Origin of the sequence: Paenibacillus sp. EKM212P (assembly GCF_011066115.1) — a bacterium.
Classification (GTDB): Bacteria; Bacillota; Bacilli; order Paenibacillales; family Paenibacillaceae; genus Paenibacillus; species Paenibacillus polymyxa_B.
In genome coordinates this window covers 1-230,686 of the sequence record NZ_JAAMNR010000006.1, presented here as the reverse complement: position 1 = coordinate 230,686, position 230,686 = coordinate 1, and the positions used below count along the sequence as shown (strand labels likewise).

The window sequence follows — 230,686 nt, the reverse complement described above, 5'->3', positions numbered from 1 at the left end:
CGTTATGCCCTGACTGCACCCAACATCCAGCACGGTATGGCCCTGTACATGGCGGCAAATCCAGTGAATTCTATTGCGGGTGGCTTCATGGGACTCTTCCGAATTGATTTGCCCGTAATAACGTTCATTTACCTGATCACGGTTAGCCAACAGCGGCGCCCCCTCCATCACCGGGATGCCCCAAGATCACGACATGTCCACTTGTACAATGTGCAGTCGCATTACGTGTATCGAAGACCAGCGGGGCATGGTCGACCAGCTGTTGGTAATCCACCACAGAATGGTCTGTCGTGATGACTACGATATCTGCACTTTCCCATAACTGGGTATTTGCCGTTCGAGAGGAGATTGCTTCACCGTTCAGCTTAAAGCTCGATACATACGGGTCGGTGAAACTCACCGAAGCTCCCAGTTTTATTAGATGTTCAAACAGAACAAGAGCTGGGGATTCCCGAACATCATCAATGTCCTTTTTGTAGGCCACACCTGCCAGAATAATTTTGGCTTTGTTTATGGCTTTACCTTTCTGAGCGAGCATGGCTTCAATTCGCTCCGCAATATACAGCGGCATACGCCGATTCATGCGATCTGCCAAGTCCACGAATTCCAGTGGAAAACCATGCTGCTCGGATTTCCATGACAAGTATAGCGGATCAACCGGGATACAGTGCCCCCCGATCCCAGGTCCCGGATAAAAAGGCATATAACCGAATGGCTTGGTTGCCGCCGCATCCAGTACCTCCCATATATTGATGCCAATTTTCTCACAGGCGGCTGTCAGCTCATTAACCATTCCAATGTTGACGCTGCGGAATGTATTCTCGAACAGCTTGGCGGCTTCCGCCACGGTTGTCGAGCTGACTGGTACAATTTGATCCAAAAAGGACCCATAGAAACCTACTCCCACTGCCAAACAATCTGGCGTGCAGCCGCCGATCACCTTGGGGGTGTTGCGAATGTTAAAATGAACACTGCCCGGATCGACACGTTCCGGTGAAAAACACACATAAAAATCTTTCCCCACCGTCCAGCCCCTGCGCTGCTCTATCACCGGACGAATCAATTCCTCAGTCGTCCCCGGGTAGGTGGTGCTTTCCAGAATCAACAGTGTCTGTCTACGCAAATGAGGTATGGCCTGATCAATAGCCGTTTCAATATAGGACGTATCCGGTTGGTGTCCGTCCGTCAGTGGCGTAGGCACGCAGATCACGACGATATCCGCATGCTCCAGTACCTTGATATCCGTAACCGGATGCAATTGCTGCCCGATCAGACCTTCCAATGCATCATCACCAATGTCTATGATGTACGACTTTCCTTGAAGCAGCTTGGCTACTTTGACGGGATCGGAATCCACACCATATACATCATAACCAGCCTTTGCCATTTCCACTGCCATGGGCAGCCCTACATAACCGAGGCCGATGACCGCAACCTTTACAGTTCCTTTAGTTATTTTTTCCATAAGCTGCAAAATACCCACCTCTTTCATCGTTACTCCATGCCTCGCAGTAGCTCAGCAATTCCAGCGCGATCCATTAACTCATCGTCCGAGCGATATTGATCAAAGCTCACTCGTTCCAATCCACCATATTGGCTCAGTAAGCGCTCGTCTGCTTGCTGGGGAAGAATAACAAAATAACGATCATCATAGCGATACGTGTGCGGCACCTCATAGGGTGAAATCAGCACCTCATGCAGTTTTTCCCCACCACGTATACCAATTTCCTTCACTTTCAACGCAGGCTGACCTGCCTGTTCTTTCATCACTTCTGCCAAATCTGCAATATTGCAGCCCTTCATTTTCATCACAAGTGTCTCTCCCCCAATCGCCGTGACAGAAGCCTTCAGCAGCAAGCCAATCGCCTCTCCGAGCGTGAGGAAAAAGCGTGTCATATCTGGGCTCGTCAGCGTTAAATCCTGCCCTTCCGCGATCTGGCGCTTGAACAGGGGTACCACACTTCCACTCGTCCCCAACACGTTGCCGCCACGAATACACACAAAGCGAGTACGCTCACTCAAAGTGTTGGCGCGGATCATCAGTCTTTCACCTATCGCCTTCGTCATGCCATATACATTCACCGGGTCTACCGCCTTGTCTGTAGAGACATCAATTACCTTGGCGACTCCCTGTTCAATACTGGCCCGAATCACATTTTCCGTACCGTGTACGTTCGTCTTGAAAGCCTCTTCCGGCTGTCTCTCACACACGGGGACATGCTTTAATGCCGCCAAATGGAATACATAGTCCACTCCGCGACATGCCTCCTGCAATGCCTGAAGATCTCGAATATCTCCAATCATGAAATTCAGGCGAGGATCAGATTGAAATTGCCGCTGCATGGCAATCTGTGCAAATTCACCGCGTGAGAAAATACGAATTTCCGCCGGTCCCTCCTTCAGCAATTCAGCCGTTAGGCGTTGCCCCCAAGATCCCGTTCCTCCGGTCACCAGCAGTTTTTTTCCTTTGAACAATATAATCTCCTCCTGCCGTTACGAATTAACAATGCCTGTTCCCAGAAATTCAGCCAGCACAGCATTCATTTCATTCTCTGACAGCCGATCCTTCGCCGGCACTTTTTTCACCGAAGTATTTGCGGCATGAATGACGTTCACATAGTTACGAAGTGGAATGACCTCATGCGGCAGCTCCGTTACATATCCATGCGTACCCTTCCCAGGAATGACGACACGGTAATCATTCAGAAAATCCTCCACTTGATAGCGAAACACATAAAAGGAAGGCGAACGGTGAAACACCGGTGCCATCTGCCCCTCAACCGCATCCCACAGGTAACCCATCTGGTTCACCAGCGCAACTGTCTCCGGTTGAAACTTGTAATCATGCAACTGTTGTACAAATGACTGGTGATACAAATCGTCGGAATCTATTCGAGCAATGAGCAGTTCGTCCGCGTCTTCGATATACGCATTGATACGACGTTTACTTTCAATGCTCGTACCAAAACGAATGCGGTCGGGAATGGGCTCATGCTTGGCCAGCTCCTCTTCCACGATGTCACTGCATCCGCCCGCCAGCTTGACGACAGATAGGAAATCCGCATTTGTCTGACTGAGCAGACTGCGCAGCGTAAAGGTTCTGAATATATCCAATCGCTCGCTTATCCACTCACGTGTCAGGCGGTTAGGATTCATCCCATAGTTATTAAAATTAATTTCAATTACAATCTTGCGATTCATTGATCTTCCTCCCTTTCAACCGTCTTCTCTCAAGTTATGAAGACGCTCCTGAAACGGCACGTACAGATGCAACGAATCTTGTAAAAATAGGTAGAATCCAAAAAGAATAGCCGTTCATACAAAAACCTTTTCGCTTCCGACATATGATAGAATACAAAGTTTTTTGATCCATATGAAAAGTTGAACAAGCAGGAATGACAGGGAGGAAACTTGATATGACGAATCCAAAGTATCTGGAGATTGACGAGGTACTGAAACGTTTGAAGCTGGCACTCGAACAACACCAGCCCTTTTCGCTCATACGTATTGGAGATGGTGAAAATTTAGTGTTGGCGCAGGACACCGTCTGGCCGATGGAAAAGGTATTACAGGAACGTTGGGCGGTCAAAGCCAATCTCGGTCAAAAGGGACTGTTTCTGCCGAACACGGAACTGCGAGATGCGGTGGCTGAGGCAGTGAGCAAAGCCAGTATTGCTGGCATTTTGCCATATGATGACGAATCTATTAAAGCACCATCCTATATGAAACGGGAGCTGACTGATCAGGTCTTTGCTCACTATGCTCTCTCCCCCGCGCTGACCTGTCACGCCTGCCTGAATCGGTATTTGGCTGAGACACCCGCTTTCTGGGAGATGCTGAAAAATCGACGCATCCTGCTGGTCACCCGGACGGCCGCTGAAGCAAAGCCTGTTCTTGAGGCTGATCCGTACAGGCTGCATATCGCCCACACGCTCGCATTTCATCAATATGAACAAATGCCTGAAACACTCCAATGGATCGGAGCACACAAAGATGACTTCGATATTGCGCTGTTCTCTTGTGGTGTCAATGCAGTCGTGTTAGCACAAAAAACAGCAGAGCTAACTGGCAAAATAGGTATAGACTTCGGCAAGGCGATTAATATCGTCATGTTTGGCAAAGCTAATTAATAGATAAAATAATATTTGTGAAAAAACTACTTAGTAAGTAATCTTTGCTCCGTATATCAAAAAGCACCCGCAAATTGAAATTTACGGGTGCTTTTTGATATCATATGTTGTCCTAAGTCCATGATCGAAAAGAATAATCCATATAAAGCCTTGGACCCTTGCTTGTTTAGAAATAGAATTTGAGATTCCCTGTCACTTCTTTTACAATATTACAGAAACTAGCATTCATTTAGAAATTATGAGGAGGATATCGAAAATGTCACATAACAAGAGATTGAAGACATACCCACTTGCTAAAGCAAAGCATGTAAAGGTTCATGGTCGAACTACGCAAACACGTAAACCTCTTACTCTGTTTTGGACAGGCAGTGGCATTGAATTGAATATCAAAGGCTCAGAGCTGTGGATTGAAATTGAGGCCGATTACCAGGTGTATGAACCCTGGATCAGTATTGTCATCAATGGTGTTCCGATGAGTCGCCTGATGGTGACCGCAGGACGACATTGGATCTGTCTTTTGAGAGGATTGAACCCTGATACGGTCAAAAATGTCCGTGTGGTCAAGGATGTCCAGCCTATGAGTTCGGACTCGCGCTGCTTGTTACAAATCCATGCCCTGAAGGTTGACGGGGAATTGCTGCCAGTCACTGATAAATCCCTCAAGGTGGAATTTATCGGTGACAGCATTACCTCGGGAGAAGGAACGATTGGAGCGAAGGAGGAGACAGACTGGGTTCCCATGCTGTTCACAGCACTACGCAATTATACAGCCATAACAGCCGAAGCACTGAATGCGGACTACCGAGTGTTATCACAAAGCGGATGGGGTGTCCTAACAAGCTGGGATAATAATCCGCATGCAAACATACCCGCATATTATGAGCAGGTATGTGGTGTGCTAACCGGTGAGAGAAATGAAGCATTAGGGGCATTTTCAGATCATGATTTTACCCCATGGCAGCCGGACGTGGTCGTAGTGAATTTGGGGACTAATGACGGGGGAGCCTTTTATTCTCCTGCATGGACGGACCCAGCAAGCGGGAAAGTGTACAAGCAACGCTTGAACGAGGACGGTACATTCAATGAAGAGGATTTACAAGCTTTTGAAAGCGCTATCGAGCGTTTTCTTGTCAAGCTTCGGACCTGCAATCCTGCTGCCCATATTGTGTGGGCCTATGGGATGCTGGGTACTCCGATGATGCCCTCAATCTACCGAGCGGTAGACGCATACAAAAAAAGAACGAGGGATCGGAATGTGTCCGTATTCCAACTGCCTAACACGACGGAAGAAACGATAGGATCTCGCAGCCATCCCGGGCTCTCCGCCCATGCCAAAGCAGCAGATGAGTTGACAGTGTATTTGCGAGAGATTCTAAAGAAATAGAATCCGAGAAGCACAATCAACTCTGTAGAACACGCTCATGAAGTAAATCACAACAACTAGGTCATTTGTGCTCTGGGTGTTGTTGCTAAGAATTATAGCCACGAGTCTGCGGCAGATGCCTGTCTATGCTCGTGGCTAGTTAAGCTTGGGCTCAGCGACCTATCCTAGGAGAACCACGAACAGGCAGCGAGCATTCACTAAAGAAATATTCACCTGATATATTTACAAAAACGGAGTCGAAGCGATGCCCGTGAACACCTCTGGACCATTACGAACAGTGGTCGATACACCAGAAATATAAGAAGAATATACGGTTTGTATTGCCCAGGGAGCGGACAGATCCTGTGCATTAAAAGCTTGCGTTTCATTAGATCCAGTCACGCCCAATACCCCCTCGGCGCGGTAGACTACTTCGCTCGGATTATAGTCGGCTCCACGCACAATTTCAACCGCATACGTATCACCAAGCTCACCGATCAGACCAATGGAACCACTAAAAGTTACAATCGGACCCGGCACAAGAAAGGTGCGCAGGGTGATCAAACCGAACCGCTCCGGTATAGGACCCAGCTGTATATCGGGACCCTCACCTGTTTTTGATGAATTGGTGGAGCTTCTCATATCCAGAAAAAAACCCATACCCTATCCCTCCAAATTGCAAGATACTCCATGCTATGCAAGAAATTCTTTAGCGTATTGGACAAATTAGTAATAAATCTATCAATTCAGCTCAAAATAACCGATAGTAATTACATATGGTATAAATATCAGAAATGAATATGTAGATAGAAAGCAGGGGTTTAATGAAACAACTGAAACGACTGAAAACATTAACACTACGCAAGAAATTGACAGCAGCATTTCTACTAGTCATGCTTGTTCCTAGTATTATTGTGGGCTCTTTCTCCTATCAGGCAGCGTACAACCAGACAGATCGCCAATTACTGGACAGTGCAACGTCTAGCGTTACCGCATCTGATCGTGCTGTTACTCAAACGATTCAGGCCAAAATTGCTGATCTCGAATATTACTCTACAACGATGACGGTTAGTGATAACAGTGCTGAAGCAGATGATGCCATTCTGAAAAAATTACAAGTATATTTAAAAATGCATGCAGAAGCTGTTGATATGTTTGTCGGAACTCCCGAAGGTAAACTCATTATTGGTAAAGCCGTAGGCTCCACAAACGATCCTCGTGAGCGTCCGTGGTACAAACAGGCCATGGAGAAACCCGGACAAACCGTAATCAGCCCTGTTGGACTCAATACGGCTAAGGTCCCCGTTGTGTATATTTCACGCACACTTCCCGACAACAGCGGCGTTCTTGGTCTTTCCCTGAACCTGAATAATTTAAAAGAAATCACAAAGTTAAAAATAGGACAAAATGGTTTTATTATGATATTGGATGGTACCAAACGTATCGTAACCCACCCGACAGAAGTCAGCGGAAGTACCAAAGTGGGGGAAACGATACCCAAACTGTTTGCCTCCGAGGAAGGTAGCTTTAGTTACGATTTTAATGGCGTAGACAAACACCTGATTTTCAAAACTAATGCGCTGACGGGCTGGAAAATTGCCGGAACGATGGACAAAGCAGAAACCAGTGCCTCCGCCCAGCCGATTCTTATCACGACGATCATTGTGTTGGTGATTGCAGCCATCATCATTGGTGTACTCGCAATGTGGCTAATCAGCAGTATACTTAAGCCCATCCAAAGATTACGTAATTCTATGGATGCCATCAGCAAAGGTAATCTTTCGATTAACGTAGCTACGACCAGCACAGATGAAATTGGTGAATTATCCAGATTTTTTCAAAAAATGGTAGATAACCTGCGTAACATGATTAAAGAAATTCAAGCGATGACGGGCAATTTGTCGGCATCCTCGCAAGAGCTTGCAGCAGGTGCAGAACAAACGACCCGGGCTATCGAGCATGTGACCATAGCCATTCAAGATGTGGCCGCAGGTAGCGAACGCCAAGTGGGCAGCGCTAAAGCTAATCAGACACGGGTTAGCGACATGGCAACAGACATCACCGCGATGACTGAAACTATGGCTGAAATGACCACTTACTCCACACAGGCCATTCAGGCGTCGGATGCAGGCAGTGAGCATATCGGCAACAGCGTCGTCTCCATTGACGGCATTCGTACTACCGTGGAAGAACTGGATACGATTATCGGTGCTTTGAGTGACCGATCTGGACGAATCGGAACGATCGTCACTGTCATTACGGAAATTGCCAGCCAGACTAATCTGCTCGCATTGAATGCTTCCATTGAGGCAGCACGCGCAGGAGAGCATGGCAAAGGTTTTGCTGTCGTGGCGACAGAGGTCCGCAAGCTGGCTGAAAACTCAGCTCATTCCGCACAACAAATTCGTGAACAAATTCAAGGGATACAGAACGGTGTGTCTGAAGCTCTGGTTGCTATGGAATCAGCGAAGGAACGCGTAAATGATGGTATCAATTCCATTGACCTATCCGGTCGCTCCTTCTCTCGCATCCGTAGAGCAGTAGCCAAATCAGCGAAGCAGCTTGATAACGTTGCAGCTTCTACCGCTGGCGTCGCAGATGGAACGAGTACAGTCGTCAGCAGCATGGAGGAAATTACACGCATCGCTGAAGAAGCGGCATCCCATACGGAGACCGTGTCCGCAGCCGCAGAGGAACAGCTCGCCTCCATGGAAGAGATCGGTTCGTCTGCCGCAGATTTGACCCATCTGGCAGAGCAGCTTCAAGATTTACTGACACAATTCCAATTGGATGAAACAAAATAACCATTCCAACCGATAAATACAGAGAAAGAGTCTTCACAATGAAGGAGGGTTGGAACATGGATATCGCAGCATTATCAACAGGTATGAGTCAGGCCAGCTTAGCTCAAGCCGTAAGTGTGAAAGTATTAAGTATGGCTAAGGATCAGGCCAGTGAACAAGGACAGGCTTTAGTGCAGATGATGGAAAAAAGCGTACAGCCTCATCTCGGGGGTCAACTGGACATTCGCGCATAAGTGCATCCATATGCTTGGTTAAGGGCGATTCTGCTCAGGTCTGAACAGACCCGGGTAGAATCGTTTTTTTATCTCCCTATTTTTCGTTCAGCACAAAACGTAGTAAACTAGACATATCGTCCACAACCTCGGTTCGGAGGATAGCGCAACATTCACACGATTTACATTGAAAAAGGAGGATACATAGTTTATGAGTTATTCCGAATATTTTGAAAAAGCCAGAGAGCAACAACTGGGCGAGTTACAGGAGTGGTTGTCCATTCCGAGTATCTCAGCATTATCGGAGCACAAAAAGGACATTAACCAAGCAGCTGAATGGCTGGCTGCCAAACTGACTGCTGCCGGTCTGGAAAACGTTGAAATCATTCCAACCAAAGGGCACCCGCTGGTATATGCCGATCATTTGCACGCACCTGGTAAACCAACGATCCTCGTGTATGGACACTATGATGTACAACCCGTAGACCCGCTTCACCTGTGGGAAACGCCGCCGTTTGAGCCATCCATCCGTGATGGAAAATTGTATGCGCGCGGAGCGACAGATGATAAAGGACAGGTTTTCTTGCACATTAAGGCAGTTGAGGCCATTTTGAAGCAGGAAGGCAAATTGCCGCTGAACATCAAATTCTGCATTGAAGGCGAGGAAGAAGTGTCCAGTCCGAACTTGCTTGAGTTTTTACAAACTGGAGCTGAACGTCTGGCTGCCGATGCTGTACTGGTGTCCGACACTTCCTTGATCGAAAAAGGGAAGCCTGCCATTTGCACAGGTTTGCGTGGACTATGTTCACTGGAAGTCGCCATTCACACGGCGAACACAGATCTACATTCCGGCTCTTTCGGTGGCGGCGTGCCGAATGCCCTGCATGCTCTGGTGTCCTTGCTGGCAACCCTGCATGACGACAAAGGCCGCGTTAGCGTCGAAGGATTCTACGACGATGTCGCTCCATTATCGGCAGAGATGAGAGAAGAATTCGTGAAGCAAGGCTTCAATGAGAGCAAGCTGCAACAAGATCTTGCACTTGATTCCCTCTATGGCGAAGAAGGATTCAGTTTCGTTGAGCGTGTTGGGGCGCGTCCGACACTAGAGCTGAACGGCGTATACGGCGGCTTCCAAGGGGAAGGCACGAAAACGGTCATTCCGAAAGAAGCTCATGCTAAAATCACGTGCCGCTTGGTGGCTAACCAGAACCCGCAAGACATTCTAGACAAAATCGAACGCCATTTGCGCGCTCATGTTCAGGCAGGAGCTACTCTGGATATTCAACAGGGTGAAAAAGCAAACGCCTTTAACATCGACCCGTCACACGCGTTTCTGCAAGCGGCAGCCGATGCTTTTGAGAAGGTATACGGTGTGCGTGCCCTCTTTACCAAAGATGGAGGCTCCATCCCAATCGTGGAAACCTTCTCCCGTGTGCTGACTGCCCCAGTCGTGCTGATGGGCTTCGGCTTGCCAGATGAGAACCTGCATGCGCCTAACGAGCATTTTAACTTGGATAATTTTGACAAGGGTCTCCTGACAATTGTAGAGTTTTTGAAATCGGTGTAAGCACATGACAACTTCTTATGGCTAAGTTACAATAGAGAGGGCGAAAGCCCTTTCTATTTTTTTTGGAGGAGCGCTACATAATATGATTATTCAGTTTATTCGTTTACGGTAATGTGAGGTACAGTTCATGAAAACCCAACCTATTTTTTCCAAAAAATAGGTTGGGTCTATTTGGCTGTGCCTTTTTTCATTCACCAAATACGAATGAACGGGGTGCTTTTCTGTGTCCAAATGGAATAAACACGAGATGAAGGCTGGCCTGATTGGTAAGCATGAACATCTCTTTAGGTGTCCTCTATGCTCTCAACCGATGCGTATGGTGGAAGGTAAAAGCCTCCTATGTACGAGTCAGCATTGCTATGATCTTTCAAAATACGGGTATTTACATTTAGCCGCCCGGTCCTATAAGACCAAATATGATAAACAACTATTTTCCTCCAGAAGAATGATGTGCAATAGCGGATTTTTCGATCCCTTAAATGAAGCGATAAGCAGCACTATAATGAAATTTATGAAGCCGCTGTTTGATCAAAAATCACACCTTTACTTGCTCGATGCAGGTTGCGGGGAAGGCACTCATTTGAGCCACATTCAGGATAAGCTGACTTGGAAGGGAATCACCGAGCTAACAAGCGTAGGTATGGATTTGTCTAAAGAAGGTATTATGGCCGCAGCCAAAGAATATCCTCATCCCCTCTGGTGTGTTGCTGATCTGGCTCATTGTCCATTTTCAAATCAACAATTTGACGGTGTACTCAATATTTTATCCCCTTCTAATTATGCTGAATTTACAAGAATTCTTTCGGAGGACGGCTGCGTCCTGAAAGTTATTCCCGAACAATATTATCTTCGGGAATTGAGATGCTTGTATGAACAGAAAAAGAATACGCCTGCTTATTCGAATGACAATATATTAAGCCGATTTAAAGATCATTTTAAACTTCTATCCGCCGAACGGGTAACCTATCGTTTTATGTTAAATGCCGACCTCTTGAAACCTTTGCTCCATATGACTCCCTTATCGTGGGGAGCTACGGAAGCAGACTGGCAGCGAGTGCAGGAAATAAATTTACCGTATGTCACAGTAGATTTGCTCATCTTATGCGGTAAAAAATAGATACTAAAAAGCATTCACAGCATGGGATCATCCATACTTCGTGAATGCTTTTTTACGTTAGTTCCGTCGCTTAAGAAAAACGGGTGTAGCGCAACAGGTGAGCCAGCCGATTGAGCCGTTCTATCTCCCGATCCAACTCATGCAGCGGCTGTCCAGCCAAAGCAGCGTTTGCTCTCATATCCCGGAGCGGGTTCATTTTTCGACCCATGAGTTTGAGAACCGTGGCCTTCCCCATGTTATTCACCACCACATATTGCGTTAGCGGGTCAAGCTCAATCCACAATACATGATGCTGAAAAAACGACAATAGTTGCTCTTTTAACGCCTCCAGCTCTTCAAGCTCACCTGTGATTTGCGGATGATGATGAAAAGCCACATAGCCCATCACCCGCAGGTCACTTATGATTTGTTCCATATGGAGCGTTTCGTGTATGTACACATTGTTCGTGCTCATGCGGTTTCTTGCACCATTCGTATGATCTTCCCGTATGACGTTCACCACCTGACTATCGTTATATCAAGATTGATCTTTCCCCTTTTTCACTATAGCGCAATCGGCTTTGAAAAGTCAGGACCTATACAAACCTTGCGAACAAAAAAACAACCGGCTTATACGCCAGTTGTTTCTCTTTCTACAAAATACTTATTGGTCATATAATGGGCCTTGCCTCTGGAAGTATCCACCATTCCCTTTTTATTATCGAGAAAAACAATCTCCCGGCATTTGGTGCAGTACCACTTGGTCCGCTTAAAGGGAGATTCTGTTACATACGATGTACCACATTTGCAATCTACTTTAATTAAGGTTTCAGTTGATTTGTAAGCCTGGGACAACTCTTTTAGGCCAGTATCCGGCTGTTGAATCGGGATAATAACCTCCTGATAGCTTGAATACTGATTATGCACCTTAAAATCAGCCACCAGTTCCGCATGCAGTCCAAAGTACTCTTTGCCAATCTCGGTTACAAATTTTTTGCCGATTCTGTAACACTCAAGCCATTCCTGTATCTGTTGATTAGACAAAGGCACTGTGCCCTTGATACCACTATTTAATGTGTAAGTCATGATGTATAAAGTATCATCTTGTCTATGTCCGTACATGAGAAGCCTCCTTATAATACACTTGATAATGTACTACAAAGCGTAAAAAACATCAATTTTATTATTTGGCAAAAGACCTAATATCATTTTGGTAGGCACACAAGAGGTGTGAGTGTATAGTTAGAAAGCAACTGACAATCAGTCAGTTGCTTTGTCTTTCCACATAGTATTTGTTGGTCATGTACCATGCCTTGCCTTTATCTGTATCCACCATGCCCTTTTTACGATCCAGGAACACAATGTTATTACACTCCTTGCATGACCACTTGGTTCTTTTGTGCGGTGACTCTTCTATATAGGAAGCACCACATTTACATTCTACCTGAATTAATGTTTTATACTGGCTGTACGCCTCTACCAGTGGGTCCAGATCTACAGCTTTGCGTTCCATTACAGGCTGTATTATGGATATGTGTTCTCTCTGCTCCGAGTATTCATTATGTACCTTGAAATCTGCTACCAACTCAGGGTTTAAACCAAAATATTGTTTCCCCACAACCGTTACAAACTTGCTGCCAATTCGATATGCTTTAATCCATTCCTGTACCTGCTTACTGGTTAGGTCGACAGTTCCCTTTATACCGCTGTTCAGCGTATAAGTCATCAAGTGTTGGTTGGGTGTCATATGTCTTAACGTTCACCTCCGATCAAGAATATACCACAGGTAGCTCTAGGCAAAAGCTACTTCCTACTACCTGAAGCAATGAGCTTTTTCTGCCTTGTGATTCTTCTTCAACACCTATATATAAAAGTATAGCTCAAAACCTGATCCATCTTCCATCCTGTCGTCATGCTGAATACTGCTTTTGTAGGGATTTATATTCTTAGACTATCACCAGATGCATTTCTATCTTAGTATAACTTTGTGGTACAGTCTTATGTTTTGATCACTCCTGTTAGTTGCACTATGATCTCTAATGGTAGTTTCTTCCTTCTATATATAGTACATCATTTACACGCAAATTCCCACATATTTCAGCGGTTATTCTGTAAAACAAAAGCCTTCATCCTTTTTAAAAGGGTTACGGGACTGATCACATGGTAGAGGTTACTGCTTCCTTGCCGTCCCCCCGATTATGTTATAATAAAATAAAGCAAAAAGAGCGAGGTGAAGTCGATGAAATGGGAAGAAATTGCCGAATCACATCCAAGGCGATTTGTGTTGGTTGAGGCTATAAAAGCCAGTTCCAATAACCGCGTGCGCAATCTTGAAGACATGGCGGTTATTCAGGATTACGATAACCCAAAAGATGCATGGAGCGGGTATAAACATTTTCACAAACTGTATCCGTCACGCGAACTGTATGTGTTCCATACCAGTCGATCCGATGTCGAGGTTGTAGAAGAGTTTTTCTCAGGAGTACGGCAGCGTACATGAAGATTAACCTTCATAATGGTTTGCCAATTGTTTCCTTAACATTGAGACATCACGACCAAACTGCTCTATTACCAAACGTATTGTTCGATACAGGGTGCGCTGCAACAGTGTTTGATACGGATTTACTTGCCCAAATCGGCATTCACATTGATTTCATTAACGGGAGAGCAAAGCGGATGTACGGGGTGGGCGGTACAAGTGAAATTTGCTACGAACAGGTAATTCCTCATCTAAAAATCGGTCATATTCAATTAGATACATTTCCAATTCAACTAAGCTCTATTCAAGAGCCGTATGGATTTGATGGCATATTAGGCATTGATTTTATGCTAAAAACAAAATTAATTGTTGACTTTGATTTAATGAACATCCACTCCCCACTTTCACCTTTAAAATAATTCCAAGCAGGTGGTCACATGTCTCTTCATTTAAATCTGATTACCATCATGCTCAGCCCGTAGAAGTATTACTTATACCCTTGGTTTCTCCTGCGGGCTGAGCCTTTGCCCAAGGGAGCGTGATGGTAATGAAACCTAATCAAAAAAATCGTAATCGAGCTTATTTTAGGCACCACAGAAAACGTGTTATTCAGCGTAAAAAACGGCTTTCAGCACACCGGGGATGGGTCATCAAATTCGATGGTGTATTCTCCAAAGGAAAAATCCATTGTTCCTGCTGGATGTGCAGTAATAAAACAAAACGACTGGGCTATCCCAAATCAGAGCTAGCAAGAATAGATAACTGCCGGGAACAGCTTCAGGATTATCGTTTCTAAACTAAAAAACGCTCAAAACAAGCGAATGTCCATTGCTATGACACTCGCTTGTTTTACGTTTACAATAGATTTTCCAGCTTCTTTCCTCAATTTGAAATATAGAATAAACTTGCTAGATTTGATCAGCTAACATACCACAAAACAAAAGCCTTCCCGACCACCCTTCACTGTCGAAGGATCATCGAGAAGACTTTGTACCCCGCAAGGAACGAGAGGTCAGATTTTTAATTCTCCAAGCCTGATTAATTCCACGACCGCCTGTGAACGACCTTTTACGTTCAATTTTTGCATCACATTGGAAATATGGTTTCGGACCGTTTTTTCGCTAATGAATAGCTGTCCGGCGATGTCACGTGTTGTTTTGTCCTGCACGAGCAGTTCAAATACTTCACGTTCACGGTGAGTTAACAAAAACTTGTTTTTGTGGTCGTTACCCTTCGTCAATTTCACCCCTCCTTGCTCGGGTTTTGTGTGGTGTAACAAGGTTAAGGGATACAGTCAACACATTTTATGTCATGTGCTCAGGTATGGTTCAATATGCGGATAAAAATGGGCATAGGCACCTTACTAACTCCCTTCGATGGAGGGTTGGACTCTGCGTCTAATTTATGTATTGACAGGCATATGGGCCAGCCTTATGATAAGAAAAACCGCGACTGATAATCATTATCAAAATAAAAATTCGATATAGATATCGCGCAACAGACTATGGTTCAAGGCCAGTTTGGCCAGAAAGGGTGTTCATTGATTATGAAACTACGTTATGCCGTACCGGCCGGAGTGCTGATCTCTTCTATTCTGTTCGCAGGTTGCGGACAAACCGGAACTGCTACTCAACAGCCTGCCGCAACGACCAAAGATGCAGGAGCAACAACACAGACAACGACTCCTGCCGCTTCTGCTCCTAATTTTGATCAAGCGGTAACAGCTTACCGCACCTATGCCATCGAGCAATGCGATACGTTTGTGAAGAAGACAGAAGAATTCACGAACGCAGTCAAAGCTGGCGAGCTGGATAAAGCCAAGGCGCTGTATGCTCCTGCACGTATGTACTATGAACGGATTGAACCGATTGCAGAAGCGCTGGGTGATCTTGACCCGAATATTGATGCACGTGACGGTGATGTGGATGCAGCGGATTGGCGCGGCTTTCACCGGATTGAAAAAACATTATGGGAAGAAAACACAACCAAAGGAATGGACGAGTTTTCCGACCGACTGCTGAGTGATGCCAAGCTGCTGCGCGCCAAAGTAGAAACAGTTAATATTGACGCCAGCCTGATGGTAACGGGTGCAGTGGAGTTGCTGAATGAAGTATCCACCTCGAAGGTGACCGGTGAAGAGGAACGATATTCTCATACAGATTTGTACGATTTTGCTGCCAATGTAGAAGGCGCACAAAAGATATATGACATTTTGAAAACAGATCTGAACCAAAAAGATGCGGCGTTGGAAAAACAAATCGGTGAGCGCTTTACGGCCTTGCAGCAGGAGTTGGCTCCTTTTAAGGACGGAGAAGGCTATGTATCGTATACAAAACTGAAACCGGGAGAAGTTAAAAAGCTGAGCCAAAACCTTGATGCTTTGGCAGAACCGTTGTCCCAAATGGGGAAATTGTTAGGAGTGTAATGATATGAAAGGCTTTAAGCGGCAAAAAGGGCTAGAAAAGCCGCAGTATGCGGAATCCCATAATGAACAGGGCGATCTGGTAAAAAAGGATGCGAAGCTAGTGGAAGATGAGCCGTCAGGAAAAAGCAAATCCGTATCACGCCGAGACCTATTGAAGCTGGCCGGGGTAGGTGGACTAGGCCTCCTGCTTGGCGGCGGGGGCGTGGGAGCCGTGCTGTCAGCCGGTCAACGTCTCGAAAGCATGATGACGGATGCGGATACCAAAGATGTAATCCCTTTTTACGGTAAGCATCAGGCAGGTATTGTGACTCCGGCGCAGGATTTCATCTGCTTCGCCGCTTTCGATCTAACAACCAGCGACAAGGAACAGGTACGCAGCCTTTTCAAAGCTTGGACGGAAGCAAGCGCTACAATGACTTCTGGCGTGCTGCTTGGCAACGATAATGAAAACCTCAACCTCCCTCCTTCCGATACGGGCGAGGCGGCAGGATTGTCGCCATCCCGCACGACGATCACCTTTGGTGTGGGCCCATCCTTTTTTGATGGAAGATACGGCCTGGCCGGGCTTAAACCTGTCGGGTTCCGTGAGTTGCCCCGTTTTCAAGGGGATGCCCTGGAGGAGCAATGGTGCGGCGGCGACATCGGAGTGCAGGTATGTGCCAATGACTTGCAGGTAGCCTTCCATGCCCTGCGTAATTTGGCACGTATCGCCAGAGGAACGGCGGTGCTTCGCTGGACGCAGGAAGGCTTCCAGCGGACAGCACAGGCCGATCCTGCGGGAAGCACACCGCGCAATTTGCTGGGCTTCAAGGACGGTACAGGGAACCCCGACACCTCCAAGGCAGGCGAGATGAATCGGCTGGTGTGGACACAGACCAGTGACGGACCAGCATGGATGGGCAACGGCAGCTATATGGCTGTTCGCCGTGTACGCATGCGGGTAGAGGTGTGGGATCGCTCAACATTGGGCGACCAGGAGGATACTTTTGGACGTCATCGCAGCAGCGGGGCCCCACTCGGTAAGGTCAAGGAGTTCGACAAGCTTGATCTGGCGGCCAAAAATCCGGAAGGCAAGCCGGTTACACCTCCCACCTCTCATGTGGCTTTGGCTCATGGGGACGGAAGCATTAATATTTTGCGGAGGTCTTATTCGTATTCAAGCGGATTGGACAAGCAAACAGGACAGCTGGATGCTGGGCTGCTGTTCATCAGCTATCAGCGTGATCTGTTCAAGCAGTTCGTTCATATTCAGGAGAAGCTTGCACGCAATGACAAGCTGAACGAATACATTGTACACAAAGGCAGTGCGGTGTTCGCCTGCTTCCCAGGTGTATCGCAAGGTGGCTACATCGGGGATACGTTATTTTAACAGCAGGCAAGGAAGGGGATTTATATGAATCGGCGCAATAAAAGCTTGGGGTGGGTGTTTGTGCTGGTGGCAGCTCTGCTGCTGACCGTAACTCCGTTCATTTCCGGCTCCGGGTCGGTCGCTTTTGCACAAACAGATGCCAAAGCTGTCACCAATGATCAGCTAATGCCTGTAGTGGGCGGAGCACTGGTAGAGGCGGGACAAGCCCAATGGACGGAAGCCTCCAAGGATCTGAAAGAATTCCGCACGCTGTGGGAGACCGCCAAAACAAATGGCGGAGATTCAGCTCACATCGAAGCTGTAGATCAAGCACTCACCGATGCGGAGCAGACACTCGCCAGTGGCGGCGGGGAACCAGCGAAAGCTGCCTTATCCGTGCTGGCGCGCTCGGTCAATGAGTACGTCACTGCTGCCGAAGGGGACAAACCAGCCCCGGCTGGAGCCAAAGCAGCGGAAAAACTGCTTCCCATGGCGAAGGGCAGTCTGGCCGCCATGCAAAAAGGCGATTGGGCTGCTGCCCGGGTGGATTACGATCGAATCGTCAAAGACTGGTATCAAGTAGAAACACCGATTCGTTTGGACAATTTTCCGGTATACAGTTCGCTCGAAACTAAAATCAGTCTCATCCGCATCTCCATGCAAGCTGAGCCTATTCGCCAAGAACAGGCTCTCAAGGAAATGCAGGAATTAACGACTCTGCTGTCTGATTATAGTCAGGGTAAATCTATGAACACAGGTCAAGGAACGAATGCAGGCAATACGGCTGCCGGAACGGCGAATGGTTCGGCAGCTTCCCTAGGCGATGCAGTCACCTTGCTCGAATCCGCACGCCAAAATGCTGTAGCTAATCAGCCAGAGCAAGCGGCTGACAAGGTAGTGCAGTTTATCGCTCTGTGGCCTTCTGTCGAAGGACATGTACAAATTGCCGATCCGACGTCTTACACTGCAATTGAAAATGAAATGACCGAGACTTCAGGATATCTGCTGTCTTCTCCACCGAATACGGACAAAGCCATTCAGACTCTTGATCAGATGCTGGACAGACTCCGTCCGTTGACGGAAGAACGTTCTTACACTGCGTGGGATGCTGCGCTGATTTTGCTGCGTGAGGGCCTGGAGGCCATCCTCGTGCTCGCAGCTCTGCTGGCGTATGCCAAAAAAAGCGGCGAAGCCGTGGCTGGACGGTGGATATGGGCAGGAGCCGGAACGGGGCTGGTGCTGAGCGGAATTCTGGCAGTACTGTTCACCACACTGGTGGCAGCTGCCGCATCAGGCAGCATGCGTGAGTTGCTGGAGGGTGTCACTGGGCTGGTGGCGGTCGTGCTGATGCTGACCGTTGGTAGCTGGCTGCATAGCAAATCCAATGCTGCCGCGTGGAACCGCTTTGTGGAAAACAGCGTGGGCAACGCGCTGGCACGGGGAAGCCTGTGGTCGCTATTTGCGGTTTCTGCGCTCGCAATTCTGCGTGAAGGAGCCGAGACAGCTATCTTTTATGTCGGTATGGCTCCAGCCATCGAAACCTCGCAATTGCTGCTCGGCATTAGCTCGGCGACGGTTGTTCTAGTCATTCTGGCGTTTGCGATCATTAAGTTCAGTGTACGGTTGCCGATTCGCGCATTTTTCCTGACTGCCACTGTACTGATTTACTATCTCGTATTCCGATTTCTGGGCGAAAGTATTCATTCGCTTCAGGTGGCTGGCAAGCTTCCGGGGCACACTGCCTCCTCGCTTCCGTCTATTAGCTGGCTGGGAATGTATCCAACTTGGGAAACCTTTGTCCCACAAATCGCTGTACTGATCTTTATGGTATGGCAGCTTGTGCGTCAGGAAATACGCAGTTCCAAGCAACATTAAGTCGATACTACCCTACTCATCATGTAAAAAACGCCAAATCACAGGTCCGATTTGTATCGGTTCCCATGAGTTTGGCGTTTTTTTACATACTTACAACACATCCTCAGGCAACGGAATCATGCGCTGATGACGCAGCAGGTCTGTGCGGTCACCGTGTTCACGAATGACATGCACCTCCCCACGAAAATCGAGCAGCTCCGCCGGGGTAGCATGTCCCAGAAATTGTAGTGGACTATAGCTTAATCCATAGGCACCTGCATTCGGAAAAACAATATAATCGCCCTCGTGAATCGGGGGAAGCTGCGCTTTTTTCACAATACAATCCTCGGGTGTACAAAGCGGACCAACAACGCTTACCGTCTCAAGCTCTATGGATGCCTCTTCCAGAGGCCCTCCTACTCGGTTTGCAACCTCTTCTAGTGATTGTTCGACAGCAACAGCCGTTTGAGCAGAAGCGTCTCTCTGTCCCATCCGTAGGGTTGGTTCCACTTCTCGTTCTTTGGGTTCTTTCGATTCTCCCGCTTGCCTGCGCATAATTCGCACCGGGTAGTTGTCCCTAATGCGGCGTCCTCGAAAAGTAGCTGCGGCGTAGTGATTCATGCCACCATCAGCCACGACAAACTTCTCTCCCTTGGATTCCTTTGTATACAATGCTCGGCAGACATACATGCCCGATTGAGCAACCAGATACCTGCCGCTTTCGATGATTAGCTTAACCCCGGGCATGCGGGTTCGGGTCTGCTCCGCGAGTGTGTTCAGTCCGTCAATGACGTGATCCATATCGAGCGGCTCCTCATGAGCAAAATAAGGTACACCAAATCCGCCGCCCAAATTGACCGTATGCATCGCCACACCATACTGAGCCTGTACCCGTTCTGCCAACTGCAGCGTATTCGCAAATGAAGCTAAAATCTGATCCGATTTCAACATTTGCGTACCTGTGTATACCTGAATACCTTGAAAATGGACGTGTGGGCAATCTTCCAGCACCTTAAAAAAGTGATCCAGCTGCCCTTCATCCACTCCAAAGGGGCGCGGAACACCACCCATTTTAATCGTTGCTCCAGACAGATCGTTATCGGGATTGATGCGGACCGCTACCCTGACAAGCTGGCCCGTTTGGGCAGCAATGTCCTCCAGCAGACGCAGCTCCCTCACCGATTCGACATGAATACAGCCGATTCCATAGGCTATCGCCTCGTTCAGCTCGGCTACTGTTTTTCCCGGTCCGGCGTACAGCACGTCTTCCGCAGCATACCCGGCCTCCATAGCGACGAACATTTCTCCAGCCGAAGCAATCTCAACACCACAACCTAACGAGCGCAGCAACCCAGCCAAGGCTACGTTACCATTAGCCTTGAGCGCATAATGTACACGCACGTCCGGGTGCAATCGGGATAGCAACGAGCTGACGTGGGCATGCAGCGCGTCCCCGTCATAATAGTAAAATGGCGTCGGATGCTCGCCGAAACGCTCCAGTAAGGCTTCGTCCTTTTTATCCATCACCTGAGTTCCCCTCCTCTCTTTGCCTTGATACTCCGTATTTTGCATCATTTGCTTCCCTCCGCTCGAAAACACAATCATACTCATACTGCATAAATCGTCTCGCCCGAGCGTGCTGCTTCATGAATGGCTGCCAGCAGTCTGACGCGTTCAGCAGCCTCGCGAAATGGAATGGGCTCCGCTTCTCCCCGGATGATGTTACAAAAGGTATTCAACTGATTGACATAATAGTTCATAGGCTCGAAAACCGTTTTGGTATGCGAAGATGTCTGTGATAACACAGGCAGTGCATCCACATCCGTTATATTCGGCATGATATCCTTCTTTATTTCTGTCTTGAGTGTCATTTTATAAAAACCTAAATTGGCCCGAAAGCAGTCCTTTAAAGTGACTACTGCCGAATCAAAGGTCAGTACATGAGCACAGCGATAAGGGCGCTCAAATGAAAAGAGGGCAGATGCCTCCAATCCGCTCGGATAACGGGCTTGCGCACGAAATGTCCAGTCACAGCCATGAGGACCATCGAAATCCGATTGACTATGGAATTCCGCCTGCTCTAATCCAACGACGGCTTGAAGCAGCTGTAGCCAGTACACGCCCAGATCCCAAAAGCATCCCCCACCCTGCTCCGGACGAGATCTGTAATTGTCCGCATGTCCTTCTTTTGCCGGAATGCATAGACTCGTCTCTATGGAGCGTAAGCGACCATAACGCCCCGATTCTACCATCCTCCGCAGTTCATGCTGCCAAGGATGGTGCTGCACCATCACTCCCTCCAGCAGGTAAGCGCTACTCTGTTCGACTGTCACTGCCAAGGGAGCCAGATCAGCCGTATTCAGGCATAACGGTTTTTCCACCAGCACATGCTTATGAGCCCGTAGTGCTTTGCCAATCCACTCGGCATGTAAGTCGTTGCTGAGCGCAATATATACAGCATCGATCTCCGGGTCCTTTAGCATATCCTCAGCATGCCGATAAACGACACTGACGCCAAAACGATCTGCCATTTCTCCTGCCTTGGCAACCGTGCGGTTCGCAAGCGCGGTCACGCGTGCCCCTGCAACATGTCGGATCGGTTCCAGCAACGCACGGGGAGCAATGGCAGAACAGCCAATGATCCCAAAGCGAATATCTCGCATCGCAGGCTCTTGCGCAGCCGCGGCAGCGTTCATAATCCCTGCTCCATTCCCGATGCTCTTGCCTGCATTTGTATGCTATTCACATACGACTCTATATAACGCGGCGTCCGACTGCGCAGCTCTACGATCCTCCGATGCATATCCTCCAGTATCTGAGCACTGCCGTCATAGGTTTGTATCCACGTATCGTATCGCATACCAAGTCCCAGCCGTTCCCATAGATCTGCATTATGCTTTTCATGCACACCAAATGGCTCCAGCATAATGAGTGGAGTGGCTGTAGCGAACGAGTCGGTTAGGCTGCCACCACCTGGCTTGCTGACAATGGCCTGGACACGACATGCTTGGTCCAGCATGCTATGGTAATCCGGTCCGACCTGATATACTGTCTTCTCGCCCCTTTTCACCTCTCCGAAAGGCGGAAATGTATGCTCCCCGGCTTCATTACGCTGCCATGTCCTCCACTGCGGGTCCATCTGAAAATAGCGTATACTGTCCCGCTGTTCATTCGGTTGATCCTGATCATACAACAGTAGATCCAGCTCCCAGCCCGCTTCTTCCAACCGTCCAACCTTGTCACGGTAGGTGCCCATCCCCCAACCGCCGCCATGTACGAATAAGCGGGATTGCCGTGCTTCAAACGGTACATACTCCACGGCCGGCACATCAATATAGTGGCTGACTCTATTCTTATCATTTTCAAAAAAGGTCATTTCTCCACAGCCCTCCGCAAAACGCGGGTTATGCTTGGCTAGATTTTTCCAAGAAGGAGAAGGTGTCGAATCCATGTACACGATGTCCACATGCACCGACTCCGGTTCTCTGCGCTTGCGATACTCCTCCAGTACATACATCCAATGACCGGATAAGCATATAAAATACCGCCGATCCTCCTTCATCCATTGGTTCAGCAGCACTTCCATTGCAGCGAGATCCAGTGAATTACGCATATCCTGCGGGACCTTTTGTGACATTAAGGCCACCGCAAAATTGTCATGGTAAGCTTTGCGGCTTTTGTCGACCTTGAGACGGGCCGATTCTGGCAGCACATTTTCAAATACATGAATCGCCGTATCCACGCCCAGCCTGCGAAGACCCGCTTGCAACAACAAGCCAGGGGTATAAAAGCCCAATCCGAAACCGGAACACAAAATCGTTACCTTCATAAGCTTATCCGTACTCTTACGCATGCTCATACGCCTCCCGTTTAATTCAGCACTGTAAAATGATGCTCTGCCAAAAAACGCTCCAGCTTTGTAGTCAATCGCATTTTATCCTCATCGCTCGCAGCAACCAGCTCTAAATAAAGACGCCCCTTACCTCGTGCCCGTTCGCTTCCAGCAGTTTCTTTTTTACCATTCAAGTCCGGCTTAGCCATGCCGTTCCCTTCTGATCCGCCATCGCTGGCCCCAATCCCGCTCACACGAACCTGCTTGGCAGGCGATCTGCCTCCGCGCCCGGTTGCATTTCTGCTTGGCGTGCTTGTATGGCCCACAATCTTGTTCTCGCCATCTCGTCCACCTGTGTTCACATATAATGTATTGGCACCCAGAGGCATGACACCTTCTTCACGTTCACCTGTGAACAACAATCCTTCACCTTTCAGCCCTTCCAGCAGTTCTTCATAGGATAAACTGCCATCATGGGACAGTGAATAATTCGTCAGCGTGCCACGCATATTTTTCCCGGCCAGAAAGGTATCGAGCTGATGCTTGATCAAACTCATCGACTTTCTGGCATTAATTTCGATAATAGGCTCCAGCTTCCCACCACGAAGTGTCATGGAATCAATGCATACATCGCCATAATAACCATCCTGATACAATTGCCGTCCCACATCCTGCATTAAGCTAAAATAGCCCTCGCGCTCCAGCCGCTCTAAAAAAGCCACGTCCGGCGACAAGGATTCCCGATAAGAGAATTGAGTATTAGCCAGCCATTGTACAGATAGGATATCGACACTTCCATCATCACCAATCGTAAATTGGCATGAAAAATCCTGCTCTTTCTCCTGAAAAGGCTCCAAAAGGAAAAGCACCTGTTTGCCTTTACGCTCCTGTCCACGCAAATACGATACGATCCGGTCCAGCATTTGTGTGGAGGTAATGTGCAGGTTTCCTTTGCCCGATACGCCAAAATCATCCTTGATTAAAAAGCTTCCATCCCGCAGCAGCTTACGCCCCGCCTCAGCGACATCTGCAAACGAAGTCACAATATAGCCCGGGTTGCGCAGACCGAGACTGCGTTTCAGATCAGAGGAATACGTTTTGGCATTTACCTTGCGAATCGTTTCCAGCGGCGGCTGATGCAGTGTTATACCCCAAGCACGTGCAGCCTCCTCCACATGCGGTAAACCCGCAAACGGGCTAAGCACACAGCCTTCCAGTTGAGGAAACCCCTCTCCAGCATCGGCCTTACGACTGCCCAGCAGTTCAAATACTGAAGCGGCTGATACGTTACCTGCACGCTCCATGCCGTCGGTCAAATCTCGTTCGTTGACAGCCGGATGAAAGCCCAACTGCGCGATATACTGACGATGTACGGGCGAAATGGCATAACGGGTCAATAACGCATCTCCTGGCTGGCAAAAGCTGAACAGCAGTTCATCCATGGCTGCTACAATCGCAGAAGAAGCCCGGTCAGGCAGGGCTGGCAGGGAAGCTAACTGGGCATCCCGCCAGTAAGCCTCCGCTTCGAACGTTCCCATATACAAATGACGCTGATTCGGTATCGCATTCATATGATTCGCTTCCTTTCCTGCTTCATTATTGGCCCACTACACGGTAGCGCTACTGGCTCGCGCTCGTATAATCACGTAGAGCAAACTGCCATATCAGGCGGATGATCGCCAGCAGCCAGAGAGGTGCGAGAAATGCCCATACCACCAACCCGGTATCCATTTTGCCGAGAATGAACATGGGCGGAAAATTACAAATGACAAACACCGGAAGCACGAACAAACCGATACGCTGAATCAGATTACTGTACACGGCCATCGGCACATAGTTTGTCTCGAAAATGCTGTTGGACAGCTCCGTAACGCCGTTCGTGCGGATAATCCAGAAGGCCAGCAGTTGGGGGAGCAAAAATACGGAGTATGCCGTAAGCACTCCGCATCCGAGCAGCACAGAGAACCCTCCCGCGGTTTCAAAATTAAACGACAATCCGAGTCGATACCATCCAATCCCTGTCATAATTCCGCCGCCAATTACATTCGGCACGGTATAGCCCAGCTCAAATTGACGCAGTGTCACCATAAATTGCAGCGATACGGGTTTGGTCATGAGCACATCCAGTGAGCCGGTACGAATTTTGTCAGGCAGGCTTGTAAAATTACTGTAGAATAATCCACTATAAAATCCGCTCATCATCGTAAACACGCCGATATATAACAATATGGCGTCAGGAGACCAGCCGTTAATGTCCGTCCCGGCGCGGTATGGAACCGATGCGTACAGCAGCTTGATAAGCAAATAAGCTGTTTCAACCAGAAATGCCGTTATAAAATTAATGCGGTATTCCATCTGCGACATGACGGAAAACTGGACAAACTTCCAGTACAGTCTGATGTAGCGCAAAACGTTTCGGAAAACATTTTTCATGTTAACCCCCCACCGAGACAAAGCGTTTGACCCCGGCTTGCCACACCCAGCGTGATACGGCCGCCAGCACTACAATCCAGAGCCATTGCACGCTAATGCCTTTAGCGGCTTCCAGCAAAGTCAGCTTGCCCGTTAACGCATTCACCGGAAAAAATACAGTGTAGCTGAACGGCAGCAGACTGAACAGACGGGCCAAAACATCTCCAAAAATCGTCAGCGGAAACACGGTACCGCTAGCTACGTAAATGACAAGCGACAGTGTATAAAATAGCCCCGCCGATTCTGTCACCCAAAAGGCTATGCCGCTCAGCGCATAATAGACCACAAAATTAAGCACAAGCGCTCCCGGCAACGCCAATATGTAAAGCAAGATGTACGATAGCCCGAAGCTGATTTGTCCTTCCAGGCTAAGACATAACAGCAAAATAGCAGCCGCCAGCAGCACGACCGCGGACTGTATGACTTTGCCTCCGATAAACCGGCAAAAACGGTAAGCAAAATAATGCACAGGCTGTACCATGAATTTTGCCAGTCCACCTTCCTTGATATCTGTAGCAATTTCGTATTCAAAGCCCGTAGCAATCAGTTTTCCAGTTACTCCCGCCATGACCACATACACCAGCATTTCTGGCAGAGAGTAGCCCAGCACTCTTGCTTGTCCCGAAGAACCGAATACAGCTAGCCAGAGAAAAATTTGCGTCATGATCGGCAGCATAAATCCCGCCATTTGGAGCCAATAATTAGCCCGATACTCCATTTCGTTTTGCATGCCAAGCTGGAGTACCTTCACATATTTGTTATTTCGCATCGGCCAGCCTGCCCCCATCGTACAAATTGGCTATCCCCTCTTCCAGCGGGACGTCCTCAATCGTAAAATCAACGACAGGCAGTGCGTCCAAAATCTTTTTGGACCAAGCCAAGGTATCTTCTGCATCCAGCTCAAATACCGCCTCCATCTCCGAGTTGGAGCGAAGTTTGCCGAGGCTCGCCAATGTTAGGTTGGATACAGGGGTCTCCAGTCGAACCTTAAGTAATTTACGGGCACCGATGACCTCATTCACCTTGTGTAAGTCTCCGTCATAGACCAATCTGCCCCCGCTGATAATGATGGATCTACTGCACAAATCCTCAATATCCTTCATGTAGTGGCTTGTCAGCAGGATGGTCGTCCGGTGCGTGCGGTTATAGGCTTTGAAAAACTCTCGAATCCGCCGCTGAGAAACAAGGTCCAGTCCGATGGTCGGCTCATCCAGCAAAATGACCCGTGGACGATGCAGCAGCGCGGCGATCAGTTCCATTTTCATACGCTCGCCGAGAGACAGCCGCCGAACCTGCACATGAAGCTGCTCCTCCACCCCAAGCAGGGTGACCAGTTCATCCAGCGTCTCTTTGTAACGGTTGTCATCGATTTCATAGATAAGCTTGTTCAGCTCGAATGACTCGCTTGCAGGCAAATCCCACCAGAGCTGGTTTTTCTGTCCCATTACAATGGAAAACTGACGTTTAAACTCTTTTTGTCGTTTCCACGGGGTAAAGCCGAGTACTGATGCCTCCCCGTCCGTGGGATGGAGAATGCCAGACAGCATTTTGAGCGTCGTTGTTTTGCCCGCTCCATTTGGACCGAGAAATCCGACAATTTCGCCTTCCTCAATGCTAAAGCTGACATTTTGTACAGCCTCTTTGGTCAGCTGCTGACGCCTGAACAAGTTTTGTAACGATTTGCGCACGCCCGGCTCCTTTTTGTAGTACGTAAATGTTTTCGACAATTGGTTTAATGTAATGGACGGCAATCAATTCCCCTCCTCTTTCCTCTGCGCGTAACCCCTGGATGAACGTGCCTGATAAGGCCGAGTGCTCTGAACTACTCGGCTGCTTGCTCTGCTAAAATCATCAGTTCCTCCAGCATATGCCGCTGTCTTTCAATTAAATGCAAAGCTCGTTCCGTAATCTCAGGCATCCGATGCTTGCGCAGTTGAAGCCCTGTTTTGTAAATATGCAGATTAAGCTTGTGCCAATCCGCGTACAGCCCCTGTGCCAATTCAATTACGTGCTGTGTTTGTGGCCCCAGCGTGGCTTGATGCAGCAAGCAATAATCAGCTGTATAATCCGTCAAGTGAAGGGCACTGCCCAATCGCAGATTGTAATAGATTTCATGACAGTACGTCCGAAAATCCTGATCCTCCATGTCTGCCAACAGACGGAAGTCACCGACAAATGCCCGGTACCCCTCATCTCCCCGCTTAACCTGTTTGCCTGTTACAGCTTTCCCCGTTTGATTTTCCGACTCATTAGACGTAGGTACGCCTCTCCAGATGGCTTCGTGTCCAGTCAAATACTGTCGAATATGATGAGCACACGCAGCATGCATCTCACTTGGCGAAAGCGGGGCAGGCTGCTCCACCAGCCATGCATACTCAATAATGCCCTGCATCAGATCGTCGAGCCGGGCTGAGCCCACATAAGTCATGGCATGTCCCGAGGAATCGAGCAGGAAGCTATCATTCACCTGTGCTGTCCGTTCTCGCAAGTCCAACCCGCACAACTCAATCACGTGGCCCCTTGGGTAATTTTTCACATATACATCGTGATAGGTTAAAGCGGTGCTCGACGTATGCAGCATGGTACCGTAGCCCGATGTGAGTACCCGCAACAGGTCGGTTTCATCACTGACACCAGCGACCCACGGTTCCACCCGAATAACAGGTCCGCCACTGGCTGCCATTTCTTGAAGCTGCTCTGGATATTTCTCAGGTCCGAAGCGCTTCAAATCTCCACCGTACTCTGCGCACATACTCCCACACAGCATGAATAGCTCGGATTCGGCCATGTTCACCCCGTACCTCCGCAATGAGGTACGCAGGGAAGAATATACACAATGTTTCCCTGGAAGAGCGTTTGCCACTTCTTCTACACCATAGTCCACAACGGAATCATGACGAGTCTCCATATCGGATCCCTGCATCAACCTTGCCTTTTCGGCGCCCTTATGCATATTTGCCCAGCAGACGCTCAATGCCTTGCAGTGTAGATAGATGCTCCAGCACTAGATCGTCGTCCTCCATCGTAATATCAAGCTCATTTTCCAACTCTACAATTAATTCCACAGCCGATAAGGAATTCAGCCCCAAGGTTCGCAGATCCTGATCCGGAGTCAACTGTTCCAGCTCTCCCGGAGCCAGCTTCAAAATCTTTTCCAGCAAGGGTACTACATGGTATACATCTGTTTTCATTTTTGATTCCCTCCAATTTATGAGCATCCTAATCCAGCAATGATACCTTCCAATTTGTGCGCATACGCATCAGCTTCCTGCCAGCTGTCTGCCAAAATAAGTGTGAAAATTCGGTTCACATAGCCCCGCTTCACAGGAATACCAGACAATGTACCCGCCGTATACACAAACACCCCTTCTGGACGTTCGGGCGTATAGAGCAAGCCCTCCTCTGCGAGCAACCCGCACAAGCGGCTGTAGGTGAGAGGTGTAGCAGTAACGTTGCGGTAATAACGGGATAATGTTTTATGCTGTTCTCCCAGGACGGATGACAGGAATGAAATATAGGTAGACAACGTAAACCTACCGTTAATCTCAATAACTGGAACCAGCAAACCTTCTTCGTCAACAAAACCGTCAATAGAGGCCATTCCCGTATACCCAATAGAATAGAGATACGTACCCAGCTGGTAGGCGCAGCGTCTCACTTCTTCCTCCAGCGCATCGCCAATCTCAGCCGGCACTTGAGATCCGATATATACGGTGCCATCCACGTTTTGTCTTTTTAGCGAAAACATCGTCACACCACCGCCCTCGTCAATGCAGAGCTGGTAGTTCAGATCCATCTGCTTATTGTGCCAGCGCTCCACCAGCCAGCCGCCGGAAGATGGCGACGAGCCGCCAAAGCGCCTCATCACACTCAGCAGCGTGTCCAGCTTGGACAGCTCGTCCAGCATATACATGCCTTGTCCCGAGGCACCGTGCGGCTGCTTGATAATCAGCTTCACAGGTCCATCCGATAAGTCAGCCAGTCTGGCACACTCCCTGCGGATCGCCGATTCGTCTGCACATACAGCGCCTTCGCTGACAGCAAAACCAAGCTTTTGCGCGGTCAGGCGGCTGAATATTTTATCATTCACCTGAGCACTGACCGCGGATGGAGCGCCGATCAGCTCCAGCCCGCAAAGCTCCGCGATCGCTTCCTCCTGCGGTGTGACCGCATAGGGGACGAGCCACGCTTTGGCTCCGCTGCTGCTGTGGCCTGCATCTGCAACCGTACGCAGTCGTGCCAAAAGCGCCTCATCCGCCAGCACCAGCTCTGAAATCGGCGTAAGGGGATCAGAAGGCTCCGGCACCTCAATACGCGGCAGGCTAAAGCCCAACCGTTGAAGCATGTCCAGAAACGCCTCATCCGGCTGTTCCCGAAGTACAATGACATCCTGACTTCGACATAGCAGGAGATTCATTTCCTCCATCCGGTTTACGACCTGCTGTTCATCCCGGTCTACCATGCCCCCCTTGCGGGGGGATGGATGCCACACTTGCTCTGCGCCGATATTAAACAGCCAAATCAGGACTCCATGGTCCCGTTCATGCGCAAGCGCTTCCACAAGGTTAATAGTTTTAGTCGTCACGTCTTGTCATCATCCCTCTCTCTTCCATCCAGTAACAAACAACATCCATAGAAAACTAAATGTACTTCAGAGAGCCTGCCCCATGCAGATACAATACGCTGCATTTGGAGCACACCGGAGTCAATCCTTCATGATTAATCTTTTGACGAGTTTTCTCATACGCATCCGAGTTCCATATCTCCTTCAGACTATGCTCACGCATGCTTCCAATCGTGAATTCACTGAAAAATTTGCAAGGCATGACCTTCCCGTCTGGTAAAATATCTGTTCTGGAGGTGAGCGCCAAACAATGATTGGAACAACGACTGACCATTTCCTCGCCATGGATAAATTTATCAATTTCCTCATAATCCAAACCGGGCTGATAGCGCACGCGAATGTTCCATACTCGCTCATTGATCCGCTGTAGTTCCTGCATCAGAGGATCGATGTTATCCGGGTTGATTTTATATTTGAAAGCATGCCAGCTACTAATATTTTTTTCTTCAAGTTGTCGGAGCCAGGAGAAATTACGTGTAAAATATTCATCCATTTTGAGGGAGGTTTCTTTGGAAATGTACCAGGGGAACGTCAGCAGCACCAGATCCAGCCTTTTGTCCTCCAGCATTTGCAGAAATTCGTACATCCGTCCGATCATGTTATCGTTAATGACCGCATGGACAGTTACCCGTCCCTTGTACAATCCCTGGTCGCGCAGTTCAATCAGCTTATCCATCTGCCGCATTGTTTTTTGAAAAGTGCCTTTACCGCGGATTAAATCGTGTTCTCTTTCAAAACCTTCAATCGCTATTAATAACTCCAGATTTTCGGACAAATCCAAAATCCGGTCCAAATATTTATCAATAAGTAACCCATTTGTACAAAAGGTCATTTCGCGCCGATCTTCCGCCAGCACGTCCAAAATTTCATCAAAACGTCGATGAAACATCGGTTCGCCGCCCCACATGTACAGTCTGGACTTGGCTTCCTTGGTTTCGCTCAAAATTTGCCGGAGCATGTCCGGAGCAAGATCCATGTTTTGTTCTTCTTTATCCATTTGGTGATGGTAGCCTTCCTCGTTCCATTCAAAGCAGTGCGTACATCTCAGGTTGCAGCGGTTAGTCAGCTTAATGCCGATCGTCTGGGGCATGTCCGTTTTGAAAGTAGGGTCCTGTGTGGCGTTACGGTAAGATACAGAAGCGTTTTTCAGGTTACGCTTGATGAGCTTGAACGCTTTCTCATCAATCAGCACATTGCTTTTGGGCTGCATGCTAACACCTCGTTTAATGGATTTTCAGGCACATGTACCTAGCTGTACGTCAGACCGTCTCCATTCCCTCCAGATGCGGCGCTTGTTCCGCATCGCTGATCCCCTGAATGTAGCTGCAAAACGCATCTACCGAGCTCAAATGCTCTAGCTCAAAGGAATCAAAATCAATCTCCACATCAAACGCATCCTCCACTTGCAGCATGAAATGAACCAACTGCAACGAATCCAGTCCCGCATCATGAATAATGTCCGAATGTCCATCCAGGTTAGCGACCAGTTCAGGATCTTCCTTAACCGCGCTGATCATTTCAATCACTTGGCTTTGCATAGCAAACTCCTCCTTGTGAATGAGATTCTGTTCGTTCCACCCAACGATGCCCTCTGCAAAGAAAGCTCCTAGAAAAATTCCTTCACTGGAACTTTATTCAATTATACTCCTCCAATGAAGAGACAAGTCAATAGGTTGTTTTGTAAGTAAAACTCGCAATATGTAAATTAATGTATGATAACTTCTACAATTTTCGCTGGCTATTTTTTCGCAAAATCTAATAAAAATTCTTCTCACATCTCTTGCATGAGCAGCAGAATTATTTTACAATACACGTGAAAATGTTTTTCTTTATATTCCCATTATATACGATACTTATTTTCACATAAACACTCTACAGCCAAAGGAGCACAGCTCATGTCCCCCATTCTTCATACATTAGCCCATAGACTGGAGCAGCTTCCCGTACAGGAGCGCAAGCTGGCGGAATCCATCCTGCAATCCCCGGAAGATGTGCTGCATCTGGGTATTCGGGAGCTGTCAGAGCGTTGTGGTGTAAGTGCGGCGACCGTTACGCGGTTTTGCAAATCACTACATTTTAAAGGCTATCCCGATTTCAAAATGAAACTGGCCGCCGAGTTGTCTCATTCCAACCGTAATGGTGAAGAATCCTATCAGGATATTGTCGCCGGAAATTCACTTTCCCGAATCGTGCAGGCTATTCAGGCGAACCATACCGCATCCATTGCAGACACGACCCGACTGCTGGATTTCGACAAGCTGGAGCAGGCCATTGCATGGCTGTCAGCCACGAGCCGCATTGATCTTTATGGCATGGCGACATCGTCGATTGTGGCCCAGGATTTTTACCAGAAGCTCATCCGTATTGGCAAGAACAGCACTGCCTTTGCAGATTCCCATATGCAGATCACCTCTGCCTCCTCGCTCGGAGCGGAAGATGTCGCCTTTGCCGTCTCTTATTCAGGGGAAACCCAGGAGACCATTGCGGCTCTACGCTGTGCAAAGGAACAGGGGGCCAAGACACTATCCCTAACCTCCTTCGGAAACAATACGCTGGCAGGCCTTGCGGATATTGCGCTATTTTCCTCTTCATTGGAGGAAGGAATGCGACGTGGGGATATGGCCTCTCGCATCGCCCAGCTTCATATTATAGATATTCTGTTTACAGGTATGGTGAGCGCGGATTTTGACAAATATATTCCAAGATTGGAAGGTTCATATCAACAAGTGAGCAAGCTCAAAAAACAACCAGGGGGTCACTAAGATGAACATACGCATTTTGAACAGCCGTGAAGACCTGAACGCTACTTCCGCCGCTGTGATCGCTAGCTTGCTGCTATCCAAACCACAGGCTATGCTTGGCCTGGCCACCGGTAGTACGCCGATTGGCATTTACCAACATCTTGCAGATATGTACCGCAAGGAACAGGTCAGTTTTGCACGCGCCTATTCCGTGAATCTTGATGAATATGTTGGTCTTCCCCTAGAACATCCGCAGAGCTATCGAAGCTTTATGAATGAGCACTTGTTCCAGCATATCGACATTCCCATATCCCATACACGTGTTCCTGACGGGAATGCACTAGATCTTGCAGCAGAATGTGCAGCGCACGAGCAGGCTATTCTGGATCATGGCCCCGTGGATCTGCAGTTGCTTGGCATTGGTCATAATGGGCATATCGGCTTTAACGAACCCGGTCACAGCTTGGCTGGAGCCACACATGTTGTAGATTTGAAAGAAAGTACGCGCTCGGCAAATGCTCGATTTTTTGGCGAAATAGATGCTGTACCCAGGCAAGCAGTTACGATGGGAGTAGGCACGATTCTTAAGGCGAAGCAAATTATACTGGTGGCTTTTGGTGCGGATAAGGCCAACATTATAAAACAGGCTTTAACTGGACCTGTCACGACTGAGTGTCCGGCTTCTTTGCTGCAATGTCACCCCAACGTACTTATTTTACTGGATCAGAAAGCGGGAGGATGGTTCAATTGAAGTCAGATGAAATGAGTGGTAACGTACCCCAGCTACTGTATGGGCAAGTTGTCGTTGGAAATGACATCATTGAAAAAGGGGTTGTCGTCATTGAGGGGCAGTCCATTGTTTATGCTGGTTCCGAGGGAAATTTGCCGGCCGATTGGACATCGGTAGTCTTGGCAAATCAGGAAGAAAGTGCAGCGAGAACGGTAAAAATTGTGCGTCTGGAAGGAGGCTATCTGCTACCAGGCTTTATTGATATTCATGTTCACGGCGGTAACGGTGAGGACTTTATGGACTCCAGTCCAAAGGTGCTGGATACGATCACCTCCTTTCACGGTTCACAAGGAACGACGGCCATGCTGGCTACCACCATGACCGCGCCCAAGGAACAGATTGACCGAGTATTGAGTGAAGTTCACGCTTATATGGCACTACCTATGCCCTATGCTCAGTTGGAGGGCGTACATCTAGAAGGGCCGTTCATCAGTCCGAACTGGCCAGGAGCGCAAAACCCGGAACATATCGTGCCACCGAATCTTTCATGGGTGGCAGAATGGGAGCAACGCTATCCAGGCCTTGTTCGCCAGCTCACGCTTGCGCCCGAACGGGAAGGAGCGCTGGAACTGATTGCATGGCTTTGCAGCCATGGCATTACCGCGGCTCTCGGTCATACGGATGCTACGTATGAAGAGGTTGAACAGGCAGCGACGGCGGGGCTGAACCATGCGGTGCATGCGTTTAATGCTATGACTCCGCTGCATCATCGCAAGCCGGGAGCCGCCGGAGCCGTACTTGCTGATCCGCGCATTGAAGCAGAAATCATCGCGGACGGCATTCATGTGCATCCCGCCGCCATTTCCTTGCTCGCTAGGTTAAAGCAGGATCATAATCTCATTCTCATCACAGATGCCATGTCTGCTACTGGTCTGGAAGACGGGAAATATACGCTCGGCGATTTGCCGGTAATCGTGCAGGGCGGTGTAGCGCGACTGGAGGATGGGGTCACTTTGGCAGGAAGCACACTAACGATGATTGAAGGCTTCCGCTATTTGGTTCAACATGTTGGTATGAGTATTCCCGCGGCATCACAAATGGCCAGCCTAAATCCGGCTCGATCCTTGCACATTGCTGATCGTACAGGTTCGCTAGAAGCAGGTAAACAAGCAGATATCCTGTTACTGGATGGAGAGTTAAAGCTGCAAGGCGTATGGATTAAAGGATTGCGCAAATAATTCAGTTATAGTTATCATTCCCCAAAACTAAAGAGCTATCCACCAGCGTATTCGCTGAGATGGATAGCTCTTTCTTTGGCATTGCACACACTTATAGGGTTTGAATTAGCGATGATTCATCGGCGCGGGCGTATGATTTTGTGGGCGTGTGGGTGCTGTATTTTCCATTGGACGGTTTGTACCAGCCGCCGGGGTCGGGAATACACGTTCAATCACATCCACCATTTCATTGCTCAAGCCTCTGATCGGATGACCATTTTGCACACTGTGTGTAAAGTCAGTGGCTTGTTTGACAAAGTCCGGGTTAGCCGATACATACACCTGTTCAATCGAAGGTGCAAATTGCTTAACTTTATTCGCGATTCGGCTCTTGACTGCATCACTTGGTTCATATGCAGTTCTTGCTCCCTCGATTGTGGTGTTTCTGTTATCTGTGCCATTGTTGTTCGCCAAGCCACGCAACATACCATACGAGCCTGTACCCATCGTACCGAATAAACCGTCATCACGACGCGCAGGTGTTCCATTCCCGGTAACTCCATTTCCGGCAACTCCATTGTCTGTCATTCCAGGCGTTGTAGTATCCGTAGTACGGTTTCCTCTAGTGCCATTAACGCCATTCACACTCGGTACATTACCGTTACGTCCAATACTATTAGCACTTGGAGTACCGTCAACACTTGGAGCACCGACACCTGTTCCGTTGGCTTGGTCTTTCAAGGAAACGGCTACATAGGCATGTCGTTCACCGACCAGCACTGTCGCAGACTTTACATCCGGCATCTCGGATATACGTTTGGACAAATTGCGATCGACTTGCAGATTACGGACTGGATGTCCGGTTCGGTTGCCATTTTCATTCAATGACATCCCGTCCATACCATTGGACTTAACCCCATAACGATTCACACCATCCATACCATTACGGTTCACACCATCCATATGATGTGTGCTTTGCGCGTTATAACGTGTACTGTTCGTACGAACGTTATGATCGGCATTTCCGCACCCGGTCAAAGCAGCCATACTGGCGAGTAAAGCAGCAGAAATCGTAAAACTGATGACCTTCTTAGTTCCTGGCATGAACTCATCCTCCATACATTATAAAATGTGTGACGAGATTATCATGCGCTATGAATCATAGGGATATCCTGACTAAAAAATGACTAAAAAAATAAAATTTTAATGTAAATATGAAATACAATTGATGATTTACCACAAGATGGCATGTATAATAAGCTTGAAAAATACTTTATTTTACAAAGGAGGATTTTCAATTTGAAAAAGATCACTGTTTTGATGCTCATTTTTTTGTTATCAGTTACTCTTGTACCCGTCGGCGCTTTTGCAGGCTCCACTACACCCCAACCCCCGAAAGATCCCGCCGGAAGCTGGGCAGAAGGCCCACCACCTAATCGCGTTGATCCTGCCAAACCTGCATTATTATTCGTACATGGTTTGAACAGTAGCGCTGAAGTCTGGACCAAAAATAATAACGACATGCTTCATCGCGCACGTGACGCCGGATACCAGACGGCCACCATTAATCTGTACGATACAAATGGTACATCCCAGGATATGTGGGACAATGGTAAGCTTTTAGCCGACAAAATCAAGGTCATCAGTAATCACTTTGGAAAAAAGCTCATTGTCATCGCCCACAGCAAAGGTGGAGTGGATACTCAAACCGCTCTCGTATATAACGGAGCCGCTCCTTATGTTCAACGTGTCATCACCCTCAGCAGTCCCCATCATGGCTCACAACTTGCAGATCTCGCCTACAGCAGCTGGGCCGGATGGCTGGCAGACATCGTCGGCTCACAAAATCCCGGTACCTCCACTTTACAAACATCTTATATGAAGTATTTCCGATCCAAGACCGATGCACTCAGCAACGCAACTACAATTCCATTCTTCACGTTTGCTGGTGATAACTGGTCTGACGGCACTGCGTCCTACATACTCGGCGGACTTTACCTCTCAACCTTTGGTAAAAATGATGGGGTGGTCACAGTCGACAACGCTAAGCTCCCCGGCGGACGTGTAGTTAAAATCGGATCTTGGGATCATGCCAAGGTTCGTACCGGTTCTTACGTCTTCTCCCTGATCCAACCCTACCTCCAAGCGAACACTCCAGCATTGAATCAGGAAACTGAAGCACTTTCAGCTTCTTCCCTGACTGCTTCTGCTGTACAATCCACCTATAACGAGATCGATAATTCTTACTTTATCCGAGGCGGCGATTATAATGGAAAAGCCTCAGAAACCCTCACTGTTGAAAATGGTGTCAAATCCATTGATCTGGACTGGATCAGCGATAAACGTGTGAGTAAGCTGGAACTAACCAAGCCTGACGGTACCAGTGAAATTATTAATCTGAAAGCAGGCTATGATGACGATATTTTTGCTGGTGCCTGGCATCATAACGCCGTCATTCAAAATCCAAAACCGGGCACCTATAAACTGAACGTCACAGTTCCTGATCAAGGAGCATATCTCCTGATTGCACGTTACCAGGCTGTTCAAGTTCCAGAGCTGAAATACAATCTGAATGCAGTGGGCCCGAAGCTAAACCTGAAACCACAGGATTCCCCAGACAGCGTTACACAAGTTACCTACCAAGTTCAATATTATGGTGATCCGCAGCAAGGAGTCACTTCTGCCTCCAAAGGTTTGACGGTACAGCAAAAAACCGTTAACCCTACCGGACAAATAGAGCTATCCAAAGCGGACAAGCCCGGCATCTATTCTGTAACCTATGAAATTAGCGGCACCACAGAGGCAGGTTATCCGTACCGTCGCACAGCTGTTCAATCCATCTATATTGATGCTGACGGCAATAAGTATGTTGACTAAATAAATCTACAACCTAAAAAGCCTGCGAACCCCTACATATATGGGGCGTTTGCAGGCTATTATTCATTACAAAACTTCTTGATAGTGGTAATACTTTGTAATTCCATTCTTGTGTTCAATCGGTTGTTTGATTCTGATTCCTCAGCTTATGAAGCCAATAGTAGCGGTGTAAATCCATAATAAAATGGAAAAGAACAAATGCCAGCATGGAGTATACACTGATCAATACTGTGGCAACTAATTGTTGTGTAGCAAATCCGAGGGAAACATTAGCTATCAGATAACCAGCCCCAGTAAATGTCGTGATCGTCACTACAGGCGCTCTCTTGTTTTTTTCCTTAACTTTTGGTTTCTTCTTATGTTTTGAAGGATCTTTGAATTTCGCCAAATTATATTTTATAAAGGAATACAAGGCGACTCCATAAAGGGCAAAAGAACCTATAAAATACCATGAAGTATCCAGACCCAACATGCCATAAGCAAACTTTTGTGTCATGATCATGAAGCCCATAGAACAAATCAAACCAAATACACCACGGAATAAAATGTAATTCAACTGCAATTTGCGTGGCATGATGACCAGTACTAGAGCCCAAATGTTTATCATAACAATCGGTGGCAACAGTACATAAACGTAAACTGCAATGTATGGATTTCCCACTAAGGGGATAACCAGAAACAGATCTAACAGTAATAAAACAAGAATGATGACATTGGAACGAATACTGTTGACTGGGTACATCTTCATACTTTTCTCAAAAGAAGCCCTGTTATCACTCATAAACTTATAAGCCCTCCGTTAAATAAGTAAACCTATGGATAAGGATAGCCAAGGCTATATCCATTGTCCACTTTTCTATGGAACTGTTTTTAACTCTTGTCGCAGTTCTTCTATAAAATCAGTCACAATGCTTTGGACAGCATCTTCACGGGACATACGAATATACCGACTGGTCTTTTGAATGTCTTCCTCGAACAATTGAAGTATCCTATACATGGCCTCCTGATCTCCACTTCGTACTAATTTTAGCAATTGGACGAACTCAGCATCCGAAATAACTCTTTGAGCATTTTCTTTTTCCATTTATTCACCGCCTGTTGGGATAGCTTTAACTCTTTTGCAATCTGTGCTTCGGTTTTGTCTAGTATGTAAAGGTCAAAGATGATCATTTTTCCGATCTCAGAAGATAGAGAGTTGATAAGCTGTAGTGTGTACATATTAGAGTTTGAAGATTCTGTAAAAGATGGGGCACTGACGGCTTCGTTTTTTTCCATTACAAATTCATGATTGGTTTGTACCCGAGCACGATACTGGATTCTCCAGGCAATGCGGTACAGCTTCTTTCGATATTGTTCCACCAATGTTAGCTGAGACTTATCCATTGTAAATCACCCTTTCTCTTTGGATTTGACTTTTTCTAAATCCTCATACTATAGGGTAATTTGCAAACCTATTTTACAACCAAAACAGAACATTTGTTCTTATTTATTATACTATTTTTACATGCAGTTGTATATGGTTCTTTTAATTTACCTTCCTTTATATATGGCTAAAAAGGAGGGAATACATTGCAAATGGATGATGCTCTTTCTATGGTTACCAACGTAGGCTTTCCGGCTGGACTTTGTTTTATTTTATTGCGGCACATCCTGCACACGATGGAGGAAAAGCTGGACAAGCTGGATCTCTCACTTCATGAGCTGATTCAGGTTATCCAAGAATTAAACGACACTAACAATTCTTCTTCCAAAAGCAGCAAACCTGACGAGTAACGAACACAAAGAAGCTCCAGACGACGATCATCCGCCGTTGGAGCCTCTTTGTGCGCTAATATAATTCTAATGATTATTTTCCAGTCTGAGCTTGGTTGTGTCCATTCTGTTCAGCACGGTTTACGTCAGATACTGACAGACCATAAGCCCATTTACTTTGTGGCGGTACAATCCATACGGTATCTGGATCATCGTTAAGCGTCCAACCCTGATAGACCAGCTGGGAATCATCCTTACCCAGTGATATGCTCAGCGTAAAGCGGTGAACAGGCTTGTTCAGCTCAGAGGCTTTGCGCAAGGCCTGACTGCTGGCCAGGTTTTTGATTTGCTGCGAGAGGGAAGTCGCCGTGTCACTGGCTACTGACTTTCCGTTCAGCGTCCAAGATGTGGAAGCACTGTCTCCGGTTCCGCTGTTACCGGAGGATTTGAGCATCCATGAAGCATTTTGGCCTTCCCACTCTATTCCGCTCAGCTTGGTATCGTCCCAATCGAACGGCGTTGTATCTATAAAATCATCAGCACCCAGCAACAACCCTGAAAGTGTATCTATAGGTACAGAAGCTATCTCTTTTTTGTCTGATAATACATAAACAGCATCTCCGGAAGGCAACGTTTCACCGAAGGCAAAGGTACGAACGTCACCCTGCTTGGTCTTAATCTCAATCTGATCATGGGTAGCGCTGATCCCATATTTGGCTACGTCTGTAGGAGAAGATTCCACCACTTCACCCAACTTTACATTTTGAATCGCCGCTAGCCAATTGTCTATTGTATATTGGTTTAATGGGTAAGTCCGTGGCTTGCTCATACTCCATTGACCATCATGTTGTTCAAGTTCCACCGACTTGCCGTCCTTTCCAGTGATCGCGAAAGACGTAATATTCTCTTGCGTAAGCTGAACCAGCTGGCGAGCCGCCGGCGCTTGTTCACGAAAGAAGTTTTGGCTCTTTGCATAGATTATACCCGCTCCCAATACAACTAACAGTAGCACTGTGGGTATCCATTTTCTCATGCTCTTCTTCGCCTCCACCATAATAAGATTCCGATGACCGCGAACAGCAACGGCAATCCGATGACAGATATGGTCAATATCGTTTTCGCTTGTGCAGGAGTCAAGTAAGCTACCTTATAATCCTGCTCCTGACGAGGACGAATGGTGAGCCCATCAGAGTGTTCCTGCACATAATTCAGACTGTTCAGCACAAAGTCTCGATTGCCTCCTGTGATGATCTCAGTGTCGCTTAAGAGGGCCGACGTTCCGAGAATAACGGCTTTGGGCTTGCCTTCTTTCCCTTCTACCGCATAACCGAGATTCAGCGGCCCCTGCGGGTCCTTGTCATCCTTTTGCGTTTCGTTGTTCAGCAGTCCTTGGATATTCGTTTCACCATAGCTGGCTGCAGAAGATTTCATCAAAAGCGTCGTCTTCCAATCCTTCTGCTCTCCTGCCTGCAAAGCAATAGACAGTGAAAGAACCGGGTACAGATTGGAAGCCGCCAACTTATCGGTGATCGCATGACTGCCGAAGGTAGGAACCGTCCATAGAGGTCCAAGTGTATTCGTCTGTTCCTGATCCACCACGATGGCATGAGTGTCCTTCACTACATAATCAGCTGCTAATGCATCAAGGTTTTTCCAATCGGACCCCATGTTCGGGTGAAAGCCTAGTGCCATAAAAAGCTTTCCGCCATCATTCAGATACGTACGAATACTCTTCAGTTCCGTTGCACTGATATCACGTTCTGGTCCGACAATAGCCAATACAGACGCATCTTTGGGCACGCTACCCGCCTGATTAAGCTGAACTTCCTCTGTTTTCACATTATCTTGTGACAGTGAGCTGCTTAATTCAGTCATTTGGGACAATGGGATTTCCTCATGTCCAGTTAGAAAGACCACTTTCCCTTGACGGGTAGATGATAATCCCAGCAGTCCACTAGTCAGCTTTTCTTCGCCGGTAAATTGGTATGCCCCTTCACCACTCCCCTGAGCTTGCGTAAATAGACTCCCAATATCTATAACCCGCTTCTTCTCCCCCTGCACCAACACAATAGATGCTGAAGTAACACCATATTGCTTGGCCAGTATCGGTTCCTGATTCAGATCGTATTGCTCGACCTTGAGCTTGTTGTTACGCTTGGCATATTCATTCAGCATGTCCGTAACATCCCGGTTCAGCTTCTGATTTTGTGAAGTAGATACGGTAAAAGCAATGAGCCGTACATCTTCCTTTACACCTTGGATGGTCGTCAACGTTTGGTCAGACAGCGTATACTGCTTGCCTGCCGTCAGATCCAGTTGAAAGCCACCCAAAGACCGCAGAAATAACGTCAATAAAATAAAAATCCCTACAGCAGCAACTGATAGTACCACACTATTGGTATGACCCAGCCATTTTTTCATATTCATTACCTCCACCGTTTCCGTTCAACCACTTGGATGCTGAATAGCAAAAAGAGCACCGCCACCGTCACGTAGTACATCACATCGGCTCCATTCAGCAATCCTTTGGTGAAACTGTCAAACCGTGCGGTTAGTGAAAAAGGTTCCAGCCATTGCTGTACCGCCGTAGATGCACCCGTCTGTCCACCAAACGAATCCAGCATCCAGAACACAAGTAAAATAATAAAACCGACGACCGCTGACATCATCTGATGCTGTGAAAGCGTCGAAGCGAATAAGCCGATCGCCATCATGGCTGCGCCAAGCATAAATAGACCGATCACAGATGTAAATACCAGTGTCCAATCCAGCGACCCATAAAAGGACATCACGACCGGATACGCTAGACTGCACAGCACTAATATGAGCAACATGCCCAGCGACGCCAAAAATTTACCCACGATCATTTCCGTCACACTCACAGGGGAGGTAAGCAGCAGTTCATCCGTACCTTGCCTGAATTCCTCCGCAACCAGCCTCATCGTGAGCAATGGGACGACGAACACCAGCATGGACAAGGTGTCACCGAGTACCAGCCGATAGTCCAGAATGCTAGGCTGATACATAACAAAATTTGTATAAAAAAGTAACCCCGTGAGCAGCATGTACACTGCAAGCGCAAAATAGGTCGTTGGTGTCCACAGATAGGCTTGCAGCTCTTTTTGACAGACCGCGAACAAACGCCTCATGACCGTTTACCTCCTGTATCCTTATCTTCTTCAGCCTTATCGTCGCTGGACGCAGCTTCTCCATGCTCCACCGTAATAGCCGTAGGTGCTGAAGTCTCCGAGGAATGTAGGTCTTGTACTGCTGGATCGCCGACCTGACCTTCTCCCGTCTCGCGGGTCGTTAACTGCTGGAAGATATTTTCCAAGCTAAGGCTTTCTTTTTTCATCTCCAAAATCGGAAGCTTCGCATCAGACAGCACATAAAATAGTTCTTCGCGAAAATCCTCACCGGAGGCTCCTGTGAGTAGCAATCCGGTCATATCTGGCTCTGCGGCGGTCAGCTTCGTGTTCGCTGGAGGCAGCGTGGTCGTCATAGATTCAACCTCTACTTTTCCCCAAGTACGAAGGACATCCAGCACCTGCTCACGCTTCCCTCTGACCTCTACCTTCACCTTGAATCCATCTTCCATCGAACCGCCGAGCGCGTCAGGGCGCCCATCCATGACCAGTTTCCCTTCATGGATGATGAGAACACGATTGCATAACGCATCCACCTCAGGCAATATATGCGTGCTAAGCAATACCGTATGATTTTCGCCAATCTCCTGAATGAGCTGACGAATCTCCAAAATCTGATTGGGGTCCAAACCCGAGGTCGGTTCATCCAACACCAGTAAATCCGGGTTATGAATAATCGCACCTGCCAGTCCCAAGCGCTGTTTATACCCTTTGGACAAACTGCGGACTAATTGTTTTTCCCGCCCATTCAGTCCTAGCCTGGAAATCATCTCCGAAATACGCAGCTTCTGCTCTCTCGCAGGCACGTCCCGAATACTAGCTACAAACTTCAAATAGGATCTTACGGACATATCCTCATACAAAGGGGGAGTCTCCGGCAGATAACCGATTTTGGAACGGGCCTGTCTACCCTTATCCTGAATCGGGATACCATCAATCGTAATCACTCCCTCGTTGGGTTGAAGATACCCTGTAATCATGCGCATCGTCGTCGTTTTACCCGCACCATTCGGCCCGAGGAAACCAACAATTTCACCGCGCTGCATTTCAAAATCCAGCTTATGTACACCCCGGTTGCCCTCATACCACTTGCTCACCTGCTGCACTTTGAGCACATGTTTCACCCTTTCTTTTATCGTATTGATAAATCATTTCGAACTACACACATATCAAAAGAATTCCATAGCGATAAGTTCGGAAGCCCAAAACCTTCACGAAGCGGCCTCCTCCTACTTCCCTCCCACCTAAAATGTTGCATCAGTAGCGGGTAGCAGCGGAGCGGAGGATTTGGAGCTGGAGAAGCGCCAGCGATCGGAAGACCAAAGCCTTCGCGAAGCGGTCTCCCCGCACCTCATGCTACACTTTTAAATTCTAATGATAATCCCCCACATATAACTCCAGCTTAACGTCACTTAAATAGAAGCTTAAAATAATGTGTCTGAAATGTGAACATGAAATTACACATCTACCCTCGGAAACTTGTACGGTTCGCTAAGGTATGGATTTGCATCTACTATCATTACAACGTGTGAAGGGAGTGTATAAAAGCGATGAGTGTATTGTTTACCAATCTAGTTTCTAACGGCGACTTCGAGATCGGATCAACCCTTTTTTGGAGCTCTGTCAATGTGACTGTCACTAACTTATCTGTAAAAAAGACAAACTTTTATAGTGCGATCCTGGCAGGAGGCGCAGTAGATGCATCTCTTTCCCAGGTCGTTTTTGCTGCACCAGGCGAAAGCTATACGTTAAGCCTTTCAGCTGCAAAAATAGGAAGCCTGTCCAGTCCTCAAGTTAACATTTTTCTGTATTACTATGACGCAACTTTTAGCTTCCTTGGCACGGGGCTAACTACCTATTTGAGCGCAGGCACATTGCCAGACGCTGTGAATGGGACATGGCAAAGCCTATACGAAGTAACAGCTCCTGTACCAGCCAACGCAGCCTTTGCCTTTTTGATTATTAGTAAAAATGCCTTGGCTAACACCGCTGATGTAGCTATTGATGCCGTTGCTCTTGTCAAAGCAAGTGCAGCTGGAGCTGTGGGTCCAGCCGGACCTGCCGGCCCAACTGGTGCTACAGGCGCTAGTGGCGTTACCGGACCTGTCGGGCCTACTGGCGCCACGGGTGACACTGGTGTTACCGGACCTGTCGGGCCTACTGGCGCCACGGGTGACACTGGTGTTACCGGACCTGTCGGACCTACGGGTGCTACGGGGGACACTGGCGTTACTGGACCTGTCGGACCTACAGGCGCCACGGGTGACACAGGTGCTACCGGACCTGTCGGACCTACGGGTGCCACGGGGGACACAGGCGCTACCGGACCTGTCGGGCCTACGGGCGCTACGGGCGACACAGGTGTTACTGGACCTGTCGGACCTACGGGTGCCACAGGTGACATAGGCGCTACCGGGCCTGTCGGGCCTACGGGTGCCACGGGCGACACAGGTGTTACTGGACCTGTCGGACCTACGGGTGCCACGGGCGACACAGGCGTTACCGGACCTGTCGGACCTACGGGTGCCACAGGTGACACAGGCGCTACCGGACCTATCGGGCCTACGGGTGATACCGGGCCTACAGGGCCGACTGGACCTACTGGACCATTCGGCCTTGGATTTACCGGACCTGTCGGGCCTACGGGTGCCACGGGGGACACAGGTGCTACCGGACCTGTCGGGCCTACGGGTGCCACGGGTGATACAGGACCTGCTGGACCTATCGGGCCTATCGGGCCTATCGGCGACACAGGCGCTACTGGACCTGTCGGACCTACGGGCGACACGGGACCTACAGGGCCGACTGGACCTACCGGACCGTTTGGATTTACTGGCCCGATTGGGCCAACAGGAGACACTGGTCCACAAGGACCGATTGGACCTACCGGACCTACGGGGCCGACTGGACCTACGGGGCCTACCGGACTCTAACCTCCTTTTCTACCACATCATGTTTAAGCGATGTACCATACCTTATCGACAAAGCCGCACAGCATGTTAAAAGCTTTGTTATCCTTGCCCTGCCGCGATTGTGGCAGGGCTTCTATAAATCAGACCTCTTTTAAATCCAACTTTATGTTTGACCTGAACCCTTAGATGGTTCCCAAAGGAGTGATGCTCAATTGATCAGTATCAGCCTGTGCATGATCGTCAAAAATGACCAAAATACGATTGGCCGTTGCCTGGAATCGGTCCATCCTATTGTGGATGAAATCAACATCGTGGACACAGGTTCACAGGATCGGACCATTGACATATGTCGCAACTTTACGGATCGAATTTTTCCATTTGAATGGGTAGATCATTTTGCCCTTGCACGTAACTACTCGTTTGAGCAAGCTACGCAGGAGTACATTCTCTGGCTTGATGCCGATGATATTTTGAAGGAGCAGGATGCCGTCAAGCTGCTTGAGCTGAAGCAAACCCTTGATTCCTTAGCCGTACCAACCGTCGATTCCGTGTCTATGAATTATCATTATGGCTTTGATGATCATGGCAATGTCACCCTACATTTTCGCCGAAACCGCTTGATCAGAAGGTCAGCCGGATTCCGTTGGCACGGAGCCGTGCATGAGTACCTCGCCGTAGACGGGAATATTCAACATGCCGATATCGCCATAACTCATACCAGAACACATACGGTCTCTCCAGGAAGAAATCTGCGAATTTATGAGAAGTTGCTCGCCCAAGGTCATGCCTTCTCTCCTCGTGACCTCTACTATTACGCTAACGAGTTAAGAGATAATGAAAGATATGAGCAGGCCGTGCAGGCTTACCAGAATTTTCTAGATACCGGACAGTGCTGGGTAGAGGATGCGATTAGTGCATGTAGCAAAATGGCCGACTGTCTGCAACAACTTGGCAAGCTGGAGCAAAGTATTACAGCGGCTCTCCATAGTTTGACCTTCGATACGCCCAGGGCAGATCTATGCTGTCGGATAGGTCATTATTTTTTGCATAAAAATGAGATCTCCAAAGCTATTTATTGGTACGACATGGCTACCACTCTGAATCCTCCCGACACGATGGGCCCGGTACAGGACGCGTACCAAACGTGGTTTCCTCATATCCAGCTATGCATTTGCCATTTTCGGATGAAGGATTACACACGTGCGAATTGGCACAACGAACAAGCTGCAATGTACGTTCCCAACGACCCGCATGTCCTGCATAATCGGCAATTTTTCAGCTCAATCCTGAATCCTCCCCAATAGAGATGTCTCCCATACTCACCCCTCAATCTTTAAGTAAGTCAAAGGAGGAGCAAGCGGAATGCAACAATCGAATCGGTACAAGATAGCTGTCTATGCCATTAGCAAAAATGAAGCCCGATTCGCCAAACGCTGGATGCACACCATGCGTGAAGCCGATGTTGTCATTGTAGCGGACACCGGCTCTACAGACGATACTGTTTCCCTGCTACGCGAAGCGGGTGCAGAGGTGCATCGTATCGAGGTAACTCCTTGGCGTTTTGACAAGGCTCGCAATGAGTCCCTACGGCTGGTCCCTGACGATATAGATATTTGTGTCTGTACGGATCTGGACGAAGTCTGGGAGGAAGGTTGGCGGTCGCGGCTGGAACGTAACTGGAAAGAAGGAACTACCCGGATGCTATATGCCTTTACGCATGGACAGCCTGGGCAAGATACCGTTTATACATGGTTCTGGAAAGAAAAAATACACACTCGTCACGGTTACCGCTGGGTACGCCCGGTTCACGAGGTGCTTGAATATATCGGGGAGGGTGAAGAACGTAGCATTCGATCCGATCAGCTCCGCTTGTATCATGATCCCGATCCGCACAAATCCCGCAGCCAATACCTTCCGCTGCTGGAGCAGTCTGTGCGCGAGTTTCCCGAGGATGACCGCAACATGCATTACTTGGGGCGAGAATATATGTATCATGGCCGCTGGGATGAGTGCATTACTACACTGCAACAACATCTTGCCATGCCGCAGGCACGCTGGGCAGATGAACGCAGCGCTTCGATGCGCTTTATTTCTAGAGCCTATAAAGCAAGTGAACAATGGCAGGAGGCAACACGTTGGTTATACCGGGCTATTGCGGAAGCGCCGTATTTACGTGAACCTTACACGGAAATGGCTCAGCTGGCCTATCATACACGGAACTGGTCCGCCGTCTATCATATGGTTGAAGAAGCGTTGCGTATTTCAACACGACCCGATACGTACATGCAAGAAGATTTTTGCTGGGACGCCACACTGTATGATCTTGGTGCCCTCGCTTGCTACGAGTTAGGACTTTTACACAAAGCTTGTGAATTTGCGAGAGAAGCAACAGAGCACGCCCCGGACGATTCTCGCCTTAGCCATAATTATGCGCTAATTCAATCCAGGCTTCCATAGGAACCCACACCCCGTCCTGTAGGTTGAATAACTTGGTATAGGAGCTTGTGATTGGCAAAGGAGGTTATTGAGATCAAAGTTCTATTTACTTTTTATATACCGAGCGGCGGCGTGGAAACCTTGAACCGCCAACGCTGTAAAGTGCTCATGCAGGACGGGATTGAATGTCATCTTCTCTATTATCAGCAGGGTACGGGGATGCAAAACCTGAACGGCGATATTCCTGTGTTCATGACTTCATCTGAAGAAGAAATTCGAATGCTGGTAATTACTAATCGCTATGATGCAATTATCGTCTCATCGGATTATCCTATGCTCGCCAGACTGCGAATGTTGGGCTATCAGGGGATATTAATCTATGAATCGCAGGGCTTTGGTTCTCACGAAGAGGCTGCTTGGGTTGTCGCGGATGCTGTTCCGTATCTTCAAAGATATGCCAACGCGGTGCTCTTGCCCAATACAACTCATCTGGTGCAGCTATTTACCAACACGTGTCCATGGCTTAATCGTTATGTATTTCCCAACGTACTGGATACCAGCGTATTTAATTATGTACCTAACACTCCTCCGACCAATCCGGTTATTGCATGGGTTGGGCGGCTGGAGCCCAATAAGAATTGGAGGCATTTTATCGACATTTCTTACTGGATGCTACAAAATCGTGCGGATCTTCGGATTTGGATGTTTTATGATGACACATTGTCACAGCCAGAGGATAAAATACAATTCGAAAAAATGCTTACTCAGCTCGGCATGTCCTCAGTAATCGAGCGTTTTCAAAGCGTGCCTCATGCCCAAATGCCTCTGTATTATTCCATGATTGGCGACTCAGGTGGCTACCTGCTGTCGACTTCGCTGGTGGAGGGATTTGGCTATGCGGTAGCTGAGGCGATGGCCTGTCGTTGCCCCGTATTAAGCTCTGATTCAGACGGAGTACGGGCATTCATTGACCACAACGAAACTGGTAAATTTTATCAGCAGGGAGACATCTTACAGGCGATATTGCAAGGACTAGACCTGATGAACAACGTACCTCAACGCGAATCTATCCGCAGGAAAGGGCTGGAGCGAATCGTTAGTCTGTTGGCACCGGATAAATATGTGCGCTCCTTCAGGCAGATGATGAACACGCTGGGTGTGAGGTAACTAAAAAACAGCTGACGACAACCCTTTTTATATACGGGTCATCGTCAGCTTTTACTTGCCTTTTTATTATGGAATATTGGAATCTATCTAATCTTTAGTAAGCGGTCTCCTGCATGAATATCCTTGGGATCTTCAACTAAAATATCCGTGTACACGGCTGTATTGGTTACAATGACGGATGTGGTAATATCATATCCTTCATCCTCTATAGCTTTGGGATCGAATTCAACCAGCTTGTCCCCTTTTTGAATCGTATCCCCTTCAGACACAAAGGAAGTGAAATGTTTTCCTTTCAAGCTGACCGTATTAATCCCAATGTGAATGAGCAGTTCAACTCCATCCTCAGAAATAAGCCCGATAGCATGCTTGGTTTTGAAAACGGTAACAACAGTTCCGTTAAATGGCGCATAGGCTACTCCTTCTTTCGGAATAATTGCGGCCCCCTGGCCCATCGCACCGCTGGAAAAAGCTTCATCTTTTACTGCAGTTAAAGGAATCAATTCACCGTGTAGAGGACTGAATACCGCTTTTTCTTCTTCTTTGTTTTCATCTGCAATTTTAATCTCAGACGCAGGTTTTGCATTTTTATAACCGAAAAGATAGGTCAAAATAAATGCGACTACAAAAGCTACAACCAAAGATATAATAAAGCCGATGAAACCTGCATCCATGCCTTTTGGATTAATGAATAGAGGTATACCAAAAATGCCGCCTGAAGCAAATCCATATGCCGTTGAGCCGAGTAAGCCTGCAGCAGCTCCTCCTATACCTCCAGCGATCGAGGCTAAAATAAATGGTTTTTTGGCGGGTAAAGTAACCCCGTAAATAGCTGGTTCAGTAACCCCCATCAAACCCGCAATTGTGGCAGAAGTGGCGATAGGTTTTAATTTAGGGTCCCGTGATTTCAAAGCGATGGCAAATGCCGCACCTGTTTGCGCAAAAGTCGTACAGAAAAGCATACCGTTAATCGGATCAAAACCGTTCGTAACTACATTATTCAGGAGAATTGGAATGAACGCCCAATGCAGACCGAAGATAATAATGCCCTGCCAGAATCCGGCCAGAACGAGGCCAGCTACAGCCGGACTTAACTGGTAAATCCACATAGAGCCTTTGGCTAACCCATCGCTGATTATAGTTGCTATCGGTCCGACAACCAGAAAAACAAGCGGTGATATGATGAGCAAGGTCAGAAAAGGCACCATGAACATTTTAATGGAGGCAGGTGCAAACTTACTTATCATTTTTTCGACCTTTGCTGCCAAGAACGCTCCAATAATGATAGGTATAACAGAAGAAGTATAATTAATCAGAACGACAGGTATGGTCAAAAAGGACAGCGCCGTTTTATCCGTAAAGGCGGAAGTAATAGTCGGGTACACCATCGCTGCTCCCAAAACGGCAGACAGATACGGGTTTCCTCCAAATTTTTTACCTGCCGAAAACCCTAGAATAACCGGAAAGAAATAAAACATTGCGTCTGCTGTCGCATATAAAATTTTATACGTGCCCATCTGATCAGTCATCCAGCCCAGGGATGTGCATAAGGCCAATAGTCCTTTTAGAATCCCCACAGCAGCGAGCACACCCACAACGGGCATAAACACACCTGAAATTACATCGACAAATCGGCTGAATAGGCTCGCTTTTTCATTCTTTTGATCATCTTCAACCATTTGATCTCCATGCTTTACTCCCATTGTATCCAGAAGAGCTTCGTATACTTTGGGAACCTCATTCCCAATGACCACCTGAAATTGGCCACCACTTTCCACGACGGTAATGACACCGTCAATCTGCTTGATCTTTTCTTTATCTGGTAATTGATTATCCTTCAATTTGAATCTCAATCGAGTGACACAGTGAATGACACTGTTCACATTTTCATTTCCGCCCACGGCACTCCATACTTCTTTGGCTGTTTTTTTATGATCCATCATGTTCACTCCTTCTTGGATGCGCTTTCTATTTTTCTATTCGTAGTAGCTGGATGTGCTATAACTGCGACAATTACGGCACTGATCCCGCCTGCAAGTTTACCCACGATCATGGCAATCACCATATTCTTGTCCATTCCTGCTACAAAGCCAAGATGTCCCCCCAGAACGAAAGATCCACTGACAGCAAAAGCAATACTAATCACTTTGCCTCTGGGCTCCATCTCTTTGACTAAAGTGAACGTAGGAATGTTATGAGCAAGACTAGCCACAAGACCAGCAGTAGCCGATGGATCTATGTTTAGCAAACGTCCTGCCCGTTGAAGCGGATTTTTAAATATTTTTGTAATCCAAGCAACCAACGGAAACGCACCCGCCAATACAATAGCAATCGTTCCAACCGTTTGCACACCGACAGACAACGGAGCCATATTGGGAATAATCACAAATCCAGTTAAGGTTTCGACCCCAATCGCTGCCAAACCGACAAGGGATAGAAGCCTAATGCCGTTACCAAACCACTTGAACAATCGGATCGTAAGCTCCGTAAATAGACGTAAACCCAGCATAATGATTATTGAAAGAAGCATGGGAATAATCAGATTTTTTAAAATCATTATCACGTCAAAACCAGCGGTTATTCCCCCTATGAAACAACCAACGGGAATTGTACTAATACCGATCAAGATACCTTTTGCAAAATATGGATGATCCTCTTTTTCCAAAATGCCGAGGGCAACCGGAATCGTAAATACGAGCGTTGGGCCAAACATGGTCCCTAGAAAAACCCAGGAAAACACGCCCGCTTGCTGGCTGTGCGCCATTTCCGCCGCAAGTGCGTATCCTCCCATATCTACCGCCAATATCGTATTAGCAAAGGATGCCGGATCGGCACCTATTGCCACATATAACGGTGAAACAATGGGAATCAACCATGAGGCGAGTACAGGAGCCAAGGAAACAATTCCTATCATGACCAGAGCAAGAGAGCCCATGGTCATGAGCCCATTGTTGAAGGCTTGTCCCAATCCCCAGCGATTTCCCAAGCACTGATCCAATGCACCTAGCACTAAAAAAAGAGCAATAACATACATGACAATATCGTTAATGGACATCCTGTTGCCTCTTAATACACATGAACTTTATGATTTTCTGCGCTGTCATAGGTGTCGAATACAAGCTGAAGGGTCTTGATATTGTCGTGACCACTCGTTTGAAATTCTTTTCCTGTGTTGAGACAATCTATAAAATGAGCCTGTAGCTTTTTATGGCTTTCCTCATAGTTTAATTCAGTCTTTTCAACCAATACTTTTTCGACTCCCTGATTATTAATGAGAGATAATTTACCTGTGTTATACAGTTTTAGGGTGGCCTCATCGCCTTCAATCACCAGCTGTTCTTTATGATCGGGAAGGACCTGCTCTGGAAGCTGCCCATTCAGTTCCCTACGAGTCGCCCAGCTCATGTCCATAAGACCAAAATAATGTTCATAACCTAACATGATAATGCCCGTGTCTTCTCCCTGTGTGTATGGGCTGACCCGCTTGGTTTCCGCATACAAACGCTGAGGTTCACCGAATAAGAAACGCCAAGTATCCAGCCAATGAACTCCCATTTCATAAAACAAGAGCTTGGGCATATCTCTGAAAAATGGCTGCGGCAGCTCTTTTTCCGGAGCAAACCTCGGCGAATAAAAATCGGTATGCGTATAACGTATAACATTCATATTCCCAACAATATTCTCTGCCAGCAATTTTTTTATAATTTGAAAAGGTTCAAGCCAACGCCAATTTTCGGTCACCATTAGTCTGACTCCTGCTGCTTCAGCAATACTTACCATCTGCTCGGCTTCCTCCACAGAACGTGCAAAAGGTTTTTGGCACATAATATGTTTTCCGGCTGCGGCCGCCAGTCTAACCAGTTCCAGATGTGTCTCAGGAGGTGTAATAATGTCCACGACATCAATATCCGCTTCGCTTAGCATCTCCTCCAGGCTGGTATAACAATATTCAGTAGGGATATGGAATTGAGCTGCTTTTTCAAAAAGTAAGCCTTTATTTCGATCACAAAATCCTGTGATTTCTGCATCCGAGATAAACTGCCATGCTTTTATATGTTTTTCCGACCAATATCCCGTTCCAATAACGCCGATTTTCCACATGTTGCTTCACTCCATCCACGTTCTTCTCTGTTTTTATTTTGTTCCGATGATGACAACATCACTTTCAAAGCTGTGCATGTCTAGCACCGATTGATCCTTTTGGACGGACACGTCGGTTTGGGCAAAACGCTTCCCGGCTAAATCAATCGTTGTAAACTTGTAATCCTGCACGTTGATACTTAGTCGTACCTTCGTGTTAAATGGGACATACAAGATCATGGAATTCTCGTTCCCCGCAGCTCTGATTTCCTCTGTCTTGTTTAAAACAATATCTAGCGGCTTTACGCCAATCAGGTTATACATTTCAAATAAATATTTAATAAAGGAATAATCCCACGCACCTTCAAATCGCAATGCTGTTCTCCAATCATAGGGACTATCGAATCCTTCCCCTTCTACAATGCCGAATTTCTTTCCTTTTTTGTGCCAGCTCCAAATCCCATGCGCCCCGTAGGTGATGCCCGCTCCCCCGCCCGCAAGGAGGCTTTGCCATGCCGCTTTTCTGGCATCCAGTGCAGTGTATCTGCCATACATATTGCGGCTATAACTAATTTGTTCATAACATGGCTCTCCATTAATGACAGGCCGTATATCTGGCTTATGGTAGAAATGTTGAGCAATCTCGTGACCCACATGCTGAAACTCGGAATTATGTCCTGATTGATACATATAAAATCCAAGACCCTTGTGTTTCTCAAAGGCTGGAGGAATTTCTCTCAATCTCCCTTGAATATGCAGCGTAGTTAAGCTTGCAGGGCTTAATTGTTGTACAATTTCCAGTGCTTTTAAATAATAGGAATTGGCACGTTCGGTCGGAAAATCACTATCCCCGCTAATCAGAAAAATAGGATCAAATGGAGAAAAACGGTTTACGACGTATGTTACATAGGGTTCAACGCATTTAAACGGCATTTTATTACCCTTTTGGAACATTTCAGCCCATGTATCCGGCACATAGTTACACCACAACAAAACCAGTGCTGGAACAAATCCACGCTCTATAGCCATTTTCAACATGATTTCTGCCCGGTCAAAATAAGCTTCGTTTAATGTATGGTAGTCAAAATCCCCATTTTCCAGTAATGCAAACGGCTGTAGGTTCAGATCCGATTCACTTGCGTCCCATTGTCGGAGCATGTTGATTTGCAACACATTGAAACCTTGCATCTTCCGATAGTCAAGATAATCGCTCCACTCTTCTATCGTAGCGTTGGTAAATACACTCCAAACCGTATCTGCCAAATAAAAAAACGGTTTTTCCTCTTTTGTAAAACTTCTTTGATTTTCAGCCATGTTTAAACTCAAATGAATCACCGTTCCTCTCTTGCTGTATTCCCAAAATCACCTAAACAAAACTAAATAAATAACTAAATTTATATGATTATTTCGCAAAATAAACTAAATTAAAGCGCTTTACACTTGAATATTAACACTATAAATCATAAATGGTCAACAAATTTTTATTTTTAGTTATTTAGTTTAGTTTAGTTTATAAACTAAACTTTCTTGCAGAGTAATGATATAATTTATGTAGTTTAGTTCAATAGGGGGTTCCACATTGAAAATTGATGATATTGCAAGGCTTGCAGGTGTTTCGAAATCTGCTGTCTCTCTTGCTTTTAATAACAAACCCGGAGTGAGTGAAGAAACCAAGGAGCAAATTCTAAAAATAGCCCAAGAGCATGGATATAAACCACGCACCATGAAGACAAGCAAGGAAGTTATTAAAAATCATCATGTGATACGCTTTGTGGCCTGTAAAAATACAGACATCGTAACAGAACATTATGATTCACTTCCATTTTTCAATGAGTTAATTCATCATATTACCAATCAGGTGAGAGAACATGGAAACACCTTGATTTTTTCGTCTTTTGATAGCCATAGCCTCGAAGAAGAATTATCTGCTTTGGAAAAAGATCAGCCTTCTTCAGGCATACTTCTGCTCGGTACCAATTTAACTTCTGAGATTATTCATTCCATACAATCCATTCATTCCAATATTGTGATTCTGGATACTTGCTTTGAACACGTCGATGCCAGTTTCGTATCTATTAACAACTATCTTGGTGGGTATCAGGCAGGCCAATATTTAATTCAGTCAGGACACAGAAAGATAGGATACGTACAATCCAGTACGAGGATTCTTAACTTTACAAAACGAAAGGAAGGGTTTATTGCGGCTTTAGAGGAGCACAATCTTTCCATAGAAAATGGGCTTACATTTGATATGCATCCCATGCTTGTGATGTCACAGGACGTATTTAAAACAGCTATTCATGAACTGAATGAGCTACCTTCGGCCCTATTTTGTGAAAATGATTATATGGCGATCAGTGCCATTAAAACGTTTCAAGAAATGAACATTCGAGTGCCTGAGCAAATTTCCGTCATGGGATTTGATAATATACATGAAGCCAAGGTGATTAGCCCGGAACTCACAACCATTCATGTGAAAAAGGATATTTTGGCCCGAACTGCTGTAAACTTGCTTATGGAGAGGCTTAACAATCATCAGGGGCATCATACTCAGGTTCTTGTGAATACGGAGGTTATTCAAAGAAGATCTTGTGTAGCCTTGAAATGACCTATGATCATTGGTTTATTATTGCTTGCTCTCTCTATGATTTTAGAATAAAGCCGCCATGTTGGCGGCCTTTTCTATTTTCGGACTCCATATTGGACATTTTCAATTTATCGTCATTCGTTGAAATCTTCCTCTGTCAAATCCATATTTACGCTCGCAGCAGTTCGACTGCCGTCGGCCGCGGCAAAAATCAACTGGGAAGGCATGAAGTACGATGAATCCCCGGCAGCATATACACCAGGTATGGAGGTTCTCCCCGCTTCATCCGTCTTGATCCCACCCGACTCCGTTCTTTCACAGCCCAAACGTTCTCCAAACGGTGCACTTTGTACAAACTGGGGAGACACAAAGCCGCCGACCCTCGGGACTTGAGTGCCATCCGTAAAGCGCACATGCTCCAACTTTCCATTGTGACCGATGAACGCCGCAACAGGTTGCACCATTACGATGATTCCTTTAGAATAGAGCCGTTCTTTTTGCTCGTCCGACAGGGATGCCTGACCATTCGTACAGACGATCAAATCCTTACTCCAGTTAAGGAGTAGTTTGGCTGTATGAAATATAGCTGCCGATTCAGAGACGAGAACAAGCGGTTTATCCCGCAACTCCCAGCCGTCGCAATAAGGGCAATTAAATAAACTTTTCCCGTATAACGGATAAAAACCTTCAATCTCGGGGAATATCTCCTTTACGCCCGTCGCCAATATCAATTTCCGCGCTTGAACGCGATGGCCTGACGAATCAAGTACCTCAAATCCAGATTCGTTTTTTGTAATCGAAACAACCTCGGTTTGCAGATGATGGACAGACGGATAACGCAACACTTCCTCATAAGCTACACGGCGGAACTCGGCCGGCGTTACGCCGTCTCTCGTAATAAAACCGTGCGACGCATGCGTAACCGCATTTCTGGGCCGATTATTATCAATCAAAGCCACACTTCTTCTGGCCCTGCCAAGCACGAGGGCTGCATTCAATCCGGCGGGCCCTCCGCCAATAATAGCGCAATCGTACAGCATAACACCCAACTCCTTTTAAAAGATATTAAAGATTCTTTATATCTATGATAAAACAAAAAAAACTCTATACATAACTGGCAACCACCCTCTTTCTATATAAAGTCGCTTACTTTGAAACTTGCGTTTGCTTTTGCGCCAAATCGGACAATTTCGTATTTTTAAGATGTCGTTCCATTTTCTCCTCTGCTTCCCTCATTACAACTTGAATCAGGCACTCGGAGCCGTGGACAAAATCACATTCAAACAAAGAATTGGTTCCTTCAATGGCATGGATAATATCCAAAAAGGTAATGTCCTCTTTATGACGAGATAGTCGATAGCCTCCATTGGCTCCAGAAACCGATTCGATCATCCCAGCCTTCACAAGCCTTGTCAAAATTTTCGAAAGATAAGTTGGTGAAACATTTTGGGATTCGGCTAGTTGCTGAACACCTACCGGCTTCACCGACGAATCCGTAACGAGCATGAGCATAGTGTGCAGAGCATAATTCGTTGCTTTTGTAAATTTCATAACTACACCTCAATCAAAGACTTATTGTATCCACTATATCCCCGAATCTGCTAGTGTGTCAAGGTCATCTAGCATTCAGGCTGCTGTTAATCCTTCTTTTGGTTACGCTCTAACCGTTGTATACTGTTCATCAGAACAGCTAAGAAAGGGGGCTCGTTGTGCGTATTTTTGATATTCTTCGTATATTGGTTGCAGAACAGATGGTCAAAGGAGAACACTTGGCAAATGCATTGAAGGTATCTTCTCGAACGATACGAACGGATTTAAAGGAATTGGGTGCTCTGTTGTCAAAGCATGGAGCAGCAGTTAAGCCCCTTAAAGGAACAGGATACAAGTTAGAGGTTCGGGACGAACAAGCATTTCATCATCTACTGAAGCAATTAAAGGATTATGATCATCATGTGCCCTATCCATTAGCGAGTTCTTCTGAAGCTAGAAACCGTTTTTTAATGAAAAAGCTATTGCTTACCAATGCATATGTCAAACTTGATGATTTAGCCGAGATCCTGTATGTTAGTCGATCTACTTTACAGAATGACCTCAAAGAACTGCGCAAGTTACTGGCAACTTACGGACTATCTCTGGAGAATAGACCCTATCATGGTATTCGAGTCAAAGGTAATGAGGCCAAGCTGCGTTATTGCATTTCCGACTATATATTTAACAGGTTAGATGAAATAGGCGAGCAGCAGGTGTCCCCCCCTCTTCTGATCTCTAACGAAGAGATGGAATTCATAAGAGAAGTGATTCTGGATCGTATTGAGATCCATGATATTCAGTTGTCGGACATTGCCCTGAACAATCTGGTCATTCATATCGCTATAGCATGTAAGCGTATTCGCGAAGAAAGGTATGTGTCGTATTATCCGCAAGAGATGAAAAAAATTGAAGCGCAGAAAGAGTTTAGGGTGGCGACTGAGATCGTATCCGCCTTGGAACAAATCATGAAGCACTCCTTTCCACTTGTTGAAGTTGCGTACATTGCTGTTCACCTGTTGGGTGTAAGGACCGTCGTTAGTGCCCGTATGGATGAGGTGGAGATTAAAAAGATCATTGATAAAGATATCTACGAACTGACTATCGAAATACTAGACCAAATTGATCAGCAGTTGAAGATGAACATTCATAACGATCAAGAATTGCTAATTGCATTTTGCCTTCACCTCAAACCGGTGATCAACCGTTATCAATACGGAATGAATTTGCGTAATCCTATGCTGGATGAAATCAAAGCCAATTACCCGCTTGCCTTTGAAGCAGGTATCATTGCTGCGGAAGTCATCAAGCAGCGGCTTCATATACACATCGAGGAAAATGAAATTGGGTATTTAGCCATTCATATCGGAGTCGCGATGGAAAGAAAGAAAATGGAGGACGCGCCCAAAAGATGTATGATCGTATGTGCTTCTGGACTCGGCAGCGCTAAGCTGCTGTATTATAAGCTTCAATCGGTCTTCGGTTCCAGGTTGGATATCGTAGGAACCACTGAATTTTATAAGCTGAAACAAATGTCGTTGGATACATTGGACTTTGTCATTAGCACGATCCCCATTTCAGAACCACTTTCTATCCCCATGATCCATGTGAATACATTTTTAGGCGGTTCCGATATTACTAAAATTGAGCAAGCCATTTCTGAGGCCAGACTTCCTGCTGTGCAGTATGTACGAAAAAAATTGGTCTTTCTTCAGCAGAAGTTTGAGAACAAGCTCCAAGTGCTTGAATTTATAGCCGAAAAAATACACGAAGCAGATCTTGTAAAAGGCCCCCTGCTGCAATCTGTAATAGAGCGTGAAGCCGTTTCCCCCACTTCATTTGGCAACTTGGTCGCGATCCCGCATCCGATGGAACCTTTCGCAGATTCTACGTTTTGGGCCATCTGCACATTACAAAAAGCTATCGACTGGGATGGCAAGCCGGTACAGTTTATTTGTATGCTCTGTATACAGCGCACCAAATCAGAAGATTTACAGACTATGTATCATATTTTGCTTGAAATTTTAAATAATGAACAGCTCGTCCAGCAGCTTATTCGCTGCAAATCATATACAGAATTCATAGAAGTGTTGCACAAAAATGGTTGAACACAAGGAGTATGTGAACAAAGGAGAAATCTAAAGCCTACAGGGCTGGGGTTTCTCTCTTTTTATATTTAATGATAAGACTTCAACTAGAAAGAACGATTTATTTCCGTTAAGAAGAGGAAATAATGTGCGTTATGTTGAAAGCGATTCCAAATTATAATAGCCATACGACGAGGATGATTGAAAGGAGAGAGGATCACGTGAATAATGATGAATCTACAGAGCACGACGTGAACATGGAGGACATGGATGATACAGAGATTGTATTCCAAATTATATTATACGCAGGGAATGCGCGCAGCTCGGCCATGGAGGCGATTGAGCTTGCAAAGGCGGGGAAATTTCGGGAAGCCAAAGATGAATTAGCCACAGCAAAAAAAGAACTGGTGTCCTCCCACAAAATTCAAACCAGAATTATCCGCAATGAAGCAGCGGGTGAAAAAACAGAGATGTCCGTCATGATGGTACATGCTCAAGATCATCTGATGAATGCCATCACCATTCGCGATATGGCCTCAGAGTTTGTAGACCTGTATGAACGCATTGATCAATTCGTACCGAAATCGTAGAGGGAGGGACGCTATCCCATGGCATTCAAAGACAAACTGGTCGATGGCCTCACATCAGTAGCAAATGCAATCAATAATTTTAAATATATTATAGCGATCAAATCAGCTTTTATCACATTGATGCCTGTTATTATTGTCGGTGCCTTTGCTGTATTGATTTCTAATATGGTCATGGACCCGGTCAATGGTCTTGCGCATTTTAAGCCGTTCTCATTCCTGGCTGAGTACAAACCGATTTTCTCGGGCATTAACTATGCCAGCTTGAATATCCTTACCATTCTGGCTATTTTCATGATTGGTCTGGAGCTAGGAAAAATTAACGGTGAGAAAAATCTCTTCCCCGGTTTGCTTGCTTTAATCTGTTTTATCTCTGTGACACCAACCACGATAGAGTTGATGGTTAACGGTGACATGCAAAAAGTAACAGACGTCTTAGCCCGTCAATTTACGGATACCAAGAGCTTGTTTTTAGGTATTTTCATAAGCATCCTATCCGTTGAGCTGTACAGTAAGCTGGGCAAGTCCGATAAGCTAAAAATCAAAATGCCTGAAAGTGTTCCCAGCAATGTGGCCGTTTCTTTTTCTGCATTGATACCAACCATCATAACGGTGACAGTCTTCTCAATGCTCGGATTTTTCTTTCATAAGTTTACAGGTCTCTACCTGTACGATGCCGTCTATAATGTGGTGCAAAAACCTCTGGAGACCGTAGTACAGGGACTGCCAGGTATACTGGTGCTGATGCTGGTTGCGCAAATCTTCTGGGTGATCGGTATTCACGGGAACCAAATGGTAAAGCCCATTCGTGAACCCCTGCTGCTTGGCGCGATTACCGTCAACATGACTGCTTATGAGCAAGGACTGCCCATTCCGAACATTATTACGATGCCTTTCTGGGACGTGTACATGAGTATCGGTGGTTCAGGGATTACGCTGGCCCTCTTGATTTGTATTATGATCGCTTCCAAGCGTGAAGATATGAAGGAAATAACAAAGCTTTCATTGGGTCCGGGTCTGTTTAATATTAATGAGCCTGTCATTTTTGGACTTCCGATTATGTTGAATCCATTGATGGCTATCCCTTTCATTATTACTCCGCTCATCACAGGAACGATTGGTTACTTCTCGACGTTGCTTGGATTTGCAGGTAAAGCCGTCGTCATGGTTCCATGGACTACTCCGCCTATTATTAATGCCTACCTGTCTACAGGTGGAAGCATTGGCGCCGTCGTAACTCAGATCATTTGTATTGTGGTAGCCATTATCATTTATTTCCCGTTCGTCAAAATTGCCAACAAGCGAACGGCTGAATAATGCGTTACTATAGAAATACATCAATAATTGAAAACGCATTCTTTATACAATGAAAAGGAGAAACATGTCATGGCTAAACATACGATACAAATTCCGTCGAATTTCATCATGGGTGCAGCGGCTTCCGCTTGGCAGACAGAGGGATGGAGCGGTAAAAAAGAAGGTCAGGACTCATACCTAGACCAATGGTACAAAAATGACCGCTATGTCTGGCACAATGGATATGGACCCGCGGTTGCAACCGACTTTTATAATCGTTATGCCGAGGATATTGCGCTGATGAAGCAGATTGGACTAACCCATTATCGTACTTCTATTAATTGGTCCCGCTTCTTAACGGATTATGAGAATGTAGTGGTGGATGAAGCGTATGCGGATTATATGGGCCGGGTCATTGATGAGCTGATTGCAAGCGGAGTCGAGCCGATGATTTGTCTGGAACACTATGAGGTACCCGCTTATTTGCTGGACAAATATGAGGGCTGGTCCTCCAAGCATGTAGTGGAACTGTTTGTAAAATATGCGGAAAAAGTGTTTGAACGGTATGGCGATCGGGTCAAGCACTGGTTTACGTTTAATGAGCCCATTGTTGTACAAACGCGTGTCTATCTAGATGCCCTCCGCTATCCCTATGAACAAAATACGCGGAAGTGGATGCAATGGAACTATAATAAAACGCTGGCTACCGCGAAGTGTGTACAGCTTTTCAAAGCAAAAAACTATAGTCAGCACGGGGCTAAAATAGGCGTTATTCTGAATCCCGAAGTCACGTATGCCCGATCAAGCGCCCCTCATGACCAATACGCGGCGCATGTGTATGATTTATTTTACAATCGAGTATTTCTGGACCCGCTTATTAAAGGCGAATACCCACAAGAATTATTCGATCTCATGGGCAAGCATGATATTACATTTGAAGCTACAACGGAAGAGCTGACCGTGATTAAGAAAAATACCGTTGACTACGTCGGAATCAATCTCTATTATCCCCACCGGGTCAAAGCGCAGAGTAAAGCGTGGAATGAAAACACCCCCTTTCACCCCTCTTACTACTATGAGCATTTTGATCTTCCGGGTAAAAGAATGAACAAGTCACGGGGCTGGGAGATTTATCCGAAAATCATTTACGATATGGGAATGCGTATCAAGAACGAATATCACAATATCGAGTGGTTTGTCGCGGAAAATGGTATGGGCATTGAGAATGAAGTTGCTTTCAAAAATGAGGAACACATTATTCAGGACGACTATCGTATTGACTTTATAACTGAGCATTTATACTACACATTACAAGCTGTAGAAGCGGGCTCCAACTGTACAGGTTATATGCTGTGGGCCTTTACAGACAACGTTTCTCCCATGAATGCTTTTAAAAATCGCTACGGACTGGTGGAAATTAACCTAGACAATGATCGAAGTCGGCATTTGAAGAAATCCGGCTACTGGTATCAAGCTGCTATCAAGGAACGCTCGTTTGTTGCTGATCTGGATGAAGAGTATAAGTAGTTAAAAATGAATTTCTGGAGGCGCTCAACGATGAAAAAAATTATTCTGGCATGTGCTGCGGGTATGTCCACATCTATTTTGGTTTCTAAAATGAAAAAAGAAGCAGCAGCAAGATCCATAGAGCTGAACATCGAAGCCATCCCCGAAAGCACCATTAAGGAAGAGCTGGAAGTCATTACAGATTCTGTGATTGCTATTTTGCTCGGACCTCAAGTACGCATGCGTAAAAAGGCAGTAACCGAAATTGCTGCTCCCTATAGCATTCCTGTAGATGTCATTGACACGTTGGCTTATGGTAGAGGAAACGGTGCAGCTGTCCTAGATCAAGCCTTGAAGCTGGCTGGCGAGAACATCTAATTGCTATTCAAATGAAAAAGAGGCTGAGTATTTCCTCAGTCTCTTTCTTGATATCCGCGCGCTTTTGATCACATACCTTCTTTGCCTGAGCCCATACTACTCACATACGTTTCCTGTAAACCAGCAGAAATGCCGTATAGCGGTTCCCAACGAAGCCAATGTCTGGCGACTGCGTTACTAAGACAGCTATGGTGAATATCTCCAGCTCGCGCCGGTGAATATACAGGGCGGACAGACGAACCGTGCAGCTTTAGTAAATCGTAGGCCAGTCGATTGATAGACGTCGTTCGTCCCGTACTTACATGTACTGTGCGTTGATCCGCTGCATGAATAGCCGCCATATTCGCTCGAACGACATCCTTGACGTACACAAAGTCGCGGGTTTGTGTCCCATCGCCGTGAATGAGCAAGGGGCTTCCTTTTTTCAGCCGCTCCATAAAGAGAGCGACTACACCACCCTCTCCCTTCGCAGCCTGACCGGGACCATACACATTTCCATAACGCAAAATCGTGTAGTTCATTCCGTACAGCCGATAAAAAAGTCGAATATACGATTCTGCGGTCAGCTTGGACAGTCCGTAGCCTGAAATCGGCTCCACGGGATCGTCTTCCTGTATACATTGCTTTTGTAGCTCTCCATATACACCGGACGTGGACGCAAATATAAATTTTGACACACCCGCTTCATGACAAGCCTGCAACATATGAATCGTCCCCAGTACATTCACATCCGCGTCCTCATCGGGTTGATGAATGGATTGCTGCACATCCGCCTGTGCGGCCAAGTGAAACACAATATCCGGGCTTTCCCGAATCAGCAGCGTCCTAGCTTCAGAGCTGCGAATATCCGCAATATGCATGACTGCGCGCGGGTCCACATTTGCGATATTCCCGGTCGTCAGATTATCCAGCACATGCACTCTGATGCCCGAATCAGCAAGCGCACGTACCAGCTGAGAACCAATAAATCCGGCTCCCCCGGTGACCAAAGCCTTCACTAGCTCACCCTCCTTTTGAACCGAAGCATATGACTTCCCTTCGCATCATGTTATGCGACTCCCTATAGCTTGGCGCAGGCACAAGCACAGTCCGAAGACAATCTATAATGTGTCTCTGGAATCTCACCACCTCAGACATGCAGCCTGACATTTTCCAGCATATAACGCCACATCTCATCCTGACCGTTCCATATATCCTCAGGCGGTAGCTCCACTGAAACCAGCCGCTCCAATCCCCAATCCAGCTCCGTCACACCATCAGTCCCTGTATAATCCACGTATAACAAGCGAAAATCGTGTGTAATCCTCTGCAATAACACATCATGTAGTTCCACCGCTTGCTCCCGACTGCCCCCGAGACGAACCAGTAGCAGACGGGACGCAAGCGTGAATTGATCTAGTAGACGTGCGATGCGGCGATCAAGCGTCGTTTTGAATGCGGGGTAGGAAGTCAGCTGCTCCGATGTATTCTGGCTAACCGGAAAATGGTGTGCCGCTGTAATCCCATAGTTTGCATCCTCGACCATGAAGTTATGCTCGCCGTAATCGTGCCCCGTGACACGCAGACTCTCAACATCCATAAAACCGGCAAAACGGGCGTCCAGCAAGCGACTGACCTGTGACAAGTTACCGGAAATCATCCAGTCCAGCGGACCCGCATAGGGACGCAGTCCGTTTTTATCCAGCTGAATGGAAGGCAAGCAATGTCCACCCAGACTGAATGCAGCATCATAATCCCCCTGCAACCGCTCAAGCACGACGCCCTCCCCTTTCCGAAGACAAGGTCATCCCTTTAAAAAGAGTACGCCAGTGCGGATCACTCTTGTAATTCCATACATCGGCAAAAGGCATTTCCACTGCGCATACATGTGGAAGCTGCCAATCCACCTCCGTCAACTCCGTTACACCGGAACAATTCACCACCAACAAACGAAATTCATTCGCTACCATGCCTGACAAAATACGTTCCAGTTCCTCTACTTCTTCATAGGTTCCCAGCATACGGACGAATAAGCTGCGCTTCGCCATCTGTGTTTTTGCAAAAAAACGTTCGATACGACGGTCTATCTTTTCCCTGAACTCGGGATAGGTCACCAGATCTGAGGACGTATTGCGTTCCTGTGGAAAATCATGCACCGAGATCACATTATAAGCGATATCTCTGACCATATAATTCAGTTGGCTCGTACCAACGACACTTAAATTGGGCAAATCCATAAATCCGGCAAACCGTTTTTCTAGCAAGCGGTTCACATCGGACAGCGTGTCAGACATCATCCAATCCAGTACCCCGGCAAACGGCCGCAAACGGTTCTTTTCCAATTGAATGGCAGGTGTACAGTTTTGTCCCAGACTGAAGACCGCTTCATATTCCCCTGCCAGCTGTGCGAGTCTCATAGCCGTGCCTCCTTTTTTAATACGCCCCTTCCCTCAGCGACCCTTCTTCTGTAGTCGAAAAGGGACTTCAGGCCGTAGTATGTTCCACTCTACATTACATGCACAGCACGGCGAAAAGGGTTGGACACCAATGCGCTTTTTGTCAAAGAGGCGTACAACTATCCAGTCCAATCCCGGTTATTTTTCATATCATATTAAGGCTGGTAACCTAACGGAATTCAAGGAGGCATCATCATATGTCCGTGTTTCTTTTAACCGTCGATCACCATCTCGCTTACCACAGCGCCCATATAGAAAGCTGCCATGTGACCTTTTTCAATCGTGAAAAGAGAGCCGTCGATGTGTTGCTGGAAATGGGAAATGACAGTGGCGTTTTCCGACGGCAGCTCCTTCGATTGAGCCCTTCTCCCGAAGCTGGCTCCGTGCTAGAACTCAAGGATATGGAGACCGCCCAAAATCCTTTTTACCTGCGAGTGGTGACGAGTATTTACAATCCGGAAACGCTGTTTATCCTGGCTGAATTTTTGGAAAACGGGAACATTGTCGCTAAACGTACAGCCAGTCATTTTACCGTGACGCCCTAATGAACGGGCAGAGGAGGAAGAAGGTATGTTGAAATATTCAGTTCAAAATAAAGCTGAGCCAGGCACATATGCACTGCCTTTTCAGGTCACCGAGCAGGAGAGCGTGCTCTCTACATTAATCATTCCTGCAAGTAAATCTGAAGGACGTATTGTCATTGAAGTCTCTTTGGCATGGGAAAATCCGCTGCTCAACTGGGATATCGGGGAGTTGGACATTCGATTGCGTCGCAATGATGAGCGGGGACCTATGCTGGATTGGTTGCAGGATTCCTGTTATCAGGAGGGATTTGCCGAGTTAAGCTATGAGGAAACGGGAAAACAGGCAGAGCCTTATGTATACTGCTTGACCGTACAATCAGCTGACCGTCGTGCTGTTGTTACGGGGCCGCTCATAATTCGAGGCTCCGTTTATGAAGATTGACAAAAACCTGGATGGACAATGAGCAAAAATAAACTAAAGGCAGGTGGGAGTTTTTAGCCCGACCTGCCTTTTTATAGGGTCTGTGCCTTCATGGTGCGGATTGTTTCAGACATTCCAAAATGTCAGCGTCTGGCAGCTTATAATCTTCCGGCAACGAAGTATTAATTCGGTTCCATATTGCGTAATCGACCTTCAGATCCGGGTGCGACTGCTGGATTTCAAAAATACGGTTGTACAAGTCTCCAACGACAGGAAAAGTCATGCTCTGCCTCCTAACTGTTGAATCAACGTACTCAACGTACTTGATTCAGCGCTTGCCCATAAATATTCACGAGTCGCTCAATCATAACATCCAGAGACCAATGCGCGGTCCCCCATGCTTTGGCATGTTTCCCCATAGCTATCCGCACTTCATCCTGAGCCAGCAAATGCTGCAAATGAGCTGCCAGTGCCTCCACATCGCCAACCGGGGAGACCAGTCCGGTGTGTTCATGCTTCACCATTTCCGGCAGTCCGCCCGCATCCGATACCACTGCCGGAAGCCCCATAATCTGCGCCTCCATGACCGAAAACGGCTGATTATCCTGTATGCTCGGATGGACAAAAAGGTCCGCCAGTTGTAAAAGAGCAGGTACATCTTCACGATGCCCCAGAAAAACCACGTCTTCTGCCAGCCCTAGCTCCTTCGCCTGTGTTTGAAGCTCTTCCCTTTTATCTCCCTCCCCGACAATCCAGCAAACCCAATCCGTACGACTTGCTTTCAGCAGACCAAGAGCGCTCATTAAATAATGCAGCCCTTTGATATATACCAGCCGTGAAGGACAAATCATAACTTTTTTCCCCTCAGGTCGTACTATGTCCGTTCCCCGGGCGTGGACTTCCCAGAAGTGCTCGGTATCCAATCCGTATTGGAAAGTAGCAATCTGCTGCTCAGGCACTTCGAACTCACGCACAAGCGTCTGTTTCATCCATTCTGTAGACGTAATGGTAATATCCGCGGATAGAGCGCCATAGTGCTCCAGCGCCCAATAATATTTCCACATCAACGTCTCTCGGTAACCCTCCTCATGATCCCTTTCCAGAGCCATCATGACTTCACGAGCCAGCGAGCCATGAATATTCGCTACCAACGCACTGTCCTTACGTTTGACCCGACTTAGAGCACGCGTCGCAATGACATCTTGCGTGTGAATAACATCATACTGCTCAACCCCGAAATACGCCGCTGCCAGCTCCATACAGTATCGATCCTTTTCCACCGTCTGCACCCATGAATCCAAATGTAATACAGGGACAGCCGATTCATTCAACTTCGTATGCAGCAGGGGCAGCAGTTGATCCTTCAGCAGCTCTCTATCTTCAAAAACAATATGGTATTTAGGTGTATCCGGTCCGTTCCCCATCAAGTCTACTGTGTGACCCAGTAGCTCCAGCCTCCGTTTAATTTGCAGCATAAAGGGCCATACGCCACCCAAATGAGGAATCGGCCAGTACGTAGCCAACAAAATTTTCAAAACAGCCTCACCTCCTCTGTCTCGTACGCTGAGCTACATTCCGTTACTTCCGTAAATTTGCTGGAAACCCGATAACGCATCTGTCCAGACCGCAAAAAATCCATTATTCGGCACGATCGTTACATCAATAAAATTACCGATCGTAACGACTGGAACCGGACTAATCCCGTTAGGATTAAAGGAGCTGTCTGTTATTCTGAGGTTCGTAAATGTATTTCCTCCGTTCGTTGATTCGGCCACAAATACGTCTAATAAAGAGGTCGTTATTTGATTGGTATAATATACGATCTTAATCACACCGGTCACAGGTGAAACATCAATAGCCGGGAAAAAATGCTGTGCCCCTGCACTAGCCCCTGTCACAGATTGCGGCGCAGTCCAGCTTAATCCGCCATCCACCGAACGGGCGAGCAGCACATCCGCATACCCTGCCCGATTATCCTGCCAGACCGCATAAAGTGTTCCCTGATTCGGGCTAGTAGAGCGATCCACCGCAATGTTGGCCATCGGCAGCACATTGAAGCCAAACCCGGCCACGGGCAACGGACTCGGAACCGGGACAACAGAAGATACAGGCAGCGAAGAACTGAATGCTGTCCCCCCATTGAAGGACACAATGACCTGATATTGGTTAACCGGATTAGTTACAATGTACCCGACATAAATCACCCCAGTAATGCTCACGGTGATTTCCCCCCGTGTGATCTGATTGGAGCCAGCGGTGAGCACCACGGGTGTATCCCACGTGATCCCTCCATCCTGCGAACGCTGGAAAAACATGACTGATCCGCCAAAAAAGTCAGGATTGTACTGATGCGTATAACATAAATAGATGTTTCCGGTATAGGAGCTGACCTGAGAAGTATCAAATTTCACGCCGACCTCAACATTATTGACAAATGTCCCATACCCCCGCTGGGCAATCACGGGCGGATCAAATGTATTACCGTTGTCTCTGGATACATAGGTAGCGATGGTACCGCTCAAGCCGTCTGCGGTAAATACGTGACAGGCTATGACAAACAAGTTGGGGAAACCGTAGCTGACGCTATGGGATTCCGCCCCTACATAGCCTGCTGGTAGCGGTAAAATCTGCTGTGTAAAGGAGACACCGCCGTTACCTGAACGGTATACCACCGTCAACGGCGGCCCTGTCGTAAAATCGATAGCCGCAGACACAATGGTACCGTCGAGCAGGTTGAAAGCTACACTCGGTTCCTGCGCCAGCCTTCCGTTAGGCGTAAGCTGTACGTTCGGCATCAGGACCCACCTCCCGGTACACCAGCAAAAATCGTCAGGCTGCCTGTACGCGTATCCGTCCAGACGGAAATGTAACTATTCGGCGGTACGATGGCGACATCAATATAGTCGCCGATCAGCTCTGATTCGCCTCCACCGACATTCGGATTAAAGGAGGTCGTCGTGAGACGGCTGTTCGTAAAGGTGTTGCCTCCATCTGACGATTGGGCGGCGAACACATCCAGATTAAAGCCGTCCAAGCGATTGGTATAGTACACGACAACGACCAGTCCCGTCTTAGGCGACACCGAAATCGCAGGAAAGAAATTTTGCGAGCCAGGCGGGCTGTCTGTCACAATGATCGGAGCACTCCAAGTACCGCCAAAATCGCTTGATTTGGACAACAAAATATTGCTGTATCCCTGACCAAAGTCCTGCCAAACGGCATATAACGTATTTGTTGTGGACGGCACAGCCGAGCAGTCAGCAGCCAAGCTGGGAATATTCAGTATCCTAAAGCTGTAACCGGGGACGGGCAAAGGATTGGGCACCAGCGTTATGTTGGATACGAGAATATCCCCGCTAAAGGTAGCGCCTCCATCGAAGGATCGCCGGATAAAATAAGCCGGTGTTTGCGGACCCGTACGAATCCAACTGACATAGACACTTCCATATTTGTCGACCGCAGGCTCAGGTCGTTCTGTGGAAGATTGGATATTCGAAAGCAATAACGGTCGATCCCAAGTTAGTCCTCCATCGGTGGAACGCTGGTAGAACGCCGCAGATTGAGCATTAAAATCTACATTATATTGGCGGTTATACGTGACATAGACGTGCCCGAGATAGGGACTTGCCCCCGCATTATCCGTCGTAATATTAGTCCAGTCATTATTAATGTAATCTCCAAAACCCGGATTAATGACCACCGGGGGGGAAAAGGTGGCCCCATCGTCCGTAGAGCGATAGATCACGACAGCCCCGTTCTCATTTCCCGGAAACACATGTGCGGATATGATAAAAATATTCGGGAACAGATAGGCTACCATTCCTGCCTCGGCTCCTGTATATCCCGGTGGAATTGGCAGTAAAGAATCAGTCCAGTTCGCCCCAGCGTCCAAGGAACGATACAGTCCAATGAGCGGGGGCCCGCTACTAAAGTCAACAGCGACAGCCACAACAATATTCGGATTCAACAAATTAACGGCGACACTGGGCTCAAATTTGGGCAACCCGCTGGGTGTAACCTGAAAATTAAAGGGCATCGCGAGCATTCCCTTCATTATATAAATGGACATGCCTGAAGTGTTTCTATTAAAATGTACTTTTTTCAGCACAGCCTACAGACAACCATACAAGCTTTCTTTTCGATAGATTCATAGTATAGAAGCATCCCTTCAGGGATTTTTCCAATATTCTGTTTTTTGAGAGGATGATTCGATTGGCTTTTACAACCGGATATATGACCAACACTAGAGATTTTGGTACTGCCTGCTCCAATGTCGTTGTAAATTTGGTCAACGAGGATACAGTGAACGCGGCAACCGTAACGGTACAAATTTTTTTCTCACTCGTACCGGATACCAAGATCCCCTTGTACGTGACATCGATTAACGTACCTGCAAACTCCATTGCCCGACGTACCTTCTTTATACAAGGGGTACTTGCCTATGAGGTTCAATACAACGTAGTCTCCGCTGTACCTTCCAATGTTGTGCTTTCGAATTTTGGTTTGGACCAGTTTGGTAATGTTGTACAGGAGCATCGTGTTCTTCAGTCGGAGCTGACCACAATTCCGGCGCTGTCTCCTGTCAGCTAAAAACAGCCCTGCTCCAGGGCCTGATGCAATCTGTGCGTGTAATACACGTAATTCCATTCCGGCGGTATGGACTGAACTCCTCGGCCGCTGCCGATGGTTGAATGGTCATCTGTATAGTAGGAAAAGGCATGTGTATCCTGTAATGGGCGCAACAAATCTGTCAGATACAGCAAATCCGTCACGGCAATATAAGGTTTGACACCGAAGCATACAACAAAGCGGGTCGTTGTTTCACCAATAGCCTGAACCAGTGCTTCCTGGACCGAATAATGCTGCCGTGGCGTTACGATTAACCGAGGATCGAGCATCATCGGCAGGAAAGCGCTGGCTCCCTGTTCTGGCGTTAAATCCAGCAACCGTACCACACAATTGCTGTAGTGCTGTTCCAGCAGATTATCCAGCAATGATTCAGCTTGAGCCATATCCGTGACAGGCATTAAAATCGTCATTTCAAGTGGGATGCCCCGACGTGCTCTCGCCTCATGCTTGGCGATTTGGAATGCGCGCCGCCAGCGTCGGTGCTCCTTCTGGCTGTGCAAGCCGGCCGATACACTAAAAGCAGAATTCACCCGGTAATCCATCAGGATCTCCGGGATGAATTTCATGCTGCACGTCTCGGTCAGCCGCAGCCAATAATCATAATCCTCCACAGGTTGTAGCCGATAACTCCCAATCTGACGGGCATATTGGCTTTTGTACATAAATGAAACCCCAACGATGCTGGCGTTCAGCAATTCGTGATCCGGCTGACTTTGGTACCGGATCAACGCTTGTTGATGCTGCTCGTCGTACAACGGGTTACCCGCAGCGTCAATCTGGCGGAAAGTGGAGAACACAAGCCCGAGCGAATCTGGCCCCTGCTCCAGCTCCCACCGTAATCGTTCGATAAAGGATGAATTATAAACATTGTCGCTGGATACCCAGGTCACATACATGATCGCTGGATCTTTAAACAACTCGTCGAATCCCCGGTTAAGGGCATGGGATACTCCTTTGTTCTGAGGGAGTGTAACCAACTGAACGCGCGGGTCCCCCATTGCTGCGTTGAGCGCCGGCCCTACCATTTCCGGCGCTCCGTCAATAACAATGATGAAGCGAAATGCCCTGTAGCTCTGGGCTAGTACGGATGAGATCGCAGCTTGCAGATAGCCGATATCCTGTTTGTACAGTGGCATAACAATCCCCGTATCTACCATATCAATCCCCCCTGACAAACTTTCGGCTTCATGAGGATAAACCGCTCAACACCTGACTGAAGCGATCTCGATAACGTGCTTGGGTTATGTTGTACTCCCGCTCCACAGCGGGCCAATGTTTTTTGGTTCCCATTTCATCATGCCAGCGGTAGTTAACCAAGGACTCGTTCAGAAAAGGAAATGGATATCCCGCCAGCATCACTCGGTACCACATATCCAGATCATGTGTGTACGGCAGCAGTTCATCAAACAAACCGATATGTGCAAACAGCTCCTTTTTAAACATAACCGTGCATCCATTGACCGGATTTCCTTGCTGAAAAAAACGGTAAAACTCCGTCATAGACGGAAACACGGCGGCTGCCTGATAGCTTGTGACTTGGCTGTATTGATTGATGAAATTGAAATTGGTATGGGAGATGTACGCACCGTTTTCCACCATAAAAGAAACCTGATTATTAATTTTGTCCCTATGATAGGTATCGTCGGAGCTGAGCCACGCAATATATTCCCCGCTGGCATGTCGGATACCATGATTCAGGGCGCTGGCTGTTCCACCGTTGGATTTGCCCAAATAATGTATATACGGAAGATAGGCCTGAAGCATATCAACATGTTCCGTGGACCCGTCATCAACGACAATAATCTCGAGAGGTCCATAAGTTTGCTCTAGTGCACTTTGCAAAGCCTGATCCACATATGCACAGTTATAAAAGGGAATGACGATCGTTACTTTCGGTCTCATATCGTTCCTTCCTTTCCAGCTCGGCGGTATTGAATCATATCCTCCAGCGATTGCCCCAGCTGTATGGTCGGCTTCCAGCCCATGTCCTCCAGCTCTTTCGCACGGTATGCCTCGGTGGATGCCGACTCTGCCACATCCCCCCATTGTATGGGAATAGATGTTTTGGCCAGCGCAACCATACGTTCTACGATATTGCCCAGTTCCACAATGCGGCCTGTGCAGACCGAGTAAACTTGGCCTGGCACACCTTGTTCCAATAGCACGCCGTATGCGCGAACGGCATCACGAACGTCGAGGAAATCACGTTGCGCATGTCGGGAAGATACCCGGAACGGGGCAGTTTCAGTTACGGACTGCCCCTCCAGACGTTCCGTCTGAACGATATACCCCGCGAGTAATGCACAAAATCCGGTAGATGGACCCGGACCGATCAAGTTGCAAGGCTCTGCCAGCATGACGGATTGTTCGAACAGCGCGCCCCACGAGAGCGCGACTGCCTCTTGAAGGCTTTTGCTAAGGCTGTATGGATGCGTTGGATGATACGGTGCTTGCAAAGTCGTCTTTAGCCGAGAACCCGCCACAACAATTCTGGCTTTGGGGAAAGGTCGCAGTACATCGAGCAGATACAGAGTGGACAGTACATTGGATTCCATGTATAGCAGGGGGCTTTGCCAAGATTCAGGGACGGAATTTTTACCACCTAGGTGAAGCACGTAATCCGGAGCAATCTGTCTAATGACTTCGCCTAGACGATTCTTGTCGAGCAAGTCACACACATAAGGCGTAATACAGCTACGGGTCTCCACCTCTGGGCTGTTATTTTCATCATTGTGAGCCAGTAAGATCAGTTCTGAGACGGAAGCGGCAGTGCGAGTCAGCGCCGCTACCTCCCAACCGAGCTTTGCAAAATGGCGGCAGGCATGCATCCCGGTATAGCCCGCCGCTCCGGTAATGACTATGACAGGCCGACGTTGTTCCGCTGTGCTTCCGTCCATTCCAGCAGCTCCTTCAGCATGATGCTGTAGTGAGGAACATCGTAGAGCAGATCGGCCCGGGTAGAACGAAGCGTCCGGTCCTGCACCGGCTCATCTTTCGGCACGATCCGAATATCCTCCCTTTTCCAGATGTCTTTGAACAGCAGCAGCAAATCATGCTTGCTGATCGGTTCAGGGTGAACCAGATGAATGAGTCCGTCCAGCGGCTCATTCATCTGCACCTGTATCGCCTTCGCTAATTCCAACGTCGTAACCCCGTTCCAAAAGACTCGGCGATACCCGTTAACGTCTCCGCTCTGCTGCAAGAACCAGTGCAGCAGACCAATGCCTCCCGGCCGAATTTCCGGCCCGATAATGGAGGTACGGATAGTCAGATGCCCTGCGGCCTTTACTTCTCCGAGTATTTTCGTCAAAGCATAGGCACTTGTCCCATCGGGTTGATCCGTCTCCTTATATAAACCAGGTACCCGATTTCCTTCGAATACGCAATCCGTGCTGATATGGATCAATCGGGCACCAATACTGTCCGCTATCCGCCGGAGAAGATGTGGCAGCAATCCATTGATTTGGTATGCTGCAATCTGATCCTCCCCGGCATGCTGATTCAGTACGCCTACCGCGTTAATCATAACGTCTGGCCGTACACTCCGTACCAGCTGCTCCACCATAAAGCTGTCCTTTACATCCAGCAGCAGGCCGCCTTTATTTTCGGGATCACGGGTGGTGTAGAACACGTTATACCCGCTCTGGTTTTGGAAATACTTAACCAGAACATGGCCTGCCATGCCGTTACCACCCAAAATAAGCAGCTTCATTTGATGAACCCCCCGCTTTGGAGAATGCTGCGAATCTCCTCTTTCGACATCAAATTAAACTCCGAACTAAAGCTGCTGAATGACACGGGAGGGCACTGATTATAGCGGTCCTTTAATTGAGGAATATTCAGCGTTGGGAGAATGACCAAATATTGCTCGTCATAGACTACCGTCGTCAGGCTTTCAAAGTCACTCATCAAAATCTCATGAATTTTCTCGCCGGGACGCACACCTTTTTCTACAATTTCTACGTTTTCCACACCTGAATCCTCAATGAGCACCTCAGCCAAGTCCAAAATACGGCAGGTTGGCATGGTCATGATAAAAATTTCCCCGCCGACACTTTCCACCGAGGCTTTGAACAGGAGACTGATCGCATCACGCAAGGTCAGGAAGAAGCGGGTCATGTTCATATCTGTGATCGAAACCTTGCCTTTTTGGCGAATCTGGCTTTGGAACAGATGCACCACGCTTCCGTTGGTGCCTAAAACATTACCGCCGCGCACCGTCACGAAACGTGTATCGCTATTCAGCAGATTGGCGTAAACAATCAGTTTTTCTCCAATCGCCTTCGTCATGCCGTAAAAATTGGACGGATTCGCGGCCTTGTCAGTCGATATATAAATGACTTTCTTTACCTGATTGGCAACAGCGGCCTCGATCACGTTTTGGGTGCCTACGACATTGGTTTTGAGTGCCTCGTAGGGCTGATCTTCACAGACGGGAACGTGTTTGAGCGCTGCCAAATGAAATACATAGTCCACTCCTTGACAAGCGGTGGTCAGCGCATCCTTATCCCGAATATCTCCAATACAGAAGCTGAGCCGTTCATCCTCAAACTGCCTGTTCATGGCAACCTGACTGGATTCTCCGCGTGAAAAGATAATGACCTCTTTGGGGTTACGCGGCAGTAACTGGGTAACCAGCTCATGCCCCCAGGAGCCGGTACCGCCGGTAACCAAGATACGTTGGTTTTCAAACATGCCGTTTCCCTCCAAGCAGAAATTTAACTACCTTATCCGACACATCTTCCGCCAGATAGCCCGCGGGACATTGCCACTTATGGGTCATCCCGGTCATTATGGCTACCGCGTTTGCTATAACCTCGCCATCAAGACCAGACACGATATTGCTGCCGCAATCTACCGTTTCCGGCCGTTCGGTCGTCCGGCGCATCGTAACCGTCGGCACCCCCATGACACAGCATTCTTCCTGTACGGTACCACTGTCCGTCAAAGCGCAGCGGGCATGCCGCTCCAGCAGAACGAAGTCAAAAAAACCGAACGGTTCGTGAAATTCCACTAGCGGATCAAGCTGGATCGGCGGGTGGCTTGCGATTCGGGCGGCAGTGCGGGGATGAATACTGCAAATGACCCGCTGCCCGAACTGCTGGGCTACCCGGTTAAGACCATCTAAAATAGCCAGCAAATGCGGTGGATGGTCCACATTTTCAGCTCTGTGGGCAGTGACCAGGAAATATTCTCCCGGCGACAGTCCCAACTTTTTCAAAATTCCACTGCTCGATATCTCTTTCTTATAGTGCTGCATCACTTCGTAGATCGGATTTCCAGTCAGTATAATTCGTTGGCTTGGGAAGCCTTCGCGTAGTAGGTGCTGCTTGCTTTGCTCCGTATAAGGCATATTAATGGTAGATATCGCATCAATGACACGCCGGTTCTTCTCCTCCGGCACATCCAGATCATAACAGCGGTTCCCCGCCTCCATATGCACGACCGGATAACCCATACGTTCCGCAAGTAAGGCACACAAAGCGCTGTTCGTATCACCGAGCAATAGCACATGATCGGGGCGTTCCTTGTTTAAAATATCCTCCATCTGCGAGTACATGGCGGACAACTGTTTGCCCAGTGTCCCCGCTTTCTCCTGAAGTACATAATCCGGGGCACGCAGTCCCAGCTCGCGAAAGAACTGCCCGCTCAGGCTTTCGGTGTAATTTTGGCCCGTATGCACAAGCACATGTTCATCTGCATGGCGGTCCAGCTTCGGAATGATCAGGCTGAGCCGTATAATCTCCGGTCTTGTGCCGAGCACGGTCAATATTTTCATGGTTTTGGAACCCACCTTTGCTGTCGTTGTTTCATTGAATTGTGGCGTTCAATGAAGGATAGCCATCCAGCAGACTGGCTGTGCTCCAGCTTAACGTTCATCTCGACGGTCCGGCGTAGGTTCACCCGGACCGTTGTTTTGTATGCTGTCCAGCCTTGAGAGTGACTCGCTTCTGCTTGTGCGTGTTGTGTCGCCGTGACCGGTGCTTGAATTTCCGCTTGAGTTTCTGTCTGGACTTGGTTTTCGGATAAAGTCCCTTCGACAACGGGGACCCGTGAATTTTCTTGAGGCGACTCTTGCCGCCGCTTCTCTTATACCTGCGATTCCGCAGTCGGGTACGCTTGCGGCCCTTTGGCCATCTCGCCCGAATACTACGCTTGCCGCGGGGCAATTCGGGTGGTGAGTCAGGTAGAGGGGATACTGGTTGTGGCAAGCCTTGAATAGCTGCATATTCGATTGGTGGCAGGCCCAGCACAGGCAGTTGACACACCACCGATTCGGGAAATTCTCGAATCGTGTTGGTATATCCCTCCGGTATAGCGGTGACCTGACGCAACCCTTCGCCTTCCCTCGTCCATACAGGTCCACCCGGCTGCTGAATCAACGGGAACCAATGCGGATGATGACATACCCATTGACTGACCATGAGGTGTAAACTACCTCGGTAGGAATCAGGTCCGTATACACGTGTAGCCGCACTGTTGTTACGCACACCAATCCGTTCCACTTCTTCGGGATGATCGAGCAGATAGCCCACTTTTTGCGCCAGCATGTCGCTGTTGCCCGGCTCTACCAAAAAATCTGTATTTCCGGTCGCCTCCATCAACTCCACAAGTCCACCCTGCGCAAAGGCTACCACGGGCTTACCGTAAACCAGCCCTTCCAGGGCGGTCAGGCCAAAGCCTTCCTCCACCATACTTGGGATTACAACAATATCCATTGCGCTATAGGCCGTTGACACGGATTCCTCGAATGAATTGAACTGGAAGCGGCGGCTATAACGAGATTGGCGGATTAAAGAGACACATTTTACGTAATATTCCGAGTCCACCGAGCTGCCGATGATCCAGAAACGACACCGCGAATTGGTTTCGCACAGCTTTAGAGCCATTTGGACAAAAGGCAACAGCCCTTTGGCTTCGTAAATAAAGGAAGAAATATAACCAATGCAAATATGGAAATCCCGCAGCCCCAGTTTTTCACGTTTCCTTTTCCGTTCCAGCACATGCTCTTTGGGAGATGGCATATCCATATCCCGGCAGGGAGACAACACCGTATGCGGACGTGTCAGTCCCCCACCATGCAAAGGACGCATTACAGCTTGCGAAATGCCGATGACCCATTGGCTATAGCGCTCAATGATAGAAACAGAAACTGGCGTATGCGCATTCTGGTTAATAACCTCGGTTATTTTCCAGATCACCGGAATATTAAGCTCTTGAGCAGCCATTGCAGGCATGACGTTCACACAGGTATTGACCAGCACCACATCAGGTCGAGCATGCCGAAGCATCTGGAACAACGGTGCATACGCCACATGGGTCCGCAAATTCTCCGCATCCTGCGCCAATCCCTCATATGGGGTATACATGCCATGCAGCATGAACAGGTTCTGTGTCAGAACGGTGATTCCGCGCTTGCGGGCCATTGAGGTCAGCCGCCCTTCACCAGGCGTTACGAGAATACAATCGAAGTACGTACGCATGTCTAGACAAAATTGCAATAGCAGCTTCTCTGCCCCCGTAATACTGCGGACGTTGCTAACATGGCTGAATAGCATCATTTTCGGCTTGATCGGAGTTCACCTCCTTTAAAATAGCAACCATCGGACGTGTGAATCACCTTATGGAAATATGACCGACAACAGTTGGTCAATCCGGTGACCATACGTGTGCTCCCGCAGGGTTCGTTCCAGAGCACGTAGGGCAATTTCATGGCGCTCTTTTTCATGCGTCAAATAAAACTCAACCTTCTCCAGCAATTCCTGCTGAGAGCTGTAGGTCTCTATCTCTTCCCCCGGCTTATAAAAACGAGCCAGATCATCTCTTGTATCTGTCAGTTGCAACGTGCCACTGGCAGAAATTTCAAACGTGCGCGGATTGGGCGAAGCCCCCGGAATTTTCAGTGAGTTGTTGTTCACCGAATCATCCTGATGGGAACGATGAAGATTAATTACGATTTTGCTGCCGTTATACGAATCATTGGTTTCGACCGGAGACATCCAGCGACCCAGCTCAATTTTGTCACCATACGACTGATAATCCGGGAGACGATCCCACCAGATTCCGTTGATTTTAATGTTACGAGCCATGAGCTGCGGCATAATCGGATTGAAGAAATAGATGCGGTTCCAGTAGGCTGAGCCTGTAAACCCAATCTCACGTCGTACCGAAGCGGGCGAGCTGAGTGGGAAATAGTGAGTCAGAAATGCTCCAAAGGGCAAATAGTGCACAGACGTGCAACCCAACTGACGGTACAGCTCCATGCAGTTCATTTCTAACGTGAACACATAATCATAATTCGTAACAATTTTGGTCGTCGTGTCAGTGTAATATGGATCGTCCGTTAGCCAGATGGCGGTGGGGATGCCCAACTGGCGTACCGCAGTAACTTGCTCCAACGGAAGATCCATTCCATCCAGTGCCAGCATCAGATTCGGACGGAGCTGAGCGGCAATATCTCCTACCGGCTGACGTGGGTCTGTTACGGTAACCTGAGCCGTCATGCTTTGCAACGTGGTAATGACCGCCTCATCCAGCGGAGAATACGGAAGGCCTTTGCCTGAGACGACATACAGTACATGGATTTGTCGAAAAGGGAAAACTGCTTTCATCCGTGCAACAATTGCGTTAGCACGTCCGCGCAGATATCCTTCGTCGTATCCGTCATGCACTCCCGCAATTCTCCCCCTTTCCCAGGAGGCTGCCGCCGTCTGGTGAACAGCCGGGTCATACGGTCCTGTCGTAGATATCGTCATCACTTTCACTCCTCACTGTTTATGGTGTTTACTTTAGGCCATCGCCTTGTCCAGCAGTTCTTCCATGCGATTGGAGTACATATGCTTTTGCATAGTCGTGTACAATGCGCGCCAGGCCATGCGTTCGCGTTCCCAGTCATGCTTGAGATAGTAGTCCAGCTTCACTTTCAGTTCCTCTGCTCCAGAGAAGGTTTCAATGTCATAGCCTGGTCGGTAATAACGGCTCAAATCCTTCCGAACATCCGTCATTTGAAGCGTGCCGCAAGCAGAAATTTCGTATGTCCGAGGATTGATGGACTCCGCTGAAAGCTGGTGTGTATTCCGATTATCCAGTCCGGGGTCTGTCGGGCGGTGCATATTGATGACAATTTTGGAGCCGTTATAATATCGAGCGGTCTCTTCCGGCTCCATAAAACCCGGACGGATAAAGCGTTCCAGCACATCCCGCCGGGTCAGCCGATCCCAGTGCCCACCTACGATCAGCACTCTTTTGTCCGCCAAGAAGGGAGCTAGGTGGTCGAACAGCTTCACACGGTTCCAGAAGGCATTTCCAATGAAGCAAATATCATGCTGATGCTCCCGCTCTACCCTACGGGGATAAAAGATACGAGCTGACGCAGCCAGCGGCAAATAGTGAACCCTCGTTACTCCCTGATCGCGATAAAACGGCAGGCAAGAAATTTCGTGCGTAAATACGACATCGTAGGATTGACAGATCAACGCCGTATCCTCCGTAAAGTAAGGATCATCTACAAACCATATGGCCGTCCGAATGCCTAGGGCTCGTATTTGCTGCACCTGCTCCAGATGATCCGCCGGAAAAACATGCAGCCCGTTCATGACCAGCACGAGGTCTGGACGTTGAGCCTCGGCGTCAGCTAGCATCGTAGCAGGCGTACCGATGACGCAAGAGCTGCATATTTGGCCTAATGCCTCTTGCACACCTGTGTCTATAGCTGCGAAACCTTGCGGAATATACAACACTTTCAAATGACGAACAGCAGGCTGTATTGCCACGACCTGTGACAGAGCAGCCGTGCAACCGCCCATTCTGCGTCCTTCCCGATAGCCGCATCGGTACGCTTCGCGTTCATGTCCGCTTTGTTGATCGTTCACATCCTTCACCCTGTCCTGTTGTAGGATAAACTTCTGTCACTCCTAAACTATATGCGGAGGGGTCAAACGCATCATGGACGACTGCCACTGCCCGGACAAAATTGGCGTTTGCCCGTCCAACTGCCGAACCGCAAATAACCCCAAAGCTGTTAGCTTCGGGGGTGAACAGTAATAGAATGATTTGCCCAGTTTACTGAGCTTTGTAAGCGAGCTGGTGTCCATCTTCATAACCTTTGGCAAAACCTGAATTGAAACCCTCGTTGTAAGCTGCATCATATCCCTGCTGAAATGCCTGCGGATCATGCTCCAATGCAACAGTCCCGGGCTGTGGATTCTCCGCAGAAGGGGCTGCCACCGGGTTAGCTTGAGGTTTTTTCCGTCGCCGCAAATGAGGATGTCTTCTACGTGCAGAATAAAGTCCCCTTTTACGGCGTCTTAGAGCAAGGAGACGTCTTCTTCTTCGTTTTAATCTGCGAATGCTGGAACGCCGGGCATCTTTACGTCTTTTGCGGGCTTTGTCCCGAGTGGTGCGTTCCCACCTTGTACTCATTTTCATTCCTCCTTTGCTTTCTCGTGGTGGTTTCATTTTTCTGAACAGGCACATGGAGCCACGGCTTAGTCGGTTTTCCATATACCTGCCGTCTTAATGGAATACCCGCCAACATTTGCGTGATTTCTCCCTGGTAGTTGCTGAGTATACGAATGGTTTCTTCCAGACGGGTAGCCGACATATCCGCATGGGGCGTCAAGTCCGCAAGACTGGTCAGCATCCGAGCAACGGCGTGCTGGCTGGCAGCAATAGACTCCATCATATCCAGCTTGATCTCACGTTCACGCCTCATGCTCATTAGTTCATATCCCCCGAGCCCATTCCTCCCATCATCCCTTCCATGCCGCCACCCTGCTGCTCATCCTGATCCAGCAATGCTTTGAGATTGCTGCAAAGTCCAGTCTGAAGCCGCGTTAATCCCTCCAGCATTTCCACCATCTGCTCGTGAATTTCCAAAGGCCGTCCCAACTGCTCTTCATCGGTGTCAAATGCGTGGGGGGCCAGATGGTTCAACGCCCAATTACGCACTTTTTCTGCTTCGACCGCCTTGGCCTCCAGGATCATAGACACATTCCGCTGCATTTTGGAGGCTGCGTCCAGCATGTGAATCATTGCTTGTTCCCTACTCATGTGTTCACTCCCTGCCCTCGGTTGGTACGTTACTCCTCTTCCGGGTATGCCGTCTCTTTCACGACACGAACGAGCATTTCAGCCATTGCTTCTTGAAGATCGGCAATACCGTTCAAGTAGGCAACAATGCTTTTGTTTACTTGTCCCGAGCTGTCGAGAATGCCCGGAATTCCATCAAAACGCGGCTCCTCATCTGGCAGTTCATGTATGATCTGCGCCATGCGCACAACCACCTGCCGTTCCGCATCCAACAACCTTGACATCTGCTGCTGCGAATGCGAAATGTGGATCAGCAAATCATCTAACTCGTTATGCATAAGCCCCTCCTTTATGTGCTCCGCCGTGCGGAACGCACGAATTACCTACGGGCTTTCCGCTACTACAGCGTATGCCGCAGCGAGTGGTCGGTTCCGCCTAAAAGCGCCTATTCAGATCATTACAGATGCCCGTGCAGCACCGGTGGAGCAATAATAGGCTGCTTTTCCACCAAAGCCGACAAATCTCCGGGAGACAAAAACTGAATTCGGTAGTCCTCTGCCCGCCAGCTCATCGCAGCGTACAGAGTAAGGAACGGCCTTTTCCAGCCGTTACCGATTTGATACAGTTGCCCGCCCTCAGCATACAATACCTCGATCCATCGCTTGCGTTGAGCCGGTATATTCAGTGTGGGCAGCATGGACATGTTCTCCAGATCGGGAGCCGCCAGTACAGGAATGGGTTCCTCTGGCAGCTCAGCTGTAGGTGCATCAATGTTGCCGGAAACTGTGGCCTCCGGCTTCCCTACCAAGGGAAGCACCAACAAATCCAGCTGAGACACTCTAACAGGGCACACATTTTCACCTCCCGCAGCACTGACTCCATGCAGATATCGCCTTCTTCCCGGCTCTAACCGAAATACTGCTCCGGACGGTCCCTGAACAACCGCTCCGATGGGATAAAAGCTTGTCGCTGATACGTGTGTTTCCTTACCTGTTGATATCTGGCCGTCCGTCTCCGCTGTACTGAATTCCAGATTGCGGAACAGCTTATCCGCGTCTCCCCACTTTTGTACAAAAAAGGATCGGTTCCGGCTGCTTTCCTCCATTGAACCGCTTTTTTCGGTCGTTTGAGGAAAACCATACACCGTATCCCGATCTCTTTCTTCATAATGGATAAAAGCATCTCCGGCAATTGCCATACGTATCCCCAACAAACGCACACGCAATAGCCAATCTGCATGGGCTTCCTCAGTACTGTGGCAGCCTTCGTCCCAATAGCCCGTTTTTTCCAATGTCTCTCTGCGCAGCAATAAACAAAATCCGGCTAAGCTTTCGGCCTCTCGCCATGCATCCGGATTGGGAATATTGAAGCTCATGGCAAATGGACGGGCTCCATTTTCGTTCATATAAGGAACCTCAATCTGCTGTTCTTTGAATGGACCATTCGTTACAGGCCCGACAACACCAATACGCGGATCGCTGTATAAACACCCTAATAACCGATCCAACCAGCCGGGGGTCACCATGCAGTTTTGATCCAATACCGCAATAGCTGTACCTTTTGCCATCATCAGCCCCTGATTCAGGCTACCTATCATTTGAACATCCTTTTTTAACAGCGCATAACGCACAGCGATGCTTTTACGGAGCAAATAGGTGGATGTCCCGTCCGTCGATCCGCAGTCCACCACAATAATTTCGTGAGGATGGCTCGTATTCTCCTCAATACGGTGAATGCATGCGCGGAGCTGCTGAAGCTGATTGTAGGACGGAATGATAATACTGACACCTTCAAAAACCTTGCCAAACGAAGCCTGGCCCAACCTGTTGCCCTGCTCCTGGCCCCTTTTATATCCTGACCAATAGCCTTTCTTTCCGAGCCGCTTGCTGTGTTTCCTTTGCATACTCAGGCGTTTCATGCCGTTCACTCCTCCGGGTGGCATTATGCCTATACTATATGCCTGGCCCGGCCGGATGGTGTTTCGTTGAGATCAGGGTAGAAGTCCTTTCATTTTCACTCCAGCTTCCTGAAGGGAATCGAAGGTTCCTGCGTCGCTCCAATAGCGCCGTAAAATATCATATTCCAGCTTGCCTTCAGCAGCATAACAGTTGTTAACATCCGTGATCTCAAGCTCACCGCGTGCCGAAGGTGTAATTTGCCGGATCTTATCGAACACGGCAGTATCGTACATATAGATACCCGTAACGCAATATTTGGATTGGGGGTGCTGCGGCTTTTCTTCAATCCGCGTAATGCTCTCCGGGCGCTCAGGATCAAATACGGGTACCCCGTAACGACGAGCATCTGCCACCTTTTTCAACAACACTCTGGCGCTCCCCGGGGGCTGTTGCTTGAACCGTTCGATCACAGGTCCCAAGTCTTCCTTGAACAAATTATCACCTAACAAAACAGTGAATTTCTCTTCTGACTGCATGTAGCTTCTTGCCAGTTCGAGTGCTTCCGCAATGCCGCCCGCCTTTTCTTGAATCCGGTATGTCAGTTGGACACCATAATCACTGCCACTGCCCAAAAAATCGGTATACAGCCCGGCCGATTGTTTACCAATAATAATAAGCATATCGGTGATTCCAGCCTGTCGTAGCCTCTCGATACCATATACGATCATGGGATACTTGCCGACCGGAAGCAGATGCTTGTTGAGTAATGTAGTCAACGGATGAAGGCGCGATCCGGTTCCTCCTGCGAGAATAACCCCTTTCATATCTTCCTTCCTCCTTCGACAGCATGTTCAGTGCATGCAACCCCAGTGTTTCCAGTTTCAATGAACATTCTGGGATCTATGCTCCATTTCTCTATAAACAAACGATAGTTCCGCTCGATCAGCTCTTCAATCCAGGAAGTTTCCGAGCGTGAGAAGCTCGCATTCCCCTCGTGATAGACAAAACAGTCGTTGCACATGAGCAGCTTGTAGCCATGCACGCGTGCGCGCAGACAATAATCGTCATCCTCATAATGTCCGGGGCTGAACCGTTCATCCAGCAATCCGATCCGTTCCATCAGATCGCGCCGGAACAGCAAACAAAACCCGACCAACCGCTTGACCTCCTGCCATCTGGAGGGATTACTTGCATTATTCTGCTCCGCATATCTCAGACAACTGGCCAAATCTCCTTCTAATCCGTGTATCTGCTGAATACCGCTGACGTAATTCGTCACCGGTCCCACCAAGCCCACTATGCTTTCGCTCTGCAATGCGGCCAGCATATTCGATAGCCATCCCCGCGTAACCCTCACATCATTGTTTAAAATAACGAACTGATCACCCGCAGCCAGCCGGAGCCCCATATTACATGCTGCTGGAAAGCCTCTGTTTTCAGGAAGACGTATGCTGATCAGCCGCTCGGATGCGCAAAAATCATCCGTTCCATCATTCGAAGCGTTGTCTACAACAATGATTTCATACGGTACATCTATCGTATGTGTCCGAATCGCCTCAATACACGGCTTTAACAGATGTAGGCCGTTATAAGTCGGAATAATGATGCTCGTCAGACTCATTGTGCATTCCTCCCTTTGGCAACGTCTACCCGTGTTGGAACAGGCCCGAGCGGGGAATACCCGGCTACCTGAAACACGGCCGTCAGTGCCTCTGCATGATCACCGACGATCAACTGTTCCATAGCGTTCCCTTTGCCAACATTGAAGGTCCGCTTACGGTTTGTTTTAATGACATCGACAGCATGTACTGCCGCCACGATCATGCCATGCAGAATTGCCATGGCGTGGGCTTTTGGCGGTACGGCAAGCACGGCTGAGCCAAGCTGATCCAGTAAACGCCGAGATAATGCATGCGGTACGGCGGTTAATGAGCTTGCTCCCAAATCCGGCCTGCGCAGTACGCGATTCAGGAATGCTTTGCACCGTGTCACGCTGTCCTGCTGGGCATAGGGCGGCAAATGTCTGCCCAGATCATTAAGCGCAACATCCGTTCCCTGATCCACCGCGTGGAGAAAAGGCAGCAAATCAGATGCTGGAATCGGCAAATCTCCGTCCACGAACAGCACAATATCAGCCTGCGTCATACGCGCGCCTACCGCCCGGCCAACATCATGCCCCAGTCGATCCGGCACGTTGACAAGAGTCACACTGGGATGATGTTTGGCTACGGTGGAGCGCGTGCCGTCCGTGCAGCCGTTCAATACGACAATGATATCCGTAAGCGGAAGTTTTTCCAGCTCGCCCAGTACCCGGTCAATCGTTGACTCTTCATTACAGGCGCTGACCACGGCCGCTGCCGTTCCCTGTAACACAATATCTCCCGGAACTTCGCGTTCCACAGGCGGAGTCACTTCGGTCATTCCTTTCGCCCGAGGTGTGGGCTTTCTCATCCTACGGCTATGCATTGAAGTCGTCGTTCCTCGTTTTCGCTGAACACGTCTCATGCCCCAACTCGGTTCTTCACGCTTCCCTCTGCGATACTGTCTATTCACAGTTTCACCTCGTCTCTGATCCGTTTGCGCTCCAAATCCGTATATCCCGCACGCGTTCCCAGACGCGATGTAAGCCAAGCAATGGCATCCAGATGATCCTGAACAATTACATCTGTCAGCGGGTCCTTGCCGTTCTGTTTTTTACGTGTCGCATTTATTTTTCCGACAGCTATTCCATATACAGTCACCACTCGTAACTCGGAGGCGATGGACATAGCTTGAAATAAAGGAGGCTTCTCCAAGGGCTTTAGACCTATTTTCTTTAGAGCCTTTTGACTTATGGCGTGTGGAATGCCAGTCATAGATGCTCCCCCTAAATCAGCACGATTCGACAAGATATTCAACACATGCTTTGCCTCCACTACAGGATGTACGGGCGTACGATTCACAGGTCCATGGTAATCATTCAGCACCACATCCGCCCCTGCACATATGGCGTGTATAAACGGCCGAAGTCTAACGCAGGGAATGACGATATCCCCATCCAGGAAAAGCAGGATCTGTCCGGATGCCGCCTCCGCTCCAATACGACGGCCAACATCATGTCCGAGCGGTTCCGGGAAGGAAAGTACACGAGCTCCCGCCGCTGCTGCCACCTTCGCCGTTCTATCGTGTGATCCGTTCTCAACGACGATAACCTCTGTATGTGGATGGACACGGCGCGCTTCGCGAATCACAGCCCCGATTGTTTTTTGCTCATTCATGGCCGGAATAATGACAGATACGAAAAACTTTCCCACTGATGACGGTTCAGATGGTCGCTCTTCGCCGATCTGTGCCCCTCCCTCCGTGTCGAGTACCTCCCTCATGGCAGGGGCTACCGGATTCTTATGCATGTTCGGCATTCGTAACGGCAGCCACATCTTAGAATGATAGTAAGCGCCGGAATGCCGCCTCCGTTTGATCTTGTATCCAGCTCTTCCCTGCTTCTTCATGCTCCCGTCTCACCTCCCTTCCTGCTGTATAGATGGACAGCATGATTAGGACAGTTCAACATAACCTATGCGGTCCAAAAGCCGTGTGTAACGGCAATCGTGGAGGTCTTTTCGACACAGCAATTTTCGACTTTTTTTTACATAACTTATTAATCCTATTAAATAAATGAGTTATTAGGGTCTAAAGAATCATTTTGGATAAATTTGTGACATAGATCTTCTCGTCCGTCATTCTCTGTGCTAATATCAGAGCCAGATGATGGGAGTTCAAAAAATCAACATTTGTTTTTTTTGCATAAGTCAATATTTTTCCATTATCCACCATTATTCTATTTTCTTTTTATACGACAGGAAAGGAGGAGTTTGTCACCTTTTTAAGCTACATGCTTGATACTGCAGTACCCTCTTTTCACGTACGCTTCATGAAAAACACTTCGGTATTTCTCTTCATGTTCCATTTTCTTCTATTCCAGACGACAACACGACCTACATAAATGGCGCAATGCCTTATTCAAGACAGGATGATTCATCCTGACAATAATCGAGGAGAGTGAATTTTTAATGAAAAAAGTATGGGTTTCGCTTCTTGGAGGAGCTATGTTATTAGGGTCTGTCGCGTCTGGTGCATCAGCGGAGAGTTCCGTTTCGGGGCCAACTCAGCTTACACCGACCTTTCACGCCGAGCAATGGAAAGCCCCTTCCTCGGTATCCGGGGACGACATTGTATGGAGCTATTTGAATCGGCAAAAGAAATCGTTACTGGGTGCGGACAACTCTAGTGTACGTGAACAATTCCGAATCGTTGATCGCACAAGCGACAAGTCCGGTGTGAGCCATTATCGGCTGAAACAGTATGTAAACGGGATTCCCGTATATGGAGCTGAACAGACTATTCATGTGGGCAAATCTGGTGAGGTCACCTCTTACTTAGGAGCGGTGGTTACTGAGGATCAGCAAGCTGAAGCTACGCAAGGTACAACTCCAAAAATCAGCGCTTCTGAAGCAGTCTACACTGCATATAAAGAAGCAGCTGCACGGATTGAAGCCCTCCCTACCTCCGACGATACGATTTCTAAAGATGTTGAGGAACAAAGCAGTGTAAGCAAAGACACTTACGCCGAAGCAGCTAACAACGGAAAAACGCTATCTACTGATAAGGAAGAGCTGAGTCTTGATAAAGCATCTGCCCTGAAAGACAGCAAAATTGAGGCGGTGGAGACAGAAAAAAGTTCCATTGCCAAAATCGCCAATCTGCAGCCAGAAGTAGATCCTAAAGCCGATCTGTACTTCTACCCTAAAGGGGATGACCTACAACTGGTTTATGTAACAGAAGTCAATGTTTTAGAACCTGCCCCACTGCGTACTCGCTACATTATTGATGCCAATGATGGCAGCATCGTATTCCAGTATGACATCATTAATGAAGCGACAGGCACAGGTAAAGGTGTGCTTGGTGATAGCAAATCATTCACCACGACGGCTTCCGGTAGTAGCTACCAGTTAAAAGATACAACACGTGGTAATGGTATTGTGACCTACACGGCCTCCAACCGTCAAAGCATCCCAGGTACCCTTCTGACCGATGCCGATAATGTATGGAATGATCCAGCCGGCGTGGATGCCCATGCGTATGCTGCCAAAACATATGATTACTATAAGTCCAAATTCGGACGCAACAGCATTGACGGACGCGGGCTGCAACTCCGTTCGACAGTCCATTACGGTAGCCGCTACAACAACGCCTTCTGGAATGGCTCCCAAATGACTTATGGAGATGGGGACGGTAGCACATTTATCGCATTTAGTGGGGACCCCGATGTGGTAGGTCATGAACTTACTCACGGTGTCACAGAGTATACTTCGAATTTGGAATATTACGGAGAGTCCGGTGCATTGAATGAAGCTTTCTCGGACGTCATCGGCAATGACATTCAGCGTAAAAACTGGCTTGTAGGCGATGATATTTATACGCCAAACATTGCAGGCGATGCCCTTCGCTCTATGTCCAATCCTACGCTGTATGATCAACCAGATCACTATTCCGACTTGTATACAGGCAGCTCCGATAACGGTGGCGTTCATACGAACAGCGGCATTATCAATAAAGCCTACTATCTGTTGGCACAAGGTGGTACTTTCCATGGTGTAGCTGTAAATGGAATTGGCCGCGATGCAGCGGTCCAAATTTACTATAGTGCCTTTACAAACTACCTGACTTCTTCTTCCGATTTCTCCAACGCACGCGCTGCTGTGATCCAAGCGGCAAAAGATCTGTACGGTGCGAGCTCGGCAGAAGCAACTGCAGCTGCCAAATCTTTTGACGCTGTAGGCGTAAACTAAATCATACGTTATCTTCCTCAAAATCCTCGTCCATAGACCGTTGCCGTTGTGCAACTGTCATGTGGCCCTGCTCATACAATGGACGAAAAAATAGGGGTGCAGTGTACAAGTCTGCGCCCCTTCCCCCCTTATTTATGGCGTCCCCTCAAAGGGGCGCCCTTTTCTTGTTCATTGAGTCCCTCTGATCATTTTCGACTAAATAAGACAAATAAACAGTAAATCAGGGACTAAAGATTCATTTTGGGGTATTTTGTAAAATTAATCTTCTCGTTCGACAACCTCTGTGCTAATATCAGAGCCGAGACGATGAAATTGCAAAAAAAATAAACCTTAATATTTTACATAAGATCATTTTTATCCAATCCTCTTCACGTTTCAAAGGAACAACAAGACTTACATATATGACGCAAGACTTCTTCAAACAGGGTGTTTTTTACCTCAACATTAACTAGGGAGAGTGAGTATGAATTGAAAAAAGTATGGGTTTCACTTCTAGGAGGAGCTATGTTATTAGGATCTATAGCGCCCGGGGCCTCTGCAGCTGAAAATTTGGTTCCCGATCCGACTCAGTTTACACCAACATTCCAAACGGTGAACTGGAAGTCTCCTTCAACGGTAACAGGTGACAATCTGGTCTGGAGCTTTTTAAATCGACAACAAAAAACATTATTGAGTCTGGACGATACCCACATCGGTTCCCATGTGCACGAGCAATTTCGTATCGTGGATCGCACCAGTGACAAATTTGGTACAAAGCATTATCGGTTAAAACAATATGTAGACGGAATTCCCGTATTTGGAGCCGAACAGACCATCCATGTGAACAAGTCTGGCCAAATCACTTCTTATTTGGGAGCGGTCATTTCGGAAGATCAACAAGCCAATGCTAAAGAAAATACAACTCCAAAAATCAGTGCTACTGAGGCTGTATATACCGCATATGAAGATGCAGCTATACGGGTTCAATCTCTCTCCTCCTCCGTCCAAATCGTTCCTGAACCTTACGAGGATACAAGTAGTGTAAGTAAAGACACTTACGAAAAAGCATCTAACAATGAATTATCAATTTCTACTGATAAGGACTCATTGGATTTGGATAAAGCAGTTGAACTGGAGAACAGTAAATTGGAAGCGGTAGAGCCTGCATCCTCTATCTCCAAGATTGCCAATCTGGAACCAAGTGTGGACCCTAAAGCAGAACTGTACATCTATCCCGATGGAGACTCAACACGTCTCGTCTATGTAACCGAAGTTAATACTTTACAGCCCGCTCTGCTGCGCACACGTTACTTTATTGACGCTAATGACGGAAAAATCGTATTCAAGTATGACATTCTTAACGAAGTGATCGGCACAGGGCGCGGTGTATTCGGTGATACCAAAACATTTGAAACAACAGCTTTGGGTAAGAAGTATCAACTAAAAGATACGACTCGTGGTAAAGGAATCCTAACTTATAACGTCCACAACACCGAGACGCTCCCCGGCACCCTGTATACAGATTCCGATAACGTATGGGAAGATCCGGCTGCGGTGGATGCCCACGCTTACGCTATCCGCACTTACGATTATTACAAGGATAGATTTGGACGCGACAGCATTGACGGGCATGGCATGGCCATCGCTTCGGCAGTCCATTACGGCGCAAAGAACTACAATAATGCCCACTGGGGCGGCACTCATATGCTTTATGGAGACGGAGACGGCACGTTATTTGCCCCTTTTAGCAGCGACCTTGAAATTGTTGCCCATGAGCTGACACACGGTGTAACCGAGCATTCATCAGGGCTCGTGTATTTCGCTGAATCCGGTGCATTAAGTGAAGCCATCTCAGATATTATAGGCAACGACATTGAGCGCACCAATTGGGATTTCGGCAAAGTCGCTTATACCCCTAATATTAAGGGCGACGCCATTCGCTCCCTTTCCGATCCTGTCAAATACGGTCAAGTCGATCACTACAGCAATCTCTATCCTGATCCTAACAACGAGGATTATGGTGGAGCCCACATTAATAGCGGTATTATTAATAAAGCCTACTATCTACTGGCACAAGGAGGCACTTTCCATGGTGTCAAGGTAGATGGAATTGGACGTGATGCAGCCGTATATATTTATTATAATGCCTTCACCAATTATCTGACTTCCACGTCTAACTTCTCCACCGCGCGTGCCGCTGTGATCCAAGCGGCCAAAGATAGTTATGGTGAAAATTCAATAGCCGTAACCTCTGCTATGAAGTCTTTTGACGCTGTAGGTGTGAGATAAGTGAAATAATATAAATTTCCCCGATATTACAAGTCTCCCCCCCTTCTCTCTTATGTATACGGCGTCCCACTATGGGACGCCTTTTTTCTAGTATAAAGTTGATTATTGGCAATTATATTTCCGGCTTCTTATTATTGCCCCATCGCAATCCAAAGGACCAACCCTTCACATAGCGGACCTGAGTGTATGCGTTCCACAGTAAGTACTGCTGAATACCTCTGACGTTGTGTGACGGATACCATCACTCCCGGTATACTCGCATTGGCAGTGATTACATACTGTGTATCTATAAAAGGCTTCTCAAATACAACGCTCACTTCACCCCTATCCGCTTGTGCGGGGAGGTGAAAAGAAATGCTCCCATGTTGAGGTGAAGCTATATGATCGTCAGAAGCCTCGTCACTGGTCGCTGATCCGTCGTGAATGGCATTCAAGTCTAATTCTTTCTCCGTATCGAAAGCTAGATCGATATCTTGCTCAGGCAAGACCACGCGTTGCTTTGGGCGGTGTCTTCCTTCCGCAATGTGAATACTGGTTATGGAACAATCCAGTAATGAATCTTGCTCTGCCTGATCTTCCGTCGTAATAGACGGTTTATCGTTATCCATCCTGTATTCCGTATCTGACTCAGGCACAGACAACAGCAGTACAGATGCTCGATTCATCTGCATCGCTTCCTCTAGCGTTTTGGGAAGCTTATGCTTCTTCCATGCCGCTTCCTCTACAGCTTGAACCGAGGTATCCTTCTCTACAGGGGCAGGGACCGTTGCAGTCCCGCGCTGGCTCGGTCTATGACTGCCGGAAGTCGAAGCCGCTTTCTCCTTGTTAACACGAGGGGAGGGAACCGCATGGGAAAGGTTACGCCGCGCTGTTCTTTTATCCTTAGGGCTATGGTTCGTACGATGGTTCATGGTGACCGCTCCTTTGGCACAGGAGTGAACCAGCGGTCGCTCCGCTTCATTCACCCGGCTGGGAATCATGGCTAATGCCTATAAGATAGCCTATGCGCGTAACAGCGCCTACGTCACTCCGCTACGCAGTCCGTTATGATTTGTGCCCAGCGTTGTGCTGAGTGTTGCCATAAAAATCGTCTCCGTACCTCGCCAAGCCCGGCTTCTCCCATCCGTCGTCGCAAGCTTGGTTGCTGGAGCAGCCTGATGATGGCATCGGCCATTTCCTGCTCACCGTGAGACGGATACACAAGCCAGCCTGTCTCGCCGTGTTGTACAACCTCTGGAATACCGCCGATTCGTGAAGCGACCACAGGCACTCCTGCCGCCATGGCTTCCAGATTGACCAGCCCGAAGGCCTCATCCTTGACTGAAGGAACAACGGTCACATCGGCTAGCTGATATAGCGAGGCCAATGCTGGATGCGGAACATAGTCCAGGAATTGCACATGCTTTCCCAACCTTAGTTTACGCATCTGCCGATGCAACGACGCCGTGTACGGCGTGAGGCGGTCATGCCCGTAATAGGCACTACCTGCAATGAGCAGCAGTACGTCCGGGCAGGCACGTACCACATGTCGCAGGGCCTTGAGCAGCCGGTGAACGCCCTTCCCTGGCATCAGTCTGCCCGCGAATAACATGATTTGGCGGCCTGACCAGCCGAAATCGTCCAATCGCGCCGATCTGGCTGCTTCTGCTGCTGGAGTCCACCGTGGCAGGAAATCGCCGGGATGGATACCCAGCTTGTTTATGACGATGCGCTCTCTGACGGCCTCGGGACAGTCAGAAGCTACGATTGCCCCCAAATATGCACTGTTCACGATAATGCGATCCATCGACAACAGCAGCCTGCCCATATCCTTCCGTTTGAGGTAAGGCTCCCGGATGAACGTGGTCGAATGCAAAGTCAGCACAACTCGGCTATCGGGCAAAGCCTCGCGAATTGCATACGCAACTGCCGGGCGGTTGTGTACATCTACTACCGCTGGTAACCATCTCTTTAAATCGGCAATCACCTCAGAAATATAACCTGTTCCCCGCGTATAACGCATGCAGGGAATTCCGTCGACATCGCCATGATCCGGTGCCTCTGCTCCCTTTATGCCATAGATCTGGGCTTGAAGCTCATGACTAGCCAGCGGTACCATGCGGGCAATTACCCGCTCCACAGAACTGCTGCGGGGCGAAGGTATAACAAAGGAGCCCGGTGTAACGACTGCTACCTTCGGCCTCTGCATTACCTCACCTACTTTCTGAGCTTATTCCAACACTCTTCAACACTCATTTTGTATCATATCGTCTGCCTCGCTGAAATGTGCCTCGCTTCTAACTTTGGGCTTACCGCAAGGCTAGCGTCCATGCCTGGCCGATCTTTGATACATATGATGGACTAGAATCACAGTATGATCAGTTGGAGTGACTACAAGGAGGGCGGACATACTCATGTTGCATGTCGGCGTCATGCTCAACCCGGCAACCTACCGGGGCATTCCCGCCATGAGGACGCGATATGAATCTATCGCCAATTACGAGGACGCCGGGTTAAGCTACGAGCTCATCCCCTGCTTTCTTCGTCTGGAGGATATTCATATAGCGACCGGAACATGCCGGGCTTATGTTAAACACGGCAACGAGTATCGGCAGATGATTCTTCCGTTGCCGCCGGTCATCCACAATCGGACTCTCTATCGGCAAAATGAAAATGCTAGAGATATCAGCAAGCTTGTACAAAAGGGATTCTATATTTTTAATGAACAAAACCGTTTCCACAAAGACCATATACATGCAATTCTGCAGGAAGACCCTTTGCTACGCATCCACCTCCCCAAAACATTGCAAGGCAGCCTGTCCTCCATCCATACCTTGATGGAGGAAACCGGAGATATTGTAATTAAACCCAGTAGCGGTAGCGTGGGTAGAGGAATTATGCGTCTGCGACATTCCCGCGGAGGCTGGACTTTGCAATGCGCTCATCCGGCTATACCTGAGCGTTGGTCCACCCTACGTTTGAATGTCGGAGAACTCCCATTATTTCTGCACAAGCGACTGCTGCATGTGCCTCATATCGTACAGGAAACCATACCGCTTGCTTTGTACAACAATCGTCCGTTTGATGTCCGTGTGTCGGTTCAGCGCGGATATGGCGGTATCTGGGGTGTGACAGGCATGTATGCTAAAATTGCTCCTTCCCACACCTTCGTCTCCAATGTGGCACAGGGCGGTACGGCCCGTTCCTTACTGGAAGTGTTATCACAAACAGAGACGGTTCAAACTTCGAACGCAGTCCGGCTGATGAATGAACTGGAGAGACTCTCGTTACAAATCGTGCACCGACTGGCACAAAACCTTCCCCGTCTCGCCGACGTCGGTCTGGATCTGGGAATTACCCATGAGGGCAAGATTGTTTTTATCGAATGCAACGGTCGTGACCAGCGCTATGGCTTCAGCCAGGCGGGCATGCACAATGTCTGGAAAGAAACATACACTCAGCCGATGGCTTACGCTCGTTGGCTTCTCGAACGGATGCCTTCGTCAGACACCGAACGTTCACCAGGCCGTCCACTGTATTGATTTACGTCACATTCTGTGTCAATATAGTTCAGAGCGGCCGGACAGGTTCCGGCCAAGACGGCTCGGAAATGAACAAGGGGGATCTGTAATGGCAAAACAGTGGCTGCGGCTAATGACGGAGCTATCATCGCGCAAGTGGGTGTGCCGGATTGTAGGCTCCTTCGCGCAAAGCGGTGCAAGCCGACTTTTTATCCCCACCTTTATACGTACGTACCAGATCCAGACGCATGAGGCGGAACAGGAATGGAAGGAATATCGTTCTCTAAACGCCTATTTTACACGCAAATTAAAAGCGGGCATGCGCCCGATTGATACGAACGCCGAGGTGATGACCAGTCCGGTGGATGCACGGATTACTTTCACTGGTCCAATTACGTCCGGCACTCTTTTGAATGTCAAAGGGCAGGATTATACGCTGGAAGAGCTTCTTAACCGCTCTCCGCGTCTTGAAAAATACACACATGGCTATGCTTTTGTGCTCTATCTCAGCCCGACGGATTATCATCGCATTCATGCACCAGTATCCGGTACGCTGGTAGAAAAAGAGCATCTGCGCGGCAAGGTATACCCAGTGAATGACTTCGGCTTGCAACATATGCGAGCAGTTCTTAGCCGCAATGAACGACAGATTACGTACATTGCCCACGAATATGGTGAGGTGGCGGTCGTCAAGGTTGGCGCAATGAATGTGAGTAGCATCAAATATACGGATGATAAGGCCGTCTCATGGACAAAAGGAGACGATCTCGCCTATTTCGAATTTGGATCAACTGTCGTTTTGCTAACTGAAAACGGCACGTTTGAGCCAGACCCCGCATTGAAGCCGGGGGATGCGGTGAAAATGGGACAACGTCTGGGTTGCTTTCGACATGATCCCAAAGCATAAGTGAATTTATCGTAACAGGATTATAGCTACACATATGAGCATTGGGATCGGATGATGTTAAATTACTCATATAAAAAAGGACCCGGCGTAACTGCCCGGGTCCTTTTTTCGGAATTTATCCTTTATATTCTTCATGCGTTAATCCCATTACGCCTAAATCCGAAACAGCTTGTCCACCGTCCGTATCATTACCGGATCTCAGACGGACTTTTCCCCGTGTACTGCTTGAATTGGCGGCTGAAAAAAAAGATGTCACGATACCCCAAAGCCTCTGCCACCTCGGTCACATTCATTCCGGCATGTAGTAATAGATGCTGTGCACGCTCAATCCGCATGCTGATAATATGAGATTGCGCGGAAACACCCAGCAGCTCCTTGAATTTAATCGAAAAATAACGCGGTGACAGCCCCGCCCGTGCAGCCAAATCCTCGACGCGATGAGGAAGTCCCGGATGTTGACGAACGTAGTTGGCCGTTTCCCGAATGACCTCGGTGAGCTGGTTACTGGCCTGTTGCTCCTGAGGCTCCTTGCGGTCCGCACGCAGCAGATGAATCATCAGTTGTTTCAGGATCAGCTTGCCTTCCTCGTCAGCTCCGTAAGCACGCTCCAGGCGCAGTCGAACGTATCTGGCAAGCATATGCTCTACCTCGAACGTTTCCTCCAGCATACGGTAGCTTGCAGGGATAAGCTTTGGTTGTTCGATAAGATCAAAATGAATATAGGTAAGTATGAGCGGCTTTTGCGGGTTATGTGTGGCACGGGTATCATCCCCCGGCTTGAACAGGAAGCAACTCCCCTTGCTCACCGGATACGACGTCCCGTTTAAGACCACTGTTCCTTCTCCGCTCCATACATAAAATAAATCATAGTTTGGCATCGGCTTCTCGCGTACCTGCCACTTCCAGCCCGGCTCGCACACAATTTTGGCGAAGGCCGACAACAGGATAAACGATGACGCAGATGTATCCAGCAAAATCTGCACCTCCTTTTGTTAATCTTTGGTTGTCCTCTATCCCGTTAATTTATAATATAAGCTCAGCGCCGTCATTAAGCAAAAAAATGCGCTTTTATGTTCCAGATGCTTTTGCGTGACGCTTACCGTGTGTAATGCTATAATATGTAATCAAAATGACTTGGAAGGATGAAACGGGAATGAATCCACTGGCAGCGCAGTTAAACCAAAACATTCAGACAGGCAACGAGCATGTATATCAAATGCTTTCTCTTTTAGGGAAAGAAATTTATTTCCCAAAAGAAGGGATTTTGAGTCAATCCGCAGAAGCAGGGAAGCTTGCTAAAAAGTACAACGCTACAATTGGCATTGCTACAGAAGGCAATGGTCCTATGCATTTGGAGGTCATTCAGGAAAAGCTGTCCGCTTACAATCCCAAGGATTTATACCCTTACGCTCCCCCTGCGGGCAAACCTGAACTACGTAGTGTATGGCGCGACAAAATGCTGAAGGAAAACCCTTCGTTGGCTGGAAAAAGTTACGGCCTTCCCGTAGTTACGAACGCGCTGACCCACGGTTTGAGCATCGTTGCCGACCTGTTCACGGATGAAGGGGATGCTGTCATTTACCCAGACAAAAACTGGGAAAACTATGAGCTGACTTTCGGTATTCGCCGTCATGGACGTTTGGTGAATTTCCCGTTGTTCACAGAGGATCAACGTTTTAATAGTGAAGGATTACGCGACGCGCTACTGGCACAGAAAGAATACGGCAAAGCGATCGTTGTGCTGAACTTCCCGAATAACCCGACGGGCTACACACCGGGAGTCGAAGAGGGTAAAGCGATTGTTGCTGCCATCCAGGAAGCCGCGGAAGCAGGCATCAATGTCGTAGTTGTGACGGATGACGCTTATTTTGGTCTGTTCTTCGAGGACTCCCTGCACGAATCACTATTCGGTCAGTTAGCTGGACTTCATCCGAGAATTCTACCCGTCAAAATTGACGGAGCTACCAAGGAAGAATTTGTTTGGGGCTTCCGTGTCGGATTTATTACCTTTGCTTCGGAACATCAGGATGTACTGAGCGCACTAGAACAAAAAACATTAGGGATTATTCGGGCAACGATTTCGAGCGGTCCTCACCCATCTCAAACCTTCGTCCTGGATGCCCTCAAGTCAACAGACTTTGAACAACAGAAGAAAGAAAAGTTCCAAATTATGAAGGGTCGGGCTAATAAAGTCAAAGCGTTACTCGATAGTGGAAAATACGGAGATGTATGGAGCTACTATCCTTTCAATTCGGGTTATTTTATGTGCCTCAAGCTGAACGGCTTGTCCGCTGAACGACTGCGCACACATTTACTGGAACAATATGGGGTAGGGACGATTGCGCTGGGTGAATATGATCTCCGAATCGCATTCTCATGTATCGAGGAAGAGTATCTGGAAGACCTGTATGACATTGTTTACCGTGGCGCACAAGATTTGTTGAACGCCTAATATGTAACAGATTAAATATAGCATCATTAGCGGTATGCCGGATGTTGCGGCATACCGCTTTTTAATGAGCTGAACCATTGTAAGTCACACTTTGCAACAAACTATCCTTCAGCAGCGAGCAAAGATTTCTGTGCGAGTGGCAGCAGGATGACTACCTCGGTTCCGACTCCCGGCTCACTCTCATAGTGTATACTTCCGTTCATAGCTTCAATGATTCGAAAGGAGACGACCGTTCCCAGTCCCGTTCCTACCTCTTTGGTTGAAAAAAACAAAGTACCCACTCGCTCCAGATGCTCCTGACTCATGCCTTTTCCCGTATCCCTAATATGCAGACATGCCTTCTCTTCCTGAATCGCCAGCTTTATGTATACCCTGCCCCCATCATCCGCAGCTTCGATCGCATTTTTCGTCACATGTATTAACGCCTGTAACAGCTGATTACGATCCATATGTACGTATATTTCATTCCTTAGCTCAGTATACAGTCTTACGCCTTGCTTGGTCGCCATCGGTTTCAAAAGCAAAACAATCTGTTGAACCATGCCAGACAAATCCATCAGCTCTGTGTTCCCAATCTGCGGTCTGGATAAGTTCAGATAGTCGCTAATAATTCTTTCAGCCCGATCGACCTCTGCTAGTGCCAAAGCAATATATCTGCGATTTTTCCCTTCTAGCCCTGACTGAACCATTTGCAGGAACCCTTTAACCACGGTCAACGGATTCCTTACTTCATGAGCCATAGAGGCAGCCAGTTCACCTAAGGTATTCAGATGCTCAGCATATTTAATCTTTCTTCTCATTTCTTCCCGTTCCAAACTAAACTCCATCCAGAAAGAGGAGGCTCCAATGCTTAGGAATTGAATCACACCGAACCAGAGTATTGCCCGGATCAGCTCGACCTCATCCTTATCCAGCCTGCCATTGGCCCAGGAATGTATTAACAAAAATATAAGCATGGCAATATTGGTCCATATACTCATTAGCATATTCATGCCCACCCGAAGCAACATACTATTGAGCTGCATAAACTTTCTTCTCACCAAGAGAGGCCCCAAATAACACAACATCATGCTGGGAAAGCTCACCACCATAGACTCTGGATCTATATACATACGAGCCATCACCATCAGCGTTATATTCAGAAGCCCTGCCTTTGGACCAAAATATAAAACAGAAAGGATCAGAGGAACATATCGAAGGTCCCAATATAATCCATACCAAATGTACGAAAACATAATGCAAAGCACAGAAGACACACCCAGCACCCCTCCCATAAGCAACGGGGTATGTTTCCTATGCCGATGATCTGACAAAGCGCTATATACCAATAACGGTACAAACACAAGAAATATGTTCACGAGCAGCTTATCTACCAGCATCTCGTCTTTCCCACTTTCCAAGTGATAATGACTACGTACTTCTTCTATTCTCGATAATACGTGTCTTTTCCTCTATCCCCCCCTACATCTGATGAAAAATATAAGGCGATTCAGCAACATACCTGAGCATTGGCCCACGCAATCTGAAAATCCAATTCATAAGATACGATGTATCCTTTATCACAATGACCGAGAGGAGAATGAGCATGGGAGCAGAAGAAACAAGAGGCGGTTACGGTGGTTACGGCGCATTCACAAGCACAGGAACAATTCTGGTACTGTTCATTTTATTAGTTATCATCAGCAAAACGCTCTTTATATAAGCAGGCGGAAATCTGCACCCACGGCTACGATAACAGCGAGCGTACAAAAAAGGCTAATTCGCAGACAGCTCTTGCTGCTTGCGAATTAGCCTTTACTTTATTCACATAGATACAAATTACACTTCTTCCTCATCCTGACCGTCCAAACGCCATTTTTTGGCTTGAGCGCCTCGTAACAAGAACACTACTGCAACTCCCCCAAGCAGCGTGAGCAGTGTAGACAGTAGATCTTCCGTTCCTTTTGCCAGAAAAGGAAGCCACAGAACCACAGCAGCCGGCAACGTCAACCGAACAACAAAGTCGAGAAAAGACGCACGACGACTATGCGCAGGAATCGGATATAACTGAAGCCACAACGAATCCTTGTGATACTGCTTTAGTGAAGTAACCTGTACACCAATGAGGAATATGAAAAATAAATATACTGCAATCCCAATCCAGCTAGCATGGGTGATATATATAATTAACAACCCCAGAATTCCAAGCCGAATGACAATACCTGCTGGCTCTGTACGCAGGAATGTCTTAAACAGCAGGTAACGATACGCTCCCCTTCTGTTCCAAGGTATGTTACCTCCCAACCAGGACAGCCAACGACGTGGCGTCACTCTCTGCGTAAGGGCGGGCACATCGACAAACCAGCCCAAAGTGCGCATCACCCGAGCAGCCTGCATACCCTCTGTACGAATCAGCTTTTCCCAAGCCACTAGCAGCTTGACCGGAAAACGCAGAACAAGCACGTACACCACACCGACCAATATGATAAATGGCACGCTGTGTAGTGGAGGCTGCCATAGCCATGCGGCTACCATGAGCACAGCCAACACCCACCGAAGCAGACGATAGCCTACACTCCCACCAATCGATACCATGCGAAGCTCTTGCCAGCCGCCGTAGCTAAATAGCAGCTTTAACAGCACAAACAGTAGCAGGGTCAGTAGCAACGGCTTAGGCGCGGCATCACTGCGAATATACAGCGGCCACATGATAATAGACAGCAATAGCAAACCGAATATTTTATACACCACACCCCGAATCCGGCTGGACTTAAAATAATGGTGCATCGCATGCTCCTGTGGACGGAGGAAAACAATATCCGCTGCGTTTAAATACGTACGAAAGCTCGCATGAGCAATCGGAATAGCCACAATAAGCATGATCCAGCGGATGGGCAAATCCGGTGGAGTATGCATTAGTAGCGACGTGTACCATGCGGCAAAGGCAATCAGCGCAAAGCCGAACACCACCGCCAGACCGCTTTGAATGACATAGCCCAGATAGGGCAGCACCTGTCCCCAGAACGCTACACGTCTTTCTTTATGCAAACGTTGCAAATCCATGCTCATTCCCTGCCCTGTACCAGCTCATAAAATGCATCTTCCAGCGGCATGCCCGGCTTACCCGCCTGTGCTGTCACTTCGTCCAGCGTACCCTGTGCAATGATGGCACCCTGATGAAGTACAATGAAACGATCACAATAATTTTCAATCGTGGACAAAATATGAGAACTGAGCAGAATGGACGAACCCGAACGCTTCATCTCTAACATAAAGTCTAGCAGGGAACGAATACCCAGCGGGTCCAAACCCAAAAAAGGCTCATCTATGACATACAACGGCGGTCCCGCTAAAAATGCGCACATAATCATTACTTTCTGGCGCATCCCTTTAGACAGGTGCATCGACATACTTCCACTTTTATCCCGCATCCGGAACAAGTCCAGCATTTGATCACTGCGCGTGCGGAAATCTGCTTCGCTAACTCCGTACGCTCTGGCCGTGAATTCCATATGCTCCATCACCGTCATTTCAGGATACAGCTCTGGAGATTCAGGTACAAAAGCAATGGCTCCCTGATACTCCTCGGGATTCTCATCCTGCTTATGACCCTGCACACGAATTTCTCCGGCCTGCGGTGTCATCAGACCCAAAATATGCTTCATGGTCGTACTTTTTCCGGCCCCGTTCAGACCGATCAGTCCTACCATTTCGCCCGGTTTCACATCCAGCGAAATCTGATGCAGCACCGGGCGCTTGGCGCTATATCCGCCAGTCAGTCCGTTAATTTGCAACACAGGCTGTTGTACCATGGCTCCCCCTCTTCTCCCTTACTCGTTCGGTTTTGATCCTTTTTCCTTCAGCCATCTTGGCGCACCCTTGTTTTTGCGATCACGCTCGCGCTGTGCTTTTCCTGCTTTGGACAAGGCTGCTCCTTTACTCTTGCCTGTAGCTGAACCGTTCGCGGAATTCCTGCCAGGACGTCCGTTTTCGGTACGAACAGGTGCCTTACGGTTTTCCGTCTGTGCTCCGTCAGATGTGGATCTGGACTCGGATGGTCTTACAGGTGCACGCTTGGCATCCGCCGGACGCGGCACGACTACTCGACCTCCGTGCAACGCACGCTCTGCGATGTCAATGCCCAGTTCACGGGAGAACTTACGCATGATGAACGTTTCACGGTCGGTGACAACCGATGCCACCAATCCTTTGCGTCCCATCCGTCCTGTCCGTCCTGCACGGTGAACATAAGCTTGACTATCCGTAGCCGGGTCAAAATGAATGACCATTTCAAGTCCCTCAATATCCAGACCACGAGCTGCCACATCCGAAGCGACCAGTACTTTGAGCTTGTCCTCGCGGAATTTGGCCAACACGTTGCTACGCGTGACTTTATCCGCATCTCCATACAAGGACGCCGTAGTCAACCCCATATGCTTGAGCTTGGCTTCAATCTCCCCGATGGCATTGGTCGTATTCACGAACACCAGCGCCTTTCTCGGATTAAAATGACGCACCAGACGGCGCAGCATATCCACCTTATCCCGTTCTTCAGATACAAAATAATAGTGTTCCAGTCCACTGGCCGTCTTCTGGTCGGGATCAATCCCAATTTCTACGTATTCACGCATCTCCCGTTTCGCCAGCGACTGGATCTCATCGTTCAGCGTTGCGGACAGGAATACCAATTGACGATCACGTTGGGCGGTGCCCAATATGTTGGTTACATCGCCTGCTCCGCCAAGCTGGAACATCTGATCCACCTCATCGATGACGATGGCTGTAATATTGTGCATTTTCAGCTTTTTCGAAGCGATGAGTTCCCGTACACGTCCTGGTGTACCCACGACAAGCTGTGGATGATCCTTGAGCTTTTCGATTTGACGTTTGATAGCCGCCCCACCAATCAGACCGAGTACACGGATTCCGCGATGCTCTCCGTAGCGCTGACCCTCACGTACAATTTGCATAGCGAGCTCCTGGCTTGGAGCTAGTATCAGCTTTTGCGTAGCCTTTTTCTGTGGATCAATCGCTTGCAACAGCGGCAGCAAATAAGCCAGTGTCTTGCCTGTGCCAGTTTGTGAGCGCGCCAATACATGCTTTCCCTTCATTATTTCCGGTATAGCCTCTGCCTGAACTGGCGAAGGCTGTGTAATTTCATGCTCAGTCAGTTTGTCCAACAGATCTTGTTCAACGCCGAGCGATTCAAAATTCAATGTCATGAAAAGGTCCAACCCCTATACGTAAATTCGTTACTCTCCATTATATGCGAAAATAGCCCTGTTACCAAATCACAAAAATAAAAGATGTCCCTCACCATAGCTAATGGCTTACGGGACATCTTTTATTTCTTATTCATCACACCATGACCCAGCCTATCGGTCAGTCTGGGAGCTAACTGATACAGCTTGAGAAAAGGAGATACCCACCGTGGCAGATTAACCTCCTCCTTGCGAAGCTCCATCGCTCTTACGATATGCCGTGCTACCTTATCTGGTTGTAGCATAAACCAGCTTACATTTCGAACATATCCTCCTGAAGGATCTGCCAGCTCAAAAAAGGGGGTGTCAATCGGCCCCGGATTAATCGTCGTTACAGTCACTCCACTCCCGCGCAGCTCTTGCCGGAGCGCATTGCTGAAACCGAGCAACGCATGCTTCGTCGCCGTGTAAGAAGACGATTTGGCTGTCCCGATTTTCCCGGCCATTGATGCTACATTGACAATCTGTCCATGGCCCCGCTCTGTCATTTGCGGCAGAAACGCCTTGATGCAGCGAACAACACCCATGTAGTTCACGTCCATCATTTGTTCAAACTCCGTCAGATCGGTTTCATTAAAATACTCGAACTTTCCGTAGCCCGCATTGTTAAGCAATATATCGACCCGTCCGTACTGTTCCAATACTCGTGCAGCAACAGCCTCTACCTGCTCCTGGTGGGTGACGTCCAGTTGGATAAGCTCATGTCTGCCGCTGATTCCCGCAGATACTTGCTTCAGTCGCTCCTGCGAGCGTGCTGTTAAAATAGGAATCGCGCCCTTTTCGCTTAACAACTGAGCGCAAAGGGCGCCAATCCCACTAGATGCACCTGTAATCACAACTATCTTGTCCTGTAGTATACTCACGGTCATCCCTCCGCATTAAAGAAACTTGCTCCTTTAATATTAAGAGATCATCACCTGAATATCCAGCTCACCGATTCCTTCCACCGTAAGCGGAATATAAAGGGCACGCTGAGGCACAAAAGTGGTCAAGTTTTCTGATTTCATGACCTGCGGAGGCGTAATATCCACGACAATTCCCTGACTGGACAAAATCGTACTGGCATTACCACTAATCATATTGCCCAATTCTGAAATTGCGCTTTTTCCCATCTCATCAATTTCAGTCAACACAAATCCGCCCATCATCGCTGATACCATACGTAGCGCCACCTGTTCATTCAGGCCGAACACAATATTTCCGCTAAGCTGTCCGGTCATCCCGATCATAATCCAGATGTGGTCGTCCACCAGCTCGACATTTTTCACACCAAGATTTCCGGGTGAAGGAGATACTTGGATCAATTGTTCAATGACCCGTCGCGCCGACTCCAAAAAAGGATTTATCACTTCTGCCTTCACGATCAAAGCGCCCCTTTACGATGGGCTTTTAGACATACAACAAAAGTCCCATTTAAATTAGAATTTTTTAATTAAATATTACTGTAAAACGAATCGATCCTCAATAAAATGCTCTCTATATCACTTATCGACAGCTACCCGGTAATTTTTTATAGCTAAATCACAAAAAAATGTGAATAATGTCCTATATCTTTGCTTCTTACCGGTTTTAGATTGATTATTTTTGAAGGATTTCAGGACTTTAGTCTTTATTTCCCAATATACCACACTTTAAGGTGCTCTGCTTCGATTCATTGCCCTTCCTGCTCGAATAACCTATAATTTAATGAAATAAAGCATAACGACGGTTTTACATATGAACCTATGGATTGGCTAAAAATATTCATTCTATACAGCTGCGATAAGATTAAGAAAAGAGAGGAGGAACTTCATGAACATCAGTCAACTTGAAACACTTATCATGATTTCCAAAACGATGAGCTTCCGCAAAGCCGGAGAACTTCTCAATTTGACGCAGCCGGCGGTGTCCGCCCAAATTAAAAGTCTAGAGGATGAGTTCAAAACCATTCTGATTGACCGCAACCAGCCTGTCACCCTGACCGACCGGGGAGCTGTTTTTTTGGAACACGCCGAGCGCATATTAGAGGTTGTTGAGGAATTAAGACAAAAATTATACGATCTAAACGAAACACCGCAGGGTCACATTGCGCTGGGCACCACAACATCCATCGCTATTCAAATTTTACCGCGCGTGCTTTCCTACTTTCAGGATCAGTTCCCTCTCATCAAAACCTCCATTCAATCCATGGCTTCCTCAATGATTTATCAGCAGGTGGAGAACGGACTTATTGATGTTGGCATCGGTTATCTGATTGAACGTAATCCCAATTTAAGCACTTCGGTTCTGTACTACGATTCCTTTGAGCTAGTCGTGTCTCCTACTCATCCACTGGCCTCACAACCACATGCTACCATTGAAGCCCTTCGGGAAATTCCGTTGATTCTGCTCTCTCCCGATACGGTGGGACGAAAATTCGTGGATGATGTATTTAAAAAGCACCAAATCGTACCTCATGTCGTGATCGAGTTGTCCAGCAGCGAGGAAGTCAAACGGATGGTCGAAATTAATCTCGGTGCTGCCATTATTTCCAGACTATCGGTCACTTCTGAACTGCGTGCAGGCACATTAAAAATGATCCATATTCCCGAGCTGGAAGTTAGTCATCCGGTAGGAGTGATTTATAAATCCGGCCGATATCTAAACTCAGCCATGCAGCAATTTTTAAGTGATCTGAAGGGGATGCCGGAGACGAATTTCACCAGTTCTGAATAACGTAATTCGCTATGAACACCATACGAAATATAAACCCTAATTACGAAAGGAAGACAGGCTATGAAATTTGATCTGCACACCCATCATTTCCGCTGCGGTCATGCAGACGGAAACATTCGAGATTACATTGAAGCAGGCATTCAGTCGGGCTTACAAGCGATTGGTATTTCGGACCATTCCCCTTTCCTGGGCAGCGAACAGGATCAGGCTTTTCCTAAAATTTATATGGCTAAGTCACAGCTTGCTGAATACGTAGAAGAGGTACAACAGCTTAAAAAGGAATATGAAGGCCGTATTGACGTGCTCCTCGGATTGGAAACGGATTATTTTCCTGATTTCGCTGAATTATATCGTTCCACTCTGGCTCCTTATCCATTTGATTACCTCATTGGGTCGATTCACAATGTCGAAGGGGACAGCATTTTTAACCGTAACCGTTGGAACAAATTAAGCGACGCTCGTAAAATCGAGGTCAAACAAGCCTACTATGCGCTCATTCAGGAATCTGCGCGAAGCGGCATGTTTCAAATTTTGGGTCATATTGACGCAATGAAGGGAAACTTTCCTGCCTTTTCAGACATTCCTGCCGATGAAGCCATTGATGAAACCTTGCAGGTAATTGCGGAATCCAATGTGGCGATTGAAATTAACACTTCGGGTAAAACCAAGCTAAGTGGCGGATGGTACCCGTCTGCTTCTATTTTAGAAAGAGCGCACCATTTTGGTGTGGAGGTCACTTTTGGTTCGGATGCCCATAAGCCTTCGCGGGTAGGCGATGACTGGGAAGAAGTAAAGGCAATGCTGAAGGATATCGGCTTCCGGGAATGGGTCTATTTTAAAGAAAAACGTAAAATTCCTGTGGCGCTTTAAAATTTAAGGTGGGAATTGCCGCTCCGCAAATCATTTGATCTTACAAACGCTGCTGCAATGGGATTGTTGGGGATTGTAATTTATAAGGTGATAATTCCATTGCAAAGGCGAACGCTTAGCAAGATTATGACATCTATGTGTGAGGAGAATTACATATGCACTTGGAAGATCCTATGAACAAGCTTAAAAAGCTAAAGCATGACATCACGCGATTTATGCTCATCTATAAATTTGCGCTCGACGAAATGGAAACCAAGATTGAAATATTAAAGCAGGAATTTCAAGCATTGCACGATTACAGCCCGATTGAGCATACCAAATCACGCCTTAAATCTCCTGAGAGCATCATGAATAAAATGATTCGTAAAAATAGCGAGTTATCGCTGGATGCTATCAAAGATCATATCAAGGATATCGCAGGTTTGCGTATTACTTGCTCTTTTATTTCTGACATTTATGATGTCAGTAACATGCTTCAGAGACAAAGTGACTTGAAGGTACTAGAAATTAAGGATTACATCAAGAATCCCAAGCCGAACGGTTACCAGAGCCTGCATTTGCTGGTTCAAGTTCCTGTATTCATGTCGGATTGTGAGGAGCTAGTCTGCGTAGAGGTGCAAATTCGAACCATTGCGATGGATTTCTGGGCCAGCCTGGAGCATAAAATCTTTTATAAATACAACCAGTCTGTGCCCGAAAACCTGACACGTGAATTAAAGAACGCAGCAGATTCCGCTAATGCTCTCGATCTTCAAATGGAGCGACTGCATCGTGAAATTAAGGAGATTAAAGACGCTAGAGGTGAAGAAGACTCCATAGAGGAGCTTCGGAAGATTATGATTAATAATCAGCAAATTACGGTGCCGGCCAATTTCTTGAAGCTTCTAGGAGAGTAAGATTAGGCGGTGCTCCACCGCTATGCGAATGATTTGATCTTATGATCGCTGTTGCAACGGGATTCACTGGATATTATAAGCCCTTTAAAGGGTAGAATCCCATTGCAAAGGCGAACGCCTGCGCTTCTCCAGATTCAAATTCTCCACTCCGGTTCAAATTCATCTGCCCCTCAGGACATGCGACTCCACTACAACCTATGATCCTCCTCTTTTTACTTAATTGTTAGATGAGCTATGTAACTAAGAGCACTTCATCAAACTCTTTTCATTCGCCCTGTATCCTTAACAGTCATTATTTCGTCTATCTTAATATAAATGAAAACCATTTCAGGAGGAGTGATGTAAGTATGAAAAAGATACTTGTTTTGGGTGGAACGCGCTTTTTTGGCAAGAGACTGGTGGAACGTCTGCTGGAGAGTTCCGAGAACTCCGTTACCATCCTCACACGAGGCCAAACGAGCGATTCGTTTGGTGACCGCGTTCAGCGAATCTGTGCAGACCGTACCGACCGGCAAGCACTCGCTGAGGCGGTAGGTGAGCAAGTGTGGGACGTTGTTTATGATAATATTTGCTTTTCTCCAGATGAAGCAAGCGAAGCCTGCCGCATTTTTGATGCTACAGCCAAGAGATATATTGTGACCTCCAGCCTATCCGTCTATGATTCGAGCCCGGAAGTGCTGACAGAGAGCATCTTTGACCCTCAAGCTTACCCGGTTCGCAAGGGCGGGAAGGACGATTTTACATATCAGGAGGCTAAACGGCAGACAGAAGCAGTTTTTATGCAGCAAGCTACATTCCCTGTAGTTGCTGTTCGTTTTCCGATTGTATTGGGGACAGACGATTATACGAAAAGACTTCACTTTCATATCGAACATGTTCGTGAAGGAATAGAAATCGGAGTCCCTAATTCCGCAGCACAAATCTCATTTATTCGTTCCGATGAAGCCGCAGATTTTCTGTTTTGGCTTGGTCACACTCCTTTAACAGGGCCTGTAAATGCTTGCTCCGACGGTACAGTGAGGATTGGAGAGCTCATTTCGATCATTGAGCAGGTAACGGGAAAACAAGCTGTGATGAAAGAAAAAACAGCAGACGAGCACATGTCTCCATTTGGTATTACACAATCGTGGTACATGGATACGTCCAAAGCCCAGTCAGAGGGGTACTCATTTCTCTCCCTACATGAATGGCTTCCAGAACTGGTAACCAGCCTGAACCGTTCTTATAAATCATAAAAAAAAGAGGACCCGAAGCTTCGAGTCCCAGCAATATATATAATTCAAAGGGGGTCATGTCTAGTTGTACCCACTCTATGTTAAAGTAACTTTGCAGTTATGTTTCATTTTTGTAACAAATTGAAATACAAATGAGCCCAGCCAAGGCAAGAAGGCCACTCGCCGCCACAGAGATAGAGAATGCCCTACTATAGGATAACAAAAAAAGAGGACCCGAATCATCGGGTCCCAGCAACATTTATTATTCAAAAGGGGGTCATGTCTGTATTGTACCCGTCCTGTGTTAGAGTTGTTTTGCAGTTATATTTCATCTTTGTAACAAAATATTCCACTGCCATTTCTATGCATAATCTCCTTGGTTCATCGAAAATACCAATACACTCGGCACCTCTCCTGAGGGATCATAAGCACCAATTGTACGCAGCAGGCGCATCTTATTTTTAATAAGTACGCGCATGGAAGCCTGATTATCCTCTTGGCAACGACTTTCGATCCGCTTGAGCTTTAAAGATCCGAAACCAAAATTCAGCATTTCTCCCACCACTTCTGTAGCCAGCCCCTGTCCCCAAAAAGGACGATCCAGAATATAGCCCAGTTGTGCCTCACCCGTTCTTTCATTCCATTGCTGAAAAGAGACGATACCGAGCAACGGTGAGGAGGTAAGCTCATTGGATTCACCAAGTAGATTGCTTTCTCCTGTATTTCTCTGATGCCATTCCACCGCAAAATGCAGGGAATCTAGTGAATCAGCAGATATTTTAATTTGCGCAACCAGACGCCGCATTCGTGTATTGACTGGTTTGCGAATTCGATTCACATATTGGATCACCAATGGATCGGATAGAATCCGTTCCAGCGCGGGATAATCCTCCGTTCTTAGCTGGCGCAATCGGACTCGGCGGGTGTAAAGCTCCGGTAGCCCAAGACGAAGCATTTCTCTGGTCAGCACAATGTTCCCCCCTGCGGATGGATTGGCTTTTAGAAATGAATGTTTCCATACTTAATCCAGGTCCTGAATCCCGCGGTAAATTCCTGTGCGCAGCTCTCGAATATAATACGGCAAAGAAGGCACAGCAGCTTCCTCCGCTTGTTTTACCGCCAGTTCTATATCATAAGGTACACGTACAAAATGAATGGAGAAGGACGTAGGCTGCTCCTCTCCCATCTCGCCCTCTAAAATGCAGTAGGAAGCCTGCGTAACATCCAACGGATTCCCGACACTGCCGACGTTAAAAAGGGTTTTTCCCTGAAAATGCTGGATAAAAGCATTGTGCACATCACCATATCCCACAACATCTGGAGCAAAAGCAACTTTTCCATTTTCTTCTGCTAACGGATCGAACATGGCAAGCCGTTTTTCCGGCTCATCCCATGGCTGCACACGGTGATATACACTTTGCGGCGAGGCATGCACCAGACGGATACGGCGTCCGCTCATTCTGAAATCATAATGAAACGGTAACTGTGCCAAATACTGCACTCGTTCTGCCCCCAAGCGTTCGGCTTGCCAGCTAAAATTGAGATCATCCGTAATACTAACCAGCTCATCCCAATTCCCCCGCACGACCACTTCACAACGTTGACGGACAGCATCCAGAACCTCGCACGGGCTAGGCCCTTTGCCGATCAGATCCCCCAAACAAAACACACGGCTAATGCCTCGGGAAGCAATATCCTCCAGCACCGCCTCACAGGCAGGCCAATTGCCATGAATATCTGAAATGACAGCAATACGATCCATCTGAACCTCACTCCTTTGTCCGAAACGACTACATCTCTACACTACATTCAAGCCATCTTTATGTAGTTCCAACATATATGATAAAGATGAAAAAAAGATCATGGCCTATTGGCTGGATTTTAGCGTAATGACACTAAGCTCCGGTCTGCACAGCACGCGAATCGGCAAATGTGTCATGCCAATGCCTCGGCTGACATACAGCGGCATTCTCTCTGTTCCCACATGAAATAACCCCTGGATGTACTTGCGTCCACCCGGAGGCGGCATTGGTGCTCCAATGACCGGCAAGCGTACCTGTCCTCCATGGGTATGCCCCGACAGTTGAAGATCAAAGGACATTTGCGCCGCTACATCTGCATAGTCCGGCTCATGCATCAGCAGCAGCTTGCACATCTCATCAGGTAGCCCGTGGATGGCACGCTGCGGATTGGGCTTGCCCATAATGTTATCCTCTAAACCGACCATGGCTACACGCTGTCCCGCAAGCTCTACAATCGCATGCTCGTTTCTCAGCAACGTAAATCCGGTTTTTGGGTATAATTCCTGAACTCCGGCTGGTAAGCCTCTATAATCATGATTGCCCAAAATAGCAAATTTGCCGAGTGTGGCGTGCATCGAAGCCATAACTGGAACAGCAGCCTTCATGGATACTGCATAGTCATCTACAATATCGCCTGTAAAACAGAGCAAATCTGGCTTCAGACCTGCTATACGGTCCGCAAGCTCGCGCAGATCCTGCTCATCCATATGAAAACCCAAGTGTACATCACTGAAATGTACGACCCTGATTCCGTCAAAAGCAGACGGAAGACGAGGGAGAGTCAAGTTGAAGCGTGTAATTTCCAAATGATTAGGCTCCCATAAGGAAGCATATCCTCCAGCCAGAAGCGCGGTTCCGGCTGTGGCTAAAGCCGCTTTTTTCAAAAAATGGCGGCGCGAAGGATTGGCTGGTTCATTTGAAACGGAACGCCGCGAAGAACCGGGAGGGATAGCGGCCCCCTGATGCGGGCCATCCTGACTCTCGCGGCGGGTGTGCGGCGTCTTCTCCATATGCGTTCCCCCTTGCGATCTATTCCTTGATCTCACTTTTTAGAAATTCTTACTGTCCAGAAGCTTTAGCGATGGGTGGACAACCACTGCTCCGCATAGTCTACCAAATCACGTTGCCTCGCGAAAAAACATGAAGCCTCTCCAATGTTCACTCGCGTAAAAGCTGAGGGACAGTCCCGTTCAAAATCAAGTCCCAGCTTCTCAAAGTCATCTGAGGTAATATTAAAATCCTGAAAAGATACCCACGCTTTTGCTCCATCCACCATCATAGGAGCTTGATGCGTGATCACTTCTCGTCCATTATAGGCTGTTCGATATTCCGCCAAATGCAAGGACGTGTTGCTGTCATGTCCGCAGCCCAACAGCAGCACATAGGCATCTGCCTCATACAGCTTTGCCAAGGGCGAATGCTCACCCAGCCCATAGTTGAGCTGATGATCTGTCAGTAATCCCAAAGCAGCAGGTCCACGTGCCGCCAGAGAAACATGCGGATGCCCGCTGCGCTTGGTTCCCGGCAGGCCACGGAACGTTTCTACAATGATGCCCATCCCCCCGGTCAGCGTCCAGGCCGGATTATAAGCGGGCATTTCCTCGCGTACCAGTTCCCACCATGACTCATCCAGAGGCGGGTTCATCCAGGTCGAAGGATCAGTCAAGTCATGAGACTGTGTCGGCATCACCAGCGTCCCTTCCGGGCCAACCGCTTCGGTTAGCGCGGCAAGAATGGCCGAGGCCCCGCCTGGAATAAAGCGTCCAATGCTGCGCATCGACGAGTGAACAAGCAATGTCATGCCGCTCCGAACTCCCAACTCCTTTAATCCTTTCATGACATCCGACCTAGTGACAGGTCGATTCGTTATCGGTTGCACAGTCACCTGTCCAGCCTCCTTTTCTCCAAAAACGATACACAATACCATAATTATACCATAACTGCTATCCGCGCTCCTTCCTCCATGTTACCCTCCATCTTTTCTGAGCGCAAAAAAACAGGCTTTCTCCAGTTTGAGAAAAAGCCTGTTTGGGCATAACCTATTTGCTATACAGTCAGCCAGCGCTTGAACATATGCTTGGTCGTTTCCTTATTCATTTCGGCAATGGAAGTTGTCAACGGAATGCCTTTCGGGCAAGAGCGTACGCAGTTTTGCGAGTTCCCGCATCCTTCCAGCCCATCGTCCGTCATCAACGCCTCCAGCCGCTCTTCCTGATTCATTTCCCCTGTCGGATGGCTGTTAAACAGGCGAACCTGAGATATCGCCGCAGGTCCGATGAACGTCGTCTTCTCGTTGACGTTCGGGCAAGCTTCCAGACAGACACCGCAGGTCATGCACTTGGACAGCTCATACGCCCACTGACGCTTTTTCTCTGCCATTCTAGGACCAGGGCCCAGATCGTAGGTACCGTCAATCGGAATCCACGCTTTGACCTTCTTGAGCGCATTAAACATCCGGCTGCGGTCGATGACCAAATCCCGAACTACCGGGAACGTGCTCATCGGCGCGATCGTAATCGGCTGCTCCAGCTTATCGACGAGCGCCGCACAGGCCTGACGCGGCTTGCCGTTAATCACCATGGAGCATGCTCCGCATACTTCCTCCAGGCAATTCGACTCCCAGCATACCGGGGCCGTCTCTTTACCGTGGCTGTCCACCGGGTTACGCTGAATTTCCATCAGCGCGCTAATCACATTCATCCCCGGACGATAAGCCAATTCGAATTCTTCCGTATAGGGACTGGCTTTAGGATCAGCTTGACGGGTCACAACGAATTTCACTGTTTTATTCGACTTCACTGCTTGCTCCGACATCTAAATACACTCCCTTCCGTTATTTGTTCTTGGAATAATCCCGAATACGCGGCTTGATCAGCGAAACATCCACCGCTTCATACGAGATTTGTGGTCCTTCCGGTGTCCAGTCCGCAATCGTTGTTTTCAGGAAATCCTCATCGTTGCGATCCGGGAAGTCTGGTTTGTAATGGGCCCCGCGACTTTCGTTGCGCAGTAGCGCACCTTTGGTCATCGCTTCAGCCAGCTCCATCATATTCCACAGTTGCCGTGTAAACGCCGCACCCGCATTGTTCCAGCGCGAAGCGTCATTGATGTTAATGTTAGAGTAACGCTCCTTCAGCTCCTTGATCTTGTGGATCGTAGCTTCCAGCTTGTCATTATAACGAACTACAGTCATGTTGTTCGTCATCCACTCGCCCAGCTCTTTATGAAGAACATAAGCATTTTCTTTTCCGTCCATATGCAAAATACGCTCATACTTCTCCGTCTGCTGATGAACTGCCGCATCAAATACGGAGGTAGCTATATCCTGTGCAGATTTTTTCAAGCCTTTAATGTATTCCACAGCCTTAGGTCCAGCCACCATCCCGCCGTAAATGGCTGACAGCAACGAGTTCGCACCCAAACGGTTCGCACCGTGATATTGGAATTCACACTCACCAGCCGCGAACAAGCCCGGTATATTCGTCATCTGATTGTAATCAACCCACATGCCGCCCATTGAATAATGAACAGCCGGGAATATTTTCATCGGGATTTTGCGCGGATCGTCACCGACGAATTTTTCATAAATTTCAATAATGCCGCCCAGCTTTACATCCAGCTCTTTCGGGTCCTTGTGGGACAGATCGAGGTAGACCATGTTCTCGCCATTAATACCCAGTCCATCATCTACGCATACACTGAATATTTCACGTGTCGCAATATCGCGAGGGACCAGATTTCCGTAAGCCGGATACTTTTCTTCGAGGAAATACCACGGCTTGCCGTCCTTATACGTCCAAATACGACCGCCCTCTCCCCGTGCCGACTCGGACATGAGACGCAGCTTGTCATCACCTGGTATAGCCGTCGGATGAATCTGGATAAACTCACCGTTCGCATAGCGTACGCCTTGCTGATACACCGCACCGGCAGCCGTGCCCGTATTAATGACGGAATTCGTGGTTTTACCGAAAATAATCCCGGGGCCACCAGATGCCAAAATAACTGCATCCGCCGCAAAAGTCTTCACTTCCATCGTACGCAAATCCTGCCCGCAAATCCCTCGACAGATGCCTTCATCATCCAGTACAGCCTGTAAAAACTCCCAGTTCTCGTACTTGGTCACCAAACCTGCAGATTCCCAGCGCCGAACCTGCTCATCGAGAGCGTACAGAAGCTGCTGTCCTGTCGTCGCACCGGCAAAGGCGGTCCGATGATGCTGGGTACCGCCGAAGCGGCGGAAGTCCAGCAGTCCTTCCGGTGTCCGGTTAAACATGACACCCATGCGGTCCATGAGATGAATGATCCCCGGGGCCGCTTCGCACATCGCTTTTACCGGAGGCTGGTTGGCCAGAAAGTCCCCCCCATAAACTGAATCATCGAAGTGAATCCATGGTGAGTCTCCCTCACCCTTGGTATTAACCGCACCGTTGATGCCGCCTTGAGCACAAACGGAGTGGGACCTTTTGACCGGAACCAAAGAAAATAAATGAACGTGAACTCCCGCCTCTGCCGCCTTGATTGTAGCCATTAGACCTGCCAGACCGCCGCCCACGACAATAATGTTGGATGCTGCCATTTCTGCTCACTCCTTTTTTTCAGGATTTTAACCAAATCCCCTTTTACGTTTGAAAATAGAATCTCAACACGATGTATAATTGATATGAGTCGTTTATAGTAGCTGTTTAAAAGCGCCGCATTGCACCAAGGCAGTTGCCGTTTCCTGAAATTCCGCACTGCGGAATGCAAGCAGGGAAGCGATGAAGCCGATAGACACCACCACGAACAGGGTCATACAGATATAAGAAGATACTTTTTGCGCACGTGGTCCCACGGTAATCCCCCAACTGACCATAAATGCCCACAGTCCGTTAGCAAAGTGAAAGGATGCCGAAACGACACTGATTAAATACAAAATGAAATAAACCGGGTTCGTCACGATGCCATGCATGACTCCGCCTAGCTCCTCATGGGTTACATTACCCAGAGCCACCTGAAAGCGCGTGTCGTATACGTGCCAGATAATAAATACAAACGTAATAACGCCGGAAATACGCTGGAACAGAAAGCGCCAGTTACGTGAATAGCCGAATCTTTTGACATTCGGGTCAGCCTGATAAGCAATATACAAGCCATAAATTCCGTGGAACAGTAATGGCAAGTAGATGAATAACGTTTCTAGCACAATAACCAGTGGCAAACCATTCAGGAAGGCCACGCTGCGATTAAATCCTTCCTTGCCGCCCTCCACCGCTGTGAAGTTCGTCACCAAATGCTCAACAAAAAATAGAGCCAGCGGAATGACGCCAAGAAGCGAATGCAGCTTTCTGGAATAAAATCCTCTCATCTAGGTCATGCTCCCTTCTCCCAATAATAGCGTTTTCAATAGTAATATAACATATAAATTGACATTTTCCGACAGGAAATGTCCAACAAGGTGTCCCTTATAAGGAAAAACAAAAGTGTGAACATCTTGTGTCGCTTTCATGTTACTCCTTTTCGGCTTATAATGGAATTGCAATATACGTATTAATTATTATGTCTTTTTTGCATATAGAGAGGAAGTGGATGATTTGTTTGAGGATTTGAACGCTTTTGCCGTCATTGTCGAGCAGTCCAGCCTGAATAAAGCCTCCAAACTACTGAATCTGTCCCAACCTGCCCTGTCTCGCAAAATTGCGAAGCTGGAGGAAGAGCTGGGTGTGAATCTTTTTGATCGTCGGGGCAAACGGCTCGAAATTACGTCCACTGGCCGATTTGTTTATACATTCGCGCTAGAGCAACGGCAACGACAGCTTCGCTTCTTACAAAAGCTGTCCCAGCACAAAAATGAAGCCCAGAGTATGCTTACACTCGGGGCTAGTCTCACGACACTCCAAACGACGCTACCTACCCTCGTCGAAGCTTTCATGAGCAAGCATCCTCAAACCGAGCTAAAGCTGCTCACCGGTAAAACCCATGAAATCGTCGCCTTTGTACGTGACAAAAAAGCAGACGCCGGTATTGTCGGGTCTGCCATTCATGAAGCCGGACTGCGTTGCATTCCGCTATTTGATGATCATTTGGAGCTCGTTGTTCCCATTGGACATGAATTAACCGTCAAGACAGGAACGGCCTCGATGAAAGATCTGCAAGGATTGCCGATGATTATTTTCTCCAAAGGAACCTGGTACCGCAGTCTGACGGATGACTTGTTCCAGCGCAGCGGCATCATGCCGGATATCCGCATGGAAATCGACTCCTTCGAGGCAATTGTACGCCTGCTTCCAACCTGTAAGGCTTCTGCCTTGCTACCCAAATCCTATTTGCGCAGCGAACTATTACGGGATAATGGACTCACTGCATTATACTTGCCCGATTTGAAGGAGACACGCCGAACGACCTCCCTCATTTACTCGGAGACGACCGATCTCGGTCCGACAGCACGACGCTGGATTAGCGAGACACGGGCGTCGTTTGCAGGCTACCGTATGGTGTAGAGGGTTTAATCCTCTTCATTAACATTAACAACCTCATCCTCAAAGCGACCGATATTGTCATTCGAACCGATGATGACCATAATATCGTCTGCTTTTAGCCGATCCATAGCCGTCGGTGCGATCAGGATACCGTTCGCCGTATGAAGCGCCACGACGCTACAACCAAAGCGAGTACGGGCATTTAGCTCAGCTAGCGTTTTGCCATTCAGACATGCAGGTACATTGAGTTCCACAATACTGTATTCCTTAGACAACTCCAAATAATCGAGCAAATTAGGCGTGACTAGCTGGTGAGCCACCCGGATACCCATATCCCGTTCTGGATAAATAATCCGGTCCACACCGAGCTTTTCTAACGCACGCCCGTGCAGCACAGATATGGCTTTGGCTACAACTTTTTTCACACCCAGCTCCTTGAGCAAAATGGCGGTGAGGATGCTTACCTGAATGTCATCACCAATAGCAACAATGCCACAATCGAAATTACGGATGCCCAGTGATCGCAACGAGTCTTCATCGGTAGCGTCCGCCACGACAGTATGTGTCAACATCTCACTCATACTGTCCACAACATCCTCATTCCGGTCAATGCCTAGCACCTCGCACCCCATATCCACCAATTGCAAAGCCAGGCTTGAGCCAAACCGCCCCAAGCCAATAACTACAAACTGCTGCGTTTTCATATCTACTCGAAAACTCCTTATCTGAATCAATTTCATAAATGAGGATTTTGCAAAAATCCCATAAGCGACTTCCAATGAAGAAGATATAGATCGAAATGGTTTAGTTCGTCTATATCTTGACTTCGGAGCGACTGGTATCGAATTTTGCAAAATCCTGAAATGATTAAACCAACGAAATGTATTATGAAATGATTCATCCTATAATCATTTTGCCTTCCGGATGACGATATAATTCTTTACCCTTTTTCGGCCCCAGTGCATAAGCTAGCGTGAGTGGCCCCAGTCTACCTGCAAACATCGTCAGGGTAATCACCAGCTTGCCTATGACTGTCAAATCAGGTGTAAGCCCCATCGACAGCCCCACCGTACCAAACGCAGACACCGTCTCAAACAAGATCATCAGAAAATGATGATCTTCGGTTGCCGACAAAATCATGGTCACCCCGATCACGAACAGCAACCCCAGCAGTGTAATGGTCAAAGCCTTGTAAATTCGTCCCTGCGCAAGTCGGTACTTGAACAGTACAATATCTTCCCGCCCCCGCAGCATCGAAATCACTGCTCCAATGAGCAGGGCGAATGTTGTGGTCTTAATCCCGCCTCCAGTGGAGCCAGGGGAAGCTCCAATAAACATGAGTATGATGATAAAAAACTGCGTAGCCTGCCGCAAGCCTGCGATGTCCAGCGTATTGGCACCTGCGGTACGGGGAGTAACGGACTGGAATAAAGATCCCAGTAGCTTACCACCCCAATCAAGCGAGCCAAGAGTCTTTGGATTCGTAAACTCAAATACAAAAATCACGAGCGTGCCGACTACAATCATAGCGCCCGTCATGCTGAGTACCACCTTGGTATGCAAGGACAGTCTCTTGCGCTTGCGATATTCTGCCAGGTCTGACATCACTACAAAACCAATGCCGCCAGAAATAATTAGAAACATTGCGGTAAAATTAACAATCGGATCATATACATAACCTGTCAAGCTGCGAAATTCACCGAATAAATCAAAACCAGCATTGTTAAACATGGAGATGGCATGCCAGATTCCAAAATAAATCGCCCTGCCTACAGGCATATCAAAGGACCAGCGAACCGAGAATATCGTAGCGCATACGCCTTCAATAACTAGTGAGTACAGTAATACCTTACGGATTAACCCGACAATTCCCTCTACAGAAGTCTGATTCATCGCTTCCTGCAAAATGAGACGCTCCCGCAAGGAAATCCGACGCTTGAACACCAGTGCAATCAAGGTAGCCATGGTCATAAAGCCAAGACCGCCGATCTGGATCAGCGCAACGATGACAACTTGACCAAAAGTGGTAAAAAAGAGCCCGGTATCCTTTACGACAAGCCCGGTTACACAGGTCGCAGAGGCGGCAGTAAACAAAGCGTCTATAAACGCAAGTGGCTTTCCTGTTGTATTGGAGATCGGCAGCATTAACAATAAACTACCTATAAGAATGATAATGGCAAAGCCCGCAACGAATATCTGCGGTGGAGAAAGCCGAAGCCAGCTTGCATTGGGATTCATCTATTCATCACTTCTCTCCTAATCCTTAAAACTATAAAAACAGTGATTTAATACGGTGTAAGCTCGCTACGCGTTCCATTTGATCTTCCGATCGTCGTTGCCCCTGAATTTTTTGATTTTTCCAAACCTTAAGTAACTATAATTAGCATTCCCTGAATACAGGAAGAATGCATGTCAAGCACTATTCGATCCCCCTGTGCTAATGGCGCGCAGTAGCGAAGGGGGCAGAATTGTTCTGAAGAAGCGAAGCGTTTGCCTTTATCTCCGGATTTTAACCATTAAAGGGGGTATACAATCAAAAAATCCGGGGATAACAGCAATCGGAAGAATAATCTGCACCCGCAGCGGTCTAACCAATCCAAACACTTTTATACGCACAAAAAAAGACACCGGAAAACCGAGTGCCTGACTTGGTTCCTGCTCATAGCCTACGAGGTTAGCTGACGGATTCGGGCAGCACAGTATGCCCTATTTACACTTCCGATCCACCAGTGATCGGCTGTAAAATTCACCCCAGTAACATGGTTCCCCCGTTTTCCCATAGAAATTCGGCTCAACTGTATATCATTACCTATGTATTTTATAGGCATTGCCTCAAGATTATAATCCTTCTATATCCAGATCACAAAACCGATTTCGCCGAAAAAACGTGAAATTGGCTTTATTTTGCGAATGGGCATCGTTTAATCGCAGCTTATCTAATTTTATTGGAACTTTAAAGTGCTTTCACTCTATTTTCATGAATATCGCTAGTCTGTTGGCGGGAACCTGTGCAGTATGATATCTTTAATGGATGTTCTTATTTACAGATTAAGGAGGAAACTCATGAATCCTATCGGGAAACCGGTCGTGCTCACGGCCAACTTCAAAAAATTAGGCTTGCTGGGCGGGATTGGCCTGATTTGCTTTTTTATCTTTCAATTGCTTATTCCCTCGCTTAGCAATCCGAGTCCAGAATCAGTAATGAACGCAAAGGTCATCAGCAAACAAGAAGCGGTCATACACGCATTGGACTTCGCCCGCTCCGAGCTGGGCTATACTGAATCACAGCCTGAGGAGCCCGTCGTGACCTATCAGGCCGAAACAGATTTGTACGGTTATTTATCTAGAGAAAAACTGCTTCAACAGTACGACCGTACATGGAAAAAGAGTTACCCTTACGAAACCTTTCGGGTCGATCTGCCTGAATCCTCAGCGAAGAGTAAGCTGCAAATTCATGTGGATTTATCCACTGGCAAGGTCGTTAGCTTTAAACGAATCACCTCCAGCACCAATTACACACAGGCTGATATTTCTACGGATGAACAAGCACGTAACAGGCTTGTACGTGTGGCTGAGGACGGCATGACCCTCGAAGCCAAGGAGCAGGCGGCCGCAGTATGGGTCAAGCGCTTTGGCTTTAAGCCGTCGGATTTGAAGCTTGCGACCACTGAACAAGAAGGCGGATTAAAGTATACCGTAGACGATAAAAAAATCGGCGCCTCGGTACTTACACTGGCTTTTACTTTTGAAGACGGTGATGTTCGCTCCTTCACTCAAAGCTTTTCGGCCCCGTCGTCCTATACCGATTATATCGAAAAGCAAACATTTTGGGCGAATTGGATGACCTATGCGGGTTATGCCCTATTTAGCTTTGTACTGGGTGTACTTGCCATTGTGTATGCGTCACTCACCCGACGACATACTTCATTTGTACGCGGCATTGTTCTATCCGTTGTATACTTTATTGCTAGTATAGCTGGGACCATGAACATGCTGCCTTTATTGCAAGCAGAAGCAGGCGGTAAGGGCATGCTTATATTTCTTATGGTTTTCCAGATTGGTGTTACCTTCGTCATGGCTGTAGCGCTCTACTTCTCCTTGGTCGGCGGTGACGGGCTTATGCGTCAGGTTGGACTGAATGCATGGCCACGTGCAAAAGAGCCGGGCTACGGGCTGTATGTGCTTCGCAGTATGTATGTTGGCTACTTGTGGGCCTTTATTTTACTCGGGGTACAATCCATTTTGTTCTTTATACTGGAGCGCACATTTAATACATTCTCCACCACAGATGCCACGCAATCCCCTTACAATATGGCTTATCCATGGCTACTGCCGATTATGGCCTGGATGGCAGGTATTGGAGAAGAGACTGTCTACCGTCTGTTTGGTATTCCGATGGTCAAAAAAATAGTGAAAAATACTTTTGTTGCGTGTCTGATCACCACGCTGATTTGGGCACTGGGACATACACTTTATCCAATCTATCCGGTGATTTCCAGACCTATTGAGCTGACTTTTCTTGGTTTGCTGTTCAGTTTTGTGTTCCTGCGTTACGGCTTTATTGCCGCCATGTTCAGCCACGTTATTTTTGACAGCATTTTAATGGGACTTAGTGTGATGAGCCTGGGAGACACTGTGAATGTGAGCGCTGGTCTATTCTGGATCTTACTTCCAGCCATCGTGGGTTACATCATTTATTGGTTTAGTCCTAAAAAGCCAAATCGAATTATGTTTGAACCTATAAAAAAAGAGGAGCCGTATTCTACGACTCCTCCTCCCGAAGGGCAGCTATAATCTGACGCGCAAGCTTATCCCCAATAGAGAGAGGCCGGAAGTCTTCGACACTGGCCTCTCTTATTTTTTTGAGCGATCCAAAATGCTTAAGCAGTAACTTACGCCGTTTCTCGCCGATGCCTGGAATAGAGTCCAGCCGGGAAGTTACCATAGATTTGCCGCGTTGCTCGCGGTGGAACGTGATGGCAAAACGGTGAACCTCGTCCTGAATCCGTTGCAGCAGATAAAATTCTTCGCTATTGCGTGCAAGTGTCACGGCCTCAGAGGACTCTCCCACTAATAGTTGGGAAGTTCTATGTTTGGCATCCTTCACCAGCCCACACACAGGAATGAACAAACCCAGCTCATTTTGCAATACATCGGTCGCCGCCTTAATTTGTCCACGTCCACCATCGACAACGATCAAGTCGGGACGTTCCAAATTTTCCTTAAGCACACGTTCATATCTACGTCGGATAACCTCACGCATTGTTTCATAATCATCGGGTCCCTGCACAGAACGGATTTTATATTTTCGATACTCCTTCTTGGCAGGCTTGCCATCAATAAACACGATCATGGCTGAGACTGGATCGGAACCCTGGATGTTGGAGTTATCAAACGCCTCCACCCGGTGCAAGCTATCCAGTCCAATGGCACGTCCGAGATTGCTTGCAGCTTTGGATGTCCGTTCCTCATCCCGCTCGATCAGCTTAAACTTCTCATCCAAAGCAACACGTGCATTTTCCGTCGCCATGCCTGTCATTTGCTTTTTCAGTCCACGCTGCGGTACAAGTACCTTTACATCCAACCATTCAGCCAGAGCGAGAGCCGCCGTACTCGGGTCCTCCAGTCCACCGGATAGTTGGGTTTCTGTTTCCTTTACTCCGGTATCTTGGTCACCAACTTGGTCTTGATTTGTTGCTGCATAAGTTGCCCGTTCTTCAGCCACCAGCAATGAGTCAGCAGAAGGCTCTGTCTCCGTTTGTATCGCTTTCTCATCTATCTGTCCGGTAGCATCGGTTGTAGCTGCACTGTGGAGTACAGTTTCTGCCGCAACCGGTTGATCGACATTGACCTGTTCTGCCTGCATCAGCCTAGGAGAATCTGGCAGCAATATTTCTTGCGGCACTGCCGGGTTGTCACTATAATATTGCGTCACATAGGACATAAAATCACTGTAAGCTTCACCGTAGAAAGGAAAAGTCGACATATGGCGCTCGATCATTTTACCTTTGCGGACATATAGGATTTGTACACACATCCAGCCCTTATCTACTGAAAAACCGAATACATCTCGATCCTTCGCATCCGATGTGGTGATTTTCTGCTTTTCCATCATCGCGTCGATGCTGATAATCTGATCTCGCAGCTCCTTGGCCCGCTCAAAGTACAATTCCTCTGCGGCCTCCTGCATTTTACGCTGAAGATCCTTTTTAATTTCCTCATGTCCCCCGCTTAAAAAGGAACCAATCTCCTGACCAATCTGGTCATACGTTTCCTTCTCGACCTCTTTCACACAAGGCCCCAAACATTGATGCATGTGATAATACAGGCATACTTCCTTGGGCATTACACCACACTTGCGTAACGGATACATACGATCCAGCAGCTTCTTCGTCTGATGTGCCGCGTAGGAATTGGGGTACGGTCCAAAATATTTTGCTTTATCTTTCAGAACGCGACGGGTCACCTCCAGCTTGGGGTGTGCCTCGTTCGTAATTTTCAAATACGGAAAGGTTTTATCATCCTTCAATAGCACGTTATAACGCGGCTGGTACTTTTTAATGAGGTTGCACTCCAAAATGAGCGCCTCCATATTACTGCCTGTAACGATATATTCAAAATCACGGATATCGGAAACCAATCGCTGCGTCTTGCCGTTATGGCTACCTGTAAAATAGGAACGGACCCGGTTTTTCAACACTTTGGCCTTGCCGACATAAATAATGGTGCCTTCGCTATTCTTCATCAGGTAACAGCCTGATGCATCCGGCAGTAACGCTAATTTATGCCGTATGTTCTCCAGCGCCTTTTCCTGATTCTGCAAGTCCTCCGCATAAGGTTTCATTCGCCCGGTTCCTCCTTCCATTCATAATGATTACTCAACTAACTATTTATAATATATAGGATAGTACACAAAAACGCCCCCGGTATTTACAACCGGAGGCATTGACCTTTCATGGCCGCTCCACCAAGCCCCCGCGGGAGCATGGGTCACATGCGATGATTATTGGTGTTTAGTAAGCATGCTTTTCAGTGCTTCTTTGGAGTTCAGACCTACCACTTTATCGACAGGCTGTCCGTCTTTGAAGACGATCAGGGTAGGAATACTCATCACGCCGAAACGGGAAGCAGACTCTGGATTTTCATCCACGTTCACCTTCGCGATTTTGACGCTGTCGCCAACTTCTGTGGACAGATCCTCCAGAATAGGAGCGATCATTTTGCAAGGACCGCACCATGGCGCCCAAAAATCAACCAAAACGGTTCCTGTGCCTTCGACTTCTGCGTTGAAGGATTGATCGGACACGTTAACAATTGCCATTGTATGTTCCTCCTTTATAGAAAAGTCAAGATTATTATAACCTGTAATGTCTGTTTCGACACCTTTTAATTATATCACAATAGTCTTTTAATTGTAAGATATCAAAATAGCAGACGGATAAACGCTTACCCCCGCTGATTTTTTCCCTTTACGGTAATGACATCTACAAAAGGACGAATCCGGTCCATCAAGCGTTGTCCTTTGTACATTTCCTCTCCGTCCTTGCTCGTAAAGCTGAGATGCTTCTCCAGCCCCTGCAACGAATAATTGGAAGTATAAAAAGTAGGTTTGCGGTTCATTCGGTAATTCAAAATAGAACCCATCACATGGTCCCGTACCCACGGGCTTAAATTTTCGGCACCAATATCGTCAAATACGAGCAGATCACAATTTTTGAGCATTTCGGTCGTTTCCTTCAGCTTCTGTCCATCCTGAATCATGGACTTTAAGTCCTCCACAAAATCAGGCATATACACGATCACACCGTTCAGACCCGACAGAGCCAGCTCGTGCAATAGATAGCCCATCAAAAAAGTTTTACCCGTACCAAACGTACCTTCCAGATACAGTCCTTTTTTGGATAGACCCTGACTTTTCGTTTCTTCAATGTAACGGAATAGCTGTGTGACGGCAGGCATACGTTGTGAATCTTTGCGCGCAATCTCAAGAGCGTTATATCCCTCAAGAAGTGCCCGTTCATCCACATAAAAGCTTTTAATTCTCTGACGCACCCGTTGTTCATGTTGGGAAGCAACCAACTTCGCACATGGGGTCCGAATGTCCACGATTTCGGCTGTTCCATTCGGATATTCCACGCCCAGCTTACAAAAGTGGCCCTGAAAATCGTTAGGACACTGTTCCAGCCCCGGACAATTGTCGCAATTTCGACGATCCCGGGCATACTGAAAGAGCATGCTCATGTTGAGTCGCAATTGTGTTTCGTCCACATCAGGATGCGCAGCACAAAACTCCTGCACGAGCGGATCATTTAGAACTTGATCGGCTACATTGCGAGTGCGCTGGCGAAACGAAGGGTTCTGCATCTGCTGTAGCAAATCGCCCAGTGATTCCAAGAACGCTCCTCCTTTCTAAAATGTGCAGAGTTATGGGGGAGACGCTTCGCGGATGGATCATTCTTACGATCGCTGTTGCCACCAGATTTTTTCTATCGTAATAGAAATTTAAAGGTGAAAATCCGGTGGCAAAGGCGAACGCTATCGCTTCTCCAGAACGATTCCATCCGCTCCGCTACTGACCGCCATAAAGTCGACATCTATTTGAATTGGCTTCGCTTAATAGTTTCATAAAACCTAAAATTCACTAGACCTTTTTCTGTTTTCCGGATTGCATTCGTTCAGCCAGACGCAGCAATTCATCCAATTCTTCCTCAGATACAGACTCCTCGGAAGGGTGATCCTGAACGATTGGAATGGATGGCTTGGCAGGCCCATTATTTTTGGCATATGCGCGGGATCGGCCGCCGGAAGGAGAAGCAGAGGACTGTTTTCCTTTTACCTTGGCTTGATCCCTTATATATTGAACGGCTTTCTCGTAAGTGTTTACCTGCTTAAGCAGCATGTTGGAAGCAACGGCCTCGACAAAGTTGCGGTTAATCCGCTGATCGCTCCCAGATACGAGCAGTGACATCAAATAATGGATCAGCACGTTGATGACTTCACCGGGCAGCTTATAGCTGATATCAATTTTCTCGAATATATCCAGCAGGTTACCGGGAACCGTGCCGGGGAAAAAGGTTTGCAGCAAGCGACGATAAGGCTCGTTGCGCAACATCATATTATACTGGTGAATGTCACATTTGGCTGTGAATTGTGGTGGAACCTCCACATAAAATTCCATTTCCACAGCCTGTTCTGCAGGCGGCTCTTCAGATGTGGAAGTTTCCCTCTGGCGCAAGGCGACCACTTTGGCGGCCTGTACCTGCTGTTCCTCCTGACGCTTCCGATCCTGTCTGGAGTGCTGACTAGCCCGAAGCTGAAGCTCGTCAAGCAACAAATCGCCTGCTTCGGTAAAAATACCATCCTCATCCAGCAAGCGACTAATATCCTGTACAGAAAGGTCAAATTTGCGAACAACGTAATTGACCATGCCTAACTGCTCGTGCTCAAACCGAAGACGTTCCACGTGCTTACGATTGGCAGATTCACGCGGAAAACGGAGAATAATATCTGCATAATTCAATGCTTCCTCCGATTCTGGCGCTAGTGCTCCAGTCTGACGGCTAGTGGACACCTCGGACAGCGCCTGCTCCAGTTCATAATCTATAACATGGGTATTCAGTTCAAATAACTCGTAGAAAGGAATCGAAATATTCTCTTTATTATAGGAAGATTGCGACCATTCGCTAGATTCTCTGCTCCACAATGATTCTCTCAGAGAAAGCACTGCAAACTTACCGATTTTGTCTCTCAACAAAAGGGTGAGATGCTGCGTTCTGAAAAATTCAGCAGGTGCGAGCGGCGGCTGCATCTCATATTCATACATATAGTCGTCCGTTTCGGGTGCATACAGCCTGGACGTCTGTAACAGACCGACGGCCTCCAGTTTGGAGGTCTGTTCAATCAAATACTTGCGTCCCTTTTCACTCGGCTCCAGTCCCAGTGTCAGAAAAAGGCGACGCTGCTGTTCCAACGGCGAATAACCAATTTGTCCAACTGGCACATGCTGGAACAACAGTCGATACAGACTGACCGCAAATGCGCCTACCATCGGCTGATAGACGCTTCCCAGCATCAATTCATCCAGTGCGCTCAAGCCAAATTCCCGATAAACGCAATAGCGGTGGTTCTCAGTATAGTGCAGCAGGTTTTTCATCCGCATTCCAACATTCTTCCTTTCCTGACATAACGGTCTCCAAGATGTTTTTCTATTCTATCATACTTGCCTTCTGGTGGGGCCAACAAAATAAGGGCAATTGTTCTCCTTTTTGGCAGCCATATTCGTCTGAGTTCTACTTTTTTCGAGAATACTAACTATTTTATGACTTTGTGACCTGCATCATGGTAAAAATAAAATTCTTCACACTTCTTTCATTGGTGAAAAGCTTTACTTTGAGCTACAATATAATGGTTAAGCATCACGTATTGGATACAGGAAAGATATAAGGAAGTACACATAGTTCGGCTAAGCCGATTATCATTTACAGATCGTAAAGGAGTGTAGATCGTGAGTCAACATCAACCACAACAAACCCCAGCAACACCCAACGAAGTAGCCTCCACACTGGAAGGCTGGTATGCGCTTCACGATTTCCGGTCCATCAACTGGACAGCATGGAAGACCGCAGACGATGAAGAGCGCGCCGGAGCACTGGACGAGCTTCAAGAGTTTATGAAGGAATGGAACGTTACCGAGGAAGCGGGTCTGGGCAGCTCAGCTGTCTATACTATAGTCGGACAAAAGGCTGATTTTGTCATGATGCACCTGCGCGAAACGCTGGAAGACCTCAATAAACTGGAAAATGACTTTAACAAAACAACCTTCGCCAAATATACAACCAAAACCTATTCTTATGTGAGTGTGGTGGAACTAAGTAATTATTTGAGCAAAGATGAAGATCCAATGCAAAATCCACAAATCGTTGCACGCTTGAAGCCCGTATTAAACAAGGCGCGTTATATTTGCTTCTATCCAATGAACAAAAAACGTGACCTGGACGACAACTGGTATATGCTTTCGATGGACGAGCGTCGCACCTTGATGCGCAGCCACGGTTTAATTGGACGCAGCTATGCTGGCAAAGTAAAGCAAATCATTTCCGGTTCTGTCGGCTTTGACGATTGGGAATGGGGTGTAACACTGTTCTCCGATGACGCACTTCAGTTCAAGAAGCTAATCTACGAAATGCGTTTTGATGAAGTCAGTGCCCGTTACGGTGAATTCGGCTCCTTCTATGTCGGCAGCGTGTTGAATGAAGAGACATTTGAAGACATGTTGAAGCTGTAAGACGCAGACATCAACTCTTTACTGAATAAAACCGAGGATTTCGTGAACTCCCACTTTCGGGACGACGGAATCCTTTTTTTAAGACCTAAAACTATAATAGAAAACAAGAACAATGAAAAAAAGGCCTCCGAGCTCCTGTATAAGAGCTGTGGAAACCTTTTTCTGCTCGTATTGTTTTTGCATGTTGACTACTCGTCTGAGGTTAGAAAAACCGCCCTTTTTTCAGTACCAGTGGAATTCCGCCAATGATGAACAGATAGCGGAGATCCACAATTTTTTTCAATTGTGCGGCCACCCAACCTTTTATTTTACGTTTGCCCACCACGGCGACGGCTTCGCCTTTTCCAAGCGAAGCAACCGTCCCTTTGTTAGAAAATACGAACTTGTGCAGCTCCTTTTTGCGAAGAGTAGCGGCCAGATTCTTGGCACAAAGGACCCCTTGCTGCATCGCAATTTGGGCAGTCGGTGGATAAGGACGTCCTTCGGGATTAAACATCAGGGAGCTGTCCCCGATAATAAAAATATCATCGTGGCCCGGTGCACGCAGAAAATCGTCGATTTTCACCCTTCCGCGCATCACTTCGAATCCGGCTTTCTCAATTAATCCGTTCCCACGAATCCCTCCCGTCCAGACCACCGTGCAGGCTTCGATTTTCTCACCCTCACCAACGATTACACCATCCTGTAAGCATTCCTTAATCGGAATTCCAATGCGGAAGGTGACCCCTTTACGCTTAAGGACATCCATCGCATACTCCACCAGTTCAGGATCGAACCCTGGCAGTGCCGTAGGAGCTGCCTCGACGTTAATGATTTGAATCCGGTTAAAATCGACGTCATACGCTCTAGCGAGCTGTGGCAAACGATCCGCCAACTCCGCTACAAACTCAATCCCGCTGAAACCAGCGCCCCCAACGACAAAATTGAGGCGACCTGGCTTACCATCATTTTTATACAAGGCCAGTTGGTATTCAATATGCTCACGAATCAGGCGAACCGAGTTAATACTGCGAATCGTCAGCGCGAACTTATCCATCCCCGGAATACCGAATGTTTCTGGCTCCCCGCCTAGTCCGATGACCAAATAATCGTAGGACAGCGAGCCATCCTCCAGCACGATTTTTTTCTCCTTTGGTATGATTTCCTTAACCGTTCCTTTGACTAAATCCACCTTGAACTCATCGATTAGCTGCGCAATCGGAATCCTTGAATGTTCAATCGTATCTGTACCTGCCGCAGGCATATGAAGATGTGTCGTAATATAGTGGTAATCATGACGGTTAATCAGCGTGACATCCGCCTCATTGTGCTTGAGCTCCTTTTGCAATTGCTGAGCCGTCAATATACCGCCATATCCGGCGCCCACAATGACAATTTTGGGAATACTGCTCATGCTTCTACCCCTTCCGATATACATAATCATAATCATTAATTGTTCACAGCTGTTCTCTCAAAACGGTTAATTGATACTCACAGAAAAGTCTTCATCAAATATTAATCGCTTTAACTTTGCAAGCGGAACCCAGCAGTTTATAATGATAAACAGTGAATCATGCGTTCGGCGGCTATCTGAACCTCTATGCGGCTGATTCAATATCTACAAATCCCATACTATCCCTTTCGGAGGTGTTTTTAGAGTGACAGCTCAATCCACAGGTGCGGAGATCCGCGATCTGATTATTATCGGAGGCGGTCCAGCCGGTATTTTCGCCGCTTTTTACGGAGGAATGCGTCAGGCATCCGTCACCTTAATTGAAAGTATGCCCCAACTGGGCGGCCAGCTTGCAGCCCTTTATCCTGAAAAATATATTTATGACGTTGCTGGCTTTCCTAAAGTGACTGCACAAGAACTGGTTAACAATTTGGTTCAACAAATGAACCACTTTAATCCAGAGGTGCAGCTAGAAGAGAAAGTCGTATCGTTAGAGAAAAAGGAAGAACGCCACTTCATTGTAAAAACAGACAAAGGTGGCGAGTATCATGGTAAAGCGGTTATTATTACCGCTGGCGTTGGTGCTTTCGAGCCGCGCAGACTGGAGCTTCCAGGTGCCGAGCGTTTTGAAAAAACGAACCTGCATTACTTTGTCAGCGACCTGAGCAAATTTGCAGGCCGAAAAGTGCTAATCAGTGGTGGTGGTGACTCTGCTGTAGACTGGGCACTTATGCTAGAACCGATTGCAGAACAGGTTACATTGATTCACCGCCGTGACAAATTCCGTGCGCATGAACACAGTGTCGAAAACCTCCTCGCTTCCAAAGTAAACGTTATTACACCAACGGAAATTACAGAGTTGCATGGAGAAGACAAGATTACGAAAGTCACTCTTGCTCATGTAAAAACCAAAGAAACACAGGAAATCGAAGTGGACGATGTGATCGTTAACTTTGGATTTGTATCCACACTTGGCCCGATTGCTGAATGGGGAATTGAAATCGAAAGTAACTCTATCGTGGTCGATTCTCGCCAGGAAACAAATATTCCGGGCATTTTCGCCGCAGGGGACATTACGACCTATCCAGGCAAGCTCAAGCTGATTGCGGTCGGCTTTGGTGAAGCTCCTACGGCAGTCAACAACGCCAAGGTCTATGTAGATCCAGATGCCAAGTTGTCTCCTGGCCACAGCAGTAACATGAAATTGTAGTCTAGTTTAGACTATGACAAAAAAGGGTATTTTACTCCAAATTTGAATCTTTGGAGTGAAATACCCTTCTTTACGGTGTGCCTATTCGTTGCAGTGATTGTCTGCAAAGTCATTCGAACCCTGAATGACTTTACAGTCGCAGTACGAGAGCTTGTCCGGTCTAATGAAGGACTACGGCTGTATTCATCTCTAGATTTCTTTTGTGAATCTCAGCCAGCAACAGTGCAATGAAGTCACATTCAAGTTTAAGCTCGATTGCCATCTGATAGGAATCCAAAAGCATTTCATCCGTCAGCATAGCCATCCTCGACACAACCTTTCCTTTTATTTCAAAATCTATTCTATCAAAATACCAAAATCGGAACAAGCGTTCTGTTATCCACAGTCAATTGTGGAAATCCTGTGTATAAATTGTTGGTAAGTGTCGTTAACCCATATATGTGACAGGGGATAATGTGGACAATATTTATACACAGAATTTTGACGCTCGAACAAAAAAAAAATATTTTTATTATTTATACAAATATATTTTATTTAGCGTCTTGTTAATAGATTATATTGGAATTTTTTTAAAGAAATCAGAAATTTATTGCGGTCTTGTATTAACCTCTAAAATCCATACCCGTCCACTCTGATCAAGCCCGTAATCAAATCCCAGTTGTCCGATCCCGGGAAATCTCCTTTCCAGTACAGGAATACAGCGTTGTGTAAGTTCAATGATCTCTCGCCGCTTTTGAATAGCAAGCCGCCGGGGATATATCATCCGAAGCGCCTCTGTTCCCTTCAGCAAAGTTCCCCCTTTGCACAGATTCGTAATGACCAGCCCAGGCCGAGCATGACGTGCAACCACCGCACGAAAATCCCATCTCTGCCCTTCCTTCACAACTTTGACTCGATAGTCGACAGGTCTACCTTGAATACTTGCCAGTTGGATGCCTTGTTGAATGAGATATGGACGTTGGATTCGGAGCTTATGGATTCCGATTACAAGCGCTCTAAAATGACTGAACCGGTGCGTGTGCTCCATACGCGTACAGGTGTATCCCCTACGCTCCTTTGCCACACGCATGACTCCGACTCCTCCGCCTCCTTTCACTGGTTTTATAAATACAAAAGCATGCCGCCGCAGCATCATGCGCAATTGTTCTTCACTATATAGACAGGTTTCCGGTATATAAACGGCGGTATGTGGATGGTGGAGCAGCGCCTTCGTCTTTAGCCATTTGCTTGCAAGTTGTCTCATCTAACCCTCTCCTTTCGCCGTCAGGTATACTTATACATACTCAACAGGAATGTTCTATTCTTGGATGATTGTCCGCGGCATGTGCCTATTTCGACAAGATCATGGCGAACGGTAGCATGCACCGAACATCACTGGTACAATGACAATAATCTACTACCATTTGCACGGAGCAACGGAAATTACCGGCAAATCGTTTTTTCAACAAGGAGGTCAACTCATGAATAGCAAAATTGGCATCATGGACATTGGCTCAAACTCCATACGTCTGGTGATCTATGAAATGACAGAGACAGGAGCCTATCGAATTGTGCAGGAATGCAAAGAAGCTGCCCGACTGAGCGAAAAGGTTGGGGCCAACGGCCGTATGGAACGGGAGGCGATTCGAAGCATCGCTCCATTGCTGCGCCAATTTATGGCGGTATGCCATATGCACGGGGTGGTCCGTATGCGTGCAGCAGCAACAGCAGCCATCCGCAATGCCACGAATTCGGACGAAATCGTCCAATGGATCGCGGAGGAGACAAATTTAACACTGGAAATACTGAGCGGGGAGCAAGAAGGCTATGCCGGTTTTCTGGGCGTAGTGAACACTATGAATGTAAGTGACGGAATCATTATTGACATCGGGGGTGGCAGTACCGAAATTACGCTGTTCCGCGATCGAGAACGACTGCATACGGTGTCATTTCCCTTTGGCGCCGTCAATATGAATTGGCGCTTTGGACGTGAGGTCAAGAATGGCGAATGGTCTCCTCAGCAGATTGAGGAAATGGAGAGCTTTGTCCGTTCTTCCCTGCAAAATCATGATTGGATCTTCTCCAATCCGGGTCTGCCATTCATCGGGCTAGGTGGAACCCTGCGTACTTTGGCTAAAATTAATCAGAAACGGCAGGATTACTCACTTCCTGTGACGCACCATTACGAAATGACGATAGAAGATGTCGATTACTTCTATGGCAGTCTGCCCCATCTTCCCTATGAAAAACGCAAAAAAACAGCCGGCCTGTCCAAGGACAGAGCCGACATCATTGTACCGGGTCTTATTATATTGAAAACGATATTTGAAGCTGCTCAAGGCTCAGCGTATCTGGTCAGTGGAGCGGGTCTGCGAGACGGCCTATTTCATGAGCTGGTCAACGCTGAACAGCCCGTGGTAGCTAATCCGCTTATCACATCCATTCGCAATATCCTTTCGTTTGCTGTCCCGGTTAGCGAAGCGCATGTCAAGCGGGTTAACGAGTACGCCGTCCGGCTCTATGACACATTGGCTAGCGGAACCTCAGCTGCTATGGACAAACGTTTGTTACTGACCGCAGCAACTCTTTACAAAACGGGGGCTGCCTTGAATTACTATCATTTCCGCCAGAATTCCGTATTCTGGATTTTACATGCAGGCATTGGCGGTTTATCCCATAGGGAAACGGTACTAGCCGCGTTGATCGCGGATTACCATCCCAAGAACCGGACTCCCCGTTTGCTACGCACACATGCCGATATTTTGGAGCCTTCCGACGAGGAACGTGTACATCGGCTCGGCTCGCTGCTCCAGCTCGCGATTGGCATGGATCGGAGTGAGTCGGGAATGATTACCAGCATCAATCCCACTACAGGGGATGACGCACTGCATCTTCGTCTGGAAAGCAAGAGTGAACCCATATTAGAACAACGGGAGCTAGAATCGGTTGCCAAGGATTTTCAAAAGGCGTGGAACCTTACATTGTCGTGGTCCATTCTACCTTCTTCCAATTTCTAACCTTCATCGCTTCAGATTGGCTCCTGATAGGAGCCTCTTTGTCGTTTCTGGATACAAATTGATAGCTGCCATTAGGCAAAAGCTGGCGCGCCTTCACATTATCCCTTAACGATAAATGCAGAATATCTGCCAGCATTTCTTTGATCCCGTCATCATAAATCGGGCACATCAGTTCAATTCGGCGGGTCAAATTGCGCGTCATCCAATCTGCACTGGACAGAAATAACTCGGACTTGCCTCCATTTTCAAAATAAAACAATCTGGAATGCTCCAGGAAGCGGTCTACAATACTGATGACACGTATGTTCTCGCTGAATCCTTCCACACCGGGACGCAAACAACAAACCCCTCTAATGATAAGATCAATCTTCACACCTGCCTGGGAAGCTGCATATAGTTCATCGATCATCTCTTGATTGGATAAGGAGTTGATCTTGGCAATAATCCGGGCGGGCTTACCTGCCAATGCTTGCTCAGCTTCCCTACGGATGAGTTCAAACAGCTTGTTCTTCATTCCCGTTGGAGCCACCGTAAAAGCTTGCAAAGTCTTGAGCGCAGAGAATCCCGTGATTTCATTAAACAGTTCGGAGGCATCCTCGCCAAGTACCGGATCTGACGTAAACAATCCGATATCCGTATACACGCGCGCCGTGCTTTCATTATAATTGCCTGTGCCTACGTGCACATATCGTTTGAGTGCGTTGCGCTCATGACGTATGACAAGAATGATTTTGGCGTGCGTCTTCAAGCCAACCAACCCATACACTACATGACAGCCTGCTTTTTCAAGCTTACGCGCCCAGGCAATATTACGTTCCTCGTCAAAACGGGCTTTTAGCTCCACCACCACCGTTACCTGCTTGCCCGATTCGGCCGCACGTGCCAATGCCGGAATCAACTTCGATTCCCCGTTGACACGGTACAGGGTCATTTTGATTGCCATCACATCCGGGTCTTCTGATGCCTCAATGATAAAATCAGTTACCGCATCGAATGATTCATATGGATGGTACACGAGCACGTCCCGTTTGCGAAGTACGTTGAAAATATCCTCTTGTGGGGGCAGTTCTTCCGGATACAGTGGTTTGATTGCCGGAAATTTCAAATGCGAATACCCCTCCAAATGATCGGCAAAAGACGACAAAAATGTCAGATCCAACGGCCCGTCCATCTCAAACACATGATCGAACAGCTTGAATTCGCGTTGAAGCTCCATCAAGGCATAGGGATGAATCCCTTTTTCTACTTCCAGTCTAACCGGCGCCCCCCGGCGTCTTCGACGCAGCTCTTTTTCAATCTCTTCGAGCAAATCTTCGATCTCTTCTTCATTAATGGATAAATCGGAGTTACGCGTAACACGAAAGGCATGAACCGCCTCCGGAACATATCCGGTGAACAGCGTTTGGATGTGATGCTTGATTAGTTCCTCAATTAAAATAAATGATTTCTTCTTGCTGTTCGACCGCAAAGGCACCGTAACAACACGTGGAATATTCGAAGGCACCTGCACAATGGCAAAAAGCGGTTTATCCTCCTCCGTATCCCCGGGACGTCTCAAGACGACCGCTAAATATACGTATTTATTGTGAACGAGTGGAAAAGGACGGCTCTGATCGACCGCCATCGGCGTGAGTACCGGAAATATAATTTCATGAAAATATGCATCCAGCGACTTGCGCTGTGTTGTATTTAAGTCTTCATATTCGAGCAGTAAAAGACCTTTTTTCGTCAAGAGGCGAGAAATATCACGATAGGTCCGGTATTGTTCCGATACCATCGAGGCGGTACGCTTGATCAGACGTTTGTACAAACCGGAGGGGGTATATCCCGTAAAATCCTTTTGCATAAAACCCGCCTTGATCTTCTCGCGCGTCTCTGCAACACGAACAGCCATAAACTCATCCAAATTGCTAGATACAATCGCCAAAAATTTGGCTCTCTCCAGCAACGGTGTATCTGCATCCTGAGCTTCCTGAAGCACACGGCGATTAAATTCAATCCAGCTTAAATCTCGGTTAAAGTAACGTTCTGACCCGGCTTTATCCTTATTCTGACTCTCTATCAACATATGGCCTCCATCAATTCATGCAGTATAGTTACCCTTTATTGTACTATTAGATGAAACGCACTAGCATCACAGCAGTGTAAACGCAATGTAAAATGTGTGTAAACACAAACTGGATGTATGAAAAGGTCATTCGGACGCTTTACAAAAATAGCATTAAGCGGTACAGTGTTTACGTCTGTTTCATAGAGTAGATTGACGAACCGTTCCTTTTTCAGTTGTTTATGTTCATTACGATGTGTAGTAATCACTTAGTAGCCACGTTCAATTGCTGATTTTCAAATGGCATGATATAGGGAGGATTTACGTTATGGAACCCAAGAAAACGCCACGCGTACTGCAAAAAAACATCGAATTTTTCACCGCGGCGCTATCTCAACACCTCGTTTCGGTCTGGCAAGAGGACCCTACAGGTGTATACTGTGAGATTGGCTGTGGATATATCGAGTTATTCAGTAGCGAGATGATTCGGGTGCGCAATCAAGATGGAACCCCAAGCCATTATGACCGCAATATCACCATGTTTCAGTTAATCACGAAGGATCAGCCGATATAATTATTATATGCTATGCCTGCGCTGTTCTTCCAGATTAGAATTGTTTTATATTACAATTACCGATTTTGATATCTGCTGAATCTTGCAGATTTTCCAAAAAGCGCCTCAGAGCGCTTTTTTTGTCGACCTTTTTTTGAACATCGTTTCGAAAAGCAGTATGATAAGGGAGCATATTACCTAAATTTAAAGGGGAATCAACCGATGGAGCATACAACATCAGATGGGCGCATCCTGGTTATGACCGCGGTTGAAGCCGAACGGGAAGCTGTACTGCGGGGTCTGAAAGGCGATACCCGTTTTGTGGTCGAGCTGGCTGGCGTGGGCGCACCATCCGCAGCGGCTTCAACCGCGCTAGCATTGGCGGCAGCTGGTGACTATCGTCTGGTCATCAGCGCCGGAATCGGTGGCGGCTTCGTCGAGGTCGCTGCACTGGAGAGCGTCGTTGTTGCTGACGCGATCATTGCCGCCGACCTGGGAGCAGAAACGGCAGAGGGCTTCAGCAGCGTGGACGAGCTGGGTTTCGGCTCAAGCCGAATTGCCGTGAACGTTGCCACCGCGCAGCGATTCGTTCAGGCGTTGCGTGCCGCTGGACAGACGGCTGTCGCGGGGCCGATCCTGACCGTTTCCACAGCCACCGGTACGGCGGCAACAGAGGAACGGCTGGCCAAACGCGTTCCCGGAGCTACTGCCGAAGCGATGGAAGGCTACGGCGTGGCCGTGGCGGCAAATAGGCTAGAACTACCGACGATGGAAATCCGCACGATTTCCAATGCTGTCGGTCCACGTGACCGTGCAGCCTGGCGGATCAAAGAGGCTTTGCAAGCGTTGGAAGCCGCATTTTCTACATTAACGGAGGTTATATAGATGCAAATTGCTTTTTCACCTTGTCCCAACGACACTTTTGTCTTCCATGCCCTGGCGCATGGATTGATTCCAGACGCACCCGCGCTGGACATTACATTTGCCGATATCGACATCACCAACAATCTGGCGATCACACCAGACGGACTGGATATCATGAAAATTTCGTATGCTGCACTCCCTTGGGTGCTGGATGAATACGCCCTGCTGCCTTGCGGAGGCGCACTGGGCCGGGGGTGTGGTCCGCTCGTGCTGACCAAGGAAGGTTCCGGCGTCGAAGGTCCGGAAGCCCTGTCCGGCAAGCGTGTAGCCGTTCCGAGTGAACGTTCCACTGCCTATCTGCTGTTCCGCCTGTGGGCAGCCAAGCATGTGCCTGGGGGTGTCGGCGAGATCGTCGTGATGCCGTTCGACCAAATCATGCCTGCTGTCCGTGACGGGGAGATAGATGCCGGGCTGGTCATTCATGAAGCACGGTTCACGTATCCGTCCTACGGACTTAGTAAGCAAGTCGATCTGGGGAACTGGTGGGAAGAAGATACAGGGCTGCCGATCCCGCTCGGAGCCATTATTGCCCGCCGTACGCTGGATTTGGATGCGATCACAAACTGGATACGTGCCTCTGTCGAATACGCTTGGAAGCATCCAGAAGCTTCGCGTGAATATGTATTGTCTCATGCGCAGGAGCTTTCACCCGATGTCGCCCAATCGCATATCGACCTATATGTTAACGATTTTACCGCCAATCTGGGCGACAGCGGATATGCCGCCATCGAAGCTTTGCTCGGTCGCGCAGCGCAGGAAGGGCTGGTACCTTCGTTTGATTTAGCCCAACTGCGCCCTACTTCCACAACAACACGTTAAAAGGAACAGACATGCCATGCATGTTTTCCTGCTGAATAGATTAGTTTAAACATATAAAACCTCCCGAACGAGCACATGGCCTAGCCATGCGCCCCATTCGGGAGGTTTTATCATTTCATATGGCGAATCCACATTCGGACTCGCTTGATCCTTATTCTTAGTTCTGTTCCTGCTCCACAACCTCGGTCTTAAATACGTTATCCAATTTGGTACCCAATCTTTTGACCAGTGGTACCTTGATATCCCGGCTCAGCTCCTTGAAAAAAGCGTCCATGTCACAATTAATCTTATCCAACACGACCTTTACGGTGCCCTCTGCCAAGATCTGCTCATTCAGATCCTCCGGTACGGTAACCGAGATATCATACTTCTTGCTTAACGTTTTAATGTAGCGGGTAAAGATTTCGATAAGCTCCTCATTGTTGAACTTCTCAACTGCAACTTGCCCTTTGTTGGTAAATTTCAAATTCACTCTCACGTTAGCATTTCCCCTTTTCCTTTTGACCATTTATTTTGGATAAACGTTGAACCTTTCAGAGGCTCTTCAAAGAAAGGGCCTTACCGGTCGTTTTAGACTCTTGTCCTTTGATATACTAAGTATAACACATTAAGGCCGTTTTCATTTCCCAACTTGTCGTTTTATGATAAAAAATGATACAATTTGCGCATTTTCAGCATAAATTCTTTCTTTTCATGCCAATCATTAGAAATAGTTTATACACAAATACACAAAAAAACGCCTATCTCGCAAAAGAAAGACGTTTCCGTATAGATGCTTAAGTGGTATGCATTTACAGAGGTTTCGTACATTCCCAACCGTGTGAACGATACTCACGCACAGCGTCTCGTATATCCTCAATATCATCAGAATGCAGCAAAACGGCAGGTAGAATTGCCCAATACTCATTCTCCGCTAGATCAATAAATACGTCCTCGACATCGTAATATTGCATATCGCCAAATGCCATATCCCTGATTTTCTGTCCAACCAAAGGTGTAAACTGGGAATCAAATGTTTTCATTACCTTCGTATATTCCTTCACGCCCGTTGCCGAGATCTGCTGTGAAATAATGACGCTCAATGATGTTACCTCCCTGACCTAATAATGCTCATTATACCCTTCTCTCAGACCTTCTACAAAACCTTGTGCAAAATCTTGTGCAAAAAAAATCATAAAAATTAATAGTCCAATACCAATAGCTACGGAGCTGATTACGATAATGAAGATACCCTGCGTGTCTCTTTGTTCCATCTTTTTAGTCAAAATTCCGAAAACAAGACCTATGATCCCCAACAAGCCTCCAACGACAAAAAAACTAAATACGAACCCCAAACCTGCAAAAATCCAGCCAAATAGAGCGAGCACCCAGCCCTGCGGCTGTGGCTCACTCTGTTTCATCTGCCAGCGTTCCCTCGCTGTAGGTGTATATCTGTCCATTCCTTCTCCCCCGCATCATCTGTAAAACCCAACATCGGAATAACATCTGATATAGCATCTAGTGGAGAAATAAAATACGCTAAGGCTCCGAATGCTACCCCTTTGGCATAAAGAGGCGTTTCAGGATCTATCGCACAATAGTACATAGCCACCGCATCCTTCACAAAGGGAACTTTTCCAGCCGTGGACTTCACCTTGTTGAAAAATCCCTTTTTCACCTGTTCTTCCTGTTTTGGATCATACTTGGCTTTGGTTACGTCAAAATCCTTCATAGGTTCCTCCTATTGCTGACCGGTGAGTTTGAAAGTGCCACCTTCCCGCTTACCAAGCGGATAATTTTGAACCGTCATTTCCACTTTCGTGTTCTTATCCCATACCGGAAGCTTGTCAGATGTACCGTACCCTTTCATAGCTATGTTTATGACTTCCTCCGCCTTCTTCGTCAATGCAGCAGAGGACATATTATATTTACCATAACCTTGATAAGCACCGCCAAAACCGAGATTAGGTTGATTGTTCACATTCAGTAGCACACCCTTCAACGTGCCATCTTCTGTTACATCAAAAGTCACTTTTTCCAATACAAAATCATCGGTGACGACAGATGTCTGCTCTAACATATGCGTTATGGCTGACAGGTTTGCTGTTAATCTAACTCGTTCCAGTAGCGCCGCTGTATCGTTTTGTTGCTTCGTTAATGCTTGTGTTGTCTTATTTAGTGAAGCGTTCGCACTAGTTAAAGTATTTACCTTCGTATTCAGATTATAATTCCATACCCCCAAGGCTATACATCCTAGTACGGCTACTCCTGAAATGACTGTTGCTACAACTGCGAGCTTACGAACAGAATGTGGTTGCGGCTCCAGAGACTGAGTATGACTGCTTAATTCTCCCATACCAAACTTCCTCTCTACTTATATAGTCATATTTTACTATCCCCCTCTCTGATAATCTAGTATATTTTTCCTAATTCCATATTTCTATGCATTTGTACAGGAATTCGTTTCATCAGCCTTTGAGCTTCGGTTCTTTCGTTTTCCGGGAGATGGTGTATTTACCAGATACACACTGCCTGCAATCAGCACCAGCCCCACAACAAACGTCAAAGTAAGTGATTCCTTGAGCATTACCATACTAAAGACCGTCGACAACACCGGTATCATAAACGTATAGGAGCCGACGGTTCCCGCATCTCCGTTGTCGATTAGTTTAAAATAAATCATCCAGCCCATCGCAATCACGAATATCGAAATAAACAATAAAATTGCGATAAAGGAGGTCGTCCAGTGAATATCGCTCCATTTCTCAGTCGTAAATCCAATGCCATTGAGTATAATCCCTCCCAAAACGAGCTGCATCGTCACCGCCCAAATGGAATCCAACTGTTGGCTTTTTTTCTTCATATAAATCGTTCCGAGCGCCCAGCACAGTCCTGAAGCTAGCCCCAACACAATGCCCAGTACCGACAAATGCCCTGCCATTCCACCAGAGCTAATCACAATCACCCCGCCAAAACCCAGCACCAGTCCAATGACCTTCAGGGGAAACATACGCTCCCCCAACCACATCCAGGAGAATAATCCCAACAGGATCGGCTGAAGGAATACTAAAGTGGAAAATAACCCAGCAGGCAAATAACGCAACCCTACCGTCTGCAAGCCATAGTAGCCTGCAATATTAAATATGGCCAGCACCAGATAAGTCCACCCATTCTGTCTAAAGCGTAAGGTTTCCCGGTGACGCATAGCGAACAACAGCAGAATCACACCACCCAGTAGGGTACGGAGTCCTGAAAAAAATATCGGCGGGGTATCTGGCAAAGCCAGCTTGGTCAACGGCCAGTTGATCCCCCATACCATCACTAATATCAAGACAAGCCACAGCGTAGCTTTAGGTGTTAATTTTTTCATAGATGTCTTCTCTCCCTTAGATTTATCGCTCATTGCTTTACGTCTACAATCTGAATAGCCGTTTGCAAAGTTTTGCTTTACTAGCGTATACTGTGGTCACTAATAAATAAAATGAATATTTTCAATAAGGGAGATAACTTTTCACTTATGACCATTACTCAAATTATGATCTTCGTTCGCGTAGCTGAAACACTAAACTTCACCCAAACTGCCCATGAGCTGCATATGACGCAGCCCGCGGTCAGCCATGCCATCGCCAGCATCGAAAACGAACTGGATGTCCAGCTATTGCTGCGCGACCGAAAAAAAGGAGTGCTTCTGACCGATATCGGGCACAAGGTACTGCTGCAATTCCGCATGATGCTGCAAAGCATGGAAAAGGTACAGCAGCAGGTGGCTGCTGAAAAAGGTCTAGACGTGGGCACGATCACGATCGGTGCCTTTCCTTCTGCCTCAGCCTATTTTCTGCCCCCGATTATTCATCATATTCGTCAGCATTATCCGAACCTTGTTTTCGATCTACATGAAGGCTCCACGAATGAAGTCAAGGAGTGGGTGCATACCAGAGAAATCGAGGCGGGTATCATCCTGTTGCCAGACCCTCAGGTAGATGTAATCCCATTATGTCAGGATGACATGGTTATTCTCCTGCCAGACGGTCACCCTTTGCAATCGCACAATAAAATCGCCATTCGAGACTTGAATCAGCAGGATATGATCTTTTGTAAAGGTGGACATGAGGTCGCCATTATGGAAGGTTTTGAACGCGAGCAAAGTCAGTTGCAGGCACAGTTCATTACTCATAATATCAGCACCTTGGTCAGCATGGTTCGACAGGGACTAGGTATGGGTATTGTCTCTTCACTCGCCTTGTCCACGTTCCCCCATGATCTGACCGTCAAGGAGACTTCACCTCTGATCACACGCCAAATCGGTATCGCTGTACCATCCCTGCATAATGCTTCACTTGCTGTACAGTTATTTGTGCGCACCGCGCAGGAGCTTTTTACGGATTCGAAGCAGTAGAAGCATTGGATCATGATCATAAGGAGGTCTATTCATATGCAGAGAAATCAAATCATTCGACCAAATAGCTAAATTTCTAACCTATTTAGTAGCTACACAACTACAAGAACACACAGGCAAGGCTCCAGTTGTTGTTTTAGAAGTTGTGGCTGAAATCGGAGTTGCGAGACAATTCGTGGGGCCGAAACAATTGGTTGCCTATACTGGACTACGACAAAGAGCAAATCAAAAATTAAAGGTCTATTAAGAAATGAAAAAGAAAGAAGACAAGCCTTACAAGGTAGCTGGGATCGCCTGCGCCAACAAGCTTATACATTACATATAATACATTAATTCCACCGGTATATTATTCTAGTGCGGCGGGTAACCTATATGCCGAATACCTGCAATTTTTAAACTAGGAGGGTTTTGCATGAATGGCCATCTCGTTATTTTGATCAGAAGTTTTTCAGCATTTTTTATCCTAATGATAATTGGGAGAATATTAGGGAAGCAAACCCTTTCCAATATGAACTTTCATGAATTCGTAACGGCAGTTATATTAGGAGCTATGGCTGCTAACTTTGCATTTAACGAAAAAATAGAAGTTATCCACCTATTAATAGCCCTGTCCGTTTTTACAATTACTTCTTATGTTTTGGCCAAGCTTTTTTTGAAATTCAGAAACTTTAAGATGTGGACAGAAGGAGCACCCACCGTTCTCATAGAAGGAGGGCTCATTCTCGAAGATAACTTAAAAAAAAATAATATGACATTGGATTCTTTAAATCAGCAGCTTCGCCAGAAAGAAATTTTTAATATAGAGGAAGTGGGGTACGCCCTCCTTGAGATTAACGGAAAACTATCTGTTCAAAAGAAAAAGGAACTGCAAGCCGTGACATTAAAAGACCTGCAGTTGAATGCAGGTAATGCCACACAGTTCCCAATTGAGCTTATAATCGACGGACAGCTTTTGCATGGCAATTTAAACTCCAATCATATTTCCGAATCATGGCTGCTGTCTCAACTAAAGGCACGCGACAAAAAGTTAGAGGACGTATTCTATGCCGTTAAAGGCAGCAACGGCCAACTCTATGTGGATGAATATAAGGATAAAATCCATCATCCAATTGATGTGGAGTAGTATTGACTTTCGGTCAATAGTTACCTAAGATTCAACGTAATCAGATAATTGTATTTAGCAGCGTGCTTAAGCTCATCCAATATGATACCGTACACTGTGTCCTTATAAATGCCAGCAGGCAAACCAAACCAGATGTTGCGATACCGTTCCACCGCACCCAACTCTCCCATCAAGGCGCGCTGTAGACCTTCTGTATAGGATTGCACCCTCTCATATTGCTCACTACTAATTCCTGAAATTTCCTGTCCTGTCAAAGCCCGATACATCTCTCTGAACATTTTATTGTGGCCGCGCTCATCGTTACGGATACTTTCAATAATAGCCACCTGCTCTTGTGAGGGAGCCAAATTGATCAATTCATCGTAGAACAACTCATCGTTACGCTCCCCTTGTACCGCTTCCTTTATCATTTGTACTGCTTTCGGAAATCCTGTGTTCCAGATAGGTACAAAATTGGCACGCATATAGTATGAATTTCCCCAGTAAGAAGGTACTTGATACAAGTTTATCTCCTCCCGATGTTAGTTTTTAGAAAAATATATGCGCATCTGCCCATGTCGGTTCCTAACATTAGGAAAATATACTGATGATAGCTAACACCGGGGAAGAACTCACTAAAAAATCAATTACAATTTGTGTCCTAGTTGAAAGTGCTGCATCTATTGCTTCCCGATAATAAAAAGCACCTATTAATGTCCATACTGCTTGTTTCAAGGTTGATACGGGTATGCAAGCTATAAGCTACAGAGAAATAGACGTGGGAATCCTTGACAAACATTAGCTGGTTTTCTTGTGTTAATATGGTCTACTAAAAAATAAAAAAGAGTTTTCCATAAACGGAAAACTCTTTCGCACTTTAAACAATCTGCTTCTATATTTTCTTCAATGTCGGACCAATCCACCAGCCAAATCATCCCATCGCCAAGAAACCTCATGTCCATGGAGATGCAGCCCCCCAAACCACTCGTCGATCCCTTGAACTGCAATACGGTCCACTGATCCATTCAGTACCTCATTACCCAACTCTGTCAGAACTACCTTTCGGTTCAGAAAATCCGGAATTTGTCTAAAATCCAAGCCGGCCTCATTCCCGTCAATGATCAGCAAAGGATGTTCGCCTTGAGCCAAAGCACGAATAAATTTCCAGTATTCGAGATCACCCATGCCAAGCACATGCAGGACGTCAGTTACCTGACGAAACAATTCCAATGGCGTATTCACTCCATTATGAACGGCCTGAAGCGTGGTCTGTTCCACAATGCCAAGACCATTCCACTCCGAGGGCAACCGCTTGAGATGTGCTGTGAAAGCTTCATAGGCAAAGGGCAAGCCGGATGCTGCCAATTCTGCCTTCTTGTCTTCCAGCAGATTAGCCATTTGAGTAGGATCAGGAGAAGCGTACGCCTGCCAAAGCTCGCTTCCGAGCTCCATTTCTTGCCGTTCAATAGTTCGCCAGGTCCCGGATAATGTCTGAAGCTGTGCCGGAGTGAGCTGTCCCAGACCATGAAACCGTTCGATTCCCGGAAACTCCCCAATACAGAGCAGGCTCAGCTTCGTGCGGCCCAGTTTCTGTCTCTTGAACCAGTGGAGCAGATAGGCGAGCATGCTCTGATCAAACAGGTCATGCTCAAACCACAACACGACTTCATCATACTTAATAAATTCACGAAGTTTCTGCTCTTGTTCCTCACAACCCGTAATATATTCGTTGGTCGGAATACCCATCGTTTCTTCCAAGACCCGGGCCCGCAATGCCCGTTCTTCCGCCCCCGCTGGATTTGCAAATATCGGTCCTGCCGGATATACCTCTCTCCATACAAGCACATCACCCTGTACAACACCCTGCTTCAACATCTCACCTACAACATCACCGTTAACAATATGTAGCATGTTTTGCCCTCCCTCATACAAATGATTGAACACGGAAACGAGGTCGGCTACCGGGAGTGTACCTTTCAACTTTCGGCGGGCATCGTGCAGCCGCTTCTTAAGCGTCGGGACCGGAGTGCCCAGATAATCGGAAATTTCCTGCAGAGAGTAGCCGTAAAAATAAAACAATCGCAGAGGCACGCGCAGCTTGGCAGACAGTGCCTTCACCGATTGTTGCAGAACTTGGCTCTCCTCTCTACGCTCCGCAATTTCTGCCAAACCCGGTACTCCTCCCGATACCTGCACAGCTTCATCCAGAGGAAGCACCGAATGATGCTTGCGCCGCAGCATCCGCTGACACTGTCTTACGACAATGGTCTTGAACCAGCCTGGAAAAGCGGACGGGGTCTGCAGCTTCTCCAGATTCTGATAAGCCTCTATGAACGCATCCTGCACGGCATCTTCCGCGAGATGGACATCCTTCAGCATGTCATAGGACACGGCATATGCCATTCCGCGAAAATGCAGCATCAGCTGCCCGAACGCTTCCGCGTTCCCTTGCCGCGCCTTTTCAACCCACTCCCTCATACGTTCCTAGCCTCTTTTCTTTCGTGTTCTTAATCTTAAGTGCCAACTCCGTGGGGGAAGGTTACAAATCATATGATGAAAAAATGAAATGATTGATAAATAGCGTCACTGAACACAGCTGTACACAGCAACCATATTAACAGATTCTTTCTCAAAAGAAGCATAATGTAGCTACAGGTTGTTGGTTTTCAATAGAAATATATCATCCTTTATTTTTTACGAGGTTAAGTTCAATATGACTTCGACCATGTAGCCATAGCAGTTCATCCAGTAAAAACGCCAATCCATCCTTACTACGCAAACGCTCGATCAGTTCTGTAACGACTTCCAAAATCTCACGCTGTACATTGTTCGCTAGTTGGAGACCCCCACTTTCCCCATCCACATAAAGATGTGGATGATCCGGTTGTTCTACCTTTCGTACATGTCGCAGACACAATATCCCATGTTCAAGATAAAAGAAATAGCTACGATCATACAGAACTCCCTCAAATAATTCATACATATGAGGGTCATCATCAGGTCCATATGTCATGGTAACTCTTTTTAAGCCAACTGGATTGCTCATATATACTTTCACCCCCTCAGAATTCAATTGTAAATTCCTATACTTGAAATTTTAGTGAAGTAAAACTCTAATTTAAATAATGTAAACTTTTTATTCGACAAGTCCTGGAGGTTTGTATGCAATACTGTAATTTATATATAAGAAGTCGTTCATTAAATACATTCGCAAATGGTATATATACCAAGTTAACTTCTATTATATTAATGAGGTACTCATAGTATATGTTTTGAATTTTTATAATTAAAATGGAGAGTGATACGATGGATTTTATAAAATCTATTTACACAAAACAAAACGTAAATAGCTCAGTACTCTTTTTTGCATTTTTAGTTCTATATAGTGTTTTTTCGGAGATTGAAATTAAACCAATAGTTCTCTTACTTTTTACAGTTGTATTTGCGTTTTTTAATGCCCTGAGTAAATTGGTCCAATCCATACGTAGTGATAATGATCTTAAGTAAAGTAATCTTTACATATTAAAAAGACCTCCAGGACGAATATAGTACGTGACTATACCGTTCTGGAGGTCTTGATTTACATTTTCGAATTGCTAACACCCCATCATGAAGGTTTGCAGACAATTCATTTTCATTGTACCTTTTAAACTATCTTAACAAGGCTCTTCGTTCGGTTTTCCGGCATCCGTAGCCGTACGGAAGCTTGAACCGCAGCCGCATGTAGCTACAGCATTCGGATTATGAATCGTGAAGCCGCCTGACATTCCAGACTCTTCAAAGTCGATTTCCAAACCGTCCAGGTAGCGGATGCTTTCCTTTTCCACTACAATCTTCATATCCTGTACGTTCATATATATATCCTGATCCGTCTCGTTGTCGTCAAAGCCCATTGCATACGAAAATCCGGTACAACCGCCCGGCGTAACACCCAGACGCAAAAACATATTCGGCGTTTCCTGCTGCTCCAGCATATCCTTCAAACGCTCAGCAGCGGAATCGGTGATGTTAATCATAGCTCCATCCTCCTCTTTTACTTCATGTTCTCCTTCAGTATACTCCACTATTTGCAGGTGCTCAAGTCATGGAATGTCCTTCCCTTACAGGCTTAAAGACCTGTTTTTCTATTCGTTTGTATTGAACACCGGTGGTGTGAGGTTTATAATAGGTGAAGAGTGTGTAAAAGAAACTGTCGGAAATTTGTCATTTCAAAGGCGATATTTTGAGACATTCATCATTGTAGCCTGGCATTGTAACATTTTTCACATATCGTATATCCGCGCTGCCGGATTCTTACCGACGGAACGGGACATCCTGTGCGCACCTAGCGCTTGTGCCGCTGATTTGGCGGACAGCCTCGCACAGAGCAACTTGAAGGAGGAATAGGCATGTCCACATTAGTTACACCTTTTACAGACCGCAGAATGGCGGAAATTGTAGAAAAGGTACAGAACGGTATTCGTTTGAACCTTGAAGACGGTATATATTTGTATGAAACTGACGATATCCTCACACTGGGTCAGTTGGCTAACGAAGCTAATTTACGCAAGAACGGAAAAAAGGTTTATTTTATCGAAAACATGAGCCTGTACTTCACCAATGTATGCGAAGCGCGCTGCGCGTTCTGCAATTTCCGCAAGGATCAGGGGGAGGACGGCTCTTATACGTTGTCCGGGCAGGAAATGATTGATTATGTAGAGCAACACATCCATCCGGGGGTAAGAGAATTTCATATCGTCGGTGGTCATAATAATCATGTGCCTTTCCAATACTATGTAGACTCATTGAAGGCACTGAATGAAAAGTATCCTCACGTTACACTGAAAGCTTACACTGCAGCGGAAATTGACTTTTTCACACGCATAAGCGGCTTGAGTATTAAAGAAGTGCTTGAGGAGCTGCAAAAGGCTGGACTTCAATCCCTGACTGGTGGTGGCGCGGAAATCTTGTCCGACGAATATCGGAAGAAGATGCGTGTTACGAAAGCCAACGTGGACCGCTATCTCGAAGTACATCGCACGGCCCACAATCTCGGCATGAAAACTCATACGACTATGCTGTACGGTTCGGTCGAATCGTATCAGGATCGTATTGAACATATGCTGCAAATTCGTGAATTGCAGGACGAAACGAACGGATTTATGGTATTTATTCCATTGTCCATGCAGCCGAAAAGCAAAAACGCCAACATCATGCGCCGTAACTCCGCTTACGAGGATCTCAAAACCATTGCGATCAGCCGCCTGATGCTGGACAATATCGACCATGTCAAAGCTTACTTCATTAATATTGGCCCGCAATTGACACAGGTCGCTCTCACCTTTGGCGCATCAGACGTCCATGGCACGATTGTGCGTGAGCAGATCAGCCATGCCGCAGGTGCGTTAACCCCTGCCGGATTGACCCGTAAAGAGCTGATCTGGCTGGTCAAAGGTGCCGGACGCATACCTGTAGAACGGGACACCTTCTATAACGAAATCGAAGTTTTCGAATAAATGTAATATCGGATTCAGATTTCCCGCGAGCATTTCATCCCCATTACTCACACCATGCAGCATCATGCTGCCTCGGAATACGCTGGTCTGCCTGCCAAAGGCAGGCCCGATTCTCGGGTTTTATAACAACAAAAACTTGTGTTAGATCGATAAGACACCAGACCATTTGCCGGGGACACGGAAGCGAAAGGAAGGCGGATTTTGATGAAAAATTTCGTTATTCTGGGGGGCGGCTATGGCGGCCTTACCATTGCCAAAGAATTGCTGGATAAACATATTCCCGACGATGTTCAAGTTATTTTAGTGGATCGAATGCCCTTTCAGGGGTTGAAAACAGAGTACTATGCCCTCGCGGCAGGTACGGTTTCTGATTTTGATTTGCGGGTGCATTTTCCAGATGAACAACGTCTTATTCGCAAATACGGAGAAGTCACCTCGATGGATCTAGAGAATAAAATTGTCCATTTTCAAGACGGTGAACCCTTGCCCTATGACCAGCTTGTCATTGCGTTGGGTTGTACCGACCGCTTTCACAATACACCAGGGGCTGAAGAACACAGCTGTACGATCCAGTCGTTTAACCATACTCGCCAAACCTATCTGCGCTTGAACGAAATCAAGCCATATGGACATGTCCATATTGTAGGCGGCGGTCTTAGCGGTGTTGAGATTGCTGCGGAGTTACGTGAAAGCCGCACGGATTTGAATATTACCATTATGGATCGGGGCGAGCGGGTGCTGTCGGCATTCCCGCAACGTTTGTCTGCCTATGTACATGCTTGGTTCAAGGAGCATCAGGTAAATGCGCTGAATCATGTTGCGGTTTCCCGTATTGAGCCGGGGGCTATTTATAACCGTGACGAGCAAATTGTAACGGATGCAGTGGTATGGACGGCTGGGATTCAGCCGGTAAAAATCGTGCAGGATTTAGCCGTCCCTAAAGACCCTCAGGGTCGTATCGTGCTCAACGAGTATTATCAAATACCAGATCATCCTGAGGTGTATGTGGTCGGAGACTGTGCGAGCCTTCCCTACTCTCCAAGCGCTCAGGCAGCAGAAGTGCAAGGGGAGCAAATCGCACACATTGTACGCGACCTGTGGAAAGGCCAAACGCCTCACCCGCATCCTTTAAAGCTGCGCGGTACATTAGGCGCACTTGGCAAGAAGGCCGGGTTCGGCTATGGCTTTATGGGCAGTACCTCATTGCGCGGACGAGTACCACGCCTGCTTAAAAGCGGCGTGCTCTGGAAGTCCAAACGCCATTTTGGCTAAACGTATGCTAAACAAAGAAGACCCGCTCTCAGAGCAGGTCTTCTTTGTTTCTTGAGTGTTTGCATCATGTATATTCTCTACAGAAAGGAGCTGGCTAACAGAGCCTTTCAATCCAAATCTAGGTTATCCCATGCTTCAGCTTCCTTAATTTTGTTCATAATCACTTCGTACAGAAGCTCTGCTGAATCTGCGGATACAATCTCGCCGTTGACCATCGCATAGGGTTCGGCGTTGCACTGACCGCAATTGCTTAGGCAGCCGTATTCAATCACATCATAATCTGGATTCTGTTCCAGCTTGGACATGATCTCATCGGTACCCCAATGCATATTACTGGTGCAAAACTCAATAATAGGTCTTAACATTTTTTCACCTGCTTTGGATGACGGGCATTTTAATTTGGCCCGCTTTGTAATATAATAATAAGGGTATAGGAAAGGAGTTGAATTCTAATGAGCGAAACACAAAGCGTTCAAATGTATGATGAAGTAGCTGATGTACTGGATAAGCTCCGTCCGTTCCTGCAACGCGATGGTGGCGACGTTGAGCTGGTTGACGTTGAAGACGGCATCGTTAAGCTGAAGCTGGTAGGCGCTTGCGGCAGTTGCCCAAGTTCCACAATCACGCTGAAAGCAGGGATTGAACGCGCTCTTCTCGAAGAAGTCGACGGCGTCCAAGAAGTGGTACAAGTATTCTAATGCTTGATGCATAATGATCATGAGAGTCTTGACTTCGGTAACGAAGCTCAAGACTCTTTTTTGTATTACAGCGTCTGAAGGATCACTTAAGCTTATATGGTTGGCCGAATGGGATCTAAACCTCCCGATACATCCATAATATTGCCTGTTATAAAATCCGAATGCTCCTCACATAAATAGGCGATCACTCGTGCAATGTCCTCTCCGCTCCCCGGACGTCCACGCGGTGTCTCTTTATCCTGCATGCCGATGACATCGGCGATTGACATTTCCTTATTTGCTCCTCGGATATCCCCTGGACAGATCATATTGACCGTAATGCCATAAGGAGCTTCCTCCACAGCCAATGACTTCGTAAAAGACACCAGCCCCACCTTGGCGGCTGCGTAGACGGCGCGATGCGGCCAAGCCCTCGCTTCTCCAGCATGACCAAAGCCAAAATGAATAATACGTCCCCATTGCTGGCTACGCATGTGAGGCAATACCAAATGATCCAGCAGCATGGTACCAACCAGATTTCCTTGTATCATGGCATGAATCTCAGCTACACTGTAATCCGCAAACAGACGGCGTTCCCGGATGAACGGTCCGGCATTGTTCACCATAATATCGACTCCACCCAGCCGATCCTGTACTTCACCAATCAGCCTCGTGATATCTTCCTGAACAGAGATATCCCCTTGTAAAGACAGGCAGCGTACTCCCTTAGACTCAATCACCCGCTTAAGCGCTTCGGCTTCTGCTTGGCTATGCACATAATTTAGCGCAATATTACAGCCTTCATCCGCCAGACGCAAAGCGGTCGTTTTACCTAAACCTTTGGCACTGCCGGTTATGAATGCGACTTTATCTCTCAACAATTTTCCTCCTGTTCACAGAGAACGGTCACCCCCAAGTATAAAATATTTAAGCTTCCCCTACAACTCCATCCAAAAAGAAACCCCAGTCCTCTTGTTCAAGAGAATCTGGGGTTTGCGTGCAATGCGTTCTCGTTCCCTGCTTAAAATGCCGGGATAATTGCGCCTTGGTATTTATCTTCAATGAATTTTTTAGTTTCTGGAGATTGCAAAGCTTTAAGCAACTTCTGAATCGCTTCGGAATCTTTATTATCAGGACGTGCTACCAGAACGTTAGCATATGGAGAATCCTTGTCTTCCAGTGCCAGTGCATCCTTCGTAGGGTTCAGCTTCGCTTCCAGAGCGTAGTTCGTGTTGATCAACGCAATGTCTACTTCAGGCAACTGACGTGGCAGCATAGCCGCTTCCAAAGTCTTGAATTCCAAATTTTTCGGATTCTCTGTAATATCTTTCACCGTGGATTCAATGTTTCCTTCGTCTTTCAACTTAATCAGACCTTGCTTTGATAACAGCAGCAAAGCACGGCCTCCGTTTGTCGCATCGTTCGGAATGGCTACAGTTGCGCCATCTGGGATTTCATCAAGCTTTTTATATTTTTGGGAGTAGATACCGAATGGCTCCAAATGAACTGCGCCCACAGAAACCAGATCCATTTTGCGCTCTTTGTTCATCACATCCAGGTAAGGTACATGTTGAAAGAAGTTAGCATCCAGTTGCTTGTCAAACAATTGTACGTTCGGCTGTACATAGTCGTTAAACTGAACGACTTGGAGACGAACCCCTTCTTTTTCCAACTGAGGCTTGATCGCTTCCAAAATTTCCGCATGCGGCACAGGAGAAGCTCCAATTTTCAGCTCCACTTCACGTGGTGATCCACCTGTATTTTCGGTCGCATTGTTTGTATCCGATGTTGTGCTCTTTGTACCGCAAGCCGCCAGCACCGCAATTAATGTCAAGCTTAATACAGCCAATACCCATTTCTTCATGTTATTACCCCTCCAATAATTTGTAATATTCAGGAGCAGACGTCCTGATTAATAAGGATATCTATATGTTTTCCCTATTTTCGAGTATAATGCCGCACGAGACGATCTCCCGCCATTTGCAGCAATTGTACCAATACGACCATCAGCACGACCGCAACGATCATGACAGCCGTTTCATAACGATAATAGCCGTAGTTGATAGCCAGTGTACCCAGTCCACCGCCCCCGATCATCCCGGACATTGCCGTGTAGGATACGAGTGTAACGACGGTAATAGTTAATGCAGCGAGCAGACCCGGAAGTGCCTCACGTAACAGCACACGCCGGATAATTTGTCCTGTCGAGGCACCCATCGCTTGTGCGGCTTCAATGACACCCTTGTCCACTTCACGCAGAGACGTTTCGACAAGACGTGCGAAGAATGGGGCAGCCCCGATAACCAACGGCGGAATGGTTCCCAGCACCCCGGTCGAGGTACCTACCAGCGATCGTGTAAAAGGAATAAGTGCAACGATCAAAATGATAAAGGGTACGGAACGTAAAATGTTAACGATGAATGATAATACAATGTATATCACCTTCATCAGAGTTAACGAGGAGCGACTCGCCAGAAACAATAATATGCCAAGCGGCAAACCAATAATGAGGGTGAACAATGCGGATGCTCCGAGCATCTGAAGGGTTTCCAGAGTAGAATTCCCTAGCTCATCCCAACTCACTTGTGAAAAATCAAGTTCGCTCATTGTCCGATCACCTCCACATCAAGTCCTTGCCCAGACACTTCGCGCAGCGTATGCTCTATATCTTCATGGTTTCCTTCAAAACGAACGATCAGCTGTCCATAGGGTACATTTTTAATCGTAGATATGGTTCCCTGCAAGATCGCAAAATCAACACCAGTGCTTCGAGCCGTACGCGATAGAATCGCATCATATGTTTTACTGCCCAAGAAGGAGATACGTACCACCTGCGCCGACTCGCCGCCACCTGCTGCCGCAATCGCTGCTTGCAACTCCTCGGGATGTTCTGACTCCCGTTGGATAAAGTCCTTTGTTACCTGGTGCTGTGGCTTCAAAAATACTTCCGCCACTGGGCCTTGCTCCACGATGTCGCCCTGATGAATGACGCCAACTCGATCACAAATGCTTTGAATGACATGCATTTCATGTGTAATCAGCACGATGGTTAAATTAAAGCGCTGATTAATATCCAACAGCAATTTCAGGATAGACCCCGTCGTTTGCGGATCAAGCGCAGAAGTCGCTTCGTCACACAGCAATACATGAGGATCACTAGCCAGCGCCCGTGCAATTCCTACCCGCTGCTTCTGTCCACCTGAGAGCTGTGACGGATACTTTCCACTGTGTTCTTCCAGACCCACCAGTTCCAGCAGCTCACGAACTTTCATGTCCAGCTTTTCCCTGGGAGTGTTCACCAACCGCAAAGGAAATGCAATATTGTCATACACCGTTGCCGAAGATAACAAATTAAAATGCTGAAAAATCATTCCGATTTTTCGACGTTGCTTCTGTAACTGGGATTGACTCACAGTAGCGAGGTTTACCCCGTCTACCCATACTTCACCTGAAGTAGGGCGTTCCAATAAATTAATACAGCGGATCAATGTACTTTTCCCCGCCCCGGAGTGACCAATCACTCCGAATATTTCTCCACGCTTTATAGAAAGATTCAACCCAGATAGCGCATTAACGCGTCGGTTGCCTTTGCCATAATGCTTGGTTAACTGCTTAAGCTCTATCAACGTGCTGCGACCCCCTTCACTTCTTCCTTACCCTTTAACCAGTTGTCATCTCTCAGAATTGTATAAAATCGCTATTTATTTATACAAAAAAGAGCCCCTTTCACAGAATGAAAAGGGCCCCACCTTGCGAACCTTTTCTCATCTGCCAAAATCGCTATAACTCTAGCGGTTTTGTAGGAATTAGCACCATCATGTTCCCTCCCAGTGTATTACACCGGGAAAGAACGGGTTGCCGGGCTTCATCGGGCCAGTCCCTCCACCTCTCTGGATAAGAAAAATATGTTAAACTCCAGCTTTAGCTGTCCGTTAAGTTTATATAAAAAAACATAATTCAAGCATTTTTCTGAAACTAGGTTTCAGTATAGATAGTTTACATTGCTTTGTCAAAGGATATTTTCTATCATATTTTTGGGCGTACTGCCCGATTCTCCCATTGTTTCGCAGTATAAGTAAAGGCGTTTGACAGCGACCGACATACCATTTCCAAGCCCTGCTGCAAATCTTCCAAATGGTGATCGAGGTCCTCCAGTTGGATTTTTCCATACAAAGCTCGGTGTCGTTGCCAGAGATCATCCTGCATTTCCGTATTCATATAGTGTATCTCCGTATTCCGACGCTTACGCAGCCGATTGATGGCATCGTTGTAAGTATCCTTGATATCAATTAAATTATCGGTCAATACAGGATGCATTTTGAGATACTTGAGCTGCCGCAACACGGTAAAATATGAATAGTGCGCCTTATACTGCCCTGTTTTTAAATCATACAGATCATTTAGCCAGTTACCCAGCTTATCCAAAATAGAGAAAACCCGAACAAACCCATCTTTATAAAAGAAAACATATAACGCATAATCGGATTTTTCATCCTCACTCATATCTTCAGCATATCCGGCTTTCACTTTCATACGGAAAAAGGCGGAAGCATGATGGCTCTGCTCCAGTTCATCCAGAGATGACATTAGACCGCGTGTTAAAATATCCGCCTTCCGAAAATCGTGGGTCGGATCTCCACCAGCCTGAATTTGCCGCTCCAGCAGGTTCAACATAGCTGACATGCTATTCATGGCATCTAGCAGGATGCCTTTGTTCACACGTGGTGGCTCACCCAGTAGCTTGCGTATCATGCTTACGCCTCCTTATAAATGTAAAATCCGGCTGTAGGTTTAATTAGGGCGTCAAGCGAAATAACTTGTCCATCGTTGATCTACAAGCTTAACAATATCCTCACGCGGTAACACCTCATCTGGATACCCTGGCTTCATACGCGCATCCACTACAATCGGCAGCTTATAGTTCAGATGATGCAAACGCACTTCGCTGTCCGCGTACATATCCGTAGCCGGGTTAAAGCGTGTGAATACCGTCCACAGGAACGAGGCTTGAGAGCGAACGACTTCTTTGGCATCGTCTACAATGAAGACGAGCGGCCACTCTTGCTCACCCGCTGCTAATCGCTCCAAAACACGTGCCGCCAGCTCAGGCTCCTGCTCAAAGGACGCACCCGATACGACAAGGCAACCTCCGCAATAGGGCTCAATTTCACGAATTCCCGGCAGATCGCCTCCCTCATAAGCACGAGGCAATTCACGCACAGGCTCACCTATCCCCATCAGAATCGCCTTACTGCCATGATTCAGCTTGCGGCCTGTGTAATCGAGTGTATCGTGTGACGTGTGATTGAAAATAAATAAATCCCTTGCTGGATTAAATCGCTCCAGAATGGTTTCTAGCAGCAGGTTAAAGTCAGATAAATCAATGACTCGATCTGTCAGCATCAGGAACTTGGTCAATGACAATTGACCTTGACCCAAAATGGTAAAACCGGATACAAGCGCTTCACGGGAGTAGCTTTCACGTACGACTGCCGCTGCCAGCGCATGTACGCCCGTTTCCGCATACGCCCACAGGGACTTGACGGAAGGCATCACAAGCGGATAGGCAGGCGACAGCAGACGTTGCAAAAACTCACCGAGATAGTAGTCTTCTTGCCGAGGCTTACCTACAATGGTTGCCGGATAAATGGCATCCTTGCGGTGATGCATATGTTTGACATGAAATACAGGAAAATCATGCTGTAATGAATAATATCCAAAATGATCGCCAAACGGGCCTTCCGGACGGCGTTCATGAGGCGGCACATAACCGCTGATTGCAAATTCTGCTTCTGCTGGAATCCGGTGACCCCCAAGCGGATCTTCTGTCATGGGCAGCTTGCCTCCCATAATAAGCGAAGCCAGCAACAGCTCAGGCAAGTTTTCCGGTGCTGGAGCAATGGCAGACGCAATCAGAGCAGGCGGGCCACCAATGATAATCGTCGTAGGCAATGGCTCATTACGCAGCTCCGCTTCATGATAATGGAAACCGCCGCCTTTATGAATTTGCCAGTGAATGCCCGTTGTCTGATCATCATAAATCTGAATGCGGTACATCCCCAGATTATGATCCTTAGACTGACCTGGCTTCTCGGTATACACAAGTGGAAGCGTAATAAACGGCCCCCCGTCCTCATGCCAACTGGTCACTTTAGGCAGTGGTGCCAGCGGAGCCTCTGTACGGCGAACTCCCAATACAGGGGCCTCGCTATGAGATACTGTTTTTAGCCCTACTTTTAGCATGTCCTTAATCAGGCCACGTTCATTCCACAATGCTTTGGGTGTAGGTGGAAACAATGTTTTGGTGGCTCCGACAATCGCATCCATCAGTTGCTCTGGTCGCGGGCCAAAAGCCATATCCACACGGCGATTTGTGCCAAACAGATTACTGGCTACAGGAAACGGGGTTCCTTTTACATTCGTGAACAGCAGTGCCGGCCCTTCTTCCTCAATGACTCTTCGATGAATCTCAGCCAGCTCCAAGTAAGGATCGACAGGTGCCTCTATAATTTTAAGATGATTTTCTTTACGCAACGCTTCAATAAATTGGCGCAAATTCTGGTAGATCAACTGGACGACTCCTCCTAAGCAAATCAAGCCCTCGAGAAACTCGTGGGCCTGGTTTGTTTCTTATATGCTATTATACGTGTTTAAACGCCTCTTGGGCAAAAATCCGCTTCACTATGATCTATGAAATGCTTAGGTACGTTGTGCTTGGGTCGGAACAAGCTTGCGATCCGGTGACAATTGCCATACACGATAGCTCAGATAAGCCAAAATGGAGAACAACGATGCAATCACCAGCATATGTCCCAGCACGATAAACATGTAGATTTCAGGTCTATTGACGTACAACAAGATAATTCCAATCACCACTTGAAGCAAAATTAACAAGACCGATACGACACCCAATATACGAATATCTCGGTGATTCGGGTGATAACGGTATGAGTAGTGACCCACAGCCAAGATAATGACGAACAGCAGACCGGCTGAAATCTGATGAAGCAGCAGTGGAGATATGAAGCCCCCAATATTTACAACCTTCTGGATGACCGAGTGACTAAGCAACGCCCCTGAATAGACAGCAATATAGGTATAGATCGTCGATAGCCATATAAAGTTGCGATAGCCCCGACTGACACGCCCAGGAATCAGACGCGGAGTGTGGCGTGAGTCCGCGTGCTCCTGCCAGGCCCCCAGCGTCATCATAGTTGCACTGGCAAAGGCGATAAGCGCAAAGCCAAAATGCAGTCCCATGACAGCAGCCGATTGGGAGAAAATTACAGCCAACGCCCCCATGGCACCTTGTATGATGACAAACAAGAGCGTGAGCAGCGAGAATAGCTGTAAATCCTTCCGATGCTTCATAAACAGCAAAAAGCCAACAAATGAGGCGATAGAAAGAATCCCGGCCATGGCACTGACGGAGCGATGAGAGAACTCAATAAGGGATGCGATCGTATGTGCCGGAACCAGCTTACCATTGCACAGCGGGAATTCCCGGCCACAGCCGAGACCCGAATCCGTCCGTGTCACGACACCTCCACCGAAGGTAGCCAAAAACATGACAATACATGTTACGAGTGCCAGCCATTTTAATATTCTAATTTTGTTATTCAAATTCACCCGTATCCTTCCAAATATAATATTTATTCACTTTATATGTTGTGAAATGATCACTTATAGTAATTATAACTGATATATCGTTCCTTGACATACGAGCTTTGTTGACAAAATGTGAACGTGTCCGTGAGAAAGCCGCCCCCTTAGAAGGAAGCGGCTTTCTGAATGTCTTGATGTTTAAAATTCACTTTGTAACCTTCATGCATGTACAGCATTCATTATTTTGCCAAGCTCGCATGGACTTCAACAGCCCGATCCAAAAATTGCTCAATCTCCTCGCGGGATTTGCGCAGTCTGTTCACCAGACGTACCAGTTCTCTGCCTTCACTGTAAGCGATAAAGCTAGGAATACCCAATACATTCTGCTCTTGACTGACGCTTTCGGCCTGTTCTACATCAATCTCAATTAATGTAAGCTTATCTGCATATTGTTGTTCCACATCAGGCATGAACGGATCAATGAAATGACAATCCCCACACCAGTCCGCCTTAAATACAGCCACCGTTACGCCGGAAGTAGATATTGCCTTATTAAAGTCTTCATGAGAGACGATTTTTTGCATGGATGATTCCTCCTTAAATTCTTTATATGCTGAAAAGATTGCACTTTCTATTGTAACGCCAAGTGAAGCTTTTGCACACTCCCCCATTCTGCTTCACATGCCGATTGGAAGCCCTCTCATTGAGGCATACTAAAGATATACTTAAGAATCCACATAAGCGACGACATCCTAGCAGCATACCCAACATACTTGGCAGGATACGGGGATGCTTGCAATTGGAAAGGAGGTTATTTAATCATGTCTCTTACCGAATGGCTCCATACAGCATCTCGACAGCTTCAAGGAGGGCTAAAGCTACTGGGTTCCGTTCCCCGTGTTGCAGAGGAAGCTTGGGAGGGCAAACGGGCGGCTTGGACCGAATCCCGCAAATTACGCTACCCCTTGCGTGAACTAGCGTGGGATTATCATACAGCACAGGCCGCTATGAATGAAGCTGAAGCGTTAATGCTGGTGAACGGACCCGCTACGCGTCCCTCTTCTCTGAATATGCCCTTATGCGAAACAGACTGTGAGCTGCTGGAGCGGATCAAGAACGATACGGCAAAGGAAAATCGAAGTAACGTCACTCGGACTGCCGCATACCTTGAATGCTATCGTGGCTACCCGGAGTTACACTGGGCATTACTGGCCCACCTGGTTTCTCGTAATGGCGGCTATAATATGACCGATCTGAAAGGGGGACTGATTAGCAACCTGTTCGGCGAACAGGAAAAGGAATGGCTGTATCGGCTACTGGAGCGCTGTAACGCCCTTATTTTTCAGGACGCTTATCCGCAGTTGCAACTTTACATGCACAGCCGCCATTTGGGTCGGAGTTGCTTTCATTTGTTGCCTTATTTTCACGTTTCGCCATTCATGAAGCCCTTTTGGGAACGCTTCTGGGCTTGGCGGGATAGCTCTCTGTTGACTGTTGCGCTCATCATTAATGAACAAAACTATATTGAAGGACGTGTGGTAAAAGATCCGTATTTTCAGAAATTTGTGACACACAAGCCGGGCTTTTATTTGCATGACTGGCTCCAGCTTAATCAGGTTATATTTCCACTTGGGCTGAATGGTGGACTTGCTGGACTAGTGATGGAGCGTTTCGGCCATTTGGACGAGCGGATCGGCTTTGGCAAAAGTCTCTATGCTATGCTCTTCGGCCATCAGCAGGTGCTGGACCAGGTATCAGCATTCGCTAACAGTGTGCCGCATACGGGTTCACGCAGCGACTATTGGCCCGGACTGTTCACCCCGAATGAACAAAAAGCGCTGCACTCTCCAGATGAAAGTGCAACGCTTTTAGCACATGAATGGCTACCGCCAGGACAACGTCTGTACAGCCCGGAGCTGAACGCCGTCTGGTCCGATACAGCTTATGATCCAATCCCCCGGTATGACTGGTTTCAGGACGGCTCCACACTTGGGCATCTCAGCGAACCAAGGCGACCGCTGTTATTTGCCATGCGCCACGAGCATCGCCATGGCATCCAAAAAACAGCAATGGCCCACGTTGCCCATAACAGCTTGCAACCTTTCCACTGATAGACTGGAGGACTCTTTTAGCCTCGCTGTCCTGTGGACTCACGCTGTAGGCGCATTAACGGACGTAGTACCTTTTGCAACATACGTGGGTAATTGCCCAGCTCGTCCCTGCGCAATACGCGCAGTACAACCAGCAACAACAAGTAGCATACCAGTACAACTGCTCCGGCAATGCAGCACGCGATAAAGAAGGCTACACGCGCAGGCATCAGATGCACCAGCAGGATACTGGCTTCATTTACACCGTATCCGATAGCTCCCGAGACGATGACTGCGGTTAAGAAACCTGCCCAGCGACGGCCCATGATGGAAAAGGAGACGATCCCTTTAAGCACACGCAAATTCAGCAACGTGATCACGAGGAAACATAATCCGGTTGCGGCAATGATCCCGTAAATTCCAAGCCAACCAGCCAGCAGCCAGCTCGCTGCAAACTTAACGACGATACCAACCATGACATTAACCATTGAAATACGCGGCTTGCCCATACCGATCAGTATTGAATTAGAAGTCATCATCGTAATCTGGAATATCGTTCCGAGTGTCAGAACAGCGATGATACCACTGCCTCCAAGCGAGCTAAACAGTAAACCATTAATAGAATAGGCGGTTACACATAAAGCCAGCACAATTGGCATTCCAGTCAAAATAGAGATACGCAGGGCCAGCGTCATCTGATTTTGTAAATGCTGCTCATCCTTACGGGCAAATGCTGCTGAAATGATCGGAATAAGCGATTGGCTGAGCGCAATGGCCAAAATCGGCGGAATTCCCGCCACACTCTGTGCCCGAGAGCCTAGATAACCCAACTGAGTAGTTGCCTGATCCAATCCCACTTGACCAGACAGCAGTCTCACCACAATCGACGTATCAATAAAGTTGACCGCCGGAACCGTCAGAGACGACAATACAATGGGAATGGAAAGCTTGAAAATATCTTTGTAAATGCGCATCATCGGTAGCGCGGAGCTTTCCTCTTGGAATTGATCTTGACGATCCTGGCGATCCTGGCGACGCAATTTCACCGTGTAGTACAACATGACCGCCAGAGCGCCAAGACTTCCCATGACACCTCCAAAGGAGGCCCCGGCCGCAACCTCGCGATCTCCATAACCTAGCTTCAAAATAATAAAAGCGAGTACAATAGCGGTCGCTACCCGTGCAACCTGCTCCACAATTTGTGAAATACCGCCTGCGGTCATATTACCGCGCCCTTGGAAGTATCCACGCATCATGGCAATGGCAGGGAACAGCAGTAATGCTGGTGCCAAAGCCTGAATGGCCAAAGCAGATTGCGGAACCCCTGCTACATGCTCGGCAAAATAAGGCGCTCCAAAATACAGCAGCGCTGTAATGATAATGCCTGCCGCAGCCGCGAATATCAAAGCCGCACGATACACACGTCGCGCTTCCGAAGGCCGATCCAGTGCATAACGTTCTGAAACCATTTTGCTCAACGTGCTTGGAATGCCAGCCGTAGCCACCGTGAGCAGCATCAAGTAAGCGTTGTTCGCAATGGTAAACGAGGCGTTCCCGACGGAACCGAGCAGATGCTCCAACGGAACACGCTGTACCAGACCAAGCACTCTGGCCACCAAGGCGGCAGCGGCTAAAATAAGCGTACCTTTAAGGAATGTTTCTTTATTGGACAAAATGCGTTCCCTTCTTTCTTGCTGTTCACACGCATGCAAAAGCCCCGCACAAACTGTCATGGCCTGAGCCATCACCGGTGCGGAGCCGCATGTCGATTCTGTCTCTGCAAATCATAATAAACGAAAACGAATCTCGAGTCATAACACCCAAATCAAGAATACAATAATCATGGCAAGCTGCAAAATCACTTTCATCACGGTGCTGGTAAAAAGGCCTAATACAGAGCCAAAGCCCACTTTAATAGCTCGGTCCAGCGGGGCTTTGCCAATTAGCTCACCCAGCACAGCGCCGATAAATGGCCCCAAAATCAGACCAAATGCCGGAATAACGAAGGGACCAATAATAATCCCGACAGTGCTGAGGATCGCCGACAGACGCGAGCCGCCAAATCGCTTGACTCCCCACGCATTCACAGCATAATCCGCAACAAAAAGGGCAACGACGATTAGTGTTTGTATAATCCAAAACAATGCATTGTATGGAGCAAACGAGAAAAACCAGCCGTATACAAAAAATGCAAAATAGATGGCGAGCGCCCCTGGCAATACGGGATATACCGCCCCGGCCATGCCCACAATGAATAGCACAATAACAACAATCCAGCCTACAACGTCCATGGGCCTCCTCCTTCTCGTCCATTCATCCTGCTAGCTGCATCATTCGTTGTATTACACAAGCACATAATCACGAATCACTTCTACAATGCCGTCGTCATTGTTCGAAGCCACGACCACATCAGCGGCTTCTTTAACCGTATCCTGAGCATTCCCCATGGCTACGCCCAGCCCAACCGCTTGAATCACAGCCAGGTCATTCAGACTGTCGCCAACGGCAACCACCTGCTCAAGAGTAATGCCAAGCAGGTCGCACACTTCAGCGATTCCACTGGCTTTGGATATACCAGCTGGGTTAATTTCCAGATTTGTCATCGAGGAATTGGAAATTTCAAGTCCCCCCATGTCCTGAAGCTTAAGTAAAATTTGGTGGCGAATTTCGTCATTTTCCGTATTATAACCGAATTTGAGCCATTCCTGTGTGTCCAATGTATCCGGCCAACGATCTCTGTTATATAATTCCTCCGTTGAGTAAGCCCAGAACCAAGAGCCTGTTTCTACGGCAATCTGGTGCATCTTACGAACGAGCTCCTTATCAAGTAAATAACGGCGCCACAACTCGTGGGGTGATTTCCACACCTCACTGCCGTTTACAGTTACCATTGGCGTCTCCAGGCCGAGTTGCTGACCGTAGGGCAGAGCATGCATCGCTGCACGTCCAGTGGACAAGCATACATGAATCCCTTCCTGAATCGCCTTGTTAATCCAGTTAATCGTTTCCAAGGAAATTTCATGATTATCGTTCAGTAAGGTTCCATCCATGTCGAGCGCAAGCAGTTTGTATTTATATTGATTTTCTCCCATAGTCTCTCTTCCTCCTGTATGTCCCTTATGTCCAACGACATTTTACCATGAAAAAGAGAAGCCCACAAAAAAATTCAAGTCCTCACTTTGCTGCCAGAGGCTTTTTAGGAGTACCATCTAGCCCATATACTTCGTCATACGCATCAAATATTTTACGCGCAACCGGTCCAGCGCTCGTCGCACCAAAGCCCCCTTCAGGAATGATGACCGCTACTGCCAGCTTCGGATTTTGACGGGGAGCAAAAGCGATGAACACCCCGTTATCTTTAACCGTACGTCCCACCACCTGCTCGGAAGTCCCCGTTTTACGGGCATAATCATAAGGGAATCCATTAAAGGCTTTAACATCTGTAGCCATACCTCGAATCACTGTATTCCAGTACGTATCTGAAAAAGCGACCTCATTCAGCACCTGCGGCTTAAACTCACGTACGAGATTCCCCTGATCATCTACAATTTTACTGACCAAATGAGGCTGCATACGCTTGCCCTTTGTTGCCAGCACAGTTGTATACTGGGCTAACTGCATTGCTGTATATTTTCCCTGCTGACCAAAGGATGCCTGTACCAAACGTGTCAGCGCACTTTCATGCTTGCTCATATATTCAAGTCTGCCTGCCCACTCGCCCGGCAAATCTACTTCAGTTGGTACGCCTAATCCAAATGCCTTCATATACTTGTCCCATACATCAATTCCCTGATGCACCCCTGCATTACTTCCGTATTTGGCATACAGCGGCTTGCCGATCATATCCACCATAAACGTATTCGACGAGACCTCAATTGCCCTGCTAGGTGTCAAAGAACCATACACATGTCCGCTAGAATTCCCAACCCGGCTGGAGCGATTTTTGCCGTAGTACGCACTTCCCGTATCCAGATAAGTTTGTCCGGGAGAAAACAGGTTTTCCTTCAGCCCGATCAGCACGGATAGCGGTTTAATGGTTGAACCCAGAAGCACCGAGGATTCTGGATGTGGACCCACTTTTCCGCTAGGCACGGATTTAATGGTTCCATTTCCCATTTTGTGCTGAATTTCGTCATATACCGAAGGTGAGGTACTTCCACTTTTCCATACATTAGAGTCATAATCCGGCATACTGGCCATTGCCACGATATTTCCGGTCTCTACCTCCATCGCTACAGCGAAGCCAGTGGTCGCGTCTTGATGAAGCTTCCCCGATACGGCATGAGTATGAAGCCAGCGAAGCTGATCCATAATGGCCTGTTCGGTTTTCTGCTGAATTTCTTTGTTGATGGTGGAATATAAATGATGTCCTTTTTCAGGAGGAGTAATGGATTCAATGCCCTCCGGCATGCTGCGAGGATTGACCTCTACCGTTTTATATCCGTTTTTTCCTCTCAGCTCGTCCTGGTACTGAAGCTCCAAGCCATCATATCCGACCGTTTCACTTTCCGAATACACCTGTGCCGGTTTTAAAACCTCCGAATTAGCTTCATAGAGCTCTTTATATTTGGGCCGGTTCGTTCGAGCTCCTTTGAACTTGTACATATATCCAATCGTTTGTACCGCCACCCGATCCGGGTCATAATGGCGTACACTTTCTTCTACAACCTCTACACCAGGGAACTCTGTCCGATGTTCCAGAAAATAAGCGATTTCCTCCCGACTCAAGTCGGATTTGACCAAACGTGGGGTAAATCCCCTATATAGATTATAATCCGGGTCCAGTTTCTTTTTTATTTCCTCTGCATTAAGCTGCTCTCCTTCGGTACGACCCAGTTCGTTTAATTTGGCAGCAAGCTTGGCAGCAAAATCATTAAGCTCAGGGAGCAGCTTTTCCCCTGGCTTGCGATCTTTCTCCGTACGTTTGCTATAATCCTTAGATAAAGTTACATACAAGGACTGTACTGAAGTCGAATACGCCAGCTTAACCGTACCTGTGGAGTCATAAATCGTGCCGCGACTCGGGGCTAACGGGACATTTTTTGTATTTACGGATTGCTGCTGGCCCTTCAGCTCCTCCGATTGTACAAACTGCAATACAGCTAGTCTGGTAATGATCAGGGCAAACAGCACAAAAGCACTAAAAAACAGTAGGTTGGTTCGTAAAACCGTCCGTTTTTTTCGTGACTCTTCATCCTCTTCATGATTTTTCTTTTTGAATGAAAACTTTTTATCCAAACTTCTTCTGTCCATATTAGCTGCATTACTCCTTCCAATAGGTTTCATATTCCCTGATCCTACCATATCTAAAACAATAAACGATGAATTCTAAGATGACAATTTTGTAAGAAAACGTAGAAAAAACATAAAAAAGCTTCCCTCAGCCCAAAGGCTAAGGGAAGCTTTCATGAAATGACATCGTATAAAAGGATTATGGCTGTTTGATTGCATTAGGATCGGTTGCTGTTTCATCCTTTTTCTTTGGAACACCGTCCAGACCGTACACTTCGTCGTAAGCATCAAAGATTTTGCGTGCCACAGGTCCGGCACTCCAAGCCCCGAAGCCCCCTTCAGGAATAACAACCGCTACTGCAAGTTTGGGATTCTGACGTGGTGCAAAGGCGATAAATACTCCATTATCTTTCAATTCTCTTCCTACACTTTGCTGCGATGTCCCCGTTTTGCGAGCAAAGTCGTAAGGGAAACCTTTAAATGCGCTAACATCTGTTGCCATCCCGCGTATGACTTCATTCCAGTAAGCATCCGGGAATTTCACTTCATTCAGCACCTTCGGCTTGATCGTTTGGACTATATTACCGTTAGTGTCTTTAATTTGACTGACCAAATGTGGCTCCATCCGTTTGCCCTTGGTAGCGATCATTGTTGTGTACTGGGCAAGTTGCATAGGTGTATATTTACCTTGTTGACCAAAGGATGCATATGCCAATTTGGAAAGCGCTGACTCTGATTTACTCGTGTACTCCCGCCAACCCCGGAACTCACCGGGCAAGTCTACTCCAGTAGAAACACCTAATCCAAATTCCTTCATATAACGGTCCCATACGTTCACACCTTGGTCTTCTGCTGCATTATTGCTGTATTTGTTATATAAGCGTTTGCCAACCATATCGACCATAAAGGCATTGGAGGAATGGCGAATAGCGGTTGCCGGGTCCATTGAACCGTACACATGACCAGATGAGTTGCGCACCCGTGAGGAGTTGTTACGTCCGAAATAAGCCGCTCCTGTATCTTGATAGTACGTATTTGTTGTAAACAGTCCTTCTTCCAATCCAATAAGAACGGACAGCGGTTTAATAGTTGATCCGAGAAGTACAGTAGAATCAGGGTGCTGTCCAGATTGGCCAGAGCCAACGTTCTTAATTGTGGCGTTTTGATACACATGTTCAATCTCTTTATATTTATCTGTGGAAATTGTACCCGTTTGCCAGTAATTCGCATCATAATCCGGCATGCTCGCCATGGCTACCACATTACCAGTATCCACTTCCATCGCGACAGCAAAGCCTGTTTTCGCATAAGGATGAGTCCTGCCAGATACAGCGTGTGAATGGAGCCATCTCAATTGATCCATAATGGCATTTTCAGTCTTAACCTGAATTTCTTTGTTGATCGTGGAATAGACATTATTTCCTTTTTGCGGAGGAGTAACAGAATCTACACCTTCCGGCATATTACGTGGATCTATCGGAACGGTTTTATAGCCATTTTTCCCTCGTAACTGTTCCTGATATTGGAATTCCAGTCCATCAAAGCCAACCGATTCGTTATCCATATAGATGAGACCCGGATCATTTTCAGCTGACATAGATTTTTGAATATTTCTATATTTATCCAACGTTTCACGCGCACTTTTATAGCTTTTAATGTAGCCAACCGTTTGAACAGCTACCGTATCTGGATCGTAATGACGTACCGTTTCCTCTACGACATCTACGCCCGGGAACTCACTCTTATGCTGCATAAAATAGGCAACTTCATCTTTATTAAGATTGGTTTTAATTAGACGCGGCGTAAAACCGCTAAATCTCTGATAGTTTCGGTCCATAGCGTCCATAATTTGCTCTGCCGTCATTTTCGGCTCATCTTTATTACCATATTGAGCAAACCGATTTGCCAGCTTTTGCGTCATATTTTCCAGCTCAGGCAACAGCTTTTTATCTGGATTACGCTTTTCTTCCAAGCTGTCACTATAATTCTTGGAGAGCGTGATATACAGCGATTGTACAGGTGTAGAATACGCCAGTCTGTTCTGCCCGGTTGCATCATAAATCGTTCCGCGAATCGGCGTAAGTGGTACGTTTTTGGTAACATTACTGGCCTCCTGCTGCTTGAGCTGAGGTCCATCTACAAATTGAAGTATCGCCAATCTTACAATAATGACTGTAAATATAATGAACGAGCTGAAAAAGAACAGATTGATCCGGAAGCTAAATCTTTTTCGGTCGGATGTCTCGTTGTCTTTTCCTTGCTCGTTGTCCATCTTTCTCATGTGCCCTTTTCCACTCCTTCTTAAATCACTTTATCCTTGATATGTGTTTGGGCAAAACCTGGCGGGTTAAACCAGTCTCCACTTTGTGCCCAGGTCGGGTCTAACGGTACCCACTGATCCTGCGCGCTCAAATACACTTCATTCCATGCATGGGAACCGTATCCTCCCTGTCCGTTATAACCAAGCCCTGTCACCACCTTGACCTGTAGTCCCTGCGACCGAGCCATCATCGCATACAGGCGGGCATAATCAATGCAGACTCCTTTACGTGTATCAAACGTATCTCTGGGGGTCTGTTCATGCCAGTCACCACGCTGCTCATAGGCTTCTACCTTACCGAAATCATAGCTAATACGGGTACCTACCCATTCATACAACGCTCTGGCCTTTTGCTCATCACCGCTCATCCCCTGTGTAATCTTGGCCGCAGCCTGACCGATATCGTTCGGAATTTCCCGGTCAATCATTTCGTATTTTCGCTGCAGGATACCGTTTAATTCCTTGGTAACGGCCTGCGTAAATACGGGCAATTTATCCTTAATCAGTGTACCGGATAACGGCTCAATGACCGATTGCGCTCCTTGCTTATAAATCGGTGAAGCTTGTACGTAGCTGCTAAACCCGCTGTCTGGGTACAGACTTACGCCGATGAATAGCAGGGCAATAACCATAATAGCGCGTGCTCCACCGATAAGAGTACCTATTCCAGCCCCTGCTACCCTGCTGAAAAAGCCTGATTTTTTTTCATGCTCATGGAAAGAAGAATCTGACTTGCCACCTACCATCAACACATAAATTGCACGTAGTACAAATTGGGCGATCGCATAACTGAGCATGAACAATACGGCGAACCGCAGCAGCGGAAAACCTTCTAACCCCGCTACCAACGTATAATAAAATTGTTCAATCCCGCTTAGTTCTCGTTGAGGCAAATGTTCCATATAAGCCGCCAACCACTGTTGTACTTTTGGTGAAAGCCACATGGCTAACCCGAGCGAGCACAAAATACCCGCCACAGTCAGTATGCCATCCACAATGAGACTGAACAGCGCCCCTACAGATCTCGAAGCTCCTCGTCTCCAGCCCTGAATCAACGACAGCAGTACAATGACAATCAAAAACACCGTCACGCCATTCCAATGAAGAATAGGCTCCAGCCAGGATGGTTTCATTGTGTTCCTCCTGTCTCTACGGCGACTGTGGCGACTGTGTTACAGCCGAGCCTTTCGCACCTTCGATATATTTCTTGACGGTATCGCCCATACTCCACTCGCCCAGCGACATCCCCTGAAACCATACCTTGACCTTGTCACCATCAAATGGACCTTTCACTTCCAGGTTGGAACTGGTTACCGAAAACGTACCATCCGCGTTGGATGTGTATTGGGCATCCCGTCCCTCTTTGATCATCATGTTCAAAGCCTCGCTCTGAACCTTGTTAATCGCATCATCCTTTGCCTGAGTAACGACCTTGCCGACCTGTTCAAAGGAAATGCCACTGTAGATAAGCAAGCCTGCAATTACGACAATGACAATCAGCCATTTTACGAGAGTTCTTACAATCTTTAATATGACTAACAGTAGGACAAGCCCAATTAATATATACAGCCAGTTATCCTGAACGATCTGCCAATTATGTTCCAAAAACTCTGTCCAGACGCCCTTATCCATTTCGCTACACTCCCGTTTTCAACTACATCATTCAAATCACAAAATTGTCTCTGTAATTATACATGATTACGTGATGCCCTGTCAGCTTAGCTCTTTTACATACCTTGTTATTCAATTCTTGTCCATACAAAGTGGTCTATGTTCGTCCACTCCAGCGTACAACTTAGGAAGGGCCAATACGTGGTGCAACATGAAAGTTTACATTAGGGAAGGGGGTCATCCCATGAAAACAGCCCTCTGGCTGTATCTCTTTTTATTCATTGCTTTTTTCGATCTGCATGCACAGTATCCTATTTTGACACCATTCGCTATCTCCCTGGGTGCAGCACCTACTTTTATTGGCTGGATGATGGGGATTTACTCTCTAACTCATCTGCCTGGTAATTTGATGGCTGGCCCCAAGGTCGACAAACACGGTAGCCGCCGATATATTATGTTCAGCCTCACAGCCGCAGGCATCATCCTTATCATTCAATCGTACATCCACACACCGTGGGAATTACTTTTTCTTCGTGCGATTAGCGGTTTTGTGTTGGCCTTTTTATCTCCGGCCTGTCTAGCCATGTTGGCACAGCTGTCCGATCATCCAGTTACGCAAGGCAAATATATGTCGGGACATGGTGTCGTTCACACGCTCGCCTCTGTCCTGTCTCCAGCCGCCGGCGCATTTATCGTAGCCAGTTTCGGCTTTAGTGAGACGTTTAGTTCCCTTGGCATCATTCTCGTAGTCACGGGACTTATGGCTTATTTCACCTTGCCTAAAACAGCACCTGCTCCACAGGCCCAATTATCTGATGGTCATGCGACACCTGCTCCGCTATCCGGGGCACAGAAGACGCGCTTACCATTCAATTGGCGTTACCTGCTCCTGCCTTTTGTTTTGGCGTGTGCACAAGGCATTTTATTTTACGAAATTCCATTACGGAATAACGGTTCTGCGTCCATGATGTCCACCGGATTGCTCTTTTCTATCATCAGTTTGGGAGCACTTTGTACGCTCAGCCTGCTGTTTCTGAACAAATATTCACCAATGGCGCGACTACTTTGTGGCATTATTTTGATGTCTCTAAGTTTTTACGCACTCGCCACCACGCCTGAAGCGGCGATTGGTATCATACTTTTTATTTTGGGAACAGCCAAAGGCATCATTTTCCCAGCGTTGGCTTCCCTTTTCATACGAATTGGAGGTGCGCGACTGGGCAAAACCTTTGCACTACAGTCTATTGCAACATCTATCGGCTCCTTTGCCGGACCTGTACTGGCAGGTCAGCTACCCGATCACATTTCTCCTTTTTTCATCGCATTTCTAATTCTGATAGCTGGCCTGCTATTCGTTCCTATTAAGCGATTATCTCCGACGCCGCCACTGTCTGCCTCAGGACCTTATCATTCCTAGCTAGTCTGAGGGCAGTGGTATGCTAATATGCTACCTTTAAAGCCCAAAATGTCGTTTCAGAGGGCAAATGCACAGTACACTATACCCCTATCCACATAGACTATTTTGACTGAACATTCACTAACAAAGGGAGGTGCAGCCTGTGAGCCACTGTCATCCTGTAAGCCCTTGCCCTGTTTTTGGAACTTCAACTGGCACCATTCTTGTTCTTTATATTCTGCTCGTCATCATTCTCCGTACTTGCTGGTTTTAATGTCTGAATTGCCCTAACATGTTGCCCCTTGTACCCATGCCTGCCACTTCTGGCAGGCTGTTTTGTTATTTTTTGCATGAGAACCCTATTTGGAGCTACACTATACACATATTCTTCATTTCCCGGGGAATTTCGAGCATATGTATCAGACAAGGGGTGAGCTTAAATGGCGATAACCGTGATTGTTGAAGGGAAAAATGACCGCAGCAAACTTCGCCGATTACTTGACCCGGAGGTTCACATTTTATGCACCTTCGGTACACTCAACTCTATAAAACTGGAATCCCTCCACAAGCGGGCCAAGCACGACGAAATATATTTATTTATGGACAATGACAGCTCAGGGAAGAAAATAAGGGGTGTGCTTGCAGACTCTTTTCCGGATGCCTGCCATATGTATACCCGCAAAGGATACGCTGGCGTAGAAGGCACTCCAGACGAATATCTGATCGCTCAATTGGAAAAAGCAGGGTTGGAAGAATACATTATATACCCGCCACCTGTTCTTTAGTCTTGAAAATAACAAAAAAGCTGTCCTCAGGCTGCTTTCATGCCTGTTGGACAGCTATATGGTGCACTATAAAATGCCTCTAAATGACATTAGAACTTATGAACCGTATCGACGATCATCAGCAAGAAGCTGAGTGTCAGATGGTTAATGGAAAAGAAAAATACTTTTTTGGCCCAGGAATCTGTTTCTTCTTCCTTAATCGTAAAACCTTTAAAGGCATAGAATGCCCACAGCACGGACAGTAACACGGACACGATCATAAAAATCATACCGGCATATCCATAAGCATACATAAGGATGGGTACCGGAATTAGCAATACAATATAAGGAATCATCTGGATCTTGGTCCGATGAATACCTTTTACGACTGGCAACAACGGAAATCCTGCTGCGCGATATTCCTCAACTCTGCGAATAGCAAGTGCCCAAAAGTGAGGCGGCTGCCATAAGAACAGGAGAGCGAATAAGAGCCAAGCGCCCATATCAATACGACCCGAAGCGGCCACATAACCAATCACAGGAGGCATTGCACCAGAAATACCGCCGATGGATGTGCTCCATGTAGACGAACGTTTTAACCAAAGTGTATAAATACCGACGTAGACGAACATACCAAGTAATCCCAGTAATCCTGCCTTTACACCAGAGAAGAAGAATAGAACAGCTAACCCGACAACACCCAAAATAATAGCGTATGACAACACCGTTGTAGGGGTCAGACGCCCTGTTGGCAGTGAGCGATTACGTGTACGCTCCATTTTCAAATCCAGCTCACGGTCAAAATAGTTGTTAAAAACACAAGAAGACGCCATAACTAGCATTGTACCTAAAAGTGTAAGAATTAGCTTTATATAGTCAACGTCCCATTGCGATGCTAACCAAAAACCACCAAAGGCTGCAACCAGATTGGTACGAAGGATGCCTGGCTTGGTAACTGTAATAAAATCTTTCCAAGTGCCCGCTTTACCGGGTGGTTTAGATTTTACAGAATAGGTAGCCGCATCCGAAGAAGTCTTATAACTTATATTATCCATTGTGAGTAACTCCCCCTTAGAGATGTATGAATTCGGGAGTAAGTTGAACTCCGATATAAATTTTATCATATACCTACCCCAAAAAGTTTGACAGAAAACGCACAAAACGTTCACAATTCCGATGGCAAATCGCCCCTGCTGATCGTTTACAGTAAATTTGGGTAGTAATAAGTACAGGAAACAATACAAAAGGAGCGACAGATATGGATACAGCCACACACTTTGTCATGGGAATCGGATTGGCCGGGCTGGCCTACACTGATCCTGTTGTCGCCGGAGATCCAAAGTTGGCCGCAGTCGTACTGCTCGCTACAGTCGTAGGGTCACAAGCTCCGGATTTTGACACTTTGCTTCGGTTGAAAAATAATGCAGCCTACATTCGCAATCACCGTGGACTGTCGCACTCAATTCCGTTCTGGTTGATATGGATCTTGTCCATAACAGGACTGATTTGCCTGATCTTCAGAGATGTGCCCCCAGGTCATGTAGCATTATGGGTAACGATTGCTGTCTGCCTGCATGTATTCACAGATTTATTTAATACGTACGGAACACAGGCATTCCGGCCGTTTACAAACAAGTGGATATCTTGGAATATCATCCATATTTTCGATCCCTTTATTTTTGGCACCCATGTTGCTGCGATTATGCTGTGGATTACCGGATTGATTCCACCTGCTCCCTTATTTATTACGCTGTACGTTATTATTGGCCTATATTACATTTGGCGAACCTGGAGTCATTTTCTAACCAGAAAAGCGGTACGTAATATGGACAATGAGCGTCAGGAGGGCGACATCTATTATATCATTCCCACCGTATCATGGAACCGGTGGCATGTGGTAAAAGCTCATCAGAATGGAAGTTATGACATTGGCGGATTAAATGGCAAACACTTATTTTGGACGAAACATGCGATTCCATCCACACATCCAGCCGTAGAAGCATCCAAATCCTATCGCGATGTGCAGGCATTTCGCTATTTTTCCTCCTTTGCCGTTGCCGAGGTAGAAGAACTGGAATGGGGCTATATTGTGCGATGGGGAGACGTCAGGTATCGACACCGGAGACAATATCCATTCGTGGCTGTGGTCGCGATGGATAAGCAGTTCGGACTGATCAACAGCTATATTGGATGGCTCAGTGACGAAAAGATGCAAAAACGCCTTTCCCTGCATACGAATTAAAATCCGCTTACAAGCTAACAACAAGCCGTATGAACAAGAGACAGCAAGTTCCCCCTTAATCTGGGAGCTTGCTGTTTTTTTGGCCATTCGCGCAAAAAACCACATCTCATGAAAGCGCCCTCTTGACGAAGCGGACTTGCGTGATTCACAATGGTGATAAGCCATGCGTAAAAAAAATCCGGAGCATGATCGCTCCGGATTTTCTTCATCACAGTTGCTCATAATACAACTTCCAAGATGGAGTGTTTATGTGTATTACTGCAAACGGCTGCTGCCCGACAAGGATTGTTCTGCTTGTTGGACCAGCTTTTTCGTAATATATCCCCCAAGAGAACCTGTTTCGCGGGAAACAACATTACCGAAGTAACCGTCCTGAGGGATGGTGATGCCAAGTTCTTGAGCTGCCTCATATTTTAATTGTTGTAAAGCGGCGTTGGCCTGCGGTACTTGCAGGTTGTTTGAACGACGTCTGCTCATATTTGAATCTCCTTTCAGTTCTTTGTGAGTGAGGTTCATTGCAAGCTTGCAAGATTATTATGGCTCGCTTACAACTACTTATTCCTGAAATTCAACATTCGAACACTGGAGGTTTTTACCAATGAGCAAAGGTTTATCCCTATGGTTCGCCGTTTCATCCATTGTCCTGCTGACGGCAGCCGCTATAGCCATCAGTTATTCCGCATGGCTTGCCATTCTACTGGGGCTATTATCTGTGGGCAATATCGGCTGGGGTTTTGTGGTCAAAGCCCGACAACGCCGCTCCTAAGCCAATTCTATAGAAGGCTTGATCCGTTTTGCTTGCAATATGGCTCTAGCGTAGACGTGGCAGAAAGCCCATGCGCTCTTTGACCGCAGACAGCGTGACTTCAGCAGCTTCTTGAGCACGCTCTGCGGATTGGGCCAAAATATGTCCAATTTTACCGGATTCCCGGATATCGCGATAGCGCTGCTGAATCGGTTCAAGCATAGCTACCACCGTCTCTGCCAGTTCTTTTTTAAATGTCCCGTACATTTGGCCTTCATAACGATCCTGCACTTCTTGGAGCGACAAACCGGAACATTGGCTGTAAATGCTCATTAGATTACTAATTTCAGGCTTATTGGCCGGATCATATCTAACCTCACTGCCAGAATCGGTCGTAGCACGGCTGATTTTTTTGCGTATAACTTTCGGATCGTCCAGCAGCGCAATAAAACTGCCTGCATTCGGATTACTCTTGCTCATTTTTTTGGATGCATCATCCAGGGACATAATTCTCGCCCCTACTTCAGGGATATAGGGCTCGGGAATTGTAAAATAATCTCCATAACGATGATTAAAGCGGCCCGCCAAATCCCGTGTCAGCTCCAGATGCTGTTTCTGATCGTCGCCTACCGGGACGAGATCCGCGTTGTAGAGCAAAATGTCAGCTGCCATCAACGATGGATATACGAACAGCCCTGCTCCTACAGAGTCCTTGCCTGCTGCTTTGTCCTTAAACTGAGTCATCCGTTCCAACTCGCCCATATTCGTCAGTGTTGTCATCAACCATCCCAACTCAGCGTGCTGAGGAACATGGGATTGTAAAAAGACATTGGATTTCTCCGGGTTAATACCTGCTGCGATAAATAATGCTGCTACCGCCTCCGACTGCTCACGTAATTGAGCCGGTTCCTGCGGTACGGTAATTGCATGAAGATCTGGAACCATAAAGTAACATTGGTGATCCTCTTGCAATTTGACAAAGTTTTTCATGGCACCAATGTAATTGCCCAAAGTAAGTTGTCCGCTAGGCTGAATACCTGAAAGTACAGTTTTCATATTCTTCCTCCTCAGTATTTCAAAATTAGAACGCAAAAAGGCCCCGCATCCTCAAGGGACGCGAGACCGTGGTACCACCCTTATTCATTGCCGTCAACCCCTTACTTGTCGGAGCTATGCTCCGTGGCTGCCTGCAATCTTAAAGCTCCGTTAACGGGGAGCAATCGGCCGTCATACTGAGGACAGTAAATTCCTGTTCTGTGCGGCACTCCAAGGTCCATTCAGCAGTGCAGGCTCACCGGTTCCCATCCACCACCGGCTTTCTGAAGAGCTTATGCGAAAGCTTACTTGTCCTCATCATCGCGTTATCCATGTCATTACTTTCTAAACTACATTAATGATAATTCCGCATAATGTTATTGTCAAATGACGATTGTGCCCTACGACCAAAAATCTGTTATCATAATGACACGAAGCTTCAACCGATTATAGTGGACAAAGGAGCATGGATATGAAACAAGTGACCAAAGAACACTGGAACGGTTACGACACGTATGTTTTACATAGTGGTGAACTGGAAGTTACGATGATCCCTCGCCTGGGGAATAATATTATTTCAGTGCGTGATCTGAAGCTCGACCGGGATATCGTACGTCGGCCCGGTGAGGAAGAATTGGCTTTCTATTTACAAAAGCCTTATCATTTTGGCTTGCCCATTTTGATTCCTCCAGGCCGAATTCGCAAGGGACAATTTGAGTTTGACGGTGTTCCTTATCAGTTCGACCGAAATACAGCCAATGACAATCATATACACGGTCTGCATCGTAATCAGTCCTGGCGCTGCAGTGATATTGAAGAGGATGAAGAAGGTTGCAGTGTTACTACCGAGCTTTTAACAGAAAGTGATCCGCACTGGATGGAACAATTCCCCATTCCTTTACGTTTGGAGATGACGTATCGCTTGCAGGGTGCTGTATTAAGTCAAACGCTGCGCGTAACGAATTTGGGCGAAAAAGCAGCCCCATTTGGCTTGGGATATCACACTTGGTTTATGGTGGACGGAGAACCTGCGCGCTGGCGTCTAAAGCTACCTGTGAACGGCGTATATGAGCAGGATGCTGAACAGCTACCTACAGGTATCATTACTTCGTTAGATGACTTGGAACAGCTCTCTTCGGGACTTTCTCTGAAAGGAACAAATCTAGACACTCTGCTGCGGGCAACGGAAGGCCCTGCTGAAGCTCTTTTGACTCGTAACGACGGTTATCAAATCCGCTACACAGCAGATGAGCAATACTATAAGTATTGGGTTTTATATACCAAAGGTGAATGCGACCAGTATCTTTGCATTGAGCCTTATACATGTCTGCCTGATGCGCCCAATTCACCTGATCCTGTCGGGGAAGCCGGACTGATCCGTTTGGAGCCTCAGCAATCCATCGATCTCAAAACTCAGATTCATATCATATATCCGTAATTTTCCTCTAGTCACTTTTCTTCCTTCGGCGCATATTTTCATAACTCTGTCGCATACTAACCTCATCACAGCCGAAGGAGGTGACTACACATGAATGAAGCAAATCAAGGCAGAAGCCGTCGCAGTAACAACCTAGTTGTTCCTCAAGCCAACAACGCATTGCAACAATTGAAATATGAAGCTGCACAAGAGCTGGGCATCACCATTCCGGCAGATGGTTACTACGGTGACATGCCATCCCGTGAAGCTGGTTCTCTGGGAGGCTATATCACTAAACGCTTGGTACAGCTGGCCGAACAGCAATTATCAGGTCGTTCAGGTCAATAAGCGTCATTATTCCACATGAGCATTCCGTTCATCGTAATTTACCAAAATGCGTTATAACGGGTATATAACAAAGGCGGTCTTCCCTAGGAAGGCCGCCTTTTCTTTACTTTTTTTAATTGAATTATTCGGAATTAGCCGCTCGGTATGTAGGCTTGTTGTAGCGGATCATGAGATTCGCCATGTTGTAGTTGGATTCCAGTGTTGCATCTACCAAAATCGTTCCTTGTCTAATGGCAAAATCGAAAGCAATCTCACCATGAGTCCAGCTACGCTTATGATTTAGCGTTTCTAGAGCCATACGCCGAAAATCCTCCCGATGCTTTGCTGATAACCCCGGTTCTACTGCTGCAAATGTGCCACCTTTACCTGCAAGCGGATTATGACGAATCCCAAATTTCCCAACTACATTGTTACGTATTTGTACAAATACGATACCTGACGACAAACCCGCCAGTTCATTATCCAGTTCTTTTAAAACGATATCCATCTGCCTTGCTAACGACAATTGACCTACTTCGTCCATTACAAAAACCCTCCTATATACCTTATCAAGAAATAATTAATAGGTCTTACGGCTCAATTATATGCGAAGATTTTTAACCTTACAATCAAAACCAACATAATTGGGTATTTATAACTATTTTCTAAGTATATCCATCATTTTAAATTTCGCCAACAGGTAATGTTAATTACACTTCGACATTTTGCGACTTTGTTCATCATCTTCTGCAAAAATCACAAAAAAGGCCTCCCTTATAGGAGACCTTTCAAAAGTGTAAATCTGTTATTTTGTCATTTGTAAAAATTGCTCAATATCCTGAACAGTAACTTGCGCAGCATTACGCCAGAAGTCAGCCTGTGTTAAATCGGTACCTAAGTGCTTGGAAGCCAATTCTTCGACTGTCATGCGACCCGTATCACGCAGCAAGGCATCATATTGGTCGGCGAAGCCGTCAGGATTTTCCTTCGCAAAAGCGTAAATTCCTGCACTGAACATATACCCGAATGTGTACGGGAAGTTGTAGAAAGGAGTGTTCGTAATATAGAAATGTAGCTTGGATGCCCAAAAATGAGGATGAGCCTCATCCAGGATACCACTAAACGCTTCACGCTGCGCTTGTTCCATCAACTCGCTTAATTGTTGTGCTCCTACAACTCCTTTTTTCCGCAGCTCGTAAAAACGGGTTTCAAACAGGAAACGAGCATGAATGTTCATAAAGAAGGCTACACCACGCTGAATTTTATCCTCCAGCAAAGCGACCTTCTCCTGACCCTCGGCAGCTTCCAGCAAAGCATCTGATACAATTAGTTCTGCCAGCGTCGATGCCGTCTCAGCTACGTTCATGGCATAGTTTTGATTCAATGGGTGCAATTCATTCATCACATGCTGATGATAACCGTGTCCGAGCTCATGAGCCAGTGTCGAAACGTTGGATGGTGATCCGGCATAGGTCATAAAAATACGGGTCTCTTTGCTCAGACGCAGAGATGTACAGAAACCACCCGGACGTTTGCCTGGACGATCCTCTGCTTCGATCCAGCTTTTCTCAAAAGCCATTTGGGCAAAGTCAGCCATTCTCGAGCTAAATTTACCGAATTGCTCAACAATCGTTACAGCAGCATCGTCGTAAGGGATTTTAGTGGTTGACGTCCCCAGCGGAGCTTCAATGTCATGCCAGGATAGCTTCTCTAAGCCCAGCAGCTTTGCTTTCCGCTCCAAGTATTTGACTACAATAGGCTTTGTTTCATTAATAACCTGCCACATCGTATCTAGCGTTTGTGCAGACATACGGCTGATTTCTAACGGTTCCTTAAGCACATCTGTCCAGCCTCGTTTTTCATATAGCTTCAGACGAAAGCCTGCCAAATGATTCAATGTATCCGCGCAATAGTCCTCTACGTGAGTCCATGCCTCTTCCCAACGTGCAAACACGTCTTTACGTACGCTGCGATCTGCTTCATCCAGCTTATTAGCAGCCTGACCTACAGACAGGTTTACGATCTCGCCATTTTCCGGCACGGGGATCGTCATATTTTTGACAATAGTATCATAAAAGTCGCCCCAGCCATGGTAGCCATCCACTGCGAGATCCAATGCAAGGCTTTCCAGCTCAGGAGCCATTTTTTCACGTGCTTCGTTCCGATATTCAGTCAGGACAAAAGAAATCGGCTGGATAGCTTCGCGCTCCATCCATTTCTGCCAAATGTCTTCACTGGTTTGTGCCAGCAAGTTCTGGAAAGATACTAAAGCACTTTTCCCTTGGGCATACAGCGTGTTGACACGCGCCCCCAATTGAACAGCCAGCTTGTCGTGCTGGTTTTGAGCAGTTAGACAAGAGACAAAGGAACCCGCCTGCGACGCACCATTAAACAGCTCCTGTATGCTATTCAGTACACTATCCAGACGCTCGGTATCCAATACCGTCTGTGGTACTTTGGCTGCTTTAAGCTGGGATTGCAGCTGTTGAACCTTGCTCTCCATTTCTTCCAAAAATGCATGAAATGAGGCAGAGGAAGATCCTCCGCTAAAAATAGATTCCAGATCCCATGTTTGCTTTAACGGCGTTTTCATAATAGTTCCACCTTTCTTTTTTGGCGAATTCATGTGGTTTCATATACAATAAAGCTACATCGTAATAGTAAATCACTACAATTGGGAGGAAAACAGGATGAGACCCTTACAAATTTCGCCGGAAACGGCTGTGAAATTATCCGAAAAGCTCGGCATTCCGCTGGAACACCTTATGCATACACCCCAGCACATTTTGATGCAAAAGCTGGCCGAACTGGCTAAAGAGGAAACCGCTGACTCGAACGGCGGAGAATCGAACAAATCATGATCCCTTTTCATAAAACCTGGCCTTATGACATCGTCATGGGAGACGTTTATGTACAGTCTTGTCCGTTTTGCCACCATGATAATGTTTTGCTGCCCCTGAAGCCAAAAGAACTTAAGCTCATACACGAAGGTATGAAAAAGTTGCTTGTGTTTCCATGCTGCCATAACAAGGTTACTTTGGTGGATTGTGATGACGATTATTTGCTGTCAGATACCACATTGCGTCATCATTAATTCATGAGGCAGTTGTAAGATAAGATAACCCGTTTTACAAACAAGGTGTGAACCATGAGCCTAAATCGGCCATAGTGCACACCTTTATTTCTTCAAGAGGAGCTTGCGTCCTGCATTTCCTCCGGCAGTTGGAAATTTTTAGCCAACATTTGTTCTCGCAGTACAGACCACTGTTCACGGGAAGCCCGGATCATAGCTGCATCCATAATCTTTTTGTCATTAATGACACGCGAAAACCAGCGTACCGCTTCGTGAAAGTTGCCTGTACGTCGATGCAGTTCACCAATCAGATAAAGCAGTTTGGCATTATTCGCCCCGACACCCTCCAGCTCATAGACCCGAACATACGAATCCAGACTAAATTTGAGAAAGCGAAGCTCCTGCTCCTCATTTCCCTGGTATCTGTACATCCATGCGATATGCTGTAATAGACTGGCTACTACGCGTTCCTTTTCTCCGATGACCTGGGCACAGAGTAAACCCAGTTTATACGTTTCTAATGCCTCTTCCCAGCTACGATGCCCGCCATATTCGCGAGACTGCCAGCGGTTACCGATTTTATCCTTAAAAATCTTGGTTTGCTGATCGCTTAACTGAACGGTAGAGTGCTCTGTCGAGGTAAATCCACAATGAGGACAGACCCTTACGACATAAAAATCCGGATTTTCATTCTTATAATAAGCACAAAAATCTGAATCCGTACGAATGGCCTTCTTTAGGCTTGGTCTGACACGGGATGTCTGAAATTCTTCTTCGCAATGTGGGCAAGCGATTTTGATCTGATATAACGGTTCAAGTTCCAATGTTTTTACAACCCTCTCCAAAATTCGGCAATCCCCGAAAGCTTACGGGGTATTTACAAAATGATGCGCAGGACCAGACAAACGGTTAAGTATGATTGAACGAAGCGGCTCCTCAATGCCCGTATCCGTTAACGCACCTGCCATACAAGACAACCATGCCTCTGCTCGCTCCTCCGTTACGGGAAACTTCATATGTCTGGCACGTAACATCGGATGACCATATGCATCAGAAAAAAGAGACGGTCCTCCAAAAAACTGGCTCAGGAACATATACTGCTTTTCCTTAACCGGTTCCATGTCTTTAGGAAACAGGGGACTTAACAACGGATCTTTATAAACTCTCGGGTAGAAGGCCTCAATAATAGCACGAACACCTTCCGCACCCCCAAGGTTGTCATAAATGCTCAGGCTAGGATTCATTTTTCTCCAACTTTCTGTGCTATGGTAATAAATATACACCCGTATTATAACAAAAAACAAAAAATGACGCTAAAAATAAGCGTCATTTTATCAATTTAACATATGAAGAGGGTGTGCTTCGTTGCACACAGCTTCGTCATTCTATAAACACAACTAATAACTCCGCCAATCCTCTTCACCGGGATGGACGAGAGAGGCACGAATAACATACACAAAAGCACATACGAACAGACCGGCAACGATACTCATCCTGATCACTCCATCCTTAAGGTTATGGGATCGTTGTTTTCCTATTTTAACATACTATTTACAAAAATACAGCATTAGATGTAATCGTTTTCTTTGATTTTTTTGTACTCTTTGTCCATCCCCGACATAGGTATATTAGTACAACTCCAAAGGAGGGGCCTCTATGTCGCTATACCGTCGTTACTCGCTTCCTCTGCTCATCCTTACACTGCTATTCCTATTTATGCTTATGGCTGTATACCCGCAATCTTCTCTGAATGCCGGACTTCGGGGGCTTGCCATCTGGTGGGACGTGCTGTTTCCGTCTTTATTCCCGTTTTTCGTTATTTCCGAGCTTCTCCTCGGTTTCGGAATTGTTCATTTCATAGGTGCGCTGTTGGATCCGCTGATGCAGCCTCTATTCCGTGTACCTGGCTGTGGGGGTTTTGTCGCTGCGGTCAGCTGCGCATCCGGTTACCCGATTGGAGCTAAACTAACAGCCAAGCTGTGGGAGCAAAAATGGATCACACGCATTGAAGGAGAGCGTTTGGTCGCGTTTACCACTTCCTCTGATCCGATATTTTTGATCGGTGCGGTTTCCGTTGGCTTCTTCCATCAACCAGAAATTGCACTCGTACTGGGCGCGGCCCATTATGGTGGCGTGCTCATCATCGGGCTGCTTATGCGCTTCCACGGTTCCCGTTCAGGGGAAACAGATACTCGCAGCGACCGCCCTCAACCTACTCAAAAAGCCTGGTCGAAGTCCACGAATACAAAAGCAGCAGGTCGCAATAGGCAGCCTGGACCCCTACGCCAAGCATTATATGCCATGCATACAGCTCGTTTGGAAGATGGTCGCCCATTGGGTGAGTTACTTCGTCAGGCGATTACCTCCTCCCTACGCCTTATTATTGTCGTAGGAGGGCTAGTTGTATTCTTCTGCGTCATTTTAGAAGCTTTGACGAACTCCGGTTTAATGAGCGGGCTTCATCTGCTTACGGCAAGCCTATTGACTGCATGTGGTCTTCCTCCTACGTTAACGGAGTCCATCGTGGGTGGTATTTTCGAAGTCACTTTAGGAGCGCAAGCCGCAGGTGAAGCCACGGCAGCAGCGTTACCATTCAAGGTAGCCGCAGCCGCTTTTGTTCTCTCCTGGGGCGGGCTGTCGGTTCATGCGCAGGTTGCAAGTATTTTAAATATGACAAATCTCCGCTATATGCCATTTTTGTTGGCCCGGGCTGCGCACGGCATCATCTCAGCACTGCTAGCTCTCGTGTTATGGCGGCCTCTGATGGGACAGGGAAGCTCTCCAGTCTTTTCTCCAATATACGACATCGCGTGGTCTCCTGGCTTCTCGTCCGCCATGCTGTTGCAAAGTCTGCTAGTTCTTGCCTTTATACTGGCTGGAATGCTTAGTCTCTCATGGTTGAGTGTGGGTACAAGTCGCTTATATGTACGTTTGAGAAGAACACACAGGCAATGAACGATTGTGTTCTTGCTCATAATTGATTATGATCGATATATACCCATGACAAAGGAGCTTTTCATCTTGAGATATTATGTTCTGGATCGCGGGGATCAGCACTCCATGGACTTGAGTCAGCAATTTCACCGTCTTGCCCAAGAAAAGAATTTCAAGCTGGATGCCGAATCGCCGGAAATCGTCGTGTCTATTGGAGGCGATGGTACGATGCTTCATGCGTTTCATACCTTCATCGACCGCATTCCGGATATTGCCTTTGTTGGTGTACATACCGGTCATCTGGGCTTTTATGCTGATTGGCGTGCGGACGAGCTGGAGGAGCTAATCCACCTGATGAGCCAAAGCGGATCTGAGGGACCGCTTAACCCGAGAATCGTTAAGTATCCACTGATTGAGTTGGAAATTCACAAGAAGTCAGGCAATGCTTCTTTTATTGCCTTGAATGAGTTTACGTTAAAAGGGGTGGATGGCACTGTCGTTGCCCAAGTAGATATTAACGATATCACCTTTGAAATGTTTCGCGGTGACGGTATATGTGTTTCTACCCCCTCAGGAACGACCGCCTATAATAAAGCACTTGGCGGAGCTATGGTTCACCCCACCATTGAAGCATTGCAATTGACTGAGATCGCTTCCATTAATAACCGCGTGTATCGGACACTGGGATCGCCATTGCTACTGCCCAAACACCATCATTGTGATATTTTTTCACGGAAAGATCAGCGTCTTTTATTGACAGTAGATCACCTGAACTTTCCTGTCGATGACTTAATCTCTGTTCGATGTCAGGTCGCAAGTCAGAAGATCAGCTTCGCTCGTTACCGTCCTTTCCCATTTTGGGATCGAGTACGCAACGCTTTTCTTAATTAGAACCTATAAAAGAGCCGACTCTGGCTCTTTTTTTACAAACAAAACGGTTCCTGAAAATTCAGGAACCGTTTTGTTGTGGAGCTGTAAATGTTTTATTCTTTTTACTACCCTCAGCTCTTTCGGCTTTAGCAGCTGGCTGGGTCTGACGCTGGCCCTCAGGTTCACGAGAGACACGAACTTGCCGTCCCTCCCGATTTTCCTTTGACTGACGCTCATAGCGTGGTCCACGCGATTCCTTTTTATCGAAACTTCCCTGCTGATTGCGCTGTCTACGTGGTTCACGGGTTTGCTGCCCTTCACCCGGATTTCGTCCATCCTTTGCTTCACGTCTTTCTCTGGATGGACGACTTTCGCGAGCTTCACGCGGCTGTCGCTCACGTACTTCCTGGGCATCCTTCGATTCCCGACGTTGCAACTCGCGTGGTTCCCGGGATTCTCGAGGCTGCTCCACTCGCGATTCCTCCGTAGCTGTGGAATCCTGCTGTGATTGCGGCCACTCCTGTTCTCCAGCTGTATGTTGCAATACTTCTTGCTGCTCTTCGGGTTCTAGCGTTCCTGCTTGTTCCCTTTGAGCATCTACCAACTGCTGAATATCTGGAGCAATGATTTCATCATTGACCCCGTTTTTATTAACCACTTCACGACTTTTTTGCAACACAAAATAGGCACAGCCAAAATTGCAGTATTCATTAATGTAATCGTCCAGTATCACTATAGATGTATCCTTATTTGCTTTGGGATGACCGTCTCGATAAAAGCCCTTCAGACGTAGCTGATTGTAACCCCAATCACCAATAATGTAATCATAGCGATCCAGCACTTCACTATACCGATCACGAAACGCTTCGGGATTCCACCCGTTCTTGTGATCCTGCAACAATTCATAGTTTTTACCACCGATTTGAAACAAGCTATTCTGACCGCCTTTCCCGGATCAAGCCTGCGAAAGGGCGCCTTCTTCCTTATGCTGAGCGGCTGACTTCACCTGCTCATGCGCTTGGTAGGAGCTGCGGACCAACGGTCCGGATTCGACGTGGCTGAATCCCCGCTGTAATCCCTCTTCCTTTAACTTCGCAAAATCTTCCGGTGGATAATATTTTTGCACATATAAATGTTTCTCGGACGGCTGCAAATATTGACCAATTGTCATAATGTCACAATCGACTTTACGCAGATCATCCATGGTTTGTAAGATCTCGTCCCACTCTTCCCCGACACCTAGCATGATGCTTGATTTCGTTGGAATAGCCGGATTTAATTGCTTCGCACGTTGAAGCAGCTCCAGAGAGCGACGGTATTTCGCTTTAGCCCGAACTTTGTCGGACATTCGCTCCACCGTTTCAATATTATGATTCAGAATATCTGGCTTGGCATCCATGACGATTCGTAGCGATTCAATATCGCCCATAAAATCGGGAATCAATACTTCTACACTGCAAAAAGGTAACCGGCGGCGAATCGCACGAACCGTTTCTGCAAATATAGTAGCACCTCCATCTTTCAAATCGTCGCGAGCCACACTGGTTACGACACAGTGCTTCAAATTCATGTTTTCAGCCGCTTCCGCGACGCGTTCAGGCTCCTGCAAGTCCAGTTCCGTAGGCATTCCCGTATTTACTGCGCAAAAACGACACGCACGCGTACAAGTATCACCCAAAATCATAAATGTAGCTGTCCTATTGGCCCAGCATTCATATATATTAGGGCATCGTGCCTCCTCGCATACGGTATGTAATGTCTTGGAACGCATCATGCTCTTGATTTCCTGATAGTTATCGCCTGTCGTAAGTTTAATACGAATCCAGTCGGGCTTAGCTTCCTTCACTTTTCTAGACAATGGCATAGACCTTCTTTCTGATAAGCTTAAGCTGTCATTGCCATACATTATAACATGAAAGCCATGGAAAAACCTCCATTCATTGTTCCCTTTTTGATATGACATTGATGCCGGAAAAAGTAAACTCTTTACATGGATAAAAGCGGCGGATATGGCTCAATCTAAACAAAAGCGCCCTATTCACGCTATTGAATACGGGGCCTAGAATTTACCGGGCGATTAAGCCCTTCTATAGGAGGTCGGTTCACGTGCCTTACCCTACGCGGACAGCCCGAGCTGTTCGTTTGTTATCGCTGCTGTTATGCGCTACTACACTGACAACGGCCTGTCCGCTTCCTGTCCATGCCCTTGCCAATCACTTACAGTCCTCGTCCGCCAGAAGCAGCCTGACCGCAAATGTAGATGCTTCACATGTTCAGTCTTCGTCGTATACGTCCAGGCTGGCTCTATATCATTCCATCGAAGCCCTGACTGGAGTTCCTTGGTACAGGCTGGCCGCCATCGACCAGTATGAACGCACACTTACAGTGGCCCATCCCAGGGATCGCAAGCATGCGGAACGGATCATAGGTATTTTCATCACGGGACCAGTCTGGTCCGGCCTGATGAACCCTGATTCGGAGGATCAAAATCCGCGTTCCATTGAACTATTTTCCGGGCTGGGACAAGACGGTTCGGGTGATGGAATCGCTGACCGTAATAATGACAAGGATCTGCTATTCAGCATCGCATCTTATCTCGGAAAGTATGGAAACAACGAGGATGAATTTGGTATTGCCGTTTGGGAATATTACCATAACAGCCGCGCAGTTCAAAGAGTTCAGCAGTTTGCCAAGCTGTATCGGACGTATGGCAAGCTGGATCTGGTCAGTCAAGCTTTCCCCCTTCCTTTAGGCAGCATCTATAGCTACCGCAGCACATGGGGAAGCCGTCGCAGCTGGGGCGGCTACCGGATACATGAAGGAACTGATCTGTTTGCTGGCTATGGAGTTCCAGTTCGCAGTACCTGCTACGGTGTAGTTGAAATGAAGGGCTGGAATCCCTTCGGCGGATGGCGAATCGGAATCCGAGATCTCAACAATCGCTATCACTACTATGCGCATCTTTCCGGCTTTGACAAAACCGTTCACAACGGAGACATCGTTACACCCGGCCAGACGGTTGGCTGGGTCGGAAGCTCGGGCTATGGAAAACCCGGTACCCAAGGCAAGTTTCCACCGCATCTGCACTATGGTATATATCGTGACAATGGTTGGGCAGATTGGTCCTTTGACCCGTATCCGTTATTAAGACAGTGGGAGCAATCCGAACGCAAAGCGCTCAAAACAGGAAAAACAAAAGGGACCTCCTCATAGGGGCCCTTTTGTTTTTTCCTAGGCAGCTCACGTCAGTCCCCTCCGCTCTATGGCGTTGGGGACTGGCTAGAGGTGTTTTGGTTTTCCTGTGCCTCTGGAACACTTTCTATGCTGGGATCTATAGCGCCGCTACTCTCTATGGAATGGGGAGGCAACGCCAACTGCGGAGCGGCTGCACCATTTTTACCCACTGGTTTCCCCTGATTGTCATAGTAGTACATCGGAACGTTGCCCACCACCAGCAAATAAGAAACTGGGATTTCCGTCTCCACAATCTGAGGTTGCATCTCAAACGGTATAACCACAGACACTTCCGTCGTAATCCGAATATACACTTCAACCAAGATCATGTTTATACCCGCATCCTGTTGACGCGTATTTAAATCCACCTTGATTGCTCCATGCGGCTCCACCTTTAAAGGAACCTTGGGTCCATAAGCTGCCAACAGCGGACTGCCCAATGCCTGACCAATCGGAACGCTCTCATCAAAATGGCTCATGCTGTCCATCGTTGCCTTGACTGCTTTGAGCGTGTCTGACGTAATTCTCATATGCTCTGCATAATTCAAAACAAAACCGGAGGTTCTTCCTTGTGCATCCGTTCTCCATTCGATCAAATTATCAGCTGTCTTCCCCTGCTCTACCTGTGCTGTAATTGCTGAATTAATAGCCTCCGTCGCCATTTGTTTGACCCGCACTTTTGCCAGGTGCATCATGGGCGGCTTCAAATGCTGCTCCACATAAGCAGCCATCTGTATGATTCCTACCAACAGCGCCAGTGCCACAATAAAAAAAAACCTACGTCTGCCGCGTCGCCTTCTGTTAGGCGCGCTGTGCCATTGCGGTCTTCTCATCATCCGATCCCCCCGCAGCGTTGAACTTACCCTACAAGGATATGCGAGTTGTACACGAAAAAGAAGCCGCCCGTCCGGCAGCTTCTCTAGATGGAACAAATATATAATTGCAAATATAAGGTGCACTCATTATTTGAAAATATGGTCAATCTTTTCGATATCGGCCTGACTCAGTTGGACATTCAACGTTTTCAGATTCGCCAAAACCTGCTCCGGTCCCTTCGCCCCTGGAATGAGGGCATCAATCGAATCACGGGTCAAATACCATGCGAGCACAACATGAGCAACCTCTGCATTCAACGCATTGGCAATCTCCCGTACCTGCTCCACTTTGTCCAAATTACGAGCAAATGCATCTCCCTGAAACAGTGGATTTTTCGCTCTGATGTCCGAGAAGGTCATGTCTTTCGTATACTTACCACCCAGCAATCCCGAAGCTAGCGGGAAATAAGGCACAAACGAAATGCCATTTTCCTTGGTATAAGGCAGCAGATCCTTCTCAGCTTCCCGTTGAAACAAATTATGTTGGGATTGAAGCACATCTACATAACCGTCACTATTCGCATCCTTAAGTTGTTCAATGGAGAAGTTAGATACACCAATGGCCTTGATTTTGCCTTCGTCCTTGAGCTTCTTCAGTTCTCCGACTGCTTCTGCCTTCGGTGTAGCTTCGTCCGGGAAATGGATATAAAACAGATCAATATAATCGGTCTGCAATCTTTTCAGACTGGATTCGACGGATTCACGCAAAAAAGCAGGCGAGTTGTCAAAAACGACCTCTCCGTTTACGAATTTGTGTGCACCCTTCGTGGCAATAACAGCTTTATCACGCTGACCACGCTCTTTCAATACCTCACCAATCAACCGTTCCGAGTGCTCAGGTCCATAAATAAAAGCCGTATCCAGAAAATTGATGCCGTTATCCAAAGCTGTGCGAACGACTTCTTTGCCCGTTTCATCATTCAAATCGGAAAAGAGATTATGTCCTCCCACTTTATTTGCACCCAAACCGATTGGTTTTACATATAAATCTGTTTTACCAAGACGCACTTGCTCTGCCAATTCACGTCATCTCCTTTTCGAAAGTTACTTCCATTTTATTATTAGATTCCAAAAAAAGCAAAGTGCGTACCTGGCATTGTCCTCATCCTTTAATCCCCGTCAAGGCAATCCCTTCCATAAAATACTTCTGTCCTATGGCAAACAGAATAATAGCAGGCAAGACTACAATTAAAGATGCGGCCATCAAAACGCCCCATTGAGCCGAATATATTCCCTGAAACTGCTGTAGCCCAATCGCCAACGTAAATTTGCTCTCATCATTAAGGTAAACCAGCGGTCCCATAAAATCATTCCATGTGTTCAAAAACGTAAATAACCCAATGACCAAAATCGCCGACCTCGACAAAGGCAAAATAATACGGGTAAAAATCGTAAAATGATTGCCTCCATCCACAAATACAGCTTCATCCAGTTCTCGTGGTAGAGTCATGTAAAATTGTCTTAGCAAAAAAATATTAAAAACGCCTCCACCAAAAAACGAAGGTAATACCAATGGAACGTACGAATTAACCATGCCTAATGCCTGCCAACCAATAAATGACGGAATCAGCGTGACTGCAAACGGCAGCATCATGCTGCTTAACAATAGAGCAAATACCTTATCTCTTCCCTTCCATCTCATTCGCGCAAAGCTATAGGCAGAAATGGTACTCGACAGAAGTACACCCGCCAAAGTACCCGCAACGACGATAAATGTATTCACAAAATAGCGTCCAAACGATAACTCTTCAAACGGCTGAAAAAAATTCTCGAGTACAAAAGGCTCTGGAATCCATTTCGGCGGGATCAAAAAAATCTGACTTAAATCCATCATGGAGCTTCGCACCAGCCAATAAAAAGGAAACATACAAAACAGGGAGCCCACTATGAGAACTGTGTAGAGTAACACCCTGCTCCCACTCCAACCATGTTTTTTCATCTTCATGCCCCCCCGCCTTCGTAATACACCCATTTTCGGGCTGTCTTGAACAGAAAGGCAGTGAATACCAAAACGACAATAAAGAGCACCCAAGCAATAGCACAGGCATAACCCATATTCGAAAAGGTAAATGCCTCGCGGAACAAATAAAAGGTATAAAACAAGCTGGAGTTATTGGGTCCGCCCTGAGTCATGACGTAAGGCTGAACAAACACTTGAAACCCACCGATGAAGCCCATAATCGTATTAAAAAAAATAGTGGGCGATGTCAATGGAATTGTAATATACATAAGCTTATGAAGAGCATTTCCACCGTCAATTTCAATGGCTTCATAATAATGTCTAGGTATATCTTGCAAGCCTGCCAGAAAAATAATCATGGTTCCTCCAACGGTCCACAAACTCATTAAAACCAGAGTAGGAACTACCGACCCTTCGCTATAGATCCACTGACTTTCGGGCAAATGCAGCGCACGCAGCACCACATTTAGCAAGCCAAGATCCGGATCAAACAGCCACATCCAGATCATAGACGATGCTATGAGTGGCACAATGGTAGGGAGATAGAAAACAGTCCTGAAAAAAGCCAGACCTTTTACCTTTTGATTAAGTAATATCGCTAAAAAGAAAGCTACAATAATTTGCAGGGGCACACTTAGAAACACATAATAAAACGTAACCCCGAGTGATTTATAAAAAAATTGATCCGTACCGTCAAATAAGTGGACGTAATTATCCAGACCGATAAAATGGGCTTGTGAAGCAACCTTGTAATCGGTAAGACTGAACCAGAGACTAGCGATCATCGGTCCCAGAACAAAAATGACAAAGCCGAGAATAGCAGGGGCGGCAAAAAGCCACCCCAACCCATTTTCCTTCTTACGAATAGAAGATAATGATTGCATTCTATCCCTCTCTTTCTGTCAAAACACTCACCCTATTCTTTTGGATACGTCCCCTTAAATTCCGCGTTGGCCTTTGCGGAAACCTCCCTAAATGCTTGCTCCACCGTTTTCTTTCCTAGCCATACCTGATCCAGCGCCGGGTTAATGATGGCATTGATTTTTCCCGAGTTTTTCAGATAATAGTCGTAAGAATTAACACCGTTATGCAGCGTTTGGTTCATGACAGCATCACGGTAACCATCGGCATGACCTGGTTTGACATCGGCCCATTTGCTAATCAAGTCTGGTTCGGTGTACCACTTTTTCATGACAGGCATCCACAATCCGCTTGAATGCATGTCAAGTCCGCTTTCAGCATCCAGCAAGAATTTATAAAACATCCATGCTTCTTTAGGATGTTTGGTTTTGGCAGAAATCACTTCCGGTTCGCCAAACAGGATCGTTTTGCTGCTCTTCAGTTTAGGTAACACGCCTACACCAAAATTCACCTTCGATTCTCCAAGATCCAATTGAACCCACTGTCCATCCAGATCCATCGCTACACGCTTACTTTGCAGTGCTACGGCCGGGGAAGGTATATTTTTGGACTGCGTCGGCGACGGTGCCACATGATAAACATTGATCAGATCAGCCATTTTCTGAACAGCTTCAATCACATCAGGGCTCTCAAGATTAAGGGAGTCCCCTTTGTCTGAAATGACACTTGCGTTATTGGAAGGCACAAGCAAATGCCACATCCATGTATCAAACCGAACTCCATACTGTTTAATGTTACTTGCATCGAAATTGGGGCTGAGCGCATTATTTCCCGCTTTATCAATGGTGAGCTTTTGTGCTGTCTCTAAAAACTGCTCCCATGTCCAAGCCTCTTCAGCCTTTACTGGTGGCAAAGCAACACCAGCCTCATCAAACAAATCTTTATTGTAATAGAGGGCGAAAGCTTCCTCAGTTACCTTGACCCCTGCCACTTTGTCCTTATCCCAATAGATGACTGAATTAGGAATGAGACTTTCCTTCGTTAGCTCCTTATCCTCCTTCAAAAATTCATTTAAATTATATAGTTTGCCTTGTTCAGCCCATTGCAGAGCCTGTGCTTTATAAATGGGAAATACATCGGGTGCCTGATTGGCAGCAAACATCGTCGTTAATTTGGTTACGTAATCTCCGGGGATATGCATATAGTTGATTTTGATCCACGGATATTTCTCTGTAAATTTTTTAGCGATTTCCTGCTGAACCTTCTTTTCATTGGTGCTCCCCCAACTGGCATAGGTCAGTGTCACTTGCTCGTGACCCTGCAAATCAACTGGTTTGCTGCTGCTCTCATTTGAACTACAGGCTGACATAAGCCCAACGATCAAGCACATGCAGACGATCCATAATTTTCGTTTTAACATGAGTAACGCCCCCAAACCGGTTATTTTTTTATCTTTTCGTTTGTTGCTTCGTCACTAAACTTATCTTAGCAAACGCTTACATTTTTAAAAGTCGTACTCTCATTGGATTGGTGTCATTTGATTAGATCTATGAATTTCCCTGATGCGAATCAGGACGAATGCCCCCTTACCTGCTGGCGAGTGGAGCGTAACGCCATATTCCATTCCATATAATAGCCGTACTCTTCTGTCTACATTTTTAATGCCCGTTGATCTGATTTCTCCAGCTTGAATTCGGCGTATATGATCTTCTTGAATTCCTAATCCGTTATCCTCCACTTTAAAACACACCAATTGCTTCTCAATCCAGGCTGTGATCCTAATCAGACCTCCTGATTCCATTTCCGCGAAGCCGTGAATAATTGAATTCTCCACAAAAGGCTGCAAGAAAAGTTTGGGAACTTCCATTTGAAGCAAAATGGGATCAATATCATATTCCACCTTGAACTTGTCCTCAAAGCGATTCTGCATAATATAAATGTATTTTTCCAGCCAATTCAGATCGGTTTCCAAGCTCCATGTATCGTTTTTGTTTCGAGTAGTAATTTGCAGCATTTCCGCCAGACTAATGATCAATTGGCCCAGCTCCTGCTGTTGATGTTCTAACGCGATCCAATACATGGTCGTTAAGGTGTTATACAAAAAATGGGGGTTAAGCTGTAAATTAAGTGCCATTAACTCCGACTCTTTGGCTCGTAGACGTGACTTATAATTTTCCTCGATTAAATCTTTAATTTTTTCATTCATTTGATTAAATCGAATCACCAGATCTCCCAATTCATCATAGCCACGTACAGGAATTCGAATATCAAAATGTCCCTTCTCCATTACTTTCATCGCCTGTTTCATATCCGTGATGGGCTTACTGATATAAACAGACAGTAAATAAGCAAGAATAACAGCAACGAGCATCATAAAACCTAAAAAAAACACCGTGTAGGTGCGAATCGTTGACAGATGTCCCAATACATCTTCCATAGGTGTGGCTATATAAGATACCCAGCCCGTCGTCTTCATGGCTTTGTAAACCAGTAATATGCTTTGACCTTTAACGTTTACCATTTTCATCCCTTGTTCCGAAGTAATGGCATCCTTAAGCCAATCCGCCACGGGTTCCCCTACTTGTTGCTGTCTATCTGAACTCATGACCATCCCGTTTTTATCATGAATCATGCCATAGGATAGATGTGCAAATCCGCTACGGGCTGCGTAATCTTCAAAACCCCCTTTTAACAAGTCAGGACGAAAATTCAATATAAGTATAGGTTTTTCCTTTCCCTCCGGAAGCGTATGGAAGGTTCCTGCATCATCTAATGCAGTCAAATGGAGCTGCTTTACTACAGCAAATAAAGAACTAAACTCATAAGAACCTCGTTTTAAATCCTGCTGATGGAATGTATCGGCATACGAATAAGCGGGAATCCATTGGGTAGCCCCCTCTGCTTCCACCGCCGTTGTTGCCAACGGAGAAGAATAGAACGGCTGAACAGGAATATACATCCGATCAGTGCTTCCATATGCATAATTTTGCGTCATAATTTGGGAAGCGTATACTTCCTCCATATTGCCAAAGTATCTGTACAAAATTTTTGTAATGCTGCGATCAGCTCGTAACAGTGATGAAGAATCCGAAGTATCCACGTTCGTAATAGTTTGAAGGAGGTCATGATCGATTGGAATCATATCTACGGTTTTTTGAATAGCTGTCAGCTTGTTATCCAGCAACTGGATATTACTACGCAGAACGCTTGTAACGCTATCTGTTACATTTGTAGTGATATTCCGTGCGCTCGTTTCAAAGTAAACGAAACCTAGGAGCAAAACGATAAAACCAGACAACAAAAAATAGGACAGCATCAATTTCGTACGAAAGCTACTGTCCGAAAATTTTTGATACATATATTTAACTTGGCGCATCGTATCTTCCTTTCACCTAACAATCAGTTGAATTTCCTACGGAATTCTTCCGGTGTGTGCAATACGTTTTTTTTGAACACTTTAAAAAAGTACTTGATATCTTTATAACCAACTTGTCTGCTAATTTCTGCGACCTTGGCGTCTGTATACAGCAGTAAGTGCTGAGCCTTTTGCATTCTGAGCTTCACCATATATTCCGTGAACGAGAGCCCAAAATAATTTTTGAACAGAATGCTAAAATAGGACGCATTATAGTGGAAGCGCCGGGCCACGATCTCCAGACTAAGGTCTTCATGTAGATGTGCATCTAGAAATTCCTTGCACTTTTTCATAATGGGATCGCCTTTGGAGCCGCTATGAAGCTCAAGAATCAGCTCTTTTAACCATGTTGCAACACCATCCTCAAGATTCCGAAGACAGGTGGCCTCTTCGACAGCTTTGTTCAAACGTTCCGAGAAACGTGAGTAGACTTCCTCACTCCACCCTATATTAATCCGTTGTAAACTAACCAACAGAAGGTGTACCAATTTTGCTTTAAGCGCTTCAGGTGCAGGATACCCTTGCGTCATTTGTCCAATGAAATTCTGCACCCGATCCAATAGCTGATCTGGTTCTCCATTAAAGATAGCGCTTTCAATAAATTTAAAAAAGGCCATTTGTTCGTATGCGCTCATTTCTTGTACTGGCTGCTCATCATCTGAAATGACAAGGTTCAGACATCTGATGTGAGGTGTATAAAAGCGCATGGAGATTAGGCCGACGGCCTTTTCGTGAGATTGGCTTATTTGCATTTCATTAAAATTAAAAGGCTGACCCCAAGCAAACCAGATTGAAATCGCTTGCTGTTGCTCCAACTTTTTCAACCCAGCTTGAAGTGTTCTTTTGGCCTCCTTGCCGTCTGCCCTATCCTTCCAATTCACCACTGCAACCACATGGTCTTTATGGGTTTCAAGTGGAAACACGACAGAAGACGCCCAAGGCCGCAATATTTCAACAACCGCATTAAGGAGTCGGGAATCCCACAAATGTATATCTTTCGAGCGGGATGCAGATGCTCCCAACGCGAGCACTTCTCCTACCCCATGCCATCCAAAGTGACTCTTTAATAGGCTTTTCTCGTTAGGCTGTAATTTGTCTGTCACACATCTGCTAAACAAATGCTCCACAAATGCAGGCATACTCTGCTCAATCTGATTAAACGCTATTTGATTCCCACTCAGTGTTTCCTGTTCCTCTACAATGATCTTCTCCATATGTTGAATCACTTCAATAAGTTGCTGTGATTGCACCGGTTTCACCAAATAATCATTCGCCCCATACCTCACCGCCTGCTGTGCATAGCTAAATTCCTGGTAGACTGTCACTAAAATAACTTTGGTCTCATGCTGACCGAATGTTCTCAATTGTTGAAGATATTCAAGTCCATTCATGATCGGCATTTGAATATCTGTAAAAACGATTTGGATCGGTTTGGATAACGAAATGGTCAGAGCATCTTTCCCGTTCTTGGCTTCCCATACCTCGTATTCGGGACGTAGATCCCTGACCATGGCAGCTAAACCTCGACGCTGTCTAGTTTCATCATCCACAACAAGTACTCCCAGCGGGATCGAATTCACTGACTCCCCTCCTGTCGTTTTCATACACGCATTTTTTTTCAGTATAACACTTACAGGTGGGAGCCGATCCTATTTTCTTTTTCGCTTCATACTGCGGATGGTCGTTTTTGTGGCCTGATCCACCCGATATGATTCCGTGATTTTTTGCAGTGCTTTGTTGAAGGTAAAATCATCTAATGTATTATGATTTAAATACGCCATGGTTACCTCAGGTAGCTTGATATAACAGATCGATATCGCCCATGCTACCGCCATTTGTACATAATAATCCTCGCGATGGGTCTGATCCAGTAAAGTAAGCACCCGCTTCATATACTGTTCCTCAATATAAAAATTAAGAAGCATAACCACACCAAACCGAATTTCATATTCTTTCTTGGAGAATAGATAGGGCTGAATAAACTCCCACACCCGTTCTTTATGATGTTTCGTGATTTTCAATCCGGCACAGAAACTATCACATACGGACCAATTATCAATTTTAGGAACAAACTTGGCGGTATAACTCAAAACTTCCTCTATATCCGTTTTTACAGAACCAATCACCATACCTTGCAGCATTACTTCTTCGAAGTGTTCACTTTCAGCGGTCTCCAGGTAGAGGCGCCAATCCCCTTTGGCAATATCTTGAGCAAGCTTACGCAGCACTGGCAGACGTACACCCAGCACATTATTAATCGTCGGAAGCAATGCAGCCGTAAATTTCTGAAAATCCGCATCCACATATGACAGTATCTGTTCTCTAATTGTTTTCTCCATCATTTCCACTCCCTGATTCTTAACGAAATGAAATACTCCACAAATAAATGGAGGCCACCGAACCATAAGGCGAATAGACTCGGCGGTACTCCTCAAATTGCTGCTTGGTCAATGTATCTAGATGGTACAACTTCATCATTCCCCGTCGAATAGCCATATCGCCCCAACTGACGACATCTGGACGCTCCATGCAATTAATCAGCATCATTTCAGCCGTCCAAGGTCCTATTCCTTGCAGCGAGGACAATTTCTGAATCACCTGTGCATCGGAAAGCTCATATAATTCCTGTAAATCCAACAGGCCCTGCTCGATCGTTTGGGCTATATTAAGGATACATGTGGCCTTTTTCATGGTGATGCCACAGCTTTGAATATCTAAAGCCGACTGAACAGCTATATTTTGTGGAGTGATCACGCCTAACTTCTCCTGCATCCTTGCCCATATGGTCTGAACCGCCTTGGCCGATATAAGCTGTCCCACAATTGCATGAACGAGCGCCGCAAACAGGTCAGGAATGATCACACGTTCTACCTTGCCCAATTGCGTCATCGCTGCACCAAGTACGGTATCTACGTTTTTTAGATAATTGATTTCCTTTTCCCCATAGTCAAAGTTTTTGGTCATTACAGTTTGCATTCGTTCTCCCGCTGCCCCCTTATATGGTTCACTCTTGATTCAATGGCATGGACTGCTTTTACATCAAGGTTCGAATCCTTCTTTGCTCACATAGAGCTGCTCTTTCGGGAAAACATGGAGAAAACGCTCATAAACCGCCTTATAGGCAGCAGGATGATACCATTCTTCCAGCCCCAATGACTCGTACAACGCACCAATTTTTAAGCTACGCGTTCGTCTTCCCCCACTGCCGTCTCCCATAAAATAATCATCAATACAGACACGGTTGACCAGAGGCAAAAGCTTGTCTGCAAAATGTTCACTGCTTGGAAGCATCGGAGCAATCGTAGCTTGCGTCGATACACCTGCCTCCTTTAAAAGATGCAGCGTTTGGAGACGAGCCTGGATGGGAGGAGCTTCCGGGGTAAAATGTTTGCGTATATCTTCACGATCTGTTTCTACAGTCATACTCACACGAACACGATCCCCCAATCGGAGCAGTAAATCAGTATCCCGCCGTACCAGTGGACTGCGCGTCTGTAAAAAGAGAAAATCCGGTGGATCCTCCACCATCACCTCCAGCAGAGACCGGGTCACCTCTTCCTTATACTCGGCAGGCTGATAAGGATCTGTGCTTGACGACATGAAAATCGTGACTTTACCTTTGGATTTGGCTCTACGAAGCTCCTTGCGAAGAATATCTGCCGCCTGATTTTTAATATCAACCCATGTCCCCCACGCTTCCTTCCGAAATGTGGAGACTGGCAATTGGCGTACATAGCAATACGAGCAACCAAAGGTACAACCTGTATACGGGTTCAACGAATGTGTATACCCTGACAAGAAGCCGGTCCCTTTATTCAGAAGAGTCTTGGGGGATTTGTAATACTCATTTTTCATACTGAACCGATGCCACACTTTCCTTTTCGAGCTGCAAAAGCTTCACCTTCATGTCCAAACCACCACGATATCCGGTCATAGCTCCATTTTTACCGATGACCCGATGACAAGGGACCGTGACCAAAATCGGATTAGCACCGATGGCAGCCCCCACCGCACGAACAGAGGCTGGCTTTTGAATAGCGTTGGCAATGTCTGAATAGGATAGTGTTTCCCCATACGGAATATCACACAACGCATTCCAAACCGCCATCTGGAACGCAGTCCCATGAAAACCAAAGGGCAATGTAAATTGGGCGCGCTTCCCTTGGAGATATTCAATCAACTCCTTGGCATAGGGCTGTAAAGCAGCATCCTCTTCAACTAAAGGACTGCCGGGAAATCGTCTTCCCGCCCATGAGAACAATTCCTCTACAGGTTGATTGGGCGAACCTACATAACATAGTCCTTCCGATGTAGCTGCAATATATAAATTCCAATCCTCATGTGTCAACAATGACCAATAGATCGTTTTATTTATTTGCTGTGCCATGCTGTGTACCTCCATTTTGTGTTGCTTTCAATTTGAGTTGGCGATATTGCAATGGGGTGTAGCCTGTATGCTTTTTAAATAACGTAATAAAGTAAGGTGCATTGCACAGACCTACGTTCTCCCCCACTTCCGCAACAGATATATCTGAGTAAATGAGCAGCTTCTTCGCTTGTTCCAACCTGGTCTGCTGTATATATTCCATTGGAGTTATATGCATGATTCGCTTGAAGGTACGATGTAAATGGTACGGACTTCCATGACTTATCTCAGCCAGGATGTGCAATGTTAAGTCCTTCATATAGTTAGAATTCACGTATTCTGTAACCAGTGCGATCCATTCATGATCAGGCAATCGTTGTCCTGTCGGTTTACATCTTTTGCATGGACGAAAATGCTGGGCCAATGCCTGCTCTGCTGTTTTAAATATACGGATGTTTTCTCTTTTGGGAGGACGGGATTTGCAGGAGGGGCGACAAAATATTCCCGTTGTCTTCACAGCGTACAAAAATACCCCGTCATAAGACTTGTCGTTTTCTACAATAGCTCTCCACTTGTCGTCAGTTATGGATAAATCGGATGTTCTCATTCAAATCACCTCTCTGATGCAAATGTGGCCTCCCCACATATCCATGGCAGGACTATTCAAAATCCTTCTGTCTAAATTATAGACTAAATAGTGAACATATGTACCCTTCTTGGAATGTAAAGGCAAGATAACGAAAAAAAGATGACTCCCCGCGGAGTCACCTTTGATCTTACTTATCTATCATTACTTAGGCTTGAAGTTTGCTCGGTTCAGCGGTGATCGTCAACTCATCTGAAGGAGGCTGATATTCCTTTGACCAATACTCCGCATTTGAAATACCTGCTTTCTCCGGGTCGAACACCGGATCTATCCCTTGCTTTCGCTGCCGTTCGTAATCCTTAAGCACGCGGAAAGCAGGTTTGGCCAGCAGAATCATGGCGATTAGATTCACCCAGAGCATAATACCGACGCCCATATCCCCCAGTGTCCACGCCAGAGCCGATTCCTTGACCGCCGTTCCGTAGAACGTCGAACCCAGAATAACCAGCTTTAGGACGAACATGGGCCATTTTGCTTTATAATCTGCAACCAGATAGGCCATATTTGTTTCTGCGATGTAATAATAAGAGATAATGGTTGTAAACGCGAAAAAGAACAATGTAATTGCCAGCAGACTGGAGCCGAAGCCCGGAAATACCGACTCAATAGCAGCCTGTGTATACTGGGTCCCCTCTTCAACACCGGGAAGATTGTGCACAATAAAATCGCCACCGGGTCCCTTCACGTTATACATACCTGTGAACAGAACCATAAAAGCCGTAGACGTACAGACCAAAAAGGTATCTACGTACACGGAAAATGCCTGGACCAGCCCCTGCTTCGCCGGATGAGATACTTCCGCAGCGGCTGCCGGATGCGCACCAGAGCCTTGTCCGGCTTCGTTGGAATAAATGCCCCGCTTTACGCCCCAAGCAATCGCCGTCCCTGCCATACCGCCGAACACAGAATCCACGCCAAAGGCACTACGAAAAATCAGCGAAAATACATTGGGAAGCGCAGTAATGTTCGTCATCATAATGTAGAAAGAGACAAGGATGTAACCAAGTGCCATAAACGGAATAACAACCTGAGCGACATTGGCAATCCTTTTTACACCCCCAAAGATGATAAGTGCCAGCAACACGACTACTAGAATCCCTGAAACCTTCATATCCATGCCAAACGAGCTTTGAAAAGCTACGGCAATGGAGTTCGATTGGGTGCCTGGCATCAGTAAACACATCGCGACCAACGCAGCAACCGCAAAAATGATGGCAAACCATTTTAAGCCTGTCCCTTTTTCAATATAAAAGGCTGGGCCGCCCCGGTACTGACCATCTCGCTTTACCTTATACACCTGAGCCAGTGTGGATTCTACAAAAGCTGTAGCCGACCCGATAAAGGCCATGACCCACATCCAAAATATCGCCCCAGGTCCACCCATACCAACCGCCAAAGCAATCCCAGCAATATTCCCCGTCCCTACACGCCCCGATAGTGCCATCGTAAAGGCCTGAAAGGAGGATACACCTGCCTCGGAACTTTTCCCTTTAAATACTAGACGAATCATCTCTTTGAAATGCCTAATTTGTAGGAATCGAGTCATGATCGAAAATAATAGCCCCACGCCCAAACAGACATATACCACAGGATTGCTCCAAATGACGCCGTTTACTGCCTCTGCCCACTGCTCTAACATTCCTTGTATTTCCCCCTGATCAATCAATTGATTTTCTAGTCTATGTTTTCAGAAAATTTGCATAATTACAAAAAATTATAGATTAGTTTTTACCCCCATACAAGTTAATTTAATTGACATATTGTCAATTACAAGTGAGCTTACCGGCTACATAAAATGACGACAAAAAAGCTCTGATGATCCGGGAATGTGGACCATCAGAGCCTTGTCCTTAAGACATTTAGGCAATGCTTTCTTTCTCATTCAGAGCACTAGACAATTTCAACAGTGGAGCCTGCTCCGTTACCTCTTCTTGAGCAATTGGAAGGACTTCAGTATATTCGGAAGAATTCGTAATGATAACTGGCGTAATCGTAGGATAACCCTCTGCCCTGATTTGCTCAACATCAAACTCAAGCAGTAGGTCCCCAGCTTTCACCTGATCGCCTTCTTTGATATGGGACGTAAAATGTTTACCGTCCAGCTTGACCGTATCTACTCCGACGTGAATCAGAACTTCTGCGCCATGATGCGAAACAACTGCAAGCGCATGTTTTTTCTTGAACGCCACGGTGATGGTTCCATCGAACGGGGCCACGACTCTGCCCGTTGTCGGTTGGATGGCGATCCCTTTGCCCATAGCTTCCGAAGCAAATGCAGGATCGGGAACCTCCGACAAAGCGACCACAGTTCCTTCAATTGGGCTGAGTACCTCTTCATTAGAAACAACAACTGTAGAGGTCGATTCTTTAGCCGAATTGTTAGTAGTTTCCTCTTCTTCAACTGGATCTTCAAAACCTAAAATATAAGTCAAGATGGCCGACACCAGGAATGAAACGGTAATCCCTAAAATCAATCCCGGGAATCCTTGTCCACCAGGGCCGTAAAAGATCGGCAAGGTCAGCAATCCCGGTGCGCCGGAGGCAAATGCTTGCGTTCCCGCTTGACCGATAATGGCACCACCAACGGCGCCGCCGATAATACCTGCAATAAACGGACGTTTCAGCGGAAGCGTAACCCCATAGACGGCTGGCTCCGTGATGCCGAACAAAGCGGTCAGTGTGGCGGAACCCGCCAAAGTTTTCAGCTTCTTATTTTTGGTTTTCAACATAACACCGAATGCAGCGCCGGTTTGAGCAAAGATGGAAGCCGCAGCGGAAGGCTTGATTCCGTCTCTGCCATTAACAGCAATATTATTAATGAATACAGGTACAAGACCCCAGTGAACACCGAAAATAACGAGCAACTGCCAGCAAGCACCAAGGATTGCTCCAGCTAGCAATGGACTAAAGCTAAATGCAGCAACGAGTGCAGTAGCGATCGCGTTGCCCACATACACCCCGACTGGACCAAACACGATCAGGGTTAGAGGAAGCATAATTACAAGTAGAATCAAAGGTGTAATAAAGTTTTTGACGCTCTCATGGATCACTCGATTGCACCATTTTTCCAGCTTACTCATGACGATGACGGCTAAAATGATCGGAATAACGGTAGATGAATAACTCATCATAACAATAGGAATACCGAAAAAGTCCGTAGGTGTACCTTCCGTTTTTAGCGTAACAATGGTCGGGTAAAGCAACCCTCCGGCAATGGTCAGGGCAACGAAGATATTACCTCCGAATTTCCGTGCCGTTGTAACCGCTAACAAGAGAGGGAGGAAATAAAACAAGCTGTCGGCCGCAGCATACAAAATCATATAGCTAGTGTCTTTCGGTAGCAACCAGCCGAGGTTGCTCGCAATCAGCAGCAGACCTTTCAGAATACCGGACCCCGCCATAACTCCGAGCAACGGTGCAAAAATGCTGGAAATTACGTCGATTACGGCGCCAAATCCTTTGTTGCCTTTAGCAGAATGATCTTCTTTTCCAGTATCATTCAAAATATTGGATACTTTGCCGATTGCATTATATACCTCTGGTACTTTGTTGCCGACTACAACCTGGAACTGACCACCGCTCTGCTTCACAGTGATAATTCCGTCGGTTTTTTCCAACTTTCCCTTGTCCGCTTTTGCCTCATCTTTTAGCACAAAACGCAGGCGTGTGGCGCAGTGAACGAGCGATACTACATTTTTTTCGCCACCTACCAGGTGTACAATTTCCTTAGCCAGTTTTTCATAACTCATGATGGACACCTCCATGTTCTAAGGGGCTTTTTACATATTTAGGCACACAAAAAACCTAAGCCTTGAAAAATGGTGGGCACTTTAGTCCCGCGATTTTTCATGACTTAGGTTTTGCCTGCATAACCAGTAACAATCCCAGTTAAAACTTATTAAATTCCTGTTACTCTCATAATATAATCATTCTACCATATTTGTCAACAAAAACTTTTAATCGTCTATTCTTGGTCCTTTTTCGTTGAAAACGTTCGACTTATCTGTTCACCACCCGTTCAATATGCACGGTCAGATACAATTTTTCTTCGTTCGTCAATTCGTGTTTGTATTCTTTTTGCACAAAAGTTCCGATTTTCTCTGTACAAGCAGCCGCTTCCTTATGCTTTTCCTTAATCATGTCATACAAATGATCATAGTTATTTTCGTAGTGATTTCCCTTAAATACGCGCTGGGCGAAAAATTTCAGATGCGTAATAAAACGGAAATAGCTCAGAGAGTCCTCGTCGAACTCCACCTTAAAATGATATTTTGCGATATTGATAATTTGCTGGATAAACTTCGTGATACTCATGGTTGTAATGACTTCCTCGTTCATTTCAGCATTCACGATGTGAATCGCAATATAAGCCGCTTCGTCCACAGGCAGTTCAATACCGAGCCTTTGTTTAATTTGTTCCAACGTTTTCAGACCCATCGCGAATTCTTCTTTGTACAGCTGCTTGACTTCCCACAATAACGCGTTTTTGATTTCCAATCCTTCCCGGTATCTTTCAACAGCGAAATTGATATGATCAGTCAGCGAAACATAAATATTTTCGTTCAGCTTTCTATTCAGATTATGCTTGGCGTCATTAATGACTTCCTCCACAATCACAATCAAATCAAGCGGTACCTCACGTAACAGCATTTTAAAGTTATCGGACGTCTGCTTGTTTTTCAGAGCAAATACCTTCTGAATTCTGGTTTCGTCTACTTTGTCTCCAGGCTTTTTCTTAAAAGCAATCCCCCGACCCATCACCACGAGTTCGGTGCCGTCCGTCTGGTAGACGCTGATTACATTGTTGTTAATGACCTTTGCTATGTTCATCTCGATCCCCCGTTCCATATGCCAGCAAGAGCCACACATGCTCCATCCTCTTTATTGTAAACAGAAAAAAACCGAAGCACGCCAAATAAACAAGACTGTAACATCCGCTTATTCGTGGCTTAGGTTTTGCCTGCTACGCAGTAACAATCCTAAAAATGATGGAATTGCGTCAAGTATAGCCCGAAGAGGAACGATTGTCAACGCTTTCAATGAAGAAACGGAGATCGGAAATCCCCGTGGGCCCGGGACGTCCGATCCTATTTACTGGTGGTACGATTATTCGCCCAGATTTTCGCCGTCGGAATGAATTACATTTTTGTACCAGTGGAAGCTTTTCTTTTTAATACGTTTCAACGAACCGTTGCCTTCGTTGTCACGGTCCACATAAATATAACCATAGCGCTTTTTCATCTCTCCTGAGGAAGCGCTGACAATGTCAATAGGTCCCCAACTTGTGTAACCGATAATTTCGACTCCGTCTTGAAGAGCCTCACCCATTTCGGCAATATGCCGCTTGAGATAGTCGATCCGGTAATCGTCGTTAACTTCTCCTTCAGGCGAAACCACATCATTGGCACCAAAACCGTTTTCCACTACGAACAGTGGCTTTTGGTAACGGTCATGCAATTGGTTGGCTGTGATGCGGAAACCTTTGGGATCAATCGTCCAGCCCCATTCGGACTTGTCCAGATATGGATTGGCTACGGAACCAAATACATTACCACTGGTCATGTTCTTGACGATTTCCGGGTCTGTGCTGGTCGTCCGGCTCGAATAATAGCTGAATCCGATATAGTCAACGGTATGATCTTTCAGAATGGCTGCGTCGCCTGATTCCATCTCAATGTTTAATCCATGGTCCTTGAAGAAGCGCTTCGCATAACCAGGATATTCGCCGCGTGACTGTACATCAATAAAGAAGTAGGACTCGCGGTCTTTTTCCATGCCCTGATATACATCTTCGGGATTACATGTATACGGATAGAAGCTGCCGGCAGCAAGCATACAGCCAATCTGGGCATCCGGGATAATCTCGTGACACGCTTTAACAGCCAGCGCACTTGCGACAAGCTGATGATGTGCAGCCTGGTACTGAATTTGTTTAACGTTCTCACCTTCTTGAAAAACAAGCCCGGCACCGAGAAACGGCAAATGGAGAAGCATGTTAATCTCGTTGAATGTCATCCAGTATTTCACTTTATCCTTATAGCGGGTGAATACTGTTTTGGCATAGGTTTCAAACAGGCCTACCAGCTTCCGGCTCCGCCAGCTTCCATATTTCTCGACCAGATCTACCGGCACGTCAAAATGAGCGAGGGTAACGACTGGCTGAATGCCATGTTTATGCAACTCGTCGAACAAATCATCGTAGAATTGCAAACCTGCTTCATTAGGAGTAGCGTCTTCTCCCGTTGGAAAAATACGAGCCCAGGCAATGGAAACACGCAGCGCCTTGAAGCCCATTTCTGCAAATAGCGCAATATCCTCGCGATAGTGATGATAGAAATCAATAGCTTCGTGGGAAGGATAGAATTCGCTTTCAAGTGGAGTCAGCGAGGGAACATTTCCTTTCATTATGCTTCTTCTCTTCTCTCCGGTAGGCAGCAGATCCACCAGACTCAATCCTTTACCGTCTTCCAAATAAGCGCCCTCGGCCTGATTGGCAGCAAGAGCACCGCCCCATAAAAAGTCTTTAGGAAAAATATAACTGGACATAAACATTCTCCTTCCAAATGTGTGATAAAAGGGGTAGCGAAGGGTGATAGACAATAAAAAAACCCAAACCAGCCTGTATACACTTACAGTGTAACAAGCCAATTCAGGTTATGCCCTATCGGTAACATCCCTTGAAAAGGTTATACGTATTTGATTGAAACTCTAACAAAGATTTGGGAACCTGTCAAATTCATTTGATATAATAACACGCAATTAACAAACCAACAACATTATTTCAATCGCCTATTGGGTAATGAAAAGAACCATGAAAGAGACCTCAGATAAACGACTTTACGAAAGATACCTAGCTGTTCGCCTTCGTCTGGAAGGGCACATGTTTTCGGAGATCGGTGATCTACTCAGTCGCTAATTTAAAATATTTTGTTGCAAGAAATTTAGAAAATCCCTTTGCATAGAGCCAAGAGGTATAATTTTTTTGATTATCTTGAACCTCCAATGCTGTCCTTTACTGTTAAATGACCATATTGCAGAAGACAGATATATGGAATGATATTTTTGTTCTTGTAAATCAGCTACTTCAAATTCAACTTTTTGTACTACTTTAGTGGAAAATAGATTCAGGAAAAGGATAATAATTTTATCATTATTTAGGAGTAATATAGCTCGACTTGTCCAAGCCGAAAGGCTTTGAGGAGTTGAATAGCAGATAAGCATGTTAGGTTCTCTATGCGATTCAGTTAGCTTATTAATAGTTTTTTTGTTAATGAATATCATAACCAAAAACCTTTCTATTTGGATGTTCAAATAAAATAGCTTTTTAAAGAATATCTTTCAAAATTTTTAAAATTCTAATTGTTTCCATTGGTTGTTTATTGATTCGTTTCATAAACTGGCCGACATGAAGCTTAATCTTATAAAACCTCTAAAAAAACACGTTATTCGCCACATTGGATTTAAGCCACAGCCATAGCCCCTCGACTGGATTCAGATTGGTACTATAGGGCGGAAGAAAGACCCGGTGCAGGCGTAGATGTTCCTTCAGGAGGAGTTGTAACCCAGTGGCATATAGTTATTAAGTTGTCCTCAGGAGAGTGTTTATCTTACAACATCATATAGAAAATATCTTGCCCTTTTTTACTATAAAAACAAGAAACCTCCATCAATTTATCCCCATTCTTACTGGGTTTACTGGTAGATAGTTTGTCTCATTTAGATGTTATAAGTAGTCTTATTTGATTTTATAAACCACATAGACAGGAATTATTTTAGTTTAAAAGTTTCGTTTCGTTGTCTCATCGTCTCAAATAATAGCACCGTAGAAGCCATAGCTGCGTTCAGTGATTCCGCTTGCCCCTGCATCGGAATGAATACCGACTCATCCACCATGCGCGCGGTAGCAGCAGAAATCCCTTGGCCTTCGTTTCCGATTACAAGCCAAGTGGAAGCGCGCAAATCTATGGTATAGCATGACAAGCTCGCATCCAGCGAGGTGCTGAGCAAGCGAGCACCTTTACTTTTGGCCTGCGGTAAAAGCTCCTCCAGGCTGCCTTCAATCACTGGCAGGTGAAACAACGATCCCATTGTGGAGCGGATCGTTTTGGGATTGTACAGGTCGGCGCAGCCATGACCCAATATTACGCCTGCGGCTCCAGCAGCGTCCGCGCTGCGGATGATGGTGCCTACATTGCCGGGGTCCTGCACCCCGTCCAGCACCATCACCAGTGCATCCGGCTGCTCCAGCAATGCCGGGAATGCGCTGCGCTCCTCCTTACGCACGATGGCAAAGACCGACTGCGGCGTCTTCGTATCGGTGCATTTTGCAATGACCGCCGTTGACACGGGAACCCATTCCACCGGCTGGTCGGCTGGATCCAGGCCATTCAGCTCGGCGGGAATGCCCTTGTCCAAATCATAGGCGACGGTTTCGACAGCCGCGTCCGAACGCAGCGCTTCCTGCACCAGATGAATACCCTCGACAATATATTTATGCTGCCGTGTGCGATGCTTTTTCTCCAGCAGTTGCGCCCACTCTTTTACACGCGCATTATTCGGTGAAATGATTTCCATTCGTTTAACCTTCCGTTTCTTTGTCCGTTTCTTAAAATAAATGATGCATCACTTGTACTTGAACATCAGCCTTCATTAGGCTGCGAATGCCAGCTCCAGCTTGGTCAGATCATCCTTGTGGCCCACAATGACAAGTACATCACCCGGCTCCAGACGATCTTCGGCATAAGGTGAAATGTTCATTTCCTGATTTCTGCGAATCGCCATCACATTGCAGCCGAAGCGTGCACGTATGTCTAGCTCCTTCAGGTTTTTGCCAATCATGGAATCGGCGGCTCTCATCTCCAAAATACTGTAGTCCTTGGACAGCTCAATATAATCCAAAATGTTGGGAGATGTCAAATGATGGGCTACCCGTAACCCCATATCCCGTTCAGGATAAACGACTTTATCCGCACCTATTTTTTGCAGCACTTTCCCGTGCAATTCATTTTGTGCCTTGACCACAAGGGCTGGTACGCCCATGTCCTTGAGAATCAATGTCGTCAGAATACTGGCCTGTATATCTTCGCCAATCGCAACTACGATTACGTCAAAATTACGGATACCCAGCGCTCGCAGCGCTTCCTCATCCGTCGAGTCAGCAGATACCGCATGCGTCACAATATTCGACATTTCCTGTGTACGCTGCTCGTCCGAGTCAATAGCCAGCACATCAAAACCCATCTCACTCAGCGCACTGGCAACACTGGAACCAAAACGGCCCATGCCAATGACCGCATACTGTTTTTTTGCCATTCCTTCTTTACCTCCCGATCACCATACTGTCCGTCATAGTATAGCATATCATGCTACAAACATAAATTTTGACATACTTATGCCAAATGCTTCTTCATGTATACTGGACAACAGCCCAAGCCATAATACATTCGACCACTACTACAACATACGGGAGGTACACATGCCCATTACAATGGATTTACGACAAGCAATTGTTCACAAAGTACACGGCAAATCAGAAGCTGATCTTACGGACATGATTATTGGGTCAGTGGACGGACCGGAGGCCGCTTTGCCTGGATTGGGTGTCATTCTTGAAATTGCTTGGAAGCATATGAGTCCAAACCAGCAGCACGATTTCGTCCATTTGGCACATGAACAAATCGATAAAATCAAACCCGTACCTTTAACCTAGCTCTAGCTATTTAACTTTTTGTTCCGATTTAATTGTGCTCATTATTTTACCCGTATTCTAAAATGAGAATAGTCCACTCGCATTAACATCGAGTGGACTATTCGTTGTATACACTAAATGACTGAGATCTAACGGTTCTGCATACTCAATCTTATGGAGCCATTTCCAAAAACTTAGCTGTCGGGTTTTTCTCCATAGCCGTACGCATGGCATACTCATTTTCGAACAAGGCAACATAATTGCCCTTCTTATCCTTTACCAGCGTAGAGTTAATACGGAACTTGCTCGGATCAATCTGATCATCCACAATCCAACGTGCAAATTGGAATGGCATACGCTGAAGCTGTACATCAACGCCATATTCACCCTTCATGCGGTACTCAAATACTTCAAATTGCAGTTGCCCGACAACACCCAATAGCGTATCGTCAAAGCTTACCGTACGGAACACCTGAATCATACCTTCCTCGGTCAACTGGTCAATACCCTTCAGATACTGTTTGTGCTTCAAGGCATTTTTCACCGTTACCTTGGCAAAAATCTCAGGCGAAAAGGTCGGCAATTCATCAAACACAACCTCGCTACCTTGGCTGAGTGAATCACCAATACGGAAAATACCCGGGTCAAACAATCCTATAATATCGCCAGGAAAAGCCTCCTCGACAATATCACGGTCCTGTGCCAGGAACTGCTGTGGCTGAGACAGCTTAATCTCCTTGCCCATCCGTACATGCTTAACACTCATCCCGCGTTGAAACTTACCGGAGACAATACGCAAAAATGCAATACGGTCACGGTGAGCCGGGTTCATGTTCGCTTGAATTTTAAATACATAGCCGGTAAACTTTTCGTTTGTTGGCTCAATTTCCCCAGCTGTACTACGGCGCGGCTCCGGTTTAGGAGCAAGCTGAAGGAAGTTTTCCAAAAATGTTTGTACACCAAAATTATTAATCGCACTGCCGAAGAATACAGGTGTTAATTCTCCACGCTGTACTTTTTCCATGTCAAAAGGGTCACCCGCGACGTCAAGCAACTCCAAGTCTTGGCATAATTGGTCATGCAAATATTCGCCCGCCATCTCACGAATGATTGGATCATTGTAATCTTCCACTTTTTGTACTTTGATCGTGGAATGGTCATCTCCCTGAAACAGCTCGACCTGATTTTTGACACGGTCATAGACACCACACAGCTCGCGTCCTGTACCAATCGGCCAATTCATAGGTACCGAACGGATGCCAAGCACCTGCTCCAGCTCCTCCATCAAATCAAAAGGACTGCGTCCCTCACGATCCAGTTTGTTAATGAAGGTGAAAATCGGAATTCCACGCTTCGCACAAACTTGAAACAGCTTAATCGTTTGCGCTTCCACACCTTTCGCTACGTCAATCAGCATGACTGCACTATCTGCTGCTGTTAATGTACGATACGTGTCTTCACTGAAATCCTGGTGACCTGGGGTATCCAAAATATTGATGCGGTGACCATTATAATCAAATTGCATTACTGAGGATGTTACAGAGATCCCCCGCTGTTTTTCAATCTCCATCCAGTCACTCGTGGCGTGTTTGCTTGCTTTACGCGCTTTAACTGAACCAGCAAGACGAATCGCGCCCCCGAACAGCAGCAGCTTTTCCGTCAGTGTCGTTTTACCCGCATCCGGGTGAGAAATAATCGCAAACGTACGCCGTTTGTCGACTTCCTGTTGAAGTATATCTGTTGTTTTACTCATTTCACATATCCCTTCATGATCAAATCCATTGCATTACTGCTCAAGCTATTCATAAAAAGGCCATGACGCACACCTGTTTTCATAAGTTCATCGGCTCTATGGGCTATATTGCCATTAGCTCCAGTATTCGGCGTACTCCGTTACCATATTCATTATAAATACGATCTATTTACATGTTTTAGCCTGCCTTTAACTTATAATCAGTTGCAAACTGAAAACCTGAGACTAAGCTATTATAGCACACTCCGAACGCAAAGCATCCCCTTACGTCCTGAACAGGACATAGGGGGATGCAGGACAAATCGGGATTACTGAACGCCGCCTACTCGCCAGATGACATTATCTTCATCCTGACCGCTAACCGGCCACCACTTGAAGCCATCCTGCTCCAATAGCTTGTGAGCACCTTCCGGTCCCCATGAGCCTGCAGCATAGGTTTCCAGCGTATCCGGGGTCTGCTGCCATACTTTAGCGATTCGATCGACGAATCCCCATGCCGTGGCAACCTCATCCCAACGCGTGAAGTACGTCGAATCACCCTCAATTGCATCCATCAGCAACCGTTCATAAGCCTCCGGTGAGTTGATACCCACCATACAGCTTTGGCAAAAATCCATAGCCAGTGGCTCAATATCTGATTCCGAACCAGGTTTCTTGGCATTGATTTTAATGTAAATGCCCTCCATGGGATTGACCCGAATCACGAGCAAGTTCGGTTCCAGCTTATGCTTTTGACCGAGGTACACGTTCGTTGGCATGCTCTTAAATTCCACAACAATCTCCGTTGTTTTTACAGGGAGACGTTTGCCCGTACGAATATAGAACGGTACGCCAGACCAACGGAAATTATCAACAAACACGCGTGAAGCAAAATAAGTCTCTGTGTTCGACTGTGGATCAACCTTGTCTTCTTGGCGATACCCCGGCAACTGCTGACCGCGATAACTGCCTTCGGTGTATTGACCACGCACCACATTGGTTTTCACATCCTCAGACGTTTCAAAAGGGCGCAGCGAACGCAGCACTTTTACCTTTTCATCACGGATATCCTCAGGCAACAAGCGACTAGGTGGCTCCATCGCAATCATCGTTAGCATTTGCAACATATGGTTCTGTCCCATATCCCGCAAGGCGCCGGAATGGTCGTAGTAACCTCCTCGTTCCTCCACCCCTACCGTTTCACTAAGCGTAATTTGCACATTGGCAATATGCTTATTATTCCACAGTGGTTCAAAGAAGGCATTCGCAAAGCGAATCACCTCAATATTTTGTACCATTTCCTTGCCAAGATAGTGATCAATCCGATAAATTTCTTCTTCGGCAAATACTTCTCGTATTTCAACGTTCAATTCTTGTGCAGATTCGAGGTTATAACCGAATGGCTTCTCAATTACTAGGCGATTCCAGCCTTTTCCATCCATCATGCCGCCATCTTTCAAGCTCTTCGACACGCTTCCGAATAATTCAGGAGCCAAGGCCAAATAAAACAACCGATTTCCCGGTATGTTAAACTTGCTTTCTATAGACTCCGTCTGCTGTCTCAGCTCATGGAACCCTTCGACATTGTTGATATCCAGCGATTTATATTCAAAATGCTCGGCAAATGCCTGCCATTCTTGATCATTTTCTGCTTTGTAGCGACTAAACTCCTGTATGGAAGCATACAGGTCATTACGGAATTCTTCCTCTGTGCGCGGACGCCTTGCTACACCAATAACGGCAAAATCTTCAGCAAGCTTGCCTTCGCGGTACAAGCTGTAAATAGCAGGAAAAAGCTTGCGACGAGCCAAATCGCCCGTAGCGCCAAAAATAAACAGAACTGCGCCTTGCGTCACAACAGATTCTTTAGCAGGTATGTCAGCCATGAAGTACCTCATTCTTCCCATGCCAAGATTCCGCAATCCACAATCCCCGAAATCCGCATGTAGTATTGTGTATATTTATACAAGATCATACTTGATTTTCGAAAAACATGGAACTAAAGATTTGATGATATTTTATCATATCCTACATGGATAAGCTATCCGATGAATCATAAATTTACCTTATAAGTCAGTATTCAATCGTGATGAGCGGGAAACCGAGCGTTATACGTGTATTCTGCTGCTCCCTATCTTCATGTACAGCCATCTGCATCTGGACCTGATGCTCACCGCTTTGAATCATTAACGGCAGCTCTGGAGCTTCATAGGATATAGCCACAGTAGTCGCATCCGTATATCTTTCTTTGGCCTGCATGGAGATGTTCTCTGCTAAGCTCGCCTCTGTCAGTTTCAACAGTTGATCTTTGGATTCCTTTGTATGCAGCGAACGCTGAAGGGCTGTGTTCCACTGCGCTTGAATCCCCATAGATTTTAATTGCTCAGCACAAAGCTTATGAAGCTGAATCAACCGCTCACGTCCTGCATTATTACTCTCCAGTTGAACAACTACATACCATTGTCCAGTTTGACGTTCCATCACATTTAAGCGGATTCTTAGATCCTCACTATGACGAACAGAACGATAAACCGTGTGTCCATTTTCTACGAGTTTGTTTACTGTGGGTATATTCAGCTGATCGGCTATCTGTGCCGCCACATCTGCCGGCTCTTCATGGTTAGAAATCCAATCGCCTTGCCACTTCACATCCAGCTTATCCAACGTACCCGGGGCCTGGTCCGAGATGATTAACAATGAACGTAAAGCCGTTTCTGCTTCGCGGGAATCATATCGGTTTGTCTGAAGGGTTCCGTAGCGCCAGCCAGCTAGTACCAGCACCGTTCCTAATACCAAAATTGCAATAATCCCTTTTTTAATCAGCTCTGCTTTTAACATTATCGTTCCCCCCGCTCCACAACCATCCGATTCCCACACCTACGCTCTGGTTACTTTCTTTTTCGGCTGGTTTGAAATCTATCAATCTATCAATAGCATTCCCTTTGTCAAAGGTTTTATACACACAGCTACGGCAAAGCCCTTCTAAAATATTCATCTGCCTACTGGGTGTTCGACCATACATCGTAGGCACCGTAAGAATAGACTATGATCACAATGCATCTTACACCAAAAGAGGTGAAATCATGTTTCCGATTTATCCTGTAAATGAAGCCAATGTGGCACCTCATGGTGGACGTCTGGTCTGTGCCGTTATGCGTGATGGTACACGACACATCGGCATCTTAAGTGGGTGTAGCAAAGGCAAGCTGATGTTGAACGGATATCCACCTTCTTTTCCTAGCAGTCTCTATGCCGGGAGCTACAGTAACAAAGGAAGACAAATCCCCAAAAAGATTTCCTCTAAAAAGAAAAAAAAGAATCCTAAAAACAAAGCTCGTACCTCGGCCAAACTAAATGCCTTAATTAAGCCGCCCAACGCACCTCTGAGTTCATCCTTTCCTTATGACGCAGGCGGATTTACTGGAAATGGCTATAGTAATTATGGAAATGGCAGAACAGGCTATCGCGGTGGGTACGGCGGATATGGATACGGGGCAGGGCTTGCATTAGATCTGGCTTTAATCGCCTTTTTATTCCTCCTGATCTAAACAACTTGTTATGGAACACAAAAAAACCGGAGGACTATTGTCGTCTCCGGTTCTTTGTATTCGTTTATTCTACTTCTACTTCTACTTCTACTCTGCTAATCCGTTCTTATAGGCATAGATCGCCGCCTGTGTACGGTCTTCCACTCCTAATTTAGCGAGAAGGTTCGTGACATGGAATTTTACCGTCTTAATCCCGATAATCAGCTCATCTGCGATATCCTGGTTAGACTTCCCTTGTGCCAACAGGCGAAGCACCTCCATCTCACGATCAGTCAGCTCCGTATGCGCGGGTGCCTCAGCCTGTGGTTGGCGGAATCGATTCATCATCTTGGAGGCCACCTGTGACTCTAGTACGGACTGTCCACGTGCAGCTGCACGGATCGCATCCGCTATCTCGGAAGCACGAGACGTTTTGAGCAAATAGCTGAATGCCCCTGCCTCAATGACCGGATACATTTTCTCATCGTCCAAATAACTCGTCAGTACAATCACCTTGGTCTCTGGAAGCAGGCGAGTTACTTGGCGTGTCGTTTCGATGCCATCCATGCCATCCATGACCAGATCCATCAAAATCACATTTGGCTTGTATTCAGAAGCCAACCGTATGCCTTCTTCTCCGCTTCCGGCCTCGCCGACCACTTCAATACCTTCTTCCGTCCCCAGCACCGCCGCAAGACCAATCCGTACCATTTCATGGTCGTCTACCAGCAGTACGCTAATCGGTAATTCCGTTTCCATGATCATCGTTCCTTCCGCTTTCATCATTAATAACTGGAACGGACACCTCGATCCGTGTTCCTTTTCCCGGAGCCGTTATATACTGAATAGCTCCCCCAATCTCACTGACCCGCTCCTGCATTGTGGATAATCCATATGAAGTCTGCTTTTTCTCATCCAGTTCAAAACCAATACCGTTATCCCGAATCGTCAGCCTGATAGAATCCGGGCGTTGCACGATACGAATTTCCATGCGGGTTGCTTTGGCATGGCGCAATGTATTAGACATCGCTTCCTGAACAATGCGAAACAAGTGGTTCTCAATGCCTTTAACCAACTGTACTCCGCTTTCAATTTCAAAATCAATCTCCATCGGTACCTTTGCCTGCAACTCTTGTACCAAATCACGCAAACCCTGCTCAAGCCGTTTCCCTTCCAGATAGACAGGCCGCAGATGAAGTAGTAACGCCCGCATTTCGGATTGTGCCACGGAAGACATTTCTTCAATTAGCGCAACTTGCCGCTGCGCTTTATCAAAATCCTTATCCAGCGTCCTCCCCACAGCCGTCGCCGTCATTGAAATAGCAAATAATTGCTGTGATACGGCGTCATGCAACTCTCTGGCCAGCCGCTGCCGCTCCTCCACAATCGCAGTCATCCGTGCTTGTTCTGCCAGCTGAGCATTATCCGTGGATAAGCGTTGTAAAGACGTAACTTGTTCCTGCCATTTACGCCCAATCCGTTCCAGCTGCTCACCCAGCCTGCCAAGCTCATCATGCCCTAGGGGCGGCAACTCACGTGCTGGCGTTCCCTTTTCCCACATCAGCAACGTCTCTCTCAACATTTCCAGTCTGCTTTTAAAGCGGTAGCTTTCATAAAATCCGTACATTGCCCCTGTACCAATCAACACCAGTATAACGGCTCCTGCAACTTTCAATATCATTCCCCAGGTTGGGAACGACTTCACATATCCATATGTATACAGCATATAAAAGACAACTACGCCCACAACAACACACAGGAGGATACCTTCACCCATACTGCGGGTTACCATGTTGGACGTTTTTTTATGATTCATCCCGGCTCCTCCTGATTCAATAAAATCGGACGCGGACATCGCCCGCCAAGTACGAAACGACAAACTTCACTTTATACTCACTCTGCTCAAAATGGGGAGACTTCCAAACCAGTCGATTGAGCATCCCCGCCTCATGATCCCGGTCAAACTGAATCTGTCCGAACAATATGAACATCTCCACCTCTACACCGTAATTATCCGGTAGGGTGATGTCAATGTCACCGAAGATCCCCTGCAAAAATATGACGGGCTCACGTTCCTCTGGGAGAGCCAACGTCAGGTCGGCATCCACGTCCCCAACCACATGCCATATGCTTGTGCTGCGCAGGCTCCAAGGCACTTCATCCCATTTATGATTGGATATAAAATTGTGCTTGAATATGGAGCTTTGACCTTTATGCAGCTTCCTTGAACGTGAATAGAATACAGCTAATGATGCTAGTGTAACTACCACAAACAGGAACAAATGATCCAGTACTAACAGTCCAGCACCAATCGCAAGCATCGTGTAGCCCTTTTTGATTTTGGAATTGCGGATCTTATATATTCCGGCCAACATTAGGATCAGTGCAACCACGGAGAGGAACCCAATCCACTGACCGAATAAAATGATAATCCCGATGCCAATCCCTGCCAGTGCCAAGGCTGATTTTCTTCTCTCCATGCTGCACCCCCTTTTTGTTTATACAGGACGGAAAAGCCATAGTGGCGCAACATTCCGCCATATGGCTTTCCTGAACCATACAGATTAGGCACGATCATCGACCAATGTCCATTCCATACAGCATATCATAATGTCTTGTTTCCGAGTAGTCAGTCCTTCTTCATATCGACTGGTTTAGCACCTGTCTGAATTTTGGACTTAAGCTGTTGAAGCTGCTCATCCACTTTAAACTGTTTTTCAGCCTCAGCCGGATTAACATATGCTTCTCCTGGAGCTTGACGGTAAGGAGCACGCAGTACGTCAGCTTCAGCTTCCATTTGCATGATTTTTTCTTCCATACGGTGAAAGCCCAGTGAAGCAGACCCACTTTCAATCGTGTGCAAACTATTGATTTGAGACATTTGCTTTTTGGCTTTCGCCATTTGAGCACGGGATACCAACTCATTGCGCTTGTTGCGCATTTTATAGAATTCATCTTTCATGTCGTGAAGCTGCTGTACCAATTCTTTTGCTTGAAGCTCAGCTTGTGTATGCAAGTCGCGGTATTCGTCCTGCTTCTGCACAAAATAAATCTTCTCTCCCAACAACTTGCGCGCTACTTCTTCCTGACCATTTCGCAATGCGGATTCAGCTTGTTTCTCACGCTCATTGGATACACGTACCGCTTCCTCCAAACGCTGTTTCATACGTCGTTCATTCGCCATTTGCTTGGCAACCGTTACCTCAGCCTCGTGAATTTCTGCCTCCATATCGCGCAGATATTGATTCAACATAATAATCGGATCTTCCACTTTATCCAACACTTCATTCACCGATGCTCTTGTCATATCCTTCATTCTTTTAAAGATCCCCATTATTTACGATCTCCCTTCTCAAATTGCTCTACTTTTTTGCGTAACTCTGCCAATTCTTTTTTCATTGCCTTTTTCTCGATATCTTCCATCATGGAATCCAGGTCACTGTTCTGACCTGTGTTAAATTTGGATGAGTTGCGGGTATCTTGACCAAAAAACGGATTCGAATTGCCATATGCACCGCCCTGGTTGTAACCAGTTCCCTGCCCATACTGCGATCTTGTATTGTTACTGCCATAATAGCGTGGATCCTGTTGATTGTAGGGACCGCTGTCAGGGCCAAATCCTCCATCGAAAGGAGATCTCGGCTCCTTGGAGATAACCAGGGCCGCAATTACATAAATCATAAATGTGGTTCCTGCTGTAATAAAGAAACTGATCACAACCAGAATACGAATCCATGTTGAGTCCATTCCTGTTGCGTCAGAAAGACCGCCACATACACCTGTTATTACTCTATCCCGGCTTGATCTGTAAATTCGGGTCATTATCAAATTACTCCTTCCCGCTGTTGTTCAGCTTGCTTTTCAGTCTCGCCCACTCTTGTTCGAGCAGCGATCCACCGCCTTGGGCATCCTGTGCATGGTCGCCCTCACCCCGACGTAAATCACGCAGACTCATCGTTTCTGCTTCCATATCGGCTACCCGGTCTTCCAAGCGGTTGAACATTCGGGGAACATTCCGTCCACCGTATGTACCAGCCCGTTCGTTCATTTGCTGCTGGAGTCTCAACGTCTGTACACGTGCCGCATAATACTGACGCTTGCTGTGTACCGTTTGATATTCTGTCTTTAATGTATCTAGCTGTTGTTCTAGCTCACGTAGTGATTCACGGCTCTGCTCCCACAGTTCTCTATACTGCTCTTCTTTTTCTGCATATAGCATTTTCTCCTGAAGGGCCAGCTTCGCGATATGTTCTTCATCAGCCTTCAAAGCCAGTAGCGCCTGTTCCTCCCGTTTGGTCTGCATGGACAATGCATGATCCAACTGCTGCTTCATCTGTCTTGTATGCATCGCATACTGTTGATGGAGTTTTTCCGCTTCGGCAATTTCCTGGCGGGTATTATACAAGAACTGGTCAATCAGTTGCACTGGGTCTTGGCTTTGTTCCAAATGCTCATTGAAGGTCGCTACCGTGATATCGCGCATTCTTCGAAAAACACTCATTTGCGTCTGCTCCTTTCACAATTCGTATTCCATAATTCAACACTTAGTTACTGAAATCTTTCTTAATTCTTGCTAAACTGCTAAAATCAGTAATGTCTTCTGCGGTCACTCAGCAGGGAAACACCAAATATGATTAACCCGATTGCCAGTAGCGGTCCCAGAAGCCAGGACAGTTTGCCAAGCAAAATCAGTACCCCAAGTACGAGTACGATCCAGCCGAAGAGCGCATTTCCTTTTTTCACACCGTAGTAGCCTAGCATCACCATAGCTATCGGAATTAAGTAACCAATCAGATGTCCTAAAAAGTGACCGAAAAACGGAGTAAACTTACCGAGCAGCATAATCGAACCCAACACGATCAGTACAATGGCTAACCCATTCCCTTTGTTAACTCTCATCATCTCTCACCGCCTTTCACTGTGTCTTGCTTATGTCCTTATTGTACGCTGAACTAGCGTTTGACAAAACGGACCCCAGACGGTTTTTGAACCTAGACCTAAGTCGGGGATGAGTATAGACCTGCGGCTATCCTCATCTACGCTGTTCTGCTGTACGGGCTATCGAGTGTTGCTCACCCGCTTGCTTGGAACGTAGTGAAAGGACGAGACAAGCCAGTAACGCTATAGCTGCAACCATATAAGGCAGATTAATATGAACATCGAACAGCAATCCTGCAACAAGCGGTCCAATCACATTACCCAAGCTGGTATAGGACGAGTTCATGCCTGCCACAAAGCCTTGCTCATCTCCAGCCTGCCGCGATAGAGAAGTGCTTACTGCCGGACGAAGGATATCCATAGCCAGAAAAATAATGAAGGTCGTCAGCATAATCATCACGTACTGTTCAGCAAATAGGGTTAGAAAAATGAACAGGCCCCCAATAGCCAAACAGAGGTGAATTATTTTTTTCTCTCCAAAACGATTAATGATCCATCCAAATATAGTCGCTTGGACAACTGCTCCCAAAATGGAGCCTGTCGTTATGATGATGGCAATATCCATCGGTGTAAAACCATATTTATGGTCAACAAACAGTCCAAATACTGTTTCAAAGTTCGCTAACCCAAAAGCAACGACAAATACAATGAGTAAACCCATGAAATATGGAGATTGATATGACTTGGAAAATTGCTGTAAAAGATTTTCTTTTTGACGTGGAAGCTCTCTATTATATTGTTGCTTTTCCTTGCTTAAAGACTCAGGCAGTACTAACAGAGACAAGATAGCTGCTATTCCCGCAGCTCCTGCTGCCGCAAAAAAGGGAATGCGTATTCCATATGTGGCAAGCAATCCGCCAATCCCTGGCCCGATTATGAAGCCTGTGTTGATCGCTGCATTGATCATGCCCATTCCCTTGCCTCTTTCCTCAAACGAGGTCACGTCAGCGACATAGGCCATAATAGAAGGAGTAAGCAACGCTGCCCCTGCTCCACCCATGATTCGTGCTATGAACAGGGTAGGAATGGAATTCGCCAGTCCAAAAACAAGCTCTGATAACATGAAGATGAACATCCCAGAAACAATCAACTTTTTACGTCCATAACGATCAGACAACTTTCCTGACAATGGTGATAACAAAAGCTGTGTCAACGCAAAAGCTGCAACCATCAGTCCCATCGAGGAACCATTCATCCCTAGCTCACTTATAAACTTAGGTAACACAGGGACAACCAATCCAATCCCCATGAATGCCAAAAAAATGTTAAGCATCAATAACAGCATTGCTCCTCGATTTCTTGTGAGTATAGACATATTTCCACCCTTCCTTTTCCGTATCTCTTTATTCAACATTAGGTAAACTTCATTATTCTTTTTCAAAAACAATTGAAACTAAAATTGTTTTCTTAGTTTTCATATAAAAAAATGGCCTCTTCAAATATGCAGCATATTGATGAGGCTATTTTTTATTTTTCGACCAATCCGAACAACAAAATATCTACAATAGAATAAGTTGCTTCCTCTACCGTCACACTGTTATCCAGAAAGAAACGCTGATCAAGCGTTAAATTTACAGATTCAATAATAAGCTTCATGATCAGAGCCTCATTTTTGTTCACAATAATTCCTTCTCGGATGCCTTCCTGAATTAATGTTCTAATCGGAGACCAGTCATTTAAATCGGCATGTACCCTTTTCCATTGCTCAGGATAATACTTTTTCATCTGGTCCAATATTCTTAAATCGTAAAACTTATAATACAGAGGCATGACCCTAATCGACTGCTTAATCTTGTCTAACAAAGATAACTCATTATTTTCGATAATCTGCTCAGTTTTTCGAATCATATCATCATTTGTACGCTCAATAAGTGTTTCTAAAATAAGCGTCTTAGACGAAAAATTTTCATACAATGTACGCTTACTAATAGCGAGTCTTTTCGCAAGATCATCCATCGTAAATTTCAATCCATTTTCATGAACTTCATCTACAAAAGCCTCCAAAATTCTTTCCTGCATATTCGTCCTCATTTCTCTTGTACTTAATAAACTAAAAATGTTTTTTCAGTACCACCATCTTACTATAAGATCAAAGACCTGGTCAAATCCATGTTAACCTTGTTGCCAAAATCATGAATACATAATAAAAAGGATGATAAAATGCCTTTAAGCATTTTATTATCCTTTTGTGTATATCGACGAGAGGACTCGAACCTCCATGGTTTCCCACTCGATACCGAATACAATCTTTCTAATACCTTGTTTGATGAAGGAAAAAAAGTGTTGCTCGTCGATTTCGACCCGCAAGGTAATCTGTCGATGTACTTTGGTATTGAGCAGCGGGATCAACTTCCGTAGCTATGGTCTGCGACAGGACTAACTCAGTTGCTCAGTATCAAGGAATTTAGAATACTTGTACAACTTCTTTAATATCATCAATTTCCTCAAGAATTGCGCGCTCAATAGCAACCTTTAACGTAATCGTAGCACTTGGGCAACCATTGCAAGCTCCCAAAAATCTTAATTTTGCTATACCGTTCTCAACCTCGACCAGTTCAGCATCTCCACCGTCACGCAGTAAGAAAGGACGTAGTTTGAGAAGAACTTCCGATACTTCATCGAATAAAACTCCATTTTCATCCATTATGTCAACTCCTCCCATTGTTTTACCAACCGTCAATTCAGACCTTTTTTCACCCTAGATCGTCTGAGTGATCCTTTGCTTTTTGCCTAAGAGTGACCTGTTGATCCGAAAGTTCCCTTATAAGCGTATGAATAGAGTCTAAAGGTATCATCACACCACAACTTGCGCTCAATCCTGACAGCATATTGAAGCAGAACTGAAGTTTTCGTATCTCTCGGGTAATTTGAGCTAGTTCTGAATCGTCCGAATTATTTTTCTTCATTACTAGCACCTCGCACTTCTTTAAAGAATGATAAAGGTTTGATCTATTAAATTAATGAATCAACCGATGCTTCCTTCCATCTCAAATTGAATCAACCGATTCATTTCAACGGCATATTCCATTGGCAATTCTTTGGTAAACGGTTCAATAAAGCCCATTACAATCATTTGTGTAGCATCTTGTTCTGTAAGCCCGCGGCTCATTAAGTAAAACAATTGTTCCTCGGACACTTTGGATACTGTTGCCTCGTGCTCTAAAGTAATCTGATCGTTTTTAATTTCATTGTACGGAATCGTATCTGATGTTGACATGTTGTCCAATATCAACGTATCGCACTTAATATTGGACTTGGACCCTGCGGAATCGCGGCTGAAGCTGGACAACCCTCGGTAGTTTACTTTTCCGCCCTGCTTGCTGATGGATTTGGATATAATCGTAGATGTTGTCTCGGGAGCAAGGTGAATTACCTTCGCGCCAGCATCTTGATGCTGATCTTTACCGGCTACGGCAATAGACAGGATGGACCCCTTGGCTCCCCGTCCTTTCAATAATACTGCCGGATACTTCATTGTTACCTTGGAGCCGATGTTGCCGTCCACCCATTCCATTGTGGCATTTTCTTCTGCCACAGCCCTTTGGGTTACCAAGTTGTAGATATTAGGAGCCCAATTCTGAATGGTCGTGTAACGGACACGGGAATCTTTCCGGCAAATAATTTCAATAACTCCACTATGCAGAGAACTGGTACTATAAATAGGTGCTGTACATCCTTCAACATAATGGACAAAGCTACCCTCTTCGGCAATAATTAATGTCCGCTCGAATTGACCCATATTTTCAGAATTAATACGGAAATAACCTTGTATAGGAACCTCGCACTGAACACCCTTCGGAATGTATACAAAGCTACCGCCTGACCAAACCGCACTATTAAGCGCCGCAAATTTATTGTCGGCGGGAGGGATGATCGTCCCAAAATGTTGCTTAAACACTTCGGGGTATTGCTTTAATGCACTATCCGTATCAAGGAAAATAACGCCCTGATCCTCCAGTTCTTTCCGCATGCTGTGATAAACTACTTCCGACTCATATTGAGCGGATACGCCCGCCAGGAACTTTTGCTCCGCTTCAGGGATTCCCAGCTTGTCAAAGGTTGCTTTGATCTCGGAAGGAACCTCCTCCCAGGTCTTTCCCTGTTTTTCAGAAGGGCGAACGTAATACTGGATGTCATCAAGATTTAGCCCGGTCAAATCCGCTCCCCATTCAGGCATCGGCATTTTGTAGAATTGTTTCAAAGCTTTCAACCGAAAATTGAGCATCCACTCCGGCTCTTCCTTGATTCGGGAAATTTCCCGGACAATCTCTTCCGTCAGACCTTTTCCAGATTGAAAAATAGACTGGTGCTTGTCGCGAAACCCATATTTATATTCGCCCATATCTGGTGCTTTTTTAGCCATTAGTATCACTCCTTTTTAACCTTTCAAGATTCATTTTGATTTGCTATGATCTGCCGAGCTTGCTTTCCACTAAATCTTTTAGGCGACTGCGAACACCTTCCAGCGGGATCTCCGAAATGACAGGAGCGAGAAATCCGAAAATAACAAGATGTTCGGCTTCACTCCGTGATATCCCGCGCGACATCAGATAATAGATTTGCTCTGCATTTACTTGCCCCACGGATGCAGCATGACCCGCGGTTACATCATCCTCATCTATCAGCAGGATCGGATTGGCATCGCCGCGAGCTTTAGGACTTAGCATAAGCACGCGTTCTGTTTGCTGACCATCACAATGGGTTGCACCTTTTTCAATCTTTGTAATGCCGTTGATAATGGCCGTAGCTTCTTCAAGCATGACTGCACGCGTAATCATCTGGCTTACCGAGCTTCTGCCAAAATGCTGAGCTTGAGTTGTATAGCTCGATTTTTGATTGCCCGTGCCAATAGCAATCACCTTATTGTCGGAGACCGCCCCGTTGCCTTGTATCAAAGTCTTGGTATCGCTGGCGGTATAACCATTGTTCATCTCACCGATAATCCATTCCACACCCCCATCAGCAAGAACGACCGCCCGTCGCTGGGTGAAATCTGTTGTAGTTGCAGCAAGCTGATGAACCGAAGCTACTTGCACCTTTGAGCCCGCCCCCGCGAAGACCTCCGTCACACCGTTATGCAATACCTTGACATCATCACCACTCGATACACAATTATCCACATAAGTGATCTTGCTGTTGCTCCCTGCCACAATTAAGACGTGAGGAGCAAAACACACACCGCTTGTATCGTTAAGAAAGATCGCTTGAATAGGTGCTTCAACCTCTACACCGTCTGGGACATATAGAAAAACGCCACCACTCCATAAGGCACTGTGTGCAGCAGATAAACGATGTTCTTCTGGCTTTACTGCCTGAAAGAGATAACGTTGAACCAGCTCCTCATGCTCTTTTGCCGCAGTATGCAGATCCGTTAAAATGACTCCCTGGGCGGCTAAGCTCTCGGACAATTTCGTATACACTACATCCGAGTTGAACTGAACGATTAGTCCGCCTTTCACCGGAGAAGCAACCAAACCTCGAACAACCTCCGGCGCTTCCTCCAAACTAGACCACGCATTCTCAGCTTTGTAATCTCCACTTTCGTAGATATCCCATTTTTCGAGATTGATTTTCTCCACTTTAGGCAACTCCAGCGTCCCTGCCAGTTCGAGTGCGTGAACGCGGCGTTCAATCAGCCAACGAGGTTCATTCTTAGCGCTTGACCATGCGCGTAAATCGTCCACATTCATTGAAACTCTAGCTTGTATATCCACGTGCTGTTCCTCCTCTCCGGCTTTTAAGCTTCCCTTACCGTCTCATCCGTAATCCCAAGTTCCTCCTTCACCCAATCGTACCCTTCAGCCTCCAAACGGTGTGCAAGCTCCGGACCGCCAGATTTAACTATCCGGCCTTGCATCATGACATGCACAAAATCCGGGGTAATATAATTCAACAGTCGTTGATAATGGGTGATGATTAAAAAGCCTCTATCCGGGCTGCGCATCTCATTTACGCCATTGGCCACAATACGCAGTGCATCAATATCAAGCCCTGAGTCCACTTCATCCAGGATCACAAACTTGGGTTCAAGTAGCATCATTTGCAAAATCTCATTCCGCTTTTTTTCACCGCCAGAGAATCCCTCATTCAAATAACGATGCACAAATTCCGGGTTCATCTCCAGCCCCTTCATTTTGCTCTCCATTTCACGGATAAAACGGATTAAGGATATCTCATCGCCTTCTTCACGCCGTGCATTGATGGCACTTCTGAGAAAGTCCGAGTTGGTCACGCCAGCAATTTCACTTGGGTATTGCATAGCGAGGAACAAGCCTGCCTGGGCACGCTCATCCACCTCCATCTCCAGAAGGTCTTCATTGTCCAATGTCACCTTACCGCCAGTAACCTCATATTTGGGATGGCCCATTAAAGCTGAAGCCAATGTACTTTTTCCCGTCCCATTAGGCCCCATAATCGCATGAATCTCTCCGCCATGAATCTCCAGTGTGAGCCCTTTTAAAATTTCTTTCCCTTCAATCTTGGATCTTAATTCCTCAATCTTTAATGTCGTCATTTATCGTAAACTTCCCTTCGGAGTATTCTTCGGCACGCGCCACCAAATCACTCATAAATTTTCCAATAGTCTGCAGCTCAACCTCGGAATAGGATTCAATGAATTGGTAAAACCTTTCTTCTTTTTCTTTGTGCAGTTCTTTATGCAAATGATAAACGTGTCTTCCCTTATCCGTTAAACTAAAGTAAATCTCCTTACGATTGCTGTTCAGTTGACTTCTCATAATGAAGCCCATTTCCAGCAGCTTTGCACTAATTTTAGTAATGCTAGCTTTGGACAACCCCATCTTCTCTACAATCCCGGTATGATTTATCGGTTCATAATCACCAATGCAATCAATAACGTGTACACTAGTAATATTGTTGGAGAGCATGTCAATCTCGTACTTTCTGGCCTGTTGCCGAAACGAGTTAAATTCTTGTTCAGTATACAGCTCATTCAGATGTAGCATTTTAATATATTGCTCGTAAAGATGACCTTTAAAATGATTTTGAAACTCCAATTTCCCAATCTCCCCTCTCTTGTAGTAGTTGCAGATCAAGTTCAGTGTCACCATTAGATTATTTTTTGTTCACTAGTGAACAAAATCATATTAACACAATTGATATTGATAATCAATATCAATTGTGTTGAATGTGACGCAATTTTGGAGGCGCTTTTCATGGGTTTGTTGTCATTGTCATCGGCCTCATGCTGTGTTTTGACTAGGGCACGTCCTGGAAATGGTTTTGCCTACCTCTGATCAATCCTGCTTTGCGGGGGTTGAACAATGGAACCAATTCGGCAGCACCCGGATGGATCTGGTAACCGAAGCCAAGTCCAATACCGTTGCCTATGAACGTCATGGTACACCTGCCACAGACCGGGGGCGCTACCGTAAAAAGAGGACAAAGGTGGTGCTTGGCCGAGCTGTTTTAAAGCCGTATCGCCGCGTTTGAGTACGCTATCGTGAGCATGTATGGCAAAGAATAATCCGTCAATTACCTGTGTCTGGATATGGTATGGGGCCAAAGAGTATACCAAAAACTGTGGTTTTTGCTGGTGAATCCGAACAGGCGATGCTCCATTCTAGCCAGCACCGATCTGACACTGGAGGCGACTTAGATCATCGAACTTTATACCGCCCGGTTCAAAATAAAATGCACCTTCTGGGCGCTAAAGCAATCCATCGGCGGATTCAGCTACCACTTTTGTAGCAAATCCATTCGGAAGCCCAACCGGTATTTGAAAAAGGATCGGGTTCACCCTCTGGAGTTGTTGGAAGAGGAGAAAGCGCAACGGGACATCCGCCTAACTGTAAAGATAAGAATGGTAAACGATAACCAAAATGGATCCCTACGGGGCTTAAGATAAAAGGAACCAAGAAAAGAGCCGAAATCTTGCTTCAGGAAGCCAGGAAGAATTATCATATGGAAGGACAAGCACTCGCGGTTGAAAACGAAGATATGCTGTAAGAGTAAAAGCGGCTACTCCATCCGGTAATAGCAAAAGGCTGTTCGCAGACTTTATGCTTCAATGGCTAGAGATGATGAAAAACAGTATCGGGCTTATCTCCTATATCTCCTATTCCGACACTGTAAAAGGCCACATAGATCCTTTTTCCGAGAGAAAGGGATGTATTGCTTGATGATTTAACTACAGAAGATTTTCAGACCTTGTATACCCATGAAATGAATGTGCAAGGTGTCAGCGCCAATACCGGTATTCATTACCACGCGAACATTTGCAGAGCCCTTCAGTATACCGTGAAAATAAAGCCGATTGTAGCGAATCTCCCTGACTCAGTTGAAAGCCCAAAAAAGAACAATTACGTCGTGAGCTTCTACAATGCCGAGGAGCTGAATCAACTCCTCGCAGTAATCCGAGGCGAAAGAATTGAGCTTTCCGTTATCCTGGCTGCCTTTTATGGGCTAAGCCGAAGCGAGGTCGTAGGATTAAAATGGTCGGCTATTGATTTATTGAATTGGACTATTAATATTAAACATACAGTCACATCGGGCAATTTGAATGGTAGATATATTGAAATTGAAAAGGACCAAATCAAGAATAAAGCCAGTCGCCGTATACTGCCACTGGTGGACACGTTCTATGAGCTTCTGATTCGTATGAAGGAATAACAGGAATCCTATCGCTTATCTTCTGACAATTCTTATTGTCTTGAATACCTGGAGTATATTTATGTAGATGTATTAGGGGTAAGCATGAAAGAAGTTCAGGAATGGTTAGGCCACAGCGATTATGCAACAACGGCAAATATTTATTCGCATTTGGAATACAACTCAAAGGTGTCTTCAGCTCAAGCAATGAGTGGGGTACTAAAGCTCAAATAAAAAAAGCCCACTAGAGATTATCTCTAATGAACTCTTTTAGTTAATACCGGCGAGAGGACTCGAACCTCCACGGTTTCCCACTCGATTTTGAGTCGAGCGCGTCTGCCATTCCGCCACGCCGGCGTATTAAATTATGGAGGCGCCACCCAGATTTGAACTGGGGAATAAAGCTTTTGCAGAGCTTTGCCTTACCACTTGGCTATGGCGCCAGAGTATAACAAAGCGGACGACGGGAATCGAACCCGCGACCCTCGCCTTGGCAAGGCGATGCTCTACCGCTGAGCCACGTCCGCATAATGATGGCTGGGGATATAGGATTTGAACCTATGCATGACGGAGTCAAAGTCCGTTGCCTTACCGCTTGGCTAATCCCCAATAAGTAAAGGGCGGCCGATGGGGCTTGAACCCACGAATGCCGGAGTCACAGTCCGGTGCGTTAACCACTTCGCCACGACCG

At 46.7% G+C, this 230,686-nt stretch carries 228 protein-coding genes, 5 tRNA genes, 3 pseudogenes and 2 riboswitches (1 of these 238 cut by a window edge); of the genes and pseudogenes, 74 read left to right on the top strand and 162 right to left on the bottom strand.

The features are described from left to right. The 4 genes in view from G9G54_RS18720 to G9G54_RS18705 are tightly spaced (at most 18 nt apart) and all read right to left on the bottom strand, a layout consistent with a single transcriptional unit that may run on beyond the window. Positions 1-150 carry the start of a class I SAM-dependent methyltransferase gene (locus G9G54_RS18720; RefSeq protein ID WP_165179177.1) on the bottom strand. 726 nt of this gene lie to the left of the window's left edge, so the window shows 150 of its 876 coding nt (coding positions 1-150); the start codon lies at positions 148-150; its stop codon lies off the left edge, out of view. After that, positions 143-1,492: a nucleotide sugar dehydrogenase gene (locus tag G9G54_RS18715; RefSeq protein ID WP_165179176.1), complete on the bottom strand. Its 1,350-nt coding sequence runs from the start codon at positions 1,490-1,492 to the stop codon at positions 143-145. The genes G9G54_RS18720 and G9G54_RS18715 overlap by 8 nt, the downstream gene beginning before the upstream one ends. A gap of 2 nt (positions 1,493-1,494) precedes the next feature. Then, positions 1,495-2,475, bottom strand: a complete 981-nt coding sequence (locus tag G9G54_RS18710) for a polysaccharide biosynthesis protein (RefSeq protein WP_165179175.1) — start codon at positions 2,473-2,475, stop codon at positions 1,495-1,497. Positions 2,476-2,493: 18 nt separating this feature from the next. Then, entirely contained in the window at positions 2,494-3,201 is a 708-nt protein-coding gene (locus G9G54_RS18705; protein WP_165179174.1) for a glycosyltransferase family A protein, read from the bottom strand. A 215-nt stretch (positions 3,202-3,416) separates the two neighbouring features. On the opposite strand from G9G54_RS18705, the gene G9G54_RS18700 reads away from it, so the two are divergent. After that, positions 3,417-4,130 carry a GT-D fold domain-containing glycosyltransferase gene (locus tag G9G54_RS18700; RefSeq protein WP_165179173.1) on the top strand — a complete coding sequence of 238 codons (714 nt, stop codon included), beginning with the start codon at positions 3,417-3,419 and terminating at the stop codon, positions 4,128-4,130. Between the two features lie 256 nt (positions 4,131-4,386). Next, positions 4,387-5,514 (top strand): SGNH/GDSL hydrolase family protein, encoded by a 1,128-nt coding sequence (locus G9G54_RS18695; RefSeq protein ID WP_165179172.1) that lies wholly within the window; start codon positions 4,387-4,389, stop codon positions 5,512-5,514. A 222-nt stretch (positions 5,515-5,736) separates the two neighbouring features. Here G9G54_RS18695 and G9G54_RS18690 read toward each other — a convergent pair whose 3' ends face one another. Continuing rightward, positions 5,737-6,153 carry a hypothetical protein gene (locus G9G54_RS18690; RefSeq protein ID WP_039272616.1) on the bottom strand — a complete coding sequence of 139 codons (417 nt, stop codon included), beginning with the start codon at positions 6,151-6,153 and terminating at the stop codon, positions 5,737-5,739. A 164-nt stretch (positions 6,154-6,317) separates the two neighbouring features. Here G9G54_RS18690 and G9G54_RS18685 point away from each other — a divergent pair, with 164 nt between their 5' ends. The 5 genes and pseudogenes from G9G54_RS18685 to G9G54_RS18670 all read left to right on the top strand — a co-directional run bounded on the left by G9G54_RS18685 (position 6,318) and on the right by G9G54_RS18670 (position 11,193). Next, positions 6,318-8,297, top strand: a complete 1,980-nt coding sequence (locus G9G54_RS18685; RefSeq protein WP_165179171.1) for a methyl-accepting chemotaxis protein — start codon at positions 6,318-6,320, stop codon at positions 8,295-8,297. A 56-nt stretch (positions 8,298-8,353) separates the two neighbouring features. After that, entirely contained in the window at positions 8,354-8,530 is a 177-nt protein-coding gene (locus tag G9G54_RS18680; RefSeq protein WP_023990044.1) for a YjfB family protein, read from the top strand. A 190-nt stretch (positions 8,531-8,720) separates the two neighbouring features. After that, complete coding sequence (locus G9G54_RS18675; protein WP_165179170.1) at positions 8,721-10,076, top strand: dipeptidase; 1,356 nt, start codon at positions 8,721-8,723, stop codon at positions 10,074-10,076. Between the two features lie 247 nt (positions 10,077-10,323). Next, positions 10,324-10,455 (top strand): annotated as a pseudogene (locus G9G54_RS26155) (putative RNA methyltransferase); the annotation flags it as partial. Between the two features lie 123 nt (positions 10,456-10,578). Further along, entirely contained in the window at positions 10,579-11,193 is a 615-nt protein-coding gene (locus G9G54_RS18670) for a methyltransferase domain-containing protein (protein ID WP_238808226.1), read from the top strand. A gap of 70 nt (positions 11,194-11,263) precedes the next feature. On the opposite strand, the gene G9G54_RS18665 is transcribed toward G9G54_RS18670, so the two are convergent. The 3 genes from G9G54_RS18665 to G9G54_RS18655 form a co-directional block, all read right to left on the bottom strand. Continuing rightward, positions 11,264-11,647, bottom strand: coding sequence for a hypothetical protein (locus G9G54_RS18665; RefSeq protein ID WP_185156315.1), 384 nt, complete (start codon positions 11,645-11,647; stop codon positions 11,264-11,266). A 155-nt stretch (positions 11,648-11,802) separates the two neighbouring features. Continuing rightward, positions 11,803-12,294, bottom strand: coding sequence for a hypothetical protein (locus tag G9G54_RS18660; RefSeq protein WP_013311697.1), 492 nt, complete (start codon positions 12,292-12,294; stop codon positions 11,803-11,805). A gap of 142 nt (positions 12,295-12,436) precedes the next feature. Then, positions 12,437-12,919 (bottom strand): hypothetical protein, encoded by a 483-nt coding sequence (locus tag G9G54_RS18655; protein WP_165179168.1) that lies wholly within the window; start codon positions 12,917-12,919, stop codon positions 12,437-12,439. A 492-nt stretch (positions 12,920-13,411) separates the two neighbouring features. Here G9G54_RS18655 and G9G54_RS18650 point away from each other — a divergent pair, with 492 nt between their 5' ends. From G9G54_RS18650 to G9G54_RS18640, 3 genes are all read left to right on the top strand, one after another. Further along, entirely contained in the window at positions 13,412-13,672 is a 261-nt protein-coding gene (locus G9G54_RS18650) for a hypothetical protein (RefSeq protein ID WP_023990050.1), read from the top strand. After that, entirely contained in the window at positions 13,669-14,070 is a 402-nt protein-coding gene (locus G9G54_RS18645) for a retropepsin-like aspartic protease (RefSeq protein ID WP_103050086.1), read from the top strand. Before G9G54_RS18650 ends, G9G54_RS18645 begins: the two co-directional genes overlap by 4 nt. A 128-nt stretch (positions 14,071-14,198) precedes the next feature. Continuing rightward, positions 14,199-14,447 carry a hypothetical protein gene (locus G9G54_RS18640; protein WP_165179167.1) on the top strand — a complete coding sequence of 83 codons (249 nt, stop codon included), beginning with the start codon at positions 14,199-14,201 and terminating at the stop codon, positions 14,445-14,447. A 216-nt stretch (positions 14,448-14,663) separates the two neighbouring features. Here the strand turns inward: G9G54_RS18640 and G9G54_RS18635 are convergent, their stop codons facing one another. After that, positions 14,664-14,891 carry a helix-turn-helix domain-containing protein gene (locus G9G54_RS18635; RefSeq protein WP_007431813.1) on the bottom strand — a complete coding sequence of 76 codons (228 nt, stop codon included), beginning with the start codon at positions 14,889-14,891 and terminating at the stop codon, positions 14,664-14,666. Positions 14,892-15,197: 306 nt separating this feature from the next. On the opposite strand from G9G54_RS18635, the gene efeO reads away from it, so the two are divergent. From efeO to G9G54_RS18620, 3 genes are read left to right on the top strand one after another with little or no spacing between them, the layout of a single operon-like run. Continuing rightward, positions 15,198-16,076, top strand: a complete 879-nt coding sequence (efeO, locus tag G9G54_RS18630) for an iron uptake system protein EfeO (protein ID WP_165179166.1) — start codon at positions 15,198-15,200, stop codon at positions 16,074-16,076. Positions 16,077-16,080: 4 nt separating this feature from the next. Beyond that, the gene (efeB, locus tag G9G54_RS18625) at positions 16,081-17,445 is read left to right on the top strand and encodes an iron uptake transporter deferrochelatase/peroxidase subunit (protein WP_165179165.1); all 1,365 of its coding nucleotides are present in this window, start codon (positions 16,081-16,083) and stop codon (positions 17,443-17,445) included. 24 nt (positions 17,446-17,469) lie between these two features. Further along, positions 17,470-19,299 (top strand): FTR1 family iron permease, encoded by a 1,830-nt coding sequence (locus G9G54_RS18620; protein ID WP_165179164.1) that lies wholly within the window; start codon positions 17,470-17,472, stop codon positions 19,297-19,299. A 90-nt stretch (positions 19,300-19,389) separates the two neighbouring features. On the opposite strand, the gene G9G54_RS18615 is transcribed toward G9G54_RS18620, so the two are convergent. From G9G54_RS18615 to G9G54_RS18560, 12 genes are all read right to left on the bottom strand, one after another. Next, entirely contained in the window at positions 19,390-20,802 is a 1,413-nt protein-coding gene (locus G9G54_RS18615) for an alanine racemase (RefSeq protein ID WP_165179246.1), read from the bottom strand. Between the two features lie 83 nt (positions 20,803-20,885). Further along, the gene (locus tag G9G54_RS18610) at positions 20,886-21,974 is read right to left on the bottom strand and encodes a Gfo/Idh/MocA family oxidoreductase (RefSeq protein ID WP_165179163.1); all 1,089 of its coding nucleotides are present in this window, start codon (positions 21,972-21,974) and stop codon (positions 20,886-20,888) included. Continuing rightward, positions 21,971-23,131 (bottom strand): UDP-glucuronosyltransferase, encoded by a 1,161-nt coding sequence (locus G9G54_RS18605; protein ID WP_165179162.1) that lies wholly within the window; start codon positions 23,129-23,131, stop codon positions 21,971-21,973. The genes G9G54_RS18610 and G9G54_RS18605 overlap by 4 nt, the downstream gene beginning before the upstream one ends. Positions 23,132-23,148: 17 nt before the next feature. Continuing rightward, entirely contained in the window at positions 23,149-24,681 is a 1,533-nt protein-coding gene (locus G9G54_RS18600; RefSeq protein ID WP_165179161.1) for a hypothetical protein, read from the bottom strand. 49 nt (positions 24,682-24,730) lie between these two features. Next, positions 24,731-25,543, bottom strand: a complete 813-nt coding sequence (locus G9G54_RS18595) for an ABC transporter permease (RefSeq protein WP_165179160.1) — start codon at positions 25,541-25,543, stop codon at positions 24,731-24,733. Between the two features lies 1 nt (position 25,544). Beyond that, a complete protein-coding gene (locus G9G54_RS18590; RefSeq protein WP_238808224.1) occupies positions 25,545-26,369 on the bottom strand; it encodes an ABC transporter permease in 825 nt (274 codons plus the stop codon). After that, positions 26,341-27,333: an ABC transporter ATP-binding protein gene (locus G9G54_RS18585; protein WP_165179158.1), complete on the bottom strand. Its 993-nt coding sequence runs from the start codon at positions 27,331-27,333 to the stop codon at positions 26,341-26,343. Before G9G54_RS18585 ends, G9G54_RS18590 begins: the two co-directional genes overlap by 29 nt. 71 nt (positions 27,334-27,404) lie before the next feature. Next, on the bottom strand, positions 27,405-28,535 hold the full coding sequence (locus tag G9G54_RS18580) for a hypothetical protein (RefSeq protein WP_165179157.1): 1,131 nt from the start codon (positions 28,533-28,535) through the stop codon (positions 27,405-27,407). Next, positions 28,528-28,773 (bottom strand): acyl carrier protein, encoded by a 246-nt coding sequence (locus G9G54_RS18575; RefSeq protein WP_023990061.1) that lies wholly within the window; start codon positions 28,771-28,773, stop codon positions 28,528-28,530. Before G9G54_RS18575 ends, G9G54_RS18580 begins: the two co-directional genes overlap by 8 nt. Before the next feature lie 17 nt (positions 28,774-28,790). Further along, positions 28,791-30,167 (bottom strand): peptide ligase PGM1-related protein, encoded by a 1,377-nt coding sequence (locus tag G9G54_RS18570; protein WP_165179156.1) that lies wholly within the window; start codon positions 30,165-30,167, stop codon positions 28,791-28,793. 55 nt (positions 30,168-30,222) lie between these two features. After that, positions 30,223-31,416, bottom strand: coding sequence for a radical SAM/SPASM domain-containing protein (locus tag G9G54_RS18565; RefSeq protein WP_061828875.1), 1,194 nt, complete (start codon positions 31,414-31,416; stop codon positions 30,223-30,225). Positions 31,417-31,465: 49 nt separating this feature from the next. Next, positions 31,466-31,744, bottom strand: coding sequence for an acyl carrier protein (locus tag G9G54_RS18560; protein ID WP_165179155.1), 279 nt, complete (start codon positions 31,742-31,744; stop codon positions 31,466-31,468). A gap of 357 nt (positions 31,745-32,101) precedes the next feature. Between G9G54_RS18560 and G9G54_RS18555 the strand changes: the two genes are divergently transcribed. From G9G54_RS18555 to nagA, 3 genes are read left to right on the top strand one after another with little or no spacing between them, the layout of a single operon-like run. Continuing rightward, the gene (locus G9G54_RS18555) at positions 32,102-32,968 is read left to right on the top strand and encodes a MurR/RpiR family transcriptional regulator (protein ID WP_069290270.1); all 867 of its coding nucleotides are present in this window, start codon (positions 32,102-32,104) and stop codon (positions 32,966-32,968) included. 1 nt (position 32,969) lies between these two features. Next, a complete protein-coding gene (nagB, locus tag G9G54_RS18550; protein WP_165179154.1) occupies positions 32,970-33,698 on the top strand; it encodes a glucosamine-6-phosphate deaminase in 729 nt (242 codons plus the stop codon). Then, positions 33,695-34,915 (top strand): N-acetylglucosamine-6-phosphate deacetylase, encoded by a 1,221-nt coding sequence (gene nagA, locus G9G54_RS18545; RefSeq protein ID WP_165179153.1) that lies wholly within the window; start codon positions 33,695-33,697, stop codon positions 34,913-34,915. Before nagB ends, nagA begins: the two co-directional genes overlap by 4 nt. A 105-nt stretch (positions 34,916-35,020) precedes the next feature. On the opposite strand, the gene G9G54_RS18540 is transcribed toward nagA, so the two are convergent. Continuing rightward, positions 35,021-35,998: a YhcN/YlaJ family sporulation lipoprotein gene (locus G9G54_RS18540; RefSeq protein WP_165179152.1), complete on the bottom strand. Its 978-nt coding sequence runs from the start codon at positions 35,996-35,998 to the stop codon at positions 35,021-35,023. 195 nt (positions 35,999-36,193) lie between these two features. Here G9G54_RS18540 and G9G54_RS18535 point away from each other — a divergent pair, with 195 nt between their 5' ends. After that, positions 36,194-37,771 (top strand): esterase/lipase family protein, encoded by a 1,578-nt coding sequence (locus G9G54_RS18535; RefSeq protein WP_165179151.1) that lies wholly within the window; start codon positions 36,194-36,196, stop codon positions 37,769-37,771. Positions 37,772-37,886: 115 nt separating this feature from the next. Here the strand turns inward: G9G54_RS18535 and G9G54_RS18530 are convergent, their stop codons facing one another. The 3 genes from G9G54_RS18530 to G9G54_RS18520 form a co-directional block, all read right to left on the bottom strand. Next, the gene (locus tag G9G54_RS18530) at positions 37,887-38,552 is read right to left on the bottom strand and encodes a hypothetical protein (protein WP_165179150.1); all 666 of its coding nucleotides are present in this window, start codon (positions 38,550-38,552) and stop codon (positions 37,887-37,889) included. Positions 38,553-38,627: 75 nt separating this feature from the next. Continuing rightward, positions 38,628-38,855 carry a helix-turn-helix domain-containing protein gene (locus G9G54_RS26060; protein ID WP_165179149.1) on the bottom strand — a complete coding sequence of 76 codons (228 nt, stop codon included), beginning with the start codon at positions 38,853-38,855 and terminating at the stop codon, positions 38,628-38,630. Further along, complete coding sequence (locus G9G54_RS18520; protein WP_025719486.1) at positions 38,798-39,154, bottom strand: hypothetical protein; 357 nt, start codon at positions 39,152-39,154, stop codon at positions 38,798-38,800. Before G9G54_RS18520 ends, G9G54_RS26060 begins: the two co-directional genes overlap by 58 nt. A gap of 192 nt (positions 39,155-39,346) precedes the next feature. Between G9G54_RS18520 and G9G54_RS18515 the strand changes: the two genes are divergently transcribed. Further along, positions 39,347-39,544, top strand: coding sequence for a YvrJ family protein (locus tag G9G54_RS18515; protein ID WP_238808259.1), 198 nt, complete (start codon positions 39,347-39,349; stop codon positions 39,542-39,544). 73 nt (positions 39,545-39,617) lie between these two features. Here G9G54_RS18515 and G9G54_RS18510 read toward each other — a convergent pair whose 3' ends face one another. The 4 genes from G9G54_RS18510 to G9G54_RS18495 are packed head-to-tail and all read right to left on the bottom strand — an operon-like array spanning position 39,618 to position 43,784. Beyond that, a complete protein-coding gene (locus G9G54_RS18510; RefSeq protein WP_165179147.1) occupies positions 39,618-40,556 on the bottom strand; it encodes a DUF4340 domain-containing protein in 939 nt (312 codons plus the stop codon). Continuing rightward, a complete protein-coding gene (locus G9G54_RS18505; protein WP_165179146.1) occupies positions 40,553-41,944 on the bottom strand; it encodes a GldG family protein in 1,392 nt (463 codons plus the stop codon). Before G9G54_RS18505 ends, G9G54_RS18510 begins: the two co-directional genes overlap by 4 nt. Positions 41,945-41,949: 5 nt before the next feature. Next, on the bottom strand, positions 41,950-42,672 hold the full coding sequence (locus G9G54_RS18500; protein WP_165179145.1) for an ABC transporter permease: 723 nt from the start codon (positions 42,670-42,672) through the stop codon (positions 41,950-41,952). Continuing rightward, entirely contained in the window at positions 42,669-43,784 is a 1,116-nt protein-coding gene (locus G9G54_RS18495) for an ABC transporter ATP-binding protein (protein WP_238808214.1), read from the bottom strand. The genes G9G54_RS18500 and G9G54_RS18495 overlap by 4 nt, the downstream gene beginning before the upstream one ends. A gap of 435 nt (positions 43,785-44,219) precedes the next feature. Here G9G54_RS18495 and G9G54_RS18490 point away from each other — a divergent pair, with 435 nt between their 5' ends. The 4 genes from G9G54_RS18490 (at position 44,220) to G9G54_RS18475 (ending at position 49,184) form a co-directional block, all read left to right on the top strand. Next, complete coding sequence (locus G9G54_RS18490) at positions 44,220-45,602, top strand: NTTRR-F1 domain (protein ID WP_165179144.1); 1,383 nt, start codon at positions 44,220-44,222, stop codon at positions 45,600-45,602. Between the two features lie 191 nt (positions 45,603-45,793). Then, on the top strand, positions 45,794-46,885 hold the full coding sequence (locus G9G54_RS18485; RefSeq protein WP_165179143.1) for a glycosyltransferase: 1,092 nt from the start codon (positions 45,794-45,796) through the stop codon (positions 46,883-46,885). Positions 46,886-46,943: 58 nt separating this feature from the next. Further along, positions 46,944-48,038 carry a tetratricopeptide repeat-containing glycosyltransferase gene (locus G9G54_RS18480; RefSeq protein ID WP_165179142.1) on the top strand — a complete coding sequence of 365 codons (1,095 nt, stop codon included), beginning with the start codon at positions 46,944-46,946 and terminating at the stop codon, positions 48,036-48,038. Positions 48,039-48,089: 51 nt separating this feature from the next. After that, a complete protein-coding gene (locus G9G54_RS18475; RefSeq protein WP_165179141.1) occupies positions 48,090-49,184 on the top strand; it encodes a glycosyltransferase family 4 protein in 1,095 nt (364 codons plus the stop codon). Positions 49,185-49,267: 83 nt separating this feature from the next. On the opposite strand, the gene G9G54_RS18470 is transcribed toward G9G54_RS18475, so the two are convergent. The 4 genes from G9G54_RS18470 to G9G54_RS18455 are packed head-to-tail and all read right to left on the bottom strand — an operon-like array spanning position 49,268 to position 54,596. Further along, entirely contained in the window at positions 49,268-51,121 is a 1,854-nt protein-coding gene (locus G9G54_RS18470) for a beta-glucoside-specific PTS transporter subunit IIABC (protein ID WP_165179244.1), read from the bottom strand. A 5-nt stretch (positions 51,122-51,126) separates the two neighbouring features. Next, positions 51,127-52,236: an ethanolamine utilization protein EutH gene (eutH, locus tag G9G54_RS18465; protein WP_165179140.1), complete on the bottom strand. Its 1,110-nt coding sequence runs from the start codon at positions 52,234-52,236 to the stop codon at positions 51,127-51,129. Between the two features lie 11 nt (positions 52,237-52,247). Continuing rightward, positions 52,248-53,282 carry a Gfo/Idh/MocA family protein gene (locus G9G54_RS18460; RefSeq protein WP_165179139.1) on the bottom strand — a complete coding sequence of 345 codons (1,035 nt, stop codon included), beginning with the start codon at positions 53,280-53,282 and terminating at the stop codon, positions 52,248-52,250. Positions 53,283-53,315: 33 nt separating this feature from the next. Then, positions 53,316-54,596: an apiosidase-like domain-containing protein gene (locus G9G54_RS18455; protein ID WP_165179138.1), complete on the bottom strand. Its 1,281-nt coding sequence runs from the start codon at positions 54,594-54,596 to the stop codon at positions 53,316-53,318. Positions 54,597-54,840: 244 nt separating this feature from the next. Here G9G54_RS18455 and G9G54_RS18450 point away from each other — a divergent pair, with 244 nt between their 5' ends. Next, positions 54,841-55,869 (top strand): LacI family DNA-binding transcriptional regulator, encoded by a 1,029-nt coding sequence (locus tag G9G54_RS18450; RefSeq protein ID WP_165179137.1) that lies wholly within the window; start codon positions 54,841-54,843, stop codon positions 55,867-55,869. Positions 55,870-55,982: 113 nt separating this feature from the next. Here the strand turns inward: G9G54_RS18450 and G9G54_RS18445 are convergent, their stop codons facing one another. Together G9G54_RS18445 and G9G54_RS18440 are read right to left on the bottom strand one after the other, a co-directional pair. Further along, positions 55,983-56,888 carry an NAD(P)/FAD-dependent oxidoreductase gene (locus G9G54_RS18445; RefSeq protein ID WP_165179136.1) on the bottom strand — a complete coding sequence of 302 codons (906 nt, stop codon included), beginning with the start codon at positions 56,886-56,888 and terminating at the stop codon, positions 55,983-55,985. A 106-nt stretch (positions 56,889-56,994) separates the two neighbouring features. Further along, positions 56,995-57,399 carry an Rrf2 family transcriptional regulator gene (locus G9G54_RS18440; protein ID WP_165179135.1) on the bottom strand — a complete coding sequence of 135 codons (405 nt, stop codon included), beginning with the start codon at positions 57,397-57,399 and terminating at the stop codon, positions 56,995-56,997. A gap of 158 nt (positions 57,400-57,557) precedes the next feature. On the opposite strand from G9G54_RS18440, the gene G9G54_RS18435 reads away from it, so the two are divergent. The 5 genes from G9G54_RS18435 to G9G54_RS18415 all read left to right on the top strand — a co-directional run bounded on the left by G9G54_RS18435 (position 57,558) and on the right by G9G54_RS18415 (position 63,229). Continuing rightward, complete coding sequence (locus G9G54_RS18435) at positions 57,558-59,483, top strand: BglG family transcription antiterminator (RefSeq protein WP_165179134.1); 1,926 nt, start codon at positions 57,558-57,560, stop codon at positions 59,481-59,483. Between the two features lie 245 nt (positions 59,484-59,728). Continuing rightward, complete coding sequence (locus G9G54_RS18430) at positions 59,729-60,052, top strand: PTS lactose/cellobiose transporter subunit IIA (protein ID WP_238808257.1); 324 nt, start codon at positions 59,729-59,731, stop codon at positions 60,050-60,052. A gap of 18 nt (positions 60,053-60,070) precedes the next feature. Next, positions 60,071-61,366, top strand: coding sequence for a PTS sugar transporter subunit IIC (locus tag G9G54_RS18425; RefSeq protein WP_069290287.1), 1,296 nt, complete (start codon positions 60,071-60,073; stop codon positions 61,364-61,366). Positions 61,367-61,435: 69 nt separating this feature from the next. Next, positions 61,436-62,872: a glycoside hydrolase family 1 protein gene (locus tag G9G54_RS18420; RefSeq protein WP_165179132.1), complete on the top strand. Its 1,437-nt coding sequence runs from the start codon at positions 61,436-61,438 to the stop codon at positions 62,870-62,872. Between the two features lie 30 nt (positions 62,873-62,902). Further along, on the top strand, positions 62,903-63,229 hold the full coding sequence (locus tag G9G54_RS18415; RefSeq protein ID WP_165179131.1) for a PTS sugar transporter subunit IIB: 327 nt from the start codon (positions 62,903-62,905) through the stop codon (positions 63,227-63,229). A 68-nt stretch (positions 63,230-63,297) separates the two neighbouring features. Here G9G54_RS18415 and G9G54_RS18410 read toward each other — a convergent pair whose 3' ends face one another. The 3 genes from G9G54_RS18410 to G9G54_RS18400 form a co-directional block, all read right to left on the bottom strand. Then, positions 63,298-64,227, bottom strand: coding sequence for an NAD-dependent epimerase/dehydratase family protein (locus tag G9G54_RS18410; protein WP_165179130.1), 930 nt, complete (start codon positions 64,225-64,227; stop codon positions 63,298-63,300). Positions 64,228-64,358: 131 nt separating this feature from the next. Then, complete coding sequence (locus G9G54_RS18405) at positions 64,359-64,985, bottom strand: DUF1796 family putative cysteine peptidase (RefSeq protein WP_165179129.1); 627 nt, start codon at positions 64,983-64,985, stop codon at positions 64,359-64,361. Beyond that, positions 64,978-65,625 (bottom strand): DUF1796 family putative cysteine peptidase, encoded by a 648-nt coding sequence (locus G9G54_RS18400; RefSeq protein ID WP_165179128.1) that lies wholly within the window; start codon positions 65,623-65,625, stop codon positions 64,978-64,980. Before G9G54_RS18400 ends, G9G54_RS18405 begins: the two co-directional genes overlap by 8 nt. Positions 65,626-65,861: 236 nt before the next feature. Between G9G54_RS18400 and G9G54_RS18395 the strand changes: the two genes are divergently transcribed. Together G9G54_RS18395 and G9G54_RS18390 are read left to right on the top strand one after the other, a co-directional pair. Next, positions 65,862-66,209 carry a hypothetical protein gene (locus G9G54_RS18395; RefSeq protein ID WP_165179127.1) on the top strand — a complete coding sequence of 116 codons (348 nt, stop codon included), beginning with the start codon at positions 65,862-65,864 and terminating at the stop codon, positions 66,207-66,209. A gap of 25 nt (positions 66,210-66,234) precedes the next feature. Then, entirely contained in the window at positions 66,235-66,630 is a 396-nt protein-coding gene (locus G9G54_RS18390) for a hypothetical protein (protein WP_165179126.1), read from the top strand. A gap of 88 nt (positions 66,631-66,718) precedes the next feature. Here G9G54_RS18390 and G9G54_RS18385 read toward each other — a convergent pair whose 3' ends face one another. The 4 genes from G9G54_RS18385 to G9G54_RS18370 are packed head-to-tail and all read right to left on the bottom strand — an operon-like array spanning position 66,719 to position 70,678. Further along, positions 66,719-66,892, bottom strand: a complete 174-nt coding sequence (locus G9G54_RS18385) for a hypothetical protein (protein ID WP_023990097.1) — start codon at positions 66,890-66,892, stop codon at positions 66,719-66,721. Positions 66,893-66,923: 31 nt separating this feature from the next. Continuing rightward, entirely contained in the window at positions 66,924-68,144 is a 1,221-nt protein-coding gene (locus G9G54_RS18380; RefSeq protein WP_075154695.1) for a glycosyltransferase family 4 protein, read from the bottom strand. A 33-nt stretch (positions 68,145-68,177) separates the two neighbouring features. Continuing rightward, positions 68,178-69,404 (bottom strand): sialidase family protein, encoded by a 1,227-nt coding sequence (locus G9G54_RS18375; RefSeq protein ID WP_165179125.1) that lies wholly within the window; start codon positions 69,402-69,404, stop codon positions 68,178-68,180. After that, positions 69,404-70,678, bottom strand: a complete 1,275-nt coding sequence (locus tag G9G54_RS18370; RefSeq protein ID WP_238808208.1) for a sialidase family protein — start codon at positions 70,676-70,678, stop codon at positions 69,404-69,406. Before G9G54_RS18370 ends, G9G54_RS18375 begins: the two co-directional genes overlap by 1 nt. A gap of 164 nt (positions 70,679-70,842) precedes the next feature. On the opposite strand from G9G54_RS18370, the gene G9G54_RS18365 reads away from it, so the two are divergent. Then, on the top strand, positions 70,843-71,199 hold the full coding sequence (locus G9G54_RS18365) for a hypothetical protein (RefSeq protein ID WP_238808206.1): 357 nt from the start codon (positions 70,843-70,845) through the stop codon (positions 71,197-71,199). Here G9G54_RS18365 and G9G54_RS18360 read toward each other — a convergent pair. The 18 genes from G9G54_RS18360 to G9G54_RS18275 all read right to left on the bottom strand — a co-directional run bounded on the left by G9G54_RS18360 (position 71,196) and on the right by G9G54_RS18275 (position 87,655). Further along, complete coding sequence (locus tag G9G54_RS18360) at positions 71,196-72,395, bottom strand: glycosyltransferase (RefSeq protein WP_165179122.1); 1,200 nt, start codon at positions 72,393-72,395, stop codon at positions 71,196-71,198. The genes G9G54_RS18365 and G9G54_RS18360 overlap by 4 nt on opposite strands. A gap of 28 nt (positions 72,396-72,423) precedes the next feature. Further along, positions 72,424-73,140 carry a glycosyltransferase gene (locus tag G9G54_RS18355; RefSeq protein ID WP_025722605.1) on the bottom strand — a complete coding sequence of 239 codons (717 nt, stop codon included), beginning with the start codon at positions 73,138-73,140 and terminating at the stop codon, positions 72,424-72,426. Beyond that, positions 73,137-74,135 (bottom strand): NAD-dependent epimerase/dehydratase family protein, encoded by a 999-nt coding sequence (locus tag G9G54_RS18350; protein ID WP_165179121.1) that lies wholly within the window; start codon positions 74,133-74,135, stop codon positions 73,137-73,139. The genes G9G54_RS18355 and G9G54_RS18350 overlap by 4 nt, the downstream gene beginning before the upstream one ends. Continuing rightward, positions 74,096-74,950 carry a dTDP-4-dehydrorhamnose reductase family protein gene (locus tag G9G54_RS18345; protein WP_165179120.1) on the bottom strand — a complete coding sequence of 285 codons (855 nt, stop codon included), beginning with the start codon at positions 74,948-74,950 and terminating at the stop codon, positions 74,096-74,098. Before G9G54_RS18345 ends, G9G54_RS18350 begins: the two co-directional genes overlap by 40 nt. Beyond that, complete coding sequence (locus G9G54_RS18340; protein ID WP_069290300.1) at positions 74,947-75,933, bottom strand: polysaccharide biosynthesis protein; 987 nt, start codon at positions 75,931-75,933, stop codon at positions 74,947-74,949. Before G9G54_RS18340 ends, G9G54_RS18345 begins: the two co-directional genes overlap by 4 nt. Then, on the bottom strand, positions 75,926-77,017 hold the full coding sequence (gene wecB / locus G9G54_RS18335; protein WP_165179119.1) for a non-hydrolyzing UDP-N-acetylglucosamine 2-epimerase: 1,092 nt from the start codon (positions 77,015-77,017) through the stop codon (positions 75,926-75,928). The genes G9G54_RS18340 and wecB overlap by 8 nt, the downstream gene beginning before the upstream one ends. Before the next feature lie 121 nt (positions 77,018-77,138). Continuing rightward, positions 77,139-78,800, bottom strand: coding sequence for a glycosyltransferase (locus G9G54_RS18330; RefSeq protein ID WP_165179118.1), 1,662 nt, complete (start codon positions 78,798-78,800; stop codon positions 77,139-77,141). 60 nt (positions 78,801-78,860) lie between these two features. Then, positions 78,861-79,994 carry a CgeB family protein gene (locus tag G9G54_RS18325; protein ID WP_165179117.1) on the bottom strand — a complete coding sequence of 378 codons (1,134 nt, stop codon included), beginning with the start codon at positions 79,992-79,994 and terminating at the stop codon, positions 78,861-78,863. Between the two features lie 33 nt (positions 79,995-80,027). Continuing rightward, positions 80,028-81,119 (bottom strand): CgeB family protein, encoded by a 1,092-nt coding sequence (locus tag G9G54_RS18320; protein WP_165179116.1) that lies wholly within the window; start codon positions 81,117-81,119, stop codon positions 80,028-80,030. Between the two features lie 181 nt (positions 81,120-81,300). Continuing rightward, entirely contained in the window at positions 81,301-81,660 is a 360-nt protein-coding gene (locus tag G9G54_RS18315; RefSeq protein WP_165179115.1) for a hypothetical protein, read from the bottom strand. Then, positions 81,608-81,958 (bottom strand): hypothetical protein, encoded by a 351-nt coding sequence (locus G9G54_RS18310; RefSeq protein ID WP_165179114.1) that lies wholly within the window; start codon positions 81,956-81,958, stop codon positions 81,608-81,610. Before G9G54_RS18310 ends, G9G54_RS18315 begins: the two co-directional genes overlap by 53 nt. Next, positions 81,958-82,290 (bottom strand): hypothetical protein, encoded by a 333-nt coding sequence (locus G9G54_RS18305; RefSeq protein ID WP_029518277.1) that lies wholly within the window; start codon positions 82,288-82,290, stop codon positions 81,958-81,960. The genes G9G54_RS18310 and G9G54_RS18305 overlap by 1 nt, the downstream gene beginning before the upstream one ends. Positions 82,291-82,319: 29 nt before the next feature. Further along, positions 82,320-82,607 carry a hypothetical protein gene (locus G9G54_RS18300; protein ID WP_013311765.1) on the bottom strand — a complete coding sequence of 96 codons (288 nt, stop codon included), beginning with the start codon at positions 82,605-82,607 and terminating at the stop codon, positions 82,320-82,322. A gap of 119 nt (positions 82,608-82,726) precedes the next feature. Further along, positions 82,727-84,187: a glycosyltransferase family 2 protein gene (locus G9G54_RS18295; RefSeq protein ID WP_165179113.1), complete on the bottom strand. Its 1,461-nt coding sequence runs from the start codon at positions 84,185-84,187 to the stop codon at positions 82,727-82,729. A 72-nt stretch (positions 84,188-84,259) separates the two neighbouring features. Continuing rightward, complete coding sequence (locus G9G54_RS18290; RefSeq protein WP_165179112.1) at positions 84,260-84,991, bottom strand: sugar phosphate nucleotidyltransferase; 732 nt, start codon at positions 84,989-84,991, stop codon at positions 84,260-84,262. Beyond that, positions 84,988-85,788: a glycosyltransferase family 2 protein gene (locus G9G54_RS18285; RefSeq protein ID WP_165179111.1), complete on the bottom strand. Its 801-nt coding sequence runs from the start codon at positions 85,786-85,788 to the stop codon at positions 84,988-84,990. The genes G9G54_RS18290 and G9G54_RS18285 overlap by 4 nt, the downstream gene beginning before the upstream one ends. Next, positions 85,785-86,720 (bottom strand): glycosyltransferase family 2 protein, encoded by a 936-nt coding sequence (locus tag G9G54_RS18280; RefSeq protein WP_165179110.1) that lies wholly within the window; start codon positions 86,718-86,720, stop codon positions 85,785-85,787. The genes G9G54_RS18285 and G9G54_RS18280 overlap by 4 nt, the downstream gene beginning before the upstream one ends. Beyond that, the gene (locus tag G9G54_RS18275) at positions 86,717-87,655 is read right to left on the bottom strand and encodes a glycosyltransferase family 2 protein (protein WP_165179109.1); all 939 of its coding nucleotides are present in this window, start codon (positions 87,653-87,655) and stop codon (positions 86,717-86,719) included. The genes G9G54_RS18280 and G9G54_RS18275 overlap by 4 nt, the downstream gene beginning before the upstream one ends. Positions 87,656-88,216: 561 nt before the next feature. On the opposite strand from G9G54_RS18275, the gene G9G54_RS18270 reads away from it, so the two are divergent. Continuing rightward, positions 88,217-89,995: a M4 family metallopeptidase gene (locus tag G9G54_RS18270; RefSeq protein ID WP_165179108.1), complete on the top strand. Its 1,779-nt coding sequence runs from the start codon at positions 88,217-88,219 to the stop codon at positions 89,993-89,995. Positions 89,996-90,463: 468 nt separating this feature from the next. Beyond that, complete coding sequence (locus tag G9G54_RS18265; protein WP_165179107.1) at positions 90,464-92,263, top strand: M4 family metallopeptidase; 1,800 nt, start codon at positions 90,464-90,466, stop codon at positions 92,261-92,263. Between the two features lie 131 nt (positions 92,264-92,394). Here G9G54_RS18265 and G9G54_RS18260 read toward each other — a convergent pair whose 3' ends face one another. Both G9G54_RS18260 and G9G54_RS18255 read right to left on the bottom strand, forming a co-directional pair. Beyond that, positions 92,395-93,174 carry a WIAG-tail domain gene (locus G9G54_RS18260; RefSeq protein WP_165179106.1) on the bottom strand — a complete coding sequence of 260 codons (780 nt, stop codon included), beginning with the start codon at positions 93,172-93,174 and terminating at the stop codon, positions 92,395-92,397. A gap of 113 nt (positions 93,175-93,287) precedes the next feature. Continuing rightward, positions 93,288-94,451 carry a glycosyltransferase family 4 protein gene (locus G9G54_RS18255; protein ID WP_165179105.1) on the bottom strand — a complete coding sequence of 388 codons (1,164 nt, stop codon included), beginning with the start codon at positions 94,449-94,451 and terminating at the stop codon, positions 93,288-93,290. A 205-nt stretch (positions 94,452-94,656) separates the two neighbouring features. Here G9G54_RS18255 and G9G54_RS18250 point away from each other — a divergent pair, with 205 nt between their 5' ends. Both G9G54_RS18250 and asd read left to right on the top strand, forming a co-directional pair. Next, complete coding sequence (locus G9G54_RS18250; protein ID WP_165179104.1) at positions 94,657-95,784, top strand: YheC/YheD family endospore coat-associated protein; 1,128 nt, start codon at positions 94,657-94,659, stop codon at positions 95,782-95,784. A gap of 88 nt (positions 95,785-95,872) precedes the next feature. Next, entirely contained in the window at positions 95,873-96,670 is a 798-nt protein-coding gene (gene asd, locus G9G54_RS18245; protein ID WP_165179103.1) for an archaetidylserine decarboxylase, read from the top strand. A 188-nt stretch (positions 96,671-96,858) separates the two neighbouring features. On the opposite strand, the gene G9G54_RS18240 is transcribed toward asd, so the two are convergent. Continuing rightward, positions 96,859-97,644 carry a helix-turn-helix domain-containing protein gene (locus G9G54_RS18240; RefSeq protein ID WP_061830088.1) on the bottom strand — a complete coding sequence of 262 codons (786 nt, stop codon included), beginning with the start codon at positions 97,642-97,644 and terminating at the stop codon, positions 96,859-96,861. Between the two features lie 179 nt (positions 97,645-97,823). Between G9G54_RS18240 and G9G54_RS18235 the strand changes: the two genes are divergently transcribed. After that, positions 97,824-99,122 carry an aminotransferase class I/II-fold pyridoxal phosphate-dependent enzyme gene (locus G9G54_RS18235; protein ID WP_061830089.1) on the top strand — a complete coding sequence of 433 codons (1,299 nt, stop codon included), beginning with the start codon at positions 97,824-97,826 and terminating at the stop codon, positions 99,120-99,122. Positions 99,123-99,223: 101 nt separating this feature from the next. Here G9G54_RS18235 and G9G54_RS18230 read toward each other — a convergent pair whose 3' ends face one another. Continuing rightward, positions 99,224-100,501 (bottom strand): sensor histidine kinase, encoded by a 1,278-nt coding sequence (locus G9G54_RS18230; RefSeq protein ID WP_061830091.1) that lies wholly within the window; start codon positions 100,499-100,501, stop codon positions 99,224-99,226. A gap of 206 nt (positions 100,502-100,707) precedes the next feature. On the opposite strand from G9G54_RS18230, the gene G9G54_RS25795 reads away from it, so the two are divergent. Next, entirely contained in the window at positions 100,708-100,824 is a 117-nt protein-coding gene (locus G9G54_RS25795; RefSeq protein WP_216637468.1) for a YjcZ family sporulation protein, read from the top strand. 116 nt (positions 100,825-100,940) lie between these two features. Here G9G54_RS25795 and G9G54_RS18225 read toward each other — a convergent pair whose 3' ends face one another. The 5 genes from G9G54_RS18225 to G9G54_RS18205 form a co-directional block, all read right to left on the bottom strand. Further along, complete coding sequence (locus tag G9G54_RS18225) at positions 100,941-102,164, bottom strand: ABC transporter permease (RefSeq protein ID WP_165179102.1); 1,224 nt, start codon at positions 102,162-102,164, stop codon at positions 100,941-100,943. 2 nt (positions 102,165-102,166) lie between these two features. Further along, complete coding sequence (locus G9G54_RS18220) at positions 102,167-102,913, bottom strand: ABC transporter ATP-binding protein (RefSeq protein WP_165179101.1); 747 nt, start codon at positions 102,911-102,913, stop codon at positions 102,167-102,169. 18 nt (positions 102,914-102,931) lie between these two features. Continuing rightward, on the bottom strand, positions 102,932-104,323 hold the full coding sequence (locus tag G9G54_RS18215) for a DEAD/DEAH box helicase (protein ID WP_165179100.1): 1,392 nt from the start codon (positions 104,321-104,323) through the stop codon (positions 102,932-102,934). 122 nt (positions 104,324-104,445) lie between these two features. Then, the gene (locus G9G54_RS18210; protein WP_061830096.1) at positions 104,446-105,225 is read right to left on the bottom strand and encodes an SDR family NAD(P)-dependent oxidoreductase; all 780 of its coding nucleotides are present in this window, start codon (positions 105,223-105,225) and stop codon (positions 104,446-104,448) included. A gap of 39 nt (positions 105,226-105,264) precedes the next feature. Continuing rightward, positions 105,265-105,723 carry a chemotaxis protein CheX gene (locus G9G54_RS18205; protein WP_061830098.1) on the bottom strand — a complete coding sequence of 153 codons (459 nt, stop codon included), beginning with the start codon at positions 105,721-105,723 and terminating at the stop codon, positions 105,265-105,267. Positions 105,724-106,153: 430 nt separating this feature from the next. Here G9G54_RS18205 and G9G54_RS18200 point away from each other — a divergent pair, with 430 nt between their 5' ends. From G9G54_RS18200 to G9G54_RS18185, 4 genes are all read left to right on the top strand, one after another. Then, the gene (locus G9G54_RS18200; RefSeq protein WP_023990132.1) at positions 106,154-107,056 is read left to right on the top strand and encodes a LysR family transcriptional regulator; all 903 of its coding nucleotides are present in this window, start codon (positions 106,154-106,156) and stop codon (positions 107,054-107,056) included. A gap of 60 nt (positions 107,057-107,116) precedes the next feature. Beyond that, a complete protein-coding gene (locus G9G54_RS18195) occupies positions 107,117-107,926 on the top strand; it encodes a histidinol-phosphatase (RefSeq protein WP_013311787.1) in 810 nt (269 codons plus the stop codon). 155 nt (positions 107,927-108,081) lie between these two features. Continuing rightward, on the top strand, positions 108,082-108,822 hold the full coding sequence (locus G9G54_RS18190) for a GTP pyrophosphokinase (RefSeq protein ID WP_061830104.1): 741 nt from the start codon (positions 108,082-108,084) through the stop codon (positions 108,820-108,822). Between the two features lie 347 nt (positions 108,823-109,169). After that, a complete protein-coding gene (locus G9G54_RS18185; protein ID WP_165179099.1) occupies positions 109,170-110,057 on the top strand; it encodes an NAD-dependent epimerase/dehydratase family protein in 888 nt (295 codons plus the stop codon). A gap of 340 nt (positions 110,058-110,397) precedes the next feature. Here the strand turns inward: G9G54_RS18185 and G9G54_RS18180 are convergent, their stop codons facing one another. The 7 genes from G9G54_RS18180 to G9G54_RS18150 form a co-directional block, all read right to left on the bottom strand. Further along, positions 110,398-111,006: a GNAT family N-acetyltransferase gene (locus G9G54_RS18180; protein ID WP_165179098.1), complete on the bottom strand. Its 609-nt coding sequence runs from the start codon at positions 111,004-111,006 to the stop codon at positions 110,398-110,400. Positions 111,007-111,057: 51 nt separating this feature from the next. Continuing rightward, complete coding sequence (locus G9G54_RS18175; protein WP_025724028.1) at positions 111,058-111,798, bottom strand: metallophosphoesterase family protein; 741 nt, start codon at positions 111,796-111,798, stop codon at positions 111,058-111,060. Between the two features lie 105 nt (positions 111,799-111,903). Next, on the bottom strand, positions 111,904-112,848 hold the full coding sequence (locus G9G54_RS18170; RefSeq protein ID WP_165179097.1) for a metallophosphoesterase: 945 nt from the start codon (positions 112,846-112,848) through the stop codon (positions 111,904-111,906). 65 nt (positions 112,849-112,913) lie between these two features. Next, positions 112,914-113,723, bottom strand: coding sequence for an aminoglycoside N(3)-acetyltransferase (locus tag G9G54_RS18165; protein ID WP_165179096.1), 810 nt, complete (start codon positions 113,721-113,723; stop codon positions 112,914-112,916). 161 nt (positions 113,724-113,884) lie between these two features. After that, positions 113,885-114,652, bottom strand: coding sequence for a succinate dehydrogenase iron-sulfur subunit (gene sdhB / locus G9G54_RS18160; RefSeq protein WP_013311795.1), 768 nt, complete (start codon positions 114,650-114,652; stop codon positions 113,885-113,887). A 19-nt stretch (positions 114,653-114,671) separates the two neighbouring features. Further along, complete coding sequence (gene sdhA / locus G9G54_RS18155) at positions 114,672-116,417, bottom strand: succinate dehydrogenase flavoprotein subunit (RefSeq protein WP_061830109.1); 1,746 nt, start codon at positions 116,415-116,417, stop codon at positions 114,672-114,674. Between the two features lie 93 nt (positions 116,418-116,510). After that, the gene (locus G9G54_RS18150; RefSeq protein WP_061830110.1) at positions 116,511-117,185 is read right to left on the bottom strand and encodes a succinate dehydrogenase cytochrome b558 subunit; all 675 of its coding nucleotides are present in this window, start codon (positions 117,183-117,185) and stop codon (positions 116,511-116,513) included. Positions 117,186-117,411: 226 nt separating this feature from the next. On the opposite strand from G9G54_RS18150, the gene G9G54_RS18145 reads away from it, so the two are divergent. After that, positions 117,412-118,317: a LysR family transcriptional regulator gene (locus tag G9G54_RS18145; protein ID WP_028541456.1), complete on the top strand. Its 906-nt coding sequence runs from the start codon at positions 117,412-117,414 to the stop codon at positions 118,315-118,317. Between the two features lie 5 nt (positions 118,318-118,322). Here G9G54_RS18145 and G9G54_RS18140 read toward each other — a convergent pair whose 3' ends face one another. After that, complete coding sequence (locus G9G54_RS18140) at positions 118,323-119,000, bottom strand: potassium channel family protein (RefSeq protein WP_028541455.1); 678 nt, start codon at positions 118,998-119,000, stop codon at positions 118,323-118,325. Positions 119,001-119,193: 193 nt separating this feature from the next. Further along, positions 119,194-120,534 carry a TrkH family potassium uptake protein gene (locus tag G9G54_RS18135; protein ID WP_103050007.1) on the bottom strand — a complete coding sequence of 447 codons (1,341 nt, stop codon included), beginning with the start codon at positions 120,532-120,534 and terminating at the stop codon, positions 119,194-119,196. Positions 120,535-120,944: 410 nt separating this feature from the next. Further along, a riboswitch (cyclic di-AMP (ydaO/yuaA leader) is annotated at positions 120,945-121,098 on the bottom strand. Between the two features lie 261 nt (positions 121,099-121,359). On the opposite strand from G9G54_RS18135, the gene G9G54_RS18130 reads away from it, so the two are divergent. After that, on the top strand, positions 121,360-123,090 hold the full coding sequence (locus G9G54_RS18130; protein ID WP_165179095.1) for a CPBP family intramembrane glutamic endopeptidase: 1,731 nt from the start codon (positions 121,360-121,362) through the stop codon (positions 123,088-123,090). Here the strand turns inward: G9G54_RS18130 and uvrC are convergent. The 4 genes from uvrC to G9G54_RS18110 form a co-directional block, all read right to left on the bottom strand. Continuing rightward, positions 123,059-125,140, bottom strand: a complete 2,082-nt coding sequence (uvrC, locus tag G9G54_RS18125) for an excinuclease ABC subunit UvrC (protein WP_165179094.1) — start codon at positions 125,138-125,140, stop codon at positions 123,059-123,061. The genes G9G54_RS18130 and uvrC overlap by 32 nt on opposite strands. Before the next feature lie 159 nt (positions 125,141-125,299). Next, positions 125,300-125,617: a thioredoxin gene (gene trxA, locus G9G54_RS18120; RefSeq protein WP_010347861.1), complete on the bottom strand. Its 318-nt coding sequence runs from the start codon at positions 125,615-125,617 to the stop codon at positions 125,300-125,302. A gap of 125 nt (positions 125,618-125,742) precedes the next feature. Next, a complete protein-coding gene (gene dnaI, locus G9G54_RS18115) occupies positions 125,743-126,690 on the bottom strand; it encodes a primosomal protein DnaI (RefSeq protein ID WP_023990150.1) in 948 nt (315 codons plus the stop codon). Between the two features lie 247 nt (positions 126,691-126,937). After that, positions 126,938-128,455, bottom strand: coding sequence for a DnaD domain protein (locus G9G54_RS18110; RefSeq protein ID WP_165179093.1), 1,518 nt, complete (start codon positions 128,453-128,455; stop codon positions 126,938-126,940). 345 nt (positions 128,456-128,800) lie between these two features. Between G9G54_RS18110 and hemQ the strand changes: the two genes are divergently transcribed. Further along, complete coding sequence (gene hemQ, locus G9G54_RS18105) at positions 128,801-129,580, top strand: hydrogen peroxide-dependent heme synthase (RefSeq protein WP_061830116.1); 780 nt, start codon at positions 128,801-128,803, stop codon at positions 129,578-129,580. A gap of 202 nt (positions 129,581-129,782) precedes the next feature. Here hemQ and G9G54_RS18100 read toward each other — a convergent pair whose 3' ends face one another. Further along, positions 129,783-130,973, bottom strand: a complete 1,191-nt coding sequence (locus G9G54_RS18100; RefSeq protein ID WP_165179092.1) for an NAD(P)/FAD-dependent oxidoreductase — start codon at positions 130,971-130,973, stop codon at positions 129,783-129,785. Positions 130,974-131,217: 244 nt separating this feature from the next. Here G9G54_RS18100 and G9G54_RS18095 point away from each other — a divergent pair, with 244 nt between their 5' ends. Further along, complete coding sequence (locus tag G9G54_RS18095; protein ID WP_165179091.1) at positions 131,218-132,222, top strand: NAD(P)/FAD-dependent oxidoreductase; 1,005 nt, start codon at positions 131,218-131,220, stop codon at positions 132,220-132,222. A gap of 160 nt (positions 132,223-132,382) precedes the next feature. Here the strand turns inward: G9G54_RS18095 and sda are convergent, their stop codons facing one another. Together sda and G9G54_RS18085 are read right to left on the bottom strand one after the other, a co-directional pair. After that, entirely contained in the window at positions 132,383-132,526 is a 144-nt protein-coding gene (gene sda, locus G9G54_RS18090) for a sporulation histidine kinase inhibitor Sda (protein ID WP_007431918.1), read from the bottom strand. A gap of 282 nt (positions 132,527-132,808) precedes the next feature. After that, complete coding sequence (locus G9G54_RS18085) at positions 132,809-133,465, bottom strand: YheC/YheD family protein (protein WP_165179090.1); 657 nt, start codon at positions 133,463-133,465, stop codon at positions 132,809-132,811. A 217-nt stretch (positions 133,466-133,682) separates the two neighbouring features. Between G9G54_RS18085 and G9G54_RS18080 the strand changes: the two genes are divergently transcribed. Beyond that, positions 133,683-135,218 (top strand): Ppx/GppA phosphatase family protein, encoded by a 1,536-nt coding sequence (locus tag G9G54_RS18080; RefSeq protein WP_165179089.1) that lies wholly within the window; start codon positions 133,683-133,685, stop codon positions 135,216-135,218. Here G9G54_RS18080 and ppk1 read toward each other — a convergent pair. Then, positions 135,178-137,286 (bottom strand): polyphosphate kinase 1, encoded by a 2,109-nt coding sequence (gene ppk1 / locus G9G54_RS18075; protein ID WP_165179088.1) that lies wholly within the window; start codon positions 137,284-137,286, stop codon positions 135,178-135,180. The genes G9G54_RS18080 and ppk1 overlap by 41 nt on opposite strands. Positions 137,287-137,593: 307 nt before the next feature. On the opposite strand from ppk1, the gene G9G54_RS18070 reads away from it, so the two are divergent. From G9G54_RS18070 to G9G54_RS18060, 3 genes are all read left to right on the top strand, one after another. Next, entirely contained in the window at positions 137,594-137,839 is a 246-nt protein-coding gene (locus G9G54_RS18070; RefSeq protein ID WP_007431922.1) for a hypothetical protein, read from the top strand. Positions 137,840-138,040: 201 nt separating this feature from the next. Next, the gene (locus G9G54_RS18065; protein ID WP_165179087.1) at positions 138,041-138,703 is read left to right on the top strand and encodes a futalosine hydrolase; all 663 of its coding nucleotides are present in this window, start codon (positions 138,041-138,043) and stop codon (positions 138,701-138,703) included. Next, complete coding sequence (locus G9G54_RS18060; protein ID WP_165179086.1) at positions 138,704-139,561, top strand: 1,4-dihydroxy-6-naphthoate synthase; 858 nt, start codon at positions 138,704-138,706, stop codon at positions 139,559-139,561. A gap of 157 nt (positions 139,562-139,718) precedes the next feature. Here G9G54_RS18060 and G9G54_RS18055 read toward each other — a convergent pair whose 3' ends face one another. The 6 genes from G9G54_RS18055 to G9G54_RS18030 form a co-directional block, all read right to left on the bottom strand. Next, positions 139,719-140,039: a hypothetical protein gene (locus tag G9G54_RS18055; protein WP_014277849.1), complete on the bottom strand. Its 321-nt coding sequence runs from the start codon at positions 140,037-140,039 to the stop codon at positions 139,719-139,721. Between the two features lie 313 nt (positions 140,040-140,352). Next, the gene (locus tag G9G54_RS18050) at positions 140,353-140,643 is read right to left on the bottom strand and encodes a hypothetical protein (RefSeq protein WP_165179085.1); all 291 of its coding nucleotides are present in this window, start codon (positions 140,641-140,643) and stop codon (positions 140,353-140,355) included. A gap of 18 nt (positions 140,644-140,661) precedes the next feature. Then, entirely contained in the window at positions 140,662-141,000 is a 339-nt protein-coding gene (locus G9G54_RS18045; RefSeq protein WP_165179084.1) for a hypothetical protein, read from the bottom strand. Beyond that, on the bottom strand, positions 140,958-141,272 hold the full coding sequence (locus G9G54_RS18040; protein ID WP_165179083.1) for a YkvA family protein: 315 nt from the start codon (positions 141,270-141,272) through the stop codon (positions 140,958-140,960). Before G9G54_RS18040 ends, G9G54_RS18045 begins: the two co-directional genes overlap by 43 nt. A gap of 9 nt (positions 141,273-141,281) precedes the next feature. Beyond that, the gene (locus G9G54_RS18035; RefSeq protein WP_165179082.1) at positions 141,282-141,896 is read right to left on the bottom strand and encodes a hypothetical protein; all 615 of its coding nucleotides are present in this window, start codon (positions 141,894-141,896) and stop codon (positions 141,282-141,284) included. Between the two features lie 84 nt (positions 141,897-141,980). Further along, complete coding sequence (locus G9G54_RS18030; protein ID WP_165179081.1) at positions 141,981-142,910, bottom strand: DMT family transporter; 930 nt, start codon at positions 142,908-142,910, stop codon at positions 141,981-141,983. Positions 142,911-143,057: 147 nt separating this feature from the next. On the opposite strand from G9G54_RS18030, the gene G9G54_RS18025 reads away from it, so the two are divergent. The 3 genes from G9G54_RS18025 to G9G54_RS18015 all read left to right on the top strand — a co-directional run bounded on the left by G9G54_RS18025 (position 143,058) and on the right by G9G54_RS18015 (position 145,059). Continuing rightward, positions 143,058-143,936, top strand: a complete 879-nt coding sequence (locus G9G54_RS18025; protein ID WP_069290331.1) for a LysR family transcriptional regulator — start codon at positions 143,058-143,060, stop codon at positions 143,934-143,936. A gap of 34 nt (positions 143,937-143,970) precedes the next feature. Beyond that, complete coding sequence (locus G9G54_RS26055; protein ID WP_165179243.1) at positions 143,971-144,183, top strand: transposase; 213 nt, start codon at positions 143,971-143,973, stop codon at positions 144,181-144,183. 165 nt (positions 144,184-144,348) lie between these two features. Beyond that, positions 144,349-145,059 carry a DUF421 domain-containing protein gene (locus G9G54_RS18015; protein ID WP_160789069.1) on the top strand — a complete coding sequence of 237 codons (711 nt, stop codon included), beginning with the start codon at positions 144,349-144,351 and terminating at the stop codon, positions 145,057-145,059. A gap of 20 nt (positions 145,060-145,079) precedes the next feature. Here the strand turns inward: G9G54_RS18015 and G9G54_RS18010 are convergent, their stop codons facing one another. From G9G54_RS18010 to G9G54_RS17995, 4 genes are all read right to left on the bottom strand, one after another. Next, positions 145,080-145,523: a ferritin-like domain-containing protein gene (locus G9G54_RS18010; protein ID WP_160789073.1), complete on the bottom strand. Its 444-nt coding sequence runs from the start codon at positions 145,521-145,523 to the stop codon at positions 145,080-145,082. 418 nt (positions 145,524-145,941) lie between these two features. Continuing rightward, entirely contained in the window at positions 145,942-147,516 is a 1,575-nt protein-coding gene (locus G9G54_RS18005) for a sigma-70 family RNA polymerase sigma factor (protein WP_165179080.1), read from the bottom strand. Between the two features lie 202 nt (positions 147,517-147,718). Next, positions 147,719-148,084, bottom strand: coding sequence for a hypothetical protein (locus G9G54_RS18000; protein ID WP_165179079.1), 366 nt, complete (start codon positions 148,082-148,084; stop codon positions 147,719-147,721). 610 nt (positions 148,085-148,694) lie between these two features. Further along, positions 148,695-149,054, bottom strand: coding sequence for a HesB/IscA family protein (locus G9G54_RS17995; protein ID WP_013311832.1), 360 nt, complete (start codon positions 149,052-149,054; stop codon positions 148,695-148,697). Positions 149,055-149,426: 372 nt separating this feature from the next. Here G9G54_RS17995 and mqnE point away from each other — a divergent pair, with 372 nt between their 5' ends. Next, a complete protein-coding gene (gene mqnE / locus G9G54_RS17990) occupies positions 149,427-150,533 on the top strand; it encodes an aminofutalosine synthase MqnE (protein WP_029518225.1) in 1,107 nt (368 codons plus the stop codon). Between the two features lie 204 nt (positions 150,534-150,737). Beyond that, on the top strand, positions 150,738-151,805 hold the full coding sequence (locus G9G54_RS17985) for an NAD(P)/FAD-dependent oxidoreductase (RefSeq protein WP_023990178.1): 1,068 nt from the start codon (positions 150,738-150,740) through the stop codon (positions 151,803-151,805). A gap of 107 nt (positions 151,806-151,912) precedes the next feature. On the opposite strand, the gene G9G54_RS17980 is transcribed toward G9G54_RS17985, so the two are convergent. After that, positions 151,913-152,170, bottom strand: a complete 258-nt coding sequence (locus tag G9G54_RS17980; protein ID WP_023990179.1) for a YuzB family protein — start codon at positions 152,168-152,170, stop codon at positions 151,913-151,915. An 87-nt stretch (positions 152,171-152,257) separates the two neighbouring features. Here G9G54_RS17980 and G9G54_RS17975 point away from each other — a divergent pair, with 87 nt between their 5' ends. Further along, positions 152,258-152,503: a NifU family protein gene (locus G9G54_RS17975; protein ID WP_013311836.1), complete on the top strand. Its 246-nt coding sequence runs from the start codon at positions 152,258-152,260 to the stop codon at positions 152,501-152,503. Between the two features lie 92 nt (positions 152,504-152,595). Here the strand turns inward: G9G54_RS17975 and G9G54_RS17970 are convergent, their stop codons facing one another. The 8 genes from G9G54_RS17970 to G9G54_RS17935 form a co-directional block, all read right to left on the bottom strand. Continuing rightward, the gene (locus G9G54_RS17970; protein ID WP_025723586.1) at positions 152,596-153,360 is read right to left on the bottom strand and encodes an SDR family oxidoreductase; all 765 of its coding nucleotides are present in this window, start codon (positions 153,358-153,360) and stop codon (positions 152,596-152,598) included. 143 nt (positions 153,361-153,503) lie between these two features. Then, positions 153,504-154,346, bottom strand: a complete 843-nt coding sequence (locus G9G54_RS17965; protein ID WP_165179078.1) for a MetQ/NlpA family ABC transporter substrate-binding protein — start codon at positions 154,344-154,346, stop codon at positions 153,504-153,506. A gap of 74 nt (positions 154,347-154,420) precedes the next feature. Further along, positions 154,421-155,089 (bottom strand): methionine ABC transporter permease, encoded by a 669-nt coding sequence (locus tag G9G54_RS17960; protein WP_023990182.1) that lies wholly within the window; start codon positions 155,087-155,089, stop codon positions 154,421-154,423. Continuing rightward, positions 155,086-156,108 (bottom strand): methionine ABC transporter ATP-binding protein, encoded by a 1,023-nt coding sequence (locus G9G54_RS17955; protein WP_053326058.1) that lies wholly within the window; start codon positions 156,106-156,108, stop codon positions 155,086-155,088. Before G9G54_RS17955 ends, G9G54_RS17960 begins: the two co-directional genes overlap by 4 nt. A gap of 135 nt (positions 156,109-156,243) precedes the next feature. Then, a riboswitch (SAM riboswitch) is annotated at positions 156,244-156,383 on the bottom strand. Between the two features lie 125 nt (positions 156,384-156,508). Next, positions 156,509-157,234, bottom strand: coding sequence for a Cthe_2314 family HEPN domain-containing protein (locus tag G9G54_RS17950; protein WP_076159662.1), 726 nt, complete (start codon positions 157,232-157,234; stop codon positions 156,509-156,511). A gap of 51 nt (positions 157,235-157,285) precedes the next feature. Further along, positions 157,286-159,052: a UbiD family decarboxylase gene (locus tag G9G54_RS17945; RefSeq protein WP_165179077.1), complete on the bottom strand. Its 1,767-nt coding sequence runs from the start codon at positions 159,050-159,052 to the stop codon at positions 157,286-157,288. A gap of 129 nt (positions 159,053-159,181) precedes the next feature. Continuing rightward, positions 159,182-160,111 (bottom strand): COX15/CtaA family protein, encoded by a 930-nt coding sequence (locus tag G9G54_RS17940; RefSeq protein WP_165179076.1) that lies wholly within the window; start codon positions 160,109-160,111, stop codon positions 159,182-159,184. Positions 160,112-160,326: 215 nt separating this feature from the next. Then, the gene (locus tag G9G54_RS17935; protein WP_013311844.1) at positions 160,327-160,671 is read right to left on the bottom strand and encodes a thioredoxin family protein; all 345 of its coding nucleotides are present in this window, start codon (positions 160,669-160,671) and stop codon (positions 160,327-160,329) included. 237 nt (positions 160,672-160,908) lie between these two features. Between G9G54_RS17935 and G9G54_RS17930 the strand changes: the two genes are divergently transcribed. Then, complete coding sequence (locus G9G54_RS17930; RefSeq protein WP_165179075.1) at positions 160,909-162,198, top strand: DUF2515 family protein; 1,290 nt, start codon at positions 160,909-160,911, stop codon at positions 162,196-162,198. Between the two features lie 17 nt (positions 162,199-162,215). On the opposite strand, the gene G9G54_RS17925 is transcribed toward G9G54_RS17930, so the two are convergent. The 7 genes from G9G54_RS17925 to G9G54_RS17895 form a co-directional block, all read right to left on the bottom strand. After that, entirely contained in the window at positions 162,216-163,850 is a 1,635-nt protein-coding gene (locus G9G54_RS17925; protein ID WP_165179074.1) for a putative polysaccharide biosynthesis protein, read from the bottom strand. A gap of 138 nt (positions 163,851-163,988) precedes the next feature. After that, positions 163,989-164,468: a DUF456 domain-containing protein gene (locus G9G54_RS17920; protein ID WP_061829850.1), complete on the bottom strand. Its 480-nt coding sequence runs from the start codon at positions 164,466-164,468 to the stop codon at positions 163,989-163,991. A gap of 51 nt (positions 164,469-164,519) precedes the next feature. Next, entirely contained in the window at positions 164,520-165,269 is a 750-nt protein-coding gene (locus tag G9G54_RS17915) for a Cof-type HAD-IIB family hydrolase (protein ID WP_061829851.1), read from the bottom strand. A gap of 82 nt (positions 165,270-165,351) precedes the next feature. Continuing rightward, positions 165,352-167,430, bottom strand: a complete 2,079-nt coding sequence (locus tag G9G54_RS17910; protein ID WP_165179073.1) for a peptidoglycan D,D-transpeptidase FtsI family protein — start codon at positions 167,428-167,430, stop codon at positions 165,352-165,354. Between the two features lie 178 nt (positions 167,431-167,608). Continuing rightward, complete coding sequence (locus G9G54_RS17905; RefSeq protein WP_165179072.1) at positions 167,609-169,690, bottom strand: peptidoglycan D,D-transpeptidase FtsI family protein; 2,082 nt, start codon at positions 169,688-169,690, stop codon at positions 167,609-167,611. 20 nt (positions 169,691-169,710) lie between these two features. Then, positions 169,711-170,862 carry a transglutaminase domain-containing protein gene (locus G9G54_RS17900; protein WP_028541422.1) on the bottom strand — a complete coding sequence of 384 codons (1,152 nt, stop codon included), beginning with the start codon at positions 170,860-170,862 and terminating at the stop codon, positions 169,711-169,713. 16 nt (positions 170,863-170,878) lie between these two features. Further along, positions 170,879-171,361, bottom strand: a complete 483-nt coding sequence (locus G9G54_RS17895; RefSeq protein ID WP_061829855.1) for a hypothetical protein — start codon at positions 171,359-171,361, stop codon at positions 170,879-170,881. A 223-nt stretch (positions 171,362-171,584) separates the two neighbouring features. On the opposite strand from G9G54_RS17895, the gene G9G54_RS17890 reads away from it, so the two are divergent. From G9G54_RS17890 to G9G54_RS17885, 3 genes and pseudogenes are all read left to right on the top strand, one after another. Further along, the gene (locus G9G54_RS17890) at positions 171,585-172,757 is read left to right on the top strand and encodes an MFS transporter (protein WP_165179071.1); all 1,173 of its coding nucleotides are present in this window, start codon (positions 171,585-171,587) and stop codon (positions 172,755-172,757) included. A 184-nt stretch (positions 172,758-172,941) separates the two neighbouring features. Further along, a pseudogene (locus G9G54_RS25785) lies at positions 172,942-173,010 on the top strand (YjcZ family sporulation protein); the annotation flags it as partial. A gap of 166 nt (positions 173,011-173,176) precedes the next feature. After that, positions 173,177-173,521: a toprim domain-containing protein gene (locus tag G9G54_RS17885; protein ID WP_165179070.1), complete on the top strand. Its 345-nt coding sequence runs from the start codon at positions 173,177-173,179 to the stop codon at positions 173,519-173,521. An 89-nt stretch (positions 173,522-173,610) separates the two neighbouring features. Here G9G54_RS17885 and cyoE read toward each other — a convergent pair whose 3' ends face one another. Further along, positions 173,611-174,555, bottom strand: coding sequence for a heme o synthase (gene cyoE / locus G9G54_RS17880; RefSeq protein ID WP_013311855.1), 945 nt, complete (start codon positions 174,553-174,555; stop codon positions 173,611-173,613). Between the two features lie 203 nt (positions 174,556-174,758). Here cyoE and G9G54_RS17875 point away from each other — a divergent pair, with 203 nt between their 5' ends. Beyond that, on the top strand, positions 174,759-175,742 hold the full coding sequence (locus G9G54_RS17875) for a metal-dependent hydrolase (protein ID WP_165179069.1): 984 nt from the start codon (positions 174,759-174,761) through the stop codon (positions 175,740-175,742). 255 nt (positions 175,743-175,997) lie between these two features. On the opposite strand, the gene G9G54_RS17870 is transcribed toward G9G54_RS17875, so the two are convergent. Next, the gene (locus G9G54_RS17870) at positions 175,998-176,219 is read right to left on the bottom strand and encodes an alpha/beta-type small acid-soluble spore protein (protein WP_013311857.1); all 222 of its coding nucleotides are present in this window, start codon (positions 176,217-176,219) and stop codon (positions 175,998-176,000) included. A gap of 121 nt (positions 176,220-176,340) precedes the next feature. Here G9G54_RS17870 and G9G54_RS17865 point away from each other — a divergent pair, with 121 nt between their 5' ends. Next, the gene (locus G9G54_RS17865; protein ID WP_165179068.1) at positions 176,341-176,508 is read left to right on the top strand and encodes a hypothetical protein; all 168 of its coding nucleotides are present in this window, start codon (positions 176,341-176,343) and stop codon (positions 176,506-176,508) included. Between the two features lie 45 nt (positions 176,509-176,553). Here G9G54_RS17865 and trpS read toward each other — a convergent pair whose 3' ends face one another. Continuing rightward, on the bottom strand, positions 176,554-177,543 hold the full coding sequence (gene trpS / locus G9G54_RS17860) for a tryptophan--tRNA ligase (RefSeq protein ID WP_165179067.1): 990 nt from the start codon (positions 177,541-177,543) through the stop codon (positions 176,554-176,556). Positions 177,544-177,994: 451 nt separating this feature from the next. Here trpS and G9G54_RS17855 point away from each other — a divergent pair, with 451 nt between their 5' ends. Further along, positions 177,995-178,960, top strand: coding sequence for an aldose 1-epimerase (locus G9G54_RS17855; RefSeq protein WP_165179066.1), 966 nt, complete (start codon positions 177,995-177,997; stop codon positions 178,958-178,960). Between the two features lie 90 nt (positions 178,961-179,050). Next, positions 179,051-179,287 carry an alpha/beta-type small acid-soluble spore protein gene (locus tag G9G54_RS17850; protein ID WP_013311861.1) on the top strand — a complete coding sequence of 79 codons (237 nt, stop codon included), beginning with the start codon at positions 179,051-179,053 and terminating at the stop codon, positions 179,285-179,287. A gap of 121 nt (positions 179,288-179,408) precedes the next feature. Here G9G54_RS17850 and G9G54_RS17845 read toward each other — a convergent pair whose 3' ends face one another. Both G9G54_RS17845 and G9G54_RS17840 read right to left on the bottom strand, forming a co-directional pair. Continuing rightward, complete coding sequence (locus G9G54_RS17845; protein WP_013311862.1) at positions 179,409-179,810, bottom strand: hypothetical protein; 402 nt, start codon at positions 179,808-179,810, stop codon at positions 179,409-179,411. 261 nt (positions 179,811-180,071) lie between these two features. Beyond that, positions 180,072-181,859: a M3 family oligoendopeptidase gene (locus G9G54_RS17840; protein WP_165179065.1), complete on the bottom strand. Its 1,788-nt coding sequence runs from the start codon at positions 181,857-181,859 to the stop codon at positions 180,072-180,074. Between the two features lie 97 nt (positions 181,860-181,956). On the opposite strand from G9G54_RS17840, the gene G9G54_RS17835 reads away from it, so the two are divergent. Then, positions 181,957-182,127 (top strand): YycC family protein, encoded by a 171-nt coding sequence (locus G9G54_RS17835; protein ID WP_165179064.1) that lies wholly within the window; start codon positions 181,957-181,959, stop codon positions 182,125-182,127. Beyond that, a complete protein-coding gene (locus G9G54_RS25780) occupies positions 182,124-182,360 on the top strand; it encodes a hypothetical protein (RefSeq protein WP_165179063.1) in 237 nt (78 codons plus the stop codon). The genes G9G54_RS17835 and G9G54_RS25780 overlap by 4 nt, the downstream gene beginning before the upstream one ends. Positions 182,361-182,452: 92 nt before the next feature. Here G9G54_RS25780 and G9G54_RS17825 read toward each other — a convergent pair whose 3' ends face one another. After that, positions 182,453-183,163, bottom strand: a complete 711-nt coding sequence (locus G9G54_RS17825) for a DUF2225 domain-containing protein (protein WP_172828271.1) — start codon at positions 183,161-183,163, stop codon at positions 182,453-182,455. Between the two features lie 42 nt (positions 183,164-183,205). Beyond that, positions 183,206-183,583, bottom strand: coding sequence for a globin domain-containing protein (locus tag G9G54_RS17820; protein ID WP_023990208.1), 378 nt, complete (start codon positions 183,581-183,583; stop codon positions 183,206-183,208). A 412-nt stretch (positions 183,584-183,995) separates the two neighbouring features. Between G9G54_RS17820 and ylbJ the strand changes: the two genes are divergently transcribed. Next, positions 183,996-185,294, top strand: a complete 1,299-nt coding sequence (gene ylbJ, locus G9G54_RS17815) for a sporulation integral membrane protein YlbJ (protein ID WP_069290343.1) — start codon at positions 183,996-183,998, stop codon at positions 185,292-185,294. Between the two features lie 66 nt (positions 185,295-185,360). Further along, positions 185,361-186,164 (top strand): NAD kinase, encoded by an 804-nt coding sequence (locus G9G54_RS17810; protein WP_013372943.1) that lies wholly within the window; start codon positions 185,361-185,363, stop codon positions 186,162-186,164. Positions 186,165-186,222: 58 nt separating this feature from the next. On the opposite strand, the gene G9G54_RS17805 is transcribed toward G9G54_RS17810, so the two are convergent. Continuing rightward, entirely contained in the window at positions 186,223-187,074 is an 852-nt protein-coding gene (locus G9G54_RS17805; protein ID WP_165179062.1) for a YutD family protein, read from the bottom strand. A 24-nt stretch (positions 187,075-187,098) separates the two neighbouring features. Continuing rightward, positions 187,099-188,001 (bottom strand): lipoyl synthase, encoded by a 903-nt coding sequence (gene lipA / locus G9G54_RS17800; protein WP_023990211.1) that lies wholly within the window; start codon positions 187,999-188,001, stop codon positions 187,099-187,101. 248 nt (positions 188,002-188,249) lie between these two features. On the opposite strand from lipA, the gene G9G54_RS17795 reads away from it, so the two are divergent. Then, positions 188,250-189,356 (top strand): M23 family metallopeptidase, encoded by a 1,107-nt coding sequence (locus G9G54_RS17795; protein WP_165179061.1) that lies wholly within the window; start codon positions 188,250-188,252, stop codon positions 189,354-189,356. A 47-nt stretch (positions 189,357-189,403) separates the two neighbouring features. Here the strand turns inward: G9G54_RS17795 and yunB are convergent, their stop codons facing one another. The 19 genes and pseudogenes from yunB to G9G54_RS17695 all read right to left on the bottom strand — a co-directional run. Then, positions 189,404-190,210 carry a sporulation protein YunB gene (yunB, locus tag G9G54_RS17790; protein WP_446723024.1) on the bottom strand — a complete coding sequence of 269 codons (807 nt, stop codon included), beginning with the start codon at positions 190,208-190,210 and terminating at the stop codon, positions 189,404-189,406. 129 nt (positions 190,211-190,339) lie between these two features. Next, positions 190,340-191,272: an aldo/keto reductase gene (locus G9G54_RS17785; protein ID WP_165179060.1), complete on the bottom strand. Its 933-nt coding sequence runs from the start codon at positions 191,270-191,272 to the stop codon at positions 190,340-190,342. 82 nt (positions 191,273-191,354) lie between these two features. Next, positions 191,355-192,191 (bottom strand): carbohydrate ABC transporter permease, encoded by an 837-nt coding sequence (locus tag G9G54_RS17780; protein WP_069290349.1) that lies wholly within the window; start codon positions 192,189-192,191, stop codon positions 191,355-191,357. A 2-nt stretch (positions 192,192-192,193) separates the two neighbouring features. Further along, positions 192,194-193,096 (bottom strand): carbohydrate ABC transporter permease, encoded by a 903-nt coding sequence (locus G9G54_RS17775; RefSeq protein ID WP_069290350.1) that lies wholly within the window; start codon positions 193,094-193,096, stop codon positions 192,194-192,196. A 32-nt stretch (positions 193,097-193,128) separates the two neighbouring features. After that, on the bottom strand, positions 193,129-194,493 hold the full coding sequence (locus G9G54_RS17770) for an ABC transporter substrate-binding protein (protein WP_165179059.1): 1,365 nt from the start codon (positions 194,491-194,493) through the stop codon (positions 193,129-193,131). Between the two features lie 99 nt (positions 194,494-194,592). Continuing rightward, positions 194,593-196,449, bottom strand: coding sequence for a sensor histidine kinase (locus G9G54_RS17765; RefSeq protein WP_165179058.1), 1,857 nt, complete (start codon positions 196,447-196,449; stop codon positions 194,593-194,595). Between the two features lie 23 nt (positions 196,450-196,472). Beyond that, positions 196,473-198,068 (bottom strand): response regulator transcription factor, encoded by a 1,596-nt coding sequence (locus tag G9G54_RS17760; protein ID WP_165179057.1) that lies wholly within the window; start codon positions 198,066-198,068, stop codon positions 196,473-196,475. Positions 198,069-198,137: 69 nt separating this feature from the next. Beyond that, on the bottom strand, positions 198,138-198,827 hold the full coding sequence (locus G9G54_RS17755) for a DNA alkylation repair protein (protein WP_165179241.1): 690 nt from the start codon (positions 198,825-198,827) through the stop codon (positions 198,138-198,140). Between the two features lie 19 nt (positions 198,828-198,846). Further along, positions 198,847-199,464 carry a DNA-3-methyladenine glycosylase family protein gene (locus G9G54_RS17750; protein ID WP_165179056.1) on the bottom strand — a complete coding sequence of 206 codons (618 nt, stop codon included), beginning with the start codon at positions 199,462-199,464 and terminating at the stop codon, positions 198,847-198,849. A gap of 63 nt (positions 199,465-199,527) precedes the next feature. Then, positions 199,528-200,343 carry an SPL family radical SAM protein gene (locus G9G54_RS17745; RefSeq protein WP_165179055.1) on the bottom strand — a complete coding sequence of 272 codons (816 nt, stop codon included), beginning with the start codon at positions 200,341-200,343 and terminating at the stop codon, positions 199,528-199,530. Then, positions 200,333-200,875 carry a methylated-DNA--[protein]-cysteine S-methyltransferase gene (locus G9G54_RS17740; RefSeq protein ID WP_165179054.1) on the bottom strand — a complete coding sequence of 181 codons (543 nt, stop codon included), beginning with the start codon at positions 200,873-200,875 and terminating at the stop codon, positions 200,333-200,335. The genes G9G54_RS17745 and G9G54_RS17740 overlap by 11 nt, the downstream gene beginning before the upstream one ends. After that, positions 200,856-201,461 (bottom strand): bifunctional transcriptional activator/DNA repair enzyme AdaA, encoded by a 606-nt coding sequence (locus G9G54_RS17735; protein ID WP_165179053.1) that lies wholly within the window; start codon positions 201,459-201,461, stop codon positions 200,856-200,858. The genes G9G54_RS17740 and G9G54_RS17735 overlap by 20 nt, the downstream gene beginning before the upstream one ends. 187 nt (positions 201,462-201,648) lie before the next feature. After that, positions 201,649-203,139, bottom strand: coding sequence for an alanine/glycine:cation symporter family protein (locus G9G54_RS17730; RefSeq protein WP_165179052.1), 1,491 nt, complete (start codon positions 203,137-203,139; stop codon positions 201,649-201,651). Positions 203,140-203,359: 220 nt separating this feature from the next. Beyond that, complete coding sequence (locus tag G9G54_RS17725; RefSeq protein WP_165179051.1) at positions 203,360-205,249, bottom strand: beta-glucoside-specific PTS transporter subunit IIABC; 1,890 nt, start codon at positions 205,247-205,249, stop codon at positions 203,360-203,362. Between the two features lie 250 nt (positions 205,250-205,499). Then, positions 205,500-206,330 carry a BglG family transcription antiterminator LicT gene (gene licT, locus G9G54_RS17720; RefSeq protein ID WP_165179050.1) on the bottom strand — a complete coding sequence of 277 codons (831 nt, stop codon included), beginning with the start codon at positions 206,328-206,330 and terminating at the stop codon, positions 205,500-205,502. 276 nt (positions 206,331-206,606) lie between these two features. Continuing rightward, a complete protein-coding gene (locus G9G54_RS17715; RefSeq protein WP_061829882.1) occupies positions 206,607-208,046 on the bottom strand; it encodes a 6-phospho-beta-glucosidase in 1,440 nt (479 codons plus the stop codon). An 883-nt stretch (positions 208,047-208,929) separates the two neighbouring features. Continuing rightward, complete coding sequence (locus G9G54_RS17705; protein ID WP_165179240.1) at positions 208,930-209,049, bottom strand: transposase; 120 nt, start codon at positions 209,047-209,049, stop codon at positions 208,930-208,932. Positions 209,050-209,267: 218 nt separating this feature from the next. Further along, positions 209,268-210,074, bottom strand: coding sequence for a TrmH family RNA methyltransferase (locus G9G54_RS17700; RefSeq protein WP_165179049.1), 807 nt, complete (start codon positions 210,072-210,074; stop codon positions 209,268-209,270). A gap of 75 nt (positions 210,075-210,149) precedes the next feature. Continuing rightward, positions 210,150-210,815: pseudogene (locus G9G54_RS17695) on the bottom strand (potassium channel family protein); the annotation flags it as partial. A 160-nt stretch (positions 210,816-210,975) separates the two neighbouring features. Here G9G54_RS17695 and G9G54_RS17690 point away from each other — a divergent pair. Continuing rightward, positions 210,976-211,209, top strand: coding sequence for a small acid-soluble spore protein SspI (locus G9G54_RS17690; protein ID WP_016819939.1), 234 nt, complete (start codon positions 210,976-210,978; stop codon positions 211,207-211,209). Positions 211,210-211,360: 151 nt separating this feature from the next. Here G9G54_RS17690 and G9G54_RS17685 read toward each other — a convergent pair whose 3' ends face one another. The 3 genes from G9G54_RS17685 to G9G54_RS17675 form a co-directional block, all read right to left on the bottom strand. After that, positions 211,361-212,941 carry a peptide chain release factor 3 gene (locus tag G9G54_RS17685; RefSeq protein WP_013311888.1) on the bottom strand — a complete coding sequence of 527 codons (1,581 nt, stop codon included), beginning with the start codon at positions 212,939-212,941 and terminating at the stop codon, positions 211,361-211,363. Positions 212,942-213,249: 308 nt separating this feature from the next. After that, complete coding sequence (zwf, locus tag G9G54_RS17680; protein ID WP_165179048.1) at positions 213,250-214,806, bottom strand: glucose-6-phosphate dehydrogenase; 1,557 nt, start codon at positions 214,804-214,806, stop codon at positions 213,250-213,252. A gap of 187 nt (positions 214,807-214,993) precedes the next feature. After that, complete coding sequence (locus G9G54_RS17675; protein ID WP_165179047.1) at positions 214,994-215,758, bottom strand: YwmB family TATA-box binding protein; 765 nt, start codon at positions 215,756-215,758, stop codon at positions 214,994-214,996. Between the two features lie 245 nt (positions 215,759-216,003). Here G9G54_RS17675 and G9G54_RS17670 point away from each other — a divergent pair, with 245 nt between their 5' ends. After that, complete coding sequence (locus G9G54_RS17670) at positions 216,004-216,468, top strand: hypothetical protein (protein ID WP_165179046.1); 465 nt, start codon at positions 216,004-216,006, stop codon at positions 216,466-216,468. Between the two features lie 87 nt (positions 216,469-216,555). Here G9G54_RS17670 and G9G54_RS17665 read toward each other — a convergent pair whose 3' ends face one another. The 9 genes from G9G54_RS17665 to G9G54_RS17625 all read right to left on the bottom strand — a co-directional run bounded on the left by G9G54_RS17665 (position 216,556) and on the right by G9G54_RS17625 (position 223,404). Further along, positions 216,556-217,206: a response regulator gene (locus tag G9G54_RS17665; RefSeq protein WP_013372995.1), complete on the bottom strand. Its 651-nt coding sequence runs from the start codon at positions 217,204-217,206 to the stop codon at positions 216,556-216,558. Continuing rightward, positions 217,184-218,263 (bottom strand): sensor histidine kinase, encoded by a 1,080-nt coding sequence (locus tag G9G54_RS17660; RefSeq protein WP_023990236.1) that lies wholly within the window; start codon positions 218,261-218,263, stop codon positions 217,184-217,186. The genes G9G54_RS17665 and G9G54_RS17660 overlap by 23 nt, the downstream gene beginning before the upstream one ends. Positions 218,264-218,279: 16 nt before the next feature. Beyond that, on the bottom strand, positions 218,280-218,927 hold the full coding sequence (gene liaF, locus G9G54_RS17655; protein WP_061829897.1) for a cell wall-active antibiotics response protein LiaF: 648 nt from the start codon (positions 218,925-218,927) through the stop codon (positions 218,280-218,282). A gap of 149 nt (positions 218,928-219,076) precedes the next feature. After that, a complete protein-coding gene (locus tag G9G54_RS17650; protein WP_061829898.1) occupies positions 219,077-219,781 on the bottom strand; it encodes a PspA/IM30 family protein in 705 nt (234 codons plus the stop codon). Further along, positions 219,781-220,269: a PspC domain-containing protein gene (locus tag G9G54_RS17645; RefSeq protein ID WP_165179045.1), complete on the bottom strand. Its 489-nt coding sequence runs from the start codon at positions 220,267-220,269 to the stop codon at positions 219,781-219,783. The genes G9G54_RS17650 and G9G54_RS17645 overlap by 1 nt, the downstream gene beginning before the upstream one ends. A 7-nt stretch (positions 220,270-220,276) precedes the next feature. Beyond that, complete coding sequence (locus tag G9G54_RS17640) at positions 220,277-220,948, bottom strand: PspA/IM30 family protein (protein ID WP_013311897.1); 672 nt, start codon at positions 220,946-220,948, stop codon at positions 220,277-220,279. 86 nt (positions 220,949-221,034) lie between these two features. Then, complete coding sequence (locus G9G54_RS17635) at positions 221,035-221,346, bottom strand: LiaF transmembrane domain-containing protein (protein ID WP_134903078.1); 312 nt, start codon at positions 221,344-221,346, stop codon at positions 221,035-221,037. Between the two features lie 133 nt (positions 221,347-221,479). Further along, the gene (locus tag G9G54_RS17630; RefSeq protein ID WP_342355990.1) at positions 221,480-222,739 is read right to left on the bottom strand and encodes an MFS transporter; all 1,260 of its coding nucleotides are present in this window, start codon (positions 222,737-222,739) and stop codon (positions 221,480-221,482) included. 113 nt (positions 222,740-222,852) lie between these two features. Beyond that, entirely contained in the window at positions 222,853-223,404 is a 552-nt protein-coding gene (locus G9G54_RS17625; protein ID WP_039272741.1) for a TetR/AcrR family transcriptional regulator, read from the bottom strand. A gap of 141 nt (positions 223,405-223,545) precedes the next feature. Here G9G54_RS17625 and G9G54_RS17620 point away from each other — a divergent pair, with 141 nt between their 5' ends. Next, positions 223,546-223,743, top strand: coding sequence for a ParA family protein (locus tag G9G54_RS17620; RefSeq protein WP_238808193.1), 198 nt, complete (start codon positions 223,546-223,548; stop codon positions 223,741-223,743). A gap of 46 nt (positions 223,744-223,789) precedes the next feature. Here G9G54_RS17620 and G9G54_RS17615 read toward each other — a convergent pair whose 3' ends face one another. The 5 genes from G9G54_RS17615 to G9G54_RS17595 form a co-directional block, all read right to left on the bottom strand. Further along, positions 223,790-224,029 carry a NifU family protein gene (locus G9G54_RS17615; protein ID WP_013373004.1) on the bottom strand — a complete coding sequence of 80 codons (240 nt, stop codon included), beginning with the start codon at positions 224,027-224,029 and terminating at the stop codon, positions 223,790-223,792. Positions 224,030-224,350: 321 nt separating this feature from the next. Beyond that, positions 224,351-225,748, bottom strand: a complete 1,398-nt coding sequence (gene sufB / locus G9G54_RS17610; protein ID WP_165179043.1) for a Fe-S cluster assembly protein SufB — start codon at positions 225,746-225,748, stop codon at positions 224,351-224,353. A 43-nt stretch (positions 225,749-225,791) separates the two neighbouring features. Then, entirely contained in the window at positions 225,792-227,099 is a 1,308-nt protein-coding gene (sufD, locus tag G9G54_RS17605; RefSeq protein ID WP_446723023.1) for a Fe-S cluster assembly protein SufD, read from the bottom strand. Positions 227,100-227,122: 23 nt separating this feature from the next. Continuing rightward, on the bottom strand, positions 227,123-227,899 hold the full coding sequence (sufC, locus tag G9G54_RS17600) for a Fe-S cluster assembly ATPase SufC (protein ID WP_023990247.1): 777 nt from the start codon (positions 227,897-227,899) through the stop codon (positions 227,123-227,125). Further along, positions 227,880-228,401 (bottom strand): MarR family transcriptional regulator, encoded by a 522-nt coding sequence (locus G9G54_RS17595; RefSeq protein WP_061829906.1) that lies wholly within the window; start codon positions 228,399-228,401, stop codon positions 227,880-227,882. The genes sufC and G9G54_RS17595 overlap by 20 nt, the downstream gene beginning before the upstream one ends. 220 nt (positions 228,402-228,621) lie before the next feature. Between G9G54_RS17595 and G9G54_RS17590 the strand changes: the two genes are divergently transcribed. The 3 genes from G9G54_RS17590 (at position 228,622) to G9G54_RS26050 (ending at position 230,229) form a co-directional block, all read left to right on the top strand. Further along, positions 228,622-228,837 carry a hypothetical protein gene (locus G9G54_RS17590; RefSeq protein ID WP_025718898.1) on the top strand — a complete coding sequence of 72 codons (216 nt, stop codon included), beginning with the start codon at positions 228,622-228,624 and terminating at the stop codon, positions 228,835-228,837. A gap of 681 nt (positions 228,838-229,518) precedes the next feature. Further along, a complete protein-coding gene (locus G9G54_RS25775) occupies positions 229,519-230,016 on the top strand; it encodes a tyrosine-type recombinase/integrase (RefSeq protein WP_238808191.1) in 498 nt (165 codons plus the stop codon). 84 nt (positions 230,017-230,100) lie between these two features. Continuing rightward, entirely contained in the window at positions 230,101-230,229 is a 129-nt protein-coding gene (locus tag G9G54_RS26050; RefSeq protein WP_258012605.1) for a hypothetical protein, read from the top strand. 44 nt (positions 230,230-230,273) lie between these two features. Here the strand turns inward: G9G54_RS26050 and G9G54_RS17580 are convergent. From G9G54_RS17580 to G9G54_RS17560, 5 genes are all read right to left on the bottom strand, one after another. Then, a tRNA-Leu gene (locus G9G54_RS17580) sits at positions 230,274-230,352 on the bottom strand. An 11-nt stretch (positions 230,353-230,363) separates the two neighbouring features. After that, a tRNA-Cys gene (locus tag G9G54_RS17575) sits at positions 230,364-230,438 on the bottom strand. 12 nt (positions 230,439-230,450) lie between these two features. After that, positions 230,451-230,522, bottom strand: a tRNA-Gly gene (locus G9G54_RS17570). A 7-nt stretch (positions 230,523-230,529) separates the two neighbouring features. Beyond that, positions 230,530-230,604 (bottom strand) — tRNA-Gln (locus G9G54_RS17565). Positions 230,605-230,614: 10 nt separating this feature from the next. Further along, positions 230,615-230,686: transfer RNA gene (locus G9G54_RS17560), tRNA-His, on the bottom strand.

Coding starts and splice junctions, on each gene's coding strand:
- G9G54_RS18500 (WP_165179145.1), bottom strand. CDS start 42,672: ATGAGGCGTTTGTTCGCGGTCTGTCAAAAAGAGCTGCAAGCCTATCTG.
- G9G54_RS18140 (WP_028541455.1), bottom strand. CDS start 119,000: ATGAAAACGCAGCAGTTTGTAGTTATTGGCTTGGGGCGGTTTGGCTCA.
- G9G54_RS18505 (WP_165179146.1), bottom strand. CDS start 41,944: ATGAAAAAATGGCTGGGTCATACCAATAGTGTGGTACTATCAGTTGCT.
- G9G54_RS17635 (WP_134903078.1), bottom strand. CDS start 221,346: ATGAGAGTTAACAAAGGGAATGGGTTAGCCATTGTACTGATCGTGTTG.
- G9G54_RS17620 (WP_238808193.1), top strand. CDS start 223,546: ATGCCTTTAAGCATTTTATTATCCTTTTGTGTATATCGACGAGAGGAC.
- G9G54_RS18060 (WP_165179086.1), top strand. CDS start 138,704: ATGCAAATTGCTTTTTCACCTTGTCCCAACGACACTTTTGTCTTCCAT.
- liaF (WP_061829897.1), bottom strand. CDS start 218,927: ATGGAGAGAAGAAAATCAGCCTTGGCACTGGCAGGGATTGGCATCGGG.
- G9G54_RS18445 (WP_165179136.1), bottom strand. CDS start 56,888: ATGCTGTACGATTGCGCTATTATTGGCGGAGGGCCCGCCGGATTGAAT.
- G9G54_RS18385 (WP_023990097.1), bottom strand. CDS start 66,892: ATGACTTTTCCTGTCGTTGGAGACTTGTACAACCGTATTTTTGAAATC.
- G9G54_RS18185 (WP_165179099.1), top strand. CDS start 109,170: ATGAAAAAGATACTTGTTTTGGGTGGAACGCGCTTTTTTGGCAAGAGA.
- G9G54_RS18665 (WP_185156315.1), bottom strand. CDS start 11,647: ATGAGCACGAACAATGTGTACATACACGAAACGCTCCATATGGAACAA.
- G9G54_RS17740 (WP_165179054.1), bottom strand. CDS start 200,875: ATGGCACAGCAAATAAATAAAACGATCTATTGGTCATTGTTGACACAT.
- sufC (WP_023990247.1), bottom strand. CDS start 227,899: ATGACGACATTAAAGATTGAGGAATTAAGATCCAAGATTGAAGGGAAA.
- G9G54_RS18260 (WP_165179106.1), bottom strand. CDS start 93,174: ATGAACCATCGTACGAACCATAGCCCTAAGGATAAAAGAACAGCGCGG.
- G9G54_RS18345 (WP_165179120.1), bottom strand. CDS start 74,950: ATGAAGCTGCTTATTTTGGGTGGTAACGGCATGGCAGGCCATGTTCTG.
- G9G54_RS18315 (WP_165179115.1), bottom strand. CDS start 81,660: ATGAGTACAAGGTGGGAACGCACCACTCGGGACAAAGCCCGCAAAAGA.
- G9G54_RS18255 (WP_165179105.1), bottom strand. CDS start 94,451: ATGCAGAGGCCGAAGGTAGCAGTCGTTACACCGGGCTCCTTTGTTATA.
- G9G54_RS18700 (WP_165179173.1), top strand. CDS start 3,417: ATGACGAATCCAAAGTATCTGGAGATTGACGAGGTACTGAAACGTTTG.
- G9G54_RS18400 (WP_165179128.1), bottom strand. CDS start 65,625: ATGAGACTCGCACAGCTGGCAGGGGAATATGAAGCGGTCTTCAGTCTG.
- G9G54_RS25795 (WP_216637468.1), top strand. CDS start 100,708: ATGGGAGCAGAAGAAACAAGAGGCGGTTACGGTGGTTACGGCGCATTC.
- G9G54_RS17870 (WP_013311857.1), bottom strand. CDS start 176,219: ATGAGCAGACGTCGTTCAAACAACCTGCAAGTACCGCAGGCCAACGCC.
- trxA (WP_010347861.1), bottom strand. CDS start 125,617: ATGGCAATTGTTAACGTGTCCGATCAATCCTTCAACGCAGAAGTCGAA.
- G9G54_RS18675 (WP_165179170.1), top strand. CDS start 8,721: ATGAGTTATTCCGAATATTTTGAAAAAGCCAGAGAGCAACAACTGGGC.
- G9G54_RS18680 (WP_023990044.1), top strand. CDS start 8,354: ATGGATATCGCAGCATTATCAACAGGTATGAGTCAGGCCAGCTTAGCT.
- G9G54_RS17615 (WP_013373004.1), bottom strand. CDS start 224,029: ATGGATGAAAATGGAGTTTTATTCGATGAAGTATCGGAAGTTCTTCTC.
- G9G54_RS18595 (WP_165179160.1), bottom strand. CDS start 25,543: ATGAAAAATGTTTTCCGAAACGTTTTGCGCTACATCAGACTGTACTGG.
- G9G54_RS18515 (WP_238808259.1), top strand. CDS start 39,347: ATGGATGATGCTCTTTCTATGGTTACCAACGTAGGCTTTCCGGCTGGA.
- G9G54_RS18025 (WP_069290331.1), top strand. CDS start 143,058: ATGACCATTACTCAAATTATGATCTTCGTTCGCGTAGCTGAAACACTA.
- G9G54_RS17665 (WP_013372995.1), bottom strand. CDS start 217,206: ATGGAAACGGAATTACCGATTAGCGTACTGCTGGTAGACGACCATGAA.
- G9G54_RS18215 (WP_165179100.1), bottom strand. CDS start 104,323: ATGACATTGAATTTTGAATCGCTCGGCGTTGAACAAGATCTGTTGGAC.
- G9G54_RS17845 (WP_013311862.1), bottom strand. CDS start 179,810: ATGGACGAAGTAGGTCAATTGTCGTTAGCAAGGCAGATGGATATCGTT.
- G9G54_RS18035 (WP_165179082.1), bottom strand. CDS start 141,896: ATGGGAGAATTAAGCAGTCATACTCAGTCTCTGGAGCCGCAACCACAT.
- G9G54_RS18430 (WP_238808257.1), top strand. CDS start 59,729: ATGGATGATACAGAGATTGTATTCCAAATTATATTATACGCAGGGAAT.
- G9G54_RS17735 (WP_165179053.1), bottom strand. CDS start 201,461: ATGAGAACATCCGATTTATCCATAACTGACGACAAGTGGAGAGCTATT.
- G9G54_RS18705 (WP_165179174.1), bottom strand. CDS start 3,201: ATGAATCGCAAGATTGTAATTGAAATTAATTTTAATAACTATGGGATG.
- G9G54_RS18220 (WP_165179101.1), bottom strand. CDS start 102,913: ATGGTACAACAGCCTGTGTTGCAAATTAACGGACTGACTGGCGGATAT.
- G9G54_RS17650 (WP_061829898.1), bottom strand. CDS start 219,781: ATGGGGATCTTTAAAAGAATGAAGGATATGACAAGAGCATCGGTGAAT.
- G9G54_RS18355 (WP_025722605.1), bottom strand. CDS start 73,140: ATGAGACCGAAAGTAACGATCGTCATTCCCTTTTATAACTGTGCATAT.
- G9G54_RS18310 (WP_165179114.1), bottom strand. CDS start 81,958: ATGAGCATGAGGCGTGAACGTGAGATCAAGCTGGATATGATGGAGTCT.
- G9G54_RS18555 (WP_069290270.1), top strand. CDS start 32,102: ATGTCCCCCATTCTTCATACATTAGCCCATAGACTGGAGCAGCTTCCC.
- G9G54_RS17850 (WP_013311861.1), top strand. CDS start 179,051: ATGAATGAAGCAAATCAAGGCAGAAGCCGTCGCAGTAACAACCTAGTT.
- efeO (WP_165179166.1), top strand. CDS start 15,198: ATGAAACTACGTTATGCCGTACCGGCCGGAGTGCTGATCTCTTCTATT.
- G9G54_RS18600 (WP_165179161.1), bottom strand. CDS start 24,681: ATGAATGCGATACCGAATCAGCGTCATTTGTATATGGGAACGTTCGAA.
- G9G54_RS18170 (WP_165179097.1), bottom strand. CDS start 112,848: ATGGAGAAGACGCCGCACACCCGCCGCGAGAGTCAGGATGGCCCGCAT.
- G9G54_RS17895 (WP_061829855.1), bottom strand. CDS start 171,361: ATGGATAAGGGCGTCTGGACAGAGTTTTTGGAACATAATTGGCAGATC.
- G9G54_RS18070 (WP_007431922.1), top strand. CDS start 137,594: ATGGAACCCAAGAAAACGCCACGCGTACTGCAAAAAAACATCGAATTT.
- G9G54_RS18480 (WP_165179142.1), top strand. CDS start 46,944: ATGCAACAATCGAATCGGTACAAGATAGCTGTCTATGCCATTAGCAAA.
- G9G54_RS17765 (WP_165179058.1), bottom strand. CDS start 196,449: ATGCGCCAAGTTAAATATATGTATCAAAAATTTTCGGACAGTAGCTTT.
- G9G54_RS18655 (WP_165179168.1), bottom strand. CDS start 12,919: ATGACACCCAACCAACACTTGATGACTTATACGCTGAACAGCGGTATA.
- G9G54_RS17840 (WP_165179065.1), bottom strand. CDS start 181,859: ATGAAAACGCCGTTAAAGCAAACATGGGATCTGGAATCTATTTTTAGC.
- G9G54_RS18695 (WP_165179172.1), top strand. CDS start 4,387: ATGTCACATAACAAGAGATTGAAGACATACCCACTTGCTAAAGCAAAG.
- G9G54_RS18000 (WP_165179079.1), bottom strand. CDS start 148,084: ATGAGCAATCCAGTTGGCTTAAAAAGAGTTACCATGACATATGGACCT.
- G9G54_RS18195 (WP_013311787.1), top strand. CDS start 107,117: ATGAAATTTGATCTGCACACCCATCATTTCCGCTGCGGTCATGCAGAC.
- G9G54_RS18370 (WP_238808208.1), bottom strand. CDS start 70,678: ATGTCCATTTATATAATGAAGGGAATGCTCGCGATGCCCTTTAATTTT.
- G9G54_RS17930 (WP_165179075.1), top strand. CDS start 160,909: ATGTCTCTTACCGAATGGCTCCATACAGCATCTCGACAGCTTCAAGGA.
- nagB (WP_165179154.1), top strand. CDS start 32,970: ATGAACATACGCATTTTGAACAGCCGTGAAGACCTGAACGCTACTTCC.
- G9G54_RS18150 (WP_061830110.1), bottom strand. CDS start 117,185: ATGAGAGGATTTTATTCCAGAAAGCTGCATTCGCTTCTTGGCGTCATT.
- G9G54_RS17995 (WP_013311832.1), bottom strand. CDS start 149,054: ATGATTAACATCACCGATTCCGCTGCTGAGCGTTTGAAGGATATGCTG.
- G9G54_RS17640 (WP_013311897.1), bottom strand. CDS start 220,948: ATGAGTGTTTTTCGAAGAATGCGCGATATCACGGTAGCGACCTTCAAT.
- G9G54_RS17755 (WP_165179241.1), bottom strand. CDS start 198,827: ATGGAGAAAACAATTAGAGAACAGATACTGTCATATGTGGATGCGGAT.
- asd (WP_165179103.1), top strand. CDS start 95,873: ATGGCAAAACAGTGGCTGCGGCTAATGACGGAGCTATCATCGCGCAAG.
- G9G54_RS18460 (WP_165179139.1), bottom strand. CDS start 53,282: ATGTGGAAAATCGGCGTTATTGGAACGGGATATTGGTCGGAAAAACAT.
- G9G54_RS18530 (WP_165179150.1), bottom strand. CDS start 38,552: ATGAGTGATAACAGGGCTTCTTTTGAGAAAAGTATGAAGATGTACCCA.
- G9G54_RS18300 (WP_013311765.1), bottom strand. CDS start 82,607: ATGCATAACGAGTTAGATGATTTGCTGATCCACATTTCGCATTCGCAG.
- G9G54_RS18615 (WP_165179246.1), bottom strand. CDS start 20,802: ATGGATAAAAAGGACGAAGCCTTACTGGAGCGTTTCGGCGAGCATCCG.
- G9G54_RS18660 (WP_013311697.1), bottom strand. CDS start 12,294: ATGTACGGACATAGACAAGATGATACTTTATACATCATGACTTACACA.
- G9G54_RS18330 (WP_165179118.1), bottom strand. CDS start 78,800: ATGATGCTATTCAGCCATGTTAGCAACGTCCGCAGTATTACGGGGGCA.
- G9G54_RS18580 (WP_165179157.1), bottom strand. CDS start 28,535: ATGCATAAGGGCGCCGAAAAGGCAAGGTTGATGCAGGGATCCGATATG.
- G9G54_RS17985 (WP_023990178.1), top strand. CDS start 150,738: ATGAAAAATTTCGTTATTCTGGGGGGCGGCTATGGCGGCCTTACCATT.
- G9G54_RS18030 (WP_165179081.1), bottom strand. CDS start 142,910: ATGAAAAAATTAACACCTAAAGCTACGCTGTGGCTTGTCTTGATATTA.
- G9G54_RS18650 (WP_023990050.1), top strand. CDS start 13,412: ATGAAATGGGAAGAAATTGCCGAATCACATCCAAGGCGATTTGTGTTG.
- G9G54_RS17715 (WP_061829882.1), bottom strand. CDS start 208,046: ATGTCCAGTTATATTTTTCCTAAAGACTTTTTATGGGGCGGTGCTCTT.
- G9G54_RS17725 (WP_165179051.1), bottom strand. CDS start 205,249: ATGAGTTATGAAAAACTGGCTAAGGAAATTGTACACCTGGTAGGTGGC.
- G9G54_RS18640 (WP_165179167.1), top strand. CDS start 14,199: ATGAAACCTAATCAAAAAAATCGTAATCGAGCTTATTTTAGGCACCAC.
- G9G54_RS18685 (WP_165179171.1), top strand. CDS start 6,318: ATGAAACAACTGAAACGACTGAAAACATTAACACTACGCAAGAAATTG.
- G9G54_RS17770 (WP_165179059.1), bottom strand. CDS start 194,493: ATGTTAAAACGAAAATTATGGATCGTCTGCATGTGCTTGATCGTTGGG.
- eutH (WP_165179140.1), bottom strand. CDS start 52,236: ATGTCCATTAACGATATTGTCATGTATGTTATTGCTCTTTTTTTAGTG.
- G9G54_RS18175 (WP_025724028.1), bottom strand. CDS start 111,798: ATGGATCGTATTGCTGTCATTTCAGATATTCATGGCAATTGGCCTGCC.
- G9G54_RS18565 (WP_061828875.1), bottom strand. CDS start 31,416: ATGCAGCCCAAAAGCAATGTGCTGATTGATGAGAAAGCGTTCAAGCTC.
- G9G54_RS17865 (WP_165179068.1), top strand. CDS start 176,341: ATGAGCAAAGGTTTATCCCTATGGTTCGCCGTTTCATCCATTGTCCTG.
- G9G54_RS18110 (WP_165179093.1), bottom strand. CDS start 128,455: ATGCGGATGAAAAACCTGCTGCACTATACTGAGAACCACCGCTATTGC.
- G9G54_RS18645 (WP_103050086.1), top strand. CDS start 13,669: ATGAAGATTAACCTTCATAATGGTTTGCCAATTGTTTCCTTAACATTG.
- wecB (WP_165179119.1), bottom strand. CDS start 77,017: ATGAAAATATTGACCGTGCTCGGCACAAGACCGGAGATTATACGGCTC.
- G9G54_RS18490 (WP_165179144.1), top strand. CDS start 44,220: ATGAGTGTATTGTTTACCAATCTAGTTTCTAACGGCGACTTCGAGATC.
- licT (WP_165179050.1), bottom strand. CDS start 206,330: ATGAACATAGCAAAGGTCATTAACAACAATGTAATCAGCGTCTACCAG.
- G9G54_RS18610 (WP_165179163.1), bottom strand. CDS start 21,974: ATGAACGCTGCCGCGGCTGCGCAAGAGCCTGCGATGCGAGATATTCGC.
- G9G54_RS18290 (WP_165179112.1), bottom strand. CDS start 84,991: ATGAAAGGGGTTATTCTCGCAGGAGGAACCGGATCGCGCCTTCATCCG.
- trpS (WP_165179067.1), bottom strand. CDS start 177,543: ATGAAAACTGTACTTTCAGGTATTCAGCCTAGCGGACAACTTACTTTG.
- uvrC (WP_165179094.1), bottom strand. CDS start 125,140: ATGAAACCTTATGCGGAGGACTTGCAGAATCAGGAAAAGGCGCTGGAG.
- G9G54_RS18540 (WP_165179152.1), bottom strand. CDS start 35,998: ATGCCAGGAACTAAGAAGGTCATCAGTTTTACGATTTCTGCTGCTTTA.
- G9G54_RS18670 (WP_238808226.1), top strand. CDS start 10,579: ATGAAATTTATGAAGCCGCTGTTTGATCAAAAATCACACCTTTACTTG.
- G9G54_RS17915 (WP_061829851.1), bottom strand. CDS start 165,269: ATGGGAGAAAATCAATATAAATACAAACTGCTTGCGCTCGACATGGAT.
- G9G54_RS18200 (WP_023990132.1), top strand. CDS start 106,154: ATGAACATCAGTCAACTTGAAACACTTATCATGATTTCCAAAACGATG.
- G9G54_RS17775 (WP_069290350.1), bottom strand. CDS start 193,096: ATGCAATCATTATCTTCTATTCGTAAGAAGGAAAATGGGTTGGGGTGG.
- G9G54_RS18510 (WP_165179147.1), bottom strand. CDS start 40,556: ATGAGAAAATGGATACCCACAGTGCTACTGTTAGTTGTATTGGGAGCG.
- G9G54_RS18715 (WP_165179176.1), bottom strand. CDS start 1,492: ATGAAAGAGGTGGGTATTTTGCAGCTTATGGAAAAAATAACTAAAGGA.
- G9G54_RS18620 (WP_165179164.1), top strand. CDS start 17,470: ATGAATCGGCGCAATAAAAGCTTGGGGTGGGTGTTTGTGCTGGTGGCA.
- G9G54_RS18100 (WP_165179092.1), bottom strand. CDS start 130,973: ATGAGCAGTATTCCCAAAATTGTCATTGTGGGCGCCGGATATGGCGGT.
- G9G54_RS17905 (WP_165179072.1), bottom strand. CDS start 169,690: ATGAGAAAGATGGACAACGAGCAAGGAAAAGACAACGAGACATCCGAC.
- G9G54_RS18360 (WP_165179122.1), bottom strand. CDS start 72,395: ATGGTAGATACGGGGATTGTTATGCCACTGTACAAACAGGATATCGGC.
- G9G54_RS17745 (WP_165179055.1), bottom strand. CDS start 200,343: ATGAAAAATGAGTATTACAAATCCCCCAAGACTCTTCTGAATAAAGGG.
- mqnE (WP_029518225.1), top strand. CDS start 149,427: ATGTCCACATTAGTTACACCTTTTACAGACCGCAGAATGGCGGAAATT.
- G9G54_RS17950 (WP_076159662.1), bottom strand. CDS start 157,234: ATGATACGCAAGCTACTGGGTGAGCCACCACGTGTGAACAAAGGCATC.
- G9G54_RS18415 (WP_165179131.1), top strand. CDS start 62,903: ATGAAAAAAATTATTCTGGCATGTGCTGCGGGTATGTCCACATCTATT.
- G9G54_RS18130 (WP_165179095.1), top strand. CDS start 121,360: ATGAATCCTATCGGGAAACCGGTCGTGCTCACGGCCAACTTCAAAAAA.
- efeB (WP_165179165.1), top strand. CDS start 16,081: ATGAAAGGCTTTAAGCGGCAAAAAGGGCTAGAAAAGCCGCAGTATGCG.
- G9G54_RS18225 (WP_165179102.1), bottom strand. CDS start 102,164: ATGGATTTGCAACGTTTGCATAAAGAAAGACGTGTAGCGTTCTGGGGA.
- G9G54_RS17885 (WP_165179070.1), top strand. CDS start 173,177: ATGGCGATAACCGTGATTGTTGAAGGGAAAAATGACCGCAGCAAACTT.
- sda (WP_007431918.1), bottom strand. CDS start 132,526: ATGGCTATGCTGACGGATGAAATGCTTTTGGATTCCTATCAGATGGCA.
- G9G54_RS18470 (WP_165179244.1), bottom strand. CDS start 51,121: ATGGATCATAAAAAAACAGCCAAAGAAGTATGGAGTGCCGTGGGCGGA.
- G9G54_RS18395 (WP_165179127.1), top strand. CDS start 65,862: ATGTCCGTGTTTCTTTTAACCGTCGATCACCATCTCGCTTACCACAGC.
- G9G54_RS17875 (WP_165179069.1), top strand. CDS start 174,759: ATGGATACAGCCACACACTTTGTCATGGGAATCGGATTGGCCGGGCTG.
- G9G54_RS17660 (WP_023990236.1), bottom strand. CDS start 218,263: ATGAATCATAAAAAAACGTCCAACATGGTAACCCGCAGTATGGGTGAA.
- zwf (WP_165179048.1), bottom strand. CDS start 214,806: ATGGCTGACATACCTGCTAAAGAATCTGTTGTGACGCAAGGCGCAGTT.
- G9G54_RS18375 (WP_165179125.1), bottom strand. CDS start 69,404: ATGCCGAACGTACAGCTTACGCCTAACGGAAGGCTGGCGCAGGAACCG.
- G9G54_RS18045 (WP_165179084.1), bottom strand. CDS start 141,000: ATGGACAGATATACACCTACAGCGAGGGAACGCTGGCAGATGAAACAG.
- G9G54_RS18270 (WP_165179108.1), top strand. CDS start 88,217: ATGAAAAAAGTATGGGTTTCGCTTCTTGGAGGAGCTATGTTATTAGGG.
- G9G54_RS18365 (WP_238808206.1), top strand. CDS start 70,843: ATGACCAACACTAGAGATTTTGGTACTGCCTGCTCCAATGTCGTTGTA.
- G9G54_RS18305 (WP_029518277.1), bottom strand. CDS start 82,290: ATGAGTAGGGAACAAGCAATGATTCACATGCTGGACGCAGCCTCCAAA.
- G9G54_RS17900 (WP_028541422.1), bottom strand. CDS start 170,862: ATGAAACCATCCTGGCTGGAGCCTATTCTTCATTGGAATGGCGTGACG.
- G9G54_RS18295 (WP_165179113.1), bottom strand. CDS start 84,187: ATGAAACGCCTGAGTATGCAAAGGAAACACAGCAAGCGGCTCGGAAAG.
- G9G54_RS18065 (WP_165179087.1), top strand. CDS start 138,041: ATGGAGCATACAACATCAGATGGGCGCATCCTGGTTATGACCGCGGTT.
- G9G54_RS18230 (WP_061830091.1), bottom strand. CDS start 100,501: ATGCTGGTAGATAAGCTGCTCGTGAACATATTTCTTGTGTTTGTACCG.
- cyoE (WP_013311855.1), bottom strand. CDS start 174,555: ATGGATAATATAAGTTATAAGACTTCTTCGGATGCGGCTACCTATTCT.
- G9G54_RS17645 (WP_165179045.1), bottom strand. CDS start 220,269: ATGACCCGAATTTACAGATCAAGCCGGGATAGAGTAATAACAGGTGTA.
- ppk1 (WP_165179088.1), bottom strand. CDS start 137,286: ATGTTGATAGAGAGTCAGAATAAGGATAAAGCCGGGTCAGAACGTTAC.
- G9G54_RS18080 (WP_165179089.1), top strand. CDS start 133,683: ATGAATAGCAAAATTGGCATCATGGACATTGGCTCAAACTCCATACGT.
- G9G54_RS18285 (WP_165179111.1), bottom strand. CDS start 85,788: ATGAGTCTGACGAGCATCATTATTCCGACTTATAACGGCCTACATCTG.
- G9G54_RS18135 (WP_103050007.1), bottom strand. CDS start 120,534: ATGAATCCCAATGCAAGCTGGCTTCGGCTTTCTCCACCGCAGATATTC.
- G9G54_RS18590 (WP_238808224.1), bottom strand. CDS start 26,369: ATGGGGGCAGGCTGGCCGATGCGAAATAACAAATATGTGAAGGTACTC.
- G9G54_RS26050 (WP_258012605.1), top strand. CDS start 230,101: ATGAAAGAAGTTCAGGAATGGTTAGGCCACAGCGATTATGCAACAACG.
- G9G54_RS18425 (WP_069290287.1), top strand. CDS start 60,071: ATGGCATTCAAAGACAAACTGGTCGATGGCCTCACATCAGTAGCAAAT.
- ylbJ (WP_069290343.1), top strand. CDS start 183,996: ATGTCGCTATACCGTCGTTACTCGCTTCCTCTGCTCATCCTTACACTG.
- G9G54_RS17855 (WP_165179066.1), top strand. CDS start 177,995: ATGAAACAAGTGACCAAAGAACACTGGAACGGTTACGACACGTATGTT.
- G9G54_RS17965 (WP_165179078.1), bottom strand. CDS start 154,346: ATGAAGAAATGGGTATTGGCTGTATTAAGCTTGACATTAATTGCGGTG.
- G9G54_RS17890 (WP_165179071.1), top strand. CDS start 171,585: ATGAAAACAGCCCTCTGGCTGTATCTCTTTTTATTCATTGCTTTTTTC.
- G9G54_RS17975 (WP_013311836.1), top strand. CDS start 152,258: ATGAGCGAAACACAAAGCGTTCAAATGTATGATGAAGTAGCTGATGTA.
- G9G54_RS18340 (WP_069290300.1), bottom strand. CDS start 75,933: ATGTTTGAAAACCAACGTATCTTGGTTACCGGCGGTACCGGCTCCTGG.
- G9G54_RS17980 (WP_023990179.1), bottom strand. CDS start 152,170: ATGTTAAGACCTATTATTGAGTTTTGCACCAGTAATATGCATTGGGGT.
- G9G54_RS18040 (WP_165179083.1), bottom strand. CDS start 141,272: ATGAAGGATTTTGACGTAACCAAAGCCAAGTATGATCCAAAACAGGAA.
- G9G54_RS17835 (WP_165179064.1), top strand. CDS start 181,957: ATGAGACCCTTACAAATTTCGCCGGAAACGGCTGTGAAATTATCCGAA.
- G9G54_RS18575 (WP_023990061.1), bottom strand. CDS start 28,773: ATGAAAACAGATGTATACCATGTAGTACCCTTGCTGGAAAAGATTTTG.
- G9G54_RS17920 (WP_061829850.1), bottom strand. CDS start 164,468: ATGGACGTTGTAGGCTGGATTGTTGTTATTGTGCTATTCATTGTGGGC.
- G9G54_RS26060 (WP_165179149.1), bottom strand. CDS start 38,855: ATGGAAAAAGAAAATGCTCAAAGAGTTATTTCGGATGCTGAGTTCGTC.
- G9G54_RS18250 (WP_165179104.1), top strand. CDS start 94,657: ATGTTGCATGTCGGCGTCATGCTCAACCCGGCAACCTACCGGGGCATT.
- G9G54_RS18605 (WP_165179162.1), bottom strand. CDS start 23,131: ATGCGTAAGAGTACGGATAAGCTTATGAAGGTAACGATTTTGTGTTCC.
- G9G54_RS18010 (WP_160789073.1), bottom strand. CDS start 145,523: ATGCGTGCCAATTTTGTACCTATCTGGAACACAGGATTTCCGAAAGCA.
- G9G54_RS17700 (WP_165179049.1), bottom strand. CDS start 210,074: ATGGAAATCATTTCACCGAATAATGCGCGTGTAAAAGAGTGGGCGCAA.
- G9G54_RS18005 (WP_165179080.1), bottom strand. CDS start 147,516: ATGAGGGAGTGGGTTGAAAAGGCGCGGCAAGGGAACGCGGAAGCGTTC.
- G9G54_RS18560 (WP_165179155.1), bottom strand. CDS start 31,744: ATGCAAAGCCAAGTGATTGAAATGATCAGCGCGGTTAAGGAAGATCCT.
- G9G54_RS17960 (WP_023990182.1), bottom strand. CDS start 155,089: ATGAGCGAACTTGATTTTTCACAAGTGAGTTGGGATGAGCTAGGGAAT.
- sdhA (WP_061830109.1), bottom strand. CDS start 116,417: ATGGCAGCATCCAACATTATTGTCGTGGGCGGCGGTCTGGCAGGTCTA.
- G9G54_RS18235 (WP_061830089.1), top strand. CDS start 97,824: ATGAATCCACTGGCAGCGCAGTTAAACCAAAACATTCAGACAGGCAAC.
- G9G54_RS17820 (WP_023990208.1), bottom strand. CDS start 183,583: ATGAATCCTAGCCTGAGCATTTATGACAACCTTGGGGGTGCGGAAGGT.
- G9G54_RS18275 (WP_165179109.1), bottom strand. CDS start 87,655: ATGAAGAAGCAGGGAAGAGCTGGATACAAGATCAAACGGAGGCGGCAT.
- G9G54_RS17675 (WP_165179047.1), bottom strand. CDS start 215,758: ATGTTAAAAGCAGAGCTGATTAAAAAAGGGATTATTGCAATTTTGGTA.
- G9G54_RS18085 (WP_165179090.1), bottom strand. CDS start 133,465: ATGAGACAACTTGCAAGCAAATGGCTAAAGACGAAGGCGCTGCTCCAC.
- G9G54_RS17630 (WP_342355990.1), bottom strand. CDS start 222,739: ATGTTGAATAAAGAGATACGGAAAAGGAAGGGTGGAAATATGTCTATA.
- G9G54_RS17685 (WP_013311888.1), bottom strand. CDS start 212,941: ATGAGTAAAACAACAGATATACTTCAACAGGAAGTCGACAAACGGCGT.
- G9G54_RS17730 (WP_165179052.1), bottom strand. CDS start 203,139: ATGTTAGAGCAGTGGGCAGAGGCAGTAAACGGCGTCATTTGGAGCAAT.
- G9G54_RS18325 (WP_165179117.1), bottom strand. CDS start 79,994: ATGACGATATCTACGACAGGACCGTATGACCCGGCTGTTCACCAGACG.
- G9G54_RS17910 (WP_165179073.1), bottom strand. CDS start 167,430: ATGGACAGAAGAAGTTTGGATAAAAAGTTTTCATTCAAAAAGAAAAAT.
- G9G54_RS17750 (WP_165179056.1), bottom strand. CDS start 199,464: ATGCAAACTGTAATGACCAAAAACTTTGACTATGGGGAAAAGGAAATC.
- G9G54_RS17935 (WP_013311844.1), bottom strand. CDS start 160,671: ATGCAAAAAATCGTCTCTCATGAAGACTTTAATAAGGCAATATCTACT.
- G9G54_RS17670 (WP_165179046.1), top strand. CDS start 216,004: ATGTTTCCGATTTATCCTGTAAATGAAGCCAATGTGGCACCTCATGGT.
- yunB (WP_446723024.1), bottom strand. CDS start 190,210: ATGAGAAGACCGCAATGGCACAGCGCGCCTAACAGAAGGCGACGCGGC.
- sdhB (WP_013311795.1), bottom strand. CDS start 114,652: ATGTCGGAGCAAGCAGTGAAGTCGAATAAAACAGTGAAATTCGTTGTG.
- G9G54_RS17625 (WP_039272741.1), bottom strand. CDS start 223,404: ATGCAGGAAAGAATTTTGGAGGCTTTTGTAGATGAAGTTCATGAAAAT.
- G9G54_RS17780 (WP_069290349.1), bottom strand. CDS start 192,191: ATGAAAAAACATGGTTGGAGTGGGAGCAGGGTGTTACTCTACACAGTT.
- G9G54_RS25780 (WP_165179063.1), top strand. CDS start 182,124: ATGATCCCTTTTCATAAAACCTGGCCTTATGACATCGTCATGGGAGAC.
- G9G54_RS18520 (WP_025719486.1), bottom strand. CDS start 39,154: ATGGATAAGTCTCAGCTAACATTGGTGGAACAATATCGAAAGAAGCTG.
- G9G54_RS18350 (WP_165179121.1), bottom strand. CDS start 74,135: ATGGACGGAAGCACAGCGGAACAACGTCGGCCTGTCATAGTCATTACC.
- sufB (WP_165179043.1), bottom strand. CDS start 225,748: ATGGCTAAAAAAGCACCAGATATGGGCGAATATAAATATGGGTTTCGC.
- G9G54_RS18390 (WP_165179126.1), top strand. CDS start 66,235: ATGTTGAAATATTCAGTTCAAAATAAAGCTGAGCCAGGCACATATGCA.
- G9G54_RS18420 (WP_165179132.1), top strand. CDS start 61,436: ATGGCTAAACATACGATACAAATTCCGTCGAATTTCATCATGGGTGCA.
- G9G54_RS17690 (WP_016819939.1), top strand. CDS start 210,976: ATGCCCATTACAATGGATTTACGACAAGCAATTGTTCACAAAGTACAC.
- G9G54_RS17590 (WP_025718898.1), top strand. CDS start 228,622: ATGGTTTTGCCTACCTCTGATCAATCCTGCTTTGCGGGGGTTGAACAA.
- G9G54_RS18015 (WP_160789069.1), top strand. CDS start 144,349: ATGAATGGCCATCTCGTTATTTTGATCAGAAGTTTTTCAGCATTTTTT.
- G9G54_RS18440 (WP_165179135.1), bottom strand. CDS start 57,399: ATGAAATTTACAAAAGCAACGAATTATGCTCTGCACACTATGCTCATG.
- G9G54_RS18190 (WP_061830104.1), top strand. CDS start 108,082: ATGCACTTGGAAGATCCTATGAACAAGCTTAAAAAGCTAAAGCATGAC.
- G9G54_RS18690 (WP_039272616.1), bottom strand. CDS start 6,153: ATGGGTTTTTTTCTGGATATGAGAAGCTCCACCAATTCATCAAAAACA.